A 230686-nucleotide genomic window follows, 5' to 3' on the forward strand; every position below is an offset into this window, starting at 1 on the left:
GGTACCTCGATACGCCGGGTCTTCGCTATCAGGATCGCAGCGCCCCGCCGCCAGGTCCAGATCATCACCGCCACCACCATGCCGAACAGCAGCGGCACCCAGGCGCCATCAAACAATTTCAGCAGGTTCGCAGCAAAGAAGCTCATGTCGATGATGACGAAGGGCAGGATCACGGCCGCAGCCGTCGCCGCGCGCCAGTTCCACAATTTCCAGATCACGACGAAACCCATGATGCCGTCCACGACCATGGTGGTGGAAACCGCAATGCCATAGGCCGAAGCGAGGCCGCTCGAGGTACGGAACAGCAGCACCAGCAGCACGACCCCAATCAGCAGCAGCCGGTTGACGCGGGGCAGGTAAATCTGGCCAGCGTGGGTTTCGGAGGTGTAGCGGACCTCGAAGCGCGGCAGCAGGCCGAGCTGCACGGCCTGGCGGACCAACGAAAACGCGCCGGTGATCACCGCCTGGCTCGCGATGACGGTCGCCGCAGTCGCCAGCATCACCATCGGCAGCAACAGCACGTCGGGAACCAGCCGGTAGAACGGGTTTTCGATGGCCGACGGATCGGACAACACCAGCGCACCCTGCCCGAAATAATTGATCAGCAGCGCCGGCAGCACGAAATAGAACCATCCGATCTGGATCGGCTTGCGCCCGAAATGGCCGAGGTCCGCATAGAGCGCCTCGCCTCCGGTGACGGCCAGAAACACCAGGCCCATCGTGACCAGCCCGATGACGCCGTGGGAGAGCATGAACTGGATCGCATACCAGGGATTGATCGCGTACAGCACCGTAGGATCGTCGTTGATGTGGACGAGGCCCATCAGCATCAGCGTCGCGAACCAGACCACCATGACCGGGCCGAACAGCGAGGCGACGCGTGCCGTACCGCTGCTCTGCACCGAGAAAAGCACGACGAGAATGAAGATCGTCAGCGGGACCACATAGGGTCCGAACGCCGGCGTGACGAGTTTGAGGCCTTCGACCGCCGACAATACCGAAATCGCCGGCGTGATCATGGAATCGCCGATGAACATCGAGGCGCCGACGACCCCGAGCGCCAGCAACAGCCAGCTTCGGCGGCCCAGCGCCCGCTGCCCCAGCGCCATCAGCGAAAGCGTGCCGCCCTCGCCGTTGTTGTCGGCGCGCAACAGCAGCAGCACATATTTGGCGGTGACGACGATGAAAAGCGACCACAGGATCAGCGAGAGCACGCCAAGCACGATGATGCGGGATACCGGCTGGCCCTCGGCGGCGTGCGAGGCCGCCTCGCGAAACGCGTACAGCGGCGACGTGCCGATATCGCCGAATACGACGCCGATGCTGCCGAGTGTCAGGGCCCATACGCCCGAGGTCGCCTGCCCCTCATGGGCTTCGGTGGATGTAGCGCTGACAGTCATGATGGAAGGGAACGTTCCCGTCGTTGATTTGATCCGCGCGGCTATCGACGCTTCCGCGCTGCCTGTCAATCATCCGACAAGCATATCATCTCGCGCGATGCGAGGTTGACGCAAAGCAAATCGATCTAACGGTATTATAGTAGTTGTCGTCGCCTCACGGCTTCAGATTGGGCGGAAGCGGTGGATTTTCGCGCATCAATGTGATGGTAACGCGACGATTTGCCGGCAATGTCGGATCGTCGGGAAACAATGGCTGGCTGTCGGCTCGGCCACCCACGGCAAAAATGTGGGACGGGGGCAGCCCCTCGCGTTCGAGGATCTGGCGCACGGCGTTGGCGCGGTCGGCCGACAGATCGAATGCGCTATATTCGCTGCGCGCCGGCACGAAGCCGGCCGAGGTATGGCCGACAATGTTGATGCGCAGCGGGGTTGCCTTGAGCGGCACGGCCAGCTTCTGAATCAGCCGGCGGGTACGGTCGTACGGGACCTTGGAGCCGTCGGCGAACATCGAGCGGCCATCCTGGTCGACGATTTCGAGATTGAGGCCCTCTTTGGTTTCCTCGAACATGATGTGCTTGGACATTTCGGTCAGTTCCGGCATGTCCTGCAGCGCCTGGCGCAGGGAGGCCGAAGCGAGCGCGAACTCCCGATCGACCTTGAGTTTGGCGCCGGATTCGCGCTGACGGTCCTTCTCGTCGGGCGTCGGGGTATTGGAGGATTCCTCGGGCGAAATATGATCGACATTCTTCAGCTTCGGCCGCGTCGGCAGGCCGTCGGCCTCCACGATTCCCGAATACCGTGACTCCGTCTGCACGCCGAACGCGTCGCGCATCGAACCGGCGACGATCTTCAGCTTGGCCGAATCCTGCGTGGAGAAAGCGACCAGCATCACGAAATACGACAGCAGCAGCGCCATCAGATCGGCAAAGGTCACGAACCAGCCATGACCGCCATGCGCCTCTTCGCGTTTTTTCTTGGCCATGCTCTATTTCCTGCGCCTGGATGCCGTGAGCCGATCAGGCCGGAACCAGTTCGCCGTCGTCGTGGCGATGTTTTTCGGGCAGGTAGGCCAGCAGCATTTCGCGCACCAGCGCCGGGCTCTTGGAGTCGCGGATCATCAGGATGCCGTCGATGATCAACGTGCGGTTGGTTTCCTCGTCGAGGAGCTTGCCGTGCAGCTTGTCGGCGATCGGCAGACAGATCAGGTTCGCGACCAGCGCCCCGTACAGCGTCGCCAGCAAAGCCACGGCCATGAACGGGCCGAGCTTCGAAGGGTCCGACATGTTCGAGAACATCTGCACCATGCCGAGCAGCGTACCGATCATGCCGAACGCCGGCGCACAGTCGCCGATGGCGCGATAGATCTTCGAGCCTTCGTTCAGGTGCATCAGGAAATTGTCGCGATCGCGCTCCAGGTTGTCGCGGATGAATTCGAGATCGTAGCCGTCGGCGACGTAACGGATTCCCTTGGCCAGGAAAGGTTCGTCGGTTTCGACCTTTTCGAGGCCGACCGGCCCCTGCTTGCGGGCGATTTCCGCGATCCGCGCCAGTTCATCGACCAGGTCGCGCGCCGAAAGCCGGCTCATCGTGAAGGCAAATTTGGCACCCAGCGGCATTCCGTGCAGGATCGCGCTAAGGGGAAACCGGATCAGAGTAGCGGCGAACGAGCCGCCGAAGATGATGATGACGGCGTGGATGTCGTAGAACATCCGGAAGTCACCGCCCATCAGGATCAGCGTACACAGGACGATGATGCCGGCGACCAGCCCGACGAGCGTGGTGATATCCATTCTGAACTCCGACGCTTACGCGAACGACCGGCCATCCTGACCGGTCGCGCCGCCCCCCGCCGGAGCCGCGCAAGAGGCACCCTACGACCGCGCCATTAAAGACGCGTAAAGGATAAACCTAAAGCCCGGTCGTAGAAACGCGGGCTTGCAGCCCGCGCCGTCTCAAGAATTCGCTAACCATTGGTGAGAGGCCGGCAGGCCTACTGCGCCTGAACGCCGATTCCGGCGTCCTTGATGATCGGCCACCATTTTCCGATCTCGGCCTTCTGGAACGCGGCGAGTCCTTCAGGCGTCTGTTGCGCGCGCGGGGCGACGTCGAGCCCCAGTTCGGTAAAGCGCTTCTGGATCGCGGGATCGGCCAGCGCCTCCACCGTCGCGGCGTTGAGTTTTGCGATGATATCCTTCGGCGTGCCCTTCGGCGCAAAGAAGCCGAACCAGCCCGACATATAGAGGCCGGGCACGCCGGTCTCGTCCGCGGTCGGAATATCCGGCATCGAGGCCGAGCGCGTCGGCGACAGGTTGGCAAGCGCCTTGATCTTGCCGGCGCGGATTTGCGGCAGCGCGACCGCGCCCTGCACCACCAGCAGATCGACGGTGCCGGAGATCAGGTCGGTCATCGCGGGCCCCGCGCCGCGATAGGGAATGAACTGCACCTTCTGCTTGGTCAGGTTTTCGAACAGCACGCCGGTGACGTTCGCCGCCGCGTTCTGGTTGACGAAATTGATCTTGCCGGGATTGTCCTTCATCCACGCCACCAGCTCGGCCAGCGTCTTCGCCGGCAGGTCGTTCTTGGCGACCATGAGCTGGGGATTGTTCGAGACCAGCGCGATCGGCTCAAAATCCTTTTCGAGGTCGTAGTCGAGCTTGTAGATGATGCTGCCGACATGGGTGTCCCACTGGCCGATGTCGAAGGTGTAGCCGTCTGCCGCGGCGCGGGCGACGCGCCCGACCCCGATGCTGCCGCCGGCGCCGCCGACATTTTCGATCACGATCGACTGCCCCAGCGTGGCGCGCATCCGCTCGGCCATGATCCGCGCGGCGGAATCGGTCGAGCCGCCGGGCGGGAATGGCACGATCAGGGTGATCGGGCGGGAGGGATAGGTCTGTGCCTGCGCTGGCGCGGCACCGAAGAGAACCAGGACTGACAGCGCGGCCCAGAACCCCTTCATGACGTTTCCCCCTGTTTGTTGAACCCCGACTTTTGTCAGTGGATCTCGGACGAACGCTTCAGCGCCTCTTTCAGTTTTTCCAGCGTAAAGTCGGGACTGCGCGCGATGTCCAGGATCGGCGTCTCGCGCCGGGCGCAGAGTTCGCAGGCTTCCGGAATCTTCGCCGCGATGTCGGTCGGGATCACGATGGCGCCGTGTTGGTCGGCGTGGATCAGGTCGTCGGAATGCACCGTCATGCCGGCGACGCGCACTTCGCCGCCCCAGTTTTCGGCGTGCACCCAGGCGTGCGACGGCCCGACCGAACCGGCCAGCGCCTGAAAGCCTGGCGCCCATTGCGGGATGTCGCGGATCGAACCGTCGGTGATGACACCGAGGCAGCCGAGCGCCTTGTGCACGTTGCTCTGCACCTCGCCCCAGAACGCGCCGTAGCCGACATCGGGACCGTCGATGTCCTGGATCACGGTGATGCGCGGACCGAAACCGGTGCCGACATATTCATAATATTCGATGCGGCGCTTCGACTGCTCTGCCGCCGGCAGCGTCGATTTGAGCACTGAGCGGATCGTCACGGTGCGGGCATAGCCGACGATGGGCGGCAGATCGGGGAACGGGCAGACCAGAGGCTTGGTGGTGTAGCCGATCAGCCGGCGCTCCGGCGCCACGATTTCCATCGCGTTGCAGATCGTCGGCGTGTCGTAGCGCGCCAGCGCTTCGAGGACGGAAGCAGGCAGCGGGGCGGTCACGGCTTTGTTCACGGCGTTCTCTCCTGATTATTCGGCCCGGCTCTTTAAGGCCGTACGTCACAACGCCCTATAGCCGAGATTGGCGGCGACCCCAACTCGGCAGCGGCTCATGGCAGATATCTGGGAAGCGGCGCGACGCGCTCAGTTCAGCCGCGCCGGCCGGTCGCCATCGGTGTCTTCGGAGGGGGGCGAAAACGCCGTTGCCGGTGGCGGCGCGGCGGCGTCAGCCACGGCGGGCGGCTGCGCGGCCGCAGCAGCGTTGCGTTCGTGGTCGCGATAGGTCTTCCAGCCCCAAGGCAGGCTCGCGAGATACAGCGCCGAGCCGATCGACAGGATGTGCCAGGGATAGCCGATCAACAGCGCGACGAAGAACACCACGGAGACAAAGACCGGCAGCACCATCTCCGGCGGCACCCGCATCTTCACCGTCTTGCCGGAAAATACCGGCAGACGCGACACCATCAGGAAGGCGATCAAGAGCGTATAGCCCGCGGTGAGCATCACCGGCGGCTTGGGAATGCCGAGAAACGCCAGATAGAACGGCAGCATCGCCAGGATGGCGCCGGCCGGCGCCGGCACCCCGGTGAAATAGTTCGCCGCGAAGGCCGGCTTGTTCGGATCGTCGATCGAGGCATTGAAGCGCGCCAGCCGCAGGCCGCCCGCGATGGCAAACACCATGGCCGCGATCCAGCCGCCATTGTTCAGCTCATGGAGCTGCCAGAAATACAGCATCAGGCCGGGCGCGACGCCGAAATTGACAAAATCCGCCAGGCTATCGAGTTCGGCGCCGAACTTCGACTGGCCCTTGATCATGCGCGCGACCCGGCCGTCGACGCCGTCGAGCACGGCAGCGAACACAATGGCGGCCACCGCGAGCTCCATCCGCCCTTCGATCGACAGCCGGATCGCCGTCAGCCCGGCGCAGATCGCGAGCAAGGTGATGACGTTAGGCACCAGCATCCGCACCGGGATCGGGCGAAAGCGGCGGCGGCGAAGTTCAGGATATTTGGGATCGGGGATCAGCATGGCTTACCAGTATATAGCAAGCGCCGGTCCGGTTCACCAATGACAGCGGCCTAGCCTTTAGGCGGGCCAACGGGTGGTTAATCAGCCCGAAAGGTCCGCCCCTGTTCGCTCGAACCGAAATCGGCCAGAATCGTCTCGCCGGCAATGGCCGTCTGGCCCTCGGAAACCAGCGCGCGCGTGCCTTCGGGCAGATAGACGTCGAGCCGCGAGCCGAAACGGATCAGGCCGAACCGCTCGCCGGCACCGATCGACTGGCCCTCGCGCACGAATGAGACAATACGCCGCGCCACCAGGCCGGCGATCTGCACCACCCCGATCCGCCCGTTGGTGGTCGAGATCACCAGCGAATTGCGCTCATTGTCTTCGCTGGCCTTGTCGAGCTCGGCGTTGATGAAGGTGCCCGGCCGGTAGGCGATGCGGTCGATGCGGCCGGCCACCGGGCTGCGGTTCACGTGGCAATTGAACACGCTCATGAAGACCGAAATGCGCGGTAGCGGCCGGTCGCCGAGGCCGAGCTCGGCCGGCGGCAGCACCTGCGCGATCATGGAGACGCGGCCGTCAGCCGGCGACACCACGATGCCGTCGCGCACGGGCGTGACGCGGACGGGGTCGCGAAAGAACAGCGCGCACCAGACGGTCAGGACCGTGCCGATCCAGCCGAGCGGCGTCCAGATCCAGAACAGGATCAGGCTGACCAGCGCAAAGCCGCCGATGAAGGGATAACCCTCGGGATGGACAGGCGGAATCTGCGCGCGGATGGAATTCGCAATCGACATCAGGGCTCGCTGTTATCTGGACGGCTTGCCGTCGGAACTAGCGGCGTATTTGGATTATTCCGCGGCGGTTGCCAAGCGATCTTTGGCCGGGCCGCCGGGCGGATCGTTGAGCGGATCATCCACCGGCGGCGGGGCGCGGTTGGGCGCCTCGCGGTCGTCGTCGATCTGGGCGAGTTTCTCCCGCGCCGCCTCGGCCTCGCGCTGCCTGTTCCACATGCTGGCGTAGAGCCCACCGGCCGTCAGAAGCTTGGCATGGGTGCCGCGCTCGGCGATGCGGCCTTGATCCAGCACGATAATTTCATCTGCGCCGACGATGGTCGACAGCCGGTGCGCGATCACCAGCGAGGTGCGGCCGCGCGAGACGCGCTCCAGCGCCTCCTGGATCTCATGCTCGGTGTGGCTGTCGAGCGCCGAGGTCGCCTCGTCCAGCACCAGGATCGGCGGCGCCTTCAGCACGGTGCGCGCAATTGCCACGCGCTGCTTCTCGCCGCCGGACAGTTTCAGGCCGCGCTCGCCGACCTGGGTTTCATACCCCTTCGGCGACATGCGGATGAAGGCGTCGATCTGCGCCAGTTGCGCCGCCTCCTCCACCTCGGTGTCGCTGGCGTCCCAGCGGCCGTAGCGGATGTTGTAGCGGATCGTATCGTTAAACAGCACGGTGTCCTGCGGCACCATGCCGATCGAGGCGCGCAGGCTCGCCTGCGTCACGTTCCGGATGTCCTGGCCGTCGATCAGGATCTTTCCGCCGGAGACGTCGTAAAGACGAAACAACAGCCGCGAAATCGTCGACTTGCCGGCACCGGAGGGACCGACGATCGCTACCGTCTTGCCGGCCGGCACCTCGAAGCTGAGGCCTTTCAGGATCTGCCGATCGGGATCGTAGGCAAAGCGCACGTCGTCGAAGCGCACATTGCCTGAAGTCACGATCAACGGCATGGCTCCCGGGATATCCTTGACCTCGGGATTGCGCGACAGGACATCGAACATTTTCTCGATGTCGATGATCGCCTGCTTGATCTCGCGATAGACCATGCCCATGAAATTCAGCGGCTGGTAGAGCTGGATCATCATGGCGTTGATCATGACGAAATCGCCGACCGTATGCGTTCCGTTGCGGATGCCGGACACGCACATCAGCATGGTCGCCGTCAGGCCGGCGGTGAAGATGATCGCCTGCCCGGCGTTGAGAATCGCCAGCGACGTGTAGGTCTTGACGCTGGCTTTCTCGAACCGCTCCATTGAGCGGTCGTAACGCGCAGCCTCGCGCTCTTCCGCGCTGAAATATTTCACCGTCTCGTAGTTCAGCAGCGAGTCGATCGCCTTGGTATTCGCCTCGCTGTCGGAATCGTTCATCTTGCGGCGGATCTCGATCCGCCACTCGGTCGCGACATAGGTGTAGGTCATGAAGACCACGACCGTGACCATCACGGCGGCGACATAGCGCCAGTCGAACTGCCACAGCAGTACCGCCGCCAGCAGCGCGACCTCGACGACGGTCGGGATCAACTGCAGGATCACCATCCGCACGATCACCTCGATGCCGGAGCGGCCACGCTCCAGCACCCGCGTCAGGCCGCCGGTCTTGCGCTCCAGATGAAAGCGCAGCGACAATTCGTGCATGTGGACGAAGGTGATGTAGGCGAGCTTGCGCACCGCATGCATCGCGACACGGGCGAAGATACCGTCACGCCACTGCGTCAGTACCGCCATCAGCACGCGTATCGCGCCGTAGCTTGCGGTCATCAGCAAAGGCGAGGCGATCAGCCACAGCATCCAGTTCGACGCTTCGACCGGCGCGGTGCCCACGCCGTTCAGCGCATCGATCGCCCATTTGAAGGTGAACGGCACCGTCAGCGTCGCGACCTTGGCGACCAGCAGCAGCACCACCGACCAGACCACGCGCATCTTCAGATCCGCGCGGTCGCCCGGCCAGATATAGGGCCACAGATGCGCCAGCGTCCCGATCAGGGTCGCTTTCTCGGCGGAACCGCTGGGCGGAGATTGCGTGGCCGCAGTGTGCGAATCAGCGTCAGCCATCGCGGTCGCGTCCGCAGCAAGGTGGCGCGACGGCCGCCGTCAGATGGTTGTTGATGATCTGCATAGACCCGTCATATAGAGCGTTTAACTCTCCCGTACAGCCTTGAAAGATAAATCTTTCCCCCGTTCGGTTTGATTTCGGGCCTATTTCTGCTGCATCAGCGAAAGGAGTCAGGCTTGAGCTTTCCCAGGTGCGGTGCCACATGATTCCCATGGATCAAATGAAAACCGATCAAATCAAAACAGTCTGTGTCTATTGCGGCTCCGGCCCCGGCTCCAGCCCGCGCTTCGTTGAAGCTGCCCTCGCACTGGGAAAGATTTTCGCCGAGAACAACATCCGGCTCGTCTATGGCGGCGGATCGGTCGGGCTGATGGGTGCGGTCGCCAAAGGCACGCTGGATCACGGTGGCCAGGTGACCGGCATCATTCCGGATTTCCTGCGATCCCGCGAGCACATGCTGACGCGCGTTCAGGAAATGATCGTCACGCCCGACATGCACGAGCGCAAGCGGCTGATGTTCGAACATTCCGACGCGTTCGTGGCGCTGCCCGGCGGCATCGGCACGCTGGAGGAACTGGTCGAGCAGATGACCTGGCAGCAGCTCGGCCGCCACGCCAAGCCGGTGCTGCTCGCCAACATCGACGGTTTCTGGGAACCGTTGATCGCGCTGCTGGCGCATATGCGCGAGACCGAATTCATCCGCCCGGGACTGAACATCGACGTGCTCAAGGCGGAGCGGGTCGAAGACATCGTGCCGCGCCTGCGCGCCGCCGCCGCCCGCGCGCCTGAAGGCAGCAAGGAAATGGCCCCGGAAATGGCGCGGAAGCTGTGAATTTTTAGGGCGGGTTAGCGGAGCGTAACCCGCCATCGCGGCGCCGACGTATCGGCGGATTACGCCCAGCTAATCCGCCCTCCGCTTTCACTCGCTCGGAAACGTCACGGCCTCGATGCGATTACCGTCGGGATCGATGACGAACGCGGCGTAATACTTGACGCGATCATGCGGACGCAGGCCCGGTGCGCCGTCGGAACGGCCGCCGGTGCTCAGCGCCGCGGCATGAAACGCATCGACTTCGCCGACTGCCTTGGCGCGCAGGCAGACGTGTGTGCCGCTTTCGGGCGGCACCGGCGCCATGCCGGCGCGCAGGTTGATCCAGAATTCGGGATAGGTTTTGCCGAAGCCGATCGTGGCCGGACGGGTGACGAGGCGCGACAGGCCGAGCGGGGCCAGGGTTGCTTCATAGAAGCTCGCGGCGCGTTCGAGATCGGCAACGCCGACGGAGATGTGGTCGATCATGGTATAGCCCCGCTCTCTCCCGTCATTGCGAGCGAAGCGAAGCAATTCATGGCGCGGCCTAACGGATAGGTGGATTGCTTCGCTACGCTCCCATGCGCAAATGCTTCGCATTTGTCGCAGGCAATGACGGCTGATAGACCGTCACCGCTGCTCTCACACCGGCGCGCCTGATTTCACCAGCTTGTAGATCACCGAATCCATCAGCGCCTGGAACGAGGCGTCGATGATGTTGGGTGACACCCCGACCGTGGTCCAACTGTCGCCATTCTCGTCCTCGCTCTCGATCAGCACCCGCGTCACCGCTTCGGTGCCGCCATTGAGGATACGCACGCGGTAATCGATCAGCTTCAGGCCTTCGATGTATTTCTGGTATTTGCCGAGGTCCTTGCGCAGCGCGACGTCGAGCGCGTTGACGGGACCGTTGCCTTCCGCCGCCGAGATCAGCCGCTCGCCGGCGACGTCGACCTTGACCACGGCGAGCGCCACCGTGACGCGCTGGCCGTTGGAATTGTAGCGCTGCTCGACATTGACGTCGAACTGCTCGACCTTGAAATATTCCGATACCTTGCCGAGCGTGCGCCGCGCCAACAGATCGAACGACGCGTTGGCGGATTCATAGGCATAGCCCGCGGCCTCCCGCTCCTTCAGTTCCTCGACCAGCCGCGCCAGCTTTGGGTCGCTCTTCTCGTAGGCGATGCCGGCGCGGTCGAGTTCGGCCATCACGTTGGAGCGGCCGGCCTGGTCGGATACCAGCACCTTGCGGTGGTTGCCGACCGATTCCGGCAGCACGTGCTCGTAAGTGTGCGGATCCTTCATGACCGCAGAGGCGTGGATGCCGGTCTTGGTCACGAAGGCGCTTTCGCCGACGTAAGCCGCATGACGGTTCGGCGCACGGTTGAGCATGTCGTCGAGCGTGCGCGATACCTTCATCAAGGTTGCCATCTTCTCGGCAGTGACGCCGATATCGAAGGCGTCGGAGAATTCGTTCTTCAAGCGCAGCGTCGGGATCAGCGAACAGAGATTGGCGTTGCCGCAGCGCTCGCCGAGCCCGTTCAGCGTGCCCTGGATCTGCCGTGCGCCGGCGCGCACCGCGGCCAACGAATTCGCCACCGCCTGCTCGGTATCGTTATGGGCGTGGATGCCGACATGGCTGCCCGGAATCTGCGTTACAATGTGGCCGACGATGGTCTCGATCTCATGCGGCATGGTGCCGCCGTTGGTGTCGCACAACACCACCCAGCGCGCGCCGGAGTCATAGGCCGCCTTGGCGCAGGCGAGCGCGAACCCGGCGTCTTCCTTGTAACCGTCGAAAAAATGCTCGCAATCGACCATCACCTCGCGCCCCGCGGCCTTCGCTGCCACGACGCTGTCGCGGATCGAGGCGAGGTTTTCCTCGTTGGTGGTCTCCAGCGCCACCCGCACCTGATAGGCCGAGGACTTGGCGACAAAGCAGATCGCATCCGCCTTGGCCTCGATCAGCGCCGCGAGCCCGGGATCGTTCGAGGCCGAGCGGCCCGGACGGCGCGTCATGCCGAAGGCGGTGAATTTGGCCTGTTCCAGCTTCGGCTTCTTGGCGAAGAATTCGGTATCGGTCGGGTTGGCGCCGGGATAGCCACCCTCGACATAGTCGATGCCGAGCTCATCCAGCATTTGCGCGATGATCTGCTTGTCGTGCAGCGTGAAATCGACGCCGTTGGTCTGCGCGCCGTCGCGCAGCGTGGTGTCAAACAGATAGAGGCGTTCGCGGCTCATGTCGGTGCTCCCGGCGCTGCGCCTTCGGCCAGCGTCTTCTGCATCGTGGTGTTGGCGAGCCATTCGCCATTGAGCGTGACCGTGTTGCGCTGCTTGGGCGTGTAACCGCGCTTGCGAAACAGCGGCTCCGCGGTATCGCTGGCATCGACCGTGAGGATTTTGGCCCCGCGCGCGCCCGCCAATTTTTCCAACGCATCGACCAACATCGAGGCGATGCCCTGCCCCGCCACGCTCGGATGCACGAACAGCATGTCGATGTGATCGGGCCCCTTCAGCGAGGCAAAACCGACCGGTGCGTTCTGGATGGTCGCGATCAGCGTCAACTGCCCGGCGAGTTTTTTGCCGAACGCTTCCTCATCCTCGGCCGCCTGTGCCCAGGCCTGCTGCTGCGCCTCGCTGTAGTCGTCGCCGGTCAGACCTTCGATGGCGGCAACGAAGATCGCCGCCAGCATCGGAACATCCGCCGGCAGGAACGGCCGCAAGCCGGGTTTGGGCAATGCCTGTCCCATCGTCCCTACCACAATCCGTACAGCTTGGTCGCCAGCGCCACCGCACCGGCGATCAGCGCGATCTTGAGCGCGATATAGTAGAGCCAGTGTCTCGGAAACGGCGTATCGGGCTTGTCCATCACGCAACCTCCCATGTCGTCACCGGTTTTCCGTCAGCGTCCTTGCCGTCCTTGATGGCAACGCCCATCGCGACTAGCTCATCGCGGATGCGATCGGATTCCTTGAAATCCTTTCGGGCACGCGCGGCGGCGCGCTCCGCAATCAGCTCATCGACCCGCTTGGCGTCGATGCCGCTCGCCTGCTGCTTGCGTCCCTTCCATGCGGCCGCACCCATCGAGAGGAAGCCGAGCAACCGGAGCGAGGCGGCAAACGCGCTACGTTCGCGCGCCCCGCCGGACGCTGCCCTGTTACGCAGCCCATGCAGCACGGCCATGGCCTGCGCCGTGTTGAGATCGTCATACAGCGCTTCGATCATCGCCGTAGATGGCTCGCCGCCCTCGGCGTCGGCCGCGACCGCATACCAATCGTCGAGCGTCTTCGCGCTCTCCTCGGCGCCCTTCAGCGTCCAGTCGAGCGGTGAGCGATAATGCGTCTTCAGCATGTTGAGACGCAGCACCTCGCCCGGCCAATCGGCCAGCAAGTCCCGGATCGTAAAGAAGTTGCCGAGCGATTTCGACATCTTCTCGCTCTCGAGCTGCAGGAAGCCGTTGTGCATCCAGACATTCGCCATGCGGTCGGTATGGAAGGCGCAGCAGGTCTGCGCGAGTTCGTTCTCATGGTGCGGAAACACCAGGTCGATGCCGCCGCCATGAATGTCGAATTTCTCGCCAAGATGCTTCCAGGCCATCGCCGAGCACTCTATGTGCCAGCCGGGGCGGCCTTCCGCCTTGATGCCCGCCGGCGACGGCCATGACGGCTCGCCCGGCTTCGACGGCTTCCACAGCACGAAGTCGGTATTGTCGCGCTTGTAGGGCGCGACGTCGACGCGCGCGCCGGCGATCATCTCGTCGAGCGAGCGTTTTGACAGCGCGCCGTAGCGCGGCATCACAGAATTGGCTTCGTTCATCGCCTGCGGCGAGAACAGCACGTGATCCTCGGCGACATAGGCAAAGCCGCCGGCCACGAGCTTCTCGATGATCGCCCGCATCTCCGGAATGTGCTCGGTCGCGCGCGGCTGCACGGTCGGCGCCAGGCACCCCAGTGCGGCGACATCGTCCTGATATTGCTTGTACGTCTCCTCGGTGACCTTGCGGATCGCCTCGTTCAGCGGCACGCCGGGATAATCGCGCGCGGCGCGCACGTTGATCTTGTCGTCGACGTCGGTGATGTTGCGAACGTACTTCACGTGATCGGCGCCGTAGCGATGGCGGAGCGCACGGAACAGCACGTCGAACACGATCGCCGCGCGGCCGTTGCCGATATGGGCGAAGTCATAGACCGTCGGTCCGCATGCATACATGCGCACGTTCGCTGGATCGAGCGGCACCAGCGGTCGCTTCTCCTTCGTCAGGGTATCGTAGAGGCGCAGTTCCATGGGATATCCGTACCTTGCGGCCGGGCGTCCAGTGATCTCATATTTTGAGAAAAGACGGCCTCAGCCAGCGAATCGCTAGCTAATAATCTCGCGGCAAATGCTGCAGATGGCGAGGCGGCCGTTCATGGTTCCACCATTGCGGTATCGGGCTGCAATCGTCAAGGCCTTGCTCGTGCCCGATTTGGGGGCGATCAGGCCCCCGAACCCCTCGCCATTCGCCGCCGCCTGAAGGGCCTTGGTTAATCATTGTTAACATTTTGGGCCTATTCCTGTGGCCCTCTCCTCATCCCGGTAGCCCTCCATGCGACTTTCTTCAGCCCTCGTAGCCAGCGCCTTCCTGATGGGCGCATCGGCCGCCTTCGCTGACACCCGTGTTTTCATCGTCGCCAACCAGGCCGACGGCTACGGCGTCGACGAATGCCTCGCCAGGGGCGAGAAATGCGGCGCCCATGCCGCCCGCTCCTACTGCCAGTCACGCGAATTTGCACAGGCCACCGCCTATCGCCGGGTCGAGCCTGAAGAGGTCACTAGCGCGGTTCCGGGCAATGGCAGCGACGCATGTTTCGGCCCTGGCTGCGGCGAATACGTCGCCATTACCTGTCAGCGCTAGTCATCTGTGCCGGAATACCAGGGACTGGCTGCCACATCGGCGCCCCGGAAACGACGTGACGCTGCCCCGAGAAGCGGCTATTGGATGCCGCCTTGGCTGCGGAATGCCGCCTCGGTCGCGCGATGGGGCCAGCGATTGGGCTGTTCGGCCGCGCGGATCAGCCCTCAACGGCGGGATATGCTGGAAATTCGCAACGCGCTTGCCCTTCGGATTCTGACCTGCGCCGTCCTGCTCGGTATCGCCGCCCCGGGCGCGCCCGCGCTTGCGCAGTCGAACCAGGATGCGATGGCGCAGATGGGCCAGGATAACCCACAAGCGCAGGGTAACCCGATCTGCATCCGGCTCGAAGGCCAGCTGGCGACCATCGATCGCGGCGCCGGCACCGGAGACCCCGCCAAGGATGAACAGATCCGCCGCTATCAGGATGCGCAGGCCAAGCAGCAGGCCGAACTAGATCGAGTCACGCAGCAAGCCAGGCGGATGGACTGCGACAGTTCCGGCTTCTTCTCGCTGTTCAACGGCCGCTCGGCGCAGTGCGGCCCGGTCAACAACCAGATCCAGCAGATGCGCGCCAATCTCGACCAGATCACCTCCAGCCTGGAACGCCTGCGCAGCGGCGGCATTGGCGGCGCCGACCGTGAAAACCAGCGCCGCTCGGTGCTGACGGCGCTCGCCCAGAACAATTGCGGCCCGCAATATGCCGCCGCGGCGCGCGGTCCCGGCAACTTCATCGACAGCCTGTTCGGCACCCCCAACCAGTCGCTGCCGCCGCCCAGCGCCGACTTCGGCGCGCCCTCCGGCACCTTCCGCACCGTCTGCGTCCGCACCTGCGACGGCGGTTATTTCCCGGTGTCGTTCGCCACGTATCAGGCGCGTTTCGGTGACGACGAGCGGGCCTGCAAGGCGCTTTGCCCGGCGACGGAAGCAACGCTGTTCACCTACCGCAATCCCGGCGAGGACATCAATCAGGCAGTCTCGATCAACGGCCAGTCCTACACATCGCTTCCCAACGCATTCAAATACCGCACCGAGTTCAACCCGTCCTGCGCCTGCAAGGCCGCAGGGCAGACCTGGTCGGAAGCATTGAAGTCGGTCGACGACCGGGCCGGCGTCGAACAGGGCGACATCATCGTCACCGAGGAAAGCGCCAGGCGGATGCAGCAGCGCGCCCAGCCCAAGGGCGCGACGCCGACGGCCAAGAAGGGCGCCGCGCCTGGCACCAACGCCGCACCGGCTTCCTCTACAGCTCCGGCCGAGACGACCGCGGTCGCCCCCGAGAGGGACAAGGTCCGCACCGTGGGCCCGACCTTCATCCCGCCGAAGCAGTAGATAAAACGGTATGACCTGATGCGGACTCGTCCGCAGGGCTCATCAGCCCGGCCGCATCACGACCTTGATCACACCGGCCTCCTTGTCGCGAAATTTCCGGTACATCTCGGGTGCGTCTTCGAGACTTGCAGGATGCGTGACGACGAAGCTCGGGTCGATTTCTCCTGCCACGATCTTTTCCAGCAGAGGCTTGGTGTAAGCCTGCACGTGGGTCTGCCCGGTCTTGATGGTGAGGCCCTTGTTCATCGCAGCGCCGAGCGGGATCTTGTCGCCCATGCCGACATACACGCCCGGGATTGAAACAGTGCCAGCCTTGCGGCAGCACATGATAGCTTCCCGGAGGACATGGACGCGGTCCGTTGCCAGGAAGGTCGCTGCCTTGACCTTATCCAGAACGGCATCCGCAGCGCCGTGACCGGACGCCTCGCAGCCGACGGCATCGATGCAGCTGTCCGGACCACGCTTGTTGGTGCGTTTCATAAGCTCGTCGTAAACGTCGGTTTTCGAAAAATCGATCGTTTCCGCGCCGCCGGCTTCGGCCATGGCCAGCCGCTCCGGCACTTCATCAATGGCGATGACGCGCCCGGCCCCCAGCATGAGAGCGGAGCGGATCGCAAACTGTCCCACGGGACCGCAGCCCCAGATCGCAACGGTGTCGCCCGGTTCGATCTGCGCGTTGACAGCAGCCATGTAACCAGTCGGGAAGATATCGGACAGGAACAGCGCCTGTTCATCGGTCAAGCTGTCCGGCACCTTGATCGGCCCCACATCGGCCATCGGGACGCGGAGATATTCGGCCTGCCCGCCCGAGTACCCGCCGAGCATGTGACTGAAACCGAACAGCCCTGCCGGCGATTGCCCCATGGCCTTCGCAGCGATTTCGGCATTGGGATTGGTGCGGTCGCAACAGGAGAACAGGCCCTGCTGGCAGAACCAGCATTGGCCACAGCTGATCGTAAAGGGAACGACGACCCGATCGCCGATCTTCAGATTGGTAACCTCTGAGCCGAGCTCGATCACCTCGCCCATGTTCTCATGCCCGAGGATATCGCCGCTCTCCATGGTCGGCTGATAGCCATCGAGGAGATGGAGGTCGGAGCCGCAGATCGCGCAGGCGGTGATCTTGATGATGGCGTCGCGCGCATGCTGGATCTTGGGATCCGGAACGGTGTCCACGCGAACGTCATTCTTGCCGTGCCAGCACAGTGCGCGCATGGGTCATTCTCCATTTGAGGGACGGCAGCGCCGTCATTCGGTCATGTTGTGCAGGCGCAACAGAGCCAGGCGGGTTATGTTCCAAAAGCAGTCGGCGGTTCACCCCTGCCCCGCAACCGGTCGCCTCAACACCCGGTCGACTGCGCTTCCTGGAGCAGCATGCGGTTACGCGCTTTCAGTGATACCTCCGCCGGGGACGAACCAAACAATTGTTAAGTTCGGCACCCAATGTTGAGTCCGCGTTGAGCAGAAGCCAGATCCTGTGGATCGTCTCGTGGGGATTCTGGCAATTTTCAAAATGGTCGCTCAGGACCAGATCGATCGCGGCTTCAATTGTCAGTGTTTTGCCTAGAGACATTTCCGTGCTTTCGAATTCCAATGAACCGACATCAATGGGCCGAAGCTGCATTCGTTCCTCCCGGAAATATGCGCGTATTTAGGCACATTTTCGGGGGTCGATCGTTGGTGCGCGCAACAATGGAAGCATCAATGACATCGCCAAGCCTTGCCGAGAAGTTTCGCAACCTGATCCATCAAACCGACTTTCCGTGCGTCGGCGCCAAATCCGCCCTGGCAAAGGGCACACTGGACGTGCTGATTGCGCGCGACATGACATCCAACTGGGACGACCGCCGCATCTACGACGGCATTACCCGCATTGCGCGGTCGTATCGCAGTGACCGCGAACTCTTTCAGAGTTTCGCGGTGATCTTCGAGGGGCCCGTCGACCTGGACGAAACGGCATTCGAGAAATTTCTGTGGGCGCGCGCAGAAAGTCTCACCAATAAGGATGCGTGGCTGGGAACGTCGCGCGACACCCGTGTCAGCAGCGATCCGGAGGACCCGCACTTTTCGCTGAGTTTTGGTGAGGAAGCTTTTTTCATTGTCGGACTGCACCCGCGCGCCAGCCGGCCGGCGCGCCGCTTTGAACGGCCGGCGCTGGTTTTCAATCTTCACGACCAGTTCGAGCAGCTGCGCGAGCAGGGCCGATACGAACGGATGCGCGCCAAGATCATCGAAAGAGACGTGGCGCTGGCGGGCTCGCCCAACCCGATGCTGGCACGGCACGGCACGATTTCCGAGGCGCGGCAATACAGCGGCCGCAACGTCGCCGAACCGGGATGGGTTTGTCCCTTCAATCCCGTGGAGCGCCCGTGATGGATCCCACACTCATTCCGCCGCGCTCGGGAACGGCATTTCGGCTGGCCCGCGGTGAATCGCTGACCGTGATCGATCCGCAGGGGCAACAGGTGGCGGATCTCGTCGCATTCAGCGCAACTGACCTGCGTGAGGTCATCTCGTCAGGCCGAAGCCTGGATTACGCCAGCAAGCTGTACCTGACCGAAGGTGATCCCATCTACTCCAACCGCAGCAATGTCATGCTGCGCATCGTCGAGGACACAGTTGGACGGCATGACTTCCTGCTGACGCCCTGCTCCAAGGACACGTTCAGGATCATCTATCATGATGAAGACCCGCACCCGGGATGCTTTGGAAATCTCGCGACCGCGTTGGCGCCGTTCGGAATCGAACCGGATCACATACCGGTTGCTTTCAATTGCTTCATGAATGTGGTGATCCAGCCTACTGGCACCTTCACCGTGGAAGCTCCCATCAGCAAGAGCGGCGACTTCATCAGGTTCAGGGCCGAGATGGATCTCGTGATCGGCCTGACGGCATGCTCGGCCTTGCAGTCCAACAACTACGCTTTCAAGCCGATTGCTTACGTCGTCGGCTGAGGTAGCCACCCAGAGCAGCACGCGGCACGAAAAAAGCCCCGTCGCTAAACCGGGCTTCAACCCGTGATGGACGCCAGCCTTGAGCGCTATCGCCTGAGCAAGGCATCGGCGCCGATCTATCCCTCAAACGCCTCTGCCGAAGCGCGGCCGGCGCGCGCGACCAGCTTCTCGTCGGGCGCGGGCAGCGCCTTGCCGTTATCGCGAAAACGGTTGGTGATGGGATAGCGGCGGTCGCGGCCAAAATTCTTTTCCGTCACCTTGACGCCTGGGGCTGCCTGCCGGCGCTTGTATTCGGCGAGGTTGAGCAGCCGATCGATCCGCGTCACCATTTCGGCCGGGAAGCCAGCGGCGATGATCGTCGCCAGCGGCTCCTCGCGCTCCACCAGGCGCTCGAGAATTCCGTCGAGCATGTCGTAAGGCGGCAGCGAATCCTGGTCGGTCTGGTTCTCGCGCAACTCAGCGGTCGGCGGGCGGGTGATGATGTTGACCGGGATCACCTCGCCCGACGGACCGAGCGCGCCGTCCGGCTTCCATTCGTTGCGCAGGCTGGAGAGCCGGAACACCTCGGTTTTGTAGATGTCCTTGATCGGATTGAAGCCGCCGTTCATGTCGCCATAGATGGTGGCATAGCCGACCGACATTTCCGACTTGTTGCCGGTCGTGACCACCATCGCGCCGGTCTTGTTGGAAATCGCCATCAGCAGCGTGCCGCGGGTACGCGCCTGCAGATTTTCCTCGGTGATGTCCCGCGGCAAACCGGCAAAGGGTTTTGACAGGATCTTTTCAAATCCGTTCACGGCGTCGGCGATCGGCAGCACTTCGTAGGGAAAGCCGAGCGCCTTGGCGAGTTTGGCGGCGTCGTCGAGCGAGACCTGCGCGGTAAACCGGAACGGCAGCATCACGCCGCGGACCTTGTCGGCGCCGAGCGCGTCGACCGCGATGGCCGCGCACAGCGCGGAATCGATGCCACCGGAAACGCCAAGCAATACGCCCGGAAAGCCGTTCTTGCGCACGTAGTCGCGCAGGCCCAGCACGCAGGCCGCATAATCGCCCTTGTCGCCCTCCAGCAGCGGCGCAACCGGTCCGGCGCAGCGCCAGCCGTCAGCGGTCTTGGTCCAGTGCAGCGTGGTGATGTTTTCCTCGAATGCCGGCAGTTGCGCTGCAACGGAAAGATCGGCGTTCAGCGCGAACGACGCGCCGTCGAACACCAGCTCATCCTGCCCGCCGATCTGGTTGAGATAGACCAGCGGCAGGCCGCTCTCGGTGACGCGGGCCACCACGATCGACAGCCGCAGATCGTTCTTGTCGCGCGCATAGGGCGAGCCGTTCGGCACGACCAGGATTTCCGCGCCGGTCTCGGCGAGGCATTCGACGACGTTTTCGTACTCTTCGGACTCTTCGAGCCAGATGTCCTCGCAGATGGGAACGCCGACCCGCACGCCTTTGACCGTGACCGGGCCCGCGGCCGGACCGCGTGCGAACAGGCGCTTTTCGTCGAACACGCCGTAGTTCGGCAGATTGGCCTTGTATCGAAGGGCAGCGATGCGGCCCTGATCGAGCAGCGCGCAGGCATTATAAAGCTTGCCGTCCTCAACCCAGGGCGTGCCGATCAGCACCGCGGGCCCGCCGCCCGCCGTCTCGCGCGCCAGTGCCTCGACAGCCGCGCGGCAGGCCGACTGAAACGCAGGCTTCAGCACCAGGTCTTCCGGCGGATAGCCGCAGATGAACAATTCGGGCAGCACCAGCAGATCGGCGCCGTCGGCCTTGGCTTGCTCGCGCGCGGCGCGCGCCTTGGCGGCGTTGCCGGTGACATCGCCGACCGTCGGGTTCAACTGAGCCAGCGAAATTATGAACTTGGGTTCGGTCATACAGCAATGGTGCCCTGCACCAGAACAAACTGCAATCGTCTGCTTTAGAACGCGCCTATGCGTTCGGCGATGGCGAACAGCCAGAACGCGCCGGACATCAGGAGCGCGACGCCGACCGCCGCCGAGCCCATGTCCTTGACCCGGCCGATCTGCGGATCATGCTCGGTGGTGAGCCGGTCGGCGAGCTTCTCGATCGCGGTATTGAGAATCTCGACCACCAGCACGAAGGCCACGGCCGCGACCAGTTCCACGCGGCGCATCACGCTCGCGCCGACCAGCCAGGCCAGCGGCACCGACAGCGCCAGCGCCAGAAGTTCCTCACGGACGGCCTGCTCCGAGCGGATCGCAAAGGCGAGGCCGTTGCGCGTGTTGATGGTGGCACGCCAGAGTCGCAGCAAGTCAAAGCCCCGCTGCGGCCGGCATCGGCTTGGCCCCACGTTCCTGCTTCAGCAGTTCGGCGATCAGGAAGGCCATGTCGATGGATTGTTCGGCGTTGAGGCGCGGATCGCAAACCGTATGATAACGGTCGTTGAGATCCTCGTCGGTGATGGCGCGGGCACCGCCGATGCATTCGGTGACATCCTGCCCGGTCATCTCCAGGTGAACGCCACCGGCATGCGTCCCTTCCGCCGCGTGGATGGCGAAGAACGACTTGACCTCCGACAGCACGCGGTCGAACGGCCGGGTCTTGTAGCCCGAGGTCGAGGTGATGGTGTTGCCATGCATCGGATCGCACGACCAGACCACGACGCGCCCTTCCCGCTTCACGGCGCGGATCAGCGGCGCCAGATGATCGCCGACCTTGTCGGAGCCGAAGCGGTTGATCAGCGTCAGCCGTCCGGGCTCGTTGTCGGGATTGAGGATGTCGATCAACTTCAAGAGTTCATCCGGCTTCAGCGACGGGCCGCATTTCAGGCCGATCGGGTTCTTGATGCCGCGGAAATATTCGACATGGCCATGGTCGAGCTGGCGGGTGCGGTCGCCGATCCAGATCATGTGGCCCGAGGTCGCGTACCAGTCGCCGGTGGTGGAATCGACCCGGGTGAAGGCTTGCTCGTATCCCAGCAGCAGCGCCTCGTGGCTGGTGTAGAAATCGGTGGCGCGCAGCTCGGGATGGCTCTCGAGATCGAGGCCGCAGGCGCGCATGAAATTCAGCGCGTCCGAGATCCGGTCCGCCAGTTCCTTGTAGCGGCGCGACTGCGGGGAGTCCTTGAGAAAGCCGAGCATCCACTGATGCACGCTTCCCAGGTTGGCAAAGCCGCCGGTCGCGAACGCCCGCAGCAGGTTCAGCGTCGCGGCCGATTGCCGGTAGGCGTTCAACTGGCGCTGCGGATCCGGAATCCGCGCTTCCGGCGTGAACGCGATGTCATTGATGATGTCGCCGCGATAGCTCGGCAGCTCGACGCCGTTGATCTTTTCGGTGTTCGAGGAACGCGGTTTGGCGAACTGCCCGGCGATCCGGCCGACCTTCACCACCGGCAGCGCGCCGGCATAGGTCAGCACCACGGCCATCTGCAGCAGCACGCGGAAGAAGTCGCGGATGTTGTTGGCACCGTGCTCGGCAAAGCTCTCGGCACAGTCGCCGCCCTGCAGGAGGAAGGCCTCGCCTGCGGCGACGCGGGCTAGCGCCTTTTTCAGGTTGCGGGCCTCGCCGGCGAACACCAGCGGCGGAAAGGTGGCAAGCTGCGCCTCGACATCGGCCAACGCCTTGGCGTCGGGATAGTCCGGCACCTGCAGCACCGGCCTGCTGCGCCAGCTATCGGGCGTCCACCGCTCGGACATGACGTTAACTCCTGAGCAAAAACCGCAACTTACCGGCGGTAATGAAGGCCGGTTTATACACAGGCTGCGAGCGCTCCGCCAGTTAGATTTCCGCTAGCCCCGACAAGGCCTTGCGGCAAAAGCTGATTTCGCTTTTTGTTAGGCCGCTCACTAAACCTTAGATGGAGCATGCGGTGGCCGACCCGAGGCTGGACGACGTTTTCATCGACGATATCACGGTGCCCGCGACGGACGGATACTCACTCGCCGCGACGCTGTATCTGCCCCGGGGAGCCAAGCGCCACGCCGTTCTGATCAATTCGGCGACCGCCGTCCCCCGCAAATTCTACCGGGGCTTTGCCGGCCACCTCGCCAGACGCGGCTGCGCGGTACTGACCTACGACTATCGCGGCACCGGTGACAGCAGGCCGAAGGCGCAGGACGGTCAGGACCAGCCGAAATCGCTGGCCGGCTTCAAGGCCTCGATGTCGGACTGGGCGTGCCGGGATATCGTCGCGACGGTTGCCTGGATGCGCGAGCGCTACGCGGAGCTGCCGTTCGCCTATGTCGGGCATTCGTTCGGCGGCCAGGCGCTCGGCCTGCTGCCGAACAATTTCGAGATTCCGCGCGCGCTGCTGATCGCGGCCCAGGCCGGCTACTGGAAGCTGATGGCCTCGCCGGAGCGCTACCGCGTCTATGCGATGCTCAATCTTGTCGGCGTACCCCTCACCCGCGCGCTCGGCTACATGCCTGGCAAGGCCGGCCTCGGCATGGACCTGCCGAAGGACGCGTTTCTGCAATGGGTCGGCTGGGTGATGAGCCCGCGCTATCTGTTCGATTCCCGGCTGGGCGAATTGCAGAATTTTCCACGGTACAGGGGCGCCTTGCGCGCGATCTGCCTATCCGACGATCCCTGGGCGACGCGGCCTGCCGTCGAACTGCTGTGCTCGGGCTTTACCTCGATCACGCCGGAGATCGTCACGGTGACGCCGGCCGAGGCCGGCGTGAGCCGGATCGGGCACATGGGATTCTTCAGGCCCGAGCATCGCGACACACTGTGGCGGGATGCGGCGGAATGGATCGAGGCGGGGGAGTAGTTGCTTTCCTGCTGGGCGTCCTGAATTGTTACAAGCCAGAAAACCATTCTGGAGCCCCATGACTGACATCGGCAACGACACAGCGGGAATCCTGCTTGCTGAAGAAGAAGACCTCGTCCCGCGTCAGCAGAGCCTGATCGAGCGTCTTCCGCCGGCGGCGCGTGACCGGGTCAAGGCGTATGGTGAGGAGCAAAGCTACCAACTCGGCGAAACACTGTTTCGACACGGCGATCATCACGACGGCATCGTGATCATCGAGAGCGGCTTAATCCGCAGCTTCTACACCGCGCCATCGGGCCGGGAAATCACGCTGGCCTATTGGCTGCCAGGCAACTTTGTCGGCGGCCCCGACGTCTTTGGCGGCGGGGTCCACATGTGGACCGCGGTTGCGGCCCGGCGCAGCGTCGTCACACGGCTACCGGGTGCAGGCCTCCGAGACCTCGCGCGCGAAGTGCCTGACCTCGCGCTCGGCATCATCGACGCGCTTGTCTTCAAAGCGAGGTGCTACTCCTCGCTGGCGCAGATGCTGGGCACGCGCTCCCTGACCCAACGGCTGGCCCAGGTGCTGCTTCACCTCGCCCATACCTACGGCTTCGAAGAAGACGAAGCCGGCCGGGGCATCACCATCGCAGCCGCCTTCACCCACGCTGAGATTGCGAACCTGATCGGCGGCACCCGGCAGTGGGTAACGATCAGTCTCAACCGCCTGCAGAAGGCCGGCGTTCTCAGCCAGAAGCGCGGCCTGCTCGTGATCCGCCGCATCGATCTGCTGTCCTCGGCGGCCTCCGCGACCGAAGAGTAGCTGCAGCGAAGCCCTGATCCGCACAGGCCCGCCGCTGCCCAGCGAACCCCCAGAACGGCGGCGATGGAAATTATCTGACACTGCCGGAAAACACCCACATCCTATTGAATTATCAGCGGTTCTCGCTTCTCCGCAACCTCGCGCGGCGACGCACGGCGGTTGGCACATGGCTTGCGTAGTAGTCGACGGCGATGACCGGAGACGATGATGCAGTCGACCATCGAAATTGAACGAGCCGAGCTGACGACGATCGAACGGCGCGTGTTGGACCGCATTACCGAACAAGCGTGGCTCGACCTGACCTGCGAGCTGGTGCCGGCAGGCCAGCCGGAGGCGGAGAACCCGCTGGATCCCGACGAGGCGCCGGCGCGCGAAGAAGGCGCGGCCCATTTCATCGCCGACAAACTGACCGACATGGGATTCGAGGTTTCGTTCCACACCAAGCGTGAGGGCCGTCCCAATGTCGTGGGCGTCCTCGAAGGCACCGGCGGCGGACCCTCCCTCATTCTAAACGACCACCTCGATACCTATCCCGCTGGCGACTGGAACGCCTGGACCATGACGGGCGGGCATCCGTTCCGTCCCACGCGCCATGGCAACAGGCTGTACGCCCGCGGCACGTCGGATACGCGCGGGAATCTCGCCTGCACGCTGTTGGCTGCGCGCGCGATCCGCGAAGCCGGCGTCGCGTTGCGGGGAACGCTGAAATGCGTCTACACCGCCGACGAGGAAAAAAACGGGCCGGACGGTTCGATTTTCCTGCTCGACGAATGCGGCCTCGACGCCGATTACACGATCGTCTGCGAACCGACCGGCTGGACCAGGCCCGACGGCAGCTGGGGGATGGGTATTGCCGTCGCCAATGGCGGCAACTTCCTGGTCGAAATCGAAACGCGGGGAATCAAGACCCATATCTGGCGACCCGATACCGGCATCAACGCCATCGGCAAGATGGCGCGCCTGCTCGCCGCGTTCGAGACGATGACATTCACCCACACGCCGGCCAGACTTGCCGGCGGCACGCCGCCGACGGCTTCGATCGTGCGCATGCAGGGCGGCGTACGACGCGAAATGCAGTTTACGCCCGATATCTGCCACGGGGTGCTGGCGGTCGTTGGCATTCTGCCCGGCATGACACGCGAGAGCGTGATGGCCGATATCCAGCGCGTCATCGATGCCTGCATGAAAGCCGATCCGGATCTGAAGGCAACCGCGCGGCCCTACCCCGGCGCGCTGTTCGTCGACGGAACGCTGGAGCAGGACGAACTGGCCGACCCGACGGCCGCACTGGGGCGCAGCTACCGCCGCATCCTCAAGGAAGCGCCGGCCTTCTATCGCAAGAACGCCTTCAACGACACCATTCGCTTTGCCGAACGCGGACGCGCCGCCATCACTTTCGGTCCCGGCGAGGACGGCTGGCCTCCCGTCAATGAGTACATCCACATCGACAAGGCGGTCGCCGCCACCAAGATCCTTGCCCTTGCCGTCCTCGAATTGCTCGGGACAGCGGAATGACTTTGACCCACCTTTCACCGCCGCACGGAGATTTCATGACCAGACTGACCCGCAAGCTTGGACTCGTCGCCGGCTTGATTCTGACGACGCTCGGCGTCGCTTCGGCGCAGGAGCTGAAGCCGATCCGCATTGGATTCCAGAGCGGCGAAATCAACGTCCTGCTGTCCTACGCACTCGGCTCCGGCCTGTTCAAGGCGAACGGCCTCGACGTGAAAGTCTCGCAATTTCCGGCCGGCCCGGCGATGCTGCCGGCGCTCGCCGCCGAGGAAGTTGATCTGGCATGGATGGGTGAATTCCCGGCGGTGACGGGCTATTCGAACGGCCTGCCGATCCAGATCCTGTTCATGGAACGGATCGACGCCACCAATGTGCGCCTCGTCGCCAATCCCGCCGGCGGTATCGCGGCGCCCGCGGACCTGAAGGGAAAGCGCGTCGGTGCCGCCATCGGCTCGACCAGCCACTACCACCTGCTGCGGGCGCTGTCGCAGGCGAACCTGAAGGCATCCGACCTCACGCTGGTTAACCTGACGCCGGCCAACATGCCGCCGGCCTACATCGCCGGGCAGATCGACGCCGCGTTCGTATGGGAGCCGAATGCCGGTGTCATCGAACGCGCCGGAGCCAAGCCGATCGCGACCACCAAGAGCCTCGGCATGATCACCGGCGGCGTCTGGGTCACCCGCAAGGCGTTCATCGGCGGCAGCCCCGACACTCTGCAGCGCTTCCTCAAGACGTGGGACCAGGCGCAGCAGGATTACAAGGCCAAGCCCGCCGAGGTGCGCCAGTACGAAGCCAAGCGGATCGACATGGCGCCGGCGCAATTCGACACCCTCATCGAAGGCCAGACCGTCGCTCATCCGACGCTGGAGCAAACATTGACCGCCGACTTCCTCGGCGCGCCGGGCCAGGAGCTGAATTCGCGACTGATGAAGCATCTGCAGGGGATCGGCGCTTTCCTCCTCGAAGAGAAGCGCATCCAGGCGCTGCCAGGTGACTGGACCGGCCTGTTCGATACCAAACCCATCCAGGCCTATCTCGCGAGCCGCAAGTGAGTATGCCGGCGCCTGTCATCGCCCTCGTATCGCGCGATGGCTCCGAGCGCGGACACGAACCGATGGATTCCCCGGCGCCGGTCCGACCGATCCTCAAGTTCGAGAAAGTCGGATTTCAATACGATGGTCGCGCCATCATGCGGGACGTTTCGTTTGCGATCCGCCCCGGCGAACTCGTCGCGGTGCTCGGGCCCTCCGGCTGCGGCAAGACCACCATCCTCAACATGGTGGCGGGATTTCTCCAGCCGACCGAAGGCGCCGCCATCATCGATGGCCGGGAGATCACCGGTCCGGGGCCGGATCGCGGCGTGGTGTTTCAGGCCGCCGCGCTCTACGACTGGATGACGGTCGCGGACAATATTTCCTTCAGCCTGCGCTGCGCCGGTCGGCCGAAAGCCGAGCGACGCCGCGTCGCGGAGGAAATGGCGGCGCTGGTCAATCTCACCGGTTTCAAAGACGCCTATCCCTACCAGCTGTCCGGCGGCATGCGGCAACGCGTCGGGTTGGCAAGAGTGCTCGCCGCGAAACCAAAAGTCATGCTGATGGACGAGCCGTTCTCGGCGCTCGACGTGCAGACCCGCGAAGCCCTGCAGGAGGAAGTTCTGCGGATTCGCGACCAGACCGGCTGCACCATCCTGTTCGTCACCCACAGCATCGACGAGGCGGTATTCCTCGGCGACCGGATCTTCCTGCTTACCGATTTGACCGACGGCGCCTACGACGAATTCGCGATCGACCTGCCCTCGCCGCGGGCCAACAGCGAAAACCGGCTGCACCCGACCTTCATCCGCCTGCGCGAGACGATCTACCGCAAGATGCGCCATTGAACGCGAAACTCTGCAGCGAGGCTCCCATGATCTCGGCAAAATCCCAGGCGAAGCGGCGCTACATCGCGCTGGCGATCCTGTCGCCGCTCACCATCCTGTTCGTTTGGACCCTGCTGACGGCCAACGGCTCCGTGAAACCCATCATCCTGCCCTCGCCTGCTGCGGTGACTGCGAGCTTCCTCGACATGGTCCAGCGCGGCTATTCCGGCGTCGGTATCTGGACTCATATCGCCGCGAGCCTTGCCCGGGTCGGCATTGCTTTCTTCACGGGCGCGACGCTCGGCGTCGCCATCGGCCTGTTGCGCGGCCGGATCGCGGAGATCGACGCGCTGTTCCTGGTACCTTCCGAAATCGTAAGACCGATACCGCCGCTCGGACTCATTCCGCTGTTCATTCTGTGGTTCGGCATCGGCGAGACGTCAAAAATCCTGCTGATCTTCCTGTCGGTCTTTCTCATCATGATGGTGAACGCGCAGGCCGGTTCTCGCTCATGCGCCGTCGATGCGTTGCGCGCGGCCCAATCGATGGGCGCCGGCCGCTGGCAGATTTTCCGCTTCGTGGTGCTGCCCTCGGCGCTGCCGCAGATCATGACGGGACTGCGGGTTTCCATGGGCACGGCGCTGACCATTCTCGTCGCCTCCGAACTGCTCGGTGGCGACCGTGGCCTGGGGTTCATCATCCTCGACGCATCGAGCTTCTTCCGCACGACTTACGTCTTCGCCGGCATCATCCTGATCGGCTTCATCGGGCTTGTCAGCGACCGCACCATCGCGTTCCTCGCCCGACGGATCGTCCATTGGGAGGGTCGGCAGTGAGTTGGTCTTGGTACACACGACCAGCCTGATGATTCATCCATACTGACAACGGCCGCCATGACCGATCTCGATTCCATACCGCTGAACTTCGCATCGGTACGAAAGGCATCAGCCGCGGTGCAAAGCCCCGCGCACTCGTTGCGGAAAGTTACCGGCGCGCCATGACCGCGCGAGAAGGAATTTCACCTCGCTTGTCCCGGAGCAGGATGTCATGAAGCGCGTAGCGGACCTGCAGCGGCGGGCCCATGCCGGCGAGCGCCTTCCGTTGCTGGGGCTTGCATTCGCGGTCAAGGACAACATCCCCGTCGCCGGCATGGCGACGACAAGTAACTGCCCGGCGCTTTCCATCATGCCCGAGGAGACTGCCCCGGCCGTCCGCACTCTGGAGGACGCTGGTGCGGTTCTGACCGGCAAGAATACCATGGACTGGCGCGCGCGGCCCGGAGCTGCTTTGCCGCAACGCGATCGATTCGGCCTACATTCCCGGCGGATCGAGTTCGGGGTCCGCCGTGGCAGTCGCCCGCGATATCGTCTCGTTCTCACTCGGCAGTGATACCGGCGGCTCCGCCGTGTCTCTGCGGCCTGCAACGGGATCGTCGGACGGAAACCCACGATCGGCCTCGTGAGTACGCGCGGCGTGCTCTACAACAGCCGGATATTCGACTGCATACCCGTCTTCACGCGATATTGCGCGGACGCCTACGAAATACCCGAACTGATCGCCGGCAACGATGCGCAGGATCCCTTCAGCCGGGTCGACGCGAACAGGATCGAACTCGGCGCCCGCCTGCCGGAGGCGCGCGCGTCCTCGCCGCCCCTGCCACGCAGGACAGGACGTTGCGCGCCATCGCCGTGCTCTTTGAAGCCGGTTCGTCGTCGTAGTCGCCCCATCATGGGGCGCAGCCTCCGTTTATGATGGATCGCTCTCTTGCGACGATCTTTACACCCGCCGAAACGCAATCGCGTTGGCGACCGAGCGTGGACGCGTGCGAACCGCGCCGCCATCATTGCCGCTATGGACGATCCACTGGCCGTCGGGTGTTTGGCCCGTGATGATCCCGACGTGATGCGACCAGACCACCACGACGCCGACTCCGGGGCCGCCGGCGTTGCTGCCTTCGCTGGCCCAGGCGCGCGCCAGCGCGAGGCGACGGTCCGACTTGCCGAGATAGTTACTTAGATAACTGCCGCACCAGGCGTGCGCGCGGTAGCCGTGATGCCGATGATGGGGACGCGCTTCGGCCTGGATGGAGCAGGCGAGCAGGAACGCGGACGCAACAACAAGAGGTTTCAGCATAGATACTCCAGATGACGCTGATGGGGGTACGAACGCCCGCCAACAGCGCCATGCGTGGGATCGTTCCTGCATGGCTGCCATTTCGCGCCGATCGGGCAATGGGTCGGCGGAACGCCACGCCAACGCGCAGCGATGCATCGCCACCAAAGGAACCCGACGGTTGCGGCCAGCAGCAGCTATTCCACGAAAGGTGGAAACCGCGCCTAGCCGGGCTTGCCCATCACATAGGGCTTCAAGACCGCGTACAGCATCGCGTGCGTCGGTGTCGGAACACCGAGCTGGCGGCCGAGTTCGACGACCTTGCCGTTGAGCCAGGGCAATTCGAGGCGGTTGCCGCGCTCGAGATCGAGCGCCATCGAGGCCTTCATGGCCGGCGGCGCATGGCCGATGAAATCGAGAGCCCTATCCACCGCGTCGGCCGGCAGCGCCACGCCTTTGGCTTTGCCGACTTCAAATACTTCCTGCACCGCGGCGCGCATGACCGGACGAATGTCGGGATCATCCCGCAACTCGCCAAGCGGCCGCCGCGTCGCCGCCGTGATCCCGGCATTGGTGGTCAGCGGGATGAACTTCATCCAGAGCTCGGTGAGGATCTGCTCGCTCAACGTCGCATCGAAGCCCGCCTTCTGGCACAGCGCGAGAAAATCCTCGGCGCGCCGGCTGCGCTGGCCATCGAGTTCGCCAAAGATCATGCGCATGAAGGTGCCGACCTGCTGGATCACGCCGGGCGCGGTGATCGACGCACTGATCTGCGCCACGCCGCCCATGACGGCGTCGCGGCCAAGGATCGGCAGCAGCCGCTCGGCCGCGTCGATGCCGTTCTGCAGCGGGATCACGGCCGTGCCGAGGCCGACCAGCGGCTTGATCGCCTCGCCCGCGCTTTCGACGTCCCACAATTTGACGCAGAAAAGCACGATATCGACCGGGCCGATCCCGGCGGGATTTTCGGTCGCCTGCGTTGGCACCAGATGGGTGTCGCCGCGCGGGCTTTGAATTTTCAACCCGTCGCGCTTCATGGCGGCGAGGTGCGCGCCGCGCGCAACAAAGGTAACGTCAGCGCCGGCCTTCGCGAGCGCCGCGCCGAACCCGCCTCCGACGCCGCCCGCGCCGATAACCGCAATACGCATGATTACCTCAGTTCGTAGGGTGGGCTGAGCGAAGCGAGCCCACCATTCGAGCCCCCGTGCGCGGATAGATGGTGGGCATGTCGCTTCGCTCCTCTGCCCACCCTACGCACCGCGCAGCTTCACTTACCGTAACTATAGAACCCCTGCCCGGTCTTGCGGCCGAGATGGCCGGCGGCGACCATTTCCTTCAGCAGCGGCGCAGGCCGGTACTTCGGATCGTTGAAGCCTTCGTAGAAGACCTCCATCACCGACAGCATCGTATCCAAGCCGATCATGTCGGCAAGCGCCAGCGGGCCGATCGGATGGTTGCAGCCGAGCTTCATGCCGGCGTCGAGGTCTTCCGCCGTCGCGATTCCTTCCTGCAGCGCGAAGATCGCCTCGTTGATCATCGGGCACAGGATGCGGTTGACCGCAAAGCCCGGGCTGTTCTTCGCCGTGATCGCCACCTTGCCGACCTTCCTGGCAAACGCTTCCGCCTTGGCGTGGGTATCGTCCGAGGTCTGCAGGCCGCGGATCAATTCGAGCAGCGCCATCAGCGGCACCGGGTTGAAGAAGTGCATGCCGATGAAGCGGTCCGGCCGGTCGGTCGCGGCAGCAAGCTTTGTGATCGAGATCGAGGACGTGTTGGTGGCAAGCAACGTCCGCGACCCCACCTTGGCGCAGAGATCTTTCAATATCTTGATCTTCAGGTCTTCGTTCTCGGTCGCGGCCTCGATCACGAGATCGCAGGTCGAAAACTTCGCCGTGTCCGTCGTCGTGGTGATCCGCGCCAGAGCGGCCTGCCGGTCGGCGTCGGTCATCTTCTGCTTGTTGACCAGCCGCTCCAGGCTGTTCGAAACCACCGACATGCCGCGGGAGAGCGCGGCATCGGAGATATCGCTCATGACGACGGGAAGACCGGCGGCGGCGCACACCTGCGCGATCCCGTTACCCATCGTGCCTGCGCCCACGATCCCAATCTGCTCAATCATCGCTCGTCTCGCTCCGTTGCTGAAAGCCGGGTTGCATCGTTAGCAGAGCGCGGCAGGCCCCGGTAGTGCGTTCCCCGCCGGTTCGACGGGTAGTGGGCAGACCGGGCCCAAAATTACGGCACGTGCCCCGACCTCGATTTCGGAACAATCAGACGGAGCCGGCCTTACCTAGTCGAGCCCTGCAATTCAGCCCACGAGACAAGCCCATGGACACGCTTCCCGTCGATCGCACGCTCAGCATCTATGAAACCCTCGCCGATCGCTCGGTGGTCAGGGGTACAAGGGAGCGCCTCTCGAAGCACCTGATGAAGATGTATCTCGAAGGCGAAAAGGACCCACACCGGCTGACCGTGCATGGCCTGTCATATCTTCGCGCGTTCGACCGGCAAATCGACTCGCAAAATTGAGTGGCGGAGTTTGCGCGTTGACGGTATCGCGCCACGCTAGCTCTTGAGCGCGGCGCGCTGCTTCCGGAGCGAGTTCCGGCGGGAGATTTTCGCTTTGACGGCGTCGACCAGTTGCGCCCTCGTCAAGCGTTTGCGCGGCGTGCGGTCCCGAACGTTTGCTTCAGAGCTTGCCGACGGCATCAGCGGCAGCGTGGGCTGCATCATGCCCAGCTGAAGCGGCTGGGTTCGCATCGGTCCCGTTGAGGATGGTCCAGGTTTAGCCATCCCTGTCAACGCGCCAGGGCGCGTTTTGTTCAAGGACGCGACGTGAAGATACCGCCCTACTCCGCCGCCTGCCTGACATGCCGCGCGGTCGGCGTCCGCATCGTCACCAGTTCCTCGGCGGCGGACGGATGCACCGCAATGGTGGCGTCGAACTCGGCCTTGGTCGCCTTCATCTTCACGGCAATGGCGACCGCCTGGACGATCTCGGCTGCAGCATCGCCGACAATGTGACAGCCGAGCACGCGATCCGTCGTGCCGTCGACCACGAGCTTCATCAGCACGCGGGTGTCGCGGCCGGACATCGTCGTCTTGATCGGGCGGAAATCGGTCTTGTAGATATCGACATGACTGAACGCCGCGCAGGCTTCAGCTTCGGTCAGGCCGACGGTGCCGACCTCGGGCTGCGAGAACACCGCGGTCGGGATCGTCGCGTGATCGACCTGGACCGGGCGCTTGCCGAACACGGTGTCGGCGAAGGCATGCCCCTCGCGGATCGCCACCGGCGTCAGGTTGATGCGGTGGGTGACGTCGCCGATCGCATAGATGTTGTCGACCGAGGTTTTTGACCAGCTGTCGACGGCGATGCCGCCGTTCGCCGGGTTGATGGCGACGCCGGCCTTTTCCAGTCCAAGATTGGCGACATTCGGGTGCCGCCCGATCGCGAACATCACCTTGTCCGAGGCGATGCTGGAGCCGCTCGACAGGTGCGTGGTGAATTCGTGGCCGTGCTTCTCCACCCTGTCGATGGTGCAGCCGGTGATGATCGTAATCCCCTGCTTCTCCATCTCGGCGCGGACATGCTTGCGGACGTCTTCGTCGAACCCGCGCAGGATGTTGTCGCCGCGATAGATCACGGTCACGTCGGAGCCGAAGCCGGCAAAAATGCCGGCGAACTCCAGCGCGATATAGCCGCCGCCCTGGATCACGATGCGCTTCGGCAATTCGGGGAGATGAAACGCTTCGTTGGAGGAAATCACATGCTCGATGCCGGGAATTTCGCGGCCATGGTTGGGCGCGCCGCCGGTCGCGATCAGGATGTATTTTGCGGTGACGTTCTCGCCAGTCATCAGGCGCAGCGTGTGGGCACCTTCCAGCACCGCGCGGGTCTTTGCGATGCGCGCGCCGGTCTTCTCGACGTTGGCGGCGTAGATGCCCTCCAACCGCGCGATCTCCTTGTCCTTGTTGGCGACCAGCGTCGACCAGTCGAAGGTGGCGCTCGGGATGGTCCAGCCGAAACCGGCGGCGTCCTCGATCTCGTGCTTGACGTGCGAGCCGATCACGAACAGCTTTTTCGGCACGCAACCGCGGATCACGCAGGTGCCGCCCATCCGGTATTCTTCGGCGACCATGACCTTCGCGCCGTAACCCGCCGCGATTCGGGCGGCGCGCACGCCGCCCGAGCCACCGCCGATGACGAACAGATCGACGTCGAACTCAGCCATGGTTCAGTCCCGATTGCTCTTTTGTTTGACGCGTTTTCTTTACGCGAGCCGGAAATCCACTTCGCTCGAAAACGCTACGGGCTCAGATTTCCTTGCCGCGCTTCTTCATCTCGGCGCGGAACTGGCCGTTGATGGTTTCGGCAAAGTTCTGCGCCCACTGGTTCATGTAGGACATGCTGAACTGGATGGCGCGCGGTTCGCTGGCGAGCAGCTTCTGGCCGAGCGTCGACTTGTAGAATGTGACGAGGTCCTTCAGCTCCTGCTCGGTGAACTCGTTGGCGTAAACCTGCGCCATGCCGTCGCCGATTTCCTTCTCGCGCCCGGCGAGATTCTTCGCGACGATCTCGGCGACGTCGTTGAGGTCCTTCTGATAGTTCAGGTTGCTCTGTAGCAGCACGTTCTTGGTCTGCTGGACCAGATTGGGAACGGCGTTGGCGTACATCGCGCTCGCGTTCTTCATCGTCAGGATTTCCTTGGCGGCGGCGATGGCGGCCGGCGAAGCCGGCTTGAGCGGTGTGGCCGCGGCGGGCGCATTCTTCTGCTGCGCCTCGGCCGGAACGGCGGTCAGGGCCAGTCCCATTGCAAGGCCGGCCGCCGACAAAATCCGTGAAAGACTCTTCATTCCGATTCTCCTCGATTACCGGCGCTACCGCCGCTCAACTACGCGAATTCCCTGAGCACCTGCCAGGATGGCGGTGCTGGCCAGGCCAATGAACAACCCGTGTTCGACGACACCCGGGATCAGGCTCAACAGGCCCGCCAGACGGGGCGCATCCGTGATGCGCCCCAGATGGGCATCGATAATCCAGTGGCCGCCATCGGTGACAAAAACGTGGCCGTCCTTGCCCTTGCGGAGCCCCATTTGCCCGGAAACGCCGCTTTGGGCAAACGCGGCAGCGATGGCCCGCCGGGTGGCGGCCACCCCGAACGGAATCACCTCTACAGGTAGTGGGAAACGGCCGAGCGCATCGACCCATTTGGTGTCGTCGGCAATCACGATCATGCGATCCGAGGCCGCCGCCACGATCTTCTCCCGCAACAGCGCACCGCCACCGCCCTTGATCAGGTTGAGCGCGCCGTCGATTTCGTCGGCGCCGTCCACCGTGAGGTCGAGGCGGTCGATCGCGTCAAGCGTGGTCAAAGGAATCTTGCAGGCTTCGGCCTGGGCGCGGGTCGCTTCCGAGGTCGGCACGCCCACCACGTTCAAGCCGCCGGCGACCTTCTCGCCGAGCAGGTCGACAAAATGTTTGGCGGTCGAGCCGGTGCCGAGCCCGAGCTTCATGCCGTCCTGTACATGCGCCAGCGCCTGAGCCGCCGCCTGCCGCTTCAACTGGTCCATATCCACGTGCCGAGTGCCCTAAAGAATCCGCCGATCCGCGGGCGCATGTCTAGCGTCGTTTGGTCCTTGGGAACAGCACTTAAGGTGTTAGGTGAGCCGGATTATGGGGGTGAAACCGCGTCCATCGCGGCCGAAATGGCGGCGAAACGCCCCTCAACCTCGGCCCGCATGCCGGGATGTGTGAAATAAAGTGCACATCATTCCGGATCGCCGCGAGCAAACGCACGGCGACCGCGTCAGGATCGAGCCCGGCGGCGATCTGTCTGGCGATCGACCACGACGGCCACCGCCGGACTGGCGGGATCGAGCGGCTGTGACGGGCCATAGCGCACCGGTTGCGCCCGCTTTCGCCGACGCCAGTGAAGGCGGTCTTGCCGGCCAACTCCCGCATGGCGGTCCTGGCTGGATTTGAACTTCCCTACTTGCACGATGCCCGGCCTGACGATAGCCAATTCACATGCCCCTTCCCCGCACCATCGTCTTCGATCTCGACGGCACTCTCGTCGACACCGCACCCGATCTGATCGCCGCGCTCAATTACGTGCTCGGCCGAGAAGGCATGCCGCCGGTGCCGCTGCAATCGGCGCGCAACATGATCGGCGCCGGCGCCCGCAAGCTGATCGAGCGCGGGCTGGAGGTCGAAGGGCGCATGATGAGCGTTGCGGACGTCGATCGCCTCCTGAAAGATTTCATCGACTTCTATGCCGCCCACATCGCCGACGCCTCGCGGCCGTTCGAGGGCCTGGAAGCCTCGCTCGATGATCTTGCGGCACAAGGCTGCCGCTTCGCGGTGTGCACCAACAAGCTGGAATGGCTGTCGAAGCGCCTGCTCGACGAGTTGGGTCTGAGCGGACGGTTTTCCGCGATCTGCGGCGCCGACACGTTCGGGGTCTCCAAGCCCGACCCGATCATCCTGCAGCAGACGGTGGCGCGCGCGGGCGGCGATATGGCCGCGGTCATCATGGTGGGCGACGCCGGCCCCGACGTCGGCGTGGCACGGCGGGCCGGCGTTCCCGTGATCGGCGTCGAATTCGGCTACACCGACGTGCCAATCGCCGAGCTCAAGCCCGACCGGCTGATCGGCCATATGAAGGACCTGCCGGCGGCAGTGGAAAGCCTCATCAAGGCGTAACAATTTCGCCCAACTCTGTTGCAGCTCTGTTCTGGGCAACCTATGGTTCGCCTTGTGGCGGATTGCCGCATGCAATTCAGAGTGGTGGGTCATGCGACGTGTCATCGCGATTGCCGTCGTCGGAGCGGGCCTCGCCGGCTGCTCATCCTTTTCGTTCGATTCCTTCAAGTCGGCGCCGCCGCTGGTGAAGGTCGCCCTGGAATCGGCGCCACCGGGTGCGGAAGCGACCACCTCGCTCGGACCGGGCTGCAAGACCCCCTGCGCGATCGACCTGCCCGCACCCGACGCCGGCTTCTCCGTAACCTTCGCGATGGCGCGGTTCCAGACGGTAACCGTTCCGGTCCAGGTGATCCGCAATCCCGGCGATTTTGCCTCGCCGCCGACCACCATCATCGAGCCGAGCCCGGTATTCGCCGAACTTCAGCCGGCCGCGCCGCCGCCGGGGGCGCGCAAGCCGAAGCGTCCGAAAAAGCCGAAGCCATCCAAGGCGGCGACGGCGCCGGCCCCTGCTGACGCCCCCACGCAGCCCACCGCACGCTGAACCGCTCCGGCGGCTTGCGGATTGTAGCCGGCCCGGAAGGTGCCTAGATTATACCAGCGGCGTCGCGGGGCCCCTCGCGCCGAAACCAGCAAGGCAGGTTATGACCGGTTCCTCGTTGACTTCATCCGACCAACGGTTCCAGCCGATGGTCGATCCGTTCGGGCGGACCATCCGATACCTGCGCGTGTCGGTGACCGATCGCTGCGACCTGCGCTGCTTCTACTGCATGTCCGAGGACATGACCTTCCTGCCGAAAAAGGACCTGCTGACGCTGGAAGAACTCGACCGGCTGTGCTCGGCCTTCGTCGCCAAGGGCGTACGAAAGATTCGGCTCACCGGCGGCGAGCCGCTGGTCCGGCGTAACGTGATGACGCTGGTGCGTTCGCTGTCACGGCACCTTTCCAGCGGTGCGCTGGACGAACTGACGCTGACCACCAACGCGTCGCAACTGGCGCGCTTCGCGACAGAGCTCGCCGACTGCGGCGTCCGCCGCGTCAACGTCTCGCTCGACACGCTCGATGCGGCAAAATTCCGCGCCATCACCCGCTGGGGCGATCTCGACAAGGTGCTGGCCGGCATCGAGGCCGCGCGCGACGCCGGCCTCGCCGTCAAGATCAATGCGGTCGCGCTGAAGAACATGAACGAGGAAGAAATCCCCGCGCTGATGGAATGGGCGCACGGCAAGGGCATGGCGCTGACGCTGATCGAGGTGATGCCGATGGGCGATATCGGCGAAGGCCGCATCGATCAGTACGTACCGCTGTCGCTGCTGCGCGCCCGCCTCGCCAAGCACTACACGCTGTCCGACCTCGACGACGACTCCGGCGGGCCTGCGCGCTACGTCCGCGTGGCGGAAACCGGCGGCAAGCTCGGCTTCATCACGCCGATGACGCATAATTTCTGCGAGTCCTGTAATCGGGTACGGATCACCTGCACCGGAACGCTGCACACCTGCCTCGGTCACGAGGATGCCTCCGATCTGCGCAAGCCGCTGCGTGCCTCCGCCGACGACGATCTGCTGTCGGCCGCGATCGATCGCGCCATCGGGTTGAAGCCGAAGGGCCACGACTTCATCATCGACCGCCGGCATGATCGCCCGAGTGTTAGTCGCCACATGAGCGTTACCGGCGGTTGAAATTTCGGCGCCCGGTCAAGCCTTTCACGCAACCAATTGCCCTGAAATTCAGCTGAGCCCCAATTTCCATTCCCCAATTGACGCCGCCGCGCCGCGCTGAAATGGTGCGGGTGCTTTCACGCCAGCCCGGCCGGGACAGGCCGCTGCATCTTCCAGGTGCAGTCAGACGGCGGTAGCACGAGATGGGGGAGGACTATCGTTGCAATCGCTCCAGCGAATGAGCTGTGGTTTCGCGCGTGTGCGGCGCCGGGATAAAGCCGCGCTGCGACGGCTCCGTCTGCCTGGCGGGGGAAGCGACGCAATGTCCACGAATAGTCCGGCGCGTCGATGACGCAGCCGAGGAGAGCGTAATGCGCCCATTGCTGGCACTGAGTAACTCTATCGATTGGCTCAATGAGAAACTAGGCGGCGTCTGCAACTGGCTCGTGCTCGCGGCCTGCATCGTGAGCGCCGGCAACGCCATGATCCGGTACGCGTTCGGCTACTCTTCCAACGCCTGGCTCGAACTGCAATGGTACATGTTCGCCGTGTTCGTGATGTTCGGCGCCTCCTATACGTTCAAAAAGAACGAGCATGTCCGGGTCGAAATCCTGTACCTGATGCTGTCCGAGCGTGGCCAACTCAAGCTCGACCTGATCGGCACGCTGTTTTTCCTCATCCCGTCCTGCCTGTTGCTCAGCTATCTCTCGTGGCCGTTCTTCGTGCAGTCCTATGTCGTCGGTGAAACGTCGAGCAATGCCGGCGGCCTGCTGCGCTGGCCGATCAAGCTCGTCGTTCCCGTCGGCTTAGTTCTCCTGGCGCTGCAAGGCGTCTCCGAAGTGATCAAGCGCATCGCTGCACTGAAGGGATATGTCGTGATCGATGCGAAGTACGAGAGGCCGACCCAATGATCACGCTGGAGATGATGCCGCCGCTGATGTTCGGCGGCCTGATCCTGGCCATGCTGATCGGCTTTCCGGTGGCCTTCACGCTGGCCGCGCTCGGGCTGTCGTTCGGGTTCCTGTCGATCCATCTCGGCTTCTTCGACATGAACTTCCTGCAGGCGATCCCGGGGCGCATCTTCGGCAGCGTGCTTTCAAACGAATTGCTGCTGGCGATCCCGTTCTTCACCTTCATGGGCGCCATTCTCGAGCGCTGCGGCCTCGCCGAGGACATGCTTGATTCGATGGGCCAGTTGTTCGGCCCGGTCCGCGGCGGCCTCGGCTATTCCGTCATCATCGTCGGCTTCATCCTTGGCGCGATCACAGGCACCGTGGCGGCGCAGGTCATCGCGATGGCGCTGATCTCAATGCCGGTGATGCTGCGCTATAACTATAACGTCCGCTACATCACCGGCGTGCTCGCGGCATCCGGTACCATCACGCAGCTGGTGCCGCCCTCGCTGGTGCTGATCGTGATGGCCGACCAGCTCGGAAAATCGGTCGGCGACATGTATCTCGGCGCCTGGGGCCCATCGATCCTGCAGATCGCCCTGTTCGCCGGCTACACGTTCTTTCTCAGTATCTTCCTGCCCCATCACGTCCCGGCCGTGCCGAGGGACGAGCTCACGCTCCGGGGCTGGCCGCTCTGGCGCAAATGCCTGATGGGCATCATCCCGTCGGCCGTGCTGATTTTCGTCGTGCTCGGCACCATGATGCTCGGCCTGGCGACGCCGACCGAAGCCGGCGCGATGGGCGCCATCGGCGCCATCGTGCTTGCCGCCATCCATCACAAGGACCTCAGCGACAAGGGGCACAAGATGCTGCTCCTCGGCATCGCCGCCACCGGCGTCGCCGTGATCATCGGAATGCTGGTCGGCGAAGGCAAGCTGCTGAAGCTGACCTTCGCCGTGCTCTATATCGCCGTGGTCTGGCTCTGCCTCGAAGCCGTCCGCATTCCGGACCTGCGCGACCTGATCAAGCAGGGCTACGAGTCGACGATGCGGCTCTCCACCATGGTGGTGTTCATCCTGATCGGATCAACCTGCTTCTCGGTCGTGTTCCTCGGCGTCTCCGGCGGCGTCTGGCTCGAACACCACCTGACCTCGCTGCCCGGCGGCGTCTGGGGTTTTCTGATCTTCATCAACCTCTTCATCTTCTTCCTGGCGTTCTTCCTCGACTTCTTCGAGATCGCGTTCATCATCCTGCCGATGGTGGCGCCGATCGCGCAGAAGGTGCTGGCGCCCGTGGTGGGGGCAGATGCCGCGCTGATCTGGTTCGGCGTCATGCTCTGCGTCAACATGCAGACTTCGTTCCTGCATCCGCCATTCGGTTTTGCGCTGTTCTATTTACGCGGCGTAGCCCCCAAGGAAGTGAAGAGTTCCGACATCTACTGGGGGGCGCTGCCCTGGATCGGCTTGCAGGCGATCATGGTGGCGATCGTGATCGCCTTCCCCATCACGGTGACGGCTTTGCTCGACAAGCCGGTCGACGTCGATCTCAGCAAGGTCAAGATCGTGGTACCGGAGATCGAACTCCCATCGCTGGATTTCGGCCCTCCGAAGCAGTAACGAACGCCGACCGCGACTGGACGGCAGACGCGGACCGCCGATCCAAAGGGCTAATTCCCTTTCAATATCAACAAACTTCCAATTGACGAGACCCGCGCCCACTGGTTTGGTGCGGGGGCTTCATGCTAGCCCGGCCGGACAGGCCGCTGCGCCTTTTGGGTGCCGCCAAGACTGCAGATGCGAATTGGGGAGGGTTACCGTTGCAAGCGCTCTTGAAACTGAGCCGTGGAATCGACGCGTTCACAAGATGGACGGGCAAGCGTCTGGCGTGGCTGATTGTTCTGGCCGTCGTGATCTCGGCGGCAAACGCCATCATGCGTAAGACGTTCGACATTTCATCCAATTCATGGCTGGAGCTGCAATGGGTGCTGTTCAGCATCGTCTTCTTGATGTGCTCGCCATGGACATTGCTGGACAACGAACACATCCGAATCGATATCGTCAGCAACGCACTGCCAAAAACCGCGCGTGACATTATCGACGTCGTTGGACACGCGTTCTTTTTGATGCCGCTGTGTATCGTCATGATTGTCACCGGCGGCCCGTTCTTCATGCGCTCGTACGAGGTCAACGAGCAATCGGGCAACGCGGGCGGGCTTCCGCAATGGCCGGCCAAGTCGCTGGTCATCATCGGGTTCGCGTTCTTGCTGGTTCAGGGTTTTTCCGAGCTGATCAAGCGCATCGCCGTGATGCGCGGCCTTATTCCGGATCCGCACGCATCACAGGTGCACGCGCTCGAAGCCGAGGTCGAACACCTCGTCGAGGCGATCGAAAAACGCTGATCGCGTACGCGTCGGGGGACAAGAGATGACAGCCTTTCTTATCGCCAACATGGCGCCAATCATGTTCGCGTCACTGGTGATCATGCTGCTGCTCGGCTATCCGGCGGCATTTTCGCTCGGTGCGGTCGGCCTGCTTTACGCCATCGTGGGCATCCAGCTTGGGGAGTTCCGCCCGGACTTTCTGCAAGCGCTTCCCGAGCGCGTTTACGGCGTGATGAACAACGACACGCTGCTCGCGATCCCGTTCTTTACGTTCATGGGATTGATTCTGGAGCGATCCGGCATGGCCGAGGACTTGCTCGACACCATCGGGCAGTTGTTCGGCACCATCCGCGGTGGCCTCGCCTATGCCGTCGTTTTCGTCGGCGCCCTGCTCGCGGCAACGACCGGCGTCGTTGCCGCTTCCGTGATCTCCATGGGCCTGATCTCGCTGCCGATCATGTTGCGCTATGGCTACGACCGCCGGATGGCGACCGGCATCATCGCGGCCTCGGGCACGCTGGCGCAAATCATTCCGCCCTCGCTGGTCCTGATCGTGATGGCCGACCAGCTCGGCAAGTCCGTCGGCGACATGTACGAAGGCGCCTTCATCCCAGGCATGGTGCTTGCGGGCCTTTACGCCGGATACGCCTTTCTCGTGACGATGATCTTCCCGAAGGCGGCGCCGGGACTGCCGCCGGAGGCGATCGGGTTCCGCGAGCAGGACGGCAGCCGCGGCCTGCTTTCGCTCGGCGTGCTCACGCTGGCCAGCGTGGGTTTCGGCTGGTTCATGATGCGCGGCTCATCAACCCACGGCGCCGACTACGTCGTGCTCAGTATGTTCTACGGGATCCTGTTCGCATTCTTCGTGGCTGTACTGAACTGGGTCATCGACAAGCTTACGGGATTCCGCTTCCTGTCGGCGATGGCGCAGCAAACCACGTTTGTCATGGTGCCGCCGCTGTTCCTGATCTTCCTCGTGCTCGGTACGATCTTCATCGGTATCGCGACCCCCACCGAGGGCGGCGCGATGGGCGCGGCCGGCGCGGTCATTCTCGGCGCCGCCAAGCGGCGGCTGAGCTGGGACCTGATCCGGCAGGCCACGGAGTCGACCGCGAAGCTTTCCGCCTTCGTCATCTTCATCCTGATCGGTGCGCGGGTGTTCTCGCTGACCTTCTACGGCGTGAACGGTCACGTATGGGTCGAGCATCTGCTGACATCCCTGCCCGGCGGCCAGGTCGGCTTTCTCATTTTCGTCAACGCGCTCGTGTTCATTCTCGCCTTCTTCCTCGACTTCTTCGAACTCGCCTTCATCATCATTCCGCTGCTCGGACCGGTGGCGGAAAAGCTCGGCATCGACCTGATCTGGTTTGGTGTGATCCTCGGCGTCAACATGCAGACGTCGTTCATGCATCCGCCGTTCGGGTTCGCGCTGTTCTACCTGCGCTCGGTGGCGCCAAAGGAATCCTATATCGATCGCATTACCGGAAAGCGCATGGACCCGGTGACGACCGGCCAGATCTACTGGGGAGCCGTGCCGTTCGTCATCATCCAGGTCATCATGGTCGGACTAGTCATCCTGTTCCCCTCGATGGTGATGCACTACAAGGGTGTGGCGTCCAACATCGATCCAAACACGATCAAGATCGAGGTGCCGCAGATCGAGCTGCCGCCGATCGATTTCGGATCTCCCAAACAATAGCGTCTCTTGCCACGCGACTCCCTCCCGCAACTTCGCTGCGGGGGGGGTGCCGTCAAAAAAGCCCGGTCTCGCAACGAGACCGGGCTTTTGCCGCTCTTCGAGCTCTGTATCAGCCGCGCGTGCGCGAGCGGATCATGAAGGTGTCATAGGTGTATTCGGCGACCTGCCACCACAAATACTGGTCGGAGCGATAGGCCTGCATCGCGTCAATCGTCTTCTTGAAGTCGGCGTTTTTGCCCGAGACCTCACTCCACAATTCATTGGTGGCCTTCAGGCAGGCTTCCAGCACTTCATTGGTAAAGGGACGAAGCTGCGTGCCGCCAGCGACCAGACGCTTCAGTGCGGCCGGGTTCTGCATGTCGTAGCGTGCATTCATCCAGGTGTTGGCGTGCGCGCAGGCATTGGTCAGAATCGCCTGGTAGCTCTTCGGCAGCGCATTCCACTTCTCGAGATTGGCGAAGGCGTGGACCGTCGGTCCGCCTTCCCAGAAGCCCGGATAGTAGTAGTACTTCGCGACCTTGGCGAAGCCGAGCTTTTCGTCGTCGTAGGGACCGACCCACTCGGCCGCATCGATGGTGCCTTTTTCGAGCGCCGGATAGATATCGCCGCCGGCGAGCTGCTGCGGCACCACGCCGACCTTCTGCAGCACCTGACCGGCGATGCCGCCGATGCGCATCTTGAGGCCCGACAGGTCGGCAACGGTCTTGATCTCCTTGCGGAACCAGCCGCCCATCTGGGTCCCGGTGTTGCCGCAGGGAAAGCCTATTACGCCGAACTTCTTGAAGAACTCGTTGCCGAGTTGCTCGCCGCCGCCCTGATACCACCAGGAGTTATTCTGGCGGGCGTTAAGGCCGAACGGGACCGAAGCGAAGATCGCAAACGTCGGATCCTTGCCGACGTAGTAATAGGACACCGTGTGGCACATATCGACGGTGTTGTTGGAGGTCGCATCCAGCGCCTGCAGACCGGGGACCACTTCGCCGGCCGCAAACACCTGAAGCTGGAACTTGTTGTCGGTCATTTCGGCGACGTACTTCGACACCTGTTCGGCGCCGCCATAGATGGTATCGAGCGACTTCGGGAAGCTCGACGTCAGGCGCCATTTGACCTCCGGCGACGATTGCGCGATCGCCGGCGAGGCAACGGCTGTCGCAGCAGCACCAGCCGCTGAAACCTTCAAAAAATCACGACGCTTCATTCAAGTCTCTCCTTCAGACGGGCGTTTCCCAATTCCTCGAGCACGTCCTCCGGCGGGCGAATCCATGTCATCCGGGGGGCTCTGGCGGGGCGGCTTTAACACGGAAGTCGGCTATCGAAAACGCGACAAAGGCATGACTGCGCTGATTAAACCAAAGTCTTAGAGAGCCAGGATAAAGGCCTGTCAGGCTGCGGCGATGGCAACTTGAAGCTGGTCGCGGACCTTGCTCCCGATAGCCCGGTAGATCGCGGCATGTGGTCCATCCGGGTCGCTCGCCACCACCGGGTTACCGTCGTCGGACGTGGTCCGGATCGACATATGCAACGGGATCTCGCCCAGGAACGGCACACCCAGCCGCTCCGCCTCCTGCCGCGCCCCACCGTGGCCGAAAATGTCCGACCTCGTGCCGCATTCGGGGCACTGGAAGTAGCTCATGTTCTCGACGATGCCCAGCACCGGCACATTGACCTTCTTGAACATGGCGAGCCCCCGCCGCGCGTCGATCAGCGAGAGATCCTGCGGGGTCGAGATGATCACCGCGCCCTTCAGCGGCACGTTCTGCGCCAGCGTCAGTTGCGCATCGCCGGTGCCGGGCGGCATGTCGACCACCAGGATATCGAGCGTGCCCCACGCCACGTCGCGCAGCATCTGGGTGATCGCCGACATCACCATCGGCCCGCGCCAGATCATCGCGGTGTCTTCCTCGACCAGAAAACCGATCGACATGATGGCGAGACCGAAACGCTGGATTGGAATCATCTTCCTGTTGCCGTCGAGCTGCGGCTTCTCATTGATGCCGGTCAGCCGCGGCACCGAGGGGCCGTAAATATCCGCGTCCAACAGGCCGACGCGCAGGCCAAGGTCGCGCAGGCCCAATGCGAGATTGAGCGCGGTGGTGGATTTGCCGACGCCGCCCTTGCCCGAGGCCACCGCGATGACGGCGGCGACACCGGGAATTTCCGCCTGTTTCGACATCGGCGACGCCCCGCCTTGCGGCGGGCGATGCGCGGAAACCGGCTGCACGCCGGGAGATTGCGAATGGGCATGACGATGCGGCGCGGGCGCAGGCGACGGCGATCCGGGCTTGCGCTCGGCGGTCAGCGCGATCATCGCCGCGGTGACGCCGGGGATGGCGCGCACGGCGGCCTCGGCCTCCGCGCGCACGCTTTCCCAAGCCCGGGCCTCCGCGGCATCGACGTTGATGGAGAAGAACACCTTGCCGTCGGTGACCGAGATCGCCGACAGCACGTTGGCGTTGGTCAGGGGCACGCCGCGGGGCGAAGCCACCTGCTTGAGGGAATCCAGAACCTGCTGCTGCGTCACGCCCACTCGCGCATCTCCTGAGGCCTTTTTGGTCCAGAGTGAGAACCGGGCTCTACTCTCTTCTATTGACGCGCTTCTAGACGCGCCCCGACTAACCTCCGAGCGATCCGAGGCGTCAGCGATCGTCCCGAAACGACGGCGTCAGTCCGATGCGACCCATAGAGCGGTTCCGCGCAAAAGGCTACCTCGCTCCCACATCGTCCGTGCGCATGGCCGGCGCCGAGGTTCCCTGCTCCTTGGCCGCCTCGTAGTTCAGTTCGATCATGACGCCGTTGGGATCATCGACGAAGATCTGCCAGAGATCGCCGCCCGGAACCTGGCGGGATTCATACGCCATGCCCTTTTGCTCCAGCCGCCGCTTCATGCCGTCGAAGCCGGAGCTGGCGAACGCGACGTGATGGACCACCCCGGAATCCGGCTTTTGCGCCTCGTCGGTCTTGGAGATGTCGACGAGATGCACCACCGCCTTGCCCTCGCTGTACATCCACGCCCCCGGAAAGGCGAAGTTCGGCCGGGCGCCCTTTTCCAGGCCCAGAACGTCCTCATAGAACCGGACCGTATCGGCAAGGTTGCGGGTCCGGATGTTGAAATGGTCGAGCACGCCCACACTGACGCCCATGCGATGTCACTCCCTTTTTTGTGAGGTTCTTCAGACCCTCATTCTAGCACAAATCCAGCCCCGCCCGCCAAACGAAGGCGTTGCCCTGCCCTGCGCAGCTTGTATGGTGCGGCCTTCCTCAAGAACACCCGTCCGGCCCGCCCGATGTCGCCGGCAAAACTCCAAGGTAATCGCACATGGCTAAAGTCGCTTTTCTCGGTCTCGGCGTCATGGGTTTCCCGATGGCGGGACATCTGGTGAAAAAGGGCGGCCACGAAGTCACCGTCTATAACCGGACCGGCGCCAAGGCCAAGGAATGGGCGGACAAGTTCGGCGGCAAGACCGCCGCGACGCCGAAGGCCGCCGCCGAAGGGCAGGATTTCGTGATGTGCTGCGTCGGCAACGACAACGACCTGCGCGCGGTTACGATCGGCCCCGACGGCGCCTTTGCCGGCATGAAGAAGGGCGCCACCTTCGTCGACCACACCACCGCCTCCGCCGAAGTGGCCCGCGAGCTCGACGCCGCCGCCACCAAGGCCGGCTTCAAGTTCATCGACGCGCCGGTGTCCGGCGGACAGGCCGGTGCGGAAAACGGCGTGCTGACGGTGATGTGCGGCGGCAAGGAAGACGTCTATGCCGCGGCCGAGCCGATCATCGCCGGCTCTTACGCGCGGATGTGCAAGCTGCTCGGGCCCGCAGGCAGCGGCCAGCTCACCAAGATGGTCAACCAGATCTGCATCGCGGGCCTCGTCCAGGGTCTGTCCGAGGGCCTGCATTTCGCCAAGAAGGCGGGGCTCGACATTTCGGCGGTGGTCGAGACCATCTCCAAGGGTGCGGCGCAGTCCTGGCAGATGGAGAACCGCTACAAGACGATGAACGACGGCAAGTTCGATTTCGGCTTCGCGGTTGAATGGATGCGCAAGGACCTCTCGATCTGCATCGCCGAAGCCCGCCGCAACGGCGCCAATTTGCCGGTGACCGCACTGGTCGACCAGTTCTACGCCGAAGTCGAGAAGATGGGCGGCAAGCGCTGGGACACGTCGAGCCTGATGGCCCGGCTGGAGCGGTGAGTTAAAAAAGCCGGTTAAGATCGCAGCGCCCGCCCCGCTTCTTTTCCAGTCAGAAGCGGGGTTCCGCCTGCCCGACAGGTTAATTTTAACTTCCGGTTAACGAAAATTTTTAGCTCTTTAAGTCATCGCTTAATGATTTACCGGCAGAGATAGACAATGCAAAAGCCCGTGCGGTTCGCGGGCAGGATTTGTGTTGTTCGATGAGTAACCCCGCAGAAAAGCCTGAAGTTGTCCAGCTTCCGGCAGAGGCGCCGGCCGCGCAGCCGGCCAACACCCGGCGCGTGGCGGCGCAGCGGGTACGCGAGGCGCGGGACCGGTTAACGTCTTCGAGCGGCACCCGCCCGGCTTTCGATACCGAGTTGCTCCGGCAATACGCCCAGACCCGGGTATCGGCCTCCTTCGTCGTGATGCTGCTGGTGGTTTCGACCGGCGTCCTGTTCGGCCTCTGGAAGGCCGCCGTGCCGGCCACGGTGTGGACCGTCGGCATGCTCTGCATCCATGCCGCGATCATTCGCAATTGCCTGCGCTTCCTCCGCGAGCAGCCCACGCTCGCCGCCACGCGCAAATGGCAAACCCGCTTCGTGCTGCTCGACCTGCTCTACGGCCTGAGCTGGACGGCGATCCTGCTGCATCCGGCCGGCATCGACACCGTCTCGAACACCATGATGATGTTCCTGATGCTGCTGGTGATCGCGGTGTCGAGCATGCTGGCCGCGACGCTGCCGATCGCGGCGATGGCTGCGACCGCGCCGGTGACGGCGGCAATCGCGCTCAATTTCGTCATGGGCGGCACCTTCGACAATTACGCGCTGGCGCTGCTGGCGGTCGCCGCCGAAGCCTATTTCGCCCTGCTCGCCCACCAGCTCCATTCGACCACGCTGGCGACGCTGGAAGCCCGCGCCGAAAAAGATGCGCTGATCGGCGAGCTCGAACAGGCCAAGGCGATCTCGGACGAGGCGCGGCACCGCGCCGAATCCGCCAACGTCGCCAAGTCGCGCTTCCTGGCGCAGATGAGCCATGAACTGCGAACGCCGCTGAACGCCATCCTCGGCTTTTCCGAAGTGATGAAGAGCGAGATTTTCGGCCCGCACGCCGTGCCTGTGTACAAGGAATACTCCGCCGACATCCACAATTCGGGCGTTCACCTGCTCAATCTCATCAACGAGATTCTCGATCTGTCGCGGATCGAGGCCGGCCGCTACGAACTGAACGAGGAAGCGGTGTCGCTGGTGCACGTCGTGTCCGACTGCCACCACCTGCTCAAGCTACGCGCCACCAACCGCGGCATCACCATCCACGAAGTGTTCGAGAAGGGCATGCCCCGGATCTGGGGCGACGAACGCGCCACCCGCCAGGTCGTGCTCAATCTGATATCCAACTCGATCAAGTTCACCCCGCAAGGCGGCGAGATCTGGCTCAAGGTGGGCTGGACCGCATCCGGCGGGCAGTATCTGAGCGTCAAGGACAACGGCTCGGGCATCGCCGAGGATGAAATCCCGATCGTGCTGGCCTCGTTCGGCCAGGGCTCCAACTCGATCAAATCGGCCGAACAGGGTGCCGGGCTCGGCCTGCCGATCGCCAAGAGCCTGATCGACATGCATGGCGGCACCTTCACGCTGAAATCGAAGCTGCGTATCGGCACCGAGGTGATCGTCACCTTCCCGCCGGAACGCGTGATGAGCGCGCTGGCCCCGCTGGCCGAGAACGCCCCGCCTTTGCAGCCGGAGCAGACCGCTTCCGCGGCCGCCGACGAGAAGCGCCGGGCGCGTAACAAGCCGATCATGAGTGCAGGAACCGGGTTGTGACCGAAGCGCTTGCACCAACGATGAAAACCGTTTCACTATCGATCGATGAGCAAAGAAACGCCGTGTATCGCAGTCTGTATGATGGACCCCAGGACCAAACTCTGCTTCGGCTGCGGACGGACGCTGCCGGAGATCGCGCGCTGGCATCGCATGGAAACGACGGAGCGGCTGGCCGTCATGGAAGGGCTTGCCGCGCGCATGGTGGAAGCCGGCCTCGCACCGATGCCGCCGCGCGCCGAACGCGGTTGATGTCCGAACGCGACTGCGGAGGTGCGCTGTGATCCGCCTCCTGCTCGTGGTAGCCATGCTCGCCGCCACCGCCGGCGCCGTCGTCGCCTATGGCGATCCCGACCAGATCGCACGCGCCGGCAACTCGGTCACTAAAATGCTGCGGCAACACAGCCCCGCGCCGCCGCCTGCCGTGCAGATCGCGCGCGGCAAGGCCGGCGAGTTCGCGCTGCATGCCAAGATCAACGGCGTCAAGGCGCCGATGGTGATCGATACCGGCGCGACCTCGGTGGTCCTGACCTGGGAGACGGCGAAGGCGATCGGCCTGCCGATCGAGATGCTCGAATACAATGTCGACGTCGAAACCGCCGGCGGCCATACCAAGGCGGCGCGGCTGACGCTCGACCGCCTCGCGGTCGGCGGCCTGGTCGAGAAGTCGGTCCCGGCGCTGGTGGTGCCGCGCGGCCAGATGAAGACCAACCTGCTCGGCATGAGCTTTCTGGACCGGCTGGAAAGCTGGGGCGTGCGGGCCGACAAGGTGATGCTGCACGGCTATCCCGAGGTCGCCACCAACAACAGGCGCTCCCGCTCGGCAGCCAACTAGCCCGGATCAGTCGGTCCGAACACAAAACATCGAAAACAACCCCATGCAAAGTAGGATGGGCCACGGCCCGCGGCCCTCTCGCCGCGGGCTTCCGGGCCCGGGGATGATCCTCACGCCGCGACCAGCGCCCTGCGATCCTCGACCTGCGCGATGGCGTCGCGCAGCACGTCGATGCCGGCGCCCGGCCTGACGCCGTTCTCCGCCAGATGGCGGCGGAAGGCGCGGGCGCCGGGCACACCGTGGAACGCGCCGACAAAATGCCGCGTCATCGAATGCAGTTTTGTCCCCCGCGCCAATTGCTCCTCGATATAGGGCACCATCGCCGCGAACACGTCCTTCATCGTGTTGTGGGGCGCCGCCTCGCCGAACAGTTCCGGATCGACGTCGAGCAGTCGCCACGGCTCCTGATAGGCCACCCGCCCCAGCATCACGCCGTCGACATGGTCCAGATGCCGCTTCGCCTCCGCAACGCCGGCGATGCCGCCATTGATGATAACGGGGACGTCCGGCAGCGCGGCCTTGAGCCGGTAGACCCTGTCGTAATCGAGCGGCGGGATGTCGCGGTTTTCCTTCGGCGACAAACCATTCAGCCACGCCTTGCGCGCGTGCACGATCAGCGCGTCCGCACCGGCTGCGATCACGCTGCGCGCCAGCACGTCGAGAGCGACTTCCGGATCCTGGTCGTCGATCCCGATCCGGCATTTGACCGTGACCGGAATCGTCACCGCACGCTTCATCGCGGCCACGCCCTCCGCCACCAGCGCCGGCTCCGCCATCAGGCAGGCGCCGAAGCGGCCGTCCTTTACGCGATCGGACGGACAGCCGACATTGAGATTGATTTCGTCATAGCCAAAATCCTCGCCGATCGTCGCAGCGGCCGCGAGATCGCCCGGGTCCGAGCCGCCGAGCTGCAGCGCCACCGGATGCTCGCTTGCATCGAAGCCAAGCAGCCGTCTGCGGTCGCCATGAATAACAGCGCCGGTCGTCAGCATCTCCGTGTAAAGCCGCGCGCGCCTGGACATCAGACGGTGGAACACCCGGCAATGCCGGTCGGTCCAATCCATCATAGGCGCCACAGAAAATAGATAGTCCTGATATTTCAACTAGTTGTCCTATATTTTTAACGGACTAGAACGCGAACACGGTGCACACGTGTGCACTCAAACTGGTCCAAATTGCACACGTTTGTAACTCATTTGATCTCCCGATGCACACGTAGCGCACACGAATTAGAAACGGAGTGCACACGCCATGCCGACCTTCACGAGGCTATAGTCTGGTAGGTGGCGCGTTCAGGTCAGGAGGAAAAGTGAGTACGTCGCGAACACCTTCGTCCGACGACGTGACGCTGAGGAATGGGCACTCGCTGTCGAGCGCTCAATCGATCAGGGTATCCCGATCCGGCGCTCCAAATCTCAGGAACAGCCGCGCATTGTCTCCGACTTAATCGCTCTACATCTCGACGATCTTGCTCAAGTTGGCAAGCCGGTTCGGCGCTCAAAATCGATGGTCCTTAGATCGCTCAAGACTTCTCTCGGGCGCGTGAATCTCAAAGATATCACTCGCGAGAAACTGATCGAGTTTGGAAGGAAGCGAGTTGCACAAGGCGCGGGACCAGCAACTCTCGCGATTGATTTCTCTTTCATACCAACCATCCTGACGCACGCTGCGGCGGTCCACGGCATCGACGTTTCTATCGAGAGCGTTCAGTTGGCCCGAGCTGCGCTTAGACACCTCGACCTCGTGGGAAAATCTAACGAGCGCGATCGCCGTCCCACTCAGGACGAACTGAATCGGTTAATCGAATATGCCTAATGTAATCCCTTACAATTTATACCGCTCGGCAGAATTATTCGCTTCGCAATGCGCCAGGCTGAGATCTGCCGGATAGAATGGTCTGATGTTGATCTGAAGAAGCGGATGGTCACTATCCGCGATAGCAAAGACCCGCAAAGAAATGACGGAAAGATCGTCGCCATTCTCAATTCCACGGGCTACGACGTAAAGATTGGCGGATTCTACGGCGCTATGCGAATCTCAAACCCGACGATTTGCACAAAATGCAAACTGCTGCACAGCCTTCGATGGAGCAATTCTTGGCAACGTTGGTTGCGAGCTAAGCCACTTCGAGCTGCTGCCGGTTGATGGACACCAAGGAGGCGTGAACGCGTGGGTGGCAGTCAACGCGATGCACGCGAGCACCATAGAAACCGCGAAGCCATCGACCACCAACTGAGGCTGCGCCGTGCTGCCTCGTGCTGGTGATTTCGGCCGATATAGGCAACGTGTCCCACGGCATACTGGCACCTCTCTCAGAGATTGTGAAGTGGATCATGCACATCCGGCCTCGCCCTTTCGTAACCTCCCTGCGCGCCCTCCACCGCGAGGGCGATGGCGATCAAGGAGAATTTTGTCATGACCAAGTCCTCATTTCCCGTTGCAATCGGCCTTTCTGCCGCACTGCTGTGGTCCTCGGCAGCTCAAGCCGCCAACGAAAAACACTATGGGGTTGTTTGCTTGCGGAACGACACCAAGGCCAACATCACCTATTCGCGCAAGGTCGGCGACGGCGGCTGGGAAACCCGCTTCCTGGCGCCGGGCGACCGATGGAAGATCTCGCACCGCTATGACAGATCGAACGAAAACAGGTCGCCGACGGTCCGCGTCAGATACGATGCCGACGCCAGTGGCCGCAGGTTCTCGCAAAGCAGGGAACTCGATCGGCTGGCTGCCGTCGGCGATACCTGCCAAGAAGCTAGGATCTATGCCTTCCAATACGAGCCGCGCAACCGGAGCTTCATTACGCTTGAACGCGTGCAATAGCTGACGCCGAGCCGCGATCCAGGCGCGCTGCGTCGCTAAGGCGGATTTTTGCCGAAGCAACCTACGGCGTTGGCGCGCTTGGTATTCCAGCGAGATTTCCGCAGGAGTTCCGGCAACATTCTTTTAATGAGTGTGCTAAAGTTCACAACATTTTTGATTGCTTACAAGATCTGTTGGCGGGGCAAGAGAAGAGCCCGCCCTGCGCTCTGGCAGCCGATCCGTTGGAACATTTTTCGGAAACCTTGCTTGTAAGAGACCTAACGCGCCTTACGCCGCCACTTTGATGCCAGCAGGTTGAAGAGCCCCCAAATTGTCCCGACGTGGCAATCATATTCGCGGGCCAATTCGGGAATGGTGCCCTTGGCGTACAGCTCCGCAACCTTGCGCTTCTGGCCTTCATCAAGCCGCTCCCTGCGGCCGAATTTCTAGCCGAGCTTGCGCGCGCGCTCAATTCCGGCATCGGTTCGCCCCCGGATCAGCGCTGCGGCCGTCGAGAACCAGGTTGGGCTTGTCCGGGAGCGCTTCTTCACGCCACGGCTGCGGTTCAAAAGCCTCGACGAACTGAACGCATGGCTGTTGGACAAGTGCATCGCCTACGCCAAGCTGCCGCTCACCAAGGACCTTGAGGACTTCCAGTTCGAGGGAACACCCATCAACCAGACGCTGGTTAATGACCTCGCCGGCGGCTTCATACCCCAGCAACGCAACGCCGTGCTGGTCGGCGGCACCGTTACCGGCAAGACCCGCTATTGCCATCGCCAGAAAAATGCCGACGACCGGAATGATCGACCTTGACGACAGGATCGTCTTAAAATCGAAGACCCTGAAGCAATAAATCGACAAGGCCGTGCTGCCCGGTTTTCGCGCAAGCGGCGCCGGTTTCCGATGGTGATCAAGGCAGGCAATTCGTCGTATTGCCCACACCTAGGGCGTATCGTAGCTGCGGCAACGACACCCTGCTGGCCGTCATCAAGCCTGATCTCGATTCAATCAGAACCGATCGGGCTTTCGATGCCGTTGCGTGCGCGGCGAAACCAGGCCCACGTCTGCCGCGTCACTGCGATATAGCCCGGGCCCCGGTATACGATCTGATCGGCGACGATCCGGTTCAGCTTCGGCAGCGCATGAAACGGAATAGAAGGATAGGCATGGTGCTCGACATGATAGGGCATGTTCCAAGCAAACCAGCGCACGAACATGGCGGTATAGGTGGTGCGGGTATTTTGGAAGGCGCTGCGCGTGCGGTCGCAGCCGGTGTGTTCTGCAAGCAGATACGGACGCAGAAACAATTGACCGACGATCACGGGGACGACCCAGACCCACAACAGGATCCAACTATTCAGCGCGACCGATGCCAGCAGCAGCGCAACGTAGCCGGCCAGATAGAGACGCGCTTCCCTCACGACAACGTGGCGCTTGTTTTCCGGAATCCAAGGCGACGTGGCGTTGCCGGTCAACGCATGGCGAAGCATCAGCCACGCCCGGAATGCAACCTGCCGCAAGCCGCTGTAGACGATCACCAGTTGTGCGTCCGAGGTCGGGATCGGAACCGACAGCAGCTCCGGATCCCTCTTTGGATCCTGCGTATAGCGATGATGATCCCAGTGGAACAGGCAGTAGTATTCGTAAGGTAAGCCGACTGCGAACGAGGAGAGATGACCGAAGGCGAGATTGAGTGCGCGGCTGCGAAACGCCGTCTTGTGGGCAGTCTCGTGTACCACCATGAACAGGAACGCGACAAAGTAGCCTTGGACGACGACCAGCGGCAACGCCCAGACGATTCCGTATCGCGACGAGATCAACCAGATCAGCGTGCCGACAACGACGATGACGCCGTAGTGGCTGGCCGCACGGACCAGACCTTGCCAATCGGACCGCACGGACAACTCCCGTAGCATAGCCGGAGTCAGCGGCTTTTGTCCGGTGGCAGTGATCGCGTTGCTCATGATCGTAGTCGCCTCTTTTCGGGATGATCGTGCAGGTGCGGATTCTGAAATTCGTCAAGCACATGCCGACCCTAGGGAGCGACGCCGCAATTCAGAAGCAATCAATTTCGCAAACGTTGGCCGGGATTGCGGACCTCGCGTCACTGCATTGGCCACCACAAGATGTTTATTAATCTCCCGCTGCACACGTCGTGTACACGCCGACTTCTAACCAATTGAAAAACTTGAACTCTCGCTCCAATCCATCATGGTGCGACGGAAAAGCGATAGTCTTGCGATTCCAATGATTTACCTTACACCCTCGATGGGAGAAAGAAGAACGTGTGCACTCCAAACAGAACGAATTTGCACACGTTTGGAACTCTCGGTGCACGCGAAAGTGGGCGTGCGCACGGGCTATCTGATCGACCTGCACGACGAAGACATGCGCGAGGCCGGCTTCGCGCAGCCAGAGGGGGCGACAGCTGAGGCATAGCGGAATCGCGGGAAGAACGCTGTCACCGAAGCGTGAAGCCGATCATTGATCGAATTTTGATGTCTGGCCATGCGAGTATGGCTAGGATGATGCAACTTCGCCAAATAATGGGCGGTGGATCGACGACTTTGCTCCCGGGTTGACGGTGGTGGTCGCAATGCAAACTATCATTCTGGATGATCACGGCCGCGCATGGGACGCGCGATCACCAGCTTTAAGAAATTTTCTGCACTGCTCACTTCCTGACTTCGATTTTCTGACTTACGTCGTCGAAAATCTGGGATTTGTGGCTGTCACGAAAATCGCTCCCAATGCGGCGCGCATCCGGTTTCGAGCCGAAACAGCGTCTCAGACGAGCATTGCCGCAGCTCTGTACTGCATCGCGGATATGGGGATCGAGCGCGCCGTCATTTCCCAACCGGACCGGTTCGCCGAAAAGCTTTTTCCTAGCCTCGCACAGACGATCGCTTACCTTGCCGAACAGGTTGCTGCGAACCATCAGAAACCGTCTCGCGCGTTCACGGGCAGAGAGCTGCCGCTCGAAATGCTTGCCAGCGCGGGCAAAGCACTTGAATCACTTTTCGCCCATTGGATTGATTCCAAGCAGGTTTACGATTCAACGAAGCTGGCCGACATGTTGCCCGATTCGCTTCGTGGGCGATTCATGCTCGTCGAGCCTGTAGATGGCCGCCTGACCATTACCGACGTCGGACCTGGCTTTGAGATTTTTGGCGAGACCTGGCGGAACAATGCGCGAGGCATGCCTATGGAAGAACAACCGGATTACAATTACGGCCAGTGGGTGCAAGGCATTTACCGCCGCGTCCAGGAGACGCTGGTGCCGCGCCTGGACGAGGTGAACGCCACGATCAGACGGCCAGACAGGAACGACAGCATTCAGTGCCATTATCAGCGTCTCATCTTGCCGTTCACCTGCAAGGCAAACGGGGAAACATGCCTGCTCGGCGCGTCGGTCGTTGACGTCTGGAAGCAACAACCCGCCGCCCTAGATCGCCGGGCTATCGAAGAATGTCCGGCGTAGATCAATCCGCCCTTCCCTGATGCGGTAGACATCTGCAAAACGCATGGTGAGATTGCACCCGTTCTTGGCAACGCCGGAAAAGCTGCCCCAGCACGCGATGTTTGCGCCGTCGCTCAGCACCTTCTCGACACGATGCTGGCCGAGCGAAATAATCCGTTTCGTCAGGTAGAAGTCCAGGATCGCCGGCTTTCCGACGAACGGTTCATAACCCGGTCGTTCGTAGATCGCCTCGTCGTGGAGAAATCCGGAAAGCCCTGCCCAGTCCTTGCCGTCGATGCAACCGAACAGCCTTTTGACAAGCCCTTCTGAATCCTCGGGACGAAAGGTTTGACCATTTAACATCGCCACGCCTTGCAACATCAGGGATTTGCGTCCTCCGCAATGCGGGGCCCAATGACAGGGACATTCAACCGGTCCATGACTGCTGCGATATCAGCGAGGAGTTCGTCAGACTGCATCCAGCCCAGCCCGCAACGCATCTCACCAAGCGGCGACGCTACAAGTTCGATGCAGCTATGCTCGATCTTCGTGTATCCGGCACGCTCTGCCAGACCGCCGGCGATGACGGCATTGGCCATCATGCCAATCGTGAAATCGCTATTCCAGCGTGTGAAGGCATATGCCCGCGAAATGCGAGACTGGATGGATGCAAGGTCCTTGCCTCTGAAATCGCGACGATACCAGACGGCACCGGAAAAGACGACACGCCCGCTGATTTTCTCGGCAATCGGCGTGGTGATCTCGCAGTGATCTCCTCGCGCGAATGCAGCATCGGGATCAGCAAAGAACATTCGCAGGGAAGCTGCTTCGTCCTTCAGAGACGTTGTCGGCCAATCATAGATGCGCGCCGCCTGGGTTGTGACGACCTCCCCATGCTTGTTCCGCCCGATCAGGACAAACGCTGTCTCCGGCGTAACGCCGCCCAGAGCCTCGTCAAAAACCGGCACAAGCGGTCGCCAGCTATCAGAGTTGCCTCTGTTGGCCTCAGCGAGATCCTGAAGGCTACCAAAAGACAGCGTTACACCACGATCCCTTGCGGCGGTATCGGCCCACAGAAAAAACCGCCCGAGCAGGCCTACCGGCCCGTACTTGATCTTGAGTTGAGTGGGTAGGCGCCCCGATTTCGGAAGAGGCTCTTTCATGGATTATTTTCTGCCATTCTCACATCGTGTGGTTGAGGCATGATAATCCGTGCATTTGTAACCCGCATGACATAATTCTAGTTGGTAGCTACACCCATTAGTTGATATACCATTTTCCAACCTTCCAGTTGATTGTGCCTGGCAAGAATTCAACCGCGGTTGCGTGATGCCTTCTGACTTTTCCGAAAAGAAATCGAACTCACGCACGCCGAAAGGCTGGCGCCAAGAGCAGGGTGCCCTCGAAGAAGCCGACTCATGTCGACGGATCAGCGCGTCAAGACTCTACGGCATTGCCGGAGAACTCGCCGTCCCGATCACATGGTTCTTTGACGAGTTGGAAGGCAAGAAACGCGCGCCCATCGGGTCGAAGCAAACCTCCGAACCGGATGATTGGAGTGAACTCGTTATGAAGCGTGAGTCGCGTCAGCTCCTCGAACTCTACTTCGGCATTGCTGATGAGCGTCTGCGCCGAAAATTGATGGAAGTCGCGCAGCTTCTGAAGACAGCCGACCCGGAATAGTCACCTTCGTCCAGATGATCTCTCGCCAGATCATCTCGGCATGACCCACCCCCGGCTGTATGAAACACCCGATCTTGGTGTCCATCAAACCGGCAGCAGCTCAGCCTCTCGGTGTTCACCCTCCGAAAGGATCGTCCCCAGCGACAAAACAACAGAAACAGATGGCCGCCGCCGATTGCGCAAACTTGCGATGTTCTCCTGTCGGCGGACGGCGCACCACATCGGTCAATCGAAGTGAACCGGCTCCGGTCCCGGATAGGCCAGCGCCACGAACTCGCAGAAGGCACGGGCCGCGGGGGACAAGTTGGCCTTGTTTTTCCAGGCGAGGCCGACGTCCATGGTGTGAACGGTGTCGTCCAGCGTCTTCAGATCGATGCGATGCCCTTCGAGCGACCACGGCCGATACACCATGTCGGACAAGATGGTGATGCCCATGCCGGTCGCCACCATGCTGCGGACGGCCTCCACCGAGATGGTGCGGAAGATGACGTTGGGGACGTGCGGCGTGCTCTGCCAGTAGCGCATCGCCGAGCGTTCCGCCTCGTCGACGGTCAGCATCAGAAACGGCTCGCTTGCAAGATCGGCCAGCCGCACGGTGTCCTTGCGCAACAGCGGATGGTTGGCGCAGGCCCACAGCCGGCGCGGTGAGCGCAACAGCAGGCGCGAGCGGATCGAACGGCGGTCGTGCAGGTTGGAGACCAGCATCACCGCGGCATCGACGCTGCCGCTCATCAGGCTGTATTCGATGGCATCGCGCGCGTATTCGTGCAGGCGCACGGTGATGCCCGGAAATGCCCGCCAGAATCGCGACAGCAGCGGCGGCAGAAAATAGCCCGCGACAGTGTAACTCACCGCGATGTCGACGGTGCCGTCGACCTGGGTTCCCCAAGCGATGCGGCCCCTGCATCGCATCGGACACGCTGGCCTCGATGACGCGGGCGCGCTGCAGGAATTGCTGTCCGTCGAAAGTGAGCGTGACGCCGTTGGAATGCCGGTCGAACAGCTTCCTGCCGAGCTCGGCTTCAAGCGCCTTGATCGACGCGGTCACGGCGGATTGCGTCACATTGAGAGATGCAGCCGCGGCCGAAAGCTGTCCGGCTTCGGCGGTGGCGATGAAGTGGCGGACCTGACGGAAGTCAGAGCCATAAGTAAATCCGATATCAGCGAACATTTTTCGAGTTTTACAATTGCTCGCCGCAACGCAACAAATCAAGCGCTGTTTTCGTGGCGCATGGAGAAAAGGATTCGATGGCTTCCAGTTCAGCCGGAACTACCGCAGCCGGTTCGGCCGCACGCCGAGCGATGCGCGCGCAGCATGCCGGACCCGCGTTCCATGATGGCGCTGTCACTCCCGGCGATATCCCCATAGAAATCGGGCGTTCCTCATCTTTGGAAAGACAAGGCATCCATGCTCACGAACTCCCTGCACAGCAAAGATATCGCCCACCAGATCCATCCCGCGACCAATATGCGGCGTCATGAGCGTGTCGGGCCGATCGTGATCGACCGCGGCTCCGGCATCTACGTCTACGACGACGAGGGACGCGAATATATCGAGGGGCTCGCCGGCCTGTGGAGCGTCGGCGTCGGGTTCGGCGAGAAGCGCCTGGTCGACGCCGCCACGCGGCAGATGTCCAAGCTGCCTTATTATCACATCTTCTCGCACAAGACGCATGAACCTTCGACGCTGCTGGCCGAGAAGCTCGTCTCGCTCGCACCGGAGGGACTGAAGCACGTCTTCTTCACCAATTCCGGCGGCGAAGCCAACGACAGCGCCATCAAGTTCGTCTGGTATTACAACAATGCCCTCGGGCGCCCCGAGAAGAAGAAGTTCATCTCGCGCCAGAACGCCTATCATGGCATCACCATCGCGGCCGGCAGCCTGACCGGACTGCAGGCCAACCAGCGCGGTTTCGATCTGCCGCTGCCGTTCGCCCGGCATGTCTCGGCCCCGCATTATTATCGCAACGGGTTGCCCGGCGAGAGCGAGGACACCTTCATCGAGCGGCTCGCGACCGAGCTTGAGACCCTGATTCTGGACGAAGGACCGGACACGGTCGCCGCCTTCATCGGCGAGCCGCTGATGGGAGCCGGCGGCGTGATCGTGCCGCCGCGGGGCTATTGGAAGCGGATCCAGGAGGTCTGCCGCAAGTACGACGTGCTGGTGATCGCAGATGAAGTCATCAACGGTTTCGGGCGGCTCGGCACCATGTTCGGCTGCGAAAGCCTTGGCATCAAGCCGGACATCCTGGTCTGCTCCAAGCAGATCACCTCGTCCTATCAGCCGCTCGCCGCCGTCCTGATCAGCGACACCATCTACCAGGCGATGGCCGACCAGTCGGACCGGCTCGGCACCTTTGGACACGGCTACACGACGGGCGCCCATCCGGTCGCCACCGCGGTAGCGCTGGAAAACCTCGCGATCATCGAGGAGCGCGGACTGGTCAACAACGCCGCGGAAGTCGGCGCCCATATGCGCGAAGGCCTGGCGCGCTTCGCCAATCATCCGCTGGTCGGCGAGGTCCGCGGCATGGGCCTGATCGCCGCGATCGAACTGGTCGCCGACAAGGCGACCAAGGCCCGCTTCGACCCTGTCGGCAAGGTCGGCATGAGAGTGTTCGAGCGCGCGCATGACCACGGCCTGATCATTCGCGCCATCGGCGACAGCATCGCCTTCTGCCCACCGATGATCATCACCACGGCGCAAGTCGACGAAATGCTGAAGCGATTCGCCGCCACGCTCGAGGATGTCGCGGGCTGGGTCTCCGCCGGCATGCCGGACGCCTGATCGGGAGGCGGCCGGAAATCGAGGCGACAGTGCACTCTGACGCAAAGCTTCATGCGCTGAGCGTCAAGCGCGTCGCCGGCGAGTTGCGCATAATCCCAGGCGATACCCTGGAGCATGATCCGGAAAAGCCGGTACCGGTTTTCCGAAACGATCATGCTCAATCAAGGATATGGAGCGGGATGACGCTTCGAAGAAAAATCATCCCGCTCCGGTGATCCGCCAACCGCCGCGACGTCCCTGTGCCGAGCGCGCGTTTGAGAGGAAGTCGCATCGTACGACGGGATCATGAGCGGGGTGTCCAAGGGCCGGAATCGACCTTGCCCAGGTCGCGCTGTTCTCGCACGGCACCACGGTCGCGACCAACGCCCTGATCACGCGCCGGCTGCCGCGCACCGCCGTGGTGACCACCAAGGGCTTTCGCGACGTCATCGAGATCCGGCGCGCCAACAAGGAAGACCTCTGGGATACCTACAAGGACGTCGTCAAGCCGTATGTGCCGCGGCGCGACCGGCTGACGGTGCCCGAGCGCGTGGATGCCGCCGGCGTCGTGCTCGAACCGGGGGGGCGATGGCGCGGCGGCGCCGGGGTCACCAAGACCTCGCGGATGCTGCAAGCCGAAAAGACCGTGATCTCCTATATCTGCGACCGCGAACGCGCCGTGGTCTGGGGCATCGACGGCGGCCTGCCGTCGATGCCCCACGGCCTGACACTCAAGCGCGCCGGGGCCGCCGCCGAGGAGCGGCTCGGCTCGATCTTCTCCGACGTGCCGATCGGCGAAGGCGACGTGTTCTCGCGTCCGACCGCCGGCGGCGGCGGCTTCGGCGATCCGCTCGAACGCGAGCCCGACCTTGTGATCGAGGATGTCAAGGACGACTACGTCTCGATCGCGCGCGCAGCCAAGGATTATGGCGTGGTGATCACCACCATCGACGCCGAACTCTGCGACTACGCGGTCGACGAGGCCGCAACCGCCGCGCTGCGTGCCACCATCCGGGCCGAGCGCGTCACGAACGCCCGGCTCGATCCGGAGAGCGTGGCGGCGCGCTATCGCGGCGGCGAGCTCGATGCCTTCGACGTCATCCGCCAGCACGCCGTGATTCTCGACTGGGGCAGCGGCAAGCTGCTTCCCGAATCCACGGGCCAGTTTCGCGAGGGATTCGAGCGGCGCTCGGTCGCCATGTGGGGGGCGCGCCGATCGACGCCACCGGGTTGATCCGACGTGCGACGTCAGTAGATCGAGCGTCGGGCGGCGCATCCGTCTCGGAAACATCACAACACCGCCGCCCGGCTGATCGGCTAGTTGATCGTGCCCTTCCGGATCAAGAAACAGCCGAAACTGCGCTTGTCGCCGACTTGCACCACACCGAAGCTGCGTTTCGCGCTGTCATAGAATGCAAAGCGCTCGATTGCCCCGAACGCTATGGGCTGGTCCAAACCACGGTTGATCTCCCGCAGCACCGCGCCGTGAACCTCCGGCGTCTTGTCGGGCTCCCGTGCATCGATCATGACGCGGACCGGAGCCGGTTCCGATGCATCGAGCGGAAAGACGCTGAGAATCGCGCCGATCACCTGCGGCAGGTGCAGGCCGGGCAGCCGGATCAGCCGGCCTGAGACTGACGCGCGAGCAATGCGCTCCGCCGGATGGTTGGCATCGACCACAGCCAGATCGTCGCCGTGCCCCATCGAGGCCATCAGCCAGAGCAGGTCTGGCGTCAGGATCGGATCGATACCCTTCAACATGCGATGGTCTTTCCGCGATCAGACAAGTAAACACCGATGGCGTTGCCGCCGAACACAAGCGATTGCGCTGATACGTCGAGTCCGGCCATCAATTGCTCGGCGGTCGAGATCCAGCGGCGATAGTCCGCGGCGAGATTGACGACCGGCCAGTCGCTGCCCCAGATCAGTCGCTCCGCGCCGAAACAGATCAGGAGGTGTTCGACATAGGGTCGCAGATCGTCGACAGTCCAGTTGGACGGCGCCTCGGTGACAAGGCCGGAGAGTTTGCAGGCGACGTTCGAAAATTGCGCAACGGCGGCGACGTCACTCCGCCATGCCGAATCATCGCCACTTCCAATCGCGGGCTTGGCCGCATGATCGACAACGACACGCAACTGAGGGTGCCGCTCGAGCACGGCAATGAGCCGTCGCAAATGTCGGGGTTTTAGCAGCGCGTCGAAAACCAGTTGATGCGCGGCCATGGCGTCGAACGCGGGCGCAAGCTCCGCGCGCATAAGCCAGTCATCGTCATCCATGTCCTGCACCATCGGCCGCAGACCGACGAGCAGCGGATCGGCGGCCAGTCTTGCGATCGTCGCATCGGCGGCGGGTGCGGCGAACTCGGTCCAGCCGACCACGCCGGCAACGAACGCGGTCTTGTCCGCAAGATCAAGCAGGAAGGCCGTCTCGGCATGCGTCGGTGCAGCCTGCACCAGGATGGTGGCCGCAATTCCATGCGCGGCGAGATGCGGGGCCAGATCTTCGGGGTTGAAGTCGCGATAGATCGCGCCAAGCGCGGGCGTCAGCCACGAATAGTCGCCGCGGGCGATGCGCCAGAAATGTTGATGCGCGTCGATCCGCGGTGTCATGGCTAAGCCGGAACCGGAACATGGGATTCGAGCAGTCCTTCCGCCTTGAGATCGGACCACAGACTCGCTGGAATTTTGCGCGACTGCGAGGCGATATTCCGGCGAACTTCCTGCTCCGACGCTGCCCCCAGCACGATGCTGGAGACAGCGGGATGGGCGAGCGGAAACTGCAGCGCCGCGTCGGCGAGCCTGGTTCCATGCGCGTTACATACCGATTCGATCCGTTCGACGCGGGCCATGATTGCCGGCGGCGCTACGGCATAATTGTAATGCGCCCCCGGCCGCGCGCCGGTGGCGAGAATGCCGGAATTGAACACACCTCCGAGCAGCACGCCCAGTCCCTTGCGCGCAGCGGTGGGCAGAAACCCCTGCAGCGCCGGCTGCTCCAGCAACGAATAGCGCCCTGCCAGCAGCATGACGTCGAAATCGCCGGCCTCAGCGAAGCGCTGACACATCTCGGCTTCGTTGACGCCGACGCCGATGGCTGAAATCACCTTCGCGCTGCGCAGCTGATCGAGCGCACGATAGGCTCCGTCCATCGCCTCCTTGAAACGCTGCTCGATCGCGGCCGCGCCATGCGTCCAGACATCAACGTCATGAATGAGAAGGATATCGATGCGATCGATGCCCAGCCGCAGCAGTGACTGCTCGAACGAACGCATGGTGCCGTCATACGAGTAATCGATGATGGCCGCGTGCGGCAGGCCGCCGACATATCCCGATCGATCGCCCCGCCCTTTCGACGGATCCATCCAGCGGCCCACTTTGGTAGATAACACGAAGCTGTCGCGCGGATGTCCGCGCAGCGCGGTGCCGCAGCGATGTTCAGCCAGGCCGTGCCCATAAAGCGGGGCCGCATCGAACAGGGTAATTCCGGATTCGATTGCCGCCGTTACCGCGCCGATGGCCACGCTCTCATCGAGACGCGCATAGAGGTCACCGATCGGCGCCGCGCCGAACCCGATCGCGCTGACCTTCAGCCCGGTGCGGCCGAGCGGTCGTGTCGGCAAGCGGTTGCCGTCAGCGGTGACCGATATTGTCGTCAAAGCACCATCGCCCTTTGACGTGCCTGCGCCTGGGATCGCGGATCGATCGGCAAACGGGGCAGAGCCATTTCACGTTCGATCCAGGCGGCGAGATGAAAGAGATCGGCCTCGCGACGCGGATGGGCGAGAATCTGGATGCCGATCGGGAGGCCATCTTTTGAGAAGCCTACCGGAATTGAAATCGCCGGGCAGCCGGTCAAAGACCAGATCGCCGTGATCGAGATCCAGTCGAGATAGGTCGAAAGCTTGTGGCCGTCCAATTCGGTCAGGAACAGGGTCTCGACCGGGAACGGCATCGCCTGTGTAGCGGGACAAATCATGAAACGGTGCGTGTCGAGAAAGTCGATGGTGCGGCGGAACAGCTCGGCCCGATATCGTTCCGCAGCGGCCAATGCGGCGCCGGGTTGATGCCGGCCGCGCTCGATATCTTCCATCACCGGCTCGGGAAACTGGCCGCGGTGTTCCGCCATGTACGGGTCCCATGCGGCGAGGAAGCTCGACCCGCGCAACGCCCGAAAGGCGTCCATGGCGCCGGCGACATCGGGTGAATCCGTCGCGACCGTGATGCCGGCGCGTTCGAACAGACGCCTCAGCTCAGCCATGGCGACGCGGATATCGTCGCTAACAGGCAGTTCGCCGAGATCGACCGACATGGCGAGCCGGTCGGGCTTGTGCGGCGATTCCGCCGCATCGAGAAACGGCGGCTCGGAGCTTGGCGAGGTCAGCGGATCGCCCGGATCGAAGCCGACCATGGCATCGAACATGAAGGCGAGGTCAGCGACATCGCGGGCCATCGGGCCTTCCACCGCCATGGTATCGAACGGATTGGCGAGTCGCTTGCGCGGCACCCGGCCCGGCGTCGGACGCAGCCCGGTCACATTGCAGAACGCCGCCGGAATCCGCAGGCTGCCGCCGAGATCATTGCCGTGCGCGAGCCACGCCTCGCCGGTGGCTAGCGCTACCGCCGCACCGCCCGACGATCCGCCGCAGGTGAGACGGATATCGTAGGGATTCCGTGTCGTACCGTGCACAGCGTTGGTCGTCTGGGCGCCGCCGAGTTCGGACAGATTGGACTTGCCGAGCACGATCGCGCCGTTGGATTCCAGCTTTGCGACGGTGCGGTCCGAAACCTCGGCGATCCGCGTCCTGAAAATCGGTGTCCCGCTGGTGGTCCGGACGCCGCCGACGTCGTTGTTGTCCTTGACGACGATCGGCAATCCACCCAGCAGGGTTTTTTGCCCGGCCCGGCGCGCGCTGTCTGCGCTCTGCGCCTGCGCGCGGGCCTGCTCCAGGCACAGCGTCGGCAGCGCATTGACCGCAGGTTCGATGATGGCGATCCGCCGGGCTGCGGCATCGACAAGCTCAACCGACGTCAGCTCGCCGCCGGCAAGCAGCCGGTGCGCGGCCAGCGCGCCGAGCTTGATAAGATCTTCAGACATCGGCGGCCTCGGCATTGGGCGCTGACGCGGGAGCGGCGCAGGAGTTTCGAACCATCAACCGCGGCTCCATCACGGTGGTGGTTCCCGAGCCGAGACGGGTGCCGGCAATGCGCTGGGCCAGCAGATCGAGCGCGGTCTCGCCCATGGCACGAACCGGTTGCGCGACCATGGTCAGACGCGGGGCAACGGCCTCCGCCCAGGAAAGATCGTCGATGCCGATGATCGAAATATCGTCGGGACAATTGAGGCCGAGTTCGGCAGTAGCGCGCAGCACGCCGATCGTCATCAGATTGTTGGTCGTGAAGATCGCGGTCGGCCTTTCGTCGCTGCGCAGCAGCTGAAGCGCGGCTTCATAGGCGGACTGCTCGCGAAAGCCCGCGTCCTTCACCAAAGCGGGGTCGAGCGCAAGGCCGGCCGCAAGCAGCGCTTCGCGATAGCCCTGCAGGCGATCAGCTGCGGTGCGGACCGTCTTCGGGCCATTGATCAGTGCGATACGCCGATGGCCGCAGCCGATCGCGTAAGACGTCGCCTCATAGGCGGCGCGGTGATTGTTGAGCACCACGGCATCATAGCCGAGCCCTTCCATGGCGCGGTCGACCAGCACGACCGGCATTTCGAGCGCGGCGAGCAAGGCCGCACGGTTCATTGAAGCGGTACCCGTCGGCGCCAGGATAAGGCCGTCGATGCGCTGCGAACGCAGCATCCGCAAATGGGTCTCCTCGCGTTCGGTGATCTCGTTCGAATTGCACAGGATGACCGAGAAGCCGCGCGCCGCGGCGGCAAGCTCGATGGCCTCGAACAGCTCAGCGAAAAACGGATTGGTAATGTCCGCAACGATCAGGCCAAGGAGCCCGCTGGAACGCTTGCGCAGGCTCCGCGCGGCAGCATCGGGGGCATAGCCGAGCTTGTCGACCGCAGCGCGTACCCGCGCCAGGAGCTCGGGACTGACCTTGGCCGGATTGTTGAGGACGTTGGAGACGGTGGCCACTGACACGCTTGCGAGATGAGCCACGTCGCGGATGGTCGCCATCAGCGCCTCGTTGAAACGATACAATTCAGGAGATGACATTTCTTCATCGCGGCCAAATTGGCAAGCTAAATATAGAGTTGATGGCCGTATAAATCTATGAAACAGTCAAATTGAAACGATACAATAATTATCGATTTGGCGGGAGGGAGCGTTGGCTCACAGCAGCAGCGCGGGTGCGACAAGGGTGGTCCGGCCATGATGGGATACGCGCTTCGCCGTGTGCTTTCGACCGTGCCGGTCTTCATCTTTGTGGCGCTGTTCGTGTTCTTCCTGCTGCGCATCACGCCCGGCGATCCCGCCATCATGATTGCCGGCGACCAGGCGACCTCGGCGCAGATCGAAACCGTTCGCGAGCAACTCGGGCTAAACCGCCCTCTGGTCGATCAGTTGCTTGCATGGGCAGGCCAGTTGCTGCGCGGTGATCTCGGACGCTCGGTGTTTTCCGATATCCCGGTCAGCCGCCTGATCGGGCAGCGCCTGGAACCGACAGCGATGCTGGCGCTGGTGGCGATCGTGTTTGCGATCGCGATTGCGCTGCCGCTCGGCATGCTGGCTGCGGTGCGAGCCGGCGGCCTTGCCGATCGCGTCGTGATGGCCTTGGCGGTGCTCGGCTTTTCCTCGCCGGTGTTCGTGATCGCATTTCTGCTGGTCTACGTGTTCGCACTCACCCTCGGCTGGTTTCCGACCCAGGGCTACGTGCCGCTGTCGCAAGGCGCCCTTGCCTGCCTGCACAGCCTGATCCTGCCGGGCGCCGCGCTGGCGCTGCTGTATGCCTCGCTGCTGGCGCGCGTGACGCGCGCCAGCCTGCTCGAAGTGCTGTCGGAAGATTACATTCGTACCGCGAACGCCAAGGGGTTGATGCCCGCGCGCATCAACATCCGCCACGCGCTCAGCAATGCCGCGGTCCCGATCGTCACGGTGATCGGTATCGGGATGGCGGCGCTGCTCGGCGGCGTGGTCGTCACCGAAACCGTGTTCAATATTCCAGGACTTGGACGGCTCGCCACCGACGCCATTCAGCGCCGCGACTATCCGGTGGTGCAGGGCCTGATCCTGGTGTTCTCCTCGGTGTATGTGGTGATCAACCTCCTGGTCGACCTCAGCTACGTGCTGTTCGATCCGCGGGTCCGGTACTGATGTCGATGGCAGACACCGTGATCGATACCGCCGCCGCGGCGAGCCATCGCCGCCATGCCGTTCGCAGGATCGCGTCGCTCCTTGCGAAACACCCGGCGATCCTGATCGGGGGCGCCGTGCTGCTGCTGTTCATCGTCATCGCGCTGCTGGCGCCGCTGGTGCTGCCGGACCCGCTACGGCTCAATCCACTGCAGCGTCTGCGCACGCCGAGCCTGCAGGACCCCTTCGGCACCGATCAATTCGGGCGCTCGACGCTGTCGCGGACGCTGAACGGCACGCGGATCTCGCTGACCGTCGGCATTCTCGTGGCAATAGCGACGACTGTCGTCGGTCTTCTGTTCGGTCTGCTGGCAGGCTTTTTGCGGCGGGCCGACAACGTCATCATGCGGTTGATGGACGGTATCATGGCGATCCCCGGCATTCTGCTGGCGATCGCCCTGATGTCGCTGTTCGGCTCCAGCGTCCAGAATGTGGTGGTGGCGATCAGCATCGCCGAAATCCCGCGTATGGCCCGCGTGGTACGCAGCTCGGTGCTGGTGATCCGCGAGCAGCCCTATGTGGAAGCCGCCGTCACCAACGGGACCAAGCTGTCCCGTCTGCTGTGGCGGCACGTGCTGCCCAATATCGCCGCGCCGGTCATCGTGCAGGCGACCTATGTCTTCGCCTCCGCCATGATCGTGGAATCGGTGCTGTCGTTTCTCGGCGCCGGCACGCCGCCGACGATTCCGAGCTGGGGCAACATGCTGGCTGAGGGCCGTCAATATCTGCAGCGCGGGCCGTGGATGATTGCATTCCCGGGCGCCTGCCTCGCGCTGCTGGTGCTCACCGTCAATGTCCTCGGCGACGCCTTGCGCGACGCGCTCGACCCGCGTCTTTCGCGGTCACGGCGCTAGGGGATGGCGATGCAGCAGCCGGTGCTCTCGGTGGAACAGCTCAATGTCTCGGTGCAGACCGCAAACGGCTGGTGCCCGATCGTCCGCGATCTGTCGATCGAGGTGGCGGCCGGCGAAACGCTGTGCCTGGTCGGTGAATCCGGTTGCGGCAAAAGCCTGACGGCGCTTGCGATCATGCGGCTGCTGCCGCGGGGCGCACGCATCGATGGGGGAAGGATTCGTCTTGGCGGAGTCGACCTTGCCGCGCTGGACGAGCCCGCGCTGCGTGACATGCGGGGACGCGACCTCGCGATGATCTTCCAGGAGCCGATGACGTCGCTCAATCCGGTCATGACGATCGGCGAGCAGATCACCGAGGGCATCCAGCGCCATGAAAGCGTGTCGTCCGCCGCGGCACGCGCCCGCGCGCTCGACCTGTTCAACAAGGTGCGGATTCCCGATCCGCAACGCAGGCTTGCCGCCTATCCGCATCAGTTGTCCGGCGGCATGCGCCAGCGCGTGATGATCGCAATGGCGCTGGCCTGCCGGCCCAAATTGTTGCTTGCCGACGAGCCGACGACGGCGCTCGACGTGACCATTCAGGCGCAGATCCTGGAAATGATGGCGGAGTTGCGTGCCGAGATCGGAACCGCGATCGTCTTCATCACCCACGATCTCGGCGTGGTTGCCGAGATCGCCGATCGCGTTGCCGTGCTCTATGCCGGCAGGATCGTCGAGCAGACCGACGTGGTGTCGCTGTTCGACAAGGCCTGCCATCCCTATACGCGCGGCCTGATGCGATCGATCCCGCGGCTGTCACGGCAGGCAGGCGGCGCCGTGGTCGATCGCCTGACCGAGATCAAGGGTACCGTGCCGGCACCGACGATGGTTCCCGCCGGCTGCGCCTTCTCGCCGCGTTGCGGATCGGCAACCAAGCAGTGCGCGGCGGAGCCGTTCGCCCTGCCGCTTGCGCCGTCGCATCTGGTGGCCTGCTGGCATCCGGAGATGGCTGCAAATGCCGGGGGTGCGCGATGACCGCTGTGCTCGAAGTCGATCGGCTCACCAAGCACTTTGCGTTTCGCCGTGGCCTGTTCGGCGGCGAAGGAGCGGTGCGTGCCGTCGATGGCGTGACGTTTTCGCTGGCGCGAGGCGAAACGCTGGCGCTGGTCGGCGAATCCGGCTGCGGCAAGTCCACCGTGGCCCGGCTGGTGCTTCGGCTGGCTGATCCGACGTCAGGCACCATCCGCCTGAACGGTGAAGATGTCACGCACATGGCAGGTGAAAGCCTGCGGCAGGCTCGCCGCCATGTGCAACTGGTGTTTCAGGACCCGTCCGCTTCGCTCAACCCGCGCATGACGGCGCGCCAGATCGTCGCCGAGCCCCTGATCAATTACGGCGCGGTCGACGACGCTGCGTTCGGCCGCCGGATCGAAGCGCTATTCGACTCCGTTGGGCTGGCGCGACATCAGTGGGACCGCTTTCCGCATGAATTCTCAGGCGGCCAGCGACAGCGCCTCGGCATCGCGCGCGCATTGGCGCTCAATCCTGCGGTGCTGGTAGCGGATGAGCCGGTCGCGGCACTCGACGTTTCGATCCAGGCGCAAATCCTCAATCTGCTCGCCGATCTCAAGCGTGACCTCGGGCTGGCCTACCTGTTCATCAGCCACGACCTGAGTGTCGTGGAATTCATCAGCACGACGGTCGCGGTCATGTATCTCGGCACCATCGTCGAAATCGCCTCCCGCGATGCGTTCTTCAAAAATCCGCGGCATCCCTATGCGCGCGCCCTGCTCGACTCCGTTCCGGTCACCCATCCGAGCCGGCGCGGCCGGCGTGCGTTGTTGCAGGGAGAGATTCCAAGCGCCAGCGCGCTGCCGTCCGGGTGCCGGTTTCGAACGCGGTGCCCGATGGCGACGGCGATCTGTGCCGAACGGCCGCCGCCGCTGGAGGAGAAAGCCAGCGGTCATCAGGTGGCCTGCCACCATGTCGACCAACAGACGTCCGCAGCAGCCTATCAATGAAAACGACAAAATCGTGTGAGGGGAGAAACCAATATGAACAGAACTCTGGGAGTCATCATCGCAGCGGCACTGGCCGTCACGGCCGTGCCGGCCTCGGCACAAACCACCCTGAAGGTACGGCCGTTCGGTGATCTCAAGACCATCGATCCGATGGTGACGTCGGATTACATGGTCCGCAATCACGGCTACATGATCTACGACACGCTGTTTGCTCAGGATGAGAAAGGCACCATCAAACCGCAGATGGTACAAAGTTTCGCCACCACGCCGGACGGCCTGACCTGGACATTCGTGCTGCGCGACAATCTGAAATTCCATGACGGTGCGGCCGTCACCGCCGCCGACGTCGTCGCCTCGCTCAGGCGCTGGGGCCAACTGGATGGCCTCGGCCAGCAATTGACCGCGCACACGGCCTCACTGGAGGCCGTCGACGCCAAGACCGTCAAGCTCACCCTTCGGGATCGCTGGGGACTGGTGCTGGAGGCGCTCGGCAAGCCGAGTTCGATGGTGCCGTTCATCATGCCCGAGCGGATTGCCAAAACGCCGACCAACGAGGCGGTCAAGGATCCGACCGGCTCCGGCCCGTTCATGATGAAGCGTGACGAGTGGTCACCGGGTTCGAAAGTGGTCTACGTCAAAGCGCCGACCTACGCGCCGCGCCAAGATCCGCCGAGCGGCCTCGCCGGTGGCAAGGTGGCAAATGTCGATCGCGTCGAATGGGTGATCATCCCCGACGCGCAAACCGCGCTCAATGCGCTGCAAGCCGGCGAAATCGACATCTTCGAAGAGATTCCGCCTGATATGATGACGCTGCTGAAAGGTAATGCCAAGGTGGGTATCGCCAGGCTTGCCGCGTTGCAGGGCGTGATGCGTCTCAACCAGGCGATCCCCCCGTTCAACAATGCCAAACTGCGCCAGGCCATGCTCCATCTGGTGGATCAGGAGCAGACGCTGCGCGCCTATGTCGACGACGCCTCGCTCTACACCAACTGCCCCTCGTTCTACATGTGCGATTCGCCTTACTTCACCGACGCCGGCTGGCCAAAGCCAGACGTGGCCAAGGCGAAGCAACTGGTGAAGGAAAGCGGCTACGACGGGTCGCCGATCGTGCTGCTCGATGCCACCGAAACCGCGCTGCATCCGCAGACGCTCGTGGTGGCGCAGGCGATGCGCGATATCGGGCTGAAGGTCGACTATCAGGCGATGGACTGGCCGACGCTGTCGACGCGGCGCGCCAGCAAGAATCCCGTCGCGCAAGGCGGCTGGTCCGCCTTCATGTCAGGGCCCGCGGCGCCGGATATGTTCGAGCCGGTCGGCCATCTGGCGTTGCGTTCGAACTGCGAAAAGGCCTGGTTCGGCTGGCCGTGCGACGAAACCATCGAGAAGCTGCGGGCGGAATTCACGATGATTCCGGATCTCGAGGGCCGAAAGGCCAATGCGCGTGCGATCCAGCAGCGGGCCCTCGAAACCGTGCCCTACGTCCCGGTCGGACAGTTTTATCTGGTCCGGGGCTACCGCAAGGACCTCACCGGATTGCTCAGTGCGGGCGTCCCGGTCTACTGGAGCGTCGGCCGCGGGAAGTGATCGGTGGGCACGTCATGTTCGCCGGGCCGAGAGAGGGCAAAACGAACAGGGCTCGACGCCCTGCCCGTCCAAGCCTTCAATGTCGGGAGATTTCCATTGCTGCGCAAAGGCGCGTCGGCCCCTGCGCGGCTGGTCGCTTTCGTTTCGCGTAGTTCGCTGAAAACGACATTGAGGCGGCACCAAGGGATTCTGGCACCGCTCGCCAGAAGGCTGTTGAAGATGAGGAATAGCGGCCCGCGACTTTCCGATCGAGAATGGATCGAATCGTTGCGCGACGGAGGCTTCTATCTCGAGCGACGCTTACGATTGCGACGACACCCTGCGGCGCCATCCCGCAGGTCATGTCAATACGCTCGCAGCGCTTAGAAGCAACCGCCTCCGATACAGACGTTCTTTGCCAGCAAAATAACGCGCTTGATCGTGTTGTAGCGACAGCGCGCGTACCGATGGTGACAAATCTTGGATGGACGCGCGGAGTGTCAGATCGGATCGTCGACGATCAAATGTGGCTTGCCCTGCGAACAAGATTCGACACGCGCCCTGATACGAAAGGTGGCGGCAAGGTTTTCCGGCGTCAGAACATCGATCGCCGCACCGAAATCGTACAACGTCCCGCCGGAGAGGATCGCAACCTTGTCCGCGAATTTCAGCGCCAAGTCGAGATGATGCATCGCGATCAGCACGAGCATGCCGCCGTCGTGCGCAAGGTTGCGTACCTGCCGCATCGCTTCCAACTGGCGGTGCATGTCCAGCGCGCTGGTCGGCTCGTCCAGGAGCAGCACCTCCGGCTCGCGCACGAGACATTGGGCAAGCCCGACAAGCTGACGTTGTCCACCGCTCAGCTCGGAAAGGATTTCACTGGCCAGATCGCTCATATCGAGTTGCGCCAGCGCCTGGTCAACCGCCGACAGATCAGATTTCTCCAGACGCCAGCCGCTTACTTGTTTGCGTGCAAGCAGGACGGATTCGAACACGGTCAAGGCCGCGCTTGCGGTTTGGTCCTGAGGCATGTAGGCGATGGCGAGATTCCTGTCGCGCGCCCCTTCCAGCCGGCACTCGCCCGGACCCGGAAGAATGGCTGCCAGACGGCGGAACAGCGTCGACTTTCCCGCGGCATTCGGTCCAATGACGGCCACTACCTCACCGCCATGACAGGGGGGAATCGTCACATCACGCAGCACCTCGCGTGATCCAAAGCGGGCGCCAAGGCGATGCGTGCTGAGCACTACCATATGTCTCTTCCGCTCTTCAGGATCAAATACAGGAAAACCGGCAATCCAATTGCCGAGGTGACGATGCCGATCGGCAGGACGGCGCCGGGTACCACGACCTTGGTCAGGATCGAACTCAACGACATGATCAGCGCACCGGTCAGCGCACTCGCGGGCAGCAGGAACCGCTGGTCTTCGCCGACCATCATGCGGGCGATGTGCGGACCGACGAGACCGATGAAGCCGATCGTGCCCACGAACGCGACCGGGATCGCCGACAGCAGGGAGACCAGGATCAAGGTTTCGAGCCGCAGGCGACGCACGGGAATACCAAAGCTCGCCGCCCGCGCCTCGCCGAGACGCAGGGCCGTCAACTGCCAACGGCGGCGCAGAAAGACCGGCAGGGTTGCGCCCACGACGAGCGCAGTGATGGCAAGCTTGGGCCAATTTGCCTTGGTCAGGCTGCCCATGGTCCAGAACACGATGGCCGCGACCGCTTGTTCGGCCGCGAAATACTGGGTGATGGCGAGTGCCGTATTGAAGCTGAAAACCAGCGCGATGCCCAAAAGCACGATCATCTGGATCGAGGCACCGCGCCGAAGGCTGGCCAGATGGATCAGGACGGCGGTCGCCATCGCTACGACGAAAGCATTGCCCGCGACGATGTAGTCGCCTGCCATGGGAAGCAGCGCGACACCAAAGGCGAGCGCCAGGGCCGCACCGAAGCTTGCACCTGCGGAGATGCCCAGCGTGAACGGGCTCGCCAGCGGATTGTTCAGGATCGTCTGCATCTGGGCGCCGGCGATGGCAAGCGCAACGCCGACCACGACGCCCATCAGGGCCGACGGCATCCGGATCGACCAGACAATGACGCGCATCTGCGGATCCGCCTCTGCCGGCAGAACAAGTGTGCGCACAACGTCTCCAAACCCATAGCTGGCCGGTCCAGTCGAAAGGTCGCCGAGCAGCGCGACGCAAACTCCGATCGTCAGCACGACCACAACGATCCAGCGCCTGGCGGTGAGCGCTCGGTAGGCGTCGCGTCCGGCCAGGGACAGTGCTTCAGTTTGGAGATTTGTCATCGTTGGCTGCTAGAAAGGCTGGTGCTGTAGCCGGATCGGTACTCGATCGGCAGGAAGCGCCGATGGTATTCGGCAAAGGTTGCATCGGGATCCAGATCGGCAAACAGATCAGGGTGCAGCCACTTCGCCAATTGCTGGACCGCAACGAATTCGTAGGGGCTATTGTAGAACTGGTGCCAGATGCCGTGAAAACTCCGCGTCTTCTTTGCCGCGATACCGGTATAGGCATCGCGGGTGGTGAACCACTCGAGCTTCTTGCGCGTCAGGCGAGGATCTGCCCCCGGTCCGAGCGGTATCCAGCGGCCCCCGGGCACATAGGCTTGCCAGTCTGCGCTGGTAACCACCACATGCTCAGGATCGGCAACGATGACCTGTTCGGGACTGATCTGTCCGAAGGTCGAAGGGATGATGCTGCTTGCGATATTCTGGCCACCTGCGAGTTCGACATATCTGCCAAAATTCTCTGCGCCGAACGACAGGCAGCAATCTTGCGAGTAGCCTCCGATCCGTTCGATGAACACCTTGGGGCGCTTCGGTTGTTTGGCGGCGAGCACGTCGCTCACCGCCGCCATGGCCTGGCGGCGGAACGCGATGATCTCTTCCGCACGCGCCTCGCGCCCCATGATCTTGCCGAGCAGCCTGATGGTCGGCTCGGTGTTCTCCAGAGGATGGTGGCGAAAATCGACGTAGACGACCGGTATGCTGAGCGCCGCGAGCTTCTCGATGTAGTTGGCTTCCTTGTTGGCCTGCATGGCTTCCAGATTAAGCAGCACCACGTCGGGCTTCTGGATGATCGCCGACTCGATATCGATCAAACTGTCCTCCTGGCCCTTGAAGGAAGGAAGTTTCTCCAACTGGGGAAAAGCCTTGAGATATTGCGCATAAGTGGCCGGGTCGGCCGCGATCAGATCGGTACGCCAGGCGACCACATGTGCCAGCGGATCCCTGGGCTCCAGCGATGCAATGAGATAGAGCTGCCGACCTTCGCCCAAAAGCATGCGCTTGACGGGTGCGTTGAGGATCACCTGACGGCCCGCAAGGTCCGTAAGGATAAGCGGCGCCTGCGTCTGTGCAGGTCCAGGTTCGCCGGCACATGCGGCTATTGGAAACAAGACGGTCAGAACAAGCGTCATCATCGCGGCATTCAGCAGCGAACGGCGATCCTTCATCGTTGACCTCTCTTTTGAGTTGAGCGCGCCGCTTTGAACCATATGCCGAGGGCCGACAAGAATGATAAGGCATAAAGCGCGGCGACCAGCGGGAAAGCAGCACCGACACCGAAGAGCTGGGTGACCGCGACGCCGGCAATGATGCCGCTCGCGGAAGCAGCCTGCTGGGAGGCTTGCGCAAGGCCCAGGACCGCACCTTGCCGATCATTGGCCGCGGTGACCGAAATGAGCGCGAGAAGAACTGGCGTCGTTCCTCCAAGAAGTACGCCCCAGATAAAATACAGAAACGCGAATACGGCAACGGAGCCCGTGCTTCCCGCCAGATGCGTGACCAGAGCGCACGCGGCCGAAATAAGCACATTGCCGCCCAGCACATAGGTTGGCGTTCTGTTCTCGAAGAGCCGCGCCCATAGCGGCGCGGCCACGACAAAGCCGCATGCCAGCAGTCCGTAAGTGAGGCCAGCCACCCAGTGCCGGGCGCCAAATATCTCGGTCATGTACAGCGCGAACGGAACCTGCAGGACCATGCGGCTGGCAAGCAGCATGCCCATCAGGACAAGAAGAGCTGCAAGCGGAACACCAGTCGACGCCGAAGGCTTTGCGGTACCCGCGCTTCCGGAACTGGCGGCAATAATTCCTGGCGGCGGAACGGGAAGGCTCAACCAGGCAACGGCAGCGCACAGCGCGCAGACTACACCGGCGGTCAGATTTATTGCGGCAAATGGCAAGCTATCGAGGATCAGCCCGCCCAGGAAGGCGCCGCCCAGCGAGCCCACATTGGTCGCAACCTGAAGCCAGGCGAACAGGCTGGCGCGGTCTTTCCCGCCGGTAACCTGCACGCCATAGGCCTGCGCTGGGGCGATGTAGCCGGCGCAGGCGCCCTGCAAGAAACGCAGCACCATGATCGTCCAGACATCCTGTGCAACGGCAACAAGCAACTGCGTGATGGCGAGGCCGCCGAGCGCCCGAACCATCATCAGCCGATTGCCATAGCGATCGCCCATTCGCCCCCAGAAGGCGCTGGTCAGCGACATGCCGATCATCGGGCCAACGTAGACGCCGATGCCTGCCAGCCCAAAGACACTGTCGGAAGGGCTCAGCAGCCTGATCTGGATCGGCCAGAATGGACCGCTCATTTCCATGGCGCCCATGGAAATGAATTGCAGCCCGAACAGCGTAACGAAAACCGGTCCGAAGCCGCGAACCGCGGCAGAAGCGCTGGTCATTCCGCTCCCGCCATTGGATTTGGCAATTCGTGCTCAAGGCGATAGTCGCGATACCGCTCCAGATGCATCCGCAGCACCGAGCGGGTCGGCCACGGCTTCTCGAGAAATGCCCTGCGCTCCTCCAGCCAGAACGCGTCCGAAAGCATGCGCGGCCTCAGGGCATCAAACACTGCCTCGGTCTCTTTCCGCAGGATGTGCCAAAGTCTTGTGCCCGGCAGCGCATATTGTTCGTGAAGGCACAGCGCGATCTCATGAAGGTGGCAGAAGAAACAGGCGTCGATGACGAATGAGCGCACGGGAGTGATATCGTCGTCAAATGTGGTAGGCAATATCCCCACGCGGCTGAAGGGCTCGAGGTGGTGTCCGCGTTCCCTGAACAACGGCGCAAAGCTGCGACCATCGCCGAAGTCACGGATCAACAATTTTCGCGGGCAACCGGCTTCATCGAACAGGATCGTGCTGTTCTGCTGATGCGCCTCAAAGGCTATTCCGTAAAGCAGGTACATGGCGAGCGTCGGCCCGATGACCGTTGCAGCATAGGCGCGAAAGAACGACGATACGGCCGCGGCGCTTTCATCGCCACGTCTCGCAATCAGTTCACAAATGAGCGGGCGGCCGTCGATCGGGCTTGCCGTCAAGAGTGCGGCGACGGTGACCGGCAACAGCCCGTCATTTCGTGCCAAGGCGTCGGAGTTGCGGTAGACGACCGAAAGAAAGCGCCCCGGGTGCTCATCACCCGTTACCGGGTCGTGCAGGATGGCGCCCAGCTCTTCGGTGAAGATCTCCAGGGTCTCGGCGAGACCTCTCTCTTTTGAAAGAATATTCGCAATCAGGGTGCTGAGGCGCGGCCCCATGTGGATCGACTTGGCCTGCAGCGTACGCTGTTCGCTGGTCATCCAGATCGCGACCGGCAGTTTGATGAAGGGCCTCGATTCCCTTGTATCCGGCAGCATCGTGCGGAACGACATGGCGGGCAGCGTCACGACCTCCGGACCGTCAGGGTCGAAAACGCCGGAAGCGATCTCGGATGCGAATTCACGGCGAACGAAATTTTCGAGGTGCCAGATATGAACAGGAAGCGGAAGCCAGTGCTCGGGAGACTTTCCACGCTTATTCAAGCCGTCGGCCCAATCGCGCCAGAGTTCGGGGAATTTCTGCGCGAACCATTCCAAATAGCTGCCGACATGCGGCATCTTCTCCACATAGGCCCACTCCTTGCGCAGCGCCGCGACGCGAACGGACACGCGAGCACCGAACTCCGGCGACAGCGCAGCGACCTCCTCCGCCGACAGGTTGGGTTTGGCCTTCCATGTCGGATAGAAGGGATGACCTTCCAGCGCACCCCACTGATCGAGGGCCATGGCCGCCAGATGCTTCGGCAGGCTGTTTTCCAGATATGCGAGGAACCCCGTCGCACCCGCCTCTGTCACTTTCCCCCGCAACTCGGCGCTCCAGCGCTCCCGGTGAGCACGTGCCAGCACGTCGTTGCGCATGCTGCCCTCGACGTCGCACATGAGATGCCGGACGCCATCCGGTGCGGGCGTGATGGCGAGGACGGGCGCGACCTGATCGATAAACTCGGACGGATCATCGATCCGGAGCCGAGTGCCGGTTTCATCGAGTATCTCGACAGAGCCGCGATTTTGAAATGTTCTGGCCGGCGCGCGACGCAGGTCACTGAAATACAGAACCCGGCGCGACTGCCAAAGCGGAAGCCATGCCTGGTTGCCCTCGCGCGCCCACAACAGTGCATCCGATTGAAGAAGCCGCTCGGCAAACAGGCAGCGGACCAACCGGTTGAGTGCGTTGCGCGACGCGGCCGACCGAAGGCGCTCGCCATGTGCCTCAGCTTCGGCATCTGCCGTCGAAGACATCCTCTGCTCCATAACGCTTACTCCGGCCAGTTTGCAGGCAAGCAGGTCGGCGGCGACTCGGTGAAGCCGCCGTTGAGCGCCCAGTTGTAGGTTTTCGTGATCGCGGGGGTTGCCACATCGAGCCGCGCGGCCAGTTCCACCAGCAGCGCCTGACCGCAGGCGATGTCTTCGTGGAAGGCACGGCTGGCGCGATCGATGACCAGGCCGGGCCCGTTCGGATTGGGAACAAGCGGGGCGTGAATGCCCGCATAGGCGCGGTTGGTTCGCAACAGCGAATACATGGTGCTGCTGTCTTCGATCTGGTCGCCGTAAGCCTCGATCAATTCCTGCCGGAGCGGCTTTACCGAGCTGAGATCGATGCCCAGGCGCGCCTCGACCGCATGCCGGATGGCCTGGTTCTCCGCATCACAGGCCTCCAGCAACTCGGCGCCGGCCCGCGGGCAATCGCTCCACCAGCAAAGCGGGCGGTCGAACGGCTTGTTTTCCCAGGGCGCGCCAGGCCCGATCAAGGCGTAGAGCACGGCGGGATGCATGATCGCGTTGCCCGGCGTCAGCGTAATCTCCAGATAGTCCTGCAGCACCGTGACGGGCGCTTCGTAGAGCCGGCCGAGCATCGCCTGGAGCGCGACGACGCTCGCTTCGGTTTCGCGGCGGTGAAGAGCTGCGAACAAATGAGCCTTGGCGCCTCCCATGCGTACGCGCTCGCCCGGGATCAGCTCAAAGGCGGTATGCGGCACGTCCTTCATGCCCCAGATCACGGCATTGTCTGCGCCCGACAGGCTTTTCGCCGCCAACCAGTCGAAGCCGCAAAAGCCGGGAATCGCGCCGACATAGACCGGCCTGTCGCGGGGGAGATGCCGTGCGAGGTCGTCCAGGAGTGCAGGCCGCGCATGGGCCGGCTGTGTCACGATGACAAGGTCGGTGTCGGCGAGTGCCTCGCCCGGATCGGTACCGACATGGTCGGGCCGGCCGCCCAACACGAGACCGTCCGGCATCTCAGCCCGCCAAACGCCTTCGCCAAGCGCCCACCGATCGACGACGGCCGGCGCTCCCGTCAACACCGACACAGTGACGCCTGCGCGCTGCTTGAACAGCACGGCATTCAAATGCCCCGTTCGCCCTGCCCCGCAGATCGTCACCTTCATGCAGCGCGGGCCCTTGCCGGCAGCCAGCCGTCAAGCTGCACGGCGATCGACGGATCCAGCAAGTCGCGCTTGGCCATCCATTCATCGTCGAAGACCGAACCGAGATATTTTTCACCGCCATCGGCAACGGGCGTGACCACGGTGCCGGACAGCTTGCCGGCCGCAATGAATTCGAGCGCCTTGTAGATGGTGCCTCCCGTCGAGCCACCAACCAGAACTCCATAACGCCGCGCGATAAAGCGTGCCGTTTCGAAGGCCTGGGTATCGGTGACCTGTACCCCTTCGTCGATGCACCCATAATCGAGCACCTTGCCGACTTCGTCGCCGGCGGGCGTACCCGTGCCCGACTGGTAGTAGGGATGGCCGGGTTTGCCGAAGACGATCGAGCCCGCCGGTTCTACCGCGATCGTTCGAACGGCAGGATTAGCCCGCTTCAGGCGCTGGGCGATGCCGGTCATCGATCCCCCGGTGCCGACGCAACCCACATAGGCGTCCACGCCGTCGGGGAGCTGCGCCAGCAGCTCCTCTACGAAACCGGCATAGCCCTCCGGGTTTGCCGGATTGTCGGACTGGTTCATGAACAATGCATCGGGAAGCTGGGCGCCGAGTTGAGCCGCCAGCCGCTGCCGTTCCACCACGGCAACCTCGTCCTCCCGATAATCACCTTCGACATAACGAATTTCAGCACCAAGCGCGCGCATCGTGCGGATCTTGTCCGGTGCGGCGTGATGATCGACGACGGCAATGAAGCGCAGCCCCAACTCCAATGCGATCAACGCCAGTCCGATTCCGGTGTTTCCGGACGACGATTCGACGATCGTGCCGCCCGGCGGGAGCCGCCCGTCTTCGAGCGCGGCAAGCACCATGCTGCGCGCCATGCGGTCCTTCATCGAGCCGCCCGGATTGTTCTTTTCAAGCTTCAGTACGAGCGTGGCGTCGCTGTTGGGTACCGCGATCGGCATCACCGGCGTATGGCCGATCAACTGGCTAACGGTCGTGCAGAGCATTGTGCCTCTCCTATCGTGTCGGGAACGAGTGTTGGCTGCCCCTTTGCATCCTGAATCACGCAAAGGCGGCTCGGCATCGGGTGGCGATGAAACTCGTTTTCGAGGAGGTCCATCTGGTAGGCGGCGGTGTTGGCATAAACCAGCAAGTCTCCCGCGCGCGGAGGAAACGGAAAGGTGAGCCATCGGTTGCTCAGGACGTCGTCGTCCAGGCAGCTATGGCCTGCCAGATAGGCCCGGATCGGTCTTGCGGCGGCGGGCGGCGACATCGCCGGCACCAGGATGGGATCGACCAGGAATTCAGAGGCAAACCAGGTTTCGCATGCGCTGAAGCTGCTGCCTTCGACGAAGACGACATGGGCATCAGGGCCGACCGCTTTGACGCGCGACACGCGGAAGACAGAAATCGCGGCCTGATCGGCCAGCGCTCGCCCGGGCTCCAGCGCCAACAGCAGCCCCTCCTGGACGAAATAGCTCGCGATGCTGCGGCCGTCGGCCATCCGCGCTTGCAGCAGACAGCGCAGCCATTCGGCCGCCGAGAGCTCTCCGCCGTAAGGATAGAAGGAGGCCGGCACCCTTCCGGTGCGATAGTCCTCGGGCTTCTGGATCTCGAGATAGGCCCGATAGGCGCGCTGATCGACATATTGGATCGGCAACCCGCCGCCGATGTCGATCATGCGCGGCGCAAAACCCAGCGCGCGGGATTCGTCGATCAAGCCGGCGGCTTCGTCGATTGCCTGCGCGCGAGACTCCCAATCGTAACCGCTCAGATGAAAGTGCAGCCCGTCGAAGCGCAGCCGGCTTTCGCCGGCAATACGCGACAGGCAATGCCGGAAGACCGCCACGGGCATTCCAAAACGGCTTCGCGCCTGGCTGGCCGGACGCAGCCTCAGCAGCACCGGCTGAGCCGGACCGCTTGCCGGCAATTCGCGGATCAAATCCTCCAGTTCTTCCGGCGAATCCACCGATATCAGCGCGTTGCAGCCGATAAGCTCCTTGTGGAATGCGGGCGTCTTCGCCGGACCGGTCGCCACCAGTTGCGCACCCTCGGCGCCGAGCTGCCGGGCATCCCGCAATTCATAAACGCTGGAGACGTCGACGCCCGCCTTTGCGCGCAGAGCCGCCGCCATGAGCCCGGGCGACTTGTTGACTTTTGCGCCATAGTAGAGCGCATGCGCGACCCCGCTCTCCCGCAGGACGTCTCTGAGCGCCGCGACATTCCCCTCGAGTTCGTCGGGCCAGATCAGATTAATCGGAGACCCATGCCGCGCGACCCAATCGAGCAGCAGCGCGCCGTTGTCTGCCAGGAGATCCGCCGTGGCCGGCCGCAGAATCGGCGAGAGGCTCAAGTCTGTTTTATGATGGTTATGACACGCGGCTTCATGGTGACTGGAATTGGTTAGGGCATCTTCTGTCGGCACAGGGCAGCGCAACCCTTCCAATGGCAGGTTACAAGCCGGCAGTCCTTGGTCAAAAATGTGCCGGGTCGTCTTGCAGGGAAACTTTCGGCCGCTGCGCGCCATCTCGAGAATGCTGGCGGGCGTGATCGTCACGCCCGGGCGCCAGCTCTCCACCCGCACCGTGCTGTAGTCCAGGAGGAGGACCGGCACCAGCCGCAATTGCAGGGCTTCGGCCACGGCAAGCCGATGATGACCGTCCATCACGCAGAGAGCATCTTTCTCCGCCGTGATCGGAACTTCCCAGCAGCCCGTGCGGAGGATTTGCGCCTGCAGCTCCGCTACCCTGTCGGGATCGACCTCTTCGGTCGGGATCAAGCATGTTGGCGAAAGGAGGCAAACTTGCATATCGACCAGCCTGATTTTGTCAGCAGGAACGGTTCGGCAAGCTTTCTCAGGGTGGAATGGCTACGCTGCCGCCCATGCACTGGCTACGGGCAACATAGGGGGCTTGCAGGCAAGCCGGCTGATCACGAACGATCCGGTGGATCGGCGAGGACAGTGGCACGGGCAACGGACGAGCGAATGTGCCGACACTCTCGCCAACGATCGAGCCTGCAGAATCATCCATGACGAACCTCGCCAAGCTCAGGGAGCCGCGATTACATGTCCACGGTCATCGACAGCAGATAGGTGCGCGGTGCCCCCAGGTAGAACGTTCCGAAGGAGGCGACGCTGGACCAGTAACTCTCACCGGTCACGTTCTGCACGTTGGCGCGGAAGACCGTCTTCCTGCCGTTGATCGCCGTCGTGTAGCGGGCGCCGAGATCGAGCCGCGTCCACTCCGGGATCGGCTGTTTGTTCGCAGCATCGACGAACTGCCTGCCGGTGTAGATGACCGCCCCGTTGACGGTGAGCCCGGTCACCCACGGCAGATCCCACTCGGCGCCGATATTGGCCTGCACGTTCGGAACGCCGATCGGCGTGTTGCCGATATTTGCCACGTTGGCAGCCTTGGTCAGGGTGCCATCCAGCAGCGAGACGCCGCCGAGGACGCGGACATAGGGCATCAGTTCGCCGAAGACATTGAACTCGAGCCCACGCATCCGCGTTTCGCCGGTCGCCACGACGCGCCCAGACACGTTTTCGCCGCTCCCCTTCGTTATCTCGAAGGCGCTGAAAGTCGTTGCGACCCGGCCGAAGTCCACCTTGATGCCGGCCTCGTACTGTTTGGCCATGTGGGGCGGGAGCAGTTCGCTGCCATTGGAAACATTCGGCTGCGACGGCGCGACATCGCCCCGGCTCAGACCTTCGATATAGTTTGCATACAGGGAAACGTTCTCCAGGGGACGAACGACGAGACCGACCACGGGGGTCGTCGCGCTCTTGTCGTAGGAATTCCCCAACGTTCCGACATTGGCGTTATAGTTGGCCGCCTCGACGCCCTGGCGCCGGACACCCAGCGTCAGCAAAACACGCTCATCAAGCACGGACATGGTGTCGGCGATCGAGAGCGCCGTGAGAGTGCTTTCCGAAAGCCGGGGGCGCCCGGGGATCTCGTTGGCGAACTGGGTTGGCGCAACCGTCGGGCTATAGATGTTCGACGTCACCGCGGTGCCGCTGGTGGTCCGCCGGAACAATTCGTCATGATAGACCGAACCCTGGAAGGTGACGGCATGGCGAACGAATCCAGTATCGAACCTGGCGCGGACGCCGCCATCATAGGTGTGCCGATCGATGCTGAGCCCGAAGAATCCCGGCGTCGAGGTCGTGTTGCCGAGGGCATTGGTGATCGTCGGGAGTCCGAAGAAGCGTTCGACATTGGTCTTCGATCCGCCGACGTCGGCAAACAGCGTCACCTGGCTGGTCAGATCGTATTCGTTGCGCCACAGGACGGATTGATCGCTGATGCGCGACCATTCCCAGGGCTGCGTCACGTTCAGGCGGCCATCCGGCGCCTTTGGCACCGGCACCCCGGCAGTCATGAGGAAGGGACGCGACGGAGCGTCGAATCGATCGGTCTGCGCGATCAGGTAAAACCAGGACCTGTACCGTTCGCCCTGATAGTCGAGCGCCAGCGCCCCGACACCCGTCGTCTCGGACTGGCGGTCAATAGGCGTGTCGCCGCCGCGCAGGCTGCCGCTGGCGCGCACGCCCCATTGCCTGCTGTCGCCGTAGCGCCTTGCGACGTCCCAGTGACCGCCGAATCGGGAGGTCGAACCGTAACTCGCCGTGAGGCGGGTCAAATCCTCTGCCGCGCGCTTGGGCACGACGTTGATGACGCCGCCGACACCGCCATTGGGAGCAATGCCCGAGAGCGCGGCCGAAGGCCCCTTGAGCACTTCCAATCGCTCGACATAGTCCGTGAAGATTCGGTAGCTCGGCGCGATGCCGTAAAGCCCCTCGAAGGCAAACTCGCCATTGTTGCCTTCGTTGATCGGGAAGCCGCGAATGTTGAAGGAATCGACGGTGCCGCCGGATGGGTGGGTGGCGCGCACCGAGGGATCCAGGATCAAGGCATCCGCACCCGTTGCCGCCTGCCGATCCCGGATGAACTGATCCGTATAGCTCGTCACGCTGAAGGGGGCCCTCATCGTGCTGGTATTCCCGAGCATTCCCAGCCGCGCACCTTGAGCAACCTGGCCGCCCGCGAAGGCCGGCACGACACCCGGCTGCGATTGAACCGCGGCGGGCTCGGGTTGCGGAGCGCCAGGCACGGCCCGGCGTGAAGCCGACCGGGACCTCGCGTCGCTTCGCTTGGTTGGCGCACGACGGAGCGATTGCTGCGCCGGGGCATCGACCGTAACGGGTGGAAGGGAGGTGCCGCCCTGCGAGGTCTGGGATCGAGCAGGCGATTCGAACCACGCCAACAACGCCACACTACCGAGCAGCATCGCTCCGAAGCGAGCTACCGTACCAACCCCATCTGCACGTCGCATTTCCAGAAAGTCCCCATCAACACACCTCACCCGGCATGAACGCCTCCACGCCTCGGCCTGCAACAACCGCGGTTGAAGATCCGCTCTCCGTACTCGGGTTCGGCCGACACTTAAGGCGCCGCGAAAGCTCTCCCTGCGCAGATCGCACTCCACTCGGTTGCCTGCGCTTTCTTGACAACCTTCGATTGTTGTCGATCTACGCTACTTCCTTAGAGCGATGTCATCGTGACCACAACGCAAATCTGCGCACTGCAACTTAGAATGCCTCGACGATCGCCGACGGGAGCCGGTCGATTCCGCGCCAGTCGATTCCGCGTTTGGAGAGATTCAAACTTGCTTGGAAGAATCTAGAATCGGCGTCTTCAAATTTGACAGGAAGATGCACGCGAGCGTGTTTGCAGAGCAGCGATCCGGCCTGCGCCACCACCAACCGGTCGACGCTGAGATCACCGATCCGTGTCTGGGTGGAGCCTGGCCAGTACCGTCAGCGTTTCCACTCGGCCTCCTGCAGGAGCCTCCAGCTGATCTTGTTGCTCTCGGTACGCAGCAGGCTGTCGACCAGGACCACCGAACGGGGCGCCTTGTAGCTCGCCATCCTCTCGCGTGACCACGACAGGATATCGTCCGGCGAAACTTTCGATCTCGCGGCCTCGTGCACCGCCACCAACGCCTTGACCGTTTCTCCGCGATAGCTGTCAGGCGACGAGATAATGCAGCATTCCCTGATGGCGGGATGTTCATACATCATCGCTTCCACCTCGGCCGGCCAGACCTTGAAGCCACTGACGTTGATCATCCGCTTCAGCCGGTCGACCGCGAAGAAGTACCCCTCGGCATCGCGGTAACCGATATCCCCGGTCCGCAGAAAGCGCCTGCCGCCGTGCTGGATGAAGGCGCTGGCGTCGGCATCCGGCTTGTTCCAATAGCCCTGCAGCACCTGCGGCCCATGCACGATGATTTCGCCCACAACACCGTCCCCCAGTTCCTCCAGCGTGTCGGGATCGATCACCCGCGCATCGGTCTCATGCACCGCAATACCGAGACACTGACGCTTCGGCGCGGCCAGCGGATTGAGATGGGTCGGCGACATCGTCTCGGTCATGCCATATCCCTCGATGAAATCGAGGTTGAAACGTGTCTTCAGCCGCTCGGCGACCGCGGAGGGCATCGTCGCGCCGCCGCCCGTCAGTATCTTCAGACGCGCGAAGCTGCCGTCGCGGAACGCTGCACTGGCGAGAACGTCGACGATCATCGTCGGCGCGGCGTTCCAGAACGTCACGCCGTGCGCCTCGAACAGATCCGGGATCAGATCCTTGTCCCATCGGGCCATCAGAACGAGCGTCGCGCACGCGACGATGGCGGCATTCATCGATCCCTGCATTCCGGCGACGTGAAACAACGGCATGAAGCCCGTCATGACATCGTCGTGGCCGAGCCCGTACCATCGCGCCTGAAGCACCGCGGTGAACAACGCACTGCGATGGGTATGCATGCAGGCCTTCGGTTTTCCCGTGGTGCCGGAAGTGTACGGCATGATCACCAGATCGTCCGGCGTTGCGGCCATTGGCATCGGGGACCGCGCTTGTGCGATCGCCTCCTGCCAGCGGAACCACCCCGGTAAACGCGGCGGCTCGTTCGATTGTTTCACGCAGGCGGGCAAGGCATAGGGCGTGTCGGTCGGAACTTCATCGCGATAATGCGCGACCACGGCATGCGAGAGTACCGCTCCCACCAGCGGCGCGAATATTTCGCACAATTCGCTGCCGACGATCGCCACCGTCGCACCGCTGTCGGCAGCGAGAAAGGCGATCTCTTCGGTCTTGTTCATCGGGTTGACCGGCACGATCACCGCGTCCGCCCGCATCACTGCGTAGTACGCGATCACGTATTGCGGCGAGTTCTGCAGCGCGATCAAAACCCGATCACCACGTTTGACCCCGCAGACATGTTGCAGGAATGCCGCCATCGCATCGACGCGACGGCGTAACTCGGCATAGCTGAGCGTGGCTCCATAGAACGCCGTTGCCGCATGATCGGGGTTATGTCGCGCGGCGCGCATCAGCGCGTGGTACAGCGTTCCGTTGGGCATCGGCAAATGCCAAGGTTCGCCAGCCGGCCAACGGGAAGACACGCTGTTCATTGGTTGCCCATCGACGAATCCGTTCAGCCCTTATGGGCCGTGGTTCGACGTTCATGCTCCTCGTCGGCAATCTGCAGGCCGTGGTCGAGCGCATCGAGCAGTTGATGGGATTCATTGGCTGAAATCACCAGCGGTGGCGCGAGGAACAGCGAGGTCTGTTCGCCGCTGGTTCCGATGACCGCGCCCGCCTCCAATGCACGCAGCGCCACGCGCGAAGCGACGGGATCCTCAAGCGTATCCGCGCGCCAGGTCCGCCAGTCCGGCCCATGCAGCTCGATGGTCCAATGCAGGCCCTGCCCGGCCACGCGTCTGACGCTCGGATGCCGCCGCGCGATCTCGAGCAGACGCCGGGCGAACAATTCTTCGAGCTGCCGCACCCGGGAAAGGATATCTTCATCCGTGACCACGCGGAGGTAGGCGCTGATGGCGGCCATGCTGATCGGGTGACCACGCAACGTTCCGTAGTTCTGCCAGCTCTTGCCCTTGAGCTGCTCGACGATTGCTTTCGACACCACCACCGCTGCGACAGCCGCAGCGCCGCCTCCCAGCGATTTGCCGAGCGTCACGATATCCGGACGAGTCTCGCCGCCTTGGAACGCGAACCATCGTCCCGCCCGCCCCGCGCCGGTCACCACCTCATCGGCGATCCAGATCGATCCGGCCTCGCGGGCCCGTAGCGCCAGCTGGTCCTGATATTCGGCGTCGTAATAAATGCCGCCTTGCGTATAGTCGATAATCGTTGCCGCCGTATCCGCGAGCGTGCTTGCGGCGTCAGCCAGATATTGTTTCGGAGACGGATTGTTCGGAGGCGCGCCATAGATCGCGCCGTCGGGCGCGGGCAGAATGCGGACCGGCGCCATCGCGGCGGGAAGTTGCGAGCCACCGGCATGCACCGCCAGTCCGCCATGCCATTGCGGCTGCACGGTCATGCTGCGGGACAGACCGACCAGGCCGTGATAGGCGCGTTCGCGGGTGGCCAGCGCCGTGCGCTGCGTCAGCGCCTGACAGAGCGAAAGCGCCATGTCGTTCGCTTCGCTGCCGCTGATGCAGAAACGGACGGCACCGACCCAGTCCTCTTCACCCTCGAAGGCCGTTCGGATCAGATCGTCGGCGGCCTGTTCGCGCCCGACCCAGGTCCAGCCTTCGTTGACGACGGGCGTATCCGCCGCACGGCGGATCGCTTCCACCATCGCCGGATGACGATGACCGAGTCCGCCGCCGGTATTGCTGCCGTCGATCAGGCGGCGGCCGTCTTCGAGATGGAAATAGACCCCCTCGCCCCCGACGACGGCAAGCGGTGCGCTGTCGCCCGCGTTCAGGCCGGTCCGCAACAATTTACTCATCGAGAAATCTCTTCCATTCCATAACCGCCGCCGCCGCAGCTTTCGATGGTGACGACATCGTCCTGCTGCAGCACCAGATTCGATTTGCCATCGATTTCGACATTCGCGCCGTTCCGGATCAGCGATACCCGGCAGGTCTCGCCGGGTTGACCGCCCTGCATGCCGAAGGGCGGGATCACCATCCGCTCGATACACGTGGTCAGGTGCATGGACGGCGCGAGAATCCGATAGGAACGCACCACGCCGTCGCCGCCCCGGAATTTTCCGGCGCCCCCGGACTCGCGGCGAATCGATTGCTGTTCCACCCGGATCTTGTAGTTGGCCTCGATCACTTCGGCCGGTGTGTTGGACGTATTGGCAAGGTGCACCCGCGTTGCCGAAACCCCGTCGCGGTCATGCCGTGCGCCCTCGCCGCCGCCATGGACCTCATACAGCATCTGCCAGGACCCGTCCGACCGCGGCTCGGCGAAGAACAGCACGCTGGCGGTCGTCGTCCCGCCGGCGGACAGGCGCTCGGGAATGGCGTCCTGCATCGCCCGGAAGATCGCATCGACGATGCGCATTGAGGTTTCGTGATTTCCAGCCGCAACGGCCGCCGTCCACCCCGGCTCCAGAATCGATCCCTGGCGCGTGATGATCGTGAGCGGGCGCAAGGCTCCTGCATTTTGCTGCATGTCGCGGCCGCTCATGATGCGCGCCGAATATGCCACCGCGGAACGCGCAATGAACGGCGTGGTGTTGCAGAAATTCGAGGCCCGGTCGGCACTACCAGACAGGTCGAAGGTTGCCTCGTCGCCAGCGATGGTGATCTTGACGTGAATGCGGGCGGGCTTGCCGCCCGCGCCGCCGTCGTCCAGGTAATCCTCTCCTTCATAGACGCCGTCGGGCAATTCGCGGATCGCCTCACGCATCTCGATCTCCGAGAGATCGTGCAGGCGAGCCAGCGCCGCGGTGAAGACATCCTTGCCGTGCTGCCGGCAAAGCTCGACGATGCGCCTTTCGCCTGCCTTGGTTGCCGCGATCTGCCCGAGCAGATCGCCCTCGCACGCTTCCGGATCCCGCACATTGGCCTTCAGAAGCTGCATGATCGGCGTAGTCACGCCTGCAGCCGTTGCAATCAGGATGGGGGGAATCCGCATCGCTTCCTGAAAGGTATCGATCGCCTTGGCGAAGTAGCTGCCAGGCCATGTCCCACCGATATCGGGCCAATGCGCAAGGCTGATGGCGAATGCGACGATGGCGCCGTCGACGAAGACCGGCCGAACCACCTTGACGTCGTTCAGATGGTTGCCGCCGAGCGCGCCCAGATTATAGATCAGAACGTCGCCGTCGTTCAGGCCGCTGACAGGCATGACCTTCAGCAGTTCCGGAACGGTGTACGCCATCGCCCCGAGATGGATCGGAATATCCCGGCCCTGACCGACCAGATCGCCCTTGGCATCGGTGATCGCAGACGACAGGTCGCCCGCTTCGCGCAGCAGTGGCGAACGCGCCGAACGCGTCATCACCAGGCTCATCTCCTCGGCCGCCGCCGACAGGCCATGCCGGATCACCTCAACGGTAAACGGATCGAGCTTCATGGCGTCACCTTTGTCAGAAAGAGATGACCGATCGCGTCTGGCTTGGCCTGCCAGCCCGGTGGGATCACGACCGTGGACCAAGCGTCTTCAATGATCGCGGGCCCGGAGACCGCCGCCGCCATTGAAGCACGGTCCACGATCTCGGTCGCCACGTCATGAACACCATCGAACGAGCATCTGCGTGAGGCTGCACGCAATTTTCGGATGGTGGTCGTGGGGCGGTCGACGATGGTGGTCGACGGCCGGCGCGCCTGCACGCGCACCGATTCGATGACGCAACTCTCCGCTGTCGCGTAGCCGAACAGTTCCTGGTGGCGGACGAGAAAATCTTGCCGCAGCCGCGTAGCGTCCAATGGCAGGGAGAACGGCACCGCAATGGCGTCGTTCTGCGCGGCATAGCGCATCAATGCCACCAGCTCGACATCGATCGCGGCGCGCGCAACGCCGTTGGCAATCAACGGCTCCGACGCCTGCTCGATCAGGGTCTCGATCCGCTGCAGCACCCGGTCGAGATCGATGCCGTCCAGCGCGACACGGAAGGTCTGCTGCTGCAGAAAGCTGAAATCGGCGGTCAGGCAGCCAAGCGCGGAAAATGCGCTCGATGCGTTGGGCACCACGATCGAACCGATACCGTAGAGCTCCGCCAATCCTGCCGCGTGCATCGGACCGCCACCGCCAAAGGCCAATAGCGTACAGTCGCGCCCGTCGATACCACGTTCCACCGTCACCCGGCGCAGCGCCCGCGCCATGGTGGCGTTGGCGACCTTGACGATGCCGAGTGCGGTTTCCTCGAGATTCAGTTTCAGCGCCTGTGCAATCGGCGCAATGGCGCGTCGGGCCGCCTCGATGTCGAGGCTGATCCGGTCGCCGAGCCGCGTCTCGGGATTGAGATAGCCAAGCACCGCGTTGGCATCCGTGATCGTCGGCGCAGTGCCGCCGCGGCCATAGCACGCCGGGCCGGGCTCCGACCCTGCGCTCTGGGGTCCCACGGTCAAGCCGCCCGGCCCATTGCGCACGATCGAACCACCCCCCGCACCGATCGAGTGAACCGCCAGCATCGGCTGACGCAGCGGTCGATCCCCGAGCATCCGGCCATCCGCCATCTCCGCCTGCCCATCGATGATCAGGCAGACGTCGGTGGTGGTACCGCCCATGTCGAAGGTGAGCATTTTCGAGATACCGAGCTGGCGTGCAATGCTGACCGACGCCGACACACCGGCCGCCGGCCCGGACATCGCCATCACCAGCGGACGCCGCTTGACCGCGGAAATCGGCACCATGGCGCCGGCGGAGTGGAACACCTGCAGGCCGGGCCCGATCGGCAGGCGCCGTTCCAGCTCGCTCAAATATTCGACCGCGATCGGCATTGCTGCCGCGTTGAACACCGTCGACGAGGTGCGCTCATACTCCCGCGCCTCCGGATTGACCTCGTGCGACAGTGAGACATGCGGCACGACCGCCTTCAGCCGCTCGGCCAGCATCCTCTCGTGCACCGGGTTGGCGTAGGCATGCAGCAAGGCCACCGCCACGCTTTGCACCCCCGTCTGCTTCAGCCAGGCCACCAGACGATCGATCTCCCGATCCTCCAGCGGCCTCAGCACGTTGCCTTCGTGATCGAGCCGCTCGACCAGAGCAAAGCAAAGCTCGCGCGGCACCAATGACGGAGATTTCGGCGGGATGTCGAGACGGTAAAGGTCGCGGCGCCGGTAGCGGCCGATATCGAGCACATCCTCGAACCCCGCGGTGGCGACCAGCGCGACCTTTGGCAGCCGCTCCTCGACGATCGCATTGGTCACCCGCGTGGTGCCGTGGACGAAGCGCTTGACCTGGTCTTTCTGCAGCCCGACGGCCTCGATGGCTTCGAGCATCGCATCGACCGGCGCATGCGGGCGCGACGGAACCTTGGCGATCCGGGTTTCCGAGGGATCACGACGGATGGCAATGATATCCGTGAAAGTGCCCCCGATGTCGGTTCCGACTTCCCATTCCCTGTTCAGATCGTTCATCTCATTCCTGGTTCAATCATTGCTTCAGCCTACCGGACAAAGCCGGGAGGGACGACAGGCGCCGCGTTACGGCTTGCGGCTCAGGTCGCGAAAGTCGAGCTGGCGATGAAACCAGTAGGTATAGCCCTCGACGTTGGGTGCCATCACGGCATCCTGGTTCGCCTGCCAGAGCAGAACCAGCGGCATCTCCCTGGCGTATTCGGCGATCATCTGCTTGCTGATCTCTTCATACTTGGCCGAATCAAGCTCGAAGCGCGCCTTGCCCCCCAGTTCGTTCACGCCGGCATTGTTCCAGGAACTGTAGTTCCAGCGCTGGTCGCCGGAAAAGAAGGTGCGGAAGAAATAGTCGGTGGTCGGAAGCCAGGCGGTTGACCCCTCGGTAAAGAACGGCAGCCGCTTTTCGGAGATGGCGGTGCTCATCTGTGCGTCCGGCAGCTTTTGAATGTCCACTTCGATAGCGATCTTCGCCAGCGACTCCTTGATGAGCGCGGCCATCGGTTCGGTGATCGCGGCCGAGCCGACGTTGATCGAGAAGGTGGTCTTGAAACCGGTGGCGAAACCCGCCTCGGCGAGGAGTTGTTTGGCCTTGGCCAGATCGGTCCTGGTCGGCATGGCCTGCGGAAAATCTCCGGTCGGCGGCTCCGTCCAGGATGCACCGAACAGGGCAACGCCGCGCTTGAAAATCGACGCCTCCAGCATCGATTCATACGGCAGCGCCGCGGCGATGGCCTGCCTGACCTTGACGTTGTCGAACGGCGCCATCCTTGTATTGAATGCGACCATCGTGAAGCCGTTGCTTTGCGGCGTCGAATCCACCCTGAGCTTGCCGCGGGACTGCAGCGCCAGCACGTCGCTGGCCTGCAGGTCGGTGGCGATGTCGGCATCGCCCCGTTCGATCAGATTGGCGCGGGTCGCAGGTTCCGAAACTGTCTGTTCGATCACCCGCTTGAAGAACGGCAGCTGCCCGTCGCGACCGCCCTTCCAGTCATCGTTCCGCCGCAGCATCACTTGCTCGCCCGGCTTGAAGCTCTCGATCGTGTAGGCGCCGCTGCCGGCCGTATGGGTCTTCAGCCATTCCTGCGCCCAGGGATCTTCCGGTGTCGCGTGCTGCCTGGCCAGCTTGCTGTTGAAGATCGGCGCCAACGGCGTGGCAAGATTCGAAAGCGCAAGCCGGTCCGGCTTGGGCAACGTGATCGCAATCGTGCGCGCGTCGACCACGACAAACTGTTCGGGCGTGGTCAGCGAGCCCGTCCCCAACTGGCCTTTTGAAAGGGACTTCGCACTCACGGCCCGGTCAAGCGACCATTTGACATCGTCGGCGGTGACCGGCGTGCCGTCATGCCATTTCGTGTCTCGCAGCTTGAAAGTGATCTTGAGGCCGTCCGGGCTGACCTCGTAGCTCTCGGCAAGCTCGCCGCGGATCTTCGAGCGATCGAACACCCAGACGCCGGCTTCCCGCTTGCGATCGAACGCCACGAGACGGTCGTAAGTGCTGGTCGACACGCCGAACGCCTCCCGTGTGGCTCCGGGCGTTGTAGGGTCCAGCGTATTGATGTTGTTGCCGGTCACCTGACGAAGCGTCTCGGCGCGCGTCTGCGCGTGTGCAACGGCCGGCGCCGACAAAACGCACGCCGCGGCGATCAGCATTTTCAACGAGACTCCCCGAACCGCCATCATCGACCTGTTTCTCCTGTGAAGACCACAAGGTCGAATTTCTGACAGACCGGTCGAGCCACCGCATAGAGCCAGAGTTGCCGCAAACAGGTAGGCCAGCCACCCGAAAATGCCGTCTCGCTTCCTGCCAGTTACCTTTTGCACTTTTTCGTGCAGCGCCTGCCCGCCAAAGAAGCAGCGCGCTGGACACGACGTCAGCCGATGGCAGCTATGACGTCCGGCCACTCAGAGATTCTGCCATTTTGGATATCAGCCGGTGCGCATCCTCCGTCTGCAGTCGTCCATACCCGAACACCAATCCTTGCCGCGTTGGCTCGCCGAGATAGTTCTGCGACAGTGGCTGCACATGAATACCCGATTTCATCAGCAGCTTTGCCGCCTGGGTGTCGCTCATCCGCGTCCGCATTCGCTCGGTAAAGAAGGCGACCAGATGCAGCCCGGTCGCGGCGGATGACACGGTCAAGTCGTCGGGCATCAACGTGCCGATCGCGTCGATCAGGGCCGCCCGCCTCTCGGCATATACTTTCCGCATTCGCCGCAGATGCCTCAGCAGGTGTCCTTCCCGCATGAATTCCGCCAGCGCGAGCTGCCCGATCCCGGATGTGTGGACATCGATCCGGGCGCGACCTTTCGAGAACGCCCCTATCAGACGTTCGTCGGCGATCATGTAGCCGATACGCAGGCTCGGCATCACCAGCTTCGAGAATGTCCCGAGATAGATCACGCGCCCGTCGCGATCGAGCGACCGCAGCGAGGCAATCATGCTGTCCTGATGCCTGAACTCCGAATTGTAATCGTCTTCGATGATCCAGGCATCGTTCCTGTTTGCCCAGTCCAGAAGCTCGAGCCGTCGCTCAAGCCCCATGCTGACGCCGATCGGATATTGATGCGACGGCGTCACGACAACGAGCTTCGCACTCGGCGCCAGCCGAATGCCCTCGGAGACGCACAGCCCCTTGTCGTCGACAGGCACCGGAATGAGTTTCGCGCCGGCCGCTGTCAGCGTCCATCGGGCTTCAACGAACCCCGGCTCCTCGACCCAGACCTCGTCGCCCGGATCAAGGATCATGCGGCTGCAAAAGTCCAGCGCACCTGACGTGCCTGAGGTCACGGCCACATTGCCCGGCGCACAGACGAGCCCGCGAACCGATCCGAGGAAATTGGCGATTTCGCTCCGCAACACCGGATGTCCCTCAGGCGGAAGATCCAGACAGTCGGAATTCCTGGGATTCTGCCAGGCCTGCCGCAACAGCCTCGCCCATTCCTTGAACGGGAAGCTGGAGACGTCGGGCGCGCCGGGGCTGAACTCAGATTTCCAGTTGGTGTCATATTCGAATGCCAGCAGCGACCGCCAGCGATCGGAGACAGGGCCGATCTCGATAGGCGTCGAAGCGGCCTCCGGGACGAACGCCGCGGGCACGGGGTTCACCTGCGCCTGCTTGACCGACGCCACGGTAACGCCGCCGCGCGGCGTCGATTCCAGGTAGCCCTCCGCATAAAGCAAATCCCACGCCGTCAGAACCACCGTTCGTGAACAGCCCAGTTCGCGCGCGATCTCCCGCGAACCGAGAAACTGCGTGCCGGCCGGAAGCGACCCGTGCAGAATTCCATTCCGGAGATGCGCCGCGATCTGCAGGTAAATCGGGACTGCTGACGCACGATCGATATGCATGCCGGCGATCGACACGCGCTTCTTCTGGGGACGGGATTTTTCCATAGACGAAGGATTTAACTATGAGCGCGGCCAACCGGCGAACCGCACTCTTCATATACACGTTCCTGAAAAGATCGACCCGCCGTTTTTTCCTGCTTTTCGCGCAAATCCCGCGACGTTCAACACTCTCGTTGCGCTTCATTGCCAAGACTTGGCAGCGTGTTCGGGGATCCAGGGCGAATGCCCGACGACATTGCCAGAGCCGCGACGAACTCGTCCCTGCTGCAAGCGTTCAATACGGAGAGATGTCTTGTCGACATCGCACCTTTATTATCTGTGGAACCGAAGGGACGGCGGTTCAGACCAGGCTGGATTTGCCGCGGCTCAGCACTTCGCCGGCGCCCTTGGTGCCGACGATCTTCCCATTGTCTGCAACGACCTGGCCACGGGCGATGGTCATGACCGGCCAGCCTGTGACCTCAAAGCCTTCCCACGGCGTATAGTCGGAACCGTGATGCAGATCGGATTGCCGGATCGTTTTCTTGAGCTTCGGATCCCACAAAACGATGTCGGCGTCGAAACCAACACCGATTGAACCCTTGCGTGGATAAAGGCCATAGATCCGCGCGTGATTGGTCGACGTCAGCTCCACAAATTTCTGAAGACTGATGCGTCCCTTCGAGACCCCTTCCGAGAAGAAGATCGGCAGCCGCGTTTCCACGCCGGGAATCCCGTTTGGCACCCAGCGAAACGAAGTGCGGGAATTCGGCGTCAGCTTTCCCTTCGGATCGTCATAGCGAAACGGACAATGATCCGATGAAAAGGTCTGAAAGACGCCGCTGGTGATGCCCTCCCAGATCGCTTGCTGACTTTCCTTGTCACGCGGCGGCGGCGAGCAGACATACTTCGCGCCGCTCATGTCCATGTTGAGGCCCTTCATATCGTCCGCCGTCAGCGTGATATATTGCGGACAGGTCTCCGCATGCACCGGCAAGCCGCGCTGCTGCGCCCAGCGCACCTGTTCCATCGCCTCCCGGCCCGACACGTGGACGATCATGATCGGGACGCCGACGATCTCGGCATGGCTGATCGCGCGGTGCGTCGCCTCTCTCTCGACGGCCTGAGGACGCGAAGTCCCGTGGAAATACGGCGCGATATGTCCTTCACGTTCAAGCCTGTCGGTGAGGTGGCGAATGGCGTCGTAGCCTTCACAATGCACCATCACCAATGCCTGCTCGCGGCGGGCGACTTCAAAAACCTCCAGCAACTGCTTGTCGCTGAGAACCAGGTCGTCATACGTCATGAAGACCTTGAAGGACGTGTAGCCGTCCTTGACGAGCGCCGGCAGTTCCTGACCGAGAACGACCGCCGTCGGATCGGATATGATCAAATGAAATGATGTATCGATGTAACATTCGCCTTCGGCGAGCTTCCGGTACGCCTCGACACAGGCGCGCAGCGACGAGCCTTTGATCTGCAGCGCGAAGGGCAGGATCGTGGTGTTGCCGCCCGCCGCGGCCGCCCGGGTGGCAGAAGCAAAATCGTCGGCCATCACGACATCAGGGCCGGACTCCTGCGAAATATGGACGTGGCTGTCGATCCCCCCCGGCAATGCCAGCAAGCCGGTCGCATCGATCTCCCTGGCCGCCCCCTCAATATGGTCGGCGATGCTGACGATGCGGCCGTCCCGAATGCCGATATCGGCCCGGAATTCGTCGCTGGCCGTTACGATGGTGCCGCCGCGGATGGTTAAGTCGAACTGTGTCACGTGAAATGCCTCCGGTCGTTTCTAGGGAAGCGGGAGCTGAAACACCCGTCCCCAACCTGACAATACTCTCGGGTCGGCACGGGCAAGCGACATCGTTCGCCACAACGTGACCGCGACGGAATCAAGAATCAAGACATCCAGTTCGCGCTCCAGGGCGTCGGTAATGCCGGCCCCGTCCATGTTCGTGCACAGGATCACGATCGCGTCGCACCCCTCCGCGGCAACGGCCCGGATCATGGCGCCGATCTCGGCAGGCGTTACCTCTCCGAACGAGAAATTGTCGCGCAGGCCGAGATGCCGCTCGGCATGACAGGCAATGCCCTCCTCCGCCCAAACCTTGCCGATACGCCGTTGCACGTCATCGGTATAGGGCGTCACAAAGCCAACCCGTTGCGCACCATTCGACCGCACCGCGTCGATGCACGCCAGCGTCGACGTCGTGGCAGGCTTTCCGCTGCGCGCACCGATCGCTTCACAAAGACTACGGTCGCGCTCGATTCCAAGCCAGCTGGCCGAAGTGCCGTTCCAGGCCATGGCATCGACCTTGGCGTCGGCCAGCAGATCCGCCGCCGGCAGCATGTTTGACGGATCGAATTGATTGAGCGCCGGGGCATCCAACGCTATCTCGGTTACGCGGAATCGGGAGAAGTGCGCGGTAATCCCGGGCGCTCCAGCGAGCATGGCGCAGGTCACGGGCTCCAGCACCGAATTCGACGATGGCGTGAGCATCCCAAGGCGGGTTGGCATGGCTTTCACCGCAGGTCCATGTCGTGACCGACCCTGGCGATCATCGCCATGCCTAGGCCACTTGAGCGACGCGCGTCGATTCCTCGCGGATGAGCGCGAGGACGCGGCGCTTGGCGTCGTTGAATTCAGGGCTCGTAATGTCGCGTGGCCGCGGCAGATCGAAATTGACGGATTCGCGAATCCGACCCGGCCGACGCGTCATGACGACGATCTTGTTGCCGAGCACCAGGGCCTCGTCGACGCTATGCGTGACGAACACGATGGTACAGCGGTGCTTCTGCCAGATCGCAACCAGCTCTTCCTGCATTTCGAGCTTGGTCTGCGCATCGAGCGCTGCGAATGGCTCGTCCATCAGGATGACGCGCGGGTTCATCAACAGTGCCCGCGCAATGCCGACGCGCTGGTTCATTCCGCCCGACAGCTCGGCGGGGTGATGATGTTCAAAACCCCTCAGGCCGACCAGATCGATGAATTCCATGGCCCTGCGATGGCGTTCCTGTTTTGCAACGCCTTTGAGCTTGAGCGAGAATGCGATATTGTCGATCGCTGTCAGCCAGGGCATCAATGTCGGCTGCTGAAATACCACGCCGCGGTCCGAGCCCGGTCGATCGACGACCCTGCCGTCGACCAGCGCCTGCCCGGATGTCGCATGCTCGAATCCGGCAATGATGTTGAGCAAGGTCGATTTCCCGCAACCCGACGGTCCCAGCAGGCAAACGAAATCGTTCGCATCGATGTCGAGGTCGATATTGTCCAGCGTCAGGAGCTCGCGACCGCGCTTGGGGTCGGCGAATATCTTGACGACTTTGCGAAGCTCGATCGCCGCCATCAGCCCGCCCTTCCCTGTACGGTAGTCGCACTCTGCCAGTGCAGCACGCGCGCCATGACCGCCTTGAGACCGAGGTCCGACAGGTATCCGAGCAGGCCGATCGATATCATCGCCGCAAGGACGAGGTCGTAGCGAAGAAAGTAGTAGGAATCCCACAATACATAGCCAAGACCGCTCTTGACCGCGACCATCTCCGCCGTGACGGTCAACATCCAGGCAGAACCGATCGCGATACGCAGTCCTGAGAAGATGGAAGGCAGCGCCGCGGGAAACACGATGCCAGTCAGCAGCTGGCGCCCGGTGGCTCCCATCATGGCTCCGGCCCGTACGAGGTTGTGATCGACCGTCTTCACGCCATGGATGGTATTCATCAGGACGGGAAAGAACGCGCCGAGAAAAACCAGGAAGATCGCCGGCTTGTTGGCGATGCCGAACCAGATGATGGCGAGCGGTATCCAGGAGACCGGCGGAATCGGCCGCAACATCTGCAACGTGGGTTCAAGGGTCTTCTCGAAGACACGGGACCAGCCGATGGCGACGCCGGCCAGGATGCCCAATGCACTCGCCAGCGCGAAGCCGCCGAAAACCCGCAGCGCGCTGGCCAAAGCGTCGCGCGTCCAATGACCGGAATAGGTCTGCGTCGTCTCGTCGAAGCCGAAGACCCAGTCGCCCAGCGCGTGCAGCACCGCGCTCGGTGCCGGCAGCAGCGCCGGGGGCAGATAGCCGGACCGGGCAAACACCTCCCAGCCCGCGATCAAAAGCAGGGGAACGACACAGCGTTCCACCGCCTGCGACAGCGGAAACGTGCGCGCGACCGGCGCGACCTGCGAAACCTCAATAGCCGAGGTCATTTTTCTTCTTGCCCGTCGCCTGCTCCAGGAACGAATATTCCATGTTCTTTTCCACTTCGGCGGACACGTCCTTCGAAATGTACTTCAGGTCGCGCATCATGGCGGCGATGGCGAGGGTTTGCGAACGGTGGATCGCGGCATCCGGCGCGGCGTTTTTCAGCGCCTCGGTGGCGACGGCCTTGTCGAGCCCGGTCAATTTGTTGATGACGTCGATCCAGGGGCCCCTGTCGGCCGAGAGTTTTTCATTCAACGCGACAACGGCGCCGACGACGGCCTGAACGCCGGGGCGCTGGCTCGCAACCACATCCGAACGGGTGACGATCAGATTCGTCAGGTTTCCGGCGGCCTGGTCATAGGGGAAAACGAAATGCTTGCCGGCCCCGTTGAGCCTGATCTGCGAAGCAAATGGCTCCACCGAGCACACCATGTCGATCTCCTCACGCTGCAAGGCGGCAAAATGGTCGGCCGGGTTCGGAATGTTGACGAATTGAATGTCCTTGTTGGGGTCGACGCCCTGCTTGAGAAATGCCCCGCGCATGTGAATGTCCTGGGCATTACCGCGCGAGGCCGCGACTTTCAGCGGCTGGCCGCCGGCCTTGGCCTTGGCGACGACGGCTTTGAAGGCGGCCCAGTCATCGCCCGGCAGCGCCAGCTTGTTGGATGAGATGCATTCCGAACCGCCGTTGATCTGACCCGAGACCGCGACGACGTCGAAGCCTTTATCCAATGCCGTCACGTAATGAAGATAGGTCACCTGGGCGACGTCGATACTCTTCGACACCAGCGCGGTCAGCACGTCATTGCCGGAATTGAATCCGGTGGCTTCGATCTCGACACCTTTTGCCAGCCCGGGGGTCAAGGACATCGGCAGACAGTGCGCGCATTTCGCGAAGCCAAGCTTGATTTTCGGCGCTTGCGCCGCAGCAACGGTTATCGCCGCCAGCGTCATGGCAATCAGAACAAAGGCCCGGTGGAAAATTTTCGCCATCACTGCGCTCCGTTATCGGCGCCTGCGACGCCGCCTGTTTCAATCATCCTTCCCTGCGAAAGTCGGCGCAATAGCGATTCTGCACTCTGCATACAATTTATTCGATATGCCATTGTTTTCATCTAGATACGTCGATAATTTAGGCACCGAAACCCAGACGAGAATGCTTAGACTGCAATTCAGCGAGGCGCACGGGTGCAGAAGAAATCGGACGTCGGTCATGGTCGAAAGACGCTCAAGCTCAAGCGGACAGGCCTGCATGAGCGCGCTGCGGCGCGGATGCGCGCGATGATCATCCACGGAGAACTGCAGCCTGGATCGTCGATGCAGGAAACCAAACTGTCGGAGGCGCTGGGCGTTTCCCGGACGCCATTGCGCGAAGCCATGAAGCTGTTGGCCGCCGAAGGGCTGGTGGAATTACGACCGAACCGCAGCCCGCGGATTGCCGATATCGAGACAGAGAACATACTCGAACTGTTCGAAGCGCTCGCCGGAATAGAGCGGCTCGCAGCCGAACTGGCGGCTCAACGTATGACCGAGCGCGACCTGCAACGCCTGCGCCTCCTGCAGACGCGCATGGAGAACCATCACCGGGACGGCAAGCTCGACGACTATTTCGCCATCAACGGGGAAATTCACGGCCTGATCGTGCGAGGGGCGCGGAATGTCCCGCTGCGGGAGGCGCACGAGACGCTGCTGTCGAGGGCCGAGCGCGCCCGCTATCTGGCGCTCGGTGCGGAGCGGCGCTGGAGCAATTCCGTCGAGGAACATGCGGCCATTCTGGCCGCGCTCGAGGCCCGCGATGGCGAAGCGGCCGGGCGCCTGCTCTCGGCCCATGTGCAACGCACCGGCACGGCACTCCTGGAGGTTCTGCCCAAAACCCCGATCAGCAGACCGGCGGCCTGACGATGAACATCCTGCTGCTCAATCCCAACACCCGCGCCGATATCACCGACCTGATGTTGAAGGTCGGACAGCGCGCCGCTGCGCCGGGAACGTCACTCGCTCCCCTCACCGCGCCGCGTGGCGTGCCCTACATATCGACGCGCGCGGAAGCCCAGATCGGCGGCGCCGTGGCGCTGGAAATGCTCGCAGAATGCCACCGGGATTTCGACGGCGCGATCATCGCCGCCTTCGGCGACCCCGGCCTGTTTGCGGCCAGGGAATTGTTCGACATTCCCATCGTCGGCATGGCGGAGGCCGCCATGCTCACGGCGTGCATGGCGGGACGCCGGTTTGGCCTGGTGACGTTCGCACGCGCGCTCGGCCCCTGGTTCGAGGAATGCGTTCGCGCCCATGGACTCTGGGAACGATGCGCAGGGATCCGCATGCTCGATGGCCCGTTCCGTGAGATCGCCGAGGTGGGAACCGAGAAGGAAGACCTGCTGGTCGAACTCGCCAAGCGCGCCGTGGAGGAGGATGAAGCCGATGTCCTCATTCTGGCCGGCGCGCCGCTGTCGGGACTGGCCGAGCGGGTCGCCGATCGAATTCCCGTACCGGTGATCGATCAGGTTGTCGCGGCCGTGAAGCAGGTCGAAGCCCTGCACGCGCTCCGGCTGCGAAAAGCGAGTGCGGGGACCTTTCGCCGGCCCGACGCAAAACCGTCGAGCGGCCTCGCAAGCCCGCTCGCCGCCCGCCTCGAACACCGCGACGCGTGATCAGATGGGTGGCGGACGATGACAAAAGCCCAGTTGCTCTTCGATCCGCCGGCCGAATGCGAACAATTTGGACTCCTGGCCAGGGGCCGCGATGACCTGAACGCCGAACGGCTTCTGATCCGGACGTCTCGGCGTCGGCACGGTGAGCACCGGGAAGCCGACCAGCGAGACGATGAAGGTGACAGCAAGATAGTCGATCGGCGTATCGAGGTTGATATCGTCGATCCGCGTCACGTCGCCGATGTCATTGTTCCAAGGGAAGACCGATGCGGCCGGCACGACGATAAAGTCGTTGCGCGCCATCCGATCGCGAAAGCTTCGATAGATGGCGGTACGCCGCCGCTCGGCGGCGAGATAATCCTGCGCCGTCAGCTGTCCACCCGCCTCAATATTCCAGATAACCGTTGGCGTGAGTTCGGATCGCCGATCCCGCAGCAGTGCGCCATAACTGTCGGCGACATGGGCAGCCCGCAGCGTGCGGAATGCTTCGATGGCACCGCCGCAGTCGGGAGAAACCTCTTCGACATCGGCGATCTGCGACAGCGCATCGCAAACCGAAGCGAAGCGCGAGCGGACTTCCTTCGCAACCGGCGCGACCCCGAAGTCCGGCGTGACCGCAAGCCGCAGCCGCCCTGCGTCAGACTCGATGTGCGGCTCGGCGCCGATGGACAGCGGGTCACGAACATCGGGACCAGCGCAGACGGAAAGCCCAAGTTCGAGATCGTCAACGGTGCGCGCCAGAAGGCCATGCGTAGCGAGCATGTCCCAGCCGAGGGCGCGCGCGGGCGCCGCGATGCGGCCGGGTGTCGGACGGATCGAGACCACATCGCAGAAACTCGCCGGCGTGCGCACCGAGCCGCCAAAATCGGTGCCGTGGGCGAGAGAGGCCATTCCGGTGGCAACGGCGACAGCCGATCCGCCCGAGGAGCCCCCGGACGTCAGCGCAGCATCGAAGGGATTGCGCGTTGGTCCGCAAAGGCGATTGGTACACACCGCGCCAAACCCGAATTCCGGCGTATTGGTCTTGCCGATGATGACGGCGCCCGCCTGCCGCAGCCTCGCGACGACGAGTTCGTCCTGATCCGGCACGTGGTCCTGAAACAGCAGCGATCCATATGTCGTGCGCAATCCGCACGTGTTGGTCAGATCCTTCACCGCAATCGGAACGCCATGCAGAGGCCCGATCGGCGCGCTTGCCGCGTCGCATGCGTCGGCCTGACGGCGCGCACCATCGGCATCGACGGTAATGAATGCCGAAAGGCGGGCATCGTGTACGGCAATACGCGCGAGATGGGCCTCGATCACATCGCGCGCGGAAATCTCGCGCCGCGCCAGAGCCCTGGCAAGAATGGTGGCCGTCAATTCGCAAGGATTGGCGTCGATTGTCATGGAGCAAGAATGCCCGAACTCCTCGGAAATGACGATAGCACAGGCATGGGATTTGCTTACCCATTCAGCTCGGGAGGAGCGCTCCATGGCTGATGCAAAGGGCGGTCGTTCGCTGGTACTGGACGCGATCACGCACCGGTATCCCGGTGGCGCGATCGCGGTGGAAAACATCAATCTCGACGTCAAGGGCGGCGAAATCATTGCGCTGCTCGGTCCATCCGGCTGCGGCAAGACCACGCTGCTGCGCATCGTTGCAGGGTTCATCGCGCAGACCCAGGGACGGATCATCATCGGCGATGAGATCGTCGATATGCTGCCGCCCAACAAGCGCGCCGTCGGCATCGTGTTCCAGAATTATGCCCTGTTTCCGCATTTGACGATCGCAGAGAATGTCGCTTATGGCCTCGCCGCCCGCGGCATCGACAGCGCGACACGCCGGCGCGAAGCGCAGCGCCTGCTCGAGCTCGTGCAACTGCCCTTGATGGCCGAACGTTTGCCGCGCCAGCTCTCCGGCGGCCAGCAGCAGCGCGTGGCGCTTGCCCGCGCACTGGCGATCAAGCCGTCGATCCTGCTGCTCGACGAGCCCTTTGCGGCGCTGGACAAGAATTTGCGGCTCGACATGCAGATCGAGGTCAAACGGCTGCAGCGTGTTTCCGGAATTACGACGCTCATTGTCACTCACGACCAGGAAGAAGCGCTGTCAATGGCCGACCGCGTCGCCGTTCTCAGCCAGGGCCGGCTGGAGCAGTTCGGATCACCGTCCGACGTCTATGACCGCCCGCAAACCTTGTTCGTGAACACCTTCGTCGGGTCGACCAATCGCATGCCGGGCACACTGGTGTCGGCGGATCCAACCGGCGCGAAAGTTCGCCTCGACGCCGGAGCCGAGATTATCGCCAGGCCGGCAACGAAATCGATGACGGAGGGTGGTCGGGTCACCGTTTGCATTCGGCCCGAGCATTTGCAGTTCGTGACCGACGATTCCGGCTTCGCCGGCGTGGTCGGGATGGCCCTGCCCCTCGGCGCAACCGTCGTGCATGAAGTCACGACCGCCGACGGATCGGGCGTGAAGATATCCCAGGCACGCTTTGGCGAGACGCGCCTGCTGGAGAGTGGCGTCGCGGTGCGTATTGCGCCCCTCGCGCCATCCCTCGCCACCGTATTTCCTGCATCACTTTGAATTCGGCGTCAGACCATAACGGGAGTAAAGGCTCATGATCAATCGCAGAACACTTCTAACGACCGCATTGACCCTCGGCGCCATGAAGGCATTCCCGGGATTAAGCTACGCCCAGGCCCGGCCGCTGGTTTTCGCGACGTTCACGGGAAGCTGGGAGGAGGCCCACAAGGCGGTGCTGGTTCCGGCGTTCCGCAAGGCCAACGCCGATGCGTCGATCGTGCTTGACCCGATGCTGTCCGTCGACCAGATCGCAAAGGTCAACGCGGCCCGCGGCAACCCGCCGATCGACGTGATGCTGCACGATCCCGGGCCGGCTCTTGTGGCGATCGGTCAGGATATCGTCGAGCCGTTCCCGGTTGAAAAGAGCACCCATTACAAGGACCTCATTGCCGAGGCACAGGAGCCGACGGGACCGGCGCCGTTCTTCCAGGTCGTCGGCCTTACCTACAATCCGGACACCATCAAGACGCCCCCGACCTCCTGGGCCGATCTCTGGAAGCCGGAGTTCAAGGGAAAGGTCGGCATCACGAACCTCAACTCGACGCTCGGCACCGGATGGCTAGTCGAGGTCGCCAAGATGCACGGAGGCTCGGAAGCCAATATCGATCCGGGCTTCAAGGCGCTTGAAGCGCTCAAACCCAACCTGGCAGCGGTCGCGGCCAACCCGGGTGCGCTGGCAACCCTGTTCCAGCAAGGCCAGATCGACATCTCGCCCGGGAATTTCAATGCCATCCAGATCCTGAAAGCCCGCGGCGTTCCCGTTGAATTCGTGGCGCCGAAGGAAGGCGCGATCGCCTTCAAGACCACGATCCATGTCGTCAAGAACTCTCCGAACAAGGAACTTGCCTTCAAGCTCATCGAAGCGTCCCTTTCACCGGAGGTGCAGACGACCCTGATGAAATCGCCCTATCTGATCGTTCCGACGAATTCCAAAGTCCCGATGGGAGGCGAGATCGCGCGCGTGCTGGCGAAAGACACCGCCGAACTGAAGAAGAAATTCGTGTTTCAGGACTGGAAGAAGATCAACGAGCAGCGTTCCGCCTGGATCGAGCGATTCAACCGCGAAATCAAGCTCTGAGGACCACGACGATGGCTGCCGCATCGGTGCCGCGCGACGTCACATCATACAGCATAGGGTTGGCCGCGCCGCTGACCCTGTTCTTCCTGGTGTTCTTCGTTGCGCCATTGGTCCAGCTCTTCGTTCTTTCACTGCACAATGATGCGGCCGGTGCCGTGTGGGGCATCGGCCAATACGTTCATTTCCTGACCGACCCGTTCAGCCTGGGCGTGCTTGGCTCGACGCTGCTTCTTGGCGCGGAGGTGACCGCTCTGTGCCTGGTACTGGGCTTTCCAATCGCATGGCTCTACCACCGGGTCGGATCGCGGGCCCAGACGCTCATCATCCTCATCGTTCTCCTGCCGCTCCTGACAAGTGTCGTCGTCCGTACCTTTGCGTGGATCGTCATTCTGGGCCGCCAGGGCATCATCAACTCGACCCTGCTTTCGATCGGCGCGATCGACACACCGATCCGCCTTCTCTACACCCAGGCCGGGGTGGTTCTGGCGCTCGCACAGGTGCAGATGCCGCTGATGACGTTGCCGCTCATCACCGCGCTCGGACGAATTGACATGAACCTCGAGGACGCGTCCTGCTCGCTCGGCGCCGGGAGCTGGCGTACCTTCTGGAAAATCGTGCTGCCCTTGTCTCTGCCCGGCGTCATTGCCGGGTGCACGCTGACCTATGCGGCCGCCATCACGGCCTTCATCACGCAGTCCCTTATCGGCGGCGGACAAATGCTCTTCATGCCGATGTATCTTTATCAGCAGGCCTCGACCTTGCAGAACTGGCCCTTTGCCTCCGCGATCTCGATCATCTTTCTTCTCGCGGTTCTCGCCGTGGTGACTGTATTCGGCACGCTGGGGCGCCTGTCCCGCGGATATGGCGGAGCCTGACCGATGGGAGGCCGAAAGCGCACCTGGGAGGCCATCAGCTTCGAAGTCGTCATGACGGCGATCGCACTGATCGCACTGATCGTCATCATCGCGCCGTCGCTCGTCGTTCTGATCGTCTCGTTCACCAACGGATTCTCGCTCAAATTTCCGCCGCCGGGCTATTCGGCGCGATGGTACGCCGAGCTGTGGAATGCGTGGCAACTGCATTTTGCTGCAAAGAACAGTTTTGTCGTCGCCATGTGGTCGACCGGCTTGTCGGTCGTTCTCGGCGTTGCCGCCGCATTGGCCATTGCGCGTTCGGCGACGCTCTCGGCGCGCGTTCTCGATTCACTTTTCATGTCGCCACTGGTGCTTCCCGCCCTTGCCTTCGGGCTATCCGCCTTGATGCTGTTTTCGCTGGTCGGCATGCCGGTGTCCGCACTGACCCTGGTCATAGGCCATACCGTGGTCTGCGTCCCCTATGTGGTTCGCAACACGGTGGCGGCGCTTGCCCAGCTCGAGCCGACATTGCTGGAAAGTTCAACCATCCTCGGCGCCAGCCGCTGGTACACCTTTCGACGGATCGTATTGCCGCTGATACGCCCGGGGGTCATCGCGGGCGGCTTCATTGCGTTCATGTCTTCGTTCGACAATGTGCCCGTCTCCCTGTTCCTGCGCGATGCGGCAACCGACATGCTGCCGATCCGGATGTGGCAGGACCTCGAGGGCAAGCTCGACGTGACGATCGCCGCATTGTCGGGCGTTCTGATCATCGCTACGGTGGCGCTGATGGCGATCATGGAGCGTGTCACCGGCCTGTCGAAGCGATTGACCAGCTGACGCGCCTCACGCGCCCCGAAACAGGGAATAGCCCCAGCGGGTGAACTTCATTGGCAGATGAAAATGCTCGTCCACCTCCTCAATCCTGAAACGGAAAGGCGCGACGGTGAGGAAACTGGCGCCGGCCCCGCCGGCGAAAAATTCGCCGAGGTGAAAGCGAACTTCGTATTCGCCGGCCTCGATGCCCGATCCGCCGACGACCGGATCGTCGAGCTGGCCATTCGAACCAAGCCGGCCTTCGGCGATCCGCGTGGCTACGGGTTCGGTTCGCCATATCTCGACGCGCAAGCCCTGCGCGGGACGCCCGCTCGAGACATCGACTGCATGAATGGATATTCCGCCGGCCATTTGTTCTCCTGCCCGTTGGTGTCCTGCCCACCAGGTCCGGGTGCATGATACACGCACCTGCGGCAGGTCGGCCAGCACTCCTGCCAGCACTCGCGGCCATGACGTGGCTGCAGGCCCTGGTGGCTCTGGCGCTGTTTGCGCCAGGTGCGGTCGCGCCTTCCGCCCATCTCGATATTGCCAGCCTTTCGATGTTTTCCACGGCGGTATTCGCCGTCGGCGTCGTCACGTCCTTTTGGACGGGTGGCCTGATCAACCGACTCGGATCGCTGCGTATGGCAAGTCTTTGCGCCGGCGCGGTCGTCACCAGCATGGCGCTCGCAGCGTTCGGGTCGGGTTCTGCGCTGCTGTTGGCTGGGCTTTGTCTCGGCCTTGCGTTCGGTCCCGAGACGCCCGCCAGTACGGCATTGCTGGGCAGACTGGTTACCGATCAGCGACGGGCGCTGGTATTCTCGCTGCGCCAGACCGGCAACCAGATTGGCGCCGTCTGCGGCTCGCTTGCCCTGCCCGCGATCGCCATCTGGCTTGCGCCACAGTGGTCCTACGCAGCGGTAGCCGCCTGTGCCATCTGCGGGATCGTCGCATTCGAGTGGCTACGCCCCCGATACGAAGGCATGGCGCAAGCGCCGCCGCAACTCGGCATGCGTGCGCGACTGGCGTTGGTAAGCTCCGACCGCCGCATCGCAGCTCTTGCCGTGGCTTCGATGCCCTTCAGCGGAATGCAGCTTGCGCTCAACACTTATTTTGTCACGCTCGGCGTCCGCGAAATCGGGCTCAGCCATCTCGAAGCCGGCGCGGCACTTGCCTGTGCGCAGGCCGGAGGTTTGCTGGGACGGCTCGGATGGGGATTTCTTGCGATGCGCATCGGGTCCGCAAGATTGGTTCTGATCGGCCTCGGGCTGGGAATGACCGCATGTGCGGCCACGTTCGGATTTTGCGGCGGTATACTCGGCAAATCGGGACAGTATGCGCTGGCTGCTGCATTCGGTGTTACGGCCAGCGGTTGGAACGGTGTATTCCTCGCGGAGGTCGCACGGCTTGCCCCGCAAGACCGCATCGGCGAAACGACGGGAGCCGTGTTGACGGCTTCATATGCGGGCCTGTTGGCGACACCTGTCATCATTTCAACCATTGAGAGCTTCGCCGGCCTCGCCGGCGCATTTGTCAGCCTTGCCATCCTCGCTTTCAGCGGGACGGCAGCGCTCATCCGGGGAAACGCACAATGAATGCGCGAGAAATCGCGGCCACCGTCTCGGCAAGGAAAGCGTCAGCCGTGGAAACGGCCCGCGACGCCCTAGATCGCATTGCCGCGGCACAAGCGCTCAACGCGGTCGTGACCGTCAACGCCGAAGTCTCACTTGCGGAAGCGGCCATGATCGATCACCGCCTGCAAGGCGGTGAGCATATGCCGCTCGCCGGGGTCCCGATCGTCATCAAGGACAATATCTGGGTGGACGGCTGGCGGGTCACGCAAGGATCCCGGCTTTTCTCCGGCTTTGTGGCACCGCGTGACGCCATCGCCGTGGAGCGATTGAAAAGGGCGGGAGCTGTCGTGGTGGGCATGGGTGCCACGTCTGAATTCGCCAGCAAGGGCGTGACGACCTCGCCGCTGTTCGGGCCAACGCGGCATCCGCTTGATCCGGAGTTGACGCCGGGTGGTTCGTCGGGCGGCCCGGCAACGGCTGTCGCAGCGAACCTTGTACCGCTGGCGATCGGCACGGACGCCGGTGGCTCCAGCCGGCGCCCTCCGGCCCATGTCGGCGTGGTCGGCTTCAAGCCATCATATGGCGCCATTCCATATGGTCCCGGGTTCGCCGAGCCGTTCTTCGACATATCCGTGATCGCGCCCATCGCACGAAACGTGGCCGATGCAGCGCTCGCATTCGAAACCATGGCGGGCCTCGATCCCCGTGATTCTGATTCCACCTGGGTTGAAAGCGGTGACGTCGATCTGGCTGGCCTGCGTGTCGCATTCTCGCCGAAGCTGGGGCTCGACACACCCGTTGATCCGGCCATCGCCGGAAGGCTGGAGGTGCTCGTCGAACATCTCGGCACAAGAGGACAGCGAATTGTCCGTCGTGATCCGGTCTGGCCGCCCGGCGCGACCGAGGAAGCGCTGATGCCGCTGCAACATGCGGGACTCGCCGCGCTCTATGGTGCGGACTTCCAGCAAGACCCCGGACAATTTGATCCGGACGTGGCCAGACAGATCGAACGCGGTCTTGCCTTGCGTGGGCCCGAGGTGGCTGCCGGCCTTGGCGCAAGCGCTGCCATCAGAGCCGCGTTCGCTGAATTCTTTGGCGAGTTCGACCTTCTGCTGGCGCCGACCGTTCCCTGTGTTGCCTGGCCCCTGGTACAACTCGGCCCAAAAATGATCGACGGCACGGAAGTCGCCCCTCGGGCTCACGCCGTATTCACGCCTTTCGTCAATCACGCACGCCTACCGGCAATTTCAATCCCCTGCGGCCACGACGCGAGTGGTCTTCCGTTCGGACTCCAGATCATCGCGCGAAGGGGACGAGACCGGATGTTGCTGCGTGCGACAATGCGCATTGAGGCTGAGATACACCCATGACCGCTCACGCGTCTCGCATGCTATCCCGATTGGCGCACTGGATGTCGCACGACCTTCTTGTCCCCCCGGTGCACATGCCGGGCTTAACTGAATGAAGAAATTGAAGGCTCGGCTCCATCCATCGTTTAACAAATTCGAGCTGGTGGTTCATCACAGTGGTTTTGAACCTTGGGCGGAGCGCCGGCGCCGATCAATCAAGTGCGGTGAATAGAGATTTGGAAAGCGCGCGCCAAGCGAGGCGCTGGTTCCGCATCCTTGTCGATCGATCGGTCTTTTGTCCCATCATTACACACGCCGTCGCCGGTCACGGCATCGAGGTTTCAGCAAAGGAGGCACGCGTCGCAATACCTTTATACAACATCAACTCATATCTATACTTACATTACTGTGCATTTTAAAGGATTTATATTATAGTTTGGATAATCTATACTTCTATGCTTGGCAATTACGGGAGCATCACGATGACTTATTCCATCTCGGCACGGTGCCCGGAGAGCGGCGCGTTCGGCATCGCCATCACCTCGTCCAGCATCGCGGTGCCGGCGCGCTGCGCATGGGTGGGGCCGCTGGGCGTCGTGGTATCGCAAAATGTCACCGACCCGGCGCTCGGCCCGGCCGGCCTCGCGCTGCTCCGCCACGGCCTCGGCGCCGGTGCTGTCGTCAACAACCTCATGCTCGGCACGCCGCAACCGACGTGGCGGCAGGTCGGCGTGATCGACCGCTACGGCCAGGTGGCCTGGCATTCGGGCGCCCAGGCCTTGCCGACCGTCGCGATCGCCGAAGGCGCCGGTTGCCTTGCGCTCGGCAACCTGCTTGCCGACGAGAAAGTGCCGAGCACAATGATCGCGCGTTTCGAAGCGACGGCCGGACAGCCGTTGGCGGAGCGATTGATGTCGGCGCTCGAAGCCGGCCTCGATGCCGGCGGGGAAACGGACGACGAGCATGCCGCGGGTCTGCATGTGGCTCATATCTTCGACTGGCCGGTGGTCGACCTGCGGGTCGACTGGCACGACGCGCCGATCGGCGAATTGCGCGCGCTGTGGGAGCGCTACCGGCCGCAGCAGAAGGACTATGTCGCGCGGGCGATGAATCCGGGCGCCGCGCCGTCGTTCTAGGCGTGCGCGCCTCACGGCGCGTCGCCCGGCGGAAAGGCCACGATGTCCTCGGAGCAGATGGTCAGTCCGGCCCCGGCTCCGACCGGACAGGAGGACAGCGCGGCAATGCCGGGCACCCGCACCAGGATAGGCGCATCCGAGACGCCGGGCGCGTCGATCAGGAGATCGACATGGCCGCCCTGGAACACCTGCGTCGTCACGGTACCCGACAACGATCCTGACGCACCCTGCGCTGTCACCGACAGATGCTCCGGCCGCGCGAATACATCGACGGCCTCCCCGATCGCGACGGCCGCGATCGGCGCCGCAGGAACACGGGCGCTGATATCGCCGATCGAAACCACCGCGACCTCACCGCGCCGCTCGACGAGCCGGCCATTGAGAACATTGGCATCACCGACAAAGGAGGCGACGAAGCGATCGGCCGGCCTGCGATAGACGTCATCGGGGGCTGCGATCTGGCGGATACGTCCGGCCGACATCACCGCGATACGGTCCGACATCGACAGCGCCTCGCCCTGATCATGCGTGACGAAGATCGTGGTGACGCCGAGTTCGCGCTGGATCTGCTTGAGTTCGACCTGCATCGAGCCACGGAGGTTCTTGTCGAGCGCCGAGAACGGCTCGTCGAGCAGCAGCACCTTCGGCTTGATGACGAGCGCACGCGCGAGCGCGACACGCTGCTGCTGGCCACCGGACAATTGCCGCGGCTTTCGGTCCGCGAAGCCGGTGAGCTTGACCAGGGCCAGCGCGTCATCGACCCGGCGTACGATCTCCTTCTTGTCGACGCCGCGGGTCTTCAGGCCATAGGCGATGTTGCCGGCGACGCTCATATGCGGGAACAGCGCGTAATTCTGGAACACGATGCCGATCTCGCGCCTGTGCGCGGGGGTCTCGGTGACCAGATCGCCGTCGATGAAGATCTCGCCGTTATCGGCCTCTAGAAAGCCGGCGACCAGATTGAGCAGCGTCGTCTTGCCGCAGCCGGACGGTCCGAGCAGGGTCATGAACTCGCACGGCCGGATCTTGAGCCAGGCCTCGTGCAGCGCAACGGAATCGCCAAAGCGCTTGGTGACGCCGTCGAGCTGCACGGCCGGCCGGACCTTCTCGCCGGCCGCGGACTGCGTGTTTGCCGTCAACGGATCAGTGCGCATCAACATTCAGGATTTTCCCGAGGCCCAGGAAGGAATTGGCGACCGTGAGCAAGGTCGCGGTCACGACGATGTAGATGACCGACAATGCGGCCAGCGTAGGATCTGCGAATTCGCGAACGTAATTGTACATCGCGACCGGCAGCGTCTGCGTCGCCTGGCTGCTGACGAACAACGTCGCGGTGAATTCGTTGAACGACAGGATCGCCGCGAACAGCCAGCCGCTCAGAAGCCCGGGGATCAAAAGCGGGATCGTCACCGTGAACAGGATACGCAGCGGCGTGGCGCCCAGACTGGACGCCGCCAGTTCCAGCCTCGTGTCGAGATTCTGCAGCGAAATGTAGGTACTGCGCATCACGAAGGGCAGCACCATCACCACATGCGCGAAGATGACGAGCGGAAAGCCGCGGCCGACATTGGTCTGCGATGCAAGGATCAGCATGCCAAGGCCGATGGTGTAATGCGGAATGATCAGCGGCGACAGCAAGATGCCTTCGAGCAGGTCTCGGAGCACGAATTGATAGCGGTGAATCGCGCAGGCGAAGGCCGAGCCGATCAGCAGCGCGATACTCGACGCCCATACCGTCACCGTCAGGCCGTTCCAGAAGCCCTTGGCGAAATCGGCATAGGAAAACGCCCGCCAGAACCAGCGCAGCGACCAGGACTGCGGCGGAAACTGCAGGATCGCGCGGTCATTGAAGGCCGAGATCGCAACCACGACGCCGGGCAGCAGCACGAACAGCAGGATAGCGGCGACGACGGCGCGGCCGGACCATCGCAGCAGCATGGCGCCGGGAGACCGCCTCATGTCGTTCCCGCCATGCGTTCGAGCGGGCTGGCGGCCTTCTTCAGCAACGCGATCACGGCGAGCGACAATGCGAGGCCGACGATGGAGAGGCTGGCGGCGAACGGGAAATTGAACGACGAGAAGCCGAGTTGATAGATCAGCGTCGACACCGTGCTGACACGGCCGCCGCCGATCAACTGCGGTGTCGCGAAGGCGCTGAACGTCCAGGCGAAGGCGGTGGAAAAGCCGGCGACGACGCCGGGCATCGACAGCGGCAGCGTGATCGTCATGAAAATCCGTATCGGTCCGGCGCCGAGGCTCTCGGCGGCCTTTTCGTAATTGCGGTCGATATGCGACAGCGCCGCCGCCAGCATGATCACCATGATCGGCATGGTCACATGCACCAGCGCCGCGATCACCCCGCCGGCGGTGAACATCATCTGCACCGGTCGATCCAGCAGGCCTAGCTTGAGCAGCACCGTATTCAGGAAGCCGTTATTGCCGAGCACGATCATCCAGGAATAGGTCCGCACCACCTCCCCCAGAAACAGCGGCGTGACCGAGACGATCAGGATGAACGAGCGCAGCGCCGGGCTAGAGGTACGCACCAGCGCATAGGCTAGCGGATAGGCCAGAAACAGCGTGAAGACCGCCGTCTCGAAACATATCAGCACCGTGTTCCAGAATGCCATGGCGTAGAGCGGCCGCAACATGGCTTCGAAATTTGCCCAGGTGAATCCGCCGACTTCGAGGGTGCCGGGAACGTAAGTCCGTACGCTGTACTGGAACACGGCCAGCATCGCAGCAAGCAGCCCCATCGCGACGAGGCCGGCCGGCGAAACAAACCATCCCAGAAACGGACGTGTGTTCATGGACAAACTCGGCGGTGACAGGCCCGGATCAGAACGATGGATCGCGATCCGGCGGCGCCGGCCGGATCGCGACCCGGATCGTTCAGGGGGCCATGATGTTTTCGGTGAACCACTTGCGCCAAATGGCGGTCTTCTCGGCGCGCAGCTTGGCATCGATCACCAGGGACTGCTTCGCCCACTGATCCGGCGTCGAGAACACGCCCGGCAGCGCCGCGATTTCGGGCTTGAGCTTGGCGTTGTCGACCACCGGGCTGCCCTTCTTCAGTTCAGCGATCCTGGCCTGCACGTCGGGATCGAGGGCCATGTTCATGAACTTGTAGGCCAGTTCCGCCTTGGCCGAGCCCTTGGTGATGCCCATGGTATCGACGCCAAGCACCGCACCTTCCTTCGGGATCGCGAGCTTGATCGGCACGCCCTGCCCCTGCATGTAATAGGCGTTCATCGACAGCACGACCTGCACCGGGGTCTCACCCGTTGCGAACAATTGCTGGCTGTTGGCGTCGTTGGTGTAGAACGCCTTGTAGTTCGACTTCAGCGCCTTCATCTTGGCTTCGCCGACTTCCCAGTTCGCAGCATCACCTCCCGACAATTTCGCCGCCACGACCATCACATGGCTCGGATCGAAATCGGGCGAAGCGACCATGCCCTTGAGCGCCGGATTCCACAGGCCTTCCCAGCTCTCGAAGCTGACGCCCTTGGGCAGCCGGTCGGGCAGATAGCCGATGGTGTAGACGTAGGCCCAGGCGCCGATGTGGTAGGGACTGATCTTGGCCTGCGCGACCAGATGGCCGGCGTTCGGAATCTTCACCATGTCGAGTTTCTCGAACAGATTGTCGTTGGCGTAGAGCCAGCCGACATGGGCCGTCGTGAAGGTGACGTCGCTCTCGGGCTTGGCGGCAGCAAGCTTGGCTTGATTCAGACGGTCGATCGTACCGCCGGTGATGTATTCGACCTTCACGCCGGTCTCGGCGGTGAATTTCTTCGCGATCGCTTCATCGATCAGATCGCGGAAACTTCCACCCCAGGTGCTGACCACCAGCTTCTCCTGTGCGGTAGCCTGCCCGCCGATCGCAAGCGTCGACAGCAACATCAGTGCAGTAAACTTCAAGGCGCGCTTCATCTCGAAACCTCACTGGGATTAGGACGTGGAAATAAAAGCAAGGATCATGCCAAACAGGCGAATTTATCGAGATTTTTCAAGTGCTTATAGGGCGCGCCACGTCGTCGATCATCCTCTCGGAAGATCGCGCGCGAGAACGATCGCATTTGCCGTTCGGTGTCGACAACCGGCGCGGAGCTAAGCCGGAATTTCCGCAATGATATCGATTTCCATCAGGTATTCCGGCTTGGCGAGGCCCTGGACGATGATCCCGGTCGAAACCGGATAGACGCCCTTCAACCATTTGCCGACGACGCGATAGACCGGCTCGCGATAGGCGCGATCGGTGATGTAGATGACGATCTTCACCACGTCCTGCAGCGACGAACCTGCCTCTTCCAACAGCACCTTGGCGCAAGCCATGGCATTCTCGGTCTGCGCCGCGGCATCGCCGATGCCGACGATCTTGCCGTCGAGATCCATTGCGGTCTGGCCGCGCACATAGACGGTGTTGTTGGCGCGCACGACCATGCATACGTCGTTATCGAGCGACTGCTCCGGGTAGGCCTCCCGGGTGTTGAACTTGCGGAAACGCTGATGGGTGGTCATGGGTCGGATCCTCAGGCGGCGAGACGACGGAATGTGCGATCGGAAAAGATCAAAGGCAGTGCAGCCCGGTTGCGAACACTCAGCACCTCCCCCGCGACGATGCGGTGCGAGCCGAAATCGAACACGCTGGCGACGCGGCAGTCGAAATTGCACAGCGCGCCATCCAGCGCCGGCGCGCCGGTGAGCAGCTCCGTCCAGTCGCCGGCGAGAAACCGGTTGTCGCGCCATTCCGGGATCAGCCCCGCAAAGCTGTTGGCGACGCGCTCCTGCGCGTCGGCCAGAACGTTGGCGACGAACACGCCGTTGGCGAGCAGCTTCTCGAGCCCGCGATTGTCTCGGTGAACGCTGAACGCCACCGATGGCGGCGCCATCGACAACGAGCACAGCGACGACACCGTGACGCCCGCGCGCCCGGCCTCGCCATCGGTGGTCACCACCGCGACGCCCGAGGCGGTCATCCGCATGGCGTCGCGAAAGGTTTCGACCTCGACGACCGGATGCGTCGCAACGCTCACGGCTTCACCCCATCGATGCGGTCCGACAGACCGGCGGACTTCTTCACGAAATCCAGCGGGCCCGAGAAGTCGAAGCTGTTGTAGACCGCGGCCAGGTGATTGAAGTGCGGCGCCTGCGCGAACTGCACGAAGGTGAGCCGGTGGCCGGCATAATCGGAATTCAAGAGATCGCGCGCGAACGCCAGCAGCTTGCGGCGATCGTCGGCCTGCCACTGATCGTTGAGCGAATAGAACTTGTTCAGCCACTTGCCGCTGCCCTCGGCATCGAACGCATCGGCATTCGGGGTGATGCAGATCTGACCGCCGCAGAGCTCGCGGGCGATGTGCATCATGGCCGGAAGCTGCGAACAGGCGAACACACGGCCGGCATAGAGCATCGACTGCTGCGGCATCAGCAGGCCGCCCGGGCTCTTCTCGGCAAGGGCGATCGAGGCGGTGAGATGCGCGTTGATGCCTTCACGGTAGCAGACGAGATCGGCGAGCTTCTCGCGCACCGATTGCAGCTTGTCGAGACCGGTCTGCCTCGCGTTCCACATCGCCGCGCCGATCATCATGTCGGCGGTGTAGAGCAGACGCAGCACGTAGGGAAACGCCGAATAGCGATGCAGCGTGGAGCGCACGAATTGCGCCGCGCGGGTATGGCGATAGAAGAACACGTCCTCCCAGGGGATCAGCACGTCATCGAACACCACCAGCGCCTCGACCTCGTCGAAGCGACTGGCGAGCGGATAGTCCCGGGCGCTGCTGCGATCGGCAAAGCCGCCGCGGCAGATGTGCTTCACACCCGGCGCACCCATCTTGACGATGCAGCCCACCGCATAATCGGAGAGCTTTTCGTTGGCCCAGGCGCCGACGGTCGGCTTCAGATAGGCTTGGTCGGCATAGGCCGCGGCGGTCTCGTATTTGGCGCCGCGAATGATGATGCCGGCATCAGTCTCGCGCGTGACGTGAACCATGAGGTCGGGGTCCTGCTGCTGCGGCGGCAGCGAGCGATCACCCTTGGGATCGGTATTGGCCGAAACGTGGAAAATGTCCTTTTCGACCACGGCGCGGATATGCCGGTCGATATTGGCGGCGAAGCGGGGATCGATTTCGGCCAGCACATCGCGGCCGTCGGTCAGCGACCACATTTCCCCAATGGTTTCATCGCCGACGCGGGTCACGACGCCGCCGATGTCCTTCATGACGTGATCGACGGCCTTGACCTTGTCGTGCCAGTCCTTCTGCTCCGTCGGCGGCCGGTAGAAGATCGAATGCTTTTCGTTGCCCTCGACATAGGTCAGATCGCCGGCGTAGCGCTCTTCACGCGCCATGTCGTACATGCGGGCCTTGATGTCGATGATCGGCTTCAGCGCCGGATGGGCGGTCACATCCTTGACGCGCTCGCCATCGATCCAGACCTCGCGGCCATCGCGAATGCCCTGTTTGTACTCTTCGCCCGTACGGATCATTGATCGGCTCCTGTTCGACTGGACGACAGGGTGACGGACGGCCTATCATAAGCATAATATTTTTATCTTTGGAGATGCATAGGAAAACACGATGAAGTTCTCCCTCCGGGCGCTGCGTTACGTGGTGGAGACGGCCGACGCGGGCAGCGTGACGGAAGCGGCCAAGCGCCTGAACGTCTCGCAGCCGTCGATCTCGGCGGCACTCAGCCAGATGGAGACGGCACTGGGGGTCCAGATCTTCGTTCGCCATCTTGCCAAAGGCGTCACCCTGTCCCCCGCCGGCCAGCGGCTGGTGAACGACGCCCGGCTGCTGCTCAATCATGCCCGCGATTTCGCCCAGAGCGCACATTCACTTGGCAGCACCCTGCACGGCGAGATCGTGGTCGGCAGCTTCCTGACCCTGGCCACGCGCTTCATGCCCGGTCTGCTGTCGGGGTTTCGCGCGCGCCAGCCGGGTATCTCGGTGAAACTGGAAGAAGGCGACCAGCAGGAAATCATCGACGGCTTGATTTCAGGGCGAACGGAGCTGGCGCTGTCCTATTCCTTCGCCGTCCCGGACGAGATCGTGGGTGAGAGGTTCTGCGACCTCCCGCCATATCTCGTGCTGGCAGCCGATCATCCGCTGGCGAACCGATCCTCGATCAGCCTGCCCGAAATGCGGGAGGAGCCGTTCATCCTGCTCGATCTGCCGCATTCGCGCGATTACTTCGCCAGCCTGTTCATGGCCTGCGGCATCGAACCTCGCATCTCGTTCCGGACCCGGTCGTTCGAGCTGATCCGCGGATTGATCGGACACAAGCAGGGATATTCGATCCACAACGCCGTGCCGCGCACCACCATCGGATATGACGGCAGCCGCGTCGCCGTGGTGCCCATCACCGAGAAGCTGCCGCCAACCCATGTGATGGCGCTTCGCCTGAAGCGCCATGCCTTGCGGCCCGCGGTGCAGACATTCGCGGACTACGCCCGCGAAGCCTTTTCCGCCGGCGGGCAGTTCGCGCCCGGCTCAATAGCCCCGTCGGGGATCGACGCGGCCTAGCAGCGGCTCGCCATCGCGAAGTCGGCGTACGTTCTCGCCGATCTGGCGCGCCGCCGATCCCGGCAACGCCACCGAAGCCAGATGCGGCGTCACCAGCACATTATCCATGGCCCATAGCGGGCTTTCCGGCGACAGCGGTTCGGCGGCAAACACGTCCAGGGTCGCTTCGGCGATGTGACCGGAGCGCAGCGCGTCGATCAGCGCCGGCTCGTCGACAATGCTGCCACGCGACACGTTGATGAAGGCCGCGCCGCGCTTCATCTGCATCAGGCGTTCCGCGTCGAGCAGACCCCGGGTCTGCGGCGTCTGCGGCAGCATGCAAACGAGAATGTCGCTGGAAGCGAGAACATCTGGCAATGCGCGCAGGCCCGCCGATGTCTCGATACCCTCGACGGATTTCAGCGTATTCGACCAGCCGAGCACGCGGTAGCCCTGACGCGCGCATTCGAGCGCCGCCGTCAGCCCGAGTTCTCCGAGACCGAGCACGCCGACGCTGATGGTCTCGGGATCGCGCGGATGAATGTAGTGCCAGCGGCGCGCACGCTGGGCGCGCTCAAAGGCCGGAATGTCGCGCGCGTGACGCGTCACCGCGAACAGCACATAGCCGGCCATCATCCGCGCCATCTTCGGATCGGACAGCCGGGTAATCGGCACGTCCGGCAGATCATCGCGCCCGACCAGCGCGTCAACGCCGGCGCCGAGATTGACCACCAGTCCGAGATTTGGATAGTGGGCGAAAAACCCATGCGGCGGCTTCCAGACCAGTGCATGCCGTACGCTGGCGGGATCTGCGATATCATCGGCCTGGCGAAGATCGATGCCCTCTGCCGAAAGCGCCGCGCGCCATGTTTCGAAGTTGTCGAGGGCGCTGTGGAACGCCATCACCTCCCGCGTCATGGCGCGGTCTTTTCGGCGATCAGGCGCGACACCGCGGTCAGCGCCAGCTCATAGCCGAGCGCGCCGAGCCCCGCGATCACGCCGGTCGCTGCGCGCGAGACGTACGAATGGTGGCGAAACGGCTCCCGCTTCCAGATATTGCTCATATGCGCTTCGATGATCGGCCCCTCGAAAGCGAGCAAGGCATCGAGGATGGGGACCGACGAATAAGTGAGGCCGGCGGCATTGATGACGATCCCCTCCGCCTTTTCCCGCGCCTCCTGGATCCAGTCCACCAGAACGCCTTCATGATTGGACTGACGGAAGTCGACGGTCAGGCCGAGTGACGCGGCGTGATCTTCACAGCGCTTCCTGATGGAGACGAAACTCTCCCGGCCATAGGTGCCGCTCTTGTCGAGCCCATAGAGATTGGCATTGGGGCCATTGAGGAAATAGACGGTCGGTGAGGTCATGGTCGCTTTCACATCTGTCCGCAGGGAAGTCGGGCATCGCTTGGGCCAAGACGACGCCGTCCGCGCATGCCCAAAGCTTAAAGAGCCTTTCCTCGCGGTAGAAATCAAAAGAAACTATGCGCTTCGACGGATTTAAGTATGGGTGAAGCACGGATACGATCCGCGCCAACGATTGGACGTTCGGTGCTGCAGTTGCCTCGTTACACAAGGCGCAAACGCTTTCGACGTCACAACGTGGGCGCGCAAGAAGATCACGCTGGCCGCGGGCTTGCGTCCCGGGCTGACCTTCACGTCGTTTGACCGACATGGCGGGACTACCGAGGCGGGCACGTCCAGCTTGACGGAAACGCAGTTAGTGAAGGGGGTCAATGGTCATCGACCAAGGCGATGGCGCACGGCCGTCATTACGACGACGGGGCCAAGCAGGACGCACAGATAAAGCGCATCAAGCGGCGCCAGCAGACGGCCAGAACGTGAACCTTTGTCGGAATCGATCTGCGATCTCGTCGGAATGTAAATCAACAAATCCGATAAGTAGTTGAAAACATTGGAGCGGGTGAAGGGAATCGAACCCTCGTATTCAGCTTGGAAGTCTTCGAATTTTCTTTGCTGTCTCAAAGCAGATTCTGACAATTCACAGCCGGTTTGCTTATTGAGATCGTTACAGAATTTTCCGTTGTCAGAATGACCGTCGCGCCGGTCGCGACCCGCGGCATGGCATGCCGACTGCCATGGTCCGACCGCGACAACACCTCACGCGGCCTGAATTTTCGGGAAGTGGCCTCGGGATCTCAACGAGGCTCAGACCACGATTCGCGGCCGGGCCCCGTCAACTCCTTTAGCGACAGCCAGCGTTAGTTAACGTGGGTCAATCCAGTCCATCATGGGCGCGACGCAAAAGCGATAGTCTTGATCTTTCAACAAGTTATGCTACTTGCGAAAATCCAGCCTGCGAGGGTGCCTATTGCGACGCCTCCCTGCCTTGAGGGCCTGATGCGGGGCAACGCGCCCGGTCAAATGGCCGCGTCATTCGATCTGTCTGCGAGTGCGGTTCACGCTTACCTTCGGACGGCAAAGCGGAAGTTGAACTGTGTTCAACACTCGAGCAAGCGATCGCTAAGGCGATCCTCTTGACCTCATTCGATGATCATCTGCCTGCTCAGGCGAGAGACCGCTCGCGGCTAACCGAACAAGGCGACAAACCACATGATGGACGACGACTAACTTGATCGCGTCAGGAACCAACAGTTCGATGGATCTTCACCAGACTCTGCGCCTGTTTGTTCTGGTTCGAATCCAGGTTCCCCAGCCAGTCTCCAAGCTCTTCATTAAGCAACTGATTTTATTGCACTTTGCGTGGCTGGGTAGCTGACGTACCCCAACGCTGCCCCTAACGCCTGCCCCCAACGCTAGCGCTTCCTAACAGGTTGTAGCAGACCGGCGTCTTGCTTTTCCGACCATTTCCAAAGAGCCCGATCTAGCTCGCGAAGGCTCATGCTCCATTCTGCTGACAGAGCAACGCAATAGCTAACGTACTCAAGATACCTGTTGATCGAGGAGGTGGAAAAACTTTTCGCACCTAGCGCCTCCAGCGCTCGGAAATCGATAATAGTGAAGCGCTCAGGAAAGATCGCCGCCATGATTGCTGACGCAACGGGGACACCTACCCCTTCTAAGCGGACCAACGACTTCAGAGCCATAGACGGGATATCAACGCTATCTACGGCCAGCTTAAGTGCTCGCTTGATCGTTACGGTCTTGTTTTTCTGTGGCCTGGACTTTCCGCGGTTCCGAGTCTTCCATTTGAAAATAGTATCGAAATGCTGTCGCGAGTAATCGCCCCTACGAATGCTGCGCCCGGCGGCATCAAACCAGAAGTCAGAATCCGAATCATATCGTTGGCAAAGATAGTGCGCTTCTTCGCGGCTCAAGTTCGGCGCAAACAGATGTTTCATAGCGACCATCGTTACGGCAACAGCACCTGCTGAGCATAGCACACTCATGACTGTCGAGCTGCACGACGCCATCACGGGGCACGCCAACAAGGACAGCGTTGGGCGCGACTACGGCCGAGGGTTCTCCATCAAGCCCCTCGCGAGGGCGATGGCTCAGATAGAGGCCCAGTGGATTTGTCGGGACTTGCTTGGCGCGTGCCTTGAGACTGCCGGAGGACGACATGATGTTTCGATCTGCACATGCCACCACCGCTACCGACGCGACGATCGAGACTTACGTGCAGCTTGCTTCAAAGCTCGGAAACCGAGGAGCGGAGTGGGAGTATGAGTGGCGAGACAGCGGCAGGGTTGCCTTCACGTTTCGTACCGCTGAGCTGAGGGACAGGTTCGATGCCTCCCTGGCGCTGCATCGAAGATATTCGACCGCCAGAATCATCACAGGGCTTGATGGCCGGCATTAGGCCGAGTGTCTCGGGGCTTATCCTTAGCCTCAAGGTACGAGCCTTTGAAGCCCATGAGCATTGCGCCATGACCTTGGGGTCGTCGCTGTATCCGTGATCCCATCCCTCCTCCCCCTCACCCTTCTGTCCATGCATAGAGCTATGGCATCGAATGAAGAGGCATTGGGTTCTTAGCGTCGGGCTCACCCCTTGCGCGACCCTTGAAGTTGATCCGGTGTGAGGTATGGGGTACGCATACGATGAAGACCGCCTGATTGACGCATGCGCGCGGGCACGGCGAGTTCTATGATGGCGATGCGTGAAGGTCAGGCGGCTCGCTGATCGGTGGGGTTGTCGGCTTGGCGCAGGAGCTTCCATTCCCATGGCAGCAGCTCGTGCAGACGGGATACGGGAAGATCGGCGATGCGGGCGAGGACGTCGGCGAGCCAGGCTTTGGGATCGACGTCGTTCAGGCGACAGGTCGTGATCATCGTCAGCATGATGGCGGCGCGGTCAGCGCCACGCAGACTGCCGGCGAAGGTCCAGTTGCGCCTTCCCAAGGCGATGCCGCGCAACGCTCTTTCGGCGGCGTTGTTGCTGAGGCAGATCCTGCCATCGTCGAGGAAGCGGGCGAAGTCGTCCCAGCGCCTGAGCATGTAGTTCATGGGCTTCAGGACCTCGGCGGAGCGCGATAGGGTTTCTCGCTCGCGGAGCAGCCAGGCGTGCATGTCGTCGAGCAGCGGCTTGCTCTGCTCTTGGCGAACGGCACGCCGTTCGTCGGCACTGCGGCCATTGATGGCGCGCTCGATCTCGAACAGGGCGTCCAGACGCCTGACCGCCTCCAGCGCGATCGGGGAGACCGGTTTGCCTTTTTGTCCGTCCCGGGCGGTTTTCTCGATATCGGCCAGTTCGAAGAAGCCCCGCCGCGCATGGGCGAAGCAAAATGCCGGCGTGATTGGCATCGCTTTCTTCTGCGGGTCGAACAGCGGCTCGAAGCCATTGTAGCAGTCGGCTTGCAGGATGCCGGTGAAGGCGGCCAGATGCTTCTGCGGATGCTCACCTCGTCGGTCGCTCGAGGCGTAATAGACCGCCGCTGGCGGCGCAGGCCCACCGTAGGGCCGGTCATCCCGCACATAGGTCCAGATTCGTCCGGTCGTGCACTTGCTCTTGGCCAGGATACGGATGGTGGTGTCGTCGCCATGCAGGCGCTCCGCCGCGAGCACATGCCGCTCGATCAGTTGGAACAGCGGCATGACGGCGAAGGTTCCGTGGCCAACCTGGTCGGCCAGCGTCGATAGCGGCAAGTCGATCCTCTCGGCCTTGAAGCGCACGCTCTGGCGATTGAGCGGGATATGCATGCCGAACTTGTCGAACAGGATCGTCGCCAGCAATTGCGGACCAATGAAGCCGCGCGGCGTGGCATGGAACGGTGCGGGCGACTGGCTGATCTTTTCGCAATCGCGGCAGGTGAACTTTTCTCGAACCGTCTCGATCAGCTTGAACCGACGCGGAATCTCCTCCAACGTCTCGGTCACATCCTCGCCCAGCTTCGCCAAGCGCGCCCCACCGCAGCAGGCGCAGGTCGTTGGCGCCTTAATGACGACCCGCTCGCGTTCGATGTCGTCCGGCCACGGCTTGCGCACCGGCCGCTTGCGCGTGAAGGCCCGAACGTTCTGTACCTTTGCAGCCGCGGCACGCGCGGCGAGTTCATCCTCACTCGCCGTGGTGATCAGCTCTTCGAGCTCCAATTCCAACTGCTCGATCAGCCGCGCCGTGCGCTCGGAGCGCGGCCCGTACAGTTCGCGTTTGAGCTTCTCGATCCGCAGCTCGAGATGCGCGATCAGCGCCTCGTTGTCCGACAGCTCCGCCTGCGCACTGGCAGCCACCGCCTCGGCTCGCAGCCGCGCCTCACGCTCGGCCTGCAGCGCCGCCAGGGCACTCGCAAGGTCCGATGGAAGATCGTCCGGCTTCGATATCATGAAGCCATTGAATCAGATCAAGCAGCAGATTCAAACCGTAAAAGCGGCTATCCGGCCCGCGTCGGCCGATGGGTTTCTTGAGGGTTACGCCAATCGATCCCGGACAGCAGATAGCTCAACTGCGCCGGCGAGATCGTTACCGATTCACCGGCAACCGATGGCCAGATGAACTTTCCTCTCTCCAGTCTTTTTGTGAACAAGCAGGCTCCCTGGCCATCGTGCCAGATCACCTTCACAAGATCGCTTCGGCGACCGCGGAACACGAACAGATGACCGCTGAGCGGGTCCTTGCGAAGAACCTCCTGCACCTGGAGTGCCAGCGATGGAAAGCCTCGGCGCATGTCCGTGTAGCCTGTCGCCAGCCACACTCGCGCGCCCGTCGGAACCGGGATCATCGGCGTACCAAAGCATCGAGAACGCGACGTAGCGCGTCTCCATCGACGTCGCCATCGACCCGGATGCAGTGCCCGCTACCAAGATCAATCTCGATGATGCCCTGGCTCTTCCGTGGACGAGCCGCCGTCGTCGTCAATGGCGCTTTGGCCACCTCCCGCGGCGGTGCAGACGGCCCAATCTCGACCGGCACGAACGGCGCTGTACTCGCTTCACCATGCTTGCAAAGCGCTTTGCGCCACCTGAACAGCTGGCTCACATGTAGGCCTGCCACGCGGGCCACCTCGGAAACACTGGCTCCGGGCTCGAGCGATGCTGCAACCAGCCGTTCCTTCTCATCCAGCGACCACCGGCGCCGCCGCGCGACCGATGTGATCACCTCCGCCCGCGAAATCGTCATAGTGCTTCTCCTAGGATTACTCCTAGGACCTGCAGCCCTCGCGTCCCTCAAACAAGACGGCCTCTGGCGGAGGGATACGGTATGGGGGCTTCTAGGTCACTTTGAGTACTAAGACTAAGCAATCTCGGTGGTAAGATACAATCTCCCCTTCCGTACGGAGGATGGGAGATGCGAGGCATTAGCATCTTTATTGAAACCTCAAGTCGGGCCTATCGCTAACCCTTTAGGGCGGACCTAGAGCTTGCATTAGTGGAAGCGTAAGAAACCGAATGCTGCCATAGCGGCAAACCACAGATCCCGGCGCGTTCTTACCTACCCGCAATTCGCAACAATGCAGAAAGTATACGCCGGTCCGAACGTTGGTGAGGGGCGATCTCGCAACAACTCGCATCAAACACTTGCACCCGCCTTTCAGGTTGAAGGCCAAGCTTCGCTATTCAGAAAGCCTTCTGATCATTCCCGGTACTACCCTCGATCCATGAATAACGAGCAGGATTGCCACCGGCATCGAAGGGCTCGAAGAACGCAACCGTCTGGTTGGCGTAGAGCTTCGGGCGGCGATAGATCTTCGCCACGCCTATTACTTGTCGCTGATCTCCAGGGTGATGACCTCGTTGGCGTCATCATGCGGGGCCTCGACGCGCTCACGCCATTCGACCTTGCGACGGTTCTTGAGCCAGAAGATGCAGGCGGTGGAGTCAGGAGGCACGACCCGCTTGAGCATGATGGTCTCGAGCCGCTCGGTCTCTTTGACCATTTTTCCGTTCTTGTACTCGACGGTTTTGAGTTTGTGGGCTTTGGCTTCCATGTACTCAAAGCCCATCGCACGCTGATGGAGCCGGTCGGCAACATCCATGCCTGACGAAAGCTTACCCGCTTTTAGGGCACCAAGAAATTCAGGGATGCGCCTTCTTCCAGTTGTCGATGGTGGTGGTCGACTTATCGAAGAACGCTGCTAGCTCCTCATCCGTGGTGCCGAGGCGGCAGAGCTTGACCGTTTGAACAATATACTCAGGCTTGAAATCGGAAGGCCGCCCTCCTGAGCTTTTCTCTTCCGGGGCCTTTCGCTTGGTCACGCCCTATTATGCACACAGCCGCAAGTGGGTTGGCAAGCTAGCGATAAACGCGCGTGCTATTCTTATCGATTTCGTTTCCCCAGACTGTTCTACCACTAATCATGAAGAGCGCACTGCAGGCAAATAACCATATGCCCGGGTACAGGAGGAATTCGTTATCAGCCCATAGTCCTGTGACAAATGCCGCAAACCCGCTGAGCAAGTACCATTTCGTGAAAAGATCTCTAGCGTCGTCGCTTTGCTTATCGGGTTGGTAGAACCGTCGGCGGGTAAGCATGTTGAAAATCTTGCCAACCAGGAGAAAGGGCAGCCCAACGCTCCCCATCAAGGCAGGCGCAATGCCAACCGCCACAATACTCTGAAAGATTTGACCCAAGGTAAGGCTTGCCAGCTTGGCACCAAGTGGAGACAGAACCTGACCGACGCATGTTATCGCGTCTGGAACGGTCAGGCTCGATACTGCAGTGCAATCCATTGCATTCCCCGCATTCGCCAGCTTCATTTCACCCGGAAAAGCTGATACTGGCAAGACTTTCAACCGAGGCCGGTTATGCTGAAGCTTGATACGATAGAAGAATTGCAGGCGCTGCACACCAACCAGGTGCAAGAAAGCTCAACTCTCGAATACAAGGCATCTGCCGCCATTGAGAACACCAATGAGCGCAAGCGAGAGATGGCCAAGGATATTTCCGCAATGGCCAACGCCGAAGGTGGCCAATTTGTTTACGGTATGACCGAGCACAACCATCAACCAGCCGGGCTCGATGCGGGTATGAACCCCAATCCGTTTAACGGGCTCTGGTTTGAACAGGTCATCCAGCAGAACATCCAACCGCAAATCGAAGGGCTAAAAATACTTCAAATTCCGGTAGCAGCCGGAACCGTAGTCACCGTTATCACCGTACCGAAATCTCGCACGGTTCATCAGACAAAGGATGGCCGGTACTACAGGCGCAGAAATTTCCGCAATGACGTGATGGAAGATTACGAAATTCGGGAAGCCTTCAATCGCACAACCACTCCTGAATTATTTATAAAGTTCGGTTTAGTAGATCAACCCGATCACGAGCTGAAGTTACCGGATGGCGAAAACCCGCCGCTAACCGCGCCTTTCCTTGTCCGCGCATCCATTGGCAACCGCTCAACGCAACCTTCGTTTTACTCCGTCGTCAACATATTCGCTGATGTTCGGCTGGATGGAGGTCCATCCGGATTTAAAGACGGTCAGATCATCGCAACGAACACTGGCGTTCAGATCAGGAAATGGACGAAGTTATTCAGCATCCCGGGGCACTTTCCTATTTTTGCAGAAACGGCATTTTCCGTGTTCGAAAACCCTTGGGCTATCTCGCTTCCTGCCGCTCTAATCGACAGTCAGGATGCCTTTTTGATCGGGTATTCAATCGCGGCACCCGGATACACGATTGAGAAATTCGGAATGCTCGCGCTGTTAAATCGACGAATTATGCTAGCCTTCGCTGACTAATCCGCGCACCCCACGTTGCCGTACTCCACAACCTCATCAAACCGGTTATCCAGCACCCTCGCATCGTCCGAAAGCGTGCCCCTGCCCGCCAGTGAGGTTGCAGGCGAGCATGATGGAGTGAATGCCGGCCTTGGCCAGCTCAGTCATCTTGGTGAAAGCGATGTCGGTGCAGTCGCCCGGCTCTCCCGGTTTCAGGACGCGGGCCTGGCCGACCTTACGGGGTGTATTAGGAATACGGGTGATCGCTGTTCACGGCGATATTGATGGTCTCAACCATCGAAGGTTCGGCGCAGGCCGTTAGGGCCAGGCCGACAAGAGCAGCGCTCCGTATCACGCTCTATTATGCGCACAGACCTGCATAGGCTGTCCACTCAGACGCGAGGGTCGCCATTCTCGTCGAAACGCGCCGCCATGATGATAAGCAGCCCCTCAACCGCGTGACGGATGCGCTGAGCCTCTGCAACTGTGTAAGTGTTTTCAACGTGCATCGTTGTATTGCGCCACCCATTCTTAACCGCATCCAACGACACGTAGAGACTATCGAAGAGCAAGGCGTCCGGGAGCATTCTATCGGCCGCAGTTTGCCATTTCTGCTCCATACCAGCCTTGAAGGCTCGTAAAATACTCCCCCAGTTTTTGTCCATCCCACGCACGGGATCGGGGATGCCTAGACATCTCGCAGCCGCCCTGACCGCAATCTCCATCACTCTCATGAAGTGGAAGACGCTTGCTGTACTCCGCTCGAGAGCCAGGCAATTTATCGCCTCGTCTATTTCGACTAACGCCGACGGAAATCTGAGCCGAACATCAGCTGGAAACTGCTGAGTGTTAAATAGCGCACCTACCTCACTGCTAAGACCCAGAAACCTTTGGTGATTGAGTTCATCTAGCAGCCGCTTACAAATTTCACCTATAACGGGGTGGGATAGCGGTTCGCCTCTCTCAACACTGTTCCGAAAGCGTTTCACCGCCGCCAGCGTCAAGTGCAACCCAAACTCTTCGAGAAAGGGAACGAGCCGCTCGATGGCCGCTTTGGCGGAGAGCTCGAACTCCTCGTCCTGCTCTATCAAGGCTGCGTGGAGCTTTCGGCTCACGGCCTTGTATTTTTCTCTCGTGTCCAGGTCTACCTGAGAGCTTAACTTCCTCCACCAAGCAACAGCCTTCGGCTCTTCAGGCTTATCTGGATTTGGAGCCAACACTTCTGCAACGCCCGACGCTTTGAAGACGAGACCCGCCTGAATGTGCGCCAATAACATTATCGCGCTGATAAGCTTATCTAAGTCGAATTCCTTCATCGCGCCTTCCTTGCCCAAAAAGCGGGTGGATGCTCCCCCTAGTGTGCTGCACTCTTCGGGTCTAACGCCTTTTGCGGCTTCGAGAAAGGTGGTATTGGCAAGACTTTCAACTCGGGGCTTCACATGTCCGACGAAGTCAAGGTTATGGCCAGCATTCCGTCGTGGGACGCACTCGACAAACGATTTGAGCCGTACGCTATTCAACTGGGCTGGCTCGCCTACTCCTGGAACAAACTCCACGAGAGGCTCTCAGACATATTTTGGGCTCTTACGGGTATCCAGAACGGTTACATACCTGCCGCAATATGGAACGCTGTCAAGAACGACAGAACCCAGCGAGAAATGCTTAAGGGACTCGCCTCCGCCACTCTGACGGACCGAAAGGATCTTCTGGAAGAGATATTGTGGGTTCTAAAGCAAGCGGACAAATTCGAGGACAAGCGCAATGATGCCCTCCACTCTCCGCTGATTTTCATGATCGAGAAAGACGGCCCTCGATTGTCATCCAGCCACCACATGGGTAATCCCCGAGCCCTAAAGCTGAAGGACAAAGACTTGCTCAATGAGTTCAAGTGGTATGGTGAGACGGCGAATGTCTTGGCAAGCTACCTGCCAACCCTTACGCGTTGCATCCGAAGTCCAAATCATCCCTTCGAGAGGCCGACACTTCCAGCTTTAGGCGTTAGCTGAAGATACCCTATCTCCATTTGGTGCGGTGGTTTTCCTCGCCAATCAGCCAATCAATTACCTGGTGTAACCAGAGCACGGCTCGCCTCCATTTTGTCGTGCCATTCCTTGAGTGAATGACCAAGCAAAAGCCCAACCCCGAGCGGCCAAAACGCGCCAGCAGCCAGGGCCGAAGTCAGCCGCACCTTCTCGAATCCGTAGAGCTGGGTTGATACACCAATGACGATGATGAGGTAGGCAGCAACAATCCATCTCATGAGCCGTACCTGCACACGATGGGGCCGAACATCTTGAGGCAGGTGGTCATGCCTTGGACTATCAGCAGACCGCCTACCATCCCGCCATAGAACATCAACAGATCCCGTGACACTGACGGCGGGCGCGGCGGTAAATCGCCAGAGGCCAGGTAAACCCTTCGGCTGCTCATCGATACCTCCAAAAGGAGAATCGAATCTTTGAAGTGAGGCGGAATTAAGAGTCATCAGGCGCCCATCAGCCAAAGCAGGCGCGGCCGGGCCAGCTCGATAAAGATTGTCCAAATGCCGCGGTCTTTGCGTTCGCGCAGTTTCCGGTAAGTCCTGAATCCAAAATCTTCACACATGTCGTTCGCTTTCGTTGTGAGGGCATCATGCGCCGCTACTCGGTGGTGGCAACGAATTCGAGCAATGTCGCCGAGATGTCCCTCGACCCCTGTAGCACCCTCGACACACTAGTCCTTATCTTCGGCTGCATTAGTGGTATTGCCGCAACTACCGAAACTGCGTGGGCTACATCAAAGTAAGCCAGCTTCGGCGCGGCCATCACTCGATCAACCTCGGTGTGCTGGTACATGAAGTACGAAAATGACGCTGGTACCCAGTCGCAAAACACGTTCGAGAGAATCCAATGCCGAACAGCGTACAACCGCCCATTGATAACCCTTGTCGGTTGAAATGCTTGCCACGAGCGCCCAGCGTAGCGCCCCATAACGCTTAGAGGCCTGTCCTTCTTGTACTTCTCTACTAGGGCTCTCCAACGCTCCCCTGGAGATCTCGGACGAACAGCGTGAGAAGCTGTTGGAATTCGTGAGCCGTGCGACAACGACCGCTCGTGACAAATACATTGGCAGCGTCAAGAAGGATGAGCGCACCAAGAATGCGGTTCAAATCGTGGAAACCTGCATGCGCCGCGTGGTGGACGAAGCTCTCGCCGGCATCGGCCAGGAGATCAATCGGGGTGCCATCATCAGCGCGACAGCTGTGGCCGCCAATGCGAAGAAGGAAGACGTCAACAGCATGGAGCTTAACTACTCCAAGGTTGCTGGCAACATCACCATCCCGACCGTGGGGTGTCCATGAGCACCAACTGCGTTGCTGTGATTCAGGAGAGTTGCAAGGTTGACCTTTCTGACGGGGTACAACCATAATAAGAGGTTCGGCGCCTCCTCCCCCACCCCTCGGCGCCAGAACAGCCCCGTAACCAGTCGGGGCTTTTTGGTGAGGTCAGCACATGAAAATGCCGCTCTACCTGGGGTTCGACCTAGCCGGTAAAGCCTTCATCTTGATTTCGGTTGGCGTTCAGTTGCTAATTCTCACGCCAAACGCGTCGCAACGAGCAGTAGAGCAAGTCCGTGCGACAATCTCTCTAGAATATTTGAGCGTCAAAGCGCACGTTAAGCAGCTGGGTATCGATCCCAAATTGCTTCGCGAGCCCTTCCACAAGGATATTGTAGAGGAGATTAACGATGACCTGGACCTTGTTGATAGGCTCTTAGGAGTCGGCGGCGCTTATCAGAATAATCAGTTGTCCTACCCTGCCATTCTAACAATGCTCATGTTCGCGGTCGGTACAGTTTTGACGATTGCAGGAACATACCTTGAGAAGCGCAACAAGCCCGCCCCGTAACCAGTCGGGGCTTTTGCATGCCTCCGCATTTTTCAGGATTCATAATATGCAATCGACCGCACGACGACTGATTTTACTTGTATGCATTGCAACTACATTTGCCTTCGGAGCCTGCTCCAAAGTCTCTATGTCGGAAAAGAGAGCTGAAATAACAAAGCGGCTGCAAGATCCGACTTCGAAAGAGCATAAGGAGGCGCTAGAGGCGTCAACGTCTTTGGTCACTCAGAACCTCAAGGACGTGGGGGCGCTCGCCGTCATTGTTCTCGGACTTATCGTCCTGTTTATCCTAGTCTATCGTTATTCTGGATCGCTGGCGTACGTCGGTGTCCTCATAGGACTAATTCTGGGAGCAGCAACTATTCTTAGCATTCCGATTGAGGTGCAATATGCGATCTTAGGAGGCATTCTTGGCGTCGGTGGTGACTTTGCTGCCTCGAAGTCGAAAGGCAAACCCAACACTATGATCGAAGCTTTGTCGACATTCATTGTGAAAGCAACGACGGCGGCCGCCAATGCGGCGAGTGAAGCGGAACTTGAGCACGAAAAACGCAGAGTTTCATTTCTTATCTGGAGCGCTATCGGCACGCTGGCTTTGATGCTCATTGTCGGGCGGATATTGAATGGCATGCACGCCTAGCAACCATCTCCCACTTAGCCCGTTACAGTATGCACACGCCGGGTGACGACCGGACATAATGGGGATGTTGGACGCGGCGCATTCTTCCGGCCTCTGCCCGCGACATCAACGCATCGGTACGCGCTGACAACTAACCTGTTCCCGGCGTGTGTTCTCGCTTCCGGCTCTTTCCGTCGTTCACACCGAACGAATTGTCGCGGGTAAAATCACTTAGAACAAATTCCTAACGAACGATGAGTTTCGTATCGGGCTCTTCAATGCCTGGTCGACGTCGGGCGTGCTGCTGCACTCACACCGCATTCCCGCCCCGCAGTTGCAGCCTTTCTCATCCCACGCCAGGTTGGGGTGGTTCTCACACACCCAACCGAGGCCGAAGCATACGAGACAATCAGGGTCGATCATTCGAGCTTGATGCCTTCAGGCGGCGTACCGGGCTTCTTATTGTTCAACTCAATTTCCGCGGCGTTCCAGAATTCGTCTACCCGGCCTTCAGGCTTACCGGCGTTCTCCCAGAGCTGATGGGCGAATTCCCCGATCTCTTGCTCAGTAGCCATCAGGTCTGCACCGGCTCGTCAACGCCCAGTTCTTTGCGAACCGCAGCGGCGGAATTACCGACCTTGTCGATGGCCTTCTGCAGCTTTTCCTTGGAAACCCCGAGCGCATTGGTCCAGTATTTAACTTCGTAGTCCTCGCTCATATTGATCTTCGAGCGATCGGGCTGGTGACGTTTGGTGAGATTGTCGGACATGGCGTTCTCCCTTTTAAGGAAAACACCCTTAGGGACTGCGGGTTCCTCTGACCAAGGCCGTTTAGCGGTCGGGCGTAAGACTCGGATTGTGACCGATTCGAACGTTGCCAACTCTATCTGCAGAATATATCTTCCCGTACTTTCAACCTGAGGGATTTTAAAGGCAGAAGACTATTGCTTTGGCCTTGGCTGCCATTTTCTCAATTGCGCTAGTGACTGATGGCAACGCCGCCAGCAAAAGAAGAAGGCCGCACCCAAGCAAAACACGATAACACAGGAGCAGCCGGACAAACCCACCTATGGCGCTGGCTGCAAGAACCAAGGTGCCTCGATCATGTCAGGCGGATGCGTCAACTGAACTAGATTCCATGGTGGATCAACATGAAGCGCCTTACAGTTCTTTTGTTCTTTCTTGCGACCACCGCCCACGCCGAGACCGTGGATGTGAAGTATCGCGGCCAGGTCGATCTAAAGCCTTTCACCTGCCAGAGCATCACGAAGAGCAGCTTCGTAAATCGCATCTGCTACGACGCGAAAAATCAGTACATGATCATCCTGTTGAAGGACACTTACTACCACTACTGCGAGATACCGAAGTCCACCGTCGACGCGCTTCTTTCGGCGGATTCTCATGGGCGCTATTACAACGCCAACATCAAAGGCTCCGGGAAAGACGGACCTTACGATTGCCGGACGCATCGCGTGCCGTCGTACTAGGCGCCCCCTCTCCGACGGCCTTATCTCACCAGGCGATGATCTGCCTTGTGCCTATTCTGTAGTTAAATCATCACGTTAGCAGCGTACTTGCCACCAAGGTTCCAGCTCCCCATCTTTTTGGCAGGGCCAATGGAGACTGCTTATGGCTTCAACGACGGGGCATTCGGGCGTTTTTACTGCGACGCAGATCGCCATTCAGGAGCAGGCGCAGAAGAACATCGTGCGGATCTTGGCTCGCCAGCAGGCGGAGAAAGATCTCTTTGGGCGGAACACAACGAGGCTGGTCGGCAGTGAGCGCGTTTTTGGTTTCCTCGCCGTAGTCGTAGTCGTCAATTTGGCACTTCTGGTGATCAGCGGGCTGGTTCAGTGGATACTTCCACCGGTGATGTGGGTCGTTAGCTTTATTCCTGCTTGGCTTGGATCACTCGTCCTCCTTTCCGTCGCTGTTTACTTGGGGCGCCAAGCCTGGCTGATGCGCGATGAGCAGCGCAGCCCCTACTACCCAATCTTGGAAATGGCTGTGGGTTTGTCCATCGCTGTGACGTGTTCGATGCATGCAGGGTTCTCGCCCCTCGGAGTACTCGCCTTTCTGGGCGGACTTCGTATCATTGTGGATGCTTTTCGGCGGTGGCAAGAGTTCAAGACCACTGCTCTTCTGCGAGAACTATGGCACGACAGTGAAGTACGGTTTCGATACCTCGTCAGATGCTTTAAGAAGTTCCTGAGAGCTACCGAAATCGAAATCGGATATCGGCTTGATCCGAAAGAATTCGATCACGTGGGACGCCGTTATGTGAAGCTCGCTCCAGGCGAAACCCTTGTGCAGGTTTGGCTCGCAAATCAATCTAGATGACGCGCTCCAAGACACGATAGGCGGCAACTCAATTTGTCTATTTCGTCGCAAGCCCCTTGAACGAGATGGCCCTTAAGGGGCCTTCCGCGGTGATGTCCCGGTACCCGGCTCGATGGCTAGCGGAGCAGCCATAGGAAAGCTTCTGCGATGATCAGTGCAGCGAGGATACCTACCGACCCCTTGGCGTCGAAATCGAAGCCAGGGCCCTTGAAGCGTAACTGGTGATCAGACATCGGCGCAGCTCTCTAATTATGAAACCTTAGAGCCTGTTCTCCCGGGGGACAGTTAGTTGTCGGTCCAAGAGCGATGGACGTCAACCTTCACTTCCTCGCGTGCCTGAAGTTCGCAATTTTATGTCAAGGCGGCCTAGACCAACTCGAATTAAAAGTTCGTCAAACGACCGAATACCCGCCCTAGCCACTCCGCCCGGCTCGGGGACACCCCCTCGTACATCCACTCCCCAGAAACGAACCCAACGGCCTCCCATTGCCTCTTGACCAGCTCGGCATGTGTCACCCCATGTCGGGACTCGAAACCGTCGTGGTCGGGGTCGTACTCAAGGTGCGCACGTTTCGAGAGGCCGGCGGCGAAGAAGTGGTGGGCCTTCATGCCTGTCCCCGTCCCCCACCCGGCTACACCACGCGGATGCGATCTCTCGACGGCGCATTCGTTTGGTAGATTGGGCAAGGAAGCCAGTCGCTTTGTAGCCATGCGCCAAGCTGATCGAAGTAACGGTTCTCGGCGGCCGACGGCTTTCTCACGGGATGGCTACGCAAGCCTCATGTGAAGCAAAGCAACATCAACAATCAAATGTTTCTCATAATCATCAAGCGGCTCACCATTCCTAAATTTCTTAGCAGTCTTCTCATCAAAAGCAGCACTCACAGCAAGCTCAAGAACATTCCCCGCAAGACGCTCATTATTCTTCAAACGACGAGAGACGTGACCACACAACGTTGCAAACCTCTTACGGGCTGCATTCTCCTCAGGCGTTCGTTGCGGAAGCCGACGCAATTCCATCTGAAGAACATTTTTGTATTCCTTGTCCATGACCGACCTCCGTGTTGGATGCCAATGATATAGGCGGGATTGGCCGATCCGCAAATTTGTTGGCCTTAACTGTGCGGAGCAGGAAGCCGAGATTTCCACAGGGATATTCATAACCCCTGCCCTCCGTTATCTGTGAGGGCGGCGCGGACGTCCTTGATAGCCTGGCTGTCGTGGAAGTTGGTCGCTCGCTCGATGAGGACTTTGTTGCCGCTCTCGAAATAGAGCAGGACACCGCGCAGGGCTTTGTCCATCGCCGCGCATCGGGCTTCTAGCTCTTTCTCCCGACCGCTTCGCCAATCCACTCCTTTGCAGCAGCACTCATGCTTACCCCACGCGCCGCACTTACATCCTTCTCCGCTCACGCATCTATCTTCTCGTTGGTTTCTATCGACAGCAGCGAACATATCGCGGCTGGAACTGCACCTGCGGCCATCACTTGCCATTCAAAAGATGGCTGACCCATGTAAATTGCGAAGAGCTCAGCCATAGCAACCGCCACGAACACGGTCGCGATGAGGCGGAGATAGAGAGGCTTACCGGAGAGCGCACTGTCTACTCCTGCTGTAACCCAAGCTGGAATGACGCCAATGAAGTAGGTCGTTCCCACCAGCATGGCCAACAACTTGCCTCCAGGCAGTCCTTCGCGCAGCAAGCCTGTAGTGGTTACGTAAACGCCCAGCACAAGCAGCGGGAAGAGTATCGTGAAAATCAATAATCGCTTCATGCTGTCACCTTAGTCATTTCGTCCATCTTCTCCCGTGCCAGACGGGCGGCTTCAGCCTCTGGTTTACCTTCCTTGATGTAGGCCATGTAGACTCCGTTCAGCTTGGCTTCTGACTTTCCTGCGCGTCTTGCTCAGGTGTGATCTCTCGAATTTTGAACTCGCCCGGTTTCGAAGGGGCCTGCTTCTGAAACTGGCCCTCTCGCCGGCACCAGTTGCGCCACGTACCAACCGAACATGTCGGTGTCGTTCTCGTCCTCATCCATCACCGGGTTGCCGGGGATAGGCAGACCACTTCGCTTTCACGGGATGTGGATAGTCTTCACGCCATAGAAAAACAGTTGTGCCGTCATGAGGGGCTGTTTCGATCGAGCGCCATAGCGCTAGCGTGGCTTAATCAATAGCTTGTTGAATAACCCGCTCGTTGTGGGCATGAATTGCATCGCGTGTCTTTTGGTCAAAACTGCCGTCATGGCGAAGTAAGCACGACCATTCGAAGGCAGTGCGTGGTTTCGAGTTCACGTCTCCAGTCATTCATTGTTTGCGCCAGTCGATAGTTCGCGGGAGCCGCACCGACTGGAATGCGTCCCCTTGAATGAATCATCGATGATAATCATGTACACCGCAAGCAAGTGATTACTTCGGCGGCAGGGAAATGAAGCTCACCGAAATCCAGGACTACGCCATCCAAGCCCGCATAGCGCTCATCGTGGGCGCAGAGACTTTCGACCGCCTCTTCGCCGACATCCACTTCGAGAATACCGAGAGCCCGCTGCTCTACGTCTTCGCCAAGGACGAGGAATCCGCGGTTGAGATAGAGGACAACTATGCCCTCCATATCTCGATCGTTGCGTCCGGGATTTCGAAGCAGGAGATCGAGATCGTTCTTGTCCTGCCGAAGGTTCTGCAGTGAAGACGACCTTGATCGGTTTACTGCTCGCAGTGATAGTCGGTGCAGTAATCTACCACTACCATAATGAGCAACCGAGCCGTCCAGCCCCGACGAAATGGGCGGACATACTTGCCCAGGTCAAACTCGTCAGTTTTGAGCCAAAATTTGATTACGGCAAAGCGCAAGTCCTTGCCGATTTTTCTATACGGAACGACACGCTCATCACTTTCACTACTGTAGTTCTTCGTTGCCATTACAAGGATTCTCTTGGGGCCACTGCATACGAGAATTCGCTAAACATGAATTCGCCTATCCCGCCCGGCACCACAAAAGTGTTCACGCAGATATGGATGACGAAAATCAAAGACGATATGCGTACTGTCACCTGTTCACTAGTTAATGGTCACTAGTGTTTTGCAGTCAAACGCAAAGGCGCGAGATTACCTCACACCTCAAATCTCACTCTTTCTTACCATCGCAACGCGTCAGTATTTCCAATTTCCATATGTCAATGCACGCTGTGCAACGTAATGGGGCCGATTAGTGAGGTTGAGAATGAGGGCGACCGCTGCCGATGTGAACTCTCCTCGCGTACTGACCGTCACGGCGCCGTACGGCTTTGCCCGCAATGAGAGATTTCGGCAAAGGTTTTTCACCCGGCTTACTTCGAAGGACATTTTGACTTTATGAGCGAACTCGTTGCGAACCCTCCTGATGAGATCGCACTCTTTAAACTCCAATTCGGAAATTAACCCCATCGCGTGGCAGGCAGCATTGCGAGCCGACAGCGTACCAAGCGGGGCATTGAAGCCTGTAATAAGATTCAACCCACTATCGTTTGGGATCAAAAAGGCGATCAAGGTGCTTTCGAGAAGGCCATCAATATAGGCGGCTGCAGCAAGCGCAGCACCTCGCTCTGTCTCCTTATTGAAATCACCCAAAAATTCCTCAAAGTCTTTGAGATGTGGGTGCGTCTCAGCAAGTGTTTGGCGAACCTGTTCGACGTGCGCTATGCGTCGATCGCGCTCTTCATCAGTCATTGCGTAAGCCTATGGAACCGATTCTGTTTTACAACCACCGATTGATCGCGGCTTGTTAAGGAAATACTCCCGATTTCCCGTCGCGGCTTCCGCATACTGGTCGATCGCCACGATCGATCGCCTGGACGTGCTGGTAACAAGACCCTTCGGGCAGCTGATGCCGGACATTGCCCAAGGGCGTGCAGGAACGGTGCAGGAACGGGAAAGGTCGGGCGCGTCGGAAAGATAGCGCCTCACCATGTCCGGCCTCCCAAAATCTTACGGGGCTTCGGCAGGTCCTTGCGCTCGTCGCGCTACTCACAAAGGTTGTCGATCTTGGCTAGCATCCGGCCAAGCAGAAGCTCGGCAGATGCTGTGGGAGATATTAGCCCGCTGAAGTAGAAGGATCTCTTTCCTCTGGCGCCCGACCTGGACGCGCATGTGTTCGATTTCCCGTCGGATGTAGTCGAGGTCCGGCATAGGCTCGCCGAATTCACGAAAGCCCGATTTAGAACAAACAGGGAGCGACAAGTCGAGTCCGACGTTGGTCAAAAAGGAGATCCAAGTGGCTGACAACCCCCAGAAAGACCCTACAATTTAGGGTTCAGGGACGATCGTCAAGATACTTGCCGAGCAGGCTCGCCGGCGGATCGATACGGAGAGCCTCACCAAAGCCGACGTATCAACTCATGGGTGAACTCAAGCCAAACGAGCTAGGGAAACGATGGCAATCTTCGGGAATTACCTAGCATGAAAAGGCACCTTCGGAAGCAAGCAGACCGCGCCGATAGCATCGCCGACCAGACGGTGGATGATGAGGTCAAGAAGACCCTGAGGGGCCCCGCGAGGGAGTACAGGGCCCAGGCGAAAACCGAAAAGTGCGAGCCAAAGCCGGACTGGCCGCTTCCTATGGAAATATCTTGATGCCCCACCGAGGCTTATATTGGCTGAGCCTTACAACCGTTCTTAGAACGCGAATGAGATAGGTGCCGCCCACCAGTAACGGTCGCAATTTAGATGGTCTCGAAAAGTCAAATTGCAGTTAATGGCCGCGAGTGGGCCGCGCGCGATATGGCCTGGCTCTGCGAGAGCTAACGCATCTTGCCTATCTCCGAAACTTCTCTGCAAACGCGTCAAAAGTCGCGAACACCGGTTCTATCGAATAGCCAGCGATAAAGGACAAGGCCGAAACCGAGAAGCCCTCTGGTGAACCTTTCGTCCACAGCAACGTTACTATAATTCCGACGATCGATCCGAGCACAACTCGCAAGAGATGTCGCAGTCCAGACGTACTGGCAAACGTGAAATCACGAACCTGCTCGGAAATCATCCGCACTACGTAAGTGCACGCTCCAAGCATTCCCAGAAATGCTGGCAAGATACAGACATTCAGCATTTGAAGTCGCGTGGATGCCTGATCACGGCGAGTCTCGACTGCACGCCGTGTTTCGAAGTAATTAAAAAAGTTCTGCAGGTTCTCGCTTAATTCCTTCATTTTGGATTGATCCGTCAGTCTGCCAATCCAGTAACAGGTCCGCGGATCCGCGCCCTCCGCATTGCAGTCCTGATACGGCGTGACGCCAAGAATTCGAAAAACAGTGGCATTCGCCTTAGCGTAGAGGTTATCCGATGCCGAAAACAATCTGATCACTTTTTCATTTACCTCGTTTCCCCAAACTCGAGCTGTTGGCGTCAGCTTTGAATCCGTTAGCACCGTATCGTCTGTAATCTCACTCGGCTTATTTTTTAAGAGCGTTCGGAGATCGCTCACCGCTGTGTCACCTTGCAAGATGAAAGAATTGATCTCTTTGACGAGTGTGGCTCCCTCGGATGCGACAAATAGCGAAAATGCGGTCACAATCAGAAAAACAAAAAGCGCCACGGTAAATCTACGTGCGCATCTAAGCGGCCAGGATGACAAATAGCTCGGCCCGAAGCCATGGAATGAGTCGTGTTGCGTGAGTTGAGCACCCTTATAGGTATCGACCGTTACTGGCTTTAGATGCGAGCAAAGCAAATCATAGGCAGTCCAGAAATCTGTCGCTGTTTCAACCGTCCATTTGTTATTTGCCCGAGCGTCGATCGCGCTTTCTATTTTCCTGATGACGTCAGCTGGAAGGCCGGCCTTATTCTCGGTGGCGAACCGAACAAGGCAGCCGCTCAGATCGAGCGCCCGGAGCGCTTCCTGAGTTGGGTTAGACATTATGCAATCTCCTAACAATATATCTTGGGTGTTTAGCGATCAGCGCAACTTCGCCCGTTCGGCGGCGTGAAATCAGGTAGCGATCCCAGACGCAGGACCCGCACGACCTGAAACGACGATCTTCTCGATGAGGTGCGGCTTGAGCGGTGTTTTCGGTATCCACCGGGGCTCGTCAGGAAACCCGCGCTTGTAAGCGGGATTCTCGTTCCAGTCGTCGCGATGAGGAACGTCTTCCAGACCGATAGCGAACAAGGCCACCTCGTCATCCTGAATTCTTAGGCGGACGAAATTGTTGAACCGACCGATCCTTAATGCACTGAATGCGTCATTGCGGTTCATCTTCAACCAGCGGCAAGTAAAAAGCATATTCAGGCCAAAGATGGTGCTGCCGGCGAAGAACCCTACCGCGCCCATCTCGAGGAAGAGCGCGCCAAGCCAAGCCCAGACACTGTACCACTCGGTCTGGAAGTCGATATTCAGCTTGTTCCACGTGTCGAAAAAGCGTGCAGCAGAAATCGACGTCAGTACATGAGCCCCCACATGGAGGACGCTCGTGCCGATAACAATCAGGGCTTTCTGAAATTGAGACCATAGTGCTTCAATCGCGAGCCCATCGAATGCGTCGGGATTCTTGAGGCTCTTACGCCAGCTTCGATAAATCTCGAGTATGGAAACATTCTCCTGCGTCGTGGTGTACCCAACGATACCCCACCCCATTAGGAGAGAAATTATTATGTAGGCGTCTGGAGAATTACGAAGCCCCACAAAGACCCCGACCAGAAAATAGATGAAGGCCATCAAGATCGAGAAATCCCAGTTCGTGATAGCAAACCACAGATTGCGCCACAGTAAGCCCCTGCTAATCTGCATCGAAGGATAGACCGCCGGCTCTGCCTTCGGGAGATTCCCTTTGCGAGCCAATTTTAAGGCCTTCTTGCCGCGCCAGCGGACGCTGATTTCGGCGTCAAGCTGGTGAGTTGGATGAAGGAAGGCGCCGGCGCCACCTGAAGTCACAAATTGCGTGCCATCACTGGATTCATAGCGGCTATAATGGTGCGTATCGCCAGAAAGCAGGAGAGGAATATTAAAGTTCTTCTTCGAGCGCCGGGCAATGCCGATAGCATAGTCGACGATCTCCCAGGATTTCGTGTTTGTGTCTGTGTAAAGCCAGCCCGGCTCCGCGGAGCACAAGATGATCCTGGACCCCGGCGCCATTTCAGCTGACTCAGCAACCATAGTGAAATAGTCCGATTGGGGCTGGTCCATATCTTCGGCAAGCTGAATATCCACCGCCCATAGCCACCAGGTTTTGGTCAACTGGATCGCGAAATAGCTGCGCCGCTGCTGCGAACGCCAATTGCCGAAATGCGTACGTTGCTCGCGCGAAAAATAAGCGAGAAACTGAACCAATCCATCATACCAGTCATGATTGCCGGGGATCGCGAACAACGGAACACCACGATCATCATTCTGGTCATGGTCAGGAAACGCCCACGAGTAGGGTTGCCAAAGTTGATTGCGATAGGTTTGAGCGTTCGCAAGCGGATAGACTTCATCTCCGCCCATAATCAGAAGTTGACCGCGAGGAAGGGTTTCCGTTTCAAACTTCCATTCTTTCTTTGCCAGGACACTGGCTACCGCAAAGGTGCTGTCGAAACCGTCGCCAAGATCAGCTACGAAATCGAACCAGACTGGGCCATCACCATTCCGGCTAAGATCGGGCAGCAGTGCCGTGGCGCGCTCCATGTGCTTCTTCGGATCGACAGTATCGAGCGCCGCGACGATCAATCGCCTGTCCGCGTACTGCCCAAACATAGCGGAGGTGACGACGTTATTGAGCAGCTTGTAGAGAAGGATCGGATTAAACCAGTGCACCATCCGCGGATAGGTTTTGTAGTCCTTAAGGAAATTGGCGGCCATTTTGGGAGCCTCCCGTTATGCCTTCAAGAGAAACTGCAAGAACAATGTCGCAGGAAAGTAATCGGCAATATCGCAAAGTCTGAGGGTTGTTTTTGAAAAAGGCAATACCTGTGGTTGCCGCACAGCGCGGCGGCTAATGGGTGGCCTTCCGGATGCCATGCTGTTCGCGGAACCGGCCTGCTCTTGCAGCGCAATTGCCGGCTAAGCTGAGTGCCAAATGTGTGGTTCGAGAAGCGCTAGATTGCCAAGAACCTGTTTTTCAACGACTTTCCTCCGGACAGGTGCGCGAAGCCGCCACGGCCGTGGTGAAATACCGTTGTGGCGCCGCATTGCAGACGGAGCGAACCAGACCAGCGAGCGATTTCTATTATTCCCCAGTCAACCTCTCCACCTTCCAAGTAGCCTACAACCATATTCCGACACATGAGTTTCTTGCCCCCCATCGCGTCACGCCACTGAGCCTGGCTTCCTCTGAACGGGCATAGTCAGCGCGTGCCATCGGCAGCCAACATAGGTGCAGCCAACGGCGTTGCTATCGGGTATGGCTGTCTCAGAAACGCGCCTCGCCACCGAGGCCACCTTTTGCCGCTCCAGAATAATCCTCCGACCAGGGAAGACAGCGTCAGCCAAATGCCCTCAGTGGGTCCACAGCGGCCCGCGGAGAGCGGCTCCTCGATGCAGTGATGGCCGATCAATACTCGCCGATACTGTTAACACTTCCTCAGGTGGGATTTCCGAGAAGTTGATGCCGGTCAGATTACCATATCCACGGCGCGGCCTGGTGAAGCTCGCCTCGATGAACTTCAACCACCCGCTCTTCAAGTCGGCCTGCAGCGCCCAGTATGCCGCCTCGGGCAGGTAAGCGGAGAATGATCCTCCATCCTTGTCGAATCGCATGTTGAGTAAAAAGGGTCTTTCCGGAACGGTCTGCCCCTTGCCGAAGCGCGGCCAGCGCTTTTCCTCAGGATCATCGACGCGACCATATTGGCGCGAGCACATGAGCGAGCATGTGACTTCCTTACCGACATGTTTGGGTATGTTTGGCGTCATCGTAACGATGGCGCAAAGCACATCGGTGATGGCTTCATCCGAGACGCCATTGCCGTGATTTCCCACATAGTAACTCACCGTGACCGATTTTACTGTTGCAAGCAGCCTATGATCGGGTTCCGGCAGCGGTTTGCGCTTTCGTTCCTTTTTCGCCACGCCATCACTCCCGCCAATTCATGGGTCGCACTGACTCCCAACGACAGCATACAGGTCCGCGATCGACGCGGATGACATGGGAGAGACCCGGACGTGGTTATCGCATGGCAAGCCAAATGCGGGGCTCCAGGCCTCAGATGTGATCCATTAGCCTGAGCAGAACGATACCGATCCATTGTGATGTCGGTTATCGGTGGTGGTAGACAAGGACGTCGCACGACGCATGCCACCACCGCCGCTTTTGGCCCTTAGCGGACCTGAACCGATGTCCTCCGAAAGGACCGCTTTTGACCCTGGCTGTGTGAAAACGCCATTGCGCTGCTATGATTCCCTCGATGATTCTCGGGAGAGAATTGATGAGGCGCTTCATTGAAGAGGCGGATCGTGGGCAATCGACGCTGCTGCCCGAATGCCTCGATGATTTCATTGACGAAGGCAACCCGGTTCGGGTGATCGACGTGTTTGTCGATGCGCTAGATTTGGCGGAAATGGGCTTCGATGGGGTGGACCCGGCGGCGACCGGACGGCCGTCGTACCATCCCTCGGTTCTCCTGAAGCTTTACATCTACGGCTACCTTAACCGGGTGCAGTCGAGCCGGCGGCTGGAGCGAGAGGCCGGTCGCAATGTCGAAGTCATGTGGCTGCTGGGCCGGCTCGTGCCTGATCACAAGACGATCGCAGACTTCCGCAAGGACAGCGGCCTGGCACTCCGCAAGGTCTGCGCGCGCTTCGTTGAGCTTTGCCGTGAGATGGGCCTTCTCGCGACGGCGAGCGTTGCCATCGATGGCAGCAAGTTCAAGGCCGTGAACAACCGGGACAGGAACTTCACGCGAGCAAAGGTGGAGCGGCGACGTGCCCAACTGGAGGAGAGCGTTGCCCGCTATCTGAGCCAGCTTGACACGGCCGACCGGCAGGAGCCGACCGAAGCGCTGGCCGGGAAGGTGACGAGACTCAAGGAGAAGCTGGCGAAGGTGAAGGAGCAAATGGGCAAGCTTGCTGTCTACGAGAAGCAGATGCTGGCTTCGCCCGACCAGCAGATATCTCTGACCGACCCCGACAGTCGCTCGATGGCAACCAGCGGCCGCGGCTCGGGCGTCGTCGGCTACAACGTGCAGGTCGCTGTGGATACCGATCATCACCTGATCATTACCCATGAGGTGACGAACAGCGGCTCGGATCGGGCGCAACTCGCCAATATGGCCAGGCAAGCAAAGGCTGTATTGCAGACCGAGACCCTCGAGGCCGTTGCCGACCGCGGCTACTTCAACAGCCCGGAGATCCTCGCCTGCCACGAGGCCGGCATCACGATAACCCTGCCCAAGCCGATGACTTCGGGCGCCAAGTCGGACGGACGCTTCGGCAAGCAGGACTTCGTCTATTTGCCGGAGGACGATGCCTATCGTTGTCCGGCCGGGGAGCGTTTGCCTTATCGCTATACAAACGAAGAAGCCGACAAGATGCTGAGGCGCTACTGGACCAACGCCTGCAAGAATTGTTCGATCAAATCCCAGTGCACGCCCGGGTCCGAGCGACGGATCACACGATGGGAACACGAGCATCTGCTCGACGCCGTGCAGCAGCGGCTCGATGCGAACCCGCTCGCCATGCGACTACGTCGCGAGACCGTCGAGCATCCGTTCGGCACCATGAAAGCGCGCATGGGTGCGACGCACTTCCTGACCAAAACGCTTCCTAAAGTAGCCGCCGAGATGGCCCTCTCGGTCCTGGCCTACAATCTGACCCGGGTTATGAACATCGTTGGGACCAAGCCGTTGATGGCCGCGATCGCGACCTGAGGCCGACCGGTCCGACCTTCTCTCCGGCTTCTCTGGAATGGGGTTTTTACACGGCCAAGACCCAAAGCAGACACCTCGCGATGCGCCGGGCTGGAGTTAGACTCGCTACCGGCAACGGACGTGGTCATCAGAACTGTTGCAAACCGGACAAGGGTCAGACTCTGCCGGGGCTCCGCAATGGCTACAAGAATATGTGGTGAGACGCCTTGAAGGAGAACTTGTCATCCATTGCATAAAAGATGGGGTGACGGGTTCAACAAAAGAGCCACGCTGTATGTCATCGCGAGCTTGCGCTATTATCTTCTGCAGTTTTCTTCCGAGGCCCAAACCGACGGCTACCATGTTTGGTGATTGAGGGGCCTGAGCTAGGACGACTACGGACCGACGGAACTCATAAGCAAGTCTTAATGCTTCAGTCCCGAGATCAACGTAATAGGTGTCGAGCAGCAAACTTATCGCGGACGTCGATAAGAGCGCGCGAGGGCCGGGTGGGCTCTTATCCTGCAAGAGCGCATCGAGCTCAAAAATATTGCCATTGATCTCTGTCAATAGTGCGTTTAGCCGCTTTACGTTCTGCTTGTTCTCGGTCGCGACCACGCTGTGATTTTTGATCGTCAAATAGTCAGCGACTGGATTATCGTTTCGGTCCGGATCCTCTTCAATACGAGCCAGTATCCGCTTCAAGTCCTCTCTAAACTGCGTAATCTTAGCGGGCATAAGTCCGTATACGACATGCCAGTATCCCTTCAGATCAGAGGGTACATGCTCAGTGCTTTGCGAAACCATAATTGTGCGCCGGCTCAACGAATGCCGCACCCCAAGCTCGTAAAAGACATTAGCGTTTCTATCGGTCACGTCTGCCAAAACGACCGTCACGGTGCTTAGTTTGTCGACGATGCTGGCAATTAAGCTGCCCGTCTCTGGGGAGGCTCTCTCACACGTCCATCCAAGGTCAACAAGGCTGGGTCGAAAAACGTGGTCGTATATCTCCGTCCAATCCTTGCAGCTAGGAGTTGGAGAGAAGGGCATAATCACGAAGGCATCTTTCTTCATAGCCTAACCCCAATAGGAACGCGCTTGCTGTTAGCTTCCTTATTTTTATCTGAGATATTCCCAAAATAATGTTGCTGCGAATTTGCCACGGAACTGAATCGAATTCCACTCAGGAATACAAGCTTCGTTCCAGTGGATGTCGCCTGATGGCCCTTTCGGACCTGACGGGCCCGGGTGGCGACGTCTGGTCTGAAGGGTAAAGCCAACTCCGCCTCTCGTCAGCAATAAGCCAAGAGCCCTAAGGAGCGTTCTCCCTCAGAACCGGATGCGAGAATCACAGCGGAAGCCGCCGCTCAGCCCTAACGTCGCCGATGCCGCCCCTTCTAATTCCACAGTGACCGTCTATGACGAAACCATCTCGTGACGTATCTGCGCCTCCTCGACGCGGATGCGGAAGGGGCTGACTGGTGCGAAGTCGCGCGAACGGTGTTGCATCTTGACCCGCTGCAAGAACCGGCACGCGCCAAGCGAGCGTTCTAGAGCCATTTAGCACGAGCCCGGTGGATGATGAAGCACGGCTACCGGCTTCTGCTACGTGGATCTGGCGCTAGCAACTCTAGCGAGGAACGCGAGGCGTAACGCCTGAGCATAATCATCTCTGGCATGGCTCTTGAATGTTAGGAAGACACCGGTTGGTGCGGGCGCGGCCTTAGTTCGCCTAGTCAATCTCTCTACCAGCCAAGTATTCTACAGCCGTCTTCTGACAAACCTTGCTCTTGGAGCACGCCCATCGCGCCGCCTCGTTGAGCCGCGCTTCCTCTGAGCCTGCATGGTCATCTACGTGCCATTGATAGCCCACATAGGCAGCCAGCAGCATCGCGATCGGGTATCGCCAGCTCAGAAAGGCATCTCGCCACCGAGGCCACCTTCCGCCGATCCAGAAGAATCCTCCCACGAGCGAGAAGACAAGCACCAGCCAAACGACCACCCGCGCGGGGCGTGACAGCAACCCGATCAATGCCTCGTTGGCCAGTTCGGCGATCATCAAAGCCGCCCCCCAAACCACCGCAGCCCGTACGACCAAATCTCCCCACTCCCCCAGTGCCCTTGCTTGAAGTCTCCTTGAAGCATCCACTTTCTTTCTCCCAATCAGCCCTCCGCGGTAATGTAGACTATAAGTCCCATCGCAATCCACACAAAAATGGGACTCAAAGTCCGTGGACCCAAAGTCCCCAACGCGGCCCCCTTCCCCCTATGGAAGACGGGACGAGAATCATTCAGGTAGTGGCAGAGACGGTTCGGCGGGCCCGGAAGGCGGCTGGCCTCTCCCAAGAGGATCTGGCGCTCGAAGCGGACGTCGACCGGACTTACATCTCTCAGGTGGAGCGCGGAAAGCGTAACGTGACGATTGTCGTTTTGGCTCGCATTGCGAAGGCCCTGAAGACGACGCCTGATCGATTGTTGGTGCCAGTGCGGAAAGCGAAGTCCTAGCCACAATTGATCGAAGAGAGCTTTGCGGGAAGACCTAGCGAGCGCTCTGCGCTAGACACATCAATCGAGACGGTGGGGATTAGGCATTACGAGATTCGAAGCAACTCCAAGTCAGTCTCACCTCTGATAATAACCGAAGCTATGTTTAGAGAACTCAGCCTTGCGGATGGTGGGCTTCATGAGATCCTCGGAATCGCAGAGAAATTCCATGTTCTTATGCAAAACTACGCCGAGTTCGAAGCCGCACTCTTCGGCGAGGCATTCAGGGCAGTTATGTTTAACGCCAACGATTGGTCAGAACTGGTGGCGCGACACTTAATAAGTAGGCGCCTGCTAAATCTTCTGTCTTCTACAAGACTGTACCTAGATGCGCTGCCACAACATGGCAAGCGGGTCTTTCAGACTAAGCCAATTTCAGACTAAGCCAAAAGACTTGGCGCGATTGAGATCATCTATCTCCCAGTCCTACGATAGCTCTCTGGGATACCGAGTTATGGAGGCTCTCAGAAACTATGCCCAGCATCGGGATTTGCCCGTACACATTTTGGCTTCGAAGCGCGGGCCCAATAGAAAGGAAGTAGGGCTGGGTTTTCAAGCAGTTCCCAAACTCGATTTGTTGCGGCTCTCGCAGGATCAGGCTTTCAAACGTTCGGTGCTGACGGAATTGGCTCAGTACAAACGTTCTACAGCACTTACGCCCTTCGTGCGAGACTACATAAGGCAGTTGGCAAAGGTACACAGGCAGTTTCGATTTCTGAGTAAGGAATTAAAAGATGATTGGAACGCAACTATCGGACGCGGCCTAGCTGAATTTATTGGTTCAGGACGCTTCAGACGACCTCCGCGCGAGATTTGGGCTGTCGCAAAAGAACAGCATCGCCTAGTTCAGACGATTGACTTGTTTTACTCAGCCCGTTCGTACGGATTGGAAGAAAATACGAGGCAGGTAAGCAAAATTGCGCACCAAAATCTGAGTTGGTAAAGGTCTTGCTGAGATCAACGCGTTGCAAGACGACGCCTGATCGACTGGTGGTGCCGGCGCGGATATCGAAGGGCTGAAGTTACACAGATGCTTGGGAGCCGCGGTCGATCCCTCCCGCAGATCTCACGGGCACGCCGTACCTAGAATTCGTCTCTTGGCTACCTACCTCTTTTTGATTGCATCTAGCGCGCTACGTGGCATAGTTATGCGCATTTAGCGTGTATTTCATTTTCCGGAGGCGGAAATGTCTGAACAGCCTCTAACGAATGGGTCCTCGAAACAGAGGGCTCCTGAATTACCCGGCGGCCTACTAAACCGATTGAAGCAGACATACTGGAACTTGTATCGTTATGTGCGACCGTTGAGCGGCGCCGAAGTCGAGGCAACTATTCAGGCTTGGCGGCAAGACCTGGGACCAAATTCTGCAAGTCCAGAAGGCAACATACGCCCCTTAAGTGTGCCCAATAGATGCTGCGTCATGAACATCCCCGGTGTGGGTGAGAGGTGCAGCATCGAACCATCAAGTGATTACGAGTGCAGACGATTGGCGGAACGTTTCCATCGCGACGCAACCGCAAGATTCTATCCAGCTCCTTGCAGAGCCAATTGCCCACGGCTCAGATGAAGGGATAGCGAATGTCTCCGCGCTGGCAAACGGCAGCAATCCTCGCGCTTCCGGTGATACTTGCAAATTGCGCGTCCGTCGTGCCTCGGTATGACGTTCCCATTGATCCGAACACCGGAAGCCCAACCGTATCATCAATCGTAAGAAGGTTAAAATGCGAACTCGCCAATCTAGTTGCTCCTGGCGCACCGCATGAATTCGAGTTACTCACGGGCCAATATGAAGTCGGCGTACAGCTCGATCTGACCGTCAACGATACAGGTGGTCTCGCGCCGTCGGTGAGTTATGTGAGTGGTCCATTTTCTTTTGGTCTTGGTGCTAAGTTCGAACAATCCAGAGAGCAATTTTTTTCTCAGAAGCTTTTTTTCTCGCTGTTGGATCTCAGAGATGAGATTGATGATAACGAAGCTGCATTCAGAGCCGGGAACAGCAGTGTGAGGCTTACCGACTGTGATGGCTACGCCGATACGAATCTCGCAGGCAACTTGGGGATCAAGCAGGCCGTCGATATGGCGCTTGGATCAAATTACCTAAGGACCACCGCAACTCTCTCAGACCAGGGTGCCTTCGGTGGTTACATCAACTTTCTAGTTACAAAAAATCTCAACTCAGTTGGTCCAATGTGGACGCTGACGCACTTTACCGGACCCGGCGGACTTGGTTCACTTTCGGAGGTCAACACCGATAAGCTGACTTTTGCATTTGCCGTACCAGACGTGCCGCTCACTGCCGAACAGCTCGCCAAGCGCGAGCGAGCAAGGAAGCAAGGAAGGCAGAGACCGGTCACCAGCGTCCAACAGCGACGATCAGCGAATGTAAAAGCGGAGCAGTTATTGCAACAGCTACAGATCAACCAAATCAGCAATCGGTTGAACACCATCCGTGCGCTGCAATGAGGCGAGCCGTGAGCTGACGTAAAGGCCTTCGTAGATCACGCGATACCCAACGTCTGGCGGACCTCTAATTGGTAGCGACATTTGGCCGCGCCAAAAATGCAATGGCCACGGAGCTGATCGCACCCTCAGGCAGGCCGAGTAAATACGGCGCGTCACTGCAAAGCGGCGATTGCAGCCACTGGAAGGAAATCTCTGGCAGGATTAGGTGCTTTCAACCGCCCAAAAGTCTCTCGCACGAGGCCTTGCGGTGTCGCATTGACCTGATACACTTTCTCGTTGATCGTTATAAGCTGAACAATTCAGGTCCGAAGCGTTTGAGGTCATTTAAATGACAGACAGCGTCTTCTTTTCCTGTCCGATTATGAACATGGGAGACAACGGGAGTCTGTATCCCGTAATGCAAGACGAGGCTCGGGAATCACCCGCGCTCGGTGTGTACACACTCGTCGCTTGCCTCCGTTCAAGTGGGATCGATTGTGACGTCGTAGACTGGGTCGCAAGTCCAAGTACATCGATTGAAGATATCGTTACGAAACTGATCCAGTACGACGTAATATTCTTTAGCTGCAACTCAATGAATTGGGGGACGGTTAAGAGAGTTGCTCATTTGTGCCGCTTATCCAGCCCAGAGGTCAAATTGTGCGTAGGCGGTCCGCATCCAACGCATTTCCCAGAATCGGTACTTTCCTCAAATCTCTTCGACGGATTTTTCCGCGGCGACGCGGACGTCAGCATAGTCCAGATCTACACGGTCATTAAGACTGGCAAATCGAATTCTGCAATCCCAGGATTTGCATTAACTTCAGAAATGGTCGTACCTGACATCCACGTAGAGCACGATGTAGAAAACCTTCGTGTTCTCCCAGACTACGGTTTGATTCCCAAAGGCGCCTTCAAGACGCTTCCCATTGAAACTTCTCGGGGTTGCAAGTTTCAATGTGCATTCTGCTCGATCACATCGATGAAGAACTGGAGGGGACGCTCTGTCGAGCATGCAATAGTTCGGCTCGAACATGCTTATCGATTTTCGGGCCTTACGCGCTACAATATTTTAAGCATCATCGACGACACATTCACCACAGATCACGAACGAATAAATAGTCTATGCGGGCGACTAGATTCAAAATTTCATGAAAGACTAAATTTTGACGCGACGGTAGTGGACATGAGAGATGAAGGTCTCATCGAAGCGCTGGCTCCCTTCGCCCACAATTTTCTAGTAGGGGCCGAGGTCGCAACGAAAAGCGATGCGAAGCTAATTCGTAAAGCCGCAACTCCGGAGTTAATTGAAGAGGCGGCCGTTAAGCTGCTCAAATTCAACATATCTCACAAGGCGGTGTTCAGCTTCATTATTGGATTTCCTTGGCACCACAAAGAACACTGTTTGGAGGTAGTCTCATTTGCGAAGAGATTAATCCTAGACTACGGGGTTCGAGTTTATCTTCAGTGGTACTGGCCGATGCCTGGCTCGGCGATTTGGCACAAGCTTTTCCAAGACAAGAAAGTCGATCTCGATATGCTCGACGAGCCGGGCTTTTTTCTTACCGAAAAATGGTTCTATGGCGTTCGAGCAATGAGTAGACGAGAGATACAAGAGATCGATGAGCGGATAAAGATCGTAAAGATGCTCGTCGATATCGCGGGCGGGCGTTGCGGCGAGGCGTCACTCGAATACTCGAGTCCCTATATCCGGGAGAAGCGTTGGAATGCGCAGAAGTATGCATTTATGAGCTAGCGTTCACTCCGGCAAACCGAAGGAGGCGTTCGATGAAGACGTTCACTATCCCTGGAACAGATATAGAGTATTCCATTTCGGATAAGTTCGCCTCCGCGGAAGTAAAGAAGGTTACGTCATCCATACTTGAAGATGACGCCGCATTCCATCAGTTCAAAAGAGACCCGGTGAAAGGGCTGTCGGACCTGGGCATAGTAGTATCAAAGGAACAGCTCGATAAAATTTCTCCGGCAGTCCTAGGGCAAATATATAGCTCAACGAAGGGAGCGCCCATTCAACAGGCGTCGGTAGCAATGGTAATAACTGCAATTGCTGCATGCATCTACTGACTTCTTCATCGATGCGTGTAGGGCCGGGCCGAACAGCGCCGAGAGCTGGGGTGTGATAGCTAGCGCCTATTACACTCCACGGGATCAGCTACGAGGCATTAACTACACGAGAAACGGCCAACGGAAGGCAAACGTCATAATTGCCGTTTTAGCTCGCAGGTCCTGAAGCCCACGACTGGTTGGTTGGTGAGGTGTAGCAGCAAGTATCGCACTTATCTTTGATAGAGGCTGGAGCTCCTTGGTCCGTTATGCATTGCCGCCTGTCTCATATTGAACAATCCATCGCCGGCATGAAAGTGAAACGCGCCGAATCGTCGACCGCAGCGGTAGGGCTGCGCTTGCGCGAATTCCTTGAGGCGGCAAGCACATCTTGTACCGCTTCGACAGGTACAGTTCGTAGGCTAGTCGCGCCCTTGGGCTCTTCCCAATTCAGCCCTCGGCGACATGACCGATCAGTTCACCGACGTCCACTTGGAGAGAAACAGACAGCAGTCGAACCGCGGGAACGAAGTCTGAAAAACGAAGAATACCCCTACAGAATGGACTCGCGTCGAGCAAGGCCCCAACAAATGTATGGACCATCAACATCATCATATAGCTTGATACAGCACCTTACCGCAGCAGCTCTGGTCTCTATGCTTAAGGTAACCACCTTGAGGCAGGGATAGGTGTTGAGATAGAGCGTCGAGTTGCGACCTCCGGCACTCGCCTTTGGCTCTCGCTTACTGTCATTCGGCCTGCAATATTGACCCCCTAAGCCGGGGGATCGGCGTCCAAAATTGACCCCCTACAGGTTGGTCTGTTGCGCTGCCTGCTTTGTCATGAAGCAGGTGGTCGGGGATGCTGGTCGTGGAGACAATTGCCCGGATACGACGCGAGCACTTCATCAAGGGCAAGACGATCAAGGGTATCCCTCCGCCCGAGGCCGTCTTGTTTGATAGACGCGAGGGCTGCAGGTCCTAGGGGTAATCCTAGGAGAAGCGCTATGACGATGTCGCGGGCAGAGGTAGTCACATCGGTCGAGCGGCGGCGCCGGTGGTCGCAGGATGAGAAGGAACGGCTTGTTGCAGCATCGCTCGAGCCCGGAGCCAATGTTTCCGAGGTTGCTCGCACGGCCGGCCTTCATGTGAGCCAGCTGTTCAGGTGGCGCAAAGAGCTTTGCAAGCATGGTGAAGCGAGTACAGCGCCGTTCGTGCCGGTCGAGATTGGACCGTCTTCCCCGCCGCGGGAGGTGACCGAAGCGCCATTGACGCCGACGGCGGCGCGTCGACGGAAGAGCCAGGGCATCATCGAGATTGATCTTGGTAGCGGGCACCGCATCCGGGTCGATGGCGATGTTGATGGAGACGCGCTACGTCGCGTTCTCGATGCTCTGGTACGCCGATGATCCCGGTTCCGACGGGGGCGCGAGTGTGGCTCGCGACGGGCTACACGGACATGCGCCGAGGCTTTCCGTCGCTGGCGCTCCAGGTGCAGGAGGTGCTGCGCAAGGACCCGCTCGGCGGTCATCTGTTCGTGTTCCGCGGTCGCCGAAGCGATCTTGTGAAGGTGATCTGGCACGATGGCCAGGGGGCATGCCTGTTCACCAAAAGACTCGAGAGAGGAAGGTTCATCTGGCCATCGGTTGCGGGCGAAGCAGTGACGATCTCACCGGCGCAGATGAGCTATCTGTTGTCCGGCATCGATTGGCGCAACCCTCAAGAAGCGCTGCGACCAACGCGGGTCGGATAGCCGTTTTACTGTTTGAATCTGCTGCTCGATCTGATTCAATGGCTTCATGATATCGAAGCCGGACGACCTTCCATCGGACCTCGTGAGTGCCCTGGCGGCGCTGCAGGCCGAGCGTGAGGCGCGGCTGCAAGCCGAGGCGGTAGCCGCCAGCGTGCGGGCGGAGCTGTCGGCGAATGAGGCGCTAATCGCGCACCTCGAGCTGCGGATCGAGAGGCTCTCGCGCGAACTGTACGGGCAGCGCTCCGAGCGCACGGCGCGGCTGATCGAGCAATTGGAATTGGAACTCGAAGAGCTCGTCACCACGGCGAGCGAGGATGAGCTTGCCGCGCAGGCCGCGGCGGCGAAAACCCAGGCGGTGCGCGCCTTCACGCGCAAGCGGCCGGTGCGCAAGCCGTGGCCGGACGACATCGAACGCGAGCGCGTCGTCATCGAGGCCCCGACGAGCTGTGCATGCTGCGGCGGTTCGCGCCTGGCGAAGCTGGGCGAGGATGTGACCGAGACGCTGGAGGAGATCCCGCGCCGGTTCAAGCTGATCGAGACGGTGCGGGAAAAGTTCACCTGCCGCGATTGCGAGAAGATCAGCCAGCCGCCGGCGCCGTTCCATGCCACGCCGCGCGGCTTCATCGGCCCGCAATTGCTGGCGACGATCCTGTTCGACAAGTTTGGCATGCATATCCCGCTCAACCGCCAGAGCGTGCGCTTCAAGGCTGAGAGAATCGATTTGCCGCTATCGACGCTGGCCGACCAGGTCGGCCACGGGACCTTCGCCGTCATACCGCTGTTCCAACTAATCGAGCAGCATGTGCTGTCGGCCGAGCGTCTGCATGGCGACGACACCACCATCCGCATCCTGGCCAAGGGCAAGTGCACGACTGGCCGGATCTGGACCTATGTGCGAGATGACCGGCCCTACGGTGGGCCTGCGCCGGCGGCGGCGGTCTATTACGCCTCGAGCGACCGACGAGGTGAGCATCCGCAGAAGCATCTGGCCGCCTTCACCGGCATCCTGCAAGCCGACTGCTACAACGGCTTCGAGCCGCTGTTCGACCCGCAGAAGAAGGTGTTGCCGATCACGCCGGCATTTTGCTTCGCCCATGCGCGGCGGGGATTCTTCGAGCTGGCCGATATCGAGAAAACCGCCCGGGACGGACAGAAAGGCAAACCGGTCTCCCCGATCGCGCTGGAGGCGGTCAGGCGTCTGGACGCCCTGTTCGAGATCGAGCGCGCCATCAACGGCCGCAGCGCCGACGAGCGGCGTGCCGTGCGCCAGGAGAGGAGCAAGCCGCTGCTCGACGACATGCACGCCTGGCTGCTCCGCGAGCGAGAAACCATGTCGCGCTCCTCCGAGGTCCTGAAGCCCATGAATTACATGCTCAGGCGCTGGGACGACTTCGCCCGCTTCCTCGACAATGGCAGGATCTGCCTCAGCAACAACGCCGCCGAAAGAGCGTTGCGCGGCATCGCGTTGGGCAGGCGCAACTGGACCTTCGCTGGCAGTCTGCGTGGCGCTGACCGCGCCGCCATCATGCTGACGATGATCACGACCTGTCGCCTGAACGACGTCGATCCCAAAGCCTGGCTCGCCGACATCCTCGGCCGCATCGCCGATCATCCCGCATCGCGTCTGCACGAACTGCTGCCCTGGGAATGGAAGCTTCTGCGGCAGGCCAGCGAGCCCACCGATCAGCAGGCCGCCTGACCTGCACGCAACGCAATCATAGTGCTCGCCGCGCTGCCGCGCATGCGTCAATCCGGCGGCCTTCGTCGTATGCGTACGATCAAGGAGATCGCCCGGGACCTGAAGGTATCGCGGAACACGGTCCGGAAGGTGCTGAGGTCGGGCGAGACCTCCTTCGAGTACGAGCGTGTTGTCCAACCGCGGCCGAAGCTGGGACGATGGGCAGCAGAACTCGACGGATTGCTGGCAGTGAACGCAGCCAAGGCTGCTCGCGAGCAGTTGACGTTGATCCGGATCTTCGAAGAGCTGCGCGGGCGTGGCTATGATGGCGGTTACGATGCCGTGCGCCGTTACGCCAGACGGTGGAGCAAGGAACGCGGGCAATCGACGGCAGCGGCCTACGTTCCGCTGAGCTTTGCGCCTGGAGAAGCCTATCAGTTCGACTGGAGCCATGAGGTCGTCCTGCTCAATGGCGTGACGGTGATCGTGAAGGCCGCCCATGTCCGGCTCTGCCACAGCCGGATGCTGTTTGTGCGGTGCTACCCGCGCGAGACACAGGAGATGGTGTTCGACGCCCATGACCGGGCGTTCGCTTTGTTCAAAGGCACCTGCGGCCGCGGCATCTACGACAACATGAAGACCGCGGTGGAGACCATCTTCGTCGGCAAAGGGCGTCTCTACAATCGCCGCTTCATGCAGATGTGCAGCCATTACCTGATCGACCCAGTTGCCTGCACGCCAGCGTCGGGCTGGGAGAAGGGCCAGGTCGAGAACCAGGTTGGGCTTGTCCGGGAGCGCTTCTTCACGCCACGGCTGCGGTTCAAAAGCCTCGACGAGCTGAACGCATGGCTGTTGGACAAGTGCATCGCCTACGCCAAGGCGCACCGGCATCCGGAACTGAGTGAACAGACAGTCTGGGAGGTGTTCGAGGCCGAACGGCCAAAGCTCGTTCCCTATGCCGGCCGGTTCGACGGATTCCACGCGGTGCCGGCATCGGTCTCGAAGACCTGCCTGGTGCGCTTCGACAACAACAAATACTCGGTCGCGGCCAGCGCCGTCGGGCGCCCGGTTGAGGTCCATGCCTATGCCGACCGCATCGTGATCCGCCAGGACGGACGCATCGTTGCTGAGCATCCGCGCTCATTTGCCCGCGGCGAGACGATCTACGATCCCTGGCATTACGTCCCGGTGCTGGCTCGCAAGCCCGGTGCCTTGCGTAACGGCGCTCCCTTCAAGGACTGGGTACTGCCGGCGGCAATTGAACGTGTACGGCGCAAGCTCGCCGGTGCCGACGACGGCAATCGGCAGATGGTCGACATCCTCAACGCGGTTCTGACCGACGGCCTGCCCGCCGTCGAGGCGGCTTGTGCCGAGGCGATTGCCCACGGCGTCCATTCCGCCGATGTCGTTCTCAATATCCTGGCCCGCCAGCGTGATCCTGCGCCGCCAGCCAACATCCTTACCCCGGCTGCGCTGACATTGCGCCATGCCCCGATCGCCGATTGTGCCCGCTACGACAACCTCAGGAGAACCAACTAATGGAGCGCACTCAATTGTTCGATCTCATGGGCGAACTCAAGCTCTATGGCATGAAGGCTGCCTTCGACGAGATCATGACGACCGCCGTCAAGCGTCAGCACGAACCCCAGCGCATCGTCGGTGACCTGCTCAACGCCGAGATCAACGAGAAGCAGGCCCGCTCGATCAAGTACCAGCTCACCATTGCCAAGCTGCCGCTCGCCAAGGACCTTGAGGACTTCCAGTTCGAGGGAACACCCATCAACCAGACGCTGGTCAATGACCTCGCCGGCGGCGGCTTCATCGCCCAGCAACGCAACGCCGTGCTGGTCGGCGGCACCGGTACCGGCAAGACCCATCTCGCTATTGCCATCGCCAGAAGCTGCATCCGATCCGGTGCCCGCGGCCGCTTCTACAATGTGGTCGACCTCGTCAACCGCCTGGAGATCGAGACCCGCAACGGACGGCAGGGGCGCATCGCCGACCATTTGACCCGGATGGACTTCATCGTCCTCGACGAGCTTGGCTACCTTCCGTTCGCTCAATCCGGCGGCCAGCTGCTCTTCCACCTCGTCAGCCGGCTCTACGAGCGCACGTCGATCGTCGTCACCACCAACCTTGCGTTCGGCGAATGGCCCAGCGTGTTTGGAGATGCCAAGATGACCACCGCGCTGCTCGACCGCCTGACTCACCATTGTGACATCGTGGAAACCGGAAACGACAGCTGGCGCTTCAAAAGCCGCGACGACGATCACGCAGCCCGCGCTCGCCACGTCTCCGCAACCCCGGCCAGCTCCGACGAGGCGAGCGCTACCGTCAAAACCCGCCGCTCGAAGGGGTCAAAATTGGACGCCGATCCGGGGGCAAATTTGGGAGCCGATTGACAGGACCGCCATCGATCTGCCGACAGGCCCCAAGGAAGCCAAGTCGACCGTCCTTTCCATTGAGGAGGAGGCGATTATCGTCGCTTTCCGGCGGCATACGCTGCTGGCGCTCGATGATTGTCTCTATGCACTGCAGCCGACCATCCCGCGCATCTGACGCGGTCATCCCTGCATCGCTGCCTCCAGCGCCATGGCATCAGCCGATTGCCGGAGGTCGAAGGCAGCAAGCCGTCGAAGAAAAAGTTCAAGGCGTATCCGATCGGCTATTTCCACATCGACATCGCCGAGCTCCAGACCGCCGAAGGCAAGCTCTACCTCTATGTCGCCATCGATCGCACCAGCAAGTTCGCCTTCGTACAGCTAGTCAAGAAGACAGGAAGGACCTCCGCCTCGGCCTTCCTCGAAGCTCTGATCGCGGCCGTCCTCTACAAGATACACACGGTTCTCACCAACAATGGGATCCAGTTCACCTTCCCGCCGCGCTACGCGGACGGCCCGACGGCAAGATGCGCCACACACATGTTCGAAATACGCTGCCAACAGAACGGGATCGAACATCGGCTGACCAAGATCAAGCATCCCTGGACCAACGGTCAGGTCGAGCGCATGAACCGCACGATCAAGGAAGCAACCGTCAAACGCTATCATTACGATCGACACGATTAGCTCGAAGCGCACCTCGCCGACTTCATCGCCGCCTACAACTACGCTCGGCGGCTGAAGGGCCTCACGCCTTACGAATACATCTGCAAATGCTGGACTGCCCAGCCGGAACGATTCAAACTCAACCCGCTCCAGCAAATGCCGGGACTAAACACCTAGGGCCAGCACGCAGAAGCCTATTGACATGCGCACTGTTGCTCGCCTGTATCCGGCGACATGCGGCGCGCCGAGCCTTCCAGCACCTATTTGCCGACTGCGTTCGGCCCCACCAGAGCCGAGATCTCGCCAGCCTTGATCCCGCCGCGCGTGTTGTCGCAAATGACCGACCGTTCGGATAGCCGATAGACAGCGACGATACTGGACGATTGCGACGTCAGGCGCGCCTGCGTAAGAGGTTGAGGACCGCCGCAGCCCTGCGGCGCGCTTCGTCCGCGGTAGCGGTCGCCAGCTTCGACAGGAAGCGCGCAATCGTTTTGTGCTTCATCTCGGTCGGGATTGCTATCGCGGCCGCAACTACATTTGAGATGATGATCATACCGATTGCGACGGTGTGTCCACGATAGCCCAGAACAAACACGGCATACATCAGCGTGTGGTGGATCAGGTACAGCGTGAAGGAATAGCCTGCGCAAAATCGAACTGCAGTAGTAACGCGAGGCGCGGCGATGCGCGTGGCCTGCGAGGCCTGAACCAGAAAAAGAAGGAGTATGGCGAGCGCCAGATAGGAAGTGAACTTATATTCGGCCCGAGCGCCGGTTGACAACAGGTAGCAAGCAATTGAAACGACAACGGCGCCCGCCGCGGCCAGAGCGGGCACCTTGATATGCGGGCTGATGAAATAGACGTAGGAGCCCAGAAGCCACGCAATGAGCAGTCCCTGGCCGACGCCGTCGGCCTTGAGCGGATAGAAAATGTAATGGGAGGGCATCTGGCCGAACAGGATTGCGACCGGAATCAACAGCGGAATCGCGGACGGCTTCCTGCCCATGAAGAAGATGGCAGCGACGAAAAGGTAGATGTGCCACTCTATTGCCAGGGTCCAGAGTGGAGTGGCAGATCCAAATTGCGGCCACTGCGTGATGGAAAACTCGCTCAGACTGCCGCGATAGCTGTCGAACATGGCAAGGTTCGCTAGAAACGTTTGCAGATTATAGGCAAAGGAGATCGAGCGATCGTTGACAAAGTGAAGCACAATGCCGTCGACGATGACCACCAGGAACAGGGCCGGTATCAACCCGGAATAGATGCGAGCTGTCCGTTCGATAAGGAATGTTCCAAAGCCGTATGACGGTTCTTTCGAGCGCTCGATGAGGGTGTAGGTAATCAAGAAGCCGGACAGAATGAAGAACAGCACGACCCCGGTATTGTGAGGGAGCGGCCAGCGTTGACCGAATCCACCTGAGAAAAAGCGAACGGCATGGCCGACACACACCATCTGGGCCGCGCCCGCGCGCAGCACGTCAAGCATCAGGGACGTGTCGTTCTGTTTGGGATCCAAATTAAACATGAGCTGAGCGCGAATTACTCAAGATATAATATTCGCAATGATACTCGCAAAACGTGAATTTGCACAACATAAGCCTTGATCGTATCGTCCTTGCCACGGCAAGCAATTCGCTTCAGACCTAGATCAAGCACCGGCTTGGGCGCTGATCGCGCAGAAGGCAATCGACGCCAGCGGGCAGGTCATTGGGCCCGCGATCACATCGCATGCCGCCCTATTGGTCTCGATGGGTTACGCAAGACGCTTGAGACCTAAGGCGCGAACCTAAGCAGCCATCTTAGCTTTAGACCGCTGATTGCTCGCAGGAACTATTGCCGCGACCGAAATTACGCCTGCGTTGGCGGGCAATGAGGCTTGAATTCTCCAACAATTTTAGCACTGACGAAATTCTCTTGGTCGTGCTGAACGCCAGTCTTGTCTCCACTTCGTCAAAATCGAATAGATCCGGACATCACCAACCGAACCAAACTGTAGCGCCGATAACTGGATCGTACTTGTTCGCGATCTGCACGCCATTGGAGCAACCTGCTTACGTCTACGATTCGCTTGACTGATCAGCAGCACCGTGTACGCTTAGGTAGCATATGTGCATCATATCGACCTTTGCGAGCCGCAGACGCAATCGAGAAATTGAACACATCTCAAAGTAATCACCCGCCCAGGAACTGGAGTTTGAGCAATGCGTTCCTTTTTTCGCTCCAAGATTCATCGGGCCATCGTAACTCAGGCTGACCTTGACTACGAAGGAAGCCTCTCGATCGATCGGCATCTAATGGATCTTGCCGACATCGCCCCCTTTGAGGAAGTTCATGTATGGAACGTTAGTCGCGGCACCAGACTTACGACTTACGCTATAGAGGCTGATCCAGGTAGCGGCATAATATGCTCCAATGGCGCTGCAGCGCATTTGGTTCATGTGGGTGACATCATAATAATCGCGACCTTTCAGATTGCCCGTCGACCGGAGGAGATCGAAGCACCTAGAGTTATTCGCGTTGACAATCACAACAGGTTTATTGGTAGCGAACCGGAATTGGCTGGCCCCGCCTGCAATAAAAAAATGTAGTCGTCCATATTAGCGTCGTGACAACGGCAAACTCCAGTCAACTCATTAAGTCGACAGGGCGACCGTTGACACGCAACTCTGATACATTGCACGAGTAGCGGAGAGTAAACCGAACAACCGGCGCTTGCCCACTCTACGAGTAACAAGATCGTCCAAATTACAAAACGCGGTCCGCATTTTTGCCAGTTCCACGTATTTTGGTCAGCGCACAATAATATCAACCAAGAGACCGGTCTCGGTGGATCCGACAGCCGTCTTTGCAACCTCAATCTTGGCTCCCACCGATCTCAACCATCGCGAGATCGCGCAAAAGAGCAGACATGAGGCTTTCGATTGCACTGTGAAGAAAAAAATGATCTCCCGGAAACATTCTAACGAGCAACGTCTCGCACACATCTTGCCATCGGCTCAAATCTTCTTGGGATACTTCCGGGTCGTCGAGACCACCATAGACGAATATCGGGCACCGCAACTTCACCCGCACCTTGCGCGAATAAGTCTGTGCTGCTCGAAAATCGGCTCGAAGGAACGGCAAGAACAATTCGACTAGAGATTTGTCTGCCAGCAGTTCTTGCGGCGTGCCCCCCAACGCGAGCACCTCCTCGATAAATTCCGATTCTGGCAAGTCGAATGTAGGGCGACGACGCGCTTCACACCATGGCGGGCGACAAGCCGAGGGAAAGAAGCACATTGCTTCAGGACCATTCTCCATTGCCAACCGCTCCAGGACTTCGAGTGCAACGAGCGAACCCATGCTGTGACCAAAAAACGCGAAGGGGACCGTCAACTCCTCTCGCAGATCGGGTAGCAACGCATTCACCAGCTGTGAAAGCTGATCGAAGGGCTTCTCGGATCGTCTGGTTCCACGACCAGGATACTCTACCGACCAGACCTCGACACTTGGTCCGAGTTGTTTTGACCATTCACGAAACACCGCGGCAGATCCACCCGCATATGGAAAGCAAAACAGCCGCATTTTTGCCTCGGCTCTTGGTCGGAATCTAATGAGCCATCGACTGCGCGAATGTAACCTCACTTCACACGACCTCCACTACAGGTGAAATCAATTTCCCCTCGTGGAATCGCAATATCCGATCGGCGATGTCATCGTAGCCCTCGTCATGCGTCAACACGATTACCAACTTTTGCATACGTCGCAGCTCCGGCAAGAACGTCTTATAAAAATATCTCCGGGATACGGCATCCTGATCTGCGGCCCATTCGTCAAAGATATAGATCGTCTTATCTTCCATGACAGCTGCAACAAGCGCTAGGCGCTTTTTCTGACCGCGGGATAAAGCGGTTGTATTCGTGAAACAGTTGTCGCGGATCTCAACTAGCTTGGTTAACCCCCACTGGTTCAAATGTTTCTCACCTTCCATGACATCGCAGGTTCCCTTGAACCACAGACGCTCGAATAGATAGACGTCATCCAGCACTGCGGCGAAATGTTCCCTGTACATTTGTCGGCAGGTCTCGTCGATACTGGTATGCCCAAGGATGATCTCGCCACATGCTGGAACATAAAGACCGGCAACCAGCTTGGCGAACGTGCTTTTTCCACTGCCGTTGCCGCCCGTGACAAAAACAATCTCACCTCGGCTCAATGTGAGATCAACCGGGCCAAATGCGAACCCGGACTCGCCGGGGTACGCGTAGCTCACGCGCCGCAGGCTCAACCGATTCCATTCGATTGGAGGCATCTCGTTGATGGTCCCTCGATCATCCTTTTCGACAGCCGACAAGGAAAGTCCAAGCTCTCTCAGCCTTCGATAGGCGGCTTTCACTTCTCCAAGAGCTGCAAAGGACCCCAGAACTCTTTCCAACGGCCCCATTAAATAAATGAGCGCAAACAGAAATTCGGCTCCGATGTATTCTTGGCCTTGCCGGTCAGCCGTCAAGGCAAACAAACTACATCCGAGCACCGCCAGGAAAATAACCTGGGCGCAATTGGAAGCCATCGTGCCAGCAAGAACAACTTGCGATTTGGCCCTCAAGAATTCCGCTTGCCTCTGTACGAGATCGATCCTGATAAACGCGTCTTTCCGCCCACTGTTCAATTTCAGCTGCTTTAGCCCCGACACCAAGCCATCGAGATTGCGGTACAATCGGTCCCAGGCTCTTCCTGAATTATACGACAGCGCAATCAATCTTCTGAGAAAAAGCCAATGCAAGGGAGCACCGACGAATACAGCGATCGCGATTAACAATGCCCCGATAGGTGTGAGCCAGGCAATGTAGAGCATCAGCGCGATCACCATAGCTATGCTGGTGCAAAGATTCACCAGCGTTGGAATTTCCATGGATACGGCCATCACCTCCTTGGTTAGCCCAGTCAAAAGGCGTGTCTCGCTAACCTTCTCAAGATGATCTAGAGGCGTCGATAAGATTTCTTTTGCGAGTTGCAGCCGTATCTCGGCAATTGCCGTTCTGCTGAGGCGCTCCATGGCGAGCACTGATATCGTCCTGCTCGATATGAGAAAGACACCCAGAAGCACGAAGGTGGCCGGCCAGGCAACACCTGCCAGATAGCGCCCCGCCACCACCTGAAAAACGAATGCAAACAGCGAGACGGTCGCAATACCCGTCAAGCTGCTCACGGTCATTGTTAAACAAAGTAACCACGCCGATCGACGCATGAAGGAACGAGCAAACGGGGAACTGTTTTCTGCTTTTGCCGACGGATCACGACTGCTTTTCATGGTTTTCTAACCGCGTCCTACGCTGAGAATTTCCGGCGCGACTTTCAACGCGCTAGGTTGACTCGGATACTCTCGAGTGAGTTTGGAGGCCTTCTGTCGGAATTCTCCAACAAACGTCAGTCGCCAGCCTCCATTGCGTTCATGGCTACTTTTTTCTCACTTCCGCGATTTCCAGTCGCACGCGTTCGGCAATGATGTCTATCGATGGAGATTGCATTATCGTCAGGTGGTCTCCCGGGACGTTTATGGTCTCGCATCCACCAAGTGCGTGTTCGTTCCAAAAAGCCAATCTGTGCTTTGCCATTTTTGGTGCCTTTGCAGCAATATCGTGAGGCTGGAACAGGATCACCTTCTTGTCGATCGTCGGTGCGTGATATTCGTGCAAGGCTCTGAGGTTGGATTGGAAAACGGTGATCATTCGACCAAAGTCCACCTCGTTCAGCCCGCGCGGAACGCAATTATTTGCTTTGGCAAAGTCAAGCACATGCCTGGCTTTTTGCTCTTCCGACAGCCTCCAAAACTTGTGACGTCTGGAGAGGAGACGCTGGTCGATTGGCATTTCCAGAATACTCATGAAGCCTATCCATTCACCTCGTTCGAGTTGAACATCTCGGCGCCACCTTCCATCTGGAAATGGAGGCGAAGTATCGATGAACGCGATCATCCCGATTTCGTGGCCAAGCAGTTTAAGCTGGTGCGCGACCTCAAAGGCTATAAGGCCGCCTGCTGACCAGCCGATGAGGAAGAACGGCCCCTCGTTCTGGATTTCAAGGAGGCGGCCCAAGTGGTGCTCTGCCATCTGCTTGATGGATGCGAGCGGCTCTTGCTCCCCGTGCAACCCGACCGCTTTGATTCCATATACCGAATGTTTCGAACCAAGCTGCTTTGCGAGTTCCCGGTAGCAAAGTATGCCTCCCCCGATCGGATGGAAACACAATAGGGGGTTTCGATCTTTCCCAACCTGGATCGGAATAACGCAGGAGAAATCGCTCGATTGTCCTTCAGACCGGGCGAGTGCCGGCATGGCTTCGTACCCATGGCTTGCAATCTTCGTGGCCTGAATATGGGCTGCCATCTGCCGGATGGTCGGCTTGTCCTCGAACAGGGTACGGAGCGGGAGGTCGATCCCGAATGCTTTACGAATACGCAGAATGAGTTGCATGGCCAGGACTGAGTGACCACCGAGTTCAAAGAAATCATCATCTCGGCCCACAGGGTCTTGATCGAGCACGTCGGACCAGATTGCGACGAGTATCTCTTCCATGGCAGATTGTGGCGCAACGTAATCATCCGTCCTCGTCCGTCCTTCCGGGACGGGCAGCGCCTTGCGATTGATCTTGCCGTTCACCGTCAGCGGCAGCGCGTCCAGCACCGCGAAGGCGGACGGCACCATGTAGCCGGGAAGCCGTTGCCTCAGTCCGGCGCGAAGCGCATCAATATCCGCCAACGCTTCCGCATTTCCGACCACATAGGCTACCAAACGCTTGTCGCCGGGCACGTCCTCCCGCGCCACCACAATGGCCTGGCCCACGTCTGGATGCGCGAGCAGCGCCGCCTCGATCTCGCCCAGCTCGATCCGATAGCCGCGGATCTTCACCTGGTGATCAAGCCGGCCGAGATACTCCAGATTGCCATCGGGCAGATAGCGTACCAGGTCCCCGGTCCGGTACAGCCGATCGCCGTCTGCGAACGGCGACGGCACGAACCGTTCCGCCGTCAGATCCGGTCGGCCCAAATAACCCCGCGCCAGTCCTGCGCCGCCGACGTAAAGCTCACCACTTACTCCAATCGATACAGGCTGAAGGGCGGCGTCCAGAATGTAGATCTGCATATCCGGGATGGCCCTGCCGATAACGCTGTCCGCTGCGAGTGACAGATCAGCTTTGGCAAGCGGCCGGTAAGTCACATGGACCGTCGTCTCCGTGATCCCGTACATGTTGATGAGGCGCGGACGTTCATCTCCGTAATGTTCAAGCCATCGCTCTAGACGACGCAACGAAAGCGCCTCACCTCCAAAAATAATTGCTCTCAAACTGCTCGATCTCTGGGCCTCGATGTTGACATGGCTGAAGCCATCAAACGCCGAAGGCGTCTGATTCAAAATGGTTACGCCTTCACGACAGAGCAGATCGTTGAACGCATCCGGCGCCCGGCTTGTCACGTACGAGACAACGACGGTGCGGCCGCCGTAAGCAAGAGCGCCCCAGATCTCCCAGACGGAGAAGTCGAAAGCGTAGGAATGAAAAAGGGTCCACACGTCTTTGGAGGAGAACTCAAACCAGGCCTCGGTCGCCTTAAGAAGACGAACGACCGATCCATGGGTTATCATCACGCCCTTTGGCCTACCGGTGGAGCCGGAGGTGTAGATGACATAGGCGAGGTTGGCCGGGCGGGTAGTGTTGACCGGCGCGGTGTCGGGATGGCGTTCGATCTGTTCCCGGTCCGCGTCGATCCGTACCACGTGGCCGTCGTGTGCAGGCAGGGACTCGACCAGATGCTGCTGCGTCACGATCACCGGCGCGCTGGCATCCGCCACCATGTAGGCCAGCCGCTCCGCCGGATAGGACGGGTCCAGCGGCAGATAGGCCCCGCCCGCCTTCAATATGCCGAGCAGACCCACCACCATCCCGACCGAGCGCTCCACGCACAGCCCGACGATCACCTCCGGCCCGACCCCCAGCCCGCGCAGGTGATGCGCCAGCCGGTTCGATCGACGATCCAGCTCGCCATAGCTCAGCCGCTCATCCTCATAGACCACCGCAACCGCATCCGGCGTCCGCGCCGCCTGCTCGCCGAACAGCTCGTGCAGGCACCTGTCCTGCGGATACGCACACGCCGTCGCGTTCCACTCCTCCACCAGCCGATGCCGCTCCGCCGCCGGCAGGATCTCCAGGGCCAGCACCGGCGTGGCCGGCGCATGCTCCAGCGCATCGACCAGATGCTCCAGCGCCGTATGCATCATGCTGCAGATCCGCTCCGGATCGTGCGGCGATTGCACCTGCACCGTCAGCGCAAACCCCTCGCCCAGATCGTCGACCGACAGCGTCAGCGGGTAGTTGGTGCGCTCGCCACCTCCCAGCGCCTCAATGCCCTGCCACTCCGCAACCGGCTCCGACACCGCCGCGCTATGACGGTAGTTGAGCAGCGCACTGAACAACGGCACCGAGGCCGGCAACGCGCTGCAGCGCTGCGCCAGGTTCAGCGGCGCATGCTCATGCCGCAGCAGTTCAGCCAGCGCCAGGTGCGTCTGCCGCACGCCGGCCTCCACCCCAGCCCCCGCCAGCCGGATCCGCAGCGGCAGCGTGTTGATGAACAGCCCCGGCACCCGGTCTGATCCAGAGACACCCTGCATCCGCCCGAACAGCACCGTCCCGAACACCACATCGCTGCGCCCCGAGACCCGGCCCACCACCTGCGCCCATGCCAGATGGCACAGGCTGCTGCTGCTGACCCGCAGCGCGCGCGAGCGCGCACGCAGCCGGCGCGCCAGCGCCGCATCAACCGTCAGCCGCCCTTCCACAATACGGCTGCCGTCGCCATGCACATCGACCAGCCCGAACGGCGTGGTCGCTTCATCGACATCCCCCAGCATCGCGCCGAAGAACGCTTCGTGCTCCTGCGCGCTGATTCCCAACCGCGCCTGCGCCACGAAGTTGCGGAACGGCAACGGCTGCGGCAGCCCCTCGCTCCGGCCCGACAGATACGCCGCCATCTCCTGCTGCACGATCTCCAGCGTGGCGTGGTCCATCGACAGATGATGGAACAGATGCTGCACCAGCCAGCGCCCGCTCGAGGGATCCTGCGCGATGAACAGATGCACCAGCGGCGCCTGACGCACGTCAAGCCGGTAACGCCGCGGCGCGAAGCGCTCGCGCAACTGCGTCGCCGCATCGCCCGCCGCCGCAGCGAGCACGACTTCCTCGACCACGACCGGCGCCCGACGCCACACCACCTGCACCGGCTCCGGCAGCCCTTCCCACACCACCGCCGTCCGCAAAATATCGTGCCGGTCGATCACCGCCTGCAACGCACCAAGATAGGCGTCCAGCCGCGCCCGGTCCGCAAACCCCACCAGCAGATCCAGCAGATAGGGATCGCCTTCGCCGGCCAGCAGATGGTGGAACAGAATGCCTTCCTGCAGCGGCGCCAGCGGATAGATGTCCTGGACATTCGCCGCCCCGCCCGGCACCGTGGCCACAATGCCGGCAATCTCTTCGGCCCTTAACCGTACCAGCGGCAACATCGCCGGCGTGATCTCTTCGCACCCTTCCGCAATCAGGTTCNCGCGACGATCCCGGCAATCTCTTCGGCCCTTAACCGTACCAGCGGCAACATCGCCGGCGTGATCTCTTCGCACCCTTCCGCAATCAGGTTCGCCGGCACATCAACCGTATCGTCCGCCCCGCCGGCAACCGCCGCCAGCTCCTTCAGCGTCGGATGGACAAACAGCGCCCGCACATCCGCATGCAGCCCCTCGCGCCGCATCTGCTCCAATACCCGCACCGCCAGCAGCGAGTGACCGCCCAGCTCGAAGAAGTTGTCATCAACCCCGACCCGATCGAGCCCGAGCACCTCGCTCCAGATCGACGCCAGCATCTCTTCTGCCGGTGTCCGCGGCGCCACATACGTGCCTCCAACCGCAGCCCCTTGCTCCGGCGCCGGCAGCGCCTTGCGGTCGAGCTTGCCGTTCGGGCTCAGCGGCAGCGCCTCCAGCACCACGAACGCAGACGGCACCATGTAGTCCGGCAGGCTCTGCTTCAGCTGCGCTCGCAGCGCGGCAACATCCGCCGCCGCTTCCGCCTTGCCGACCACATACGCCACCAGCCGCCTGTCGCCGGGCAGGTCCTCGCGCGCCACCACGACGGCCTGATCGACATCACAATGTTCAACCAGCGCCGCCTCGATCTCGCCGAGCTCGATCCGGTAACCGCGCAGCTTCACCTGATGGTCGAGCCGGCCCAAAAACTCCAGATTGCCGTCCGCCAGATACCGCACCAGGTCCCCGGTCCGGTACAGCCGCTCCCCATCCCCGAACGGCGACGGCACAAACCGCTCCGCCGTCAGCTCCGGTCGGCCAAAATACCCACGCGCCAGTCCCGCCCCGCCGATGTAGAGCTCGCCCGCGACACCGCTCGGTGCCACCTCGCCATAACCGTCCAGCACATACAGCTGCGTGTTCGAGATCGGTCGCCCGATCGGTAAGCGATTGATGCCCACCTCGTGCGCAGCAAAAGACGCCCAGACGGTCGTCTCCGTTGGCCCATACGCATTTATAAAACGACATCGTAGAGACCAGTAATCGGCAAACTCAAGCGCGCAGCTGTCGCCAGCGACAATCAGGGTTCGAAGCGTTGGAATCTCGCAGCCGGCTAATAGTGGCAATATTAAAGGAGGCAGCGTCGCTATGCTGACGCTTTCCTGAATAGCCACCCGAGCGAGCTCGGGTGACATCAGAGCCATCCTTGGGGGTATGAAAAGCTTTGCGCCTACGCGAAGTGCCATGGCAATTTCGAACGTCGCAGCATCAAAGCTCAACGATGAAAACTGAAGAACACAATCAGAGCAACTGGGGCTAAGCCCCACAATCTGTGCTTCGCTTAAGTTTCTGAGCCCTTGATGATGTAAAAGAACTCCCTTTGGCCTGCCGGTGGAGCCGGAGGTGTAGATGACGTAGGCGAGGTTGCCGGGCCGCGCGGTGTTGACCGGCGCGCTGGCTGGACAGCGCTCGATCTGCTCCCGGTCCGCATCGATCCACACCACGCAGCCGTCATGGGCCGGCAGACTGTTCGCCAGATGCTGCTGCGTCACGATCACCGGCGCGCGGGTATCCGCCACCATGTAGGCCAGCCGCTCCGCCGGATAGGACGGATCCAGCGGCAGATAGGCCCCGCCCGCCTTCAATATGCCGAGCAGACCCACCACCATCCCGACCGAGCGCTCCACGCACAGCCCGACGATCACCTCCGGCCCGACCCCCAGCCCGCGCAGGTGATGCGCCAGCCGGTTCGATCGACGATCCAGCTCGCCATAGCTCAGCCGCTCATCCTCATAGACCACCGCAACCGCATCCGGCGTCCGCGCCGCCTGCTCGCCGAACAGCTCGTGCAGGCACCGGTCCTGCGGATACGCGCACGCCGTCGCGTTCCACTCCTCCACCAGCCGACGACGCTCCGCCTCGCCCAGCAATGGAAGTTCGGACAGCCGGCGACCGGGATCCGCGACGATCCCCTCCAGCAGAACCTCGAAGTGACCGGCAAGCCGCTCTATCCGATCCTGGTCAAACAGATCCGTCGCATACTCGATCACGCCACGCAGCCCCGCTGCCGTCTCGTGCAGCGACAAGGTGAGATCGAAGTGCGAGGTCCGACGATCCACAGCCGCCGGACGCAGCGTCAGACCGGGCAGCTCGACCGCTTCCTGCGGCGTATTCTGCAGGACCAGACTGACCTGGAACACCGGCTGCCGGCTCAGGTCGCGGACCGGCTGCAGCTCTTCGACCAGTCTCTCGAACGGAAGGTCCTGGTGCGCATAGGCCCCCAGCGCAACTTCCCTCACCCGCCTGAGCAGCTCGCGGAACGGCGGGTCCCCCGACAGGTCCGTCCGCAGCGCCAGCGTGTTGACAAAGAAGCCGACCAATCCTTCCAGTTCGCGATGCGAGCGCCCCGCTACCGGCGAACCGACCACAATGTCGTCCTGTCCGCTGTAGCGCTTCAGCAGAAGCTGGTACGCCGCCAGCAGCACCATGAACAGCGTAACGCCTTCACGACGCCCGAGCTCGGCCAGCTTCGCCGACAGCTCTCCCGACAGCTTAAAATCCACCGCGCCGCCCGCAAAGCTCGCAACCGCCGGCCGCGCGCGGTCCGTCGGCAGATCGAGCGCCGCCGGCGCGCCCTTCAGATGCGCCTTCCAGTAGCCGAGCTGCTTCTCGAGCGTCTCCCCCTGCAGCCAGCCGCGCTGCCAGATCGCATAATCCGCATACTGCACCGCAAGCTCCGGCAGCGGCGACGGACGGCCGGCACTGAACGCCTCATACAGCGCCGCCACTTCCCGGATCAGAACCCCGAGCGACCAGCCGTCCGACACGATGTGATGCATCGTCACCAGCAACACGTGCTCGCGATCATCTGTTCGGATCAACTTCGCCCGGAACAGCGGACCTCGCGACAGATCAAACCGCTGTGACGCCTCCTCTTGCACCAGGCGGCGGATCCCCGCCTCGCTGACATCCCCCTCAAGACCGCTCAGATCAACCTGATCAAGCCGGAACTGACCCGCCTCATCGATCACCTGGATCCCACGCCCGCCCTCCGCCACAAAGCGCGTCCGTAGCGCTTCGTGCTGCTGCACCACCTCGCCAAGACTCTGCTCCAGCGCCCCTACATTCAAAACTCCGTCCAGGCGAACGGCCAACGGTATGTTGTAAGCCGTGCCAACAAGGCCCAGCTGATCCAAGAACCACAGCCGCTCCTGCGCATACGACAGCGGCAGACCCCCAGAGCGCGACTGCACGGCCAGCGGCGGCAGCACCACGCCATCGCCAGCCCGCTGCTCCGCCTCAACACGCTCCGCCAGTTCTCTGACCGTCGGCGCCTCGAACAGCGCCCGCAACGGAAATTCGATGTTGAAGGCGTCGCGGACCCGCGCCACCACCCGTACCGCCAGAAGTGAATGCCCACCCAATTCGAAGAAATTGTCATGAATACCGACTCGATCGAGTTTTAGCACCTCGCTCCAGATCGCGGTCAGCATCTCTTCCGCCGGTGTCCGCGCCGCCACATACGCGCCCCCAACCGCAGTCCCTTGCTCCGGCGCCGGCAGCGCCTTACGATCGAGCTTGCCATTGGGCGACAGCGGCAACGCATCCAGCACCACAAACGTCGATGGCACCATGTAGTCTGGCAGGCTCTGCTTCAGCTGCGCTCGCAGTGCCGCTGCATCCACAGCCTTGCCGACCACATACGCCACCAGCCGCTTGTCGCCAGGCACGTCCTCGCGCGCTACCACGACGGCCTGATCGACATCACAATGTTCAACCAGCGCTGCCTCGATCTCGCCGAGTTCGATCCGGTAACCGCGCAGCTTCACCTGATGGTCGAGCCGGCCCAAAAACTCCAGATTGCCGTCCGCCAGATACCGCACCAGGTCCCCGGTCCGGTACAGCCGCTCCCCATTCCCGAACGGCGACGGCACAAACCGCTCCGCCGTCAGCTCCGGTCGGCCAAAATACCCCCGCGCCAGTCCCGCCCCGCCAATGTAGAGCTCGCCCGCGACACCCGCCGGAACGGGGTGTCGATCATAGTCCAACACATAGAATTTACTGTTATCGATTTGCTTCCCGAGGGGCACGCCTCCTTGCGCACTCGGATCGTTCGCAACCGGATAGTAACTCGACGACATGGTGCATTCTGTCGGACCGTACTGGTTCACGATTTCAGTTTCTAAAAAGACCGCGCCAGTGGCCGAACACAGCGCGTAGTGCAGCGCTTCACCGCAAGTCGCTACTTGCTGCAAACTTTCGACTGCAAGGTGTCCATCACGACTGCTTTCAACGATCGCGCCGAGCATGCTCGGCGTAACACTCAAAATCGTGGTGACCTTGTGACTTTGAATCGCCTCAAGATATTTCCGAGGCGTGCGCTCATCGCGATGATGCAAAATGACCAGTCGCCCGCCAGACAACAATGGCCCAAGGATGTCTCGAATCGAAGGGTCGAAAGAGATCGATGATACATGAAGAATCGTTTTCGACGGACCGAGCCCATAGGTTCGGGTCAGGAAGCCGAAGTAATTAACAACTCCCGAATGTTGTATCATCACCCCCTTTGGCCTACCGGTTGAGCCGGAGGTGTAGATGACATAGGCGAGGTTGGCTGGACGGGCAGTGTTGACCAGCGCGGTGTCGGGATGGCGTTCGATCTGCTCCCAGTCCGCATCGATCCACACCACGCAGCCGTCATGGGCCGGCAGACTGTTCGCCAGATGCTGCTGCGTCACGATCACCGGCGCGCTGGCGTCCGCCACCATGTAGGCCAGACGCTCCGCCGGGTAGGACGGGTCCAGCGGCAGATAGGCTCCGCCCGCCTTCAATATGCCGAGCAGACCCACCACCATCCCGACCGAGCGCTCCACGCACAGCCCGACGATCACTTCGGGCCCGACCCCGAGCCCGCGCAGGTGATGCGCCAGCCAGTTCGATCGACGATCCAGCTCGCCATAGCTCAGCTGTTGGCCTTCGTAGACGATCGCAACCGCATCTGGCGTCTTCTCCGCCTGCTCGACAAACAGCTCATGCAGACATTTGTCCTGCCGGTAATCTACCGATGTCGCATTCCATTGCTCAACAACACGGTGATGCTCCGCCTTCCCAAGCAGCGGCAACTCCGACAGCCGACAACCGGGATTTGAGACGATCCCCTCCAGCAGGTTTTCATAGTGCTCTACAAGTCGATGCAGTGAGCTCTCAAAAAACAATTCAGAATTGTAGATCCACTTGCAATATATGACCTCCTCTTCCTTAAGGACGTAGAGGGTTAAATCGAATTTCGAGGTATCATCGTTTGGCGAAAGCAACTCCCAAGAAAGCTTTCCTATCTTGCGTTTCAGCCTCCCTATCTCCAATCCGTTGAACAAGACTTGGAAGACTGGAGACTGGCTCAGATCCCGGACCGGCTGCAGTTCCTCGACCAGTCTCTCGAACGGCAGGTCCTGGTGGGCATAGGCTCCCAGCGCCACTTCCTTCACCCGCCTGAGCAGCTCCCGGAACGGGGGATCACCGGACAGGTCCGTCCGCAACGCCACCGTGTTGACGAAGAAGCCAATCAGCCCCTCAAGCTCTGGGCGGGAGCGACCCACAACTGGCGAACCGACCACGATGTCGTCCTGCCCGCTGTAGCGCTGCAGCAACACCTGATATGCCGCCAGAAGCACCATATTTAATGTGACGCCCTCGCGGCGACTCAACTCCACCAGCTTCCCTGAGAGCTCGGCCGAAAGCGCGATCTCGACCGCCGCCCCCGCAAAGCTCTGAACGGCAGGACGGGCGCGATCCGTCGGCATATCAAGCGCCGCCGGCGCGCCCTTCAGATGCGCCTTCCAATAGCCGAGCTGCTTATCGAGCGTCTGCCCCTGCAGCCAGCTTCGCTGCCAGATCGCATAATCCGCATACTGTACCGCAAGCTCCGGCAACGGCGACGGGCGGCCTTGCACGTACGCCTCATACAACGCCGCAAGCTCGCGAAACAAAACGCCGAATGACCACCAGTCAGAGACGATGTGATGCATCGTCACTAGCACAACATGATCTTCTGCACCCAGCCGCACCAGCTTCGCCCGCAGCAGCGGCCCGCGCGCCAGATCAAATCGCCAGCCGCGCTCTTCCGCCGCGATCCTGCGCATCGTCGCTTCGCGCTCTCCTTGCGCGACAGCGCTTAGGTCAGCTTCATCAAGCCGGAACTGCCCCGCCTTCTGGATCACCTGAATGCCGCGTCCGTCTTCTATCTCAAACCGCGTTCGCAACGCTTCGTGCCGCCGAATTACCTCACCAAAGCTCTTCTCCAGCGCCGTCACATCAATGACGCCCGCGAGTCGCACGACCGCCGGAATGTTGTACGCCGCCCCGGCAAGTCCCAATTGATCCAAAAACCACAACCGTTCCTGCGTATACGACAACGGAAGATCTACAGAAGATGAACGCCGGCCAATCGAATTCGAGCTGGCCTTCGCCGCGCCTTTGATTCTTTCGTCCAACCGACGACGTTGCTCAGGCGACAAGCGCGCCTTACGCTCAACTAACCCGAGATCTGCCATCACATCTCTCCCGAGACGAACACATTCCAAAGCCGAACGGATTGATCAAATTCAATCTATGGTTGCTTTTTTGGAAGCACGATTACCGATCCGTGCCCGACTTCACGCCTTTTCCAGCTCCTCGACCTCTTCGATCAGCTTGGTTTCGATGACGCGCGCGACGCCAGCGACGGTCGCCCCCTCAAACAGTTCGCGCGGCACGAGCCCTATTTGAAATCGATCCTGAATTCGGGGAATCATCTGCAGCGCCAACAGAGAATCGCCTCCCAATTCAAAGAAGTCGTCATTAACGCCGACGGCCTCCACGTTGAGAGCAGCCCCCCAAAGGTCCGCGACGATACGCTCAATCTCCGTACCCGGCGCGACATACGCAGCCGTGACCTCCGGCCGCGGATAGCGGTTGGAGCTGCTCAGATCGCTTTCCGCGCGGTCCTGATTGTGAGCAACGGTTCCGGTCGTACTCGCCGAGACATTGCCCGAGACAAATCCGGGATATCGCTGGCTGATTTTCTTGGACACGAGAACTTGCCGAAGATTTGTGCGCAAAATCCCGAGGAATGCTTCGGTTCCCTCTCGTGTCAATAGTCCTTCCGTTATATTCGCCGACTTAAGCGTCTCCGAAACGCCGCGGGTCGCCATTCCGATTTCGCTCCAGATATCCCAACCGATGGCTATCGTTTTTTCTGCATAGCGCGAAGCGCCACTCAGGGTAAACGCATCGATGTAGGCGTTCGCACTGACGTAATCCATCACACCGACACCGCCGACAACTGCGCTTAGTGACGAGAAGAACACAAGAAAATCGAGCTTGTCGTCTTGGAGTACCCGGTCCAGCACCACCGTTCCGCTGATTTTGGGCGAAAACACCGGAAGGATCTTCGACGGATTTTGAGTGGCGATGATCTCGACGTTGACAACGCCGGCGGCATGGATAACTCCGTGCAGCCTGCCATGATCGCGACGCGCTTTCTCGACGATACCGCGCATCGCCTCGACGTCCGATACATCTGCGACTCCGATCGAGACGCTCGATCCTTTGGCTTCGATTTCCCTGATCCTTAGAACAATGTTTCTCAGCCGAATGTCACTTGCATCATCGGCTAAAAGCGAATCCCAGGACGCTCTGTCTGGAATGCTGGATCGGCCGCAAAGAACCAGATTAACCTTTGCGCAGTCGGCAAGCGCTTGCGCCACGGCCAGACTGATATCACCAAGACCGCCAGTAATCAGATACACGCCATTTTCGCGGATCGGAGATATTCCAGTATCGACGGCGCTAAGCTTGATGGGTTCGTTAGTGGCGATCCATAGACGGTTGGTCCTGTAAGCAAGCACCACGGAGCCAATGTTACTGGCAAGATCGTCTATCAATCGTTCGGAAATAAAGCCTGCGCGGCGCTCCATTTCACCGCGCGATATATCAATGTAATGGCACGAGATACTGGGGTACTCGCGTGGGATGACCAGGCAGGGACCTCGCGCGGTCGCAGCGATTGGAGCAATCGGCTCATCGCCAAGGACATCTTGTGTATCGGCGACAACAGCCGCCAATTTGATCGGAGCCCCCGCAAGCTCCTTACCCAACGCTTGTGCCAGATACATAAGCCCGTAGAACGTCCGATTTAGCGTCGTCTCGGATACGTCCATTGCCATCGCCGACGGCAGCAAGCTCCACAAATAGATTATTGTCGTTGGCACTTCCGACGCATTCTTCAAGTCCGACAACAGGAGTTCGAAATGCCGCGAGTTGCTCGGCTGGAGGAAGTACTGTCGATCATTAGCTTTCGCAAACTCGTCGGCCAGCTCAACCACGACGACGTTGGCGCCTCGCGCGCGCAAGCCTTCGATCAGTCGGCTGCTGAGTGCATCCGCCGCTGAAAACACCAGGTAATTCCTTCCGCTCACGTCCGCACCGAGAGCTTCGGCTGGCCGGTACGCAGAATACCGCCAGGACGGCACCAGGAAGGCGTCGTCGATAACCGAGAACAGCTCGTTCTTGTCTTGGGATCGCTCCGTTAGCGCACCTGCTTTGGCGCTTGTGTCGGGTGAGTCCAGCCAGTACCTCTGTCTTTCAAACGGATAAGCGGGGAGAGGCGCTTTGGCCCGCTGCTCGCCCTGATAGCACTTCTGCCAATCAATGGACGTGCCGCCCCCCCAGAGTTCCGCCAACGTCTCGTTCAAAGAACGAACTTCGCCATTTGTTCCGTCAGGGTTCGGTAACGACGCTACCAGTGTAACTCCGGAATTCACGGCCATGTTCTGGCGCGCAAGCGTCGTCAATGTACGGCCGGGCCCCACTTCCAGCAGACAACCAGGTCCCTTTTCGAGCAGCGTCTTGACACCTTCAGAGAACCTTACGGTTTGACGCAGGTGCCGCCCCCAATAATGAGGATCGGTCGCTTCTTCCGGCGTAATCCAGGTGCCCGTAACGTTTGACACGAACGGTACAGTCGGCGGTCTTAAGTCGACTTGTTTCATGGCCTCCACGAACGGCTCGACAGCTGCCGCCATCATTTCAGAGTGAAAGGCATGAGACGTGTGCAGCTCAGAGGGTGAGATCCCCTTTTCCCTGAGCGTGCGATTTAGCCGCGATATCGCTCCTTCCGGTCCCGACACGACGAAAGCAGACGGCCCGTTAAGGGCGGCAATCGAGACATCCTCCTCCAAGTACGCTTCGAAAGCGTCCGGAGCTGCAGGAATGAACAGCATATTCCCGCGAGGAAGCGCCTGCATCAGCTTGCCGCGCGTCGCGATGACTTCCAGGGCCTGCTCCAAGGTCATGACACCGGCCACGCACGCGGCAACAAATTCTCCCACGCTGTGCCCAAGCATTCCTTGCGGCCGCACGCCACGCGATATCCACAATTGCGCCAGGGCGTGAGAGACCGAAAAAATCGCCGGCTGCGCGAACTGCGTGGACGCCAAGCGCGATTCTGCGGACCCACGATCGGCGCCGACGAACATCAGGTCTCGCAGGTCCAGATCGAGAACCCGCCTCAGAATGTCGGCACATCGATCAATCTCAGCGCGATAAACTGGTTCTTCGGCATATAGGCCTCGCCCCATATTCAGGCGCTGCGTACCCTGCCCCGGAAACATGAAACAGAGGCTGCCATTGCCCACATCCTGCGGGCGACCACGATCTGCGCGAAGGCCCTTGATGGCGCCTGCCCGATCCTGGCATACAACTGCTCTTCGATGTTTGTGGGCTACGCGTCCTACGCCCAACGTATATGCAACGTCGTCGACTTCAATGCCGTCACCTTTCTCAAGGCACTCCGCGAGATTTTCCGACAGCGCGCGCAGTGCGCTCGGGCTTCGTGCCGACAATGGGATTGTATGCCAGGTCTTGTGAGACGGGCGCCTATGCATCAACGGCGCTTCTTCGACGATGAGGTGCACATTCGTGCCACCGATCCCGAAAGAGTTGACGCCTGCTCGGCGCGGCCTGTTGCCGCGTGCCCATTCCGTAGGCCTTGAAACGACATAAAACGGAGTTTCAGGAAAATTGATGTGTTCATTGGGCGTCGTAAAATTGATGCTCGGTGGTACACATTCGTTCTCGAGCGACAGCACCGTCTTTATCAATCCGGCCACCCCTGCGGCCGTGTTGAGGTGGCCAATGTTGGATTTCAAAGAGCCGATCCCGCAAAACGCCTTCTTTGCAGTCGCACCACGAAACGCTTTGGTCAGTGAAGCTATTTCGATCGGGTCACCGATCAACGTGCCGGTGCCATGTGCCTCGACATAGCTGATCGTCTCCGGCGAAACTCCTGCCATGGCCATGGATTCGGCAATTACCGCGGCTTGTCCATCTATGCTTGGCGCCGTATAGCCTACCTTGACCGAGCCATCATTGTTGACGGCGGATCCTCTGATAACGGCCCTGATCGCGTCCCCATCCGAGATCGCGCGGTCCAGGCGCTTTAGCGCCACCATGCAAACGCCATCGCCGAATACCGTGCCGTTAGCATTTGCATCGAACGGACGACAGTGACCATCGGGCGACGTCATGCCTGCGTAGCCGCCATATCCGACCCTGCGATAGCTGCTGGGGGTAATAGAAACACCGCCCGCCAGCGCCACATCGCACTCTCCTGAATGCAAACTTTGACACGCCAGATGAACGGCGACCAGCGAGGTAGAGCAAGCAGTTTGAACGGTGAAACTTGGTCCGCGAAGATTTAGTTTGTAGGAAACCCGCGTTGCCAGATAATCTTTGTCGCCGCCAAGAACGAACAACAGGTCCGATTCGAGGCGCTCCAGCATCCTCAGAGCCTTCACGGCGCCGCTGGCCTTCAGTCGCTCGCGTAGCGTCAGGAGCTGGTACGAGTTTGGCCCGGCTCCTCCGAACACGCCGATATTGCCACCGAATGTTTGCGGGTTGCAGCCAGCATTTTCGAGCACCTCGACCGCGCACTCCAGGAACAAGCGGTGCTGCGGATCGATGTACTCGACCTCCTTCGGGCTGAGATTGAAGTAGTCCGCGTCAAACAAGGCGACGCCGTCCAGAACGGGAGATGCCTTGACATAGCCGGGATCGGCGATGATGTCATCGCTCAAACCATTTGCCTTGAGCTCCTCATCGGAAAACACCTGAATCGATTCGATGCCCCCCAACAGATTTTTCCACAAAACGTCGATGTTCGGTGCTCCGGGGAAGCGACCCGCCATGCCGATGATTGCAATGCCGGTTTCGTCAGTGGTTTCAGCCAAACGACCATCGTCCATCGCTTCCTCCCCGAAATTTCTAGCACCAGTCTTTCGCGTTACGCTTCTTCCAAGCTACTGAGACTCTGCCTTGTGCGCCCCACCGAGATAGGCGTGAAGCAGAACGTGCTGCGGCCCAAGCTGGAACTGCTGCCGGTAAGGTTCGAAATCGACCCCGCCCACATGACATAAACCAATGCCGCAACTGCCCGCCGCGTCGTCGAGCAACTGGCAGATCATGCCAGCTTCGATCAATGCAAACCGCAAACCCTCTCCACCATAGACCGGAGCGATCGCCCCTTGATCGCCGATAAGGAAAAGAGAGAACGACGCCTTGTTGAAAACGGGTCGATTAATCGGCAAGTGCATCAATGACGTGGAAGGCTCCAACTCGCTGATCAATTGCAATGCGTGCCGATCCGGATTGTAGTAGTAGCTGCCACTGCCAAGCCGCACACGTCCTCTTTGCTCGCCAGCTTTGTGAATTCCCAGATACAGCTGCACAGGATAGAGCCCGCCAGCCGACGCATAGCGGTACTTCACCGTACCGTTCGTGCCCACACTACGCAAATTACCCAGTAATTGCGCTAGCTCGGCGACTTCAATCGTCGATTCCCGAAAATCTCGCGCACTGCGTCTTCGACCCAACGTCACCGCGTCAGGACCAATAATATCCGGCAGATCTATCGTGGATTCTGAAATTCCTGTCCGAATACCTGCTCGCCTGCTCTTGAACTCTTCACGTGCGAGGTCGTCACTCAGCGACGGCAGGATGGCATCGCGCTGGACATGGGCCCGCCAGGAATTCGGCGATTGATAGACTCTTGCCAGAAGATCAGCGTACTCCTCGCTTGCGGGGCTCACCTTAGCTACAACAGAAGCTTCGATCTGGCCTTTTCGAAGAATCCGCTTGCGTCGAATTTCACCACGCGACTGGCTCTGACGAAGGTCGCCTCCGCCGTTGCCCCCCCGGAAGAATTCAGCCAGCGCCGATATCGTTGGACGTTCGAAGAAAACAGCAGCAGGGATCTCGCGGTTGAACTTCGATTGCAGGATCCGGCGGATGTGCATCAGCGAGATAGATTGCCCGCCTAGCTCGAAGAAATTGCTGTGAATGCTCGGCGCTTCAATTTCGAGTACTTCACCCCACACCGCCGAGATGAACCGCTCGATCTCATCGCGAGGCGCGGATGCCTGATCATCGCTAAGCGAAGCTGGGAGGATTTCCGGAAGTGCCATGCGGTCGACCTTTCCATTCGGCGATAGCGGAAGGTGGTCCAGGCGGATGAACACGGCTGGAACCATGTAGTCAGGAAGTTTCCCGGAAACAAACGCTCGAAGCGTATCCACCTCGAACTCGCGGGGTGCAACGACATAGGCGAGCAGCCGCTTTGTGCCGAACCTTTCGCCTTGCATCTGCACAACAGCAGCCCGTACTTCAGGATGGCGCAACATTGCCTGCTCGACTTCGGACAGTTCTATGCGATGTCCTTGGACTTTGACCTGCAAATCTCGACGGCCAAGAAATTCGATCTCGCCATTCGGAAGATATCTCCCGCGATCTCCAGTCCGGTAGAGCCGATTCCCCGTTCGAGGATGCACGATGAAGCTCTGGGCGGTTCGCTCGACGTCGCTCCAATAGCCTCTCGCAAGACCGCGCCCGCCGATATAGAGATCTCCTTCCACCCAATTCGGACACGGCTCAAAAGCCTCATTAAGAACCTCATAGAACTGATTGGCGAGAGGGTAGCCGTAGGGGATGCTGGACCAGCCTGGATCAATCTCGTCAACCCATCTGTAGTTCGACCAGATCGCGGCTTCAGTCGCGCCGCCCATAGCAAACACGGCCAGGGTTGGCGCAACGCGTCTGGCTTTCGCCGGCAACTCAAGCGATATCCAGTCTCCGCTCAGCATCGCCAAGCGCAGGTTCGGCAGCCGAACCTTCCGGTCAATCGCCTCTTCCACAAGCAGATCGAGCAGCGCTGGTACCGAATTCCAAACCGTTACTTCCGATAATGCTACAGTGTCTAGCCAAAGACCGGAATCCATCGTCGCCAACCTGCCCGGCAGGACCACCACAGCACCCGCGGAAAGCGGACCAAAGATATCGTAGACGGAAAGATCAAAGCTCAACGAGGAGAGCGCAAATACCTTGTCGTCTGCATTTATGCCGCAGCGCTGATTGACATCGAGAACCGTGTTGAGCGCGGCCTGATGTTCGATAACGACGCCCTTCGGATTCCCCGTCGAGCCAGAAGTGTAGATCACATAGGCGACGTCCGACGGGCCTACCTCTGGAAGACGACATTCAATTTCGCTGCCGTCAGTTTCCGTAACGACAAACAGTGTCACATCGTCTGGCCAACGGATCCGATCTGCAATCCACGATTGGGTAAGAACCGTCCTGACCTCGCCATTGGCGAGCAGAAATCCGATTCGTGTCTCCGGCAGATGAGGATCGACGGGAAGGTAGGCGGCTCCTGCACGTAGTATCGCAAGGACTGCAACGAGTTGCTCCCATCCCTTTTCCATTGCGATTGCGACAAGAGTATTGGACCGAGTTCCCTTTTTAACCAGACGGGCCGCCAAGGAGCGCGACTCACGTTCCAGCTCGGCATAGGTCATCTGTCGCTCTTCGGCTTGAAGGGCAATGGCCTGCGGCTGCAACCTGACGTGCTCAAGGAATTTATCGTGCAAGACCAACCGTGGGATCGGCTTTTCCGTTGCATTGACCGCCGCCCGCCTCGTGATCTGCTCCTCTGGCAGCCTCAAGGGATCGGCTTGTTGCCATTGATCCGCGCTCGACGCGAGGCCCGTCAAGGATCTCCAGTAGACATCCAGCATCGCTTCAATCATGCCCGTCGGAAACAGTGACGTCACGAAGTCCCAAGCAATAATAAGCTCGCCGTTGTGCTCCGATACCTGGCAATCCAGCATCACCTGCGGTGTCTGCGTCAGGTTGAACGTCTGTTCGGAAGAAGCCAGAAGCTCTTCGGCGCGGTTCCCGTCGGCACCGAGCAGGCTAGTGAATACAACCGGCATCAGGACCGGTTTACCCATCCGTTGGGCAAGCATGCGAAGGACCTGCACACCGCTGACCGCGCTGTGGTCCAGGTCCCTCCACAACTGCTCCTGCAATGCGCGGGCTCGCGATGCAAATATCATCGAGTCTGAATGCCTCACTTCCAGCAGGTTCATGGATGTGAAATCGCCGATGATTTCGGCGACGGCAGAATGAAGCGGCTTGCGATCGAACAGGATCATGTTGATGGCAAAATGAGACTGCCCGCTGAATAGTGCCAGGACATCGGAAAACCTCGTAAGCAATACAGTCGCCGGGGTGACCGATGCGGCCTTGGCGTGCATCTGCAGCGCTTGCCAGTCCTTCGCGGCGAACGTTCTTGAAAGCCGCACGAATTCAGGTCTGCCGACGCGCCGGACATCCTGGGTCAGCGGCAGGTTCGGGGCCGGTGGAAAATTGTCTAGCCGTTCATCCCAGTATCGACGCGCCCGAGCGGTTGCGTCAGAGATTTCGAGCCTGCGTTTTGCCAGGACATAATCCCGAAATCCGCAAGCCGGGCGACTAATCTCCTTGTCCGAATCACCATAGAATTCCTTGAGATCGCGATTGAAGATGGCGAAGCTCCAGGCATCGCCTATGAGAATGTCAAAGCTCACGAATACCCGGACCACGCCGCCCGGCAAATGCGCCGCCCGGATTTCAAATAGCGGCCATCGAGAAGCGTCGAACAGCTGATGGGACATCTGCGCTCGCAAGGACTCCAGTCGTCCGCCGCGCTCTTGTTCGGTCAGCCACCTGAAATCATCGATCTCGACTTTGTATGGCGGAACTTGCCGCAGAACCTGTTGTTCACCTGACGGGAGAATTACGGCGCGCAGCATGTCGTGCCGATCGATGACACGGATCAGAGCGCTGCGGAATCGATCAACATCGAGACCGCGCGCATCGAACTCGAAATAGCTATGGGCGCCGATATTTCCGAGCGGAAAGGCACCACCGCGACCGATCCAGTAGGCCTGTTGGATATCGGTCAACGGAAACGGCAGGAAGCGGCCGGTCTCGTCAGGAATTATCTGCGACGCGTCCGGAACCGTGGCGCTTGCGGGCGACTCGTCGATGCGATGCGCAAGTGACTGGATCGTCGGCGCCTCGAACAATTGCCGTAGCGAGAGGTCCACGCCCATTTTCTTTCGAATGTGGTCGACGAGCCGGATCGCTTGCAGTGAATGACCGCCAAGTTCGAAGAAGTTCTCCAGTATGCCGGGCGTCGGCTGATTCAGGACGTCTGCCCAAATCTCACCGAGCTTCTGCTCTGTGATCGTCCTAGGAGCGACATAAGCGGTACGATCCTTCTGCGGGGCAAACTGCGCTGACAGTTCTCGCCGGTCAATCTTCCCGTTTGCCGTAAGCGGCAGCCGATCCAGCACGACAATGTCATTGGGCACCATATAGGCGGGCAGCACCCGGCCGAGCCCTTCCTGCAATTCGGCCCGTCGCAAGCGCAGATCGCTTACATCCTGCAGCCGCTTGATGTTGGCCAGATTGTCGAGGACTTCGTCGTCGGATATGCCAAAATCGATAAGACAGGCTATTTCATTGACGCCGATCGAGTGGAGGCGCTCGACGAGCCCGACGCAGCTCGACGGCGATCCGAGAAGGGAAATATGCCCAACGTAGCGCTTCAGCAGTTCGTCCAGCATGAGATTGTTGTCGAGCTCGCCAACGTCCGCGCCCAGACCACCCTCGCCAAGGAGCCGTTCTCTCAGTTGGGCGTGCGAGGCCAGATATTTGCGCAGAGGTTCACGAGAGAGAGACAAGGCAATCTGCTCGTCCTGCGTGACGAAAGTATGCAGCATCACCGTCACGGTAGATTTGGAAGAATCAAACCCTTCGGATGCGAGCTTCTGTCGATACTTTGTAATGTTCTCCGCAAGCTCCTCGATCGACTGATTCAGGAGGCCTGTGAGCACATTGACACCCAAAGCGCCGGCCGCCTCAAAGCTCCGGCTCGATCCGGAGGTCGTCAGCCAGGTGGGCAGATGGTTCTGGACGGGACGAGGCCGCGTCCGAATGTTGATCGACTTTCCGGCGCCGTTGCGCCGGGTGATCGATTCGCCGCGCCAGAGCTGTTGCACTTCGGCAATCATGGCGGCGGTGATCCGAGTCCGATCGTCGTATCGTTCCGGCGCAAAGACGAAATCATCAGCCAGCCAGCCCGATGCAAAAGCAATTCCAACCCGGCCGCCGGAGAGGTTGTCGACCACCGCCCATTCCTCTGCCACACGCAGGGGGTCGTGCAGCGGCAGAACGACGCTCCCTGCCCTCAACTGCACACGGCTGGTCGACGCAGCGATCGCAGCGGCAAGAATAGAAGGGTTCGGGTAGGACGCCGCAACCGTGGTGAAATGCCGTTCAGGCGTCCACACCGCAGCAAGGCCTAGTTCGTCGGCGCGCCTGGCGCTTTCAAGATACAAGCGATAGATATTCGATCCCTGATCGCCGCTGCCACCTTCGGCGAAATAAAATACGCCGAAGGGCATTGCGGGCTTCACTGACGGTGGCATCTGCTGCGGCACCACATGAGCGACGAGACGCGTGTTACCTGAGCTGTCCTCATGCGCAACGACGACCGCCTGCGCCACAGCTTCATGCGCGAGAAGCGCGGCCTCGATCTCGCCGAGCTCGATCCTGTAGCCGCGCAATTTCACCTGATGATCGAGCCGACCAAGATATTCGAGATCGCCATCGGCCAGATAGCGGACGAGATCTCCGGTACGATAGAGCCGCTCGCCTGCTCCGAACGGGCTCGGCACAAACCGCTCCGCCGTCAGATCCGGGCGGCCAAAATAGCCTCGCGCGAGTCCTGCTCCGCCGATATAAAGCTCGCCAGGAACGCCGGTGGGAACAACATGACCGCGCTGGTCGAGTATATAGAGCTGCGTGTTTGATATCGGACGGCCGATCCTGACGCCGTTTTTCACACCGACGCGGCTTACTGTCGACCAGATTGTCGTCTCGGTGGGACCGTAAAGATTCCAGATCGAAGTGGAGCGTTCGATCAGACACCCGGCCAGGTCGGTCGGCAGCGCCTCGCCGCCGCACAAGACCTTGAGCGGCTGTGCAGCGGCCCAACCAGCTTCGATCAACAAGCGCCAAGTCGATGGGGTTGCCTGCAAGATCGTGGCACCAGAGGCACCAAGCGCCTCCTTCAGCAGCGCCCCGTCGGTGCTGACCCGACGCGAAATAATGACGACGCGAGCCCCCACCACAAGCGGAAGGTAGACTTCAAGCCCCGCGATATCGAAAGAGATCGGCGTGACCGCCGCCAGCACGTCGGACGCATCAATGCCGGGCGTTGCTGCCATGTGGTTCAGGAAATTGCCAACGGCGTCATGTGTCACCACAACGCCTTTGGGCTTCCCCGTTGAACCCGAGGTGTAGATGACGTAGGCAGCATTACCCGGAACTGCGGTGTTCGGGGGCGCGGAGTTGGGATACTGCGCGATTGTTTCCCACTCGACGTCGATCTGCACCGTCCGACCATCGTGATCCGGCAACCGCCCGGCCAGATGCCGCTGGGTCACGACAACCGGCGTCTTTGCATCTGACATCATGTAGGCTAGGCGATCCACCGGGTAGCTTGGATCCAGAGGCAGATACGCCCCCCCTGCTTTCAGGATTCCGAACAGAGCAACCACCATCTCCAGCGAACGTTCAACACAGAGCCCGACAACCACTTCCGGCCCCACACCGAGCTCGCGCAAATGATGCGCCAGCTGGTTCGAACGCCGGTCAAGCTCGCGGTAGGTCAGACGATCATTTTCATAAACAACCGCCACCGCCTCTGGCGTCCGCGCAACCTGCCCGGCAAACCGTTCAGGCAGGGTTTCCCCACACGAAAGCGCGGCCTGCGTTGCGTTCCAGTCCTGGATTAGCTGTCGTCGCTCCGCGGCACCCAGCAGTGGAAGCTCGGATAACCGCGCCTCGGGCTGGGCAACGATGCCCTCAAGCAGAACCCCGAAATGGCCTGCCATCCGCTCGATCGTGCTGCGGTCGAATAGGTCCTTCGAATATTCGAAGTGTCCTTCAATGACCCCGTCATTTGCCGTCAGATATAGCGATAGGTCATACTTTGACGACGCCTTTATCTCTTCGTAGCGCGTGAGCTGAAGTCCGGCAAAGGCATTGACCGGCACCATACCGGGCTGAAGCGCGAACAACACCTGAAAAACCGGCTGGCGACTCAGATCACGAACCGGGTGCAGTTCTTCGACAAGCTTCTCAAAGGGAAGATCCTGATGTGAGTAGGCACCAAGCGCGACGTCCTTCACCCGTTTAAGAAGTTCGCTGAACGGAGGATCCCCAGCCAGATCCGTCCGCATCGCCAGCATGTTGACGAAGTAGCCTATCAGTTGCTGGAGTTCCGGGCGCGACCGCCCCGCAATCGGAGACCCCACAACTATATCGTCCTGTCCGCTGTAACGCTTCAGCAACAGCTGATACGCCGCCAGAAGCACCATGTACAACGTGACCTCTTCACGACGGGCCAGCTCGACCAGTTCCGTCGATAGCTTCCGCGGCAGCGCAAAGTTGGCCGTATCTCCGGCAAAACTTGCAACCGCCGGCCTTACACGATCTGTCGGCAAATCAAGCGCAACCGGCGCACCCTGCAGTCGCGTTTTCCAATAACCAATTTGCTTCTCAAACGAACCGTGCTTCAGCCAGCCTTGCTGCCAGACTGCATAGTCCGCATACTGGATCGTAAGCTCCGTTAGTGGCGACAGTTGACCTTGGCTATATGCCTCGTAAAGCGTTGCGACCTCCTGGACTAACAGCCCAATCGACCAGCCATCCGAGACGATGTGATGCATTGTCACCAACAACGCGTGATCTTTACGACTGAGCTGGATCAGCGTTGCCCGAAACAACGGACCCCGTGACAGGTCGAAAGCACGCGAAACATCCTCTCGCGCCAGGCGGCGAACTTCGTCGTCCCACCTGCGCTCATCGACCCCAGACAGGTCCAACCGCTTAAGCTGAAACGCATCGAGGGCATCGATCACCTGAATGCCTTGCCCACTTATTATCTCGAAATGCGTCCGCAGCGCCTCGTGCCGACGTACAACCTCCTGAAGGCTTCTCTGCAGATCGGTCGGATTCAGCGATCCACTAAGCCGGGCAAGGGCACCGATATTGTAGGCCGGGTTACCGTCGACCAGTTCTGCCGTAAACAGGAGCCCCTGCTGTGCACATGCCGCGGGGACGCTCTGGCCTCTCTGTTGCCGCATGATCGGCAGCGAGACCGGATCTATGCCCTGCTTTCTCAGTAGGCTTTCGAGAAGCCTCCTCCTCTCGTCCGAGAGGATGCCGAAATCCTGTCGCTTGTTCACGGCTACCCCCGAACTGCGCCTTCCTCCAACGACAGCAGACGCGCGACCTCATCGTCCGGCAGGTTCAAAACCCGCTCGAACATCCCATCGACGAGATCGGCAGACTTCCGCCGTGTCGTGTCGTTCATCTTTTCAACCAGTACGAGGACGATTTCTCTTATCGTTCCGGCAACCAGCAGATCCGCCACATCGAGCCTGACCTTCAGACTCTGCTCAATCTTGTTCTGTAATTGTGCAGCCGAGAGTGAATCGATTCCAAGATCGTAGACCGATTTTCCGTCGGAGATTGTGTCGGCCTCGATCCCGAGCAACCCGGCTATATGCTCCCTGAGAACCGCGCCAACCTTCTTTTCTTCGGCAGCCTCAGACGGATCGATATCCCAGAGGGACATGCTGACTTCTACTCGCTCTCGTTCGGCAGGATTCCTCCACTCGGCGATGATCGGAAGCTTGCCATCTACGAAGTCCGACCTGCACTTCTGCCGCTTGATCTTTCCGCTGGTCGTTCTCGGGATCCTGTTCCGCTTGATCAGCGCGATGGCGTGCACCTGCAGTCCAAATCGCCGGGCGAGCGTCGCGCCGATACAATCGAACTCTCCGTTCGGCTCTCGCGACGCCTTGTCCAGTTCATAGACGATCACGAGTTTTTCTTCTCGATCGCACTCGACCGTAAATGCGGCGCCAAAGCCTGCACGCAACGTTGGAACGGCTGCCTCGATGGCGCGCTCGATATCCTGCGGGTAGAAGTTCACACCGCGGATGATCAAAAGATCCTTCTGCCTGCCGGCGATGAACAGCTCGCCACGCCATATGAATCCGAGATCACCGGTTTTCAGGAAAAACCCTTCATCCGCCCCGCTTGGCCGGGCTTGGAACGTCTCGATGCTCTCGTCCGGGCGGTTCCAATACCCCTCTCCTACGCTTTCGCTATCGATCCACACCTCGCCGACGTCGCCGTCCCTGCACACGCTCCCCGTCTTGGGATCGACGATGAGCACGCGGTGCCCCTCCAGAACCGGTCCCGATGACACCAACGCCGTGCAATCGCTATCGTCCTTAACAACTCGCGCAACTCCGTCTTGCAGGGACGATCGCGAGAATTTCTGCTCACTCGCATCGCTCCAATGTTGCCCACTAACCATGAGGGTGGCTTCAGCCAGGCCGTAACATGGAAACAGCGCTTCCTTGCGGAAGCCTGCGCCAGCGAATTTCTCGGAAAACCGCGCCATCGTGGCCGGGCGAACGGGCTCCGCGCCGGAAAACGCGGTACGCCACGACGACAAATCAAGCGAGTGGAGGTCTTCGCGCCTGATTTCCCGAAGACAATGCTCATAGCCGAAATTCGGCGCGCCACTGATCGTCGCTTGCGTTTTCGAGATTGTTTCCAGCCACCGGATCGGCCGACGAACAAACGACGATGGCGACATCAACGTAACCGGGAAGCCGGCATACATCGGCATCAATATCCCGCCAATCAAGCCCATATCGTGGAAATGAGGCAGCCAACTCACCCCGATGCTATCCGCACCAGCGTGCGAAGCTTTCGACATCAAGCCAATGTTATGCAGCAGATTACGGTGCGAGATCTTAACGCCCCTGGGAGATGCAACCGATCCAGACGTGAACTGTAAAAGAGCCAGACCACCCCCGTCGAACCGAGGTTCCCGCCATCGCGCACTACAATCAGCTGCCTCTCCGAATGGAACCAAATCAAATACCGGCTTCCCGGATTCATCTGCGAGCTCTCGATGAAGGCGCTCCCTCACCTTGCTGGCGACGAGAACCACCGACGGACGAACCTCGTCCAGCGCCGCGCGGATTCGACTTGCGCCTTCTGCAACACCTGGAAGACTGAGTGGAACAACGCAGTTTTCAGCATAAAGGCAGCCGTAGAAGGCAGAAATGAACTCCAGCCCCGCCGAGAATATCAACGGAATCGGCATGCCCGAAGTGTTTGACGACTGCACCCATGCCGCAACCCGTTGAGCCGCTTCATCGAGCTCTCGATAAGTAACCGCCGCACAGCCGACTCCATCGTCCGCGAGAAAGCGATACGCGATGTGATTCGGTTGGCACGATGAGCGATAGCGAAGCATGCTGGCGATTGTTCGATGAGCGTCGACGCCGCAGATCATGCAAACCACCAGTACGACGTTGATGCGATCAAGGAATTGATCACCTTCGTCGTCATTCCGCTTAAGTTGCGTTGTATCGAAGTTTCGCCGAAACGATGAGAGAGTCAAGCGCTCGATTCAGCACTAGAAACGATTCACCCTCAGGTTGCATCGATGTGTTGAAAGCATGTCGATGAACAGCGCCGGCGCGCGCATCATTTCGTGATTGTCTCGCTACTTCTGAAATTGCAGCCACCTTCGTTGCTGCCAGTCAGCAACCCGATCGTTGTAGTGCTTTGATATCGGGTTTCCGGACTGCCCCGGCACAATCATGAACCTTGTCTGGTCAAGATCGGCGAGGTCCACGATCATTCGTAGCGTCGAGCCGAAAACGCTTTGAAACGCAGCCCGTTCGTTTCGGAAGGATACAACGGCGTTGTTTATGGTGTCCGTACTTCCGGAAGCCGGGATCCGGTACCCCAGGATATCAGCGATGACAGGCACATGGGACCACAACGGGTGCGAATAGACCGCCTTGTGATGGTCGCCCCAGCGGCCGATATCATTCGCGTCGCTCCGCCCCTTCTCAAGCTGCGCCAACGCACGGTCAAACGATCGCGCCATCTGATCGTCGCAAGTTTCCGCTTCGCTCGTTGCGGGATCATCGCACCAGTCGGGGTGCTGCGTCACAATGAGGTGAACGACGTGCGGATGGAACCCCGCATAATCGGGATACATTGGACCGAGCTTCGGGAGCAGCAATGACCTCGTCAGCTCCCTAAGCCATGCCGAAAAGATCAGGGGCTCGATTTTGTCGCTATCCATGCGACCGTCCCAATGCTTTACCTGTTCGGCAAGTACTCGAGAGCGGGCTTGCTTCAGCCTTGCTGTAGGCAAGAGAGGCACCAATTGTCGAGCAGCTAGCGACACCGTATCGAATTGCATCTCCGCCATATCGCCGATCGAGAAGCGGTCGGATCGGTCAAGCAGTTCCATGATGCGTTCGGCTCGATATGGCGGGATCCAGTCACGCGCGAGAAACGGAACATCCGTCAATTTGTTGTTGGCGGTGGCAATTGCACCATTTGGCGGATTGAACTTCGCGGGTAGCTCGTCGAAAGGAACATTGTCTTCCCAGTCGTACTGGCCTTCCCATCCTGGAACGGGCAACCAGCCATTCCCCTTCCGACGTCGCGGTATTTTGGCGGGTGCGATGAAGCCGATATTCCCCTCGACATCGGCGTAGACGAAATTCTGTTGTGGGGCGGTCAGTTTCCGGAGTGCGCTCCGGAATTCTTCCCAATCGCGGGCACGGCTCAGTTCCCACGCGGCTTCGGGGGATGTGTCATCGCTCGTCAGCCATGTCGTTTGCAGCGAGAGAACGAAGCCCGTTGACGGGACATGCCTGGCGAAAGCCGCAAGGTCGGATATGACTGGCCCGTGCCGGGTCTGACGCACCGTCATTGCGGCTGACGGTTCTCCCTTTATGGCGATTATTTCCTCGCGAAGCTCGAACGGCCGGGACCCATCGGGCGTAAGGTATTGCTTCGGGTTATCGCTGTCGATCTTCTCAATAAAGATGTCTTCGACATCGCTACGTGTGGCTGTAATGCCCCACGCAATCCGGGCGTTATGTCCGATAAGGATAAACGGGGTGCCCGGCGCGCTCGCACCGGTCAATATATCTGATGGTGTTCTCAATCGAGCAAGATACCAAGCGCTGGGTATCGAAAAGCCCAAATGGGGATCATTGGCAAGCAGCGGCTTTCCGGATGACGAGCGGCTACCCGAGATCACCCAATTGTTTGAGGCCTCAAAGGGGCCAATCCGCGCGGGTAGGCTTGCGTATATCTCATTGAGGGGAAGGTTCTCCAGGTCGGCCCTTGTTTGCTGAACCACAATCGGGGCCGTCGACGGATACGTCGGAAACAGTACACCGAGTTCCTGCGGCGAGACTCGCTTTAACAGCTGCGCGTGCAGGAGTTCTTCCTTGAAGTTTCCAGTCAATTCGAGGTCAATTATCTTTGCCCAAATCAAGCTATCTTCCGGGCGCCATGGCTCAAATCCGGTGTTGAGCACGTAGTACTCGGGCGGGAGAGCGTGAAATCCTGACGAATATGCGTTCACGCCCTCGGCATAACTTCGTAACAACCCTCGGACGGGCGCCGAGAGACGTTGATACTGTTTCTCAACCAGCGAACCGATGCCAAGCGTGCGCATAAAGCGATCACTGCCGAGCGTCGGACGACCGAACCATTCGGAAAGACGCCCTGCCCCATAGCGGCGCATGAGATCCATCTGGAACATTCGATCCTGCGCATGGATATACCCCAATGCGAACGCCGCATCGGCATCCGTTGTGGCGTCTATCGTCGGAAGACCGGCGCTATCCCGTGTAATGAGAATGGGCGCCCTTGATTGTGGTCCTACCAGTGAAATCGACCGCTCTGGCACCGCCGTTCGCAGCCACAGCCAAGCACCACCCAGCAATCCCAGAGATGCCAGCAGTATGAGGATCACACCATAGATCGTCGCGCGAATGATCAACGCCATCGTCTAGCCTCCTCAATGACGCTGCTTCTGAGGTCACAACCCATCCGTTGTTTATAAATCGTCGTACTTGCACGGCACCCTTAAGACAACTAATCTTGATTTCGAAGAGCGCTTCAAGATCACTTCCAAAAGAGGAGCGGCGAGGAAATGTACGACGACAATGAGAATGCTGGAACGCTCTACTACGTAGTCATGAACGGCGAACAACAGTATTCGATCTGGCGCGCCGATCGCGAGGTCCCGAGAGGATGGTCTACGGTCGGAGAAAAAGCGAACAGGCAGCAGTGCCTGGATCACATCAAGGAAGTTTGGATCGACATGCGGCCACTCAGCTTGCGACAGCAGATGGACGCGGCAACTCAGAATTAGTGTCTCGGTCCCTCTCAAGTCTCGGATCATGCGGGGACCTGGCTGACGCAGGCCGATGCCGATATCCGCTGCGAGACTACAAGGCTTTGCGGTGCAGCATCCGCAAAGCAGGAGAGATACAAGCGCGCTACGCAGTCAGGCGTGCTGCTGCGAGGCGCGGCTGAATTGAATCGGCACGTCTTCCTCACGGCCTATTGAAACCATTCTCCTTATTAGAATTGCGGACAGCCCGTTCGGGACCCGTTCGGCGCAAAGCGCGAGAATGTGCGCCCGCCCCGGACGAAACTGCCAAAATTGCCAACGCCGCGGATCATCATCCAGCTCCGGCGCTACTTCAAAGTCGACCAAACCGTCTCGATCGAGCCGAACGCTAACCTTATCCAGAGGTATCGAGACGCCCATCCCGCGAGCCTTGATGTAGGACTCCTTGAAGGTCCAATACTCGAAGAAGCGATCTAGCCGCTGTTCCGCCGGCAGTCTCGAAAGGCAATCGAGTTCCATCGCGGAGAAGGCATGCGCCGTCTCTAATGGGTTCGTGCGCGCACACATTTTTTCCACATCGACGCCGACTGCGCGGCCTCTGGTCACGCCCAGCACAACCAGACCAGCGGTATGAGAAATATTAAAGCCAATATCCGCCCCCCCCATCCTTAACACGTCAATCTGCGGACATCCGTAGGCGTTGGCTGTGAACACCCAGTCTCTCGGGTCAACGGGCTCATATCGAGACAATACTGTGCGAACAAGCGTGCGCGTTATTAGAAAGCGGACTCGATCCTTCTCGAAATGAAATCGCCGCTCCCGTTCTCTTTCATCCGCACTTAACAATTTTCGATAACCGATCGCTTGCTCACAATCGATTTCATCTTTGGCGAGCCACAGGTGAATTTCGTCCCGTGTCAGGTCGATCAACGGCTTACGGATGCCATCTGCGCCGCCAACTATTGGCATCGATCGAAACGACTGGCGAAACAAGACGGCCTCCCCCATTCTACCTAAAGAAGTTCTGGACAGGACGAGCGACGGCCGGCGCCTCCTTTTCGTCCTTAATCCAACTATTTCGGCTGAAGGGGTGGTACACAAGCGTGCACACATCGGGCTCGTTTACAATCTCTCGAAATGGCTCGCCATTAATGCTGTGATTAAGAATCATCCCATACTTGGCGCTCAAGCCAGCACAGTACCGATGCTTCGCCCTGAACCAGAGATCATATGGGTCACAGCGCGAAACAGCGTCAACTTCCGCAAACGTCAAGACCGGCTTGCCATCCCGAGAAATGCTGCCGTAACACTGATGGTTCGCCTCGAACATATAGAGTCCATAGAAGTTTCCTTCCAAGGTGAGCTTCTCGTCCCCCCTGATCATATGCGGGATCAGCTGCAAGACGACGAGGCAAATCATCGAAAGCCATCCAGGCGCAGAACGCCGGTCGACCGGTACGCGTTCCGGGGCCTGAAACCAAGGCCCGAACAAGATTAGTAGTGGCGGCATGACGATCGAGGGATAGCGATACCCCACCAACGTTCCGGAGTAGAGATGAAAGGCGACAAAGAAGGCGAACACAGATCGTTGAATAAGGGGATTTCGGCTGAACAGGAACCAGCAGCCCACCATTTCCATAGCGATAACGAGGTTGGTCATAAGGGCTTCGGTACCGAATGGAAATATCGGGAGGCCCTCTTTCAGCGCGGTGAAGTATTGGCCTAACAGCCAACTTGGATGAATCTTTCCCGCCGTTGATAGAAAGTAGAAAAACACCAAGCCTAACTGCGCGAAGAACTTCTTGTTTGCGCAAAAGAGAAACGTGAAGCAAAAGAAATTGTGATAGTATTCGTAGTTTCCCTTAAAACCGTAAGAAATGAGAAGAAGGTAGATTTTGGCGAAGAATAAAAACAGTATCGCAAGATGAACATACATCCATCGTCCGAGATATATCGCATAGCTCGCGCTTGCGATTAATCCGAACAGGATCATGTAGAATACAGCCTGCGAATATCCCTCCGGAAAGCTGGACAGGAAGATTAGATTTTTGCAGCTCTGAAAGAACGGCCAGCACAAATAGGTGCTGTTTTTCACAGCCTGCACCGTCGTGAGCGCCGAGTTCATCCAGGTCGAAAACGTGACCAGGAAACCGAGCAAGATTGCTCCCGAGAGCCACTTCAACGTTACGTCTGTTGCGATCTCCTCCACGCTGAATATCGCCCGATAGATCGATAATACGCCGCTGGTGGGTTCTCGCTGCATCGCGAGATCAGTGTCGACATCACGGCCGATGTGAGATTGCAGGTTCATTGGATGATGCCTGGCGCGAGCTAACGATGCTGTTGTCGGGAAGCCCCAAGACCAGCAATGCTTGAACGAGTCCGACGAACGATACGTCTCCAGCTAATCGTACCCTACGCTAGAATACAACGGGGTATGACATGCCAATGCCGTAGAGGGCAGCTCACTGGTTTTTCCCGGACGTGACGACCGCAATTCACGCGCGCCCGACGACACGCAAGCAAGCACTCGAAGAGTGCACCGTTCCCAAGGAACTGTGGATGCCATGAAGGTCGCCAGATCGAATTACTAGTTACACAATTCTTAGTTGTTTCGTGGACTCAATGTACCACAGACTATGGCAACCCTAAGGTTGTTTTGAATCGTCAAGATAATTATTCGCTCTTATGTACTTCTCATTTGATTATACAGCTGCCGCGTGTGTCCTGATTCGTGTATCAAATGACGTCGTCTAGAAAAAACCTCTTGGGAGCAACCCAATGCAGAGAGACGAGCGACCTTCTGAGACCGGCGTTCTTGTGAACACCACATCTGAATTTGACTATGCTTCGGTTCCGACATCGGTCGCGAGGTTTCTGAAGGGTCAGGCAGCGCGTATCCGACAATATGCCGGAAAAACAGTTGTCCAAATCGGCGGCGATCTAGTATCGGCGAAGCATTACCTCTCTCATGGGCAATTCCTGCGTTGGGTCGAGAGCGAGGTAGGAATTCCTCCACGAACCGCCCAAGCATACATGCAAGCAGCCCTGTGGGCCTTAGACCACCGCGCAACCGCGGCGGTCCTTCCACCCTCGCTGCTTTACATACTGTCGTCACCAAGTACTCCCAGGGAGTTTGCTGCGGCTGTCGAGCGGAGAATAGAAGCGGGCGAGCGCATCTCGCCCACAGCGGTCCGTGCCGAATTGAAGGCAATAAGGACCGCCGAAAGAACCAAGAAGGTAGATGCACGGGCCATCGGCTTCACCACCGCGCCGAAATCGGCCAATCACGGTGACATAACGAGCCGCATCAGTCTTGCATTGAGCGAAGTCGTGGAAATTCTCGCCAATTCACTTCCGGCTGCAGACCTTTCGCGAATTTGCACGATATTGATGAGCAACGAAGTGCTAGATCAACCTGATCTCGCCGGCGAGATCAGAAAGGCATTTTGTGGTGTGCAGCCAGCAGACAGTCCAACAATCTCCGACCTGAGAATGGCCGTACAAAAGCGCGACCGTTGCGCGTTTGACCAAGACAATGAGCGGCACCATCAGCACCACAACGGAGCAGCCGACCCTGCTCAAAGTTGAGGACAACAGTCTGCTTGATGGCGGTTGCCTGTCAACGATCTCGAACGATGCTGGTCGCGGAAGAGCCTCTTGATGCCCGTCGATGAACCGTTCGATCTCTCGAAGAAATCGCCGACCGAACGCCTAAGATGGTGCAAAGACAGGTGCTTTCTTTCTTCCAGGAAGGAAATCGCGGCTATCCGTTTCTGCATTGCGAGTGAACGGCCGCACAACTAGGATTCTCAAGTACTCGGCCTATTCGGAAGAGAATTTCTGCTGTTATGAGCGCGATGGATCGTATCGAGGTTGGGATCTGGACGAGGTTGTCGACCTCGAGCTTCGTTTCGTCGTATCGGGCAATATTCAGCATTCATGAGATCGACAGCGACATCACTCTAAAATGGTTGTCGGGCACGATCCTGCTTGGCTTCCACCTTACGTTCTTTGATTGGATTTACTCCTATTCGACCACCGTGAAGGCGGTGACGGACGGCACCTACGTTTGCTGGCCGATCTTTCAGAGCTGCGGATCGCTAATATTCCTATCCGCCCTTTCGGAGGGCTACTCTCAAAGCACGCTCTTTATGGCACTATTCGGATTGATGGTTACGGCAGTTTACGCCATCTGGCTTCAGCGCTGGGAGTTCGTTCACCTCATCATATTAGTTCTGTTCCTGTTCAAGATCTATTTCACTGCGATAAGCTTCGACTACAACTCGAACTTCAACTTTCTCCACAGCACTCAGTGCTTAATATATCTCGTCTGTCCTTATAAGCGGTTCTTCGCGCAGCTGTCCTGGCTGACTGGCAGCTTCGTCGCTACACTAGCCAAGATCCATCCAACCTGGCTTCTTGGACAGCACTATAGCTCATTGAAGATGGGTATCGCCCTGCTTCCCAATGGAAGTGAGGCGATCCTGATGGCCTTCATCATCTTAATGCAAATGGCCGGCGTTTGGTTTCTAATGAGTTCAAATCGCTTCCGGCAGCGACTGTCCCTATCTGTATTCACGCTGCTGTACGTGCAGTACGGCATACAGGTTGGTTACCGCTTCCCCGTATTTGAGCTGGCTCTACTGTTGATCCTTTTCGGCCCCTGGTTTGAGTCCTGCTCTCATCCGCCGCTTACTCGACGCGCGATCCCTGGATGGATCTTCATTGCCGGACTCGCCATTCTGCAGTTGATACCACACTTGGCACAAGCAGGCGGAAGACTGACGAACGAAGACAACATTGCCGACATCTTCGGAGGACCTTATCAGTTTGAGGTCAATGAGCAGTGCTACGGAGAAATTCGGCTTGGCGAGCAGACCGTCCGACGGTTTGAGCAGACTGACGCCCGTCTCCGGTGCATTCCATACCGGTTTTGGTATAGGGCAAAGATCTCGCTGTGCTCGTCCGCGCCGAACAAATATCACATGACCTACCGCCGCAGCGTAAACGGCAATCCCTTCAAGGAAATCGTAAACGAAGCGGATTTATGCAACCTGAACTATCGTCCGCTTGGTCGAAATGGATGGATCAAACGTGAAGACGAAGCACCATGGGTCGGTCTTCCCGTTCAGAATGACATTGTAACGCGCCGCCAGCGACCCCCGACGTGAGCTGGGCTGGTTCCGCCAGTCGCCACTTCTTGGTTTGATCAGCAAGTAATGTCATGGAGCTGAAGATGGATAAGAGCGCAGATCTTCCTATCATCGCCTTGAAGCCGCTGGAGGGGAATTCTCCTCCCAGCCTGAATGCTATTCAGCGATTTCTCTTGCCTCATTTGCCGCTCATGGAAACCATGCTTTGGTGTCTTTGGTGGGGTATTCTCGCATATCTTGTCGTGCGATATTTGGTTATTCCGCTCGCAATGCGTAAATCTCAGGATAAAGCATGATCCTAGCGTGTGTGCGGAACTCAACGGACGTTGGATCGATTGAAGCACTCTGTTCCTGCCGATTGAGAACATGATGGCATCGTTCACAGGTCATCGCCTGCGTCTTTGCTCGAATGTGCCTTCACGAACCGCACCCCTTACTGGTCGATGACGCGGTCGGGGTGGGCTTTGATCTTCCCCCGAAAAAGTGGACGGGTTTAGGCGGCTTTTAACTCCATCTCGTTCGGGGCGATATATCCGATTGCGGAATGGAACCTTGTTCGGTTGTAGAAGCCCTCGATGAAGGCAAAGATATCATGCTGGGCCTAGGCGCGGCTCCTGTAGTTGTGATGGTGAACGAGCTCGGTCGTGAGGGTATGGAAGAAGCTCTCCATCGGGCGTTGTCATAGCAATCGGCCTTGCGGCTCTGCGATGCGGTGATGCTGGCGCCTACGAGGGCGTCTCGATAGGCGTATGAGGCGTACTGCACGCCGCGGTCGGAGTGGTGGATCAGTCCGGCCTGCGGGTGCTGCTGGTTCGATGGCCATCGTGAGCACCGCTGACGCGAGTTCGACTTGCATATGATCCCGCATGGCCCAGCCGACAATCTTGCGGCTGAACAGATCCATGACGGCTGCCAGATACAGCCAGCCTCCGCGGTAGGGCCTGCGCAGCGTGCAAGGGCTGGAATCGTCGAGATCGAGCTTGGCGGCGGCTGTCGTGTGCGCGTTGACCGGGACGTCGACGGGGAGGCGCTACGTAACCATGCGCGGTAGGCCGCAGGTGCGCTGATCTGTCCAGTTTATGGTTAGACCCCGTCGGACTCTTCGTTTTTCGGCTTGATCATCGCAGCGAGCACGTGGCGGCGTTTTTCGATGATGCTGTGGTCCTCTTTGTGGATTGCGATCAGCTCTTTGAGGTTCTCAATCACGTCATCGGTGAACGCCATCACCCCGTTTTCACCGACGCCAACGACCCATAGCTGGCCATCCTCAGGGTCCATTTCCTCGGCGACCTCGAACAGCCAGTCCTCATCTTCTCCAAGCATCTCGGCAACATGGCCGAGGGTGAACACGTGGCTTACTTTGTTGACGGGCCCCATCAAGCCGCCTGCGCTGCAAGGTCTTGCTGTTGCGCAATCTTCCAGTTCCAGGGCAGCAGCTCATCGAGCCTGTGGGCGGGGTGGATGGCGACGCGAGCGAGTACATCGGCAAGCCAGACCTGAGGATCGACGTCGTTCATCTTCGTAGAGACGATGAGGCTATACATGGCGGCGGCACGACGCCCTCCGCGGTCGGACCCGCAGAATAACCAAGACTTTCTGCCCAATGCGATGCCGCGCAGCGCTCTTTCGGCGGCATTGTTCGAGAGACAGACGCGGCCATCGTCGAGGAAGCGTGTGAAGGAGCCCCAGCGCTTGAATATGTAGTTCATGGCCTTTGCCAGATCGTGACCGCGGGAGAGCTTGGCGCACTGCTCACGCATATAGGCTTCCAGATCGGCAACCAGCGGCGCGCTCTGCGCCTGGCGGACAGCCTTTCGGTGGTCGGCGCTTTGGCCATTGATCGTGCGCTCAATTGCGAAGAGAGCGTCGATGCGACGCACGATCTCGATCGCAATCGGCGAGAGAGCGATCTCCTTCTTGCCAGCAGCCTTACGTCGCGCGTTTTCCTCAAGATCCGCCATGGCGAAGAACGGGCGCCGGGCATGCACCCAACAGGCCGCCTCCCTGATAGGCCCAGGACTTCGCGGGGGCTCGTAGAGTTTGGTGTATCCGCCGAAGGCGTCGGGCTGCAGGATACCGCTATAGTTGGCCAGATGCGCCTGCGGATGCTCGCCCCTTCGATCGCGCGAGTAATAGAACATTGCCGCCGGCGGATCTAAGCCGCCGAAGGGGCGGTCGTCCTTCACATAGACCCAGCATCGAGCGACATCGCACTTGCCCGAGGCCAGCACGGGCACGGTGGTGTCGTCGCCGTGGAGGCGTTCGGATGCCATGACGTGGGCTTCCAACAGACGCAACAGCGGCTCCAATACCGTGCAGCACGCTCCGACGGCGTCGGCTGCGGTCGACAGACTGATCGGCACGCCTTCCAGCGCGTAACGCTCGGTTTGCCGGTTCAGAGGCTGATGCTGGCCGAACTTCTCATAGAGGAGCATGGCCAGCAGGCTCGGCCCCGCCCATCCTCGCGGGATCACATGGAATGGCGCCGGTGCCTGGCTGATTTTCTCGCAGTCCCGGCAAGAGAACTTCTCGCGCACCGTCTCGATCACCTTCCACTGACGCGGCACCGATTCCAGCGTTCGGGTCACACCTTCACCGAGCTTGCGCAAGCGATTGCTGCCGCAGCATTCGCACGCCGTGGCGGATCGATCACCACCCGCTCGCGCGGAAGGTGGTCTGGGAACGTGTTGCGCTCAGCGCGCTTGCGCGTAATCCGACAACCGTCGTTGTTTTGGCGACTGCCTGCTCCGCCGCCAATTCGTCTTCCGTCGCGTTCGCTTCCAGTTCTTCCAAAGTAAGCGCCAGTTGGTCAATCAATCGCGCCGAGCGCTCCGATTTCTGGCCGTAAACCTGGCGCTCGAGCTTCGCTATCCGCAAGGTCTGCTGCACAATCAACGCGGCGTCCTCCGACGCCTTTGCCCGCGCTACCGCCAGCTCCGCTTTCAGCGCGGCGTTTTCTTCGGCAAGAGCGGCGCGATCAGCATCCATGAGACGAAGTGAATCATAGTTTTAGTGATTTGTGGCGCCCCAAAATACGCGCGCCTCCACACTTTTCTTCGTTCATCCCGCCGTTCTCGGCCGCCACGTCAGTTGTGGATTGCGCCAATCGATCCCTTCGAGCATGTACGCCATCTGCGCCGCCGAGATCGACACCACATCACCTGACGCCGAAGGCCAGATGAACTTTCCGCGGTCCAAGCGTTTCGCACACAGCGACAGCCCGATCCCGTCATGCCAGAGGATCTCTGCCAAATCGCCACGCCGGCCTCGGAGGATATAGAGATCGCCGGCGTGGGGATCCCGCTTCAGGTTCTCCTGAACCTGCAAAGCCAGACCCTGCATGCCCCGCCGCATATCGGTGTGGCCCGTTGCGATCCAAACCCTGACGCCGCTCGGTATCGGGATCATCGCCGGCTCAGAACATCGAGGACCCGCCCCAACGCGTCAGCATCGACGTTTTTGTCAACGCTGACACGCTTGCCGCCACCGAGTTAGATCTCGATCAGGCCCCGGCGCCTCCGGGACGGAATCGCCGCTGGGGCTTCAGTCGATGAGACGCTTTCGGCCTCAGCCGGGGTGAGCTGAACAGGGACAAGCTTCGGTCCTGCCGAAACGACACTCGCCAGGCGAGCCCGCCGCCACGTGAACACCAAACTCGTCGAAATGCCGTGCCGCCGCGCGATCTCCGTCACAACCGCGCCGGGCGCCAGCGTCTCTTCGATGATCCGCAACTTATCGTCGCGAGACCAGCGACGACGACGCTCAATCCCGCCCAGAACCTCTACCCGCATCTACCGACCTTAAGGCGAGCCTTAAAGCTGGATCCTCGCCGGACACCTGCAACTCAACAAGGCGGCCCACCCCGGAGGAATACGGCGCTACGGCGGGTTCTTGAGCTGCTGCGACGACGATGATCCCGATACCGAGCGGCGCCCGGGTTTGGATCGCCACATGCGTCGCGGCATGCAGAGCCTAGCTCTCACGATTCAGGAGAGCTTGAAGCGCGATCTCCATCAAATCCAGTTACCGCAAAATGCCGCTTCCAGACCAAAATCAACGGCTTGGGAATTCTTCACGGACTACCAGGCACCCCCACGGATGCTCGGCTTTGAGATGGCCGATGACTGGCTCCTGCGGCGGAGTTCACGCTTGACCGCAGGCGTTACCCCTCGCTTCTGGGCAGAGAGGACAAAACTTCGGTCGGCGCCTTGTGGCCTCGGTAGTCCTGTCGGCGATGGCCAGCCCGGCCATCAATCGCGTCCGGGCAGTGGCGGGCGGCACGGATCATTGATGTAAACCGTCCCAAACCCGTTCCAGAAACTCCCAATCACTGCGCGCCCCAGCGCTACTATTGCCTTCCTCCTCAACGTCCGATCATCGCACTATGATTGATCGCTATTCTCTATGCAACTAGTGCGCTTGCAAGTATATTGCAGTAAAATAGTTGGCCTCAGAGGATGCAACTTAGAAAATATGAAGCAGCCATTCCGCAAGCGATCTGATGTACTAGGTACAGATAGGCGCGATGGGTCGGGGGAGATCGACTCGAACGGTGACGACTTGGCACGGCGGTTTAGTTGGGAAATCGCTGCTATAGCGGTGCATCTTCAGGAGATACATAATCTCTGGGCCAAAGCAGTGGGCGTGACTGGTCCTCAATGGCTGATTATAGCGGCCTTAGCTGAGCTCGACCAAGGCCAAGGCGGCGTGCCTGTCAATATTGTGGCAAAGATGCTTCACGTTGACCCTTCTTTCGTAACTACGCAGTCGAAAATGCTCGAGAAAAGGGGATTTTTGCGCCGAAAACCATCCTCAGAAGATGCGCGGGTTGTGAAGATGTCATTGACTGATAAAACGTACAAGCAAATCGCGGGTCTTCATACTCAGCAACGCGAACTCTACGGCTTTATATTTGGTGAGCTCAATTATCGCGAGTTGAGCGATTTGACCGATAAGCTGACAGTCCTAAGGAATCGATGCATCAAAGCCGTCCTTAAGGTCGAGATCGAAAGATGACAGTAGACTTTTGGGGAACGCGCGGACTTGAAGTCTGAGGCAACCGATCAGAACCATACCTGCTTGCGCACGAGCTGCACTAATCTCGCAACGCTAGCAGAAGTAGTCCGCTAACCGCAAATGCTTGGCGAGTATTGATTGAAACAGAAGATTAGAAATGCGCCGAGCTGGTTGGGATTGACGGATGCCCGCACTGAATTTGTTTACCTGCCCGATCGTGCGGAAATCGTGAAGCGAATTTTTCAGTATAGTATTGATGGTCTAGGCGCCTACACTATTGCAAAGCTTCTAAACGCAGAGGGGGTACCGGCATTCGGTTGGTCAAAGAGATGGGACCAATCGACTATTCACAATATGCTGAACAATAAAGCAACACTCGGCGAGTATCAGAGAAAGCAGGTTTTAGAAGGGAAAGAAGTTCCGATTGGGGAACCGATTCCAAACTATTACCCGCCTGTAATCGACAAGAAAACATTCGAAGAAGCCCAGGCAACTCGTCGTGAGAATCTGTCGACAAGACGCGGGCGCAAGGGCAGACGGGTCACGAATCTTTTTTCGGAAATTCCCAGATGTTCCTATTGTGGTAGCAGGGTGAAGCTACACAACGCGCCAGTGAAAAGCCTCGTATGCAAGAGAGTCTGGGACGGAGAAATCTGCTTCAGATTCAAATGGTCGTATCGGGATTTTGAAGAAACCTTCCTTACATTCTTGCAGAAGAACGATGAGACCGGCCGCTTTAAATCTAAGCTTGAGCAGTTGCGCGACCATGTCGGTCAAAATGACGAAAATGGGATTTATCAGGCGCGACTGGCCATCGTACAGCATATTAGATCGACAGTGGTCAAATTGACCATCGCATTTGGCGGCACTACGCCTCAACACGAAAAAATTCATAGAACGATACGCCGCGATCACCCGAATCGTTACTTCACAGTGGAACTCTCAAACGGTACTTCGTACATCGGTCATCCCATTACCCCTGCAAAGGCCGCATCCGTTTTGAAAGTCAACTCTGAGGGACTCTGCGAACAGCTTGGCTTGAGTCCACGTCAGGGCAAATTGACTGCTTTGCTCGCAGAGGGAGAATCATTGGCGTTCATTGCCAAAGAATTAGGCATGACGTTGTCGACGGCGCGGTGGCATCTAAGAGAGATTTTTCGAAAAACGAACGCTCATTCCCAAGGCGAACTCATAAATCTTGCGCGAACGACCTTCCCGTTTACAAACGAGTAATGACCAGGACGCGGTTGGCGGCGTCACCACGGTAGGTCTCAGTGCTGCGGCGCAGGTTGAGTTTTTCCAGCACACTTTCCCGCACGAGCGCTCGGACCTAAGCCATTGGCGCAAGCGGCTCGGCGACAGACTGGAGCTGCTGCTGGCCGAGAGCCTGCGGGTGGCGCACGAGGCTGGCGCGTTACGCGGCCCGGACCTCAAGCGGGTCACGGTCGACACCACGGTGCAGCCGAAGGCCATCACCTTTCCGACCGATGCCAAGCTGCTTCATGCGGCCATCAAGGGTCTCAACCGCCTGGCAAGAAGGCACGGCGTCAGGCTGCGGCAATCCTATTCTTGCGTGGCCAAGGCCGCGGCGATGATGGCGGGCCGCTACGCCCATGCCAAACAGTTCAGGCGGCATCAGCGGCAATTGCGCATCCTGCGCAGCCGGCTCGGCCGCATCGTCCGGGACATCCGCCGCAAGATCGAGGGCCAGCCAGCCCTGGAGGAGGCGTTCGCCCTCCCGCTTGGTCGAGCCAAGCAGATCCGCTCGCAGCAGCAGCGCCAGCGCGGCTGGAAGCTTTATTCCTTCCATGCTCCGGAGGTGGAGTGCATCGGCAAGGGCAAGGCCAGCGCACCTTACGAGTTCGGAGTGAAGGCCTCCATCGTCACCAACAACCGCCGGGCCCCCGGCGGTCTGTTCGTGCTGCACGCCAGGGCACTGCCCAATAACCCCTATGACGGTCACACCCTGCGGGACGTCCTCGATCGCACCGAGACGCTTACCGGCTGTCCGATCGAGCGGGCCTATGTCGACAAGGGATACCGCGGCCACGACGCGCAAAATCCCCGTCGTGTCTTCATCTCCGGCCAGAAGCGCGGCGTGTTCGGCGTCATCAAGCGCGAACTGCGCCGTCGTTCCGCCATCGAGCCCGTCATCGGACACCTCAAGGCGGAAGGCCACCTTGGACGCTGCTACCTCAAGGGACGCGCCGGCGATGCAGCCAACGTTATCCTCTCAGCCGTGGGACACAACTTCCGCCGCATCCTCGCCTGGCTCAGACAACTCTTGTGCCTGTTCCTGGCCAAGCTATCCCGCGCGATTACCTGCCCAACCCCACTCAATCGGACTTCTTAACGGACGACAGGTTATGACCTTTGCGACAAGCTCGGGCGGAAGCTGACATCGGCGGCGCGGCCTAGCAAGCAGGCGCGCCAATGTCAGCGGACCAAGCTTTGAAAATAGCTTGGCTATTCTGGGAGGTGACGGAAAGCGTCGGGCAGCGGTCGGCTCTTCTGTTGTCACACGAGGTGGCGCTCCTCCGGGCAGCGGCCACGGATTCCTTCTCGACCGCGTCGCGTGCGGCGATGTACTTCAGCGCTTCGCTCGCGATCATCGCGGGGCCGGCTGTCGCTAGTTCGTAGAAATTGGCCGCATGTGCACCCAGCAGACGCAAGCTCGACCTCGCTACAAAGTTATTGATTTGAAATCTGGAAGGGGCGCGTTGGCGTAACCTCGTTTGCCAGGCGTCGGGGCTTCGGAAGGGGAAATCCCTTGCTGTAAATTCTCAACCTCATCCCAAAGAAAAACCCCCGGCAGTTGCCTGCCGGGGGTTTAACTAGTGTTTCAAGTCTTTCGGGATCAGAAGTTGCGCTGAGCGCGAACGTTCAGGAACACAGTGCTCTGGTCCTTGAACTCGTACACGGCGGTCGGCTTCGGAGCCGTCGGGGTCAAAGTGGCAGACCCGCCCATCTTCTGGTCGAGGAAGAATGCACCGACTTCAGCCGAGAACGTCAGGTTCTTGACGGGAGTCCAGCGGGTGACCACACCAACCTGGGCGAAGTTGAAGTCCGGGTTGCAGGAGTAGTTCGCAGACACAGCCTTGCCAGCCGTGTAGACCGCGCACCAAGCACCCTTGGCCGAAGTGCCGTCCAGGACACTGCCGCCGTAGCGAACCGAACCGTAGCTGCCCCAGAGGCTGGTCGACCAGTAGGGATCCCAGTTGTGGTTGAACGCACCACGGACACCCCATGCGTCCACCAGCTTGATGCCGTCGGTGAACCCGGGCCGGTAAACGGCGTCAGCCGTCTGACCGAAACCGACGCTCTGGTAACCACCGGCAAGACCGGTCGAACCGAACATCACGAAGCTCGGCGAACCGCTGCTCGTGGAGACGACCGCCTTGGTGGCGCCGTGGGAGTACGTGGCATCGATCTTGAAGTCGTCGCCCGCACCCGTCGGGAGGTTCTTGATCTGCAACGCCGCCGTCACAGCACCGCCCCACTTGTCTTCGGGATGACCGGAGATTTCCGACAGATTGTTCGGAACGCCGCCGGCGCCGAGGGTGTTGTAGGAAGCGGTCACGTTGTGCAGCATACCCGAGATCTGGAACAGACCCCAAGCCTGGTCGACGCGGAGGTTGCCGACGATATCCGGAACATGCGTTCCGCCGTAGGCGTTGGAGCCGGCCGTCGCGAAGCCGCCGCCGGTGCTGAGGTTCAGCACGGAGGTACGGTTGAACACGGTCGGATCATCGAGGCCGATGGTGGCCGACACGCCGTTGCCGAACTGCGCGGTGTACTGGATGTTGTTGACGCCGGTGACGTAGTCCGGGCCACCCATCAAGAACGAGTTGTTGTTGCCCGGATAGCCGTTCCAGGGCGTCGCATAGGCCGAAGCCGACTTACCGAAGGTGAAACCGGCGAACTGGATGAACACCATTTCGACCGCGACGTAGCCGCCACCAGCGGTGGAGAGCTGCGTGGAATTGAAGGCAGGGGCGCCGGCCGGCGGAGGTGTGACCGAGTTCGGGTTCCGCGTGCCGTTGTTGAAGTTGTCGAACTGGAAGTCGCCCTGACCGAAGGTGCGGACAACGCCGTATTCGGTGGCGGTGCGGGTATCAACCGTCAGCGCCATACGGGAACGGGAAACGAAGTAATCGCGATAGCGATTGCCCTGGCCTAGATCGCCGCTCCAGGCCGGTCCGCCGTAGGTGGAGCCGTTGAACGTGGTGTCGATACGAACGTAGCCACCCAGCTTGATGCAGGTGTCGGTGCCCGGGATATACCAGAAACCCGCGCCGTACAGGGAGCAGATCCTCACGTACTCGACCGCTTTGGCCTTGACGGGAAGATCGGCGGCCTGTGCTCCGCTCATGGCGATCAGACCCGCCGCTGAGCCGAGAATAAGGCTCTTAACCATCTTCATGTTAAACCTCCAGTTTGCTCTGTAGGGAAGGTTCCGGATCCGCCGGGTGCTGGCACCCTATGGTTGGTTCCCTTAATCCCCTGAAACCCGCTTAGTCGCTTCGCGCCTTCGGACACTCCCGCATGAACGCGAGGGACTTAAGCGAACCACCTAACGGGACGACCTCGGGATGCCCCCCTCCGTCGCATCACGATAAGAAACGAACAGTTCCAAACAGGCAACAAAAGAGACGCGGAACTGAGGCCTGCACGGCCGCTTTCTGTACGCTTGTTGCAAATCTGCCACGTCACCAAAATGTGAGACGAGCCGTTAACCACCTGTTATTGCTCAATTTTATGAAAACGATGCCGACTCCATACCCCAACGAACGGAACCAGGCCTCAGCGCGCAAAGGAGGCACCCGACAACAAAAGTACGCGTGATGAAACTGCGACTCACTTTGCAAAGCGGCGCCCAAGCCTTGCAAAGACAAAACGCGGAACGTCCTGGGCACGCTAAAATGTAGATCGCTATCATCATGGCAGACGGGCACGACGCAAATATATTCACCTCAAGAGACCCGTCTTCGAACTCCCAGCAGCGGGCGCTGGGCCGAGAACCCCATGACCAGCTCTTCTGCGGCGAGGAGGCTTCCAGCACCGGCTGGCGCTCGATCGCTCGTCGCTGGCGTTAGCGCAACAGCATGGGCGAGGAACGGCCGCAGGTGATCGTCGACGCCAGGTTCAGCCCAAGAAAGTGACATTCCCCACCGATGCCAAGCTTCTGACCCGAGCGCGTGAGAAGCTTGTGCGGCTGACGCAGCTGATACGGGGTGGATTTACGCCAATCCTGCGGGCGGATGGCCGCGATCCAGCATCAGCGCTATGCCCATACCAAGCTATTCAAACGTGCCAACCGGATGCTTGAGAAGCTGCGCACCCATCTCGGTCGCGTCATCCCCGCCATCGGTCGCAAGACCGAGGGCAATGGCGGGCCCGAAGCGGCGTTCGCCAAGTTCCTATTGCTGGCGCGGCCTGCGAGTTCGGCGTCAAAGTCAGCTTTGCCATCACCCTCAAGCGCTGCAAGGGCGGCCAGTTCGTCACCCATGTGAAGGAGCTGCCCGGCAATCCATATGATGGCTATACTCTGGAGACCGCGACCCCGGACATGGAGGCGCTGGGTCGGCGCCCCCTCGCGACAAGGGCTACCGAGGCCCCCCGATTACAAGTTGAGGATCTGACCAGCCAGAGGGCATTACTGAGGCCGTCTACATGCAGGCGAACTGGGCGCCGAAGCGCGCGCTGGACGAGGTGCTGTTCGTGGCAGAGGCCGCGCGCCGCGCAGCGTTTCCGATTGCGATCGTCGCCTATTCGCAGCAGATATCCGGCCCCAGCTCGATGCGTAGACCATGGAACCAACCGTTCGCGGCGTCCGGATGCAAGGACGGAGAAGAATGGACGCTCGAGATGGAGCGCAAATATCGACCGTAATGGCTCGTCCAAGCCACGCGCCCTGCGGAATGTCCGGACGTTCGGCGACCTGATTGATCTCCACGACCAAGATATGCGCGAGGTCGGCAAGCCCCCTCGCCGTTCAAAGGCCGCAGTCATGGAAGCCCTCAAGGACGCGCTCGGGACGGTAAAGTTGCCTCAGTCAAATCGTGAGCGATTGATCGAATATGGAAGGAAGCGTGCAAAAAGGTGCCGGCCCCGCGACGCTTGCGATCGACTTGTCTTTCATCAGGACGATCGTATCGCACGCAGCCGCAGTTCATGGAATCGAGGTCTCGGCTGAAGAAGTTCGTCCGGCGCCAATTGCACTAAAGCACCTCGACCTTGTCGGCAGAGGCATCGAACGCGATCGTCGACCGACGCAAGACGAACTTGATGAGCTCATCGAGCATTTTGAAACTAATCCACGCCAAGTAATCCCAATGGTCGTATCGTGCGCTATGCGATCGCGACGACGATGCGCCAGGAAGAGATCTGCCAACCGGAGTGGCGAGACGTCGATATCAAGAAACGACTCTTACTGCTTCGCGACCGAAAAGACCCAAGACACAAGATCGGCAACCATCAAAAGGTCCCGCTACTTAACTTAACTGGATACGATGCGTGGGAGATTTTGCTGCAACAACGGATCATAACCCGAGGCCAAGGCCGCATCTTCCCACACCCAAGTCAATCAGCACGGCATTTTCTCGCGCATGTGATGAATTGAAGATCGACGACCTGCATTTCCATGATCTCCGCCACGAAGGAACGAGTCGTCTGTTTGAGGCGGGACTTTCGATCGAAAAGGTTGCCCTAGTGACAGGTCACAAGGATTGGCGATTGTTGCAGCGCTACACCAATCTCAAGCCCGAGGATCTTCACAAGCTGCAAAAAGCCGCGCAGCCGTCGATGGAAGAATTCATGGCGACGTTAGCTGCCTCATAGCCGATCTAGTCTGCTTTGCAGGCAGCAAGGCCGGCCGCTCATAACGGCTGGCTGCAGGTTCGAGCCTGCCGGCCCAGCAATGAAATCAACAGCTTATAGATGGCGCCACCAAAGCCAAAAAGGTACCGCCACGGTTATCGCCACCAGATACGTGCTGTGTCCGTTCACCCTCCGAGCTGAAGGACGCGCTGAAGCGAAAGGCATACCAAGGGAGCGGCGGCGCCGACGGTCGGCCGCGGTCCAAGTTTACCGATGTCGACGAAGCCTCATCCGCGGCAGAGATCGACTTTCAAGAGTGAGATTCATCCGCGCGACATGAGCCCGCATTTAAACAATGACCGCGATAAATCGGCTTTCGATCCGGGCCTAACCTTCGCCAATCGAATTCAATGGATGTCCCAGCAGATTTAAAGAGCTCGAATCTCCCTCCTTAGCGGCTTCGATCTGAAGGAATCCTGATCCTATTTCGCGATGCTACTTGACTTCGGCCCGAGCGGCATTAGCCGCAAACCGGGACGCAAATGCCGGTAGGGAAATTTTGCGCAGTCGGCGAGATGCCCGCCAGGCGCGATCGCGATCAGGATCTCTGCGGCCAGTGTCTGGAAATCGCCGCGGAAATGCACGGTGCTCTTCAGCGCCAGGATCTTCTGCGCAGCCGGCTCGATACCGAGATGCCGGAATGGTGCCTGGTCGAGCGCTTGCATCCGCTTGGTTGTAACCGCGATCTTGACGCCGCCGATCTGCAGCAACGCCATCGGACCGAGATCGATGTCGCGGCCGCCTGACACCGGACCCGTGGTGCGAATCTTGCCGTCGCCGAGCTCGACCACGTCGAATGTGCCGTTGAACGGTACCACACCCTCGGGGCCATTGCGGCCGCCCAGCGCCAGCATGATGCGCGCGCCGCTGCCCGCATCATGCGCAGCCTTCACGGCCTGTGCGTCACACAGATAACCGAGCGCGGCCCCTTCCGCACCGCCTTCGATCAGCGCGAACAACAAGCCGGTGGTGTCGGCGGTTCCGCCCGCGCCGGGATTGTCCTGGGTGTCGGCAATGATCACCGGCTTGCTGGCCTTGGCGGCAATCGTCTTGGCCTGTGCGACGGCCTGTTCCGGCGAGAGCACGGGAACGGCGAACTCGCTTTCCTTCAGCGAGATGGCGCGCGCGACCTCGTCGGCGGTAGTATCCGCCACCGCCTGCGTGGCGGCGTGCACGACCACCGCGGGTCCGCAATGGAAGATATCCGACGGTGGAAAGCCCGCGAGATAGGACACCGTCAGAACATCATCACGCTCGAGTGCCTGCGTCAGCGCGACGATGCCACTTGACGGCTCGACCATCGTGCATTGGCTGTGCAACGGGATCAGGAACGGCAGCTTGCGCAGGGCGCGTCCCGGCGTGCGGCCGGCCGCGAGCACGCGCTGCATGGCGTGCGCGGCACGGATACCGGTCTCCGAACGATCGACGTGCGGATAGGTGAGATAGCCGGCGACGGCATCGACGTAACCGGTCATGTCGGGCGTGACGTTGGCGTGGTAGTCGAGGCTGATGACGATGGGCAGATCAGGCCCGACACAGGCGCGGATGCGCCGCAGCAGTTCGCCCTCGCCGTCCTCGAAATCCTCCGTCACCATCGCGCCATGCAGATCGAGATAGATGGCATCGACCGGCATTTGCTGCGACAGCTCGCCGACCATCTCGGCGGCGATGCGCTCGAAGGCGTCGCGCGTAACCATGCCGCCGGCGCCGCCGCTGGTCCACAGCAGCGGCACGATCTCATGACTGTCGGTCATCACCTTGAGGAAGCCCGAGAGCGCGAACGAGGTGCTGCCGAGCCAGGTCAGGACATCGCCGCGCCGAAGCAGCGGCGGGCGATCGCGATGGCTGCAGAAATAGGCGTAGTCGGTCGGCGGCTGCACGAAGGTATTGGTCTCATGGTGAAAGCCGCCGACCGCGATGCGCGCCATCAAAGAACTCCTGTCAGGCGCCAGCGAACGCGCCGATCTCGTCGAGCCGCAGGCAGGCGGCAACATGGTCGGTGCCGACGTTCAACAATCGCGGCCGCCCGTTGCCGCACCGTTCCGCCGCCAACGAGCAGCGCGCCTGGAACGCGCAGCCCGGCTTCTGCGTGGATGCCGACGGTGGATCGCCGGACAAGGTCGGCATGTCCTGCAGCGAGCCGGGCTCCAGCCGCGGGATCGCCGACAGCAGCGCCCGCGTATAGGGATGGCGCGGACGGTCGAAGATCTCCTCAACCGGCCCGCTCTCGACGATGCGGCCGAGATACATGATCGCGACGCGCTCGCACATGCGCCGCACCACCGAGAGATCATGGCTGACGAACAGATAGGTCAGCCCGAAGCGCTGGCGCAGGCTGTCGAGCAGGCCGAGCACGGTGGCCTGCACGGAGAGATCAAGCCCGGAGGTCGGCTCGTCCAATACGACAAGTTGCGGCCGCAGCACCAGAATGCGCGCCAGCCCGATACGGCGCTGCTGACCGCCGGACAGCTCGTGCGGATAGCGGCTGCGAAAGCTCGGGTCGAGCCCGACCGCCTCCAGTATCTCGTCGACACGCGCACGGCGTTCATCGCGACCGGTGACACCGTGAATTTTCAGCGCCTCCTCCAGCGCATGACCGACGCTCCACCAGGGATCGAGCGCGGCACCGGGATCCTGGTGCACGTATTGGATGGCGCGGCGGCTCAGCCGCGCCTCGCGTGGCGCCATGCCCGACACGACCTCGCCATCCAGGCAGATCGTGCCTTCTGACTCGCGGATCAGGCCGAGAATGGTCTTGGCCAGCGTGGTCTTGCCGCAGCCGGACTCGCCGACGAGACCCAGCGCCTGCCCGCGCGCGAGCCGGAGGCTAACACCATCGACGGCGTAAACCGGTGGCCGCGCCTTGCCGAGAAACGGCCGGCGGCCGCCGTAGAGCGTCACGATGTCCTTCACGTCGAGCAGCGCGGCCGCGTCCATCATACGGTAACTCCCATCGCATGGAGCACACAGCGGACACTGTGTCGGTCACCCGGCTCTGTCACCGGCGGAACGGCGGCGCTGCAGTCCGGCCTTCCGCTCGGACAGCGCGGATGGAAGCGGCAGCCGGACGGAGGCCGCAACGGCGAAGAAACCGAACCCGGAATGCCGGCCAGCGCCGTGCCGCGGTCGGGATGACAGGCGAGCAGCATCCTGGTGTAGGGATGCAATGGCGCGGAGAGAATTTGCCGCACTGGTCCGGACTCCACGGTTTGCCCCGCATACATCACCGTCACGGTATCGCAGAGCTGCGCAACGACGCCGAAATCATGGGTTACGAACAGCATCGACAGACCGCGCGCCTCGGCCAGCCCGCGCAGCAGTTTCAGGATCTGCGCCTGCGTCGTGACATCGAGCGCCGTGGTCGGCTCGTCGGCGAGAACGACCGATGGCGTGGAGACCAGCGCGGCGGCAATCAACAGGCGCTGGCGCTGGCCGCCCGAGAACTGATGCGGATAGCGATCGAGCGCGTGTTCGGGATCGGGCAATTGCACCGATCTGAGCAGGGACATGATGTTCGCATCGCGCTGCGCCGCCGGCTTGCCGCGCACCGTCTCCAGCAATTGCGTGCCGACCTTGAAGACAGGATTGAAGGCCTGATAGGGATCCTGCGGAATGAAGCCGATCTGGCCGCCGCGGACTTCGCTTTGTAGCTCGGTCGCCGACGTCTTCAGGAGATCGCGCCCGTCGAGCAGGATCTCGCCCTGGCTCGCACGCCCCCGCGTGGGCAGGATGCCGAGGACGGCGCGCATCAAGGTCGACTTGCCGCAGCCGGATTCGCCGACCAGGCCATGGATCGAGCCCGGCATCAGCTTGAGGCTGGCGCGATCGAGAATCTTGGCTTCGCCTTCGTCGGTCTGCACCGTCACCGAGAGATCGCGGATGTCGAGGCGTGGCGTCGCTTGCGGTGACGTCATCGCGAGCGCCTCAGCCGGGGATCGACGAGGTCGCGCAGGCCGTCACCGAACAGATTGAAGCCGAGCACGGTAATGAAGATGCCGAGCCCGGGAAATGTCACCGTCCACCAGGATTGCGGCAGATAGTCCCGTCCTTCCGCGACCGCGAGGCCCCAATCCGGATTGGGCGGCGTGGCGCCGACGCCGAGAAAGCCGAGCACCGCGGTGGTCATGATGGTGAATCCCATCCCGATGGTGGCGCGCACGATCACGGCGGAAGCCACATTGGGCAGCACATGCACGAACAGGATGCGCGGCGTCGATGCGCCCAGGCATAGCTGCGCCTCGATGAACAGCGCGTTGCGCAGCCGCCGCACCTCGCCGTAGACGGTGCGGCAGAAGAACGGCCAGTAAGTCAGCGCCAACGCCGCCATCGCGCTGCCGAGCCCGCGTCCCATCAATTGCGCCACCGACAGCGCCAGAATGAGTTGCGGCACGGCGAGGAAGACGTCGGTCAGGCGCATCACCAGCTGGCTGCCCCAGCCATTGGTGTAGCCGGCATAGAGTCCGGCCGGAACGCCGATGCCGATCGCGAGCGCGACCACCAAGAGTGCGACCTGCAGCGCGCCGCGCGAGCCGACGATGACGCGCGCGAACACGTCGCGCCCGAGGCTGTCGGTGCCGAACCAGAACTCCGAGGACGGCGGCTGCAGCCGTGCCGCAAGATCGCCATCATAGATCCGCTCCAGATCGGAAATGATCAGCGGCGAAAGCAGCGCGATCAGGCACAGTGCGACGATGATGCCGAAACCCAGCACCGCGGGAACATCACGCAGGAATTTCTTCAGGATCAGCATCGGTCCAAAGTGTCTTCAGAGGTTCATCTTCAGAGTTTTTCGGCGACGCGCGGATCGAGCCAGGCGTGCACCACATCCACCATGATGTTGACCAATGCATAAATCAGGCCGACCACCAGCGTGATGGCGAGCACGGCCTTGTAGTCCGAGCTCAGGATCGCGTTGACCGCATAGGAGCCGACGCCGGGCCAATCGAAGATGGCCTCGACCGCGACCGCGCTCGAAATCAATCCGCCGAACAACAGTCCGATCTGGGTGGTCGCGCCGACCACCGAGTTGCGCAGGACATAGACCCAGATGATACGAAGCCGCGGGTATCCCGCGGCTTCGGCGTAGTGCACGAACTCCTTCTGCAAGGTCTCCAGCACGCCGGCGCGGGTGAAGCGCGCGATCGATGCCAGGCCCGCGAGCGACAGCGTGAAGGCCGGCATCAGGATGTACTCGGCTGCCCTGCCCAACAGGTCGAAACGCAACGTCAAAAGGCTGTCGACGATATAGAGACCGGTCAGATGATAGGGCGGCGCGAGGCCTTCCGGGAAACGGCCGCGCAACGGCAGCCAGTCGAGCTCCATGGCAAAGATCATCTGCAGGATGATCGCAAACCAGAACGAGGCGATCGCAAGCCCTGCCACCGTCAGCACGCGCACCGCGTGGTCGAACAACGATTGGTACCAGACCGCGGCGATGGCGCCGATCGGAATCCCGACGACGGTCGCGAACAGCAGCGAGACGAAAGTGAGCTCGATGGTGGCCGGCAGGCGGTCGGCGATGTCGCGGAGCACCGGCCGGTTGGAGATGATCGAGTTACCCAGGTTACCGGTGCCGACCTGTCCGACATAGATGACGAACTGCTTCCACAGCGGCTGGTCAAAGCCATAGGCCCTGCGCACCTCGGCGATCTGCTCAGGCGTCGCGTTCTCGCCGGCAAGGGCCGCCGACGGATCGTTCGGCACCACGCGCAGCATGATGAAGGTGAGAACCAGCAGCCCGAACAGCGCCGGGATGGTCAGGACCAGCCGATGCAGAACGAAGCGCGCCATCAGCTCGCCAGCCACATCGTGCGGAAATCCGCGCCTGATCCGATCGGCGTGAAGTTGAAGCCGCGCAGCCGCTTGCTGATACCGCGCAACTCGACGCCGTTGTAGATCCAGATGTCGACCGCGTCGGCGACGATGATGCGCGAAGCCTGCTCATAGAGCGCCTGCCGCTGATCTTTCGCCTCAAGCCCGCGCGCCGCGTGCAGCAGGCTGTCGACCTTCTCATTCTTGTACCAGGACGACGCCTTCCAGGTGCCGTGGAATTGGCTGTCATACATCTGGCCGATCCAGTTCTCCGGATCGATGAAATAGGACGACACCCAGTGCGCCCACATGTCCGGCGTCGTCTCGGGTTTGGCGGTCGAGGAGATCAGTTGCGGCCAGAGGTTCGGGATGATCTTGAGGTTGACCCCGATCTTGCGCAGGCCCTGCTGTAGGATCTGCGCGGCCTGCGTCGTCTGCGCCAGATGCTCCTGGATGTGGATCTCGATCTCGCGATCGACCGGCGCGCCCTCGGCTTTGGCCTTGGCCAGATAATCCTTGGCCTTGTCGAGATCAAGTTCATAGGCAGGAAGGTCCTGCGGCGCACCCCACAGGTTGACCGGGATCGGGCCGGCATTGCGCACGGCATAGCCCTTCAGCACGCCGTCGATGAAACCCTTGTAGTTGAAGGCATGGCTGACCGCGAGGCGGAAGTTCAGGTTGTCGAACGGCGCCTTCCTGTTGTTCATGCGCAAGGTCATCAGCCGCATGCTCTGGTCCTTGGAAACCGTCGCGGTCTTGGACGCCATCACGCGCTCGACCTGGTCGGGCGGCAGATAGCTGTCGGTGCAGTCGACATCGCCCTTGATCAGCGCGTTGACCCGCGTGGTGGTTTCCCGGATCGGCCGCCGCCGCACGGTTTCGATCGGGGCGGTGTTGTCGCTCCAACCCATGAAGTGATCGCGATTGCGCTTCAGGTCGAGCTTCTGCACCGGCTGGTAGCCTTCGATGTCGGGAATATAGGAGCCGGATCCGGCGGCGTTGGTGGCGAGCCAGCCCTGCCCCCAGTCGTTGTCCTTGACGTTGGCCTCGACGAGACGGCGATTGAGGATCGCCATCAGCGGCGTCGCCGCCAGGAACGGCGCATAGAGTCGCTTCAGCTTGAAAACCACCGTGGTCGGATCCGGCGCCGTGACGCCGTTGGGATCGAGCACCGGCAGGAAGGCGGCGGCGGGTCCCTTCTTGATCGCCAGCATGCGCTTGAACGACCACACCACGTCATCGGAGGTGAGCGGATGGCCGTCGTGGAATTTCGCCCCGTCACGCAGCTTGAAGGTGAAGGTCAAACCGCCATCGGAGACGGTATGCCCGGTGGCGAGCCAAGGCACCAGCTTAGGTGGGTTCTGCTTGTTGACGTAGAGCGTGTCGTAGACGTTGATCATGTAGCCCTGCATGGGCACATCCGACACGGCGTGCGGATCGAGCGTGCCGGGCAGATCGTCGGCCCAGATCAGCTCATCCGATCCCGGCAGCGCGAACGCAGCGCGCTCTCCCATCATCGCGGCGGTGACCACCGCGCTTCCCCCCATCAGGAACGTCCTTCGCTTCATCAGACCCCTCCTTACGCTGTACATTGTGTGGACCCGATGGCGATCATGCGAGATAGGCCTTATCGGGCGGCGACGGCCACGCCGTGCGGGAATGCGATAATCTCAGATCGAGCATGGTTTCTGCGGTCTTGAGCGCCGCCAGCACCGGACTGACCACCGGCACCGCAAGCCGCTCCGACAATTCACGCTCGATGCCCATGAAGGCCATGCTCATGCAGCCCATCACCAGCACGTCGGCGCCATCGTCGATGCAGCGGCGTCCGGTCGCGATGATGCGATCCCATGCTGCGTTGTCACCGCCGGCAAGATCGACCACGGAGATGCCGACGCCGCGAATGCTGGCGAGCCGGTCGGTCAGGCCCTGCCCCCTGAGCCGGGGCCGTGTCCGCTTGGCGCCACGATCGAGCGGCGAGAGGATCGAATAGCTTTCACCCAACTGAAGCGCGAGCGCGATCGCCGATTGTCCGGGGCCGATCACCGGCATGGTCACGGTCTCGCGGATCGCATCCAGCGCGGGATCGGAGAAGCAGCCGATGATGCCGGCGCTGGCCCCCCCTGCCTCCGCCTGCTGCAGGCCGCGCAGCAGATGGGCCGCCACGGCAACGACATCGCGCTCACTCTCTATCGAGGGATAACCGGACGGCACGCTCCGCACGGAGATCTCGACATCGGCAGCGGCATGACGCTGCAGATAGTCGCGCCGCCGTGCGATCTCGGCGACACCGAGTGTCTTTTCCATCGGCGCGACGAGCTGGTAGGCGATGCGGCGATGGGCGGACATGGTGTACGCCTCTATTTCAATTGTGCGAGTGCGTCATGGACGATGGCGGCGGAGTCCTGCAGCGCGTCGGCGACCCGGTTGCGCGCCCGGACCAGCTTGGTCTCCAGCATCCAGCGCTGCTCGCCGTCCGAGAGCCCCGACAATTCACCGAGCTCATAGAGACAGGGAATCATCGTGGTCTGCGGCGTGTAGCCGTAAGGATCATGGCCGTATGTGCCGATGGCGGTCGACTGCAGCGGCACCAACAGCCGCGACAGCCGCTTCATCGCGCCGTTCAACAGCAGCGCTACCGCGTCCGAGCCCCTGCCGGCCTTGAAGCGCTCGGCCTCGGCCGCTGCGGCGGCATCGATCTTGGTGGCGGCCTCGGCGAAGGCATGCGCGCTGAGCTGCGCACCATCGAGCCCGACCGATTTGCCCGGCTCCTTGAACTCCTCGAGCCGCGCGATCACCCCCTCGGCCACCGGCTTGAAGCGGAACGGCAGCACCGGCGCGGTGGTCAGCTCCCACAGATAGGCGGCGTAGACGCGGATGTGCTCCTGCATCAAGTCCCAGTCCATCTTGTCGAGCCGGTTCTCCACCGAATGGTGCCACCAGCCGAGCGTGGCGTTCGCCGTCGCCTTCAGCTCCTTCGTCGTATAGGCGCCCTGGCCGGCGAACATCGGAATGCCGATGCCGAAGAAGCTGGAATCGCCCGATTTCACCGAGCGCTTCCAGCTGATCTTCTTGGTCAGCAGTTGCTTCTCGATCTCGCTGTGGAAGGTCTTCAGCTCGGCGTTCGAATGACTCTCCCATTCGGTGGTGCCGGTGCAGGCGGGCTGGTCGATCTGGAAATAGGCCACGCATTTGCGGCGCAGTTCGTCCCAGTTGCGATCGGCGTACCAGGCCGAGCCCGCCATGGTGCCGGTCTCGTGCGCGGTCCAGAAGCCGAAGCGCAGGCCGCGGCGGAGCTTGTCGCGGTGCTGCATGAAGACGCGCGCCAGCTCCATCTTGCAGGCATTGCCGGCGGCGTTGTCAGTCGCGGCCTCGCCGGGCCAACTGTCCTGGTGACCGCCGACGAGAACAAAGTCATCCTGCTCCGGCGAGCTCGCGGCCGGCGGCAGCTTGGCGATGGTGATTTGCACCGGGCGCCAGCCGTTCTCGACATGCGTGCGAAACCAGACCTTCACCGGTCCCTGCTTCGCCATCTCGCGCAGCTTAAGGCCGGCGGTGCGCGCAATACCGATGCACGGAATGGTCGGCATCTCGGTCTTGGCATTCTCCGGTGTCGGATTCCCCCACACCGGCTTCACCGAGCCGAACGGCACTGCCTCGTTCTCGGGATGCCCCCAATTCATCATGATGGCGCCGACAGCGCCCTTCAGGCCGGCGATGCGCTGCTTCTCGTGACGCGCGGGAGAATAAGACAGCTCGGTGAGGATGATCTTGCCGCGGGCATCCTGGCCCACATAGTCGGAGAACGCGCCGCCGCCCACATCGACGATCTCGGCGCGAATGCCGTCCTCGGTCGTCGGCAGGCTATGGCCGAGCGTGTTGGCCTGGATCGCTAGCTCCGACGGCGCCTCGACGCGAAATTCGGCATGCTCGGGAAATGAGACAATCGCGGGCAGCTCATGGATGACGACATCGTCAAGGCCGACTGCCTTCATGGCATCGCGGCTGTATTCCGCCATCCGCTTACCGTTGGCGCTGCCGGCCGCCCGGTGGGGGATTTCGCGCACGATGGTCTCGATATGGGCGCGAATCCTGTCCGCCGAAACCTCATCCACAACATTTGGATCCGACATCTGCCCCCACATTAATCACACGTTGCACAATCCTTCATCTTTCTGTATGATAACTGCTGTATGACAACAGGTCAAATGACCTAAGGGAATACCCGCCATGACGAGCAACGTTCTCAGACTCAGCGAACATCCCCCGTTGCGGCGTGATCAGGCCTTCGAACGGCTGCGCGATGCCATCATCACTGGGCATTTCGCGCCGGGCGCCCGTCTGATCGAGCGCGAGCTGTGCGAGGCGATGGGCGTGAGCCGGACCTCGATCCGCGAGGTGCTGCGACGACTGGAAGCGGAGCAGCTGATCGAGGTCGAGCCGCGCAAGGGTCCGATCGTGGCCCGCCTGACCCGCAAGCAGGTCGAGGAGATCTACGAGGTGCGCGCGATGCTGGAGGCGGCGATCGTGCGCCGTTTCACCATTGAGGCCAGCGCGGAGAACATCGCCGCGCTGAAGCGCATCTACGAAACCTTGAGCCGGGTGCGCGACCAGGGCGATGTCGTGGCCATCGTCAACACCACGCGGCAGTTCATCGAATACATGATGAGCGTGGTCGATCACGAGCTGATCGGCGACATGCTGCGGAAGCTGAACGCCCGCATCAGCGTCGCGCGCGTGCTGGCGATTTCCGTACCCGGCCGACTGCAACAGAGCGCGCGGGAGCTCGAGATCGTCATGGAAGCGATCGAGCGCCGCGACGCCGAAGGCGCGGCGCAGAGCCTGATGAACTATGTCCGCAATGCCGGCGACGCCGCGCTCAAGCATCTCGATGACGCCTCTGCCTGAGGAGTCACCACGGAACGACCGCGCGACCAATCCCGGACCCATCGCACGCGATTGCGCCTATGGCGATATCCAGGCTCCCGGCCACATCGTCATGGAGGCCGCGTCATATTGAGTCGCTGGTAATCATTGGCAAAGTGCCGGCCCGCGGCCGGCTCGGGAATGGAGCCCTAGCGCCAGGCGGGATGCCATGGCGCAAGACCTGGAATTCCTTCCTCCAAAGGGCAGCCGGCCAGCAGCTGGGCAGGCAGATCAATGCGTTCAGTCTTTGAGCGCTGTGACCACGACCTCGATCAAGGCGCCGCCACCGAGATCGGCTACACCGACCGTTGCTCGCGTCGGGAGATCGTTACCAAAAAAGTCGATCCAGGCCGCGTCCATCTCCTTTTTCTTCGACAGATCGGTGACGAAGACCGAGGCGCTGACAACGCGGGACGGGTCCGTCCCCGCCTCTTTCAGATAGCCGGCGATCTTGCCGAGGATGTTGCGGGTCTGCTCGCCCATGGAAATGCTGGTGTCATCGGCGATCGTACCGCCGACGAACACAAGCCCATTGGCCTCAACGACACGGTGCATGATCGGCGTACGGATGTTGCGGATGATGTTCATGATGTCCTCATCTTGGATTCTAGGGGGTGGAAGGATGAAAGCGGTCGATGCCGAGATCGCCGATCCGTGTCTGCGTGCCACCGTTGGCGATCAGTTCCATCATCACGGCGCCGGCGCCGGGGCCGAGCTGGAAGCCATGCAGCGAAAAGCCGAACTGGTGAAAGAGCCCCGCGTGGCGGGCGCTGGGGCCTAGCACGGGCAGATCATCGCGCGTCCGCGCCTCGATACCGGCCCAGGCGCGGACGATGGTGGCGCTGCGCATCACAGGAAATAGCTCGAACACGGTGCGCGCGCTGATGGCGAGGCTGCGCCAGTCCAGCACGGTCTCGTTGCGGTCCTGGTCCGGCGTCGCCAGATGGCCGCCACCGATCAGCACCGTGCCGTTGGCGAACTGCTTGAAGGAGAGTTTACGGCCCCGCAGGATCACGACGGGATCGATGAAGTGCGGCACGCGGGAGGTGATCATCAGCATCGGCGCCACGGTTTCAACCGGCACCGGTTCGCCAAGATCTGCGGCAATACGGCCGGCCCAGGCGCCGGCGGCATTGACGAGCACCGGCGCCGCATAGGTATCGGCGCCGACATCCACCCGCCACTGCCCGTCTTCTTTTCGAATGTTGGTCGCAGCCATGCCCTCACGAACGGTTGCGCCGAGCGCTCCTGCCTTGCGGCGAATCGCGGTGGTGGTTCGGGCCGGATCGGCGGCGCCATCGCGTCGCGACACCACGCCGCCCGGGCAGCTCTCGGACACCGCCGGCACCAGCCGCCGCAGTTCCGGGCCGTCGATCAGCTCCTCATGGGTGAAGCCGAGCGCGTTCAGCTCGGCGACGCGCGCGCGGCATGCATCGAATTCGGCGTCGTTCTCGGCGACCAGCACCTGACCATGGCTTTCGAAGCCGCAGGTATCGTCGACCAGCGCTTCAATCCGCTCCCAAATTCCCATCGCGCGGATCGAGAGCGGGATCTCCGCGACATGCCTTGCGAGCTGGCGGACGCCGCCGGCATTCACGCCTGAGGCGTGGCGGCCGGCATAGTCCTTCTCGATCAGCACCGGCTTCATGCCCGCGAGGCACATGTGAAGCGCGGTCGAGCATCCGTGGATGCCGCCACCGACGATGATGGCATCCGCGAGCTTCGTCATCCGCGCACCACGGCCTGGACGTCGGTCTCCGTCTTCGGCCCCGCCGCCAGTTCCGCGAGCGTGATCGGCTTCACCGGCGCGCGCAGCCGGAAATAACCGATCTCCTGGGGAGTCTTGCCACGGGCTTGCGCCATCAATTCAGTGACGGTCAGACCGCAAAGCCGACCCTGGCAAGGGCCCATGCCGGTGCGGCGATAGGCCTTGAGCTGGTTGGGACCGGTCGCACCGATCGCGACGGCGTCGAGAACGTCCTTGGCCGATACCTCTTCGCAGCGGCAGACGATGGTGTCGCCCGAGGGGATGCGAAACTGCCGGCCGGGACGGAACAACGTGTCGAGGAAGGTGCGGCCGCGCTCGGCCCTGGCCAGCGATACCCTGAAGGTTGCCATCGGTGCGAGCTTGGCAGCAACCGCAGGTGCCAGCGCTTCCGCCGCAGCTCTCGCGGCGATACGGCCGCGAACAATGGCGGCTCCCGCGCCGCCGATCCCGGCGCCATCGCCGGCGATGGCGATGCCTTCGACCGATGTGTTGCCGTCGTGGTCGAGCACCGGCGACCAGCAGAGCTGCGGGTCGTCCCAGCGATGCTCGATCCCAGCCGCCATGGCGAGATTGACGTTGGGCACCACGCCCTGATGCAGCAGCAATAGCTGAACCGGGATCGTCTCGCGTCGGCCGCCGGACGTATAAGTTACGGTTGCGAGTTGGCCGTCGCCGGCCGCAGCGAGTTCGCTCACGCCGGTCACCACAGGCACTTTCGCCCTCACCTCCTTCATCAAGGCGAGGCCCTTTGCGAAGTAGGGCGACGTCATGAAGGCGAAGGCGTGAGGCAGCGCGGCAAGATAGTTTCGACGTTCCGTCGTATCGAGGATGCGGTCGATGCGACCGCCAAGGCGCAGGATCTGCGCCGCCAGCAGCCACAGCAGCGGTCCCTGGCCTGCGATCACCGTGGGCCCGTCCGGCACGAGCGCTGAGGACTTCAGCATCGTCTGCGCGGCGCCTGCGGTCATTACCCCCGGAAGGGTCCAGCCGGGAATCGGAAACGGCCGCTCGAGCGCACCCGTGGCCAGAATCACACGACGCGCCTTGACGAAGGCGGAGACGCCGCCCACGGAGATACCGACTTCGCGATTGCGGTCAAGGCTCCAGACCGTCGCGCGCTGGATGATCTCGGCGCCGCTCGATCGCATCGCCTGGACGAGGTCCGCACCCGCCCAATAGTCGACACCGAGGCGATTTCGTTCCGTCACCGGAGTCGAGTCGATAGCGCGCCAGACCTGACCGCCGGGACCGGCATTCTCATCAAGCAGCAGCGTCGAGAGACCAGCCTCGGCCGCGATCGCAGCGGCGGCGAGCCCGGCAGGCCCTGCCCCGACGACGACGACGTCATAGCTGTCACGCCTGGGGGTCGCGTTCATTGGCCGATCTCCCGCTTGCCCTTCTGAATTTCGATCTGCATGCCCTCGGCGACAGGCACCAGGCAGCCTTGACGATTGCCGACGCCATCGATGGTGACGAGGCAGTCGAAGCACACCCCCATCATGCAATAGGGCAGGCGCGGCGCACCGCTTACCGCGGTCGCGCGGCGAACGTCACGGCCGGAGGCGAGCAGGGCTGCGGAAACCGTATCGCCCTCGCGCGCCTCGACGGCGGCCCCGTCCACGACGATGTGCACGGATTGTCTGCTGTCCTGATCGGTTCGCTTGAACATTGGATGTCTCTTGGCCCCTTCTTCGCCCACTCGGGCCTCGATGTCAGTAGTAGCCGCTGCTCGTCGCCGCATGGTTGGTGTCGAAGCGGCGGGCCGAGAACGCGCCGACGAGTTCCGGTTCGAGCGCGCCCGCCGCCACCATCCGGGCAATATCGAAGGCGTGGTTGGAAGCGAGCGTCACGCCGGAATGACAGCAGGTGACGAAAGCACCCGGCTCGCTCTCCGACTGATCGTAGATCGGAAATCCATCCTGCGGCATCACGCGGATACCGGACCAGGTCCGCACGACGTTGAGGCGGGCCAGATGCGGGAACATGCGCTGCGCCCGATCCGCCATCACGGCGCTGACCGAATGGTTCAGCGTGCGATCGTCGAGCTGATCTTCCTTGCTGTCGCCTATCATCACGGTGCCCTCGTCGGTCTGGCGAATGGTGGTCAAGGGATGCGGCAGGAACGGCACGGTGCGCTCGGTCACCACGATCTGGCCGCGGGTCGGGCCCATCGGCGCCGACAGGCCGACCATCGGTGCGAGCGACTGGTTGGCGTTGCCGGCGGAGAGCACGACCTTGCCGGCGCGGATCTCGCCCTGCGATGTCGACAGCCGGAACTCGCCGCCGCTCCGGCCAATCGCCGAGACCGGCCGCTCCGGGAAATAGTCGACGCCGAACAGCTTCAGTCCGGTGTGGAAGGCGCGGAAGGTGCGCAGCGAATTCACGTGCCCGTCCAGCGGACAGAAGCTGCCGCCGGAGACCTCAGGGCCGACCAGCGGGAGCATCTTCTTCACCTCCGGCGCCGACAGCATTTCCATCCTGTAGTCGGCCGCGCCCACCTGGTTGTGCATGCGCGTGACGAGCTGGGCGCGCTGCGCGAACTCGCCCTCCCCGAGGGTCAGGTGAAAGCCGCCGTTCTGCTGCAGGGCGACGTCGAGCCCGGTCTGATCCTTCAATTCGGCGGCAAGCTTACCCCAGGTTTCGGACGCCCGCATTGTCCAGCCGGTGTAGGCCGGCATGCCGAGCCCCTTGCTCTGCACCCAGACCAGCGCGAAGTTTGCCCGCGAGGCGCGCTTGGCAATGTCGCCCTCGTCGAGAACGACGACCGTCTTGCCGAGCCGGCCGAGCCCCCAGGCGATAGCGGAGCCGAGCAGGCCGCCGCCCACGATGGCGACGTCATAATCCTTTGACATGGTTTTCCTTGGGTTCCCCTAACGTCCCGGATCGCTCTTGCCGGCGAGCACGCGGTCGAGCCCATAGAAGCGGTCGAGCAGCATCAGGGCGGTCATGGTGATCGCGATCACGCTGGCCGAGACGGAGGTCACCAGCGGATCGATGTTGTCCTGGATGTAGAGAAACATGCGAACGGGCAGCGTCTCGGTGCCGGGCGTGGCCAGGAAGACGGTCATGGTCAGATCGTCAAAGGACTGAATGAAGGCCAGCGCCCAGCCGCTGATGACGCCCGGCAGGATCAGCGGCAAGGTCACGCGCCGGAACAACGTCCAGCTGCCGGCGCCGAGCGAAACCGCGGCCATCTCGATCGAGCGGTCCATGCCGGTTGCCGCGGCCAGCGTCAGCCGGAGTACGAACGGGAACACCACCACCACATGAGCGACCAGCAACCCTGTGAAACTGCCGCCCATGCCGATCGCGGTGAAGAAGCGCAGGAAGGCGATCCCCAGCACCACATGCGGGATCATCAGCGGCGAGAGGAAGAGCGCTGCGAGGGCCTCGCGGCCCCGAAAATGATAACGGGCGATAGCAAGCGCCGCCGGCACCGCAAACAGCAGCGCCACCAACGAGGACAGCGCACCTAACCCGAGGCTGACCCAGAAGGCATGGACGAACTCGGGATAAGCCGCGATCGCCCTGAACCAGCGCAGCGAGAAACTGGTGGTGGGCGCCGAGAGGTAGCCCTCGGGCGTGAAAGCGACGAGGCACACCACCACGATCGGCGCCAGCATGACGACGACGAAGATCGTATGAAAGATGAGCGCGAGCGGGCCGTTCGTCCTCATCGGAACACCTCGGCATAGCGTCGCTCGATCAGCGCGTTGCTGCCGACGACGATCAGCACCAGCGCCGCCAGAAGCAGCACCGCGACGGCCGCGCCCAGCGGCCAGTTCAGCGTATTGAGAAACTCGTCATAGGCGAGCGTCGCCGCGACCTTGAGCCGTCGGCCGCCGATGATGGCGGGCGTCGCAAAGGCGCTGGCGGACAGCGAGAACACGATGATCGCGCCCGACAACACGCCCGGCATGATCTGCGGCAGCACGATGCGGCGGATGATCGTCAGCGGACCGGCGCCGAGCGACAACGCCGCATTCTCGATTTGCGGGTCGACGCGCTGCAGCGCGGCCCAGACCGACAGCACCATGAACGGCATCATCACATGCGCCAGTGCGACGACCATGCCGGTTTCGGTGAACATGAAGGGCAGCGGCGAGCCGATCAGCCCAAGCGACATCAGGAGTTTGTTGACGAGGCCATTGTTGCCGCCGAACAGAAGCGCCCAGCCTAGCGTGCGCGCCACCACCGAGATCAGCAACGGGCCGAGGATCACGAGCACGAAGAAGCTCTTCCAGCGTCCGCTCATGCGATTGAGAATATAGGCCTCCGGCGCGCCGAACAAAGCGGTGATCAGCGTCGTCAGCAGTGCGATGCGGAAGGTCCGCCAGAACATCTCGGCATAATACGGATCGGTCGCGACCTCGTGCCAGTTCTTCAGGATGAAGACCGGCTCGATGCCTTTGTATTGCCCCCAGTCGTGGAACGAGAGCATCACCGTCATGGCAAGCGGGATCATCAGCACGCCGACGAACAGCATCAGCGCCGGCGCGGTGAGCGCCCATGCCGTGTGCGCATCGCGTGTGTCCGACGCCGGTGCCGTGTTCGCCGGTGCCGTGTCGACGGCCGCGCTCATGCGCCACCCCCTGCGCCACGCAGGCTCATGTCTTCCGGCCGCCAGTCCAGTCGAACAGCCTCGCCCTCGGCGGGCTGCGGCTGGCCGTCGTTTTGGCGGATCACAATTACGGAGCCACATTCGCTCTCGCACTGAAATAGCCAGTGATTGCCCTGGAAGATGCGGGTCACGATCTTCGCCGCGAGCCCCGCGTCGCCGAAGCCGATCCGCTCGGGGCGGATGCTGATCGTCACGGGACCGACGACACCTATCGGCGCGGGCGCACTCCAGGAGCCGGCGACGAGCCGCGCCGGAGCGGCCGTCGGAGCGATCGTCGCAGCGAAATCGTTGGTCTTGCCCAGAAACTGGGACACGAAAGCGGAAGCCGGCCGCTCATAGGTCTCCTGCGGTGTGCCGATCTGCTCGATGCGGCCCTGGCTCATGACCACGATCCGGTCGGACAGCGACATCGCCTCGTTCTGATCGTGCGTGACCAAAATCGTGGTGGTGCCGATGGTGCGCTGGATCTGGCGCAGCTCGATCTGCATGTCCTCGCGCAGCTTGGCATCCAGATTCGAGAGCGGCTCATCGAGCAACAGCACGCTCGGCCGGATCACCAGCGCGCGGGCGAGCGCCACGCGCTGCTGCTGGCCACCGGACATCCGGCGCGGATAGCGGTCCTCGTAACCGGCGAGCCCGACCATCGCCAGCGTGGCACGCACGCGCTCGCGGCACTCGGCCCGCGGCACGCGCCGCATCTCGAGGCCGAAGGCGACGTTCTCGGCCGCCGTCATATGCGGGAACAGCGCATAGCTCTGAAATACGACGCCGAGCCCGCGCTTGGCCGGATGCACCGCGGTCAGGTCGCGTCCCTCGAGACGGATCGCACCGCCCGAGGGATCGAGAAAACCCGCGATCATCTGTAAGGTCGTGGTCTTGCCGCAGCCCGAGGGACCGAGAAAGGAGACGAACTCCCCCTTGCCTACCGCAAGGCTGAAGTCGTCGACGACGGTCTGCGCCGCGAACTGCTTGCTGACGCGATCGAGCTCGAGATGGGCCATGGCGTATTGCTCCCGTGCTGCGATCAGCTCAGCGCTCGACCTCGCGATTCCAGCGCTTGGTCCACTCTTCGCGCTTCTCGTTGATGACAGCCCAGTCGGGCGAATAGAGTTTTGCGGCGCGCTCGCCGATCGGCGCCATCTTGCCAAGCTCCGGCGGGACCACGAGGGATTTCAGCACCGGGCCGTAGCCATAATCCTTCAGCATCACGAGCTGGATCTTCGGCTCGAGCAGCATCTTGACGAAGCTCGATGCGAGCGGCGAAGCGTTGGGCTTGGCGATCGGACAGGCCGTCGTCAGCAGCGTAGCCGCGCCTTCCTTGGGATAAACGAAGTCGACGGGAAAGCCGGTGTTGGCGAAGCTCTGCACGCGGCCCGTGCCCCAGACGGCCAGCACCGCCTGGCCGGACTGGAACAGCTCGGTCATCTTGCCCGGCGAGGGTTCATAGGCCAGCACGTTGGGATTGATCTGTTCCTTGAAGATCTTGAAGCCGGCATCGACATTGGCCTCGCTGCCGCCGTTCATCCTGGCGAGCATCAGCAGGGCTTCCAGGCCGTAGGTGTTGTTGATCGGCGGGATGACGAGCTGCTTCTGGTACTTCGGATCCTTGAGATCGTTCCAGGAAGTCGGCGGCGCCCAGCCCTTCTCGGCAAAGACCTTGGTGTTGTACATCAAGCCGGTGGCGACGATGCCGATTGCGACCGCTCGATCATCCTTGAAACGCGCGGCATCATAAAGATCGACGGGCAGGCCATCGACCTTGCCGCAGAAGCCGAGCTGTATGGCCTGGTACATCGGACCATCGTCGACGATGGCAACGTCGATCTGCTGGTTGCCCTTCTGCGCCTGCAGCTTGGCCAGCGTATCCGTCGAGTTGCCGGCGACGTATTCGACCTTGACGCCGTTGGCCTGCTCAAAAGCCGGGATCACCGCGTCGCGGATCGTCTTCTCAAAGGAGCCGCCGTAACCGGCCACATAGAGCGTCTTCTGCTGCGCCAACGCCGCCGACGGCGCTAAGGTGAGCGTCGCGATGAATGCCGCCACAAGGCCGGGTTGCTTCATTTGGATCGATCTCCAACGTCGTTTGCGAGGTAAGCACCCGGAGCGCATCCCCATTTTGACCGGCCCGAACCCCTTTTGGGGCGCCCGGATCGCCGCTGCCTAGAAAACCGGCTGTCCCTAACCTTGATGAAAAAGATCGCAGTACCCGCTTTCGTCGTCCAATTAATAATGGCACCGTCTTCATGCTGGAATGTTATGGATGGAGCAGTGATGGCACGGATCAATTCGCGGCAGGTCGAAGCCTTCCGCGCGATGATGCTGACTGG

General features: G+C 60.8%; 194 protein-coding genes and 10 pseudogenes (2 of these 204 cut by a window edge). 81 read left to right on the top strand and 123 right to left on the bottom strand.

Features of this window, described 5'->3' with window-relative positions:
* The 8 genes from QUH67_RS21885 to QUH67_RS21920 form a co-directional block, all read right to left on the bottom strand.
* Positions 1-1400: the 5' portion of a potassium transporter Kup gene (locus QUH67_RS21885; protein ID WP_300941134.1), read on the bottom strand. The gene continues 499 nt to the left of window position 1, outside the view; only the first 1400 of its 1899 coding nucleotides appear in the window; it begins with the start codon at positions 1398-1400; its stop codon lies off the left edge, out of view.
* 154 nt (positions 1401-1554) lie between these two features.
* Positions 1555-2382 carry an OmpA/MotB family protein gene (locus tag QUH67_RS21890; RefSeq protein ID WP_300941135.1) on the bottom strand — a complete coding sequence of 276 codons (828 nt, stop codon included), beginning with the start codon at positions 2380-2382 and terminating at the stop codon, positions 1555-1557.
* 34 nt (positions 2383-2416) lie between these two features.
* Complete coding sequence (locus QUH67_RS21895; protein WP_300941137.1) at positions 2417-3190, bottom strand: motility protein A; 774 nt, start codon at positions 3188-3190, stop codon at positions 2417-2419.
* A gap of 200 nt (positions 3191-3390) precedes the next feature.
* Positions 3391-4359 carry a Bug family tripartite tricarboxylate transporter substrate binding protein gene (locus QUH67_RS21900; RefSeq protein WP_300941138.1) on the bottom strand — a complete coding sequence of 323 codons (969 nt, stop codon included), beginning with the start codon at positions 4357-4359 and terminating at the stop codon, positions 3391-3393.
* 35 nt (positions 4360-4394) lie between these two features.
* Complete coding sequence (locus QUH67_RS21905; RefSeq protein ID WP_300941139.1) at positions 4395-5114, bottom strand: RraA family protein; 720 nt, start codon at positions 5112-5114, stop codon at positions 4395-4397.
* Between the two features lie 129 nt (positions 5115-5243).
* Positions 5244-6128: a CDP-alcohol phosphatidyltransferase family protein gene (locus QUH67_RS21910; RefSeq protein ID WP_300941141.1), complete on the bottom strand. Its 885-nt coding sequence runs from the start codon at positions 6126-6128 to the stop codon at positions 5244-5246.
* A gap of 77 nt (positions 6129-6205) precedes the next feature.
* Complete coding sequence (locus QUH67_RS21915; RefSeq protein WP_300941143.1) at positions 6206-6904, bottom strand: phosphatidylserine decarboxylase; 699 nt, start codon at positions 6902-6904, stop codon at positions 6206-6208.
* A 54-nt stretch (positions 6905-6958) separates the two neighbouring features.
* A complete protein-coding gene (locus QUH67_RS21920; RefSeq protein ID WP_300941145.1) occupies positions 6959-8941 on the bottom strand; it encodes an ABCB family ABC transporter ATP-binding protein/permease in 1983 nt (660 codons plus the stop codon).
* Positions 8942-9162: 221 nt separating this feature from the next.
* Here QUH67_RS21920 and QUH67_RS21925 point away from each other — a divergent pair, with 221 nt between their 5' ends.
* Positions 9163-9774 carry an LOG family protein gene (locus tag QUH67_RS21925; protein WP_300941146.1) on the top strand — a complete coding sequence of 204 codons (612 nt, stop codon included), beginning with the start codon at positions 9163-9165 and terminating at the stop codon, positions 9772-9774.
* A gap of 87 nt (positions 9775-9861) precedes the next feature.
* On the opposite strand, the gene QUH67_RS21930 is transcribed toward QUH67_RS21925, so the two are convergent.
* The 4 genes from QUH67_RS21930 to cysS all read right to left on the bottom strand — a co-directional run bounded on the left by QUH67_RS21930 (position 9862) and on the right by cysS (position 14034).
* The gene (locus tag QUH67_RS21930) at positions 9862-10239 is read right to left on the bottom strand and encodes a VOC family protein (RefSeq protein WP_300941148.1); all 378 of its coding nucleotides are present in this window, start codon (positions 10237-10239) and stop codon (positions 9862-9864) included.
* Between the two features lie 153 nt (positions 10240-10392).
* Positions 10393-11991, bottom strand: coding sequence for a citramalate synthase (gene cimA, locus QUH67_RS21935; RefSeq protein ID WP_300941150.1), 1599 nt, complete (start codon positions 11989-11991; stop codon positions 10393-10395).
* Positions 11988-12500, bottom strand: coding sequence for a GNAT family N-acetyltransferase (locus QUH67_RS21940; protein ID WP_300941152.1), 513 nt, complete (start codon positions 12498-12500; stop codon positions 11988-11990). Before QUH67_RS21940 ends, cimA begins: the two co-directional genes overlap by 4 nt.
* A 118-nt stretch (positions 12501-12618) precedes the next feature.
* Positions 12619-14034 (bottom strand): cysteine--tRNA ligase, encoded by a 1416-nt coding sequence (cysS, locus tag QUH67_RS21945; protein WP_300941154.1) that lies wholly within the window; start codon positions 14032-14034, stop codon positions 12619-12621.
* A gap of 301 nt (positions 14035-14335) precedes the next feature.
* Here cysS and QUH67_RS21950 point away from each other — a divergent pair, with 301 nt between their 5' ends.
* Both QUH67_RS21950 and QUH67_RS21955 read left to right on the top strand, forming a co-directional pair.
* A complete protein-coding gene (locus tag QUH67_RS21950; RefSeq protein WP_300941155.1) occupies positions 14336-14644 on the top strand; it encodes a hypothetical protein in 309 nt (102 codons plus the stop codon).
* Between the two features lie 177 nt (positions 14645-14821).
* Positions 14822-15973, top strand: a complete 1152-nt coding sequence (locus tag QUH67_RS21955; protein WP_407080473.1) for a DUF2865 domain-containing protein — start codon at positions 14822-14824, stop codon at positions 15971-15973.
* Between the two features lie 42 nt (positions 15974-16015).
* On the opposite strand, the gene QUH67_RS21960 is transcribed toward QUH67_RS21955, so the two are convergent.
* Positions 16016-17188 (bottom strand): zinc-dependent alcohol dehydrogenase, encoded by a 1173-nt coding sequence (locus QUH67_RS21960; protein ID WP_300941156.1) that lies wholly within the window; start codon positions 17186-17188, stop codon positions 16016-16018.
* A 489-nt stretch (positions 17189-17677) separates the two neighbouring features.
* Here QUH67_RS21960 and gntA point away from each other — a divergent pair, with 489 nt between their 5' ends.
* Both gntA and QUH67_RS21970 read left to right on the top strand, forming a co-directional pair.
* The gene (gene gntA / locus QUH67_RS21965; protein WP_300948129.1) at positions 17678-18346 is read left to right on the top strand and encodes a guanitoxin biosynthesis heme-dependent pre-guanitoxin N-hydroxylase GntA; all 669 of its coding nucleotides are present in this window, start codon (positions 17678-17680) and stop codon (positions 18344-18346) included.
* Positions 18346-18927, top strand: a complete 582-nt coding sequence (locus tag QUH67_RS21970) for an urea carboxylase-associated family protein (protein ID WP_300941158.1) — start codon at positions 18346-18348, stop codon at positions 18925-18927. The genes gntA and QUH67_RS21970 overlap by 1 nt, the downstream gene beginning before the upstream one ends.
* A gap of 116 nt (positions 18928-19043) precedes the next feature.
* On the opposite strand, the gene QUH67_RS21975 is transcribed toward QUH67_RS21970, so the two are convergent.
* From QUH67_RS21975 to QUH67_RS21985, 3 genes are read right to left on the bottom strand one after another with little or no spacing between them, the layout of a single operon-like run.
* On the bottom strand, positions 19044-20795 hold the full coding sequence (locus QUH67_RS21975) for an NAD+ synthase (protein ID WP_300941159.1): 1752 nt from the start codon (positions 20793-20795) through the stop codon (positions 19044-19046).
* Positions 20796-20839: 44 nt separating this feature from the next.
* Positions 20840-21193, bottom strand: coding sequence for a diacylglycerol kinase (locus QUH67_RS21980; RefSeq protein ID WP_300941160.1), 354 nt, complete (start codon positions 21191-21193; stop codon positions 20840-20842).
* 1 nt (position 21194) lies between these two features.
* Positions 21195-22577, bottom strand: coding sequence for a class II 3-deoxy-7-phosphoheptulonate synthase (locus QUH67_RS21985; protein WP_300941162.1), 1383 nt, complete (start codon positions 22575-22577; stop codon positions 21195-21197).
* A 161-nt stretch (positions 22578-22738) separates the two neighbouring features.
* Between QUH67_RS21985 and QUH67_RS21990 the strand changes: the two genes are divergently transcribed.
* The 8 genes and pseudogenes from QUH67_RS21990 (at position 22739) to QUH67_RS22030 (ending at position 29580) form a co-directional block, all read left to right on the top strand.
* Complete coding sequence (locus QUH67_RS21990) at positions 22739-23653, top strand: alpha/beta hydrolase family protein (protein ID WP_300941164.1); 915 nt, start codon at positions 22739-22741, stop codon at positions 23651-23653.
* Between the two features lie 58 nt (positions 23654-23711).
* Positions 23712-24455, top strand: a complete 744-nt coding sequence (locus QUH67_RS21995; protein WP_300941165.1) for a Crp/Fnr family transcriptional regulator — start codon at positions 23712-23714, stop codon at positions 24453-24455.
* Between the two features lie 207 nt (positions 24456-24662).
* The gene (locus QUH67_RS22000; RefSeq protein ID WP_300941167.1) at positions 24663-25970 is read left to right on the top strand and encodes a M20 family metallopeptidase; all 1308 of its coding nucleotides are present in this window, start codon (positions 24663-24665) and stop codon (positions 25968-25970) included.
* Between the two features lie 35 nt (positions 25971-26005).
* Positions 26006-27022 (top strand): taurine ABC transporter substrate-binding protein, encoded by a 1017-nt coding sequence (locus tag QUH67_RS22005; RefSeq protein WP_300941169.1) that lies wholly within the window; start codon positions 26006-26008, stop codon positions 27020-27022.
* Positions 27023-27084: 62 nt separating this feature from the next.
* Positions 27085-27849, top strand: a complete 765-nt coding sequence (locus QUH67_RS22010; protein ID WP_300941170.1) for an ABC transporter ATP-binding protein — start codon at positions 27085-27087, stop codon at positions 27847-27849.
* A 26-nt stretch (positions 27850-27875) separates the two neighbouring features.
* Positions 27876-28664 carry an ABC transporter permease gene (locus tag QUH67_RS22015; protein WP_300941172.1) on the top strand — a complete coding sequence of 263 codons (789 nt, stop codon included), beginning with the start codon at positions 27876-27878 and terminating at the stop codon, positions 28662-28664.
* A 211-nt stretch (positions 28665-28875) separates the two neighbouring features.
* Positions 28876-29217 carry an amidase family protein gene (locus QUH67_RS34995; protein WP_407080339.1) on the top strand — a complete coding sequence of 114 codons (342 nt, stop codon included), beginning with the start codon at positions 28876-28878 and terminating at the stop codon, positions 29215-29217.
* Positions 29174-29580 (top strand): annotated as a pseudogene (locus QUH67_RS22030) (amidase family protein). The gene QUH67_RS34995 and the pseudogene QUH67_RS22030 overlap by 44 nt, the downstream one beginning before the upstream one ends.
* Before the next feature lie 24 nt (positions 29581-29604).
* Here QUH67_RS22030 and QUH67_RS22035 read toward each other — a convergent pair.
* From QUH67_RS22035 to QUH67_RS22045, 3 genes are all read right to left on the bottom strand, one after another.
* Positions 29605-29961: a C40 family peptidase gene (locus tag QUH67_RS22035; protein ID WP_300941176.1), complete on the bottom strand. Its 357-nt coding sequence runs from the start codon at positions 29959-29961 to the stop codon at positions 29605-29607.
* A gap of 203 nt (positions 29962-30164) precedes the next feature.
* On the bottom strand, positions 30165-31088 hold the full coding sequence (locus QUH67_RS22040; RefSeq protein WP_300941178.1) for a 2-dehydropantoate 2-reductase: 924 nt from the start codon (positions 31086-31088) through the stop codon (positions 30165-30167).
* Positions 31089-31207: 119 nt separating this feature from the next.
* Positions 31208-32059 carry a 3-hydroxybutyryl-CoA dehydrogenase gene (locus QUH67_RS22045; RefSeq protein ID WP_300941180.1) on the bottom strand — a complete coding sequence of 284 codons (852 nt, stop codon included), beginning with the start codon at positions 32057-32059 and terminating at the stop codon, positions 31208-31210.
* 206 nt (positions 32060-32265) lie between these two features.
* On the opposite strand from QUH67_RS22045, the gene QUH67_RS22050 reads away from it, so the two are divergent.
* Positions 32266-32466 (top strand): hypothetical protein, encoded by a 201-nt coding sequence (locus QUH67_RS22050; protein ID WP_300941181.1) that lies wholly within the window; start codon positions 32266-32268, stop codon positions 32464-32466.
* Positions 32467-32786: 320 nt separating this feature from the next.
* Here the strand turns inward: QUH67_RS22050 and gor are convergent, their stop codons facing one another.
* The 3 genes from gor to rpiA all read right to left on the bottom strand — a co-directional run bounded on the left by gor (position 32787) and on the right by rpiA (position 35517).
* Complete coding sequence (gor, locus tag QUH67_RS22055) at positions 32787-34172, bottom strand: glutathione-disulfide reductase (RefSeq protein WP_300941182.1); 1386 nt, start codon at positions 34170-34172, stop codon at positions 32787-32789.
* Between the two features lie 82 nt (positions 34173-34254).
* Positions 34255-34794, bottom strand: coding sequence for a DUF2059 domain-containing protein (locus QUH67_RS22060; RefSeq protein ID WP_300941185.1), 540 nt, complete (start codon positions 34792-34794; stop codon positions 34255-34257).
* 24 nt (positions 34795-34818) lie between these two features.
* Positions 34819-35517 (bottom strand): ribose-5-phosphate isomerase RpiA, encoded by a 699-nt coding sequence (gene rpiA, locus QUH67_RS22065; RefSeq protein ID WP_300941187.1) that lies wholly within the window; start codon positions 35515-35517, stop codon positions 34819-34821.
* A 451-nt stretch (positions 35518-35968) separates the two neighbouring features.
* On the opposite strand from rpiA, the gene QUH67_RS22070 reads away from it, so the two are divergent.
* From QUH67_RS22070 to QUH67_RS22100, 7 genes are all read left to right on the top strand, one after another.
* Positions 35969-36643: an HAD-IA family hydrolase gene (locus QUH67_RS22070; protein WP_300941190.1), complete on the top strand. Its 675-nt coding sequence runs from the start codon at positions 35969-35971 to the stop codon at positions 36641-36643.
* A gap of 91 nt (positions 36644-36734) precedes the next feature.
* Entirely contained in the window at positions 36735-37184 is a 450-nt protein-coding gene (locus tag QUH67_RS22075) for a hypothetical protein (protein ID WP_300941193.1), read from the top strand.
* 100 nt (positions 37185-37284) lie between these two features.
* Positions 37285-38319, top strand: a complete 1035-nt coding sequence (moaA, locus tag QUH67_RS22080; protein ID WP_300941194.1) for a GTP 3',8-cyclase MoaA — start codon at positions 37285-37287, stop codon at positions 38317-38319.
* Positions 38320-38669: 350 nt separating this feature from the next.
* Entirely contained in the window at positions 38670-39209 is a 540-nt protein-coding gene (locus tag QUH67_RS22085) for a TRAP transporter small permease subunit (RefSeq protein WP_300941196.1), read from the top strand.
* Positions 39206-40807 carry a TRAP transporter large permease gene (locus QUH67_RS22090; protein ID WP_300941197.1) on the top strand — a complete coding sequence of 534 codons (1602 nt, stop codon included), beginning with the start codon at positions 39206-39208 and terminating at the stop codon, positions 40805-40807. The genes QUH67_RS22085 and QUH67_RS22090 overlap by 4 nt, the downstream gene beginning before the upstream one ends.
* Positions 40808-41007: 200 nt before the next feature.
* Positions 41008-41589 (top strand): TRAP transporter small permease subunit, encoded by a 582-nt coding sequence (locus tag QUH67_RS22095; protein WP_300948131.1) that lies wholly within the window; start codon positions 41008-41010, stop codon positions 41587-41589.
* Between the two features lie 25 nt (positions 41590-41614).
* A complete protein-coding gene (locus tag QUH67_RS22100) occupies positions 41615-43270 on the top strand; it encodes a TRAP transporter large permease (protein WP_300941200.1) in 1656 nt (551 codons plus the stop codon).
* Between the two features lie 109 nt (positions 43271-43379).
* Here the strand turns inward: QUH67_RS22100 and QUH67_RS22105 are convergent, their stop codons facing one another.
* From QUH67_RS22105 to QUH67_RS22115, 3 genes are all read right to left on the bottom strand, one after another.
* Entirely contained in the window at positions 43380-44468 is a 1089-nt protein-coding gene (locus QUH67_RS22105) for a TRAP transporter substrate-binding protein (RefSeq protein ID WP_300941202.1), read from the bottom strand.
* A gap of 183 nt (positions 44469-44651) precedes the next feature.
* Complete coding sequence (locus QUH67_RS22110; protein ID WP_300941205.1) at positions 44652-45797, bottom strand: Mrp/NBP35 family ATP-binding protein; 1146 nt, start codon at positions 45795-45797, stop codon at positions 44652-44654.
* A gap of 175 nt (positions 45798-45972) precedes the next feature.
* Complete coding sequence (locus tag QUH67_RS22115) at positions 45973-46410, bottom strand: VOC family protein (RefSeq protein ID WP_300941208.1); 438 nt, start codon at positions 46408-46410, stop codon at positions 45973-45975.
* Between the two features lie 176 nt (positions 46411-46586).
* Here QUH67_RS22115 and QUH67_RS22120 point away from each other — a divergent pair, with 176 nt between their 5' ends.
* The 4 genes from QUH67_RS22120 (at position 46587) to QUH67_RS22135 (ending at position 50096) form a co-directional block, all read left to right on the top strand.
* Complete coding sequence (locus QUH67_RS22120; RefSeq protein WP_300941209.1) at positions 46587-47459, top strand: NAD(P)-dependent oxidoreductase; 873 nt, start codon at positions 46587-46589, stop codon at positions 47457-47459.
* Positions 47460-47659: 200 nt separating this feature from the next.
* On the top strand, positions 47660-49264 hold the full coding sequence (locus QUH67_RS22125; protein WP_300941212.1) for a sensor histidine kinase: 1605 nt from the start codon (positions 47660-47662) through the stop codon (positions 49262-49264).
* A gap of 45 nt (positions 49265-49309) precedes the next feature.
* Positions 49310-49513 (top strand): DUF1289 domain-containing protein, encoded by a 204-nt coding sequence (locus QUH67_RS22130; protein WP_300941214.1) that lies wholly within the window; start codon positions 49310-49312, stop codon positions 49511-49513.
* Positions 49514-49541: 28 nt separating this feature from the next.
* Positions 49542-50096, top strand: a complete 555-nt coding sequence (locus QUH67_RS22135) for a TIGR02281 family clan AA aspartic protease (RefSeq protein ID WP_300941217.1) — start codon at positions 49542-49544, stop codon at positions 50094-50096.
* Between the two features lie 110 nt (positions 50097-50206).
* Here QUH67_RS22135 and dusA read toward each other — a convergent pair whose 3' ends face one another.
* Positions 50207-51199: a tRNA dihydrouridine(20/20a) synthase DusA gene (gene dusA / locus QUH67_RS22140; protein ID WP_300941219.1), complete on the bottom strand. Its 993-nt coding sequence runs from the start codon at positions 51197-51199 to the stop codon at positions 50207-50209.
* A 1288-nt stretch (positions 51200-52487) separates the two neighbouring features.
* Between dusA and QUH67_RS22145 the strand changes: the two genes are divergently transcribed.
* Both QUH67_RS22145 and QUH67_RS35000 read left to right on the top strand, forming a co-directional pair.
* On the top strand, positions 52488-52919 hold the full coding sequence (locus tag QUH67_RS22145) for a hypothetical protein (RefSeq protein WP_300941221.1): 432 nt from the start codon (positions 52488-52490) through the stop codon (positions 52917-52919).
* 489 nt (positions 52920-53408) lie between these two features.
* Positions 53409-53714, top strand: a pseudogene (locus QUH67_RS35000) (ATP-binding protein); the annotation flags it as partial.
* 191 nt (positions 53715-53905) lie between these two features.
* On the opposite strand, the gene QUH67_RS22155 reads toward QUH67_RS35000, so the two are convergent.
* Positions 53906-54865, bottom strand: a complete 960-nt coding sequence (locus QUH67_RS22155; RefSeq protein ID WP_300941223.1) for a fatty acid desaturase — start codon at positions 54863-54865, stop codon at positions 53906-53908.
* Positions 54866-55497: 632 nt separating this feature from the next.
* Between QUH67_RS22155 and QUH67_RS22160 the strand changes: the two genes are divergently transcribed.
* Complete coding sequence (locus QUH67_RS22160) at positions 55498-56382, top strand: hypothetical protein (RefSeq protein WP_300941224.1); 885 nt, start codon at positions 55498-55500, stop codon at positions 56380-56382.
* On the opposite strand, the gene QUH67_RS22165 is transcribed toward QUH67_RS22160, so the two are convergent.
* Positions 56347-56742 carry a nuclear transport factor 2 family protein gene (locus QUH67_RS22165; protein WP_300941226.1) on the bottom strand — a complete coding sequence of 132 codons (396 nt, stop codon included), beginning with the start codon at positions 56740-56742 and terminating at the stop codon, positions 56347-56349. The genes QUH67_RS22160 and QUH67_RS22165 overlap by 36 nt on opposite strands.
* Positions 56742-57524: a hypothetical protein gene (locus tag QUH67_RS22170; protein ID WP_300941227.1), complete on the bottom strand. Its 783-nt coding sequence runs from the start codon at positions 57522-57524 to the stop codon at positions 56742-56744. The genes QUH67_RS22165 and QUH67_RS22170 overlap by 1 nt, the downstream gene beginning before the upstream one ends.
* 166 nt (positions 57525-57690) lie before the next feature.
* Between QUH67_RS22170 and QUH67_RS22175 the strand changes: the two genes are divergently transcribed.
* Positions 57691-58044 (top strand): XRE family transcriptional regulator, encoded by a 354-nt coding sequence (locus tag QUH67_RS22175; protein WP_300941228.1) that lies wholly within the window; start codon positions 57691-57693, stop codon positions 58042-58044.
* Positions 58045-58269: 225 nt separating this feature from the next.
* Here the strand turns inward: QUH67_RS22175 and QUH67_RS22180 are convergent, their stop codons facing one another.
* Together QUH67_RS22180 and QUH67_RS35005 are read right to left on the bottom strand one after the other, a co-directional pair.
* On the bottom strand, positions 58270-58896 hold the full coding sequence (locus tag QUH67_RS22180; protein WP_300941230.1) for a LysR substrate-binding domain-containing protein: 627 nt from the start codon (positions 58894-58896) through the stop codon (positions 58270-58272).
* 163 nt (positions 58897-59059) lie between these two features.
* Positions 59060-59215 (bottom strand): annotated as a pseudogene (locus tag QUH67_RS35005) (LysR family transcriptional regulator); the annotation flags it as partial.
* Positions 59216-59452: 237 nt separating this feature from the next.
* Between QUH67_RS35005 and QUH67_RS22190 the strand changes: the two are divergent.
* Complete coding sequence (locus QUH67_RS22190; RefSeq protein WP_300941232.1) at positions 59453-60832, top strand: aspartate aminotransferase family protein; 1380 nt, start codon at positions 59453-59455, stop codon at positions 60830-60832.
* 282 nt (positions 60833-61114) lie between these two features.
* A pseudogene (locus QUH67_RS22195) lies at positions 61115-62045 on the top strand (hydantoinase/oxoprolinase N-terminal domain-containing protein); the annotation flags it as partial.
* A gap of 83 nt (positions 62046-62128) precedes the next feature.
* Here QUH67_RS22195 and QUH67_RS22200 read toward each other — a convergent pair.
* From QUH67_RS22200 to QUH67_RS22220, 5 genes are read right to left on the bottom strand one after another with little or no spacing between them, the layout of a single operon-like run.
* Positions 62129-62572, bottom strand: coding sequence for an RbsD/FucU family protein (locus tag QUH67_RS22200; RefSeq protein WP_300941234.1), 444 nt, complete (start codon positions 62570-62572; stop codon positions 62129-62131).
* Positions 62566-63420, bottom strand: coding sequence for an amidohydrolase family protein (locus QUH67_RS22205; protein ID WP_300941235.1), 855 nt, complete (start codon positions 63418-63420; stop codon positions 62566-62568). The genes QUH67_RS22200 and QUH67_RS22205 overlap by 7 nt, the downstream gene beginning before the upstream one ends.
* A gap of 2 nt (positions 63421-63422) precedes the next feature.
* A complete protein-coding gene (locus QUH67_RS22210; protein ID WP_300941237.1) occupies positions 63423-64466 on the bottom strand; it encodes an aldo/keto reductase in 1044 nt (347 codons plus the stop codon).
* Complete coding sequence (locus QUH67_RS22215) at positions 64463-65905, bottom strand: amidase (RefSeq protein WP_300941239.1); 1443 nt, start codon at positions 65903-65905, stop codon at positions 64463-64465. The genes QUH67_RS22210 and QUH67_RS22215 overlap by 4 nt, the downstream gene beginning before the upstream one ends.
* Positions 65898-66974, bottom strand: coding sequence for a LacI family DNA-binding transcriptional regulator (locus tag QUH67_RS22220; RefSeq protein ID WP_300941240.1), 1077 nt, complete (start codon positions 66972-66974; stop codon positions 65898-65900). The genes QUH67_RS22215 and QUH67_RS22220 overlap by 8 nt, the downstream gene beginning before the upstream one ends.
* Positions 66975-67130: 156 nt before the next feature.
* Here QUH67_RS22220 and QUH67_RS22225 point away from each other — a divergent pair, with 156 nt between their 5' ends.
* From QUH67_RS22225 to QUH67_RS22245, 5 genes are read left to right on the top strand one after another with little or no spacing between them, the layout of a single operon-like run.
* Positions 67131-68072 carry an ABC transporter permease gene (locus tag QUH67_RS22225; RefSeq protein WP_300941242.1) on the top strand — a complete coding sequence of 314 codons (942 nt, stop codon included), beginning with the start codon at positions 67131-67133 and terminating at the stop codon, positions 68070-68072.
* Positions 68072-68965, top strand: coding sequence for an ABC transporter permease (locus QUH67_RS22230; protein ID WP_300941243.1), 894 nt, complete (start codon positions 68072-68074; stop codon positions 68963-68965). The genes QUH67_RS22225 and QUH67_RS22230 overlap by 1 nt, the downstream gene beginning before the upstream one ends.
* Positions 68966-68974: 9 nt before the next feature.
* A complete protein-coding gene (locus QUH67_RS22235; RefSeq protein ID WP_300941244.1) occupies positions 68975-69979 on the top strand; it encodes an ABC transporter ATP-binding protein in 1005 nt (334 codons plus the stop codon).
* Positions 69976-70965: an ABC transporter ATP-binding protein gene (locus tag QUH67_RS22240; RefSeq protein WP_300941246.1), complete on the top strand. Its 990-nt coding sequence runs from the start codon at positions 69976-69978 to the stop codon at positions 70963-70965. Before QUH67_RS22235 ends, QUH67_RS22240 begins: the two co-directional genes overlap by 4 nt.
* Positions 70966-70998: 33 nt before the next feature.
* Positions 70999-72549 (top strand): ABC transporter substrate-binding protein, encoded by a 1551-nt coding sequence (locus tag QUH67_RS22245; RefSeq protein ID WP_300941248.1) that lies wholly within the window; start codon positions 70999-71001, stop codon positions 72547-72549.
* Positions 72550-73028: 479 nt separating this feature from the next.
* On the opposite strand, the gene QUH67_RS22250 is transcribed toward QUH67_RS22245, so the two are convergent.
* The 21 genes and pseudogenes from QUH67_RS22250 to QUH67_RS22350 form a co-directional block, all read right to left on the bottom strand.
* Positions 73029-73781: an ABC transporter ATP-binding protein gene (locus QUH67_RS22250; RefSeq protein WP_300941250.1), complete on the bottom strand. Its 753-nt coding sequence runs from the start codon at positions 73779-73781 to the stop codon at positions 73029-73031.
* Complete coding sequence (locus QUH67_RS22255; RefSeq protein WP_300941252.1) at positions 73775-74842, bottom strand: FecCD family ABC transporter permease; 1068 nt, start codon at positions 74840-74842, stop codon at positions 73775-73777. Before QUH67_RS22255 ends, QUH67_RS22250 begins: the two co-directional genes overlap by 7 nt.
* Positions 74839-76011 carry an ABC transporter substrate-binding protein gene (locus QUH67_RS22260; protein WP_300941254.1) on the bottom strand — a complete coding sequence of 391 codons (1173 nt, stop codon included), beginning with the start codon at positions 76009-76011 and terminating at the stop codon, positions 74839-74841. Before QUH67_RS22260 ends, QUH67_RS22255 begins: the two co-directional genes overlap by 4 nt.
* Positions 76008-77237 (bottom strand): MFS transporter, encoded by a 1230-nt coding sequence (locus tag QUH67_RS22265; protein WP_300941256.1) that lies wholly within the window; start codon positions 77235-77237, stop codon positions 76008-76010. The genes QUH67_RS22260 and QUH67_RS22265 overlap by 4 nt, the downstream gene beginning before the upstream one ends.
* Positions 77234-79123, bottom strand: coding sequence for an IucA/IucC family protein (locus QUH67_RS22270; RefSeq protein ID WP_407080340.1), 1890 nt, complete (start codon positions 79121-79123; stop codon positions 77234-77236). The genes QUH67_RS22265 and QUH67_RS22270 overlap by 4 nt, the downstream gene beginning before the upstream one ends.
* 5 nt (positions 79124-79128) lie before the next feature.
* Positions 79129-80256 carry an NAD/NADP octopine/nopaline dehydrogenase family protein gene (locus QUH67_RS22275; protein ID WP_300941258.1) on the bottom strand — a complete coding sequence of 376 codons (1128 nt, stop codon included), beginning with the start codon at positions 80254-80256 and terminating at the stop codon, positions 79129-79131.
* Positions 80253-81263, bottom strand: a complete 1011-nt coding sequence (locus QUH67_RS22280) for a PLP-dependent cysteine synthase family protein (RefSeq protein ID WP_320416089.1) — start codon at positions 81261-81263, stop codon at positions 80253-80255. Before QUH67_RS22280 ends, QUH67_RS22275 begins: the two co-directional genes overlap by 4 nt.
* Entirely contained in the window at positions 81236-82609 is a 1374-nt protein-coding gene (locus QUH67_RS22285) for a Y4yA family PLP-dependent enzyme (RefSeq protein WP_300948133.1), read from the bottom strand. The genes QUH67_RS22280 and QUH67_RS22285 overlap by 28 nt, the downstream gene beginning before the upstream one ends.
* A 54-nt stretch (positions 82610-82663) precedes the next feature.
* A pseudogene (locus tag QUH67_RS22290) lies at positions 82664-83065 on the bottom strand (ParB N-terminal domain-containing protein); the annotation flags it as partial.
* Positions 83066-83319: 254 nt separating this feature from the next.
* The gene (locus tag QUH67_RS22295; RefSeq protein WP_300948134.1) at positions 83320-85596 is read right to left on the bottom strand and encodes a TonB-dependent receptor; all 2277 of its coding nucleotides are present in this window, start codon (positions 85594-85596) and stop codon (positions 83320-83322) included.
* A 484-nt stretch (positions 85597-86080) separates the two neighbouring features.
* Positions 86081-87736 (bottom strand): long-chain-fatty-acid--CoA ligase, encoded by a 1656-nt coding sequence (locus QUH67_RS22300; protein WP_300941260.1) that lies wholly within the window; start codon positions 87734-87736, stop codon positions 86081-86083.
* A gap of 23 nt (positions 87737-87759) precedes the next feature.
* Positions 87760-89079, bottom strand: coding sequence for an aminotransferase class III-fold pyridoxal phosphate-dependent enzyme (locus tag QUH67_RS22305; RefSeq protein WP_300941262.1), 1320 nt, complete (start codon positions 89077-89079; stop codon positions 87760-87762).
* Positions 89076-90659: a hydantoinase B/oxoprolinase family protein gene (locus QUH67_RS22310; protein WP_300941263.1), complete on the bottom strand. Its 1584-nt coding sequence runs from the start codon at positions 90657-90659 to the stop codon at positions 89076-89078. Before QUH67_RS22310 ends, QUH67_RS22305 begins: the two co-directional genes overlap by 4 nt.
* Entirely contained in the window at positions 90656-92665 is a 2010-nt protein-coding gene (locus QUH67_RS22315) for a hydantoinase/oxoprolinase family protein (protein WP_300941264.1), read from the bottom strand. Before QUH67_RS22315 ends, QUH67_RS22310 begins: the two co-directional genes overlap by 4 nt.
* A 66-nt stretch (positions 92666-92731) precedes the next feature.
* Positions 92732-94312, bottom strand: a complete 1581-nt coding sequence (locus QUH67_RS22320; RefSeq protein ID WP_300948135.1) for an ABC transporter substrate-binding protein — start codon at positions 94310-94312, stop codon at positions 92732-92734.
* Positions 94313-94547: 235 nt separating this feature from the next.
* Positions 94548-96056 (bottom strand): MocR-like pyridoxine biosynthesis transcription factor PdxR, encoded by a 1509-nt coding sequence (pdxR, locus tag QUH67_RS22325; protein ID WP_407080341.1) that lies wholly within the window; start codon positions 96054-96056, stop codon positions 94548-94550.
* Between the two features lie 295 nt (positions 96057-96351).
* On the bottom strand, positions 96352-97761 hold the full coding sequence (gene hydA / locus QUH67_RS22330) for a dihydropyrimidinase (protein ID WP_300941268.1): 1410 nt from the start codon (positions 97759-97761) through the stop codon (positions 96352-96354).
* Between the two features lie 21 nt (positions 97762-97782).
* The gene (locus QUH67_RS22335) at positions 97783-98508 is read right to left on the bottom strand and encodes a maleate cis-trans isomerase family protein (RefSeq protein ID WP_300941270.1); all 726 of its coding nucleotides are present in this window, start codon (positions 98506-98508) and stop codon (positions 97783-97785) included.
* A 52-nt stretch (positions 98509-98560) separates the two neighbouring features.
* The gene (locus tag QUH67_RS22340) at positions 98561-99337 is read right to left on the bottom strand and encodes an ABC transporter ATP-binding protein (protein ID WP_300941271.1); all 777 of its coding nucleotides are present in this window, start codon (positions 99335-99337) and stop codon (positions 98561-98563) included.
* A complete protein-coding gene (locus QUH67_RS22345) occupies positions 99337-100188 on the bottom strand; it encodes an ABC transporter permease (protein ID WP_300941273.1) in 852 nt (283 codons plus the stop codon). The genes QUH67_RS22340 and QUH67_RS22345 overlap by 1 nt, the downstream gene beginning before the upstream one ends.
* Positions 100172-101137, bottom strand: a complete 966-nt coding sequence (locus QUH67_RS22350; protein WP_300948136.1) for an ABC transporter substrate-binding protein — start codon at positions 101135-101137, stop codon at positions 100172-100174. Before QUH67_RS22350 ends, QUH67_RS22345 begins: the two co-directional genes overlap by 17 nt.
* Positions 101138-101371: 234 nt before the next feature.
* On the opposite strand from QUH67_RS22350, the gene QUH67_RS22355 reads away from it, so the two are divergent.
* Both QUH67_RS22355 and QUH67_RS22360 read left to right on the top strand, forming a co-directional pair.
* Complete coding sequence (locus QUH67_RS22355) at positions 101372-102082, top strand: GntR family transcriptional regulator (RefSeq protein WP_300941275.1); 711 nt, start codon at positions 101372-101374, stop codon at positions 102080-102082.
* Between the two features lie 2 nt (positions 102083-102084).
* On the top strand, positions 102085-102834 hold the full coding sequence (locus QUH67_RS22360) for an aspartate/glutamate racemase family protein (protein WP_300941277.1): 750 nt from the start codon (positions 102085-102087) through the stop codon (positions 102832-102834).
* Here the strand turns inward: QUH67_RS22360 and QUH67_RS22365 are convergent, their stop codons facing one another.
* The gene (locus tag QUH67_RS22365) at positions 102835-104223 is read right to left on the bottom strand and encodes an amidase (protein WP_300941279.1); all 1389 of its coding nucleotides are present in this window, start codon (positions 104221-104223) and stop codon (positions 102835-102837) included.
* A gap of 85 nt (positions 104224-104308) precedes the next feature.
* Between QUH67_RS22365 and QUH67_RS22370 the strand changes: the two genes are divergently transcribed.
* Genes QUH67_RS22370 through QUH67_RS22385 form a run of 4 tightly spaced genes read left to right on the top strand, consistent with a single transcriptional unit; the run spans position 104309 to position 108175 of the window.
* The gene (locus tag QUH67_RS22370; RefSeq protein WP_300941281.1) at positions 104309-105403 is read left to right on the top strand and encodes an ABC transporter ATP-binding protein; all 1095 of its coding nucleotides are present in this window, start codon (positions 104309-104311) and stop codon (positions 105401-105403) included.
* Between the two features lie 34 nt (positions 105404-105437).
* The gene (locus QUH67_RS22375) at positions 105438-106481 is read left to right on the top strand and encodes an ABC transporter substrate-binding protein (RefSeq protein WP_300941283.1); all 1044 of its coding nucleotides are present in this window, start codon (positions 105438-105440) and stop codon (positions 106479-106481) included.
* 11 nt (positions 106482-106492) lie between these two features.
* Positions 106493-107356 carry an ABC transporter permease gene (locus tag QUH67_RS22380; RefSeq protein WP_300941284.1) on the top strand — a complete coding sequence of 288 codons (864 nt, stop codon included), beginning with the start codon at positions 106493-106495 and terminating at the stop codon, positions 107354-107356.
* A 3-nt stretch (positions 107357-107359) separates the two neighbouring features.
* On the top strand, positions 107360-108175 hold the full coding sequence (locus QUH67_RS22385; protein ID WP_300941286.1) for an ABC transporter permease: 816 nt from the start codon (positions 107360-107362) through the stop codon (positions 108173-108175).
* A 6-nt stretch (positions 108176-108181) separates the two neighbouring features.
* Here QUH67_RS22385 and QUH67_RS22390 read toward each other — a convergent pair whose 3' ends face one another.
* Positions 108182-108523 (bottom strand): hydroxyisourate hydrolase, encoded by a 342-nt coding sequence (locus QUH67_RS22390; RefSeq protein WP_300948137.1) that lies wholly within the window; start codon positions 108521-108523, stop codon positions 108182-108184.
* A gap of 44 nt (positions 108524-108567) precedes the next feature.
* Between QUH67_RS22390 and QUH67_RS22395 the strand changes: the two genes are divergently transcribed.
* From QUH67_RS22395 to QUH67_RS22405, 3 genes are all read left to right on the top strand, one after another.
* Positions 108568-109746, top strand: a complete 1179-nt coding sequence (locus QUH67_RS22395) for an MFS transporter (RefSeq protein ID WP_300941288.1) — start codon at positions 108568-108570, stop codon at positions 109744-109746.
* Positions 109743-111095, top strand: a complete 1353-nt coding sequence (locus QUH67_RS22400) for an amidase (protein ID WP_300941290.1) — start codon at positions 109743-109745, stop codon at positions 111093-111095. The genes QUH67_RS22395 and QUH67_RS22400 overlap by 4 nt, the downstream gene beginning before the upstream one ends.
* Positions 111096-111556: 461 nt before the next feature.
* Positions 111557-112210 carry a DUF1028 domain-containing protein gene (locus tag QUH67_RS22405; protein ID WP_300941292.1) on the top strand — a complete coding sequence of 218 codons (654 nt, stop codon included), beginning with the start codon at positions 111557-111559 and terminating at the stop codon, positions 112208-112210.
* Positions 112211-112221: 11 nt separating this feature from the next.
* On the opposite strand, the gene QUH67_RS22410 is transcribed toward QUH67_RS22405, so the two are convergent.
* From QUH67_RS22410 to QUH67_RS22440, 7 genes are all read right to left on the bottom strand, one after another.
* Positions 112222-113370, bottom strand: coding sequence for an ABC transporter ATP-binding protein (locus tag QUH67_RS22410; protein ID WP_300941294.1), 1149 nt, complete (start codon positions 113368-113370; stop codon positions 112222-112224).
* Positions 113354-114169 (bottom strand): ABC transporter permease, encoded by an 816-nt coding sequence (locus QUH67_RS22415; RefSeq protein ID WP_300941296.1) that lies wholly within the window; start codon positions 114167-114169, stop codon positions 113354-113356. Before QUH67_RS22415 ends, QUH67_RS22410 begins: the two co-directional genes overlap by 17 nt.
* Positions 114166-115020 (bottom strand): ABC transporter permease, encoded by an 855-nt coding sequence (locus QUH67_RS22420; RefSeq protein ID WP_300941298.1) that lies wholly within the window; start codon positions 115018-115020, stop codon positions 114166-114168. The genes QUH67_RS22415 and QUH67_RS22420 overlap by 4 nt, the downstream gene beginning before the upstream one ends.
* Before the next feature lie 82 nt (positions 115021-115102).
* Positions 115103-116128, bottom strand: a complete 1026-nt coding sequence (locus QUH67_RS22425) for an ABC transporter substrate-binding protein (protein ID WP_300941300.1) — start codon at positions 116126-116128, stop codon at positions 115103-115105.
* Positions 116129-116317: 189 nt separating this feature from the next.
* Positions 116318-116728: a RidA family protein gene (locus QUH67_RS22430; protein ID WP_300941302.1), complete on the bottom strand. Its 411-nt coding sequence runs from the start codon at positions 116726-116728 to the stop codon at positions 116318-116320.
* An 11-nt stretch (positions 116729-116739) separates the two neighbouring features.
* Positions 116740-117243 carry a flavin reductase family protein gene (locus QUH67_RS22435; protein WP_300941303.1) on the bottom strand — a complete coding sequence of 168 codons (504 nt, stop codon included), beginning with the start codon at positions 117241-117243 and terminating at the stop codon, positions 116740-116742.
* Positions 117240-118694 carry a 4-hydroxyphenylacetate 3-hydroxylase family protein gene (locus QUH67_RS22440; RefSeq protein ID WP_300941304.1) on the bottom strand — a complete coding sequence of 485 codons (1455 nt, stop codon included), beginning with the start codon at positions 118692-118694 and terminating at the stop codon, positions 117240-117242. The genes QUH67_RS22435 and QUH67_RS22440 overlap by 4 nt, the downstream gene beginning before the upstream one ends.
* A gap of 91 nt (positions 118695-118785) precedes the next feature.
* On the opposite strand from QUH67_RS22440, the gene QUH67_RS22445 reads away from it, so the two are divergent.
* Positions 118786-119733, top strand: coding sequence for a LysR family transcriptional regulator (locus QUH67_RS22445; RefSeq protein ID WP_300941305.1), 948 nt, complete (start codon positions 118786-118788; stop codon positions 119731-119733).
* Here QUH67_RS22445 and QUH67_RS22450 read toward each other — a convergent pair.
* The 10 genes from QUH67_RS22450 to QUH67_RS22495 form a co-directional block, all read right to left on the bottom strand.
* Positions 119701-120630 (bottom strand): 2-hydroxyacid dehydrogenase, encoded by a 930-nt coding sequence (locus QUH67_RS22450; RefSeq protein WP_300941307.1) that lies wholly within the window; start codon positions 120628-120630, stop codon positions 119701-119703. The two genes, QUH67_RS22445 and QUH67_RS22450, sit on opposite strands and share 33 nt — an antisense overlap.
* Positions 120627-121082, bottom strand: coding sequence for a type II 3-dehydroquinate dehydratase (locus tag QUH67_RS22455; RefSeq protein WP_300941308.1), 456 nt, complete (start codon positions 121080-121082; stop codon positions 120627-120629). The genes QUH67_RS22450 and QUH67_RS22455 overlap by 4 nt, the downstream gene beginning before the upstream one ends.
* Before the next feature lie 372 nt (positions 121083-121454).
* Entirely contained in the window at positions 121455-121715 is a 261-nt protein-coding gene (locus QUH67_RS22460; protein ID WP_300941309.1) for a hypothetical protein, read from the bottom strand.
* A 776-nt stretch (positions 121716-122491) separates the two neighbouring features.
* Positions 122492-123037, bottom strand: a complete 546-nt coding sequence (locus QUH67_RS22465; protein WP_300941311.1) for a hypothetical protein — start codon at positions 123035-123037, stop codon at positions 122492-122494.
* Between the two features lie 766 nt (positions 123038-123803).
* Positions 123804-125456 (bottom strand): IS66 family transposase, encoded by a 1653-nt coding sequence (gene tnpC / locus QUH67_RS22470; protein WP_300941314.1) that lies wholly within the window; start codon positions 125454-125456, stop codon positions 123804-123806.
* A 47-nt stretch (positions 125457-125503) separates the two neighbouring features.
* Positions 125504-125851, bottom strand: a complete 348-nt coding sequence (tnpB, locus tag QUH67_RS22475; RefSeq protein ID WP_300941317.1) for an IS66 family insertion sequence element accessory protein TnpB — start codon at positions 125849-125851, stop codon at positions 125504-125506.
* Positions 125848-126249 carry an IS66-like element accessory protein TnpA gene (gene tnpA / locus QUH67_RS22480; RefSeq protein WP_300941319.1) on the bottom strand — a complete coding sequence of 134 codons (402 nt, stop codon included), beginning with the start codon at positions 126247-126249 and terminating at the stop codon, positions 125848-125850. The genes tnpB (QUH67_RS22475) and tnpA (QUH67_RS22480) overlap by 4 nt, the downstream gene beginning before the upstream one ends.
* A gap of 437 nt (positions 126250-126686) precedes the next feature.
* Positions 126687-126824 (bottom strand): hypothetical protein, encoded by a 138-nt coding sequence (locus QUH67_RS22485; protein WP_300941321.1) that lies wholly within the window; start codon positions 126822-126824, stop codon positions 126687-126689.
* Positions 126825-126829: 5 nt separating this feature from the next.
* Positions 126830-127105: a hypothetical protein gene (locus QUH67_RS22490; protein WP_300941323.1), complete on the bottom strand. Its 276-nt coding sequence runs from the start codon at positions 127103-127105 to the stop codon at positions 126830-126832.
* Between the two features lie 40 nt (positions 127106-127145).
* Positions 127146-127325: a hypothetical protein gene (locus QUH67_RS22495; RefSeq protein ID WP_300941324.1), complete on the bottom strand. Its 180-nt coding sequence runs from the start codon at positions 127323-127325 to the stop codon at positions 127146-127148.
* A gap of 550 nt (positions 127326-127875) precedes the next feature.
* Here QUH67_RS22495 and QUH67_RS22500 point away from each other — a divergent pair.
* Positions 127876-128811 (top strand): AlbA family DNA-binding domain-containing protein, encoded by a 936-nt coding sequence (locus QUH67_RS22500; RefSeq protein WP_300941325.1) that lies wholly within the window; start codon positions 127876-127878, stop codon positions 128809-128811.
* Positions 128812-129182: 371 nt separating this feature from the next.
* Here QUH67_RS22500 and QUH67_RS22505 read toward each other — a convergent pair whose 3' ends face one another.
* Positions 129183-130106, bottom strand: coding sequence for a hypothetical protein (locus QUH67_RS22505; RefSeq protein ID WP_300941327.1), 924 nt, complete (start codon positions 130104-130106; stop codon positions 129183-129185).
* 123 nt (positions 130107-130229) lie between these two features.
* Between QUH67_RS22505 and QUH67_RS22510 the strand changes: the two genes are divergently transcribed.
* On the top strand, positions 130230-130796 hold the full coding sequence (locus QUH67_RS22510) for a hypothetical protein (RefSeq protein ID WP_300941328.1): 567 nt from the start codon (positions 130230-130232) through the stop codon (positions 130794-130796).
* Between the two features lie 50 nt (positions 130797-130846).
* Here QUH67_RS22510 and QUH67_RS22515 read toward each other — a convergent pair whose 3' ends face one another.
* A complete protein-coding gene (locus tag QUH67_RS22515) occupies positions 130847-131050 on the bottom strand; it encodes a hypothetical protein (RefSeq protein ID WP_300941329.1) in 204 nt (67 codons plus the stop codon).
* 798 nt (positions 131051-131848) lie between these two features.
* Here QUH67_RS22515 and QUH67_RS22520 point away from each other — a divergent pair.
* From QUH67_RS22520 to QUH67_RS22530, 3 genes are all read left to right on the top strand, one after another.
* Complete coding sequence (locus tag QUH67_RS22520; RefSeq protein ID WP_300941331.1) at positions 131849-132130, top strand: hypothetical protein; 282 nt, start codon at positions 131849-131851, stop codon at positions 132128-132130.
* 151 nt (positions 132131-132281) lie between these two features.
* Positions 132282-132677 carry a hypothetical protein gene (locus tag QUH67_RS22525; RefSeq protein ID WP_300941333.1) on the top strand — a complete coding sequence of 132 codons (396 nt, stop codon included), beginning with the start codon at positions 132282-132284 and terminating at the stop codon, positions 132675-132677.
* Positions 132678-132723: 46 nt separating this feature from the next.
* Positions 132724-133314, top strand: a complete 591-nt coding sequence (locus QUH67_RS22530) for a hypothetical protein (protein WP_300941335.1) — start codon at positions 132724-132726, stop codon at positions 133312-133314.
* A gap of 398 nt (positions 133315-133712) precedes the next feature.
* Here the strand turns inward: QUH67_RS22530 and QUH67_RS22535 are convergent, their stop codons facing one another.
* The gene (locus QUH67_RS22535; RefSeq protein WP_300941337.1) at positions 133713-133868 is read right to left on the bottom strand and encodes a DUF2934 domain-containing protein; all 156 of its coding nucleotides are present in this window, start codon (positions 133866-133868) and stop codon (positions 133713-133715) included.
* Positions 133868-134062 carry a DUF3606 domain-containing protein gene (locus QUH67_RS22540; RefSeq protein ID WP_300941338.1) on the bottom strand — a complete coding sequence of 65 codons (195 nt, stop codon included), beginning with the start codon at positions 134060-134062 and terminating at the stop codon, positions 133868-133870. The genes QUH67_RS22535 and QUH67_RS22540 overlap by 1 nt, the downstream gene beginning before the upstream one ends.
* A 381-nt stretch (positions 134063-134443) precedes the next feature.
* Between QUH67_RS22540 and QUH67_RS22545 the strand changes: the two genes are divergently transcribed.
* Together QUH67_RS22545 and QUH67_RS22550 are read left to right on the top strand one after the other, a co-directional pair.
* Positions 134444-134779: a KTSC domain-containing protein gene (locus QUH67_RS22545; RefSeq protein ID WP_300941339.1), complete on the top strand. Its 336-nt coding sequence runs from the start codon at positions 134444-134446 to the stop codon at positions 134777-134779.
* A gap of 142 nt (positions 134780-134921) precedes the next feature.
* A complete protein-coding gene (locus tag QUH67_RS22550; RefSeq protein ID WP_300941341.1) occupies positions 134922-135632 on the top strand; it encodes a hypothetical protein in 711 nt (236 codons plus the stop codon).
* A 768-nt stretch (positions 135633-136400) separates the two neighbouring features.
* Here QUH67_RS22550 and QUH67_RS22555 read toward each other — a convergent pair.
* From QUH67_RS22555 to QUH67_RS22565, 3 genes are all read right to left on the bottom strand, one after another.
* On the bottom strand, positions 136401-136682 hold the full coding sequence (locus QUH67_RS22555) for a hypothetical protein (protein WP_300941343.1): 282 nt from the start codon (positions 136680-136682) through the stop codon (positions 136401-136403).
* A 107-nt stretch (positions 136683-136789) separates the two neighbouring features.
* The gene (locus QUH67_RS22560; protein ID WP_300941344.1) at positions 136790-136933 is read right to left on the bottom strand and encodes a hypothetical protein; all 144 of its coding nucleotides are present in this window, start codon (positions 136931-136933) and stop codon (positions 136790-136792) included.
* A gap of 107 nt (positions 136934-137040) precedes the next feature.
* Positions 137041-137406 (bottom strand): hypothetical protein, encoded by a 366-nt coding sequence (locus QUH67_RS22565; RefSeq protein WP_300941346.1) that lies wholly within the window; start codon positions 137404-137406, stop codon positions 137041-137043.
* A gap of 652 nt (positions 137407-138058) precedes the next feature.
* On the opposite strand from QUH67_RS22565, the gene QUH67_RS22570 reads away from it, so the two are divergent.
* Together QUH67_RS22570 and QUH67_RS22575 are read left to right on the top strand one after the other, a co-directional pair.
* On the top strand, positions 138059-138316 hold the full coding sequence (locus tag QUH67_RS22570; protein ID WP_300941347.1) for a hypothetical protein: 258 nt from the start codon (positions 138059-138061) through the stop codon (positions 138314-138316).
* Positions 138313-138705: a hypothetical protein gene (locus QUH67_RS22575; RefSeq protein ID WP_300941349.1), complete on the top strand. Its 393-nt coding sequence runs from the start codon at positions 138313-138315 to the stop codon at positions 138703-138705. The genes QUH67_RS22570 and QUH67_RS22575 overlap by 4 nt, the downstream gene beginning before the upstream one ends.
* Before the next feature lie 75 nt (positions 138706-138780).
* Here the strand turns inward: QUH67_RS22575 and QUH67_RS22580 are convergent, their stop codons facing one another.
* The 4 genes from QUH67_RS22580 to QUH67_RS22595 form a co-directional block, all read right to left on the bottom strand.
* Positions 138781-139335: a transcriptional regulator gene (locus tag QUH67_RS22580; protein WP_300941350.1), complete on the bottom strand. Its 555-nt coding sequence runs from the start codon at positions 139333-139335 to the stop codon at positions 138781-138783.
* A 1084-nt stretch (positions 139336-140419) separates the two neighbouring features.
* Entirely contained in the window at positions 140420-141517 is a 1098-nt protein-coding gene (locus tag QUH67_RS22585; RefSeq protein ID WP_300941351.1) for a hypothetical protein, read from the bottom strand.
* A 72-nt stretch (positions 141518-141589) separates the two neighbouring features.
* A complete protein-coding gene (locus tag QUH67_RS22590; protein ID WP_300941352.1) occupies positions 141590-143437 on the bottom strand; it encodes a metallophosphoesterase in 1848 nt (615 codons plus the stop codon).
* A gap of 636 nt (positions 143438-144073) precedes the next feature.
* A complete protein-coding gene (locus QUH67_RS22595) occupies positions 144074-144643 on the bottom strand; it encodes a hypothetical protein (protein ID WP_300941353.1) in 570 nt (189 codons plus the stop codon).
* 356 nt (positions 144644-144999) lie between these two features.
* On the opposite strand from QUH67_RS22595, the gene QUH67_RS22600 reads away from it, so the two are divergent.
* The gene (locus QUH67_RS22600; protein WP_300941354.1) at positions 145000-146439 is read left to right on the top strand and encodes an IS1182 family transposase; all 1440 of its coding nucleotides are present in this window, start codon (positions 145000-145002) and stop codon (positions 146437-146439) included.
* Between the two features lie 105 nt (positions 146440-146544).
* On the opposite strand, the gene QUH67_RS22605 is transcribed toward QUH67_RS22600, so the two are convergent.
* On the bottom strand, positions 146545-147492 hold the full coding sequence (locus QUH67_RS22605; protein WP_300941356.1) for a hypothetical protein: 948 nt from the start codon (positions 147490-147492) through the stop codon (positions 146545-146547).
* Between the two features lie 265 nt (positions 147493-147757).
* On the opposite strand from QUH67_RS22605, the pseudogene QUH67_RS22610 reads away from it, so the two are divergent.
* Positions 147758-148071: pseudogene (locus QUH67_RS22610) on the top strand (DNA -binding domain-containing protein).
* A 79-nt stretch (positions 148072-148150) separates the two neighbouring features.
* Here QUH67_RS22610 and QUH67_RS22615 read toward each other — a convergent pair.
* Positions 148151-148477: a hypothetical protein gene (locus QUH67_RS22615; RefSeq protein ID WP_300941357.1), complete on the bottom strand. Its 327-nt coding sequence runs from the start codon at positions 148475-148477 to the stop codon at positions 148151-148153.
* A 209-nt stretch (positions 148478-148686) separates the two neighbouring features.
* Between QUH67_RS22615 and QUH67_RS22620 the strand changes: the two genes are divergently transcribed.
* From QUH67_RS22620 to QUH67_RS22670, 11 genes and pseudogenes are all read left to right on the top strand, one after another.
* On the top strand, positions 148687-148923 hold the full coding sequence (locus QUH67_RS22620; protein ID WP_300941359.1) for a helix-turn-helix domain-containing protein: 237 nt from the start codon (positions 148687-148689) through the stop codon (positions 148921-148923).
* Positions 148924-149416: 493 nt separating this feature from the next.
* A complete protein-coding gene (locus QUH67_RS22625; RefSeq protein WP_300941373.1) occupies positions 149417-149905 on the top strand; it encodes a hypothetical protein in 489 nt (162 codons plus the stop codon).
* 636 nt (positions 149906-150541) lie between these two features.
* Positions 150542-151426, top strand: coding sequence for a hypothetical protein (locus tag QUH67_RS22630; protein ID WP_300941375.1), 885 nt, complete (start codon positions 150542-150544; stop codon positions 151424-151426).
* Positions 151427-151754: 328 nt separating this feature from the next.
* Positions 151755-153161 (top strand): B12-binding domain-containing radical SAM protein, encoded by a 1407-nt coding sequence (locus QUH67_RS22635; protein WP_300941377.1) that lies wholly within the window; start codon positions 151755-151757, stop codon positions 153159-153161.
* A gap of 32 nt (positions 153162-153193) precedes the next feature.
* A complete protein-coding gene (locus tag QUH67_RS22640; protein WP_300941378.1) occupies positions 153194-153490 on the top strand; it encodes a hypothetical protein in 297 nt (98 codons plus the stop codon).
* Between the two features lie 985 nt (positions 153491-154475).
* Entirely contained in the window at positions 154476-154877 is a 402-nt protein-coding gene (gene tnpA / locus QUH67_RS22645) for an IS66-like element accessory protein TnpA (RefSeq protein ID WP_300941380.1), read from the top strand.
* A gap of 23 nt (positions 154878-154900) precedes the next feature.
* A complete protein-coding gene (gene tnpB, locus QUH67_RS22650; protein ID WP_455423965.1) occupies positions 154901-155221 on the top strand; it encodes an IS66 family insertion sequence element accessory protein TnpB in 321 nt (106 codons plus the stop codon).
* Between the two features lie 46 nt (positions 155222-155267).
* On the top strand, positions 155268-156920 hold the full coding sequence (gene tnpC, locus QUH67_RS22655; RefSeq protein ID WP_300941384.1) for an IS66 family transposase: 1653 nt from the start codon (positions 155268-155270) through the stop codon (positions 156918-156920).
* A 42-nt stretch (positions 156921-156962) separates the two neighbouring features.
* Positions 156963-158562: pseudogene (gene istA, locus QUH67_RS22660) on the top strand (IS21 family transposase).
* Positions 158465-159301 (top strand): IS21-like element helper ATPase IstB, encoded by an 837-nt coding sequence (gene istB, locus QUH67_RS22665; protein WP_407080342.1) that lies wholly within the window; start codon positions 158465-158467, stop codon positions 159299-159301. The pseudogene istA and the gene istB overlap by 98 nt, the downstream one beginning before the upstream one ends.
* A gap of 7 nt (positions 159302-159308) precedes the next feature.
* Positions 159309-160123: pseudogene (locus tag QUH67_RS22670) on the top strand (IS481 family transposase); the annotation flags it as partial.
* Positions 160124-160337: 214 nt separating this feature from the next.
* Here the strand turns inward: QUH67_RS22670 and QUH67_RS22675 are convergent.
* On the bottom strand, positions 160338-161432 hold the full coding sequence (locus QUH67_RS22675; protein ID WP_300941385.1) for an acyltransferase family protein: 1095 nt from the start codon (positions 161430-161432) through the stop codon (positions 160338-160340).
* A 715-nt stretch (positions 161433-162147) separates the two neighbouring features.
* On the opposite strand from QUH67_RS22675, the gene panD reads away from it, so the two are divergent.
* The gene (gene panD / locus QUH67_RS22680) at positions 162148-162534 is read left to right on the top strand and encodes an aspartate 1-decarboxylase (protein ID WP_300941386.1); all 387 of its coding nucleotides are present in this window, start codon (positions 162148-162150) and stop codon (positions 162532-162534) included.
* Between the two features lie 265 nt (positions 162535-162799).
* On the opposite strand, the gene QUH67_RS22685 is transcribed toward panD, so the two are convergent.
* The 8 genes from QUH67_RS22685 to QUH67_RS22720 all read right to left on the bottom strand — a co-directional run bounded on the left by QUH67_RS22685 (position 162800) and on the right by QUH67_RS22720 (position 193831).
* Entirely contained in the window at positions 162800-163510 is a 711-nt protein-coding gene (locus tag QUH67_RS22685) for a thioesterase II family protein (protein ID WP_300941388.1), read from the bottom strand.
* 61 nt (positions 163511-163571) lie between these two features.
* Positions 163572-165236: a cyclic peptide export ABC transporter gene (locus QUH67_RS22690; protein WP_300941390.1), complete on the bottom strand. Its 1665-nt coding sequence runs from the start codon at positions 165234-165236 to the stop codon at positions 163572-163574.
* Between the two features lie 145 nt (positions 165237-165381).
* Positions 165382-169479, bottom strand: coding sequence for a non-ribosomal peptide synthetase (locus QUH67_RS22695; protein WP_300941392.1), 4098 nt, complete (start codon positions 169477-169479; stop codon positions 165382-165384).
* A gap of 32 nt (positions 169480-169511) precedes the next feature.
* Positions 169512-176042: a non-ribosomal peptide synthetase gene (locus QUH67_RS22700; RefSeq protein ID WP_300941394.1), complete on the bottom strand. Its 6531-nt coding sequence runs from the start codon at positions 176040-176042 to the stop codon at positions 169512-169514.
* 102 nt (positions 176043-176144) lie between these two features.
* A complete protein-coding gene (locus QUH67_RS22705; protein WP_300941395.1) occupies positions 176145-180773 on the bottom strand; it encodes a type I polyketide synthase in 4629 nt (1542 codons plus the stop codon).
* Positions 180774-180827: 54 nt separating this feature from the next.
* Entirely contained in the window at positions 180828-189164 is an 8337-nt protein-coding gene (locus QUH67_RS22710) for a non-ribosomal peptide synthetase (protein ID WP_300941397.1), read from the bottom strand.
* A 2-nt stretch (positions 189165-189166) separates the two neighbouring features.
* Positions 189167-191407, bottom strand: a complete 2241-nt coding sequence (locus tag QUH67_RS22715; protein ID WP_300941399.1) for an AMP-binding protein — start codon at positions 191405-191407, stop codon at positions 189167-189169.
* Between the two features lie 105 nt (positions 191408-191512).
* Complete coding sequence (locus QUH67_RS22720) at positions 191513-193831, bottom strand: penicillin acylase family protein (protein WP_300941401.1); 2319 nt, start codon at positions 193829-193831, stop codon at positions 191513-191515.
* 147 nt (positions 193832-193978) lie between these two features.
* Here QUH67_RS22720 and QUH67_RS22725 point away from each other — a divergent pair, with 147 nt between their 5' ends.
* Positions 193979-194200 carry an MbtH family protein gene (locus QUH67_RS22725; protein ID WP_300941403.1) on the top strand — a complete coding sequence of 74 codons (222 nt, stop codon included), beginning with the start codon at positions 193979-193981 and terminating at the stop codon, positions 194198-194200.
* A gap of 135 nt (positions 194201-194335) precedes the next feature.
* On the opposite strand, the gene QUH67_RS22730 is transcribed toward QUH67_RS22725, so the two are convergent.
* Together QUH67_RS22730 and QUH67_RS22735 are read right to left on the bottom strand one after the other, a co-directional pair.
* Entirely contained in the window at positions 194336-195175 is an 840-nt protein-coding gene (locus QUH67_RS22730) for a 4'-phosphopantetheinyl transferase family protein (RefSeq protein ID WP_300941405.1), read from the bottom strand.
* A gap of 16 nt (positions 195176-195191) precedes the next feature.
* Entirely contained in the window at positions 195192-196493 is a 1302-nt protein-coding gene (locus tag QUH67_RS22735; protein WP_300941406.1) for a hypothetical protein, read from the bottom strand.
* A 470-nt stretch (positions 196494-196963) separates the two neighbouring features.
* On the opposite strand from QUH67_RS22735, the gene QUH67_RS22740 reads away from it, so the two are divergent.
* The 3 genes from QUH67_RS22740 (at position 196964) to QUH67_RS22750 (ending at position 199634) form a co-directional block, all read left to right on the top strand.
* Positions 196964-197773 (top strand): DUF3102 domain-containing protein, encoded by an 810-nt coding sequence (locus QUH67_RS22740; protein WP_300941408.1) that lies wholly within the window; start codon positions 196964-196966, stop codon positions 197771-197773.
* 260 nt (positions 197774-198033) lie between these two features.
* Entirely contained in the window at positions 198034-199356 is a 1323-nt protein-coding gene (locus tag QUH67_RS22745) for a hypothetical protein (RefSeq protein ID WP_300941409.1), read from the top strand.
* Positions 199357-199409: 53 nt separating this feature from the next.
* Entirely contained in the window at positions 199410-199634 is a 225-nt protein-coding gene (locus tag QUH67_RS22750; RefSeq protein WP_300941411.1) for a hypothetical protein, read from the top strand.
* Between the two features lie 383 nt (positions 199635-200017).
* Here QUH67_RS22750 and QUH67_RS35010 read toward each other — a convergent pair whose 3' ends face one another.
* From QUH67_RS35010 to tnpA (QUH67_RS35015), 5 genes and pseudogenes are all read right to left on the bottom strand, one after another.
* Positions 200018-200287: a DDE-type integrase/transposase/recombinase gene (locus QUH67_RS35010; RefSeq protein WP_407080474.1), complete on the bottom strand. Its 270-nt coding sequence runs from the start codon at positions 200285-200287 to the stop codon at positions 200018-200020.
* Between the two features lie 134 nt (positions 200288-200421).
* Entirely contained in the window at positions 200422-200715 is a 294-nt protein-coding gene (locus QUH67_RS22755; protein WP_300941413.1) for a hypothetical protein, read from the bottom strand.
* A pseudogene (gene tnpC / locus QUH67_RS22760) lies at positions 200715-202326 on the bottom strand (IS66 family transposase). The gene QUH67_RS22755 and the pseudogene tnpC (QUH67_RS22760) overlap by 1 nt, the downstream one beginning before the upstream one ends.
* Before the next feature lie 72 nt (positions 202327-202398).
* Entirely contained in the window at positions 202399-202746 is a 348-nt protein-coding gene (gene tnpB, locus QUH67_RS22765; protein WP_300941414.1) for an IS66 family insertion sequence element accessory protein TnpB, read from the bottom strand.
* Positions 202747-202829: 83 nt separating this feature from the next.
* Positions 202830-203129 (bottom strand): IS66-like element accessory protein TnpA, encoded by a 300-nt coding sequence (tnpA, locus tag QUH67_RS35015; protein WP_407080343.1) that lies wholly within the window; start codon positions 203127-203129, stop codon positions 202830-202832.
* 682 nt (positions 203130-203811) lie between these two features.
* On the opposite strand from tnpA (QUH67_RS35015), the gene QUH67_RS22770 reads away from it, so the two are divergent.
* The 3 genes and pseudogenes from QUH67_RS22770 to QUH67_RS22780 form a co-directional block, all read left to right on the top strand.
* Positions 203812-204354, top strand: coding sequence for a MarR family winged helix-turn-helix transcriptional regulator (locus QUH67_RS22770; RefSeq protein ID WP_300941416.1), 543 nt, complete (start codon positions 203812-203814; stop codon positions 204352-204354).
* A 138-nt stretch (positions 204355-204492) separates the two neighbouring features.
* Positions 204493-205587 (top strand): recombinase family protein, encoded by a 1095-nt coding sequence (locus QUH67_RS22775; protein WP_300941418.1) that lies wholly within the window; start codon positions 204493-204495, stop codon positions 205585-205587.
* A 58-nt stretch (positions 205588-205645) separates the two neighbouring features.
* Positions 205646-206707 (top strand): annotated as a pseudogene (locus tag QUH67_RS22780) (IS5 family transposase); the annotation flags it as partial.
* A 504-nt stretch (positions 206708-207211) separates the two neighbouring features.
* Here QUH67_RS22780 and QUH67_RS22785 read toward each other — a convergent pair.
* A complete protein-coding gene (locus QUH67_RS22785; protein ID WP_300941420.1) occupies positions 207212-208777 on the bottom strand; it encodes a porin in 1566 nt (521 codons plus the stop codon).
* An 838-nt stretch (positions 208778-209615) separates the two neighbouring features.
* Between QUH67_RS22785 and QUH67_RS22790 the strand changes: the two genes are divergently transcribed.
* From QUH67_RS22790 to QUH67_RS22800, 3 genes are all read left to right on the top strand, one after another.
* Positions 209616-209867: a hypothetical protein gene (locus QUH67_RS22790; protein WP_300941422.1), complete on the top strand. Its 252-nt coding sequence runs from the start codon at positions 209616-209618 to the stop codon at positions 209865-209867.
* 160 nt (positions 209868-210027) lie between these two features.
* Entirely contained in the window at positions 210028-210246 is a 219-nt protein-coding gene (locus QUH67_RS22795; protein ID WP_300941424.1) for a hypothetical protein, read from the top strand.
* 624 nt (positions 210247-210870) lie between these two features.
* Positions 210871-211194, top strand: coding sequence for a tyrosine-type recombinase/integrase (locus QUH67_RS22800; RefSeq protein WP_300941426.1), 324 nt, complete (start codon positions 210871-210873; stop codon positions 211192-211194).
* 461 nt (positions 211195-211655) lie between these two features.
* Here QUH67_RS22800 and QUH67_RS22805 read toward each other — a convergent pair whose 3' ends face one another.
* From QUH67_RS22805 to QUH67_RS22840, 8 genes are read right to left on the bottom strand one after another with little or no spacing between them, the layout of a single operon-like run.
* Positions 211656-213161 carry a M81 family metallopeptidase gene (locus QUH67_RS22805; RefSeq protein ID WP_300941428.1) on the bottom strand — a complete coding sequence of 502 codons (1506 nt, stop codon included), beginning with the start codon at positions 213159-213161 and terminating at the stop codon, positions 211656-211658.
* Between the two features lie 13 nt (positions 213162-213174).
* Positions 213175-214173 carry an ABC transporter ATP-binding protein gene (locus QUH67_RS22810; protein ID WP_300941429.1) on the bottom strand — a complete coding sequence of 333 codons (999 nt, stop codon included), beginning with the start codon at positions 214171-214173 and terminating at the stop codon, positions 213175-213177.
* Positions 214170-215147 (bottom strand): ABC transporter ATP-binding protein, encoded by a 978-nt coding sequence (locus QUH67_RS22815; RefSeq protein WP_300941431.1) that lies wholly within the window; start codon positions 215145-215147, stop codon positions 214170-214172. Before QUH67_RS22815 ends, QUH67_RS22810 begins: the two co-directional genes overlap by 4 nt.
* Positions 215144-215983: an ABC transporter permease gene (locus QUH67_RS22820; RefSeq protein WP_300941432.1), complete on the bottom strand. Its 840-nt coding sequence runs from the start codon at positions 215981-215983 to the stop codon at positions 215144-215146. The genes QUH67_RS22815 and QUH67_RS22820 overlap by 4 nt, the downstream gene beginning before the upstream one ends.
* A 29-nt stretch (positions 215984-216012) precedes the next feature.
* Positions 216013-217023 (bottom strand): ABC transporter permease, encoded by a 1011-nt coding sequence (locus QUH67_RS22825; RefSeq protein WP_300941433.1) that lies wholly within the window; start codon positions 217021-217023, stop codon positions 216013-216015.
* Complete coding sequence (locus tag QUH67_RS22830) at positions 217023-218612, bottom strand: ABC transporter substrate-binding protein (RefSeq protein WP_300941435.1); 1590 nt, start codon at positions 218610-218612, stop codon at positions 217023-217025. The genes QUH67_RS22825 and QUH67_RS22830 overlap by 1 nt, the downstream gene beginning before the upstream one ends.
* A gap of 43 nt (positions 218613-218655) precedes the next feature.
* The gene (locus QUH67_RS22835; RefSeq protein WP_300941437.1) at positions 218656-219393 is read right to left on the bottom strand and encodes an aspartate/glutamate racemase family protein; all 738 of its coding nucleotides are present in this window, start codon (positions 219391-219393) and stop codon (positions 218656-218658) included.
* Between the two features lie 11 nt (positions 219394-219404).
* Positions 219405-221159 carry a M28 family peptidase gene (locus tag QUH67_RS22840; protein ID WP_300941439.1) on the bottom strand — a complete coding sequence of 585 codons (1755 nt, stop codon included), beginning with the start codon at positions 221157-221159 and terminating at the stop codon, positions 219405-219407.
* A 115-nt stretch (positions 221160-221274) separates the two neighbouring features.
* On the opposite strand from QUH67_RS22840, the gene QUH67_RS22845 reads away from it, so the two are divergent.
* Positions 221275-221952, top strand: a complete 678-nt coding sequence (locus QUH67_RS22845; RefSeq protein WP_300941441.1) for a GntR family transcriptional regulator — start codon at positions 221275-221277, stop codon at positions 221950-221952.
* A gap of 258 nt (positions 221953-222210) precedes the next feature.
* Here the strand turns inward: QUH67_RS22845 and QUH67_RS22850 are convergent, their stop codons facing one another.
* From QUH67_RS22850 to QUH67_RS22890, 9 genes are read right to left on the bottom strand one after another with little or no spacing between them, the layout of a single operon-like run.
* Complete coding sequence (locus tag QUH67_RS22850; RefSeq protein WP_300941443.1) at positions 222211-222558, bottom strand: RidA family protein; 348 nt, start codon at positions 222556-222558, stop codon at positions 222211-222213.
* Positions 222559-222577: 19 nt separating this feature from the next.
* The gene (locus tag QUH67_RS22855; protein WP_300941445.1) at positions 222578-223699 is read right to left on the bottom strand and encodes an NAD(P)/FAD-dependent oxidoreductase; all 1122 of its coding nucleotides are present in this window, start codon (positions 223697-223699) and stop codon (positions 222578-222580) included.
* Positions 223696-225114: an FAD/NAD(P)-dependent oxidoreductase gene (locus tag QUH67_RS22860; protein WP_300941446.1), complete on the bottom strand. Its 1419-nt coding sequence runs from the start codon at positions 225112-225114 to the stop codon at positions 223696-223698. Before QUH67_RS22860 ends, QUH67_RS22855 begins: the two co-directional genes overlap by 4 nt.
* On the bottom strand, positions 225111-225407 hold the full coding sequence (locus QUH67_RS22865; RefSeq protein WP_300941448.1) for a (2Fe-2S)-binding protein: 297 nt from the start codon (positions 225405-225407) through the stop codon (positions 225111-225113). Before QUH67_RS22865 ends, QUH67_RS22860 begins: the two co-directional genes overlap by 4 nt.
* A 43-nt stretch (positions 225408-225450) precedes the next feature.
* A complete protein-coding gene (locus QUH67_RS22870) occupies positions 225451-226590 on the bottom strand; it encodes an NAD(P)/FAD-dependent oxidoreductase (RefSeq protein WP_300941450.1) in 1140 nt (379 codons plus the stop codon).
* Between the two features lie 18 nt (positions 226591-226608).
* Complete coding sequence (locus QUH67_RS22875) at positions 226609-227415, bottom strand: ABC transporter permease (RefSeq protein WP_300941452.1); 807 nt, start codon at positions 227413-227415, stop codon at positions 226609-226611.
* Complete coding sequence (locus tag QUH67_RS22880) at positions 227412-228320, bottom strand: ABC transporter permease (protein ID WP_300941454.1); 909 nt, start codon at positions 228318-228320, stop codon at positions 227412-227414. Before QUH67_RS22880 ends, QUH67_RS22875 begins: the two co-directional genes overlap by 4 nt.
* Complete coding sequence (locus QUH67_RS22885; RefSeq protein ID WP_300941456.1) at positions 228317-229360, bottom strand: ABC transporter ATP-binding protein; 1044 nt, start codon at positions 229358-229360, stop codon at positions 228317-228319. The genes QUH67_RS22880 and QUH67_RS22885 overlap by 4 nt, the downstream gene beginning before the upstream one ends.
* 28 nt (positions 229361-229388) lie before the next feature.
* Positions 229389-230420 (bottom strand): ABC transporter substrate-binding protein, encoded by a 1032-nt coding sequence (locus QUH67_RS22890; RefSeq protein ID WP_300941457.1) that lies wholly within the window; start codon positions 230418-230420, stop codon positions 229389-229391.
* 210 nt (positions 230421-230630) lie between these two features.
* Between QUH67_RS22890 and QUH67_RS22895 the strand changes: the two genes are divergently transcribed.
* Positions 230631-230686 carry the 5' portion of a LysR substrate-binding domain-containing protein gene (locus tag QUH67_RS22895; RefSeq protein ID WP_300941458.1) on the top strand. 841 nt of this gene lie beyond the right edge of the window, so 56 of the gene's 897 nt are visible here — the first part of the coding sequence; the start codon lies at positions 230631-230633; its stop codon lies off the right edge, out of view.

This window comes from Bradyrhizobium roseum (assembly GCF_030413175.1).
Taxonomy (GTDB): domain Bacteria; phylum Pseudomonadota; class Alphaproteobacteria; order Rhizobiales; family Xanthobacteraceae; genus Bradyrhizobium; species Bradyrhizobium roseum.

Bases quoted from the DNA above. Each gene is read 5' to 3' on its own strand.
- QUH67_RS21890 (WP_300941135.1), bottom strand. From the start codon at position 2,382: ATGGCCAAGAAAAAACGCGAAGAGGCGCATGGCGGTCATGGCTGGTTC.
- QUH67_RS21895 (WP_300941137.1), bottom strand. From the start codon at position 3,190: ATGGATATCACCACGCTCGTCGGGCTGGTCGCCGGCATCATCGTCCTG.
- QUH67_RS21900 (WP_300941138.1), bottom strand. From the start codon at position 4,359: ATGAAGGGGTTCTGGGCCGCGCTGTCAGTCCTGGTTCTCTTCGGTGCC.
- QUH67_RS21910 (WP_300941141.1), bottom strand. From the start codon at position 6,128: ATGCTGATCCCCGATCCCAAATATCCTGAACTTCGCCGCCGCCGCTTT.
- QUH67_RS21915 (WP_300941143.1), bottom strand. From the start codon at position 6,904: ATGTCGATTGCGAATTCCATCCGCGCGCAGATTCCGCCTGTCCATCCC.
- QUH67_RS21920 (WP_300941145.1), bottom strand. From the start codon at position 8,941: ATGGCTGACGCTGATTCGCACACTGCGGCCACGCAATCTCCGCCCAGC.
- QUH67_RS21925 (WP_300941146.1), top strand. From the start codon at position 9,163: ATGAAAACCGATCAAATCAAAACAGTCTGTGTCTATTGCGGCTCCGGC.
- QUH67_RS21930 (WP_300941148.1), bottom strand. From the start codon at position 10,239: ATGATCGACCACATCTCCGTCGGCGTTGCCGATCTCGAACGCGCCGCG.
- cimA (WP_300941150.1), bottom strand. From the start codon at position 11,991: ATGAGCCGCGAACGCCTCTATCTGTTTGACACCACGCTGCGCGACGGC.
- QUH67_RS21940 (WP_300941152.1), bottom strand. From the start codon at position 12,500: ATGGGACAGGCATTGCCCAAACCCGGCTTGCGGCCGTTCCTGCCGGCG.
- cysS (WP_300941154.1), bottom strand. From the start codon at position 14,034: ATGGAACTGCGCCTCTACGATACCCTGACGAAGGAGAAGCGACCGCTG.
- QUH67_RS21950 (WP_300941155.1), top strand. From the start codon at position 14,336: ATGCGACTTTCTTCAGCCCTCGTAGCCAGCGCCTTCCTGATGGGCGCA.
- QUH67_RS21955 (WP_407080473.1), top strand. From the start codon at position 14,822: ATGCTGGAAATTCGCAACGCGCTTGCCCTTCGGATTCTGACCTGCGCC.
- QUH67_RS21960 (WP_300941156.1), bottom strand. From the start codon at position 17,188: ATGCGCGCACTGTGCTGGCACGGCAAGAATGACGTTCGCGTGGACACC.
- gntA (WP_300948129.1), top strand. From the start codon at position 17,678: ATGACATCGCCAAGCCTTGCCGAGAAGTTTCGCAACCTGATCCATCAA.
- QUH67_RS21970 (WP_300941158.1), top strand. From the start codon at position 18,346: ATGGATCCCACACTCATTCCGCCGCGCTCGGGAACGGCATTTCGGCTG.
- QUH67_RS21975 (WP_300941159.1), bottom strand. From the start codon at position 20,795: ATGACCGAACCCAAGTTCATAATTTCGCTGGCTCAGTTGAACCCGACG.
- QUH67_RS21985 (WP_300941162.1), bottom strand. From the start codon at position 22,577: ATGTCCGAGCGGTGGACGCCCGATAGCTGGCGCAGCAGGCCGGTGCTG.
- QUH67_RS21990 (WP_300941164.1), top strand. From the start codon at position 22,739: ATGGAGCATGCGGTGGCCGACCCGAGGCTGGACGACGTTTTCATCGAC.
- QUH67_RS21995 (WP_300941165.1), top strand. From the start codon at position 23,712: ATGACTGACATCGGCAACGACACAGCGGGAATCCTGCTTGCTGAAGAA.
- QUH67_RS22000 (WP_300941167.1), top strand. From the start codon at position 24,663: ATGCAGTCGACCATCGAAATTGAACGAGCCGAGCTGACGACGATCGAA.
- QUH67_RS22005 (WP_300941169.1), top strand. From the start codon at position 26,006: ATGACCAGACTGACCCGCAAGCTTGGACTCGTCGCCGGCTTGATTCTG.
- QUH67_RS22010 (WP_300941170.1), top strand. From the start codon at position 27,085: ATGGATTCCCCGGCGCCGGTCCGACCGATCCTCAAGTTCGAGAAAGTC.
- QUH67_RS22015 (WP_300941172.1), top strand. From the start codon at position 27,876: ATGATCTCGGCAAAATCCCAGGCGAAGCGGCGCTACATCGCGCTGGCG.
- QUH67_RS34995 (WP_407080339.1), top strand. From the start codon at position 28,876: ATGAAGCGCGTAGCGGACCTGCAGCGGCGGGCCCATGCCGGCGAGCGC.
- QUH67_RS22035 (WP_300941176.1), bottom strand. From the start codon at position 29,961: ATGCTGAAACCTCTTGTTGTTGCGTCCGCGTTCCTGCTCGCCTGCTCC.
- QUH67_RS22040 (WP_300941178.1), bottom strand. From the start codon at position 31,088: ATGCGTATTGCGGTTATCGGCGCGGGCGGCGTCGGAGGCGGGTTCGGC.
- QUH67_RS22045 (WP_300941180.1), bottom strand. From the start codon at position 32,059: ATGATTGAGCAGATTGGGATCGTGGGCGCAGGCACGATGGGTAACGGG.
- QUH67_RS22050 (WP_300941181.1), top strand. From the start codon at position 32,266: ATGGACACGCTTCCCGTCGATCGCACGCTCAGCATCTATGAAACCCTC.
- gor (WP_300941182.1), bottom strand. From the start codon at position 34,172: ATGGCTGAGTTCGACGTCGATCTGTTCGTCATCGGCGGTGGCTCGGGC.
- QUH67_RS22060 (WP_300941185.1), bottom strand. From the start codon at position 34,794: ATGAAGAGTCTTTCACGGATTTTGTCGGCGGCCGGCCTTGCAATGGGA.
- QUH67_RS22070 (WP_300941190.1), top strand. From the start codon at position 35,969: ATGCCCCTTCCCCGCACCATCGTCTTCGATCTCGACGGCACTCTCGTC.
- QUH67_RS22075 (WP_300941193.1), top strand. From the start codon at position 36,735: ATGCGACGTGTCATCGCGATTGCCGTCGTCGGAGCGGGCCTCGCCGGC.
- moaA (WP_300941194.1), top strand. From the start codon at position 37,285: ATGACCGGTTCCTCGTTGACTTCATCCGACCAACGGTTCCAGCCGATG.
- QUH67_RS22085 (WP_300941196.1), top strand. From the start codon at position 38,670: ATGCGCCCATTGCTGGCACTGAGTAACTCTATCGATTGGCTCAATGAG.
- QUH67_RS22090 (WP_300941197.1), top strand. From the start codon at position 39,206: ATGATCACGCTGGAGATGATGCCGCCGCTGATGTTCGGCGGCCTGATC.
- QUH67_RS22100 (WP_300941200.1), top strand. From the start codon at position 41,615: ATGACAGCCTTTCTTATCGCCAACATGGCGCCAATCATGTTCGCGTCA.
- QUH67_RS22105 (WP_300941202.1), bottom strand. From the start codon at position 44,468: ATGAAGCGTCGTGATTTTTTGAAGGTTTCAGCGGCTGGTGCTGCTGCG.
- QUH67_RS22115 (WP_300941208.1), bottom strand. From the start codon at position 46,410: ATGGGCGTCAGTGTGGGCGTGCTCGACCATTTCAACATCCGGACCCGC.
- QUH67_RS22120 (WP_300941209.1), top strand. From the start codon at position 46,587: ATGGCTAAAGTCGCTTTTCTCGGTCTCGGCGTCATGGGTTTCCCGATG.
- QUH67_RS22125 (WP_300941212.1), top strand. From the start codon at position 47,660: ATGAGTAACCCCGCAGAAAAGCCTGAAGTTGTCCAGCTTCCGGCAGAG.
- QUH67_RS22130 (WP_300941214.1), top strand. From the start codon at position 49,310: ATGAGCAAAGAAACGCCGTGTATCGCAGTCTGTATGATGGACCCCAGG.
- QUH67_RS22145 (WP_300941221.1), top strand. From the start codon at position 52,488: ATGGCGATCAAGGAGAATTTTGTCATGACCAAGTCCTCATTTCCCGTT.
- QUH67_RS22155 (WP_300941223.1), bottom strand. From the start codon at position 54,865: ATGAGCAACGCGATCACTGCCACCGGACAAAAGCCGCTGACTCCGGCT.
- QUH67_RS22160 (WP_300941224.1), top strand. From the start codon at position 55,498: ATGCAAACTATCATTCTGGATGATCACGGCCGCGCATGGGACGCGCGA.
- QUH67_RS22165 (WP_300941226.1), bottom strand. From the start codon at position 56,742: ATGTTGCAAGGCGTGGCGATGTTAAATGGTCAAACCTTTCGTCCCGAG.
- QUH67_RS22170 (WP_300941227.1), bottom strand. From the start codon at position 57,524: ATGAAAGAGCCTCTTCCGAAATCGGGGCGCCTACCCACTCAACTCAAG.
- QUH67_RS22175 (WP_300941228.1), top strand. From the start codon at position 57,691: ATGCCTTCTGACTTTTCCGAAAAGAAATCGAACTCACGCACGCCGAAA.
- QUH67_RS22190 (WP_300941232.1), top strand. From the start codon at position 59,453: ATGCTCACGAACTCCCTGCACAGCAAAGATATCGCCCACCAGATCCAT.
- QUH67_RS22200 (WP_300941234.1), bottom strand. From the start codon at position 62,572: ATGTTGAAGGGTATCGATCCGATCCTGACGCCAGACCTGCTCTGGCTG.
- QUH67_RS22205 (WP_300941235.1), bottom strand. From the start codon at position 63,420: ATGACACCGCGGATCGACGCGCATCAACATTTCTGGCGCATCGCCCGC.
- QUH67_RS22215 (WP_300941239.1), bottom strand. From the start codon at position 65,905: ATGTCTGAAGATCTTATCAAGCTCGGCGCGCTGGCCGCGCACCGGCTG.
- QUH67_RS22220 (WP_300941240.1), bottom strand. From the start codon at position 66,974: ATGTCATCTCCTGAATTGTATCGTTTCAACGAGGCGCTGATGGCGACC.
- QUH67_RS22225 (WP_300941242.1), top strand. From the start codon at position 67,131: ATGATGGGATACGCGCTTCGCCGTGTGCTTTCGACCGTGCCGGTCTTC.
- QUH67_RS22230 (WP_300941243.1), top strand. From the start codon at position 68,072: ATGTCGATGGCAGACACCGTGATCGATACCGCCGCCGCGGCGAGCCAT.
- QUH67_RS22235 (WP_300941244.1), top strand. From the start codon at position 68,975: ATGCAGCAGCCGGTGCTCTCGGTGGAACAGCTCAATGTCTCGGTGCAG.
- QUH67_RS22240 (WP_300941246.1), top strand. From the start codon at position 69,976: ATGACCGCTGTGCTCGAAGTCGATCGGCTCACCAAGCACTTTGCGTTT.
- QUH67_RS22245 (WP_300941248.1), top strand. From the start codon at position 70,999: ATGAACAGAACTCTGGGAGTCATCATCGCAGCGGCACTGGCCGTCACG.
- QUH67_RS22250 (WP_300941250.1), bottom strand. From the start codon at position 73,781: ATGGTAGTGCTCAGCACGCATCGCCTTGGCGCCCGCTTTGGATCACGC.
- QUH67_RS22255 (WP_300941252.1), bottom strand. From the start codon at position 74,842: ATGACAAATCTCCAAACTGAAGCACTGTCCCTGGCCGGACGCGACGCC.
- QUH67_RS22260 (WP_300941254.1), bottom strand. From the start codon at position 76,011: ATGAAGGATCGCCGTTCGCTGCTGAATGCCGCGATGATGACGCTTGTT.
- QUH67_RS22265 (WP_300941256.1), bottom strand. From the start codon at position 77,237: ATGACCAGCGCTTCTGCCGCGGTTCGCGGCTTCGGACCGGTTTTCGTT.
- QUH67_RS22270 (WP_407080340.1), bottom strand. From the start codon at position 79,123: ATGGAGCAGAGGATGTCTTCGACGGCAGATGCCGAAGCTGAGGCACAT.
- QUH67_RS22275 (WP_300941258.1), bottom strand. From the start codon at position 80,256: ATGAAGGTGACGATCTGCGGGGCAGGGCGAACGGGGCATTTGAATGCC.
- QUH67_RS22280 (WP_320416089.1), bottom strand. From the start codon at position 81,263: ATGCTCTGCACGACCGTTAGCCAGTTGATCGGCCATACGCCGGTGATG.
- QUH67_RS22295 (WP_300948134.1), bottom strand. From the start codon at position 85,596: ATGCGACGTGCAGATGGGGTTGGTACGGTAGCTCGCTTCGGAGCGATG.
- QUH67_RS22300 (WP_300941260.1), bottom strand. From the start codon at position 87,736: ATGAACAGCGTGTCTTCCCGTTGGCCGGCTGGCGAACCTTGGCATTTG.
- QUH67_RS22305 (WP_300941262.1), bottom strand. From the start codon at position 89,079: ATGAGTAAATTGTTGCGGACCGGCCTGAACGCGGGCGACAGCGCACCG.
- QUH67_RS22310 (WP_300941263.1), bottom strand. From the start codon at position 90,659: ATGAAGCTCGATCCGTTTACCGTTGAGGTGATCCGGCATGGCCTGTCG.
- QUH67_RS22315 (WP_300941264.1), bottom strand. From the start codon at position 92,665: ATGAACGATCTGAACAGGGAATGGGAAGTCGGAACCGACATCGGGGGC.
- QUH67_RS22320 (WP_300948135.1), bottom strand. From the start codon at position 94,312: ATGCTGATCGCCGCGGCGTGCGTTTTGTCGGCGCCGGCCGTTGCACAC.
- pdxR (WP_407080341.1), bottom strand. From the start codon at position 96,056: ATGGAAAAATCCCGTCCCCAGAAGAAGCGCGTGTCGATCGCCGGCATG.
- QUH67_RS22335 (WP_300941270.1), bottom strand. From the start codon at position 98,508: ATGCCAACCCGCCTTGGGATGCTCACGCCATCGTCGAATTCGGTGCTG.
- QUH67_RS22340 (WP_300941271.1), bottom strand. From the start codon at position 99,337: ATGGCGGCGATCGAGCTTCGCAAAGTCGTCAAGATATTCGCCGACCCC.
- QUH67_RS22345 (WP_300941273.1), bottom strand. From the start codon at position 100,188: ATGACCTCGGCTATTGAGGTTTCGCAGGTCGCGCCGGTCGCGCGCACG.
- QUH67_RS22350 (WP_300948136.1), bottom strand. From the start codon at position 101,137: ATGACGCTGGCGGCGATAACCGTTGCTGCGGCGCAAGCGCCGAAAATC.
- QUH67_RS22360 (WP_300941277.1), top strand. From the start codon at position 102,085: ATGAACATCCTGCTGCTCAATCCCAACACCCGCGCCGATATCACCGAC.
- QUH67_RS22365 (WP_300941279.1), bottom strand. From the start codon at position 104,223: ATGACAATCGACGCCAATCCTTGCGAATTGACGGCCACCATTCTTGCC.
- QUH67_RS22370 (WP_300941281.1), top strand. From the start codon at position 104,309: ATGGCTGATGCAAAGGGCGGTCGTTCGCTGGTACTGGACGCGATCACG.
- QUH67_RS22375 (WP_300941283.1), top strand. From the start codon at position 105,438: ATGATCAATCGCAGAACACTTCTAACGACCGCATTGACCCTCGGCGCC.
- QUH67_RS22380 (WP_300941284.1), top strand. From the start codon at position 106,493: ATGGCTGCCGCATCGGTGCCGCGCGACGTCACATCATACAGCATAGGG.
- QUH67_RS22385 (WP_300941286.1), top strand. From the start codon at position 107,360: ATGGGAGGCCGAAAGCGCACCTGGGAGGCCATCAGCTTCGAAGTCGTC.
- QUH67_RS22390 (WP_300948137.1), bottom strand. From the start codon at position 108,523: ATGGCCGGCGGAATATCCATTCATGCAGTCGATGTCTCGAGCGGGCGT.
- QUH67_RS22395 (WP_300941288.1), top strand. From the start codon at position 108,568: ATGATACACGCACCTGCGGCAGGTCGGCCAGCACTCCTGCCAGCACTC.
- QUH67_RS22400 (WP_300941290.1), top strand. From the start codon at position 109,743: ATGAATGCGCGAGAAATCGCGGCCACCGTCTCGGCAAGGAAAGCGTCA.
- QUH67_RS22405 (WP_300941292.1), top strand. From the start codon at position 111,557: ATGACTTATTCCATCTCGGCACGGTGCCCGGAGAGCGGCGCGTTCGGC.
- QUH67_RS22410 (WP_300941294.1), bottom strand. From the start codon at position 113,370: ATGTTGATGCGCACTGATCCGTTGACGGCAAACACGCAGTCCGCGGCC.
- QUH67_RS22415 (WP_300941296.1), bottom strand. From the start codon at position 114,169: ATGAGGCGGTCTCCCGGCGCCATGCTGCTGCGATGGTCCGGCCGCGCC.
- QUH67_RS22420 (WP_300941298.1), bottom strand. From the start codon at position 115,020: ATGAACACACGTCCGTTTCTGGGATGGTTTGTTTCGCCGGCCGGCCTC.
- QUH67_RS22430 (WP_300941302.1), bottom strand. From the start codon at position 116,728: ATGACCACCCATCAGCGTTTCCGCAAGTTCAACACCCGGGAGGCCTAC.
- QUH67_RS22440 (WP_300941304.1), bottom strand. From the start codon at position 118,694: ATGATCCGTACGGGCGAAGAGTACAAACAGGGCATTCGCGATGGCCGC.
- QUH67_RS22445 (WP_300941305.1), top strand. From the start codon at position 118,786: ATGAAGTTCTCCCTCCGGGCGCTGCGTTACGTGGTGGAGACGGCCGAC.
- QUH67_RS22450 (WP_300941307.1), bottom strand. From the start codon at position 120,630: ATGACGCGGGAGGTGATGGCGTTCCACAGCGCCCTCGACAACTTCGAA.
- QUH67_RS22455 (WP_300941308.1), bottom strand. From the start codon at position 121,082: ATGACCTCACCGACCGTCTATTTCCTCAATGGCCCCAATGCCAATCTC.
- QUH67_RS22465 (WP_300941311.1), bottom strand. From the start codon at position 123,037: ATGAAACATCTGTTTGCGCCGAACTTGAGCCGCGAAGAAGCGCACTAT.
- tnpC (WP_300941314.1), bottom strand. From the start codon at position 125,456: ATGATATCGAAGCCGGACGATCTTCCATCGGACCTTGCGAGTGCCCTG.
- tnpB (WP_300941317.1), bottom strand. From the start codon at position 125,851: ATGATCCCGGTTCCGACGGGCGCGCGAGTGTGGCTGGCGACAGGCTAC.
- tnpA (WP_300941319.1), bottom strand. From the start codon at position 126,249: ATGACGATTTCGCGGGCGGAGGTGATCACATCGGTCGCGCGGCGGCGC.
- QUH67_RS22490 (WP_300941323.1), bottom strand. From the start codon at position 127,105: ATGGATGTTGCCGACCGGCTCCATCAGCGTGCGATGGGCTTTGAGTAC.
- QUH67_RS22500 (WP_300941325.1), top strand. From the start codon at position 127,876: ATGCTGAAGCTTGATACGATAGAAGAATTGCAGGCGCTGCACACCAAC.
- QUH67_RS22505 (WP_300941327.1), bottom strand. From the start codon at position 130,106: ATGAAGGAATTCGACTTAGATAAGCTTATCAGCGCGATAATGTTATTG.
- QUH67_RS22510 (WP_300941328.1), top strand. From the start codon at position 130,230: ATGTCCGACGAAGTCAAGGTTATGGCCAGCATTCCGTCGTGGGACGCA.
- QUH67_RS22515 (WP_300941329.1), bottom strand. From the start codon at position 131,050: ATGAGATGGATTGTTGCTGCCTACCTCATCATCGTCATTGGTGTATCA.
- QUH67_RS22525 (WP_300941333.1), top strand. From the start codon at position 132,282: ATGAAAATGCCGCTCTACCTGGGGTTCGACCTAGCCGGTAAAGCCTTC.
- QUH67_RS22530 (WP_300941335.1), top strand. From the start codon at position 132,724: ATGCAATCGACCGCACGACGACTGATTTTACTTGTATGCATTGCAACT.
- QUH67_RS22535 (WP_300941337.1), bottom strand. From the start codon at position 133,868: ATGGCTACTGAGCAAGAGATCGGGGAATTCGCCCATCAGCTCTGGGAG.
- QUH67_RS22540 (WP_300941338.1), bottom strand. From the start codon at position 134,062: ATGTCCGACAATCTCACCAAACGTCACCAGCCCGATCGCTCGAAGATC.
- QUH67_RS22545 (WP_300941339.1), top strand. From the start codon at position 134,444: ATGAAGCGCCTTACAGTTCTTTTGTTCTTTCTTGCGACCACCGCCCAC.
- QUH67_RS22550 (WP_300941341.1), top strand. From the start codon at position 134,922: ATGGCTTCAACGACGGGGCATTCGGGCGTTTTTACTGCGACGCAGATC.
- QUH67_RS22555 (WP_300941343.1), bottom strand. From the start codon at position 136,682: ATGGACAAGGAATACAAAAATGTTCTTCAGATGGAATTGCGTCGGCTT.
- QUH67_RS22560 (WP_300941344.1), bottom strand. From the start codon at position 136,933: ATGGACAAAGCCCTGCGCGGTGTCCTGCTCTATTTCGAGAGCGGCAAC.
- QUH67_RS22565 (WP_300941346.1), bottom strand. From the start codon at position 137,406: ATGAAGCGATTATTGATTTTCACGATACTCTTCCCGCTGCTTGTGCTG.
- QUH67_RS22570 (WP_300941347.1), top strand. From the start codon at position 138,059: ATGAAGCTCACCGAAATCCAGGACTACGCCATCCAAGCCCGCATAGCG.
- QUH67_RS22580 (WP_300941350.1), bottom strand. From the start codon at position 139,335: ATGACTGATGAAGAGCGCGATCGACGCATAGCGCACGTCGAACAGGTT.
- QUH67_RS22585 (WP_300941351.1), bottom strand. From the start codon at position 141,517: ATGTCTAACCCAACTCAGGAAGCGCTCCGGGCGCTCGATCTGAGCGGC.
- QUH67_RS22590 (WP_300941352.1), bottom strand. From the start codon at position 143,437: ATGGCCGCCAATTTCCTTAAGGACTACAAAACCTATCCGCGGATGGTG.
- QUH67_RS22600 (WP_300941354.1), top strand. From the start codon at position 145,000: ATGAGGCGCTTCATTGAAGAGGCGGATCGTGGGCAATCGACGCTGCTG.
- QUH67_RS22605 (WP_300941356.1), bottom strand. From the start codon at position 147,492: ATGAAGAAAGATGCCTTCGTGATTATGCCCTTCTCTCCAACTCCTAGC.
- QUH67_RS22615 (WP_300941357.1), bottom strand. From the start codon at position 148,477: ATGATCGCCGAACTGGCCAACGAGGCATTGATCGGGTTGCTGTCACGC.
- QUH67_RS22620 (WP_300941359.1), top strand. From the start codon at position 148,687: ATGGAAGACGGGACGAGAATCATTCAGGTAGTGGCAGAGACGGTTCGG.
- QUH67_RS22625 (WP_300941373.1), top strand. From the start codon at position 149,417: ATGGAGGCTCTCAGAAACTATGCCCAGCATCGGGATTTGCCCGTACAC.
- QUH67_RS22630 (WP_300941375.1), top strand. From the start codon at position 150,542: ATGTCTCCGCGCTGGCAAACGGCAGCAATCCTCGCGCTTCCGGTGATA.
- QUH67_RS22635 (WP_300941377.1), top strand. From the start codon at position 151,755: ATGACAGACAGCGTCTTCTTTTCCTGTCCGATTATGAACATGGGAGAC.
- QUH67_RS22640 (WP_300941378.1), top strand. From the start codon at position 153,194: ATGAAGACGTTCACTATCCCTGGAACAGATATAGAGTATTCCATTTCG.
- tnpA (WP_300941380.1), top strand. From the start codon at position 154,476: ATGACGATGTCGCGGGCAGAGGTAGTCACATCGGTCGAGCGGCGGCGC.
- tnpC (WP_300941384.1), top strand. From the start codon at position 155,268: ATGATATCGAAGCCGGACGACCTTCCATCGGACCTCGTGAGTGCCCTG.
- istB (WP_407080342.1), top strand. From the start codon at position 158,465: ATGGGCGAACTCAAGCTCTATGGCATGAAGGCTGCCTTCGACGAGATC.
- QUH67_RS22675 (WP_300941385.1), bottom strand. From the start codon at position 161,432: ATGCTTGACGTGCTGCGCGCGGGCGCGGCCCAGATGGTGTGTGTCGGC.
- panD (WP_300941386.1), top strand. From the start codon at position 162,148: ATGCGTTCCTTTTTTCGCTCCAAGATTCATCGGGCCATCGTAACTCAG.
- QUH67_RS22685 (WP_300941388.1), bottom strand. From the start codon at position 163,510: ATGCGGCTGTTTTGCTTTCCATATGCGGGTGGATCTGCCGCGGTGTTT.
- QUH67_RS22690 (WP_300941390.1), bottom strand. From the start codon at position 165,236: ATGAAAAGCAGTCGTGATCCGTCGGCAAAAGCAGAAAACAGTTCCCCG.
- QUH67_RS22695 (WP_300941392.1), bottom strand. From the start codon at position 169,479: ATGTTGCCGCTGGTACGGTTAAGGGCCGAAGAGATTGCCGGCATTGTG.
- QUH67_RS22705 (WP_300941395.1), bottom strand. From the start codon at position 180,773: ATGGACGATGGTCGTTTGGCTGAAACCACTGACGAAACCGGCATTGCA.
- QUH67_RS22720 (WP_300941401.1), bottom strand. From the start codon at position 193,831: ATGGCGTTGATCATTCGCGCGACGATCTATGGTGTGATCCTCATACTG.
- QUH67_RS22725 (WP_300941403.1), top strand. From the start codon at position 193,979: ATGTACGACGACAATGAGAATGCTGGAACGCTCTACTACGTAGTCATG.
- QUH67_RS22735 (WP_300941406.1), bottom strand. From the start codon at position 196,493: ATGAACCTGCAATCTCACATCGGCCGTGATGTCGACACTGATCTCGCG.
- QUH67_RS22740 (WP_300941408.1), top strand. From the start codon at position 196,964: ATGCAGAGAGACGAGCGACCTTCTGAGACCGGCGTTCTTGTGAACACC.
- QUH67_RS22745 (WP_300941409.1), top strand. From the start codon at position 198,034: ATGAGCGCGATGGATCGTATCGAGGTTGGGATCTGGACGAGGTTGTCG.
- QUH67_RS22750 (WP_300941411.1), top strand. From the start codon at position 199,410: ATGGAGCTGAAGATGGATAAGAGCGCAGATCTTCCTATCATCGCCTTG.
- QUH67_RS22755 (WP_300941413.1), bottom strand. From the start codon at position 200,715: ATGGGGCCCGTCAACAAAGTAAGCCACGTGTTCACCCTCGGCCATGTT.
- tnpB (WP_300941414.1), bottom strand. From the start codon at position 202,746: ATGATCCCGATACCGAGCGGCGTCAGGGTTTGGATCGCAACGGGCCAC.
- tnpA (WP_407080343.1), bottom strand. From the start codon at position 203,129: ATGCGGGTAGAGGTTCTGGGCGGGATTGAGCGTCGTCGTCGCTGGTCT.
- QUH67_RS22770 (WP_300941416.1), top strand. From the start codon at position 203,812: ATGAAGCAGCCATTCCGCAAGCGATCTGATGTACTAGGTACAGATAGG.
- QUH67_RS22785 (WP_300941420.1), bottom strand. From the start codon at position 208,777: ATGAAGATGGTTAAGAGCCTTATTCTCGGCTCAGCGGCGGGTCTGATC.
- QUH67_RS22790 (WP_300941422.1), top strand. From the start codon at position 209,616: ATGGCCGCGATCCAGCATCAGCGCTATGCCCATACCAAGCTATTCAAA.
- QUH67_RS22795 (WP_300941424.1), top strand. From the start codon at position 210,028: ATGCAGGCGAACTGGGCGCCGAAGCGCGCGCTGGACGAGGTGCTGTTC.
- QUH67_RS22805 (WP_300941428.1), bottom strand. From the start codon at position 213,161: ATGGCGCGCATCGCGGTCGGCGGCTTTCACCATGAGACCAATACCTTC.
- QUH67_RS22810 (WP_300941429.1), bottom strand. From the start codon at position 214,173: ATGATGGACGCGGCCGCGCTGCTCGACGTGAAGGACATCGTGACGCTC.
- QUH67_RS22815 (WP_300941431.1), bottom strand. From the start codon at position 215,147: ATGACGTCACCGCAAGCGACGCCACGCCTCGACATCCGCGATCTCTCG.
- QUH67_RS22820 (WP_300941432.1), bottom strand. From the start codon at position 215,983: ATGCTGATCCTGAAGAAATTCCTGCGTGATGTTCCCGCGGTGCTGGGT.
- QUH67_RS22825 (WP_300941433.1), bottom strand. From the start codon at position 217,023: ATGGCGCGCTTCGTTCTGCATCGGCTGGTCCTGACCATCCCGGCGCTG.
- QUH67_RS22830 (WP_300941435.1), bottom strand. From the start codon at position 218,612: ATGAAGCGAAGGACGTTCCTGATGGGGGGAAGCGCGGTGGTCACCGCC.
- QUH67_RS22835 (WP_300941437.1), bottom strand. From the start codon at position 219,393: ATGTCCGCCCATCGCCGCATCGCCTACCAGCTCGTCGCGCCGATGGAA.
- QUH67_RS22845 (WP_300941441.1), top strand. From the start codon at position 221,275: ATGACGAGCAACGTTCTCAGACTCAGCGAACATCCCCCGTTGCGGCGT.
- QUH67_RS22850 (WP_300941443.1), bottom strand. From the start codon at position 222,558: ATGAACATCATCCGCAACATCCGTACGCCGATCATGCACCGTGTCGTT.
- QUH67_RS22855 (WP_300941445.1), bottom strand. From the start codon at position 223,699: ATGACGAAGCTCGCGGATGCCATCATCGTCGGTGGCGGCATCCACGGA.
- QUH67_RS22860 (WP_300941446.1), bottom strand. From the start codon at position 225,114: ATGAACGCGACCCCCAGGCGTGACAGCTATGACGTCGTCGTCGTCGGG.
- QUH67_RS22865 (WP_300941448.1), bottom strand. From the start codon at position 225,407: ATGTTCAAGCGAACCGATCAGGACAGCAGACAATCCGTGCACATCGTC.
- QUH67_RS22870 (WP_300941450.1), bottom strand. From the start codon at position 226,590: ATGTCAAAGGATTATGACGTCGCCATCGTGGGCGGCGGCCTGCTCGGC.
- QUH67_RS22875 (WP_300941452.1), bottom strand. From the start codon at position 227,415: ATGAGGACGAACGGCCCGCTCGCGCTCATCTTTCATACGATCTTCGTC.
- QUH67_RS22880 (WP_300941454.1), bottom strand. From the start codon at position 228,320: ATGAGCGCGGCCGTCGACACGGCACCGGCGAACACGGCACCGGCGTCG.
- QUH67_RS22885 (WP_300941456.1), bottom strand. From the start codon at position 229,360: ATGGCCCATCTCGAGCTCGATCGCGTCAGCAAGCAGTTCGCGGCGCAG.
- QUH67_RS22890 (WP_300941457.1), bottom strand. From the start codon at position 230,420: ATGAAGCAACCCGGCCTTGTGGCGGCATTCATCGCGACGCTCACCTTA.